Here is a 226,622-nt window from a genome sequence, read left to right on the forward strand (position 1 = left end):
CAGTAAAAATATGACATAGTCGTCCGCGATGCCGCGCTCATTATACAGAGAAAACACAGCAACACGACGCAATACAGAGCTCATTCGTCGTCCCCTCGAGAAATCCAGATTTTCCAAACCAGCAGAGCCCAAATTTTAGCCGAGCTGTGTATCTATCCATACGGAAAGCTGGTCGATCCCCTCGCCCACACTTTTCAAAGGTCGCCATTCCAGTTCGCGGACCGTCCTATCGATGTTGGCGACAGCGCACCGCACGTCGCCGTTGCGGAACATGCCGTTGACATGCGGCTCCGGCGCCCCATACCGCTTTGCGATGATCCTCGCCAGATCGAGAACTGTGGTCTTGTAGCCAGTGCCGACATCATAGGCGAAGGATTGCGACAGATTTGTTCTCGTGGCCTTGTCAATCGCCGAGGCGACATCGTCGATGAAGACGAAATCCCTTCCGATATCCCCGTCTTCGTAGATCGGGATGCTCTTGCCTTCCTTGGCCATCCTGATGAACAACGACACAATTCCTGTGTAGCTGTTCGTCAAGGACTGGCCAGGACCGTATACGTTCTGAAGGCGGAGCACGTTGACGGTTGTTCCGAACGAAAGAGCCCAAGCTCGCAATATCTGTTCCTGGGTTAATTTGGTGGCTCCGTAGATGCTGGTTGGATTCGGTATCGTTTTTTCCGCGTCCATCGGCAGCGGCTCGAGCCCGGGAAAATCCCACTCCGCGCGTTCAAGCTGCTCTTTCGATCTCTGACCCGGATAGGTTACCTCTCCTGGATTTCTGGACCGCCATGCCCCTTCTCCGTAGACGGCGCGGCTCGAAGCCAGGACAAAGCGCTCGGGAACATGCGATACCGTGGCGAAGGCATCCAACATCCGGGTTGTGCCAAGGACATTTGCTATGGCGTGGCGAGAGGCCTCTGTCAGCGACTGTCCCGTGCCTGTTTCAGCGGCCAGATGCACCACAACGTCAGGTCGGGTGGTCTCCAATGCCTGCGCCCAGGTGGAAGCCTCCGTCACATCGGCAACCATGAGCTCAACGCGAGGATCAAGTTCGGCAGGGCGCTTTCGCTCAGCGTGAATCTGCGGATGTAAACTGTCGATGACAACTACGCGATCGAAGCGATCTGCCAATTTGGTGGACAACGCGCATCCAATGAATCCGGCTCCACCGGTAACCATACATGTCTTGGACATTCAAGCAGCATTCCGTGTTCCATTAACCAGGCTGTTCGTTATCAGCGTCGACCTCATTTGAACAGGTATAGAGCACCTCTCCGGTGGAATTGGATTTGAGGTGTCGCATTCGGGCAGCCACGCGCAATGCCATGCGCTAATCTGGTTCTGCGGTCCATTTTCGATAGCCAAACTCGCCAGCGGACAACAGAACATCGCCCAGAAGGGTGATAATTCGATGCGTAACCGCAACGGCGGTGGCCGCGGCCGCGGGAATGCCGATCGACGAAAGGCCCGCGATGAAAACCGCTTCCCTCACACCCAAACCGCCGGGAGCCCCAGGCACAACAAAACCAAGCAACCAGCCGGCGGCTGAGACCCCGATCACCATCTGCCACTCGATCGTGGGTCCGTACAGCACATGGACAAGGAGGACGACGATCAGGCCATTGGCAAGGAAAAATAGGCCGTAGCAAGCGACGCTGATCGCAGCCATCGAAAATGCGAGGTGTTTTCGGCTCTGCTTGAAATATCGGCCCGCAACTAGGGGGGCCAGCATAAGGGCCGCCAGTCCGGCGCCGATATAGACTGCTGATGCCAGATAGCGGCTTATTCCGTAGTCCTCACCGATTTTGAGCAGGAAGGAGAAGGAGAAAAGCAGGGCAACGCTTCCGGAAGCGAGGACCATCAAAACGATCTCCATCACCTGCGCGTAAGAAAGCGCATCCTTTGCGGCACCATATCGGGCCGCCAGGACGAAGCGTCCGACGAGATGGATGACGTTGGTCGGCAGATATTTGTAGACTTGGGTGCGCGCGAAAACGCGCATTGCACGGACCGCGGAGATTGCCTTTTCTCCGACCGAAACCAACAGGGTGAACCAGGCGAGCCCCACCAGTTGCAGCGCGAGTGCATAGAGAAGCGCACAGGATACGACCACGGCAACCAACCGAGGACGCTGCAGCATCTCGGCGAGCTGATCGGCATATCCGTAGACGGAGCGTATGACAAAGTACATTGCCGCAATGGCAATGACGGCACCGCCCGCACGAATGATCCTAGAATTCGGCACGAGCGCCGATCGGCTTCACAGGCAGCCTGCCGTCGGAACTTGCAATTTCGGCGACAATGCCCGGGTCGCGATTGCCACGGGTCGCAACAATCAACTCGGCGACCATGCCGAACAGCGTGAACTGCACCCCGACGATCATCAGGAGCGTCGAGACAAGCAGCAACGGGCGGCCGCCAATGGCTTCGCCGCCAAACCACCGCGCACAGAGAAACAGGAAAATCAGGAAGCCAATCGAGAAGACGGCCACACCCAAGCCACCGAAAAGATGGCCGGGGCGCGAATTGAACTTCGTGATGGTCACGACTGTGAGCAAGTCCAGGAAGCCCTTCAGCAGGCGACCTACCCCATATTTGGATTTTCCAAATCGGCGCGGGTGATGCTGGACGACGATCTCACTGACCTTGAAACCAGTCGCATAGGCCAAGGCTGGAACGAAGCGATGAAGCTCGCCATAGAGGCGAATGTTGTCAAAGACCTCGGAGCGGTAGGCTTTGAAGCCGCAGTTGAAATCGTGCAGGCTGACGCCGGTGACCTTGGCCGTCACTCGATTGAACAGCTTTGAAGGCAGCGTCTTGCCGAGCGGATCGTGGCGCACCTGCTTCCATCCCGAAACGACATCGGAGCCCTCTCGGATTTCGTCCAGAAAACGTGAAATTTCCTTCGGGTCGTCCTGCAGGTCTCCATCCATCGTGACGATGATATTGCCCGACGCGTTGGAGATCCCTGCCTGGAGCGCGGCGGCCTTGCCGAAATTCCTCCGAAGCCGCACGCCCTTTACATGGGGGTAAGCCCTGGTGGCGGCCAGAATCTCCTTCCAGGTATTGTCCCGGCTGCCGTCGTCGACAAATATGACCTCCTCGAGCGAGGCGGCATCGATCTGCTCGAAGGCGGCCTCGATCTGGGCAATCAAAGCCTGAACAGTGTCTTGCTCGTCCTTTACAGGTACCAGTATCGAGACTGTCTGCACGTCAGGCCCTCTGTGTCAAAATGGAGGTCTGGCTGGGGAATGGCAATGCAGGCGCCAGCCCCCGTGTCACGCGCTCCTGCAGGCCGCAAGAGTTGATGGCCTGGCGATATTCGGGCCTGTTGCTGTTGTCGAACAGAATCATACCACCCGGAGACAGGCGGCGAACCGATTTCGCCAAGCAGGAAACCCTTGCCCGGCCGTCGATCACAATGAGGTCGAAGGTGCCGTCGACCCGGTCAATCGATGACACGTATTGATCGAAAGAGCATTGCGTATATCCCTTTCGATTGGACCTGGCCTTGCTGGAAGCAGAGGCGGCTACCGGCTCCACAACGCGCACGGCGATGTTGGGATAGGCGCCAAAAATGCGGCCCATGGTTTGCGCGAACGGAGCGTCATGTTCGACGGAATCGACAGAGCCGCTTCGTTTGGCCAGCCAAACTGTACTGGCGCCGGCGCCAAATTCATAAACGCGAGCCTTGTGATTGCGCGAGGCCAGAAAGATGTTCACGGCATCAATCGCGGAGAATGTCCACCACGGCATGTCGAGCCGAACCAGGTCAGCGCTGTCGTATATGCCGAACAGACTTCTGATCCAGAGAGCAGAGCGGTTGTTCGACCGCTCCAACGCCGCAAGCAATCCGCAGCGCTCAGCTACTTTCCGGGCGAATCTGACGACGCTTACATAGGTATTTTTCAAAACTGAAATCCAACCCCAGGTGCCTGCAATCTCGTCCACCCGGACGGCGTAAGCAAAACTGCATATATCGATCGAGAAGCAGGGCTAGCCGGCACACGTCGAAGATCGACGTAGCCACTCCAGCCATAGTCGTCACGCCCTCGCCCGAGGAACTTCGCCACGTCCGGCCGATGCGCTCCTCCCAATCCCAACCCCACGACCGTTCCCGTGCCATTAACGAAGGCAATGCAGTGGTAGGTGGTAAGAATATCGCTGCCCAGCAGTGGGGGCCACTTGTTCGAGGTGTCCGCGACCCAACCGGAGACGCGTCCCCATTGCGGATCTTCTATTTTCGACACGGCATCAATATAGCCCGTCAAGCTGTTCGGCTGGGTGGGGATTGCCAATTCGGCGCCGAGCGAGGGGCAGCCGAAGTCCCTCCCGTTGAACGGGACGTGACTGAATTTCTTCAGATTGTCTTCGACATTATAGTAGTCGACCCCAGCCAATGTAACGTATTGCATCAAGTCGGGGTCTTTGACGCCGAGCGACAATGCCAGTGTTGCGAGATCTTTTCCTTCAGCCCTGACAAGAGCGTCATTCAGCCTCGGCATGCCGTTGACGACGATCAGTGCGGCTACCGCCGCGAATATGGCGATCGACAGACGACGCTTGAAATCCACTCGCCACACCAGACACGAAACAGCTCCAAACAGTCCGACCCAAAAAAGCGCCGGAAGGGTTGCATATCTGCTGGCTAAGGCCGCCGCGTCCCCTCCCATGTTCGATCGACCAATAGCGGCCAGCACGCCCGACATGACGGCATAGGCCATGATCGCAATCCAGAAGGCTGATCGGTACCTGTTTTCGCCAGGCCGCAAAAGGCAAAACCCAACGATCAGAGCGGCTGCTGCGATTCCGATTGCGCCCAGCGGAATTGCGGCTGCTTCGGTTGTTACGATGCCGCCACCAATGAATGTCAGACAAAACAGCGCAATCCCAATTGGATCGAAACTGCGTGCGGCGTGATAATCGGGGACTTTCTGATTCATCGCGACAAAAATCACGACGGCCAAGCCCGCCGCGAAAATCATGATGCCGAGCCGCCGTGTTTTGGCAGCGCAGAATCCTTGGATGCCGATCACACACAATGCGGTCAGGCCCGTGCTGTAAAATTGCGTGGCAAAAACGGCCAACGCGATCGCAGCGACATAACCTATCGGCATGTCTTTTTCGGTCGACTGCCAAAAAGCCAAGACAGCCAGCACGGTGAAGAGATTTGCGCCGATCCAGGCTACTCCACTCATGCCAACGAAGAAATTGTGTGCGGCAAGCGGACTGAATACAAATATCGATACGGCTATCCCGACGACAAATGCTTCAAACCAGGATCGCGCAAAGAGCGACAGTGCGCCTGAAAAAACCAACGCTATGAGAAGGGAGAACGCGACAACAGTGACCGAGAGGCCGATATTGTCCCCTTGGGTAAGATGGAAATTCAGCAGATAAAACAGTTTTGCGCCAGCAATGATATGCTCGTTTGCCGTTACATACAGGTCCCTCAGCGTCGGTACCCCGTCCAGCGATCCGACCATTGAAGGGAGAATGCCCCAATAGTCGTTATCCGGAACACCTCTAGCCTGCACCGTGAGCAGGAGCGCAACCACGAACACCGCGATCGGACCAACAAACGCAATCGCGAAAGCGGGGGTTGAACGGCTGACAGAGAGGGTGCGAACGGTGGCCGACATTAGTCCTGCGTTTGCTGCGTATTGCCTTGCGTTGGCGTAGGTCGCACCTCGCACACACCGCCAGACTGCGCAACAAAAATTCGACGACTTGGCAAGCGGACCGCCCGATAGGTCCGGTGTGCGTCTCAAACGCCACAAGTTGGCGCGACTGGAACGATCGGCCGTCGCATGAATGAGAAAGCATATCCGGTGGCTTGATGTTGCCCCTGTTCTGAAGAAACGGATTTCCGATCGAGAGGCCAAGAGCAGAGCCCGCCTCTCTCCAATTGAATTTCGCTTTCAACGAAAAACTGCGGCGATCCTTTTCAGCAACCGCGTAACAATCGCAGAGAGCGCTCGCAGGGGGCTGGTAATTCGCCAGCTCGTTGAGTCCTTGAACTCTTGAACGACCCGTTCACTTTGCTCCATTCTTTCCTGGAGCACTTGCGCACGTGCGATCTCGTTGTCGCGCGCGGTCTGCAGCGCACTAACAGTCGCGTGCGCGGCTGAAATCTCTTCAGCCCTCTCGACAAGATCCGACTCCATCCGTGCGATCTGGGCGTGACCGCTCTGGAGCTGCTCGCGTATCTCGGCTACCTCGCGGGTGAGTTCCTCTATCCGCGCCCCGCGACTCGTCACCAACGCCCTGTTGGTCTCGATTTCCTCTTCCATGGTCGTCGACGCTAGAGACCATGGATTTCTGGCTTGATCGAACGCTTTGCTTGTCGTCCCGCCAAGAGAAATCATTTCCCTTTCGGCGAGCGCGATCCGGCCTTGCACATTGCGAGTCCCAAGAACATTTTCCGGACTTGGTCGCTTGGTCACAATGCAGAGCGAGTTCAAAAACTCGACGGAATGAATGGAGGCCAGCGAAGCTTCCCCAAATACGGTCTTATACCTGTCAGAGAACGTGGCCAAGGCATCCGCCCGAAAGCGGGGAAGTCCCCAATGCTCATGGTTGACCACATCGAGCAGGCGCTTGAAGAACGACATCGACGAAAGCGGATCATAGAGACCGCCTTCGAATTCCTGCCAGTAGCTGCAATGCAAATCTTCCGCTATGAAAACCCCGCCATCAGAAAGATGAGGGAAATAACGGGCGAAAGAGCGCACTATGTCTGATGATGTATGCGATCCGTCATCGATTATGATGTCGAATGTCGCGGATTTCGCAACAATTTTTCTTTCTATCTCATCTGTATTGGCATCACCGACAATCACAGCGATCTTTTGATCGTCGAAGACCAGACCGCTGCAGGCCGTGTCGATATCGCAGCCAAGAATGAGTTCCGAATTCGGGAAATATCGCGGCCAGATTTCGAGCGAACCACCGTTTTGGACGCCAATTTCCAGGAGTCGAACCGGCTTATTCCGATAGTCCTGAAAAACGCGGTCATATGCATCCAGATAGCTGGACCATTTGTCCGACACTTTGCCGCTATGGGCATTGTACAGGTCGTGAAGCGAAGGGGCGTGCGCATTGACCGGCGTGGCATGCGCCTCGGTCCGAACAATCGCCGGCACCTCGCCGGCCGCCCCCGAGCCGACCGCGTCTTGGCCGACCGCGTCTGGGCCGACCATGTCCGGGCCGACCGGCTGAGAGCCAGCCTCTGCACCGCGCATGTCTTTCGAAGATTGGTCCTTCTTCATGCCTCAGGCCCATCCCGTCTTTCAGACCAGGACACGACGCGCCACCGCTTCAGTCGATAGCCGCCAGTCCGGCGCATTCCATCCAAAGACGGAGGCGAATTTCGCGCTCGATAACCGGGAATTGGCGGGGCGTCGCGCCTTGGTCGGGTAGTCCATCGTAGCAATGTCCCGCACCCTCGCCCAAGGACCACCAGACACTCGGCTTGTGTCCAGGATGTGGCGGGCAAAGCCGCTCCAGTTGGCCTCGCCTGTACCGGCCAGATGATAGACACCGAACGCAGCAAAGCTCTTGTTGCCATGCAGCGTCGCCGCTGCATGCAGGACTGCGTCGGCGATATCGAGCGCGGAGGTGGGATTTCCCCACTGATCGGCGACCACCGAAATCTCATCGCGGTCGGCGGCAAGCCGCAGCATGGTCTTGACGAAATTCTTGCCGAACGGGCTGTAGACCCATGCCGTGCGCAGGATCAGATGGCGTGGATTGGCGGCTGCCACCGCCTGTTCGCCTGCGAGCTTGGAGGCACCGTAGACGCTGCGCGGTGCGGTTGCGTCGGTTTCGACATAGGCACCGGACGCGCTACCATCGAAGACATAGTCGGTCGAAAGATGGATGACGGGAACGTCAAGCCGCGCTGCGGCTTCGGCCACCTTGCCGGCGCCGACAGCGTTCACCGCAAATGCCAGATCGGGCTCATCCTCGGCCTGATCCACGGCGGTGTATGCGGCAGCCGACACGACAATATCCGGCTTCGCGGCCGCGATGGCGTCGATGACGGTGTCGGGCTTTGCCAGGTCGAGCTCCGGACGGCCAATGGCGATGACTTCCACGCCGGCGTGCCTCTGGCCGGCCTCAAGAAGGCTTGACGCGACCTGGCCTTCGCGCCCGGTGACAAGGAGCCTCACGCGGCCCCCTTGCGCGCTTCGCCCAATCGCTCACCGGCATAGCGCTCTTCGCGGATCGGCCCCCACCACCATTTGTTTTCGAGAAACCAGTCCACGGTTCTCGCCAGGCCACTGTCGAAATTCTCCTTCGGCGCCCAGCCAAGCTCGCGACCGATCTTGGAGGCGTCAATGGCATAGCGGCGGTCATGGCCCGGACGATCGGTGACGAAAGAGATCAGATCGCGATAGCTCTTGCCGCCGGCCCGAGGACGCCTGATGTCGAGCAGGTCGCAGATCGTCTCGACGACACCGAGGTTGGTGCGCTCCGAATTGCCGCCGACATTGTAGCTCTCGCCTGGCGTGCCCTTGGTGGCAACCAGCTCCAGCGCGCGCGCATGGTCCTCGACGTACAGCCAGTCGCGCACGTTGGCGCCGGCGCCATAGACCGGCAGCGTTTTTTCGTCGAGCGCATTGAGGATGACCAGCGGGATCAGCTTCTCGGGAAAGTGGTAGGGTCCGTAATTGTTCGAACAATTTGAAAGCACGACCGGCAGACCATAGGTTTCGTGCCAGGCCCGCACCAGATGGTCCGACGCCGCCTTCGAAGCGGAATAGGGCGAAGACGGCGCATAGGGCGTTTCCTCGACGAACAGGCCGCCATCGAAAGGAAGGTCGCCGAACACTTCGTCGGTCGAGACATGATGGAAGCGGAAGCGGCTTTTCCTGTCGTCGGGAAGGCCGCGCCAATACTCCAGCGTAGCATTCAGCACCTTATAGGTGCCGACGATGTTGGTCTCGATGAAGGCGCCGGGTCCGTCGATCGATCGGTCGACATGGCTTTCGGCAGCAAGGTTCATGACGATGTCGATTTCGTCCCGATGCAGAATGTCGAGCACCGCCCTCTCGTCACAGATATCGGCATGAGCGAAGCGGTAATTGTGGGCATTCTCGATCGGCCGCAGCGAGGCAAGATTGCCGGCGTAGGTAAGCTTGTCGAGATTGGTCACGCGATAGGCCGGGTTGGCGCACAGATGCCGGCACACCGCCGAACCGATGAAGCCGGCACCGCCTGTCACTAGAAAATTCATGCTGCTGTCCTCATGCAACCCATCAGGCGAACACTTCGGCGGCGGCCAACACCGGCGCCTTGAGGTCCTTGTCCGAAAGCTGGAATCCGCCAGCCAATGACGGCCATTCGATGCCGATGGCAGGATCGTCGAAACGGATCGAGCGGTCGTGCTCGGGCGAATAGGTATCGGTCACCTTGTACAAGACTTCGGTATCCGGCACGAGCGTCACGAAGCCATGCGCAAAGCCCTTCGGCACCAGAATCTGATTGCCCTTTTCGGCGGTAATTTCGAGCGCAACCCATTTTCCGAAGGTTGGCGAACTGCGGCGAATGTCAACCGCCACGTCCAGCAGCGCACCCCGCACGACACGCAGCAGCTTGTCCTGGGCTCGCGGCGCAAGCTGGTAGTGCAGCCCGCGCAGAACGCCTGCCGCGGCGGAATAGGAGTGATTGTCCTGTACGAAACTCAAGCCTATGCCGGCCTGCGAAAAGCGCTCGGCATGATAGGTTTCGACAAAGAAACCACGCGCATCGCCATGTCGTTTCGGAATGATTTCCAGCACGCCTTCGATGCCAAGGGACCTGACCTCCAGCATTTACTCCTCCAACCGCTCGACGACGCGCCGGCGCAGATAGGCGGCATACTCGTTTTTTCCCAGGCGTGTCGCGCGCTGGAGGACATCGTCCGCCGTCAGCCAGCCCTGTTCGAAGGCGATTTCCTCCGGGCAGGCAACCTTTATGCCCTGCCGATGTTCGATCGTGCGCACGAACGAAGACGCTTCGTGCAAGCTGTCGTGGGTGCCGGTGTCGAGCCAGGCGTAGCCACGCCCCAATCGGTGCACATGCAACTGGCCACGCTCGAGATAGACATTGTTGACCGCCGTGATCTCAAGTTCGCCACGCGCCGAAGGCCGGATCGCCGGGGCAATGTCAACGACATCGTTGTCATAGAAATAGAGGCCGGTGACGGCCCAGTTGGATTTCGGGTTCTCTGGCTTTTCTTCGATCGTCAGGGCGGTTCCGGTGACCTTGTCGAAGGAAACGACACCATAACGCTGGGGATCTTCGACATGATAGGCGAACACGGAAGCCCCCGTCTCGCGCGATGCCGCTGCACGGCAGAGCTGCGACAGGCCTTCGCCGAAATAGATGTTGTCGCCGAGGATCATCGACACGCTGTCCTTGCCGATGAAATTCCGGCCGATGATGAAGGCTTCCGCAAGTCCGTTGGGTTGCGGTTGCTCGGCGTAGGACAAATCAAGCCCGAACTCTGATCCGTCGCCAAGCAACTCGCGGAAAACCGGGAGATCACGCGGCGTTGAAATGATCAGAATCTCGCGGATACCCGCGAGCATCAAAACGCTCAGCGGATAATAGATCATCGGCTTGTCGTATATCGGGAGGATTTGCTTGGAGACTGCCAACGTTAGCGGATAGAGCCGCGTTCCGCTGCCTCCAGCAAGGATAATTCCTTTCAAGAAGTTCTCCTTGACATGCCTAAACCCCCGGCCCTGACGTAAACCGCGCTCGTGCTTAGGTTCCACGCAATGGCTTGTCAATCTCGGCGATCGACAAACAGCCGGACCAATGGCGCGCCAAGCGCGCCCCCAGCTAGGTCAGCCCAAAATACGCCTGGTACCAGTCCACAAACCGCCCTACCCCATCGGCAACCGTCGTCACCGGGCGGTAGCCGACCGCCTGCTCCAGCGCCGATGTGTCGGCATAGGTATCGGGCACATCGCCGGCCTGCAGCGGCAGCAGTTCGATGGTGGCTTTCCTGCCAAGTGCGTTTTCCAGTGCCTCGACATAGGCGGTGAGCTTCACCGGTTTGCTGTTGCCTATGTTGAAGATGCGCCAGGGGGCGCTGCTGGTGGCCGGATCCGGATGGCCGGAGTCCCAGGCAGCGTTGCCGACAGCCGGGCTATCGCTGGCCCGGACGACGCCTTCGGCGATGTCATCGACATAGGTGAAGTCGCGCGTGTGGTTGCCGTTGTTGAACAGCTTGATCGGCTCGCCGGCAAGAATGCTTCTGGTGAATAGGAAAAGCGCCATGTCCGGACGCCCCCAGGGACCATACACCGTAAAGAAGCGAAGCCCGGTCGTCGGCAACCCGAACAAATGGCTGTAGCTATGCGCCATCAGCTCATTGGCGCGCTTGGTCGCGGCGTAGAACTGCAGCGGATGATCGGCCGGCCGATGCTCGGAAAACGGCATGTCAGTGTTGGCGCCGTAGACACTCGAGGTGCTGGCATAGGTCAAATGCGCAACGGCACTGCTGCGGCAGGCCTCGAGCATATTGGTGTAGGCGATGATGTTGCTTTCGACATAGGCGTGCGGGTTTTCCAGGCTGTAGCGAACCCCGGCCTGGGCGGCGAGATGGATCACTCGGTCAAACGCGTGGTCGGCAAAGCAGCCATCGACCACGCCTTTGTCGGCGAGATTGCCGCGGATGAAATGATAGCCCGCATTGGTCTTGCGGCTCATTTCCTCCAGGAGCCTCAGCCTCGCTTCCTTGATCTGCGGATCGTAGTAGCTGTTGACGCTGTCGATGCCGACAACCTCGTCGCCGCGCTCCAGCAGGCGCTTCGATACGTGATAGCCGATAAAGCCGGCGGCGCCGGTGACCAGGACCTTCATCAGAAGCGCCCGTCCAGTCCTCGATCGCTCCCGGGGTTCAGGAGCGCTTCAGCAGCGACCACACGGCCGGCACCAGGCTTGCCGCCAGGGCAACCTTGATCAAATCGCCGACGATGAACGGCACGACGCCGAACTGCCACGACTTTTCGGGACCGATGAGCAGCGCCAGCCAGGCAAAGCCAATGGCCATCATGACGACTTCGGCAACCAGCATCGCGTTGAAAAGCTTGACCGGATGACGGTCCCAGCCCCGATCGGCGGCCCAGCCGACAATCGCCGCCATGACCACGAAGCCCAAGAGATAGCCGCCGGTCGAGCCGAGCATGTAGGCAATGCCGATACCCTTTTCCGGGGTGCTCTGGAAGACCGGAAAGCCCATCGCGCCCTCTGCCATGTAGAGCAGCAAGGTGGCGACGCCCAGACGCATGCCGAAGGCGGCGGCGATCAGCAGCACGGCCAGCGTCTGCATCGAAATGTCGACCGGTCCGAGCATCACCTTGGTCTTGGCCGACAGGGTCAGCAGCAGCGTTCCGGCGATCGCCAGGAAAAGCTGTGTTGCCAGCCGCGCCGCGCCCTCTTGCGGCAAAGCCAGAGACACAAGCGGACGCATCGTTGTTGCAATTGCCATCGTATTTCCCCAATCCGATTGCCGCTATCTCATATTCGCGGCCTCGCGTTCTCCTATATTGGCTTGTGTGTTATGCGGCAATCGGTTTTGCCGTCTCCTCAAACAAGGCATCGATGCACCTGCCATGGCTCTCAAATTCGAAACCGGCTTCGATCCCGCCTATGGCAAGGCGGAGAGCGTCGCGCCGGATATCCAGCGCATCACGGCCCGCAATCCAAGCCCCTTCACCTTTCACGGCACCAACAGCTACATCGTTGGCCGCGATACGCTGGCGGTGATCGATCCTGGGCCGGACGACGAGGCGCATCTGCAAACCCTGCTCGATGTGATCGCAGGCCGGCCGGTCAGCCATATCTTCGTCAGCCACACGCACCGCGACCATTCCCCGCTGGCGGCCCGGCTGAAAGAGCGCACTGGCGCCGCCGTGCTGGCAGAAGGACCGCATCGCCCTGCAAGACCCTTGCATATCGGTGAGACCAATGCGCTCGACGCCAGCGCCGACATTGCCTTCGTTCCCGATATCGCATTGCCCGACGACAATGTGGTCGACGGCGACGGCTGGTCGATCAGGACGATTTTGACCCCGGGCCACACCGCCAATCACGCGACATTCGCGCTGGAAGGAACCGGGATCCTGTTTTCGGCCGATCATGTCATGGCATGGGCGACGTCGATCGTCGCGCCGCCGGATGGGGCGATGGCCGACTATATGGCTTCGCTAGACCGGTTGATCGAACGCGGGGACCGCCTGCTGCTGCCGGGACATGGCGGGCCGGTGACCGCACCACGTGGTTTCATGCGAGGGTTGAAGACGCATCGCAAGATGCGCGAGCGCGCCATACTGGAGCGGGTCAGAGCCGGCGACCGGACGATCGTGGACATGGTCAAGGCGATCTATCGCGATACCGACCCGCGGCTGCATGGCGCTGCCGGATTGTCGGTGCTTGCCCATCTCGAGGACCTGGTGGAACGCGGTCTGGTCGTGACAGACGCAGCACCAGCCATTGACGGCAATTTCACGCCGGCCAGATAGGCCTTCATTCGGCCGGAGCAGCACCCACCTGGCCGGCGACTTCCTGGTCGAGTTCAGCGAGGAAATCGACGATGCGCGCGGCATTGTCGCCGAGGTCGTAGCGGCCGTAGCGAGAGGCCGACCGCATGTCGACGATGATCGAGTCCCCGTCATCGGTCACGCGGATCGCGACGTCGGCGGGAAGACCGACGACAAAGCCCTTGGCCACCGCGGTAATCGTCACCTCGGTTTGCCCTCTGAGGTCTGGATAGGGTTCGGAAAGGTCCCAATCACGCCGGTCGAGCACGGTCTCGACGGCATCCACGACGGTGTCGAACGGCAGGTCGTAGCTGCGTGCGCTGACCAGCGGATAGCTCTCGGTCTGCAGCCGCTGTTCGCCAGACGTGGATGGGGAGAGCACATTCATGTCTTTGGTCCGGTCGCTCACGTCGAGCGCGGGTGGATTGTCGAAATCCGTCGAGATATCCCTGAGCGGCGGATAGATCGTCGCCCAGTAGGCGGCAACGCCATAGGGCGCGAGCACCAGCAGCGCCAGCAAGGCGCCGACTGTCAGGTCACGACCACCAAGGTCGCCGAAGTTCCACAGCCGCGAAAAGGCAAACCCGGCAAACAACAGCGCCAAGGCCGCCAGCAGCGCCACAATCCCCATCACCCACAGGAAGACAGGCGTTTCGACGAGGTCGAAGCGATGGCCGACGAAAGCGGTCAGCAGCAGCACCGCCGAAAAGGCGGCCGTGCGTCGCGACCATCCGGCCGCCTTCGAGGTCTGCCGTTCAGGAATACTTGCCATCGATTGCCGCACCACCCCAACCCGGACGGAGACTTAGAGCGGTTCGTCGTTTCACGGAAACGATAAACCGCTCTATCTCTTTGTTTTGACGCAATTCCCGGAATTGCCTTAGAACCTTTTGCTGGCGGCTTGAAGCCGAAAGACGCAACATTCCCGTCAATCCGTCGGCAGGCGATAGTCCCGGAATTGCTGACGCAAGGTGATCTTCTGGATCTTGCCGGTGGCGGTGTGCGGTATTTCGCCGACGAAGGCGACATCGTCCGGCATCCACCATTTGGCGACCTTGCCATCCATGAAGTCGAGAATGTCAGCCTTGGTCGGTTCCTTCCCCGGCTTGCGAACAACGACCAGCAACGGCCGCTCGCCCCACTTCGAATGATGGACGCCAATGGCTGCTGCCTCGGCGACATCGGGGTGACCGACAGCCAGGTTCTCGAGATCGATGGTCGAAATCCATTCACCGCCGGACTTGATGACGTCCTTGGCGCGATCGGTGATCTGCATGTAGCCGCCGGCGTCGATGTGGGCGACGTCGCCGGTGTCGAACCAGCCGTCGCCGTCGAACTGCTCCGAGCCAACACCGCCATAGTAGGCGCGGGCAACGGCCGGTCCACGCACCTTCAAGCGGCCAAATGTCTTGCCATCCCAGGGCTGCGCGTTGTCGTCGTCGTCGGTCACCTTCATTTCGACGCCGAAGGGCGGGTAGCCCTGTTTCTGCTGGACGTCGAGCCGGGCTTCACCCTGGAGACCGGCATAGTCCGGCTTCAAGGTGCACAGTGTGCCGAGCGGCGACATTTCGGTCATGCCCCAGGCGTGGATGACCTGGACATCGTAGTTCTGCTGAAATTTGGTCATGATCGCGCGCGGGCAGGACGAGCCGCCGATGACGACCTTGTTCAGGTACGGAAGCTTCTTGCCGGTCTCCTCCAGATACTGCAGCAGCATCATCCAGACGGTCGGCACGGCAGCGCTGAAGGTCACCTTCTCGGTGTCGAGCAACTCATAGATCGATGCGCCGTCCATCTTGCAGCCGGGCATGACCAGCTTGGCGCCGATCATCGGCCCGCTCTGGCCAAGGCCCCAGGCATTGGCGTGGAACATCGGCACGACCGGCAAGATCGTATCGCGTGCCGACAGCCCCATGGCGTCAGGCATGGCGGCGATCATGGCGTGCAGCACGTTCGAGCGGTGGCTGTAGACGACGCCCTTCGGATCGCCCGTGGTCCCCGACGTGTAGCACATGCCGGCAGCCGTGCCTTCGTCGAAGGTCTTCCAGGCGAAGTCGCCATCCGCCTCGTCAAGCCATTCTTCATAGGCAACCACATTCGGCAGGGTCGTCTGCGGCATGTGCGCCTTGTCGGTCAGCACGATCACCTGTTTCAGCGACTTGACGGCGCCGGCGATCTTTTCGAGCAACGGCACGAAGGTCAGGTCGACGAAGACAGCCTTGTCCTCGGCATTGTTCATGATCCAGACGATCTGCTCGGGAAACAGGCGTGGATTGAGCGTATGGTAGATGGCGCCGATGCCCATGATGCCGTACCAGGCCTCGATGTGGCGCGCCGTGTTCCACGCGAGTGTGGCGATGCGGTCGCCCAGGCGATAGCCGTCGCGTTCCAGCCTCTGGGCGACCTTCAGGGCGCGGCGATGGATGTCCGCATAGCTGGTGCGCACGATCGGCCCCTCGATCGAGCGCGACACGATCTCGCGCACGCCATGCTGCCGCTCGGCATTGTCGATGAGCTTGTGGCAAAGCAGCGGCCATTCCTGCATCAGTCCCAGCATTCGTTCCTCCCCTGCGCTTTGCGTCGTGCTTTTCGTGCCATTGTGGAGCGAACCGGCGGATTGTCCAGCCACCAGCACCGGCAAGCCCAGCATTGATCGGCATGACGGACAAGACCGCCACAATCCGGCCATCGTCGGCGTTAAGGTTCGTTAACGGGCAAGGGGCGATTGGCGACTGAAAGAGGTTCGCATGGACGCGCAGCTCGACGACAAGTCCCTTGAGAATACGCTTGCCGAAAGTCTGGCCGATCTGGGCCCTGATACAAAGACTGTTTCCGAAGATGAATTTGTTGAAGTTGTCGGCGGCGCCCTGGAAGCGGTCGGCGGCACACTGCTGTTCAAGATGTGCGTCCAGAACGAAGGCGAAGGCCAGCACGTCGCAGCCGCATCCATCGGCGACGGTGGCAATCGCCAGTTCCTGCTGCTCACCTTGCCAACCGGTGGCGGCCCCCTGAAGGTCGAGACCACATCGAGAAGCAGCAACCCGGTGGCCGGTATCGCGGCCGCCTATGCCGGGTTGATGGATGCGTTCAAGACCGCCGCCTGACCATCTCAGGCAATCTTCGAAACCGTGATCGGGCCTGCACCCGGCCTGGGCCAATGGTTTGTGACTTGCGTGGCGACAGCAGGCCTTGCGCAACGCATTTGCGCGACACACCTTAAAGCCGAGGCAAGGAGAACCCGCATGGATCAGATCGTCAACCCGGCACCTGGGTTCCAACGCAATCCCGACAAGGTCATCACCATCGAGCCTTATGTCGGCACCGTTACGGTGCGTGTCGGAGACACGGTGATAGCGTCATCGACGAAGGCCAAGGTGCTGACCGAACCTCCCTATCCCGCAGCCTTCTACATTCCGTTCGCCGACATCGATTTCGGCAAGCTCAGCAGCACGGAACATTCGACCCACTGTCCCTACAAGGGTGATGCCAGCTATTGGAGCGTGCTGCCTGCGGGCGAGACCGGCCAGAACGCGATGTGGGCTTACGAGCAGCCCTTCGACGAAATGGCTGAAATCCGCGACCACGGCGCATTCTACGTCAGCAAGGTCAGCATCGAAGCAAAAGCGGGCTGAGCACTTCGACTTGCCTCTCAGGTGCATCGAGAGTCAGGTAGCCGGCACCACCCGAATATCAACGCACCTAGTCCGTGGTGCCGTGATTGCCGAAGCCGTCGGCATCGTCGAGCCGCACGAAGGTCAGGCCCTTGGCCTTGAGCGCCAGAAGCCCCTGCACCACGCCTTCGCCGGCCGCATGGGTCGGCTGGTTGATGTGCGAGATAATGACGTCGCCGTCCTTGGCCGCCGCGATGCGCCGCGCGGTTTCCCTGGCGCCGAGCAATGAGCCACCATCGCCGTTTATCGAGAATCCCGCGATCTTGAAGCCAAGCTTGCGGATCATGGCGATTGCCGACGGGCTGTATTCGGCGGTCGCGCCACGAAACCATTTCGGCGCCGGCTCGCCGGTCTTGGCAAGGGCGGCGGCACCCGACTGGACCTCGGCCAGCACGGCGTCGGGGCTGCCGGCGCTGCGGATGCCGTAGATCTTTTGCGGCGTGTCGACGGCCGGGATATGATGGCCGCCGTGATTTTCCAGCTCGAACAGGTCCGGATGCGCCCGCATGATCTCGACCGCGGCAGCGTTTCGCTTCAGCCAGATGCCGGTCACGAAAATGGTGGCGGGTATCTTGTTTTCGACCAGCGCCGAAAGGATCCGGTTGTCAGTCTGTCCACCGCAGGCATCGAGCGTGAGCGCAACGCGGCCGGCTCCGCTTGCCTCCGGCCTGATGTGCAATGTCGGCTCGACGAGCGGCGCGGCATGGCCGCTGGACACCACGGCCAACGACAAGGCGATCATGCAGAGATTTTTTTGCAGCAGGCGCATCAAACCGAATTCCCGACCGGTGCTTTCAAGCAGGCATCCCAAGACCCGCATGAAGGCGAAAATCGGGATGGTGCATAGCAGAAAAGCGCCCGGCGCGACAATTTGACTGTCCGCGGTGTGAGAGGCTTGTTCCGCGACCAGCGGTGGCCGTTGTCCGCGCGGCGCATGAACTCAGATGGCGCGTTCGAGCTTCACGTCGGTGCGCGAAAGGAGTTCGCGCACCGCATCGACGACTGGTTTGACCTCAAGTCGCCAGACGCAGTAGGCCCTGCCGAAATCCGGCCGGCCGCAACGGTCGCTGGCCACGCAGTCGCAAGGCATAGGCGGTTGAAGCGCGATATTGGGCACGCCGACGGGACCCCACTGCGACGGCGGCGTCAAGCCGAACAGCCCGACAACCGGGATTCCGGCTGCAGCCGCCATGTGCATCGGGCCGCTCTCATTGCCGAGAAACAGCCGGGCCTGTTTCAGCAACGCCAGCAACGTCTCAAGCGACAGCGCTCCAACGAGATTGACGACGGGCGACGCTGTCCTGGCGACGATGCGTTCGGCAATCTCCCGCTCGTCCGGACCGCCCACCAGAACGACGTCCAAACCGGTTTCGCCGGCAATCTCGCCAATCGCCTCAGCAAACCGCTCCGGCTGCCAACGTCGCCCTTCAAAGCTTGCGCCGGCGTGCACGGCGATGAAAGCGTTTGGATGAAGATGATGCTTGCCCAGCAGCGCCAACGCATTTGACGTCTCGGGCGGGAGCGGTTGGAGGTTTGGAACCGTCACATGGAGACCGACGCCAAGCGCCTGGAGCGGCGAAAGATAGCGGTAGACGAAATGTTCTCCACCAAAGCCAAATGGTTTGGCAAACACGTTGGCGGGCTGCCGCTCCAGCAGACGCAATGGCCTCTCGGTGGGATTGTAGCCGACACGGGTCTTTGCATTGACCAGCCCGGTGAGCATGCGTGACGTCTTTGAATCGGTCAGGTCGATCGTCATGTCGAAATGGAAACGGCGCAGCGCCCGCACGACGGCGTAAAGCTCTTTGCCGCGCTGCAGGGGGGTGCCGCGCAGGTGGGCACGCTTGAACGTGACCACCTCGGAGGCAATGTCATGGGCGACTACGAAGCTCGCGAAGCGAGCGTCGCACAGAAACACCAGCCTGGCATCGGGGAATTCGAGCCGCAGGTTTTCTGAGAGTACCGAGGCGAGAACGAGATCTCCAATGTACTTCGTTTGAATGACCAGGATCGAGCGAATCGGCGCGGGTGCAGTCTGCAACATCTGTTTCCCAGGACAATTGGCGGGATGTCGAAATTACGCAATGATTACGCAATGCCGTCAGCACGTTCGTGTGAATTGCTTTACAAAACGGTAAGCTCGACCGGATGGATCCTATCCGCGGTCGGCCTTAGAGCAATTCACCGTTCACGGAAACGGCGAATCTCTAACCCTTTGCTTTGACGCAATTCCGGAAGCAAAAGCGTATCACACTTTTCCTGGAATTGCTCCAGCTCTTTGCTTTGACGCAATTCGGGACGGAAACTGCTTCACACTTTTCCGGGAATTGCTTTCGCAACCAGCACCGCCGCCTGCGCGGCCGCTAACCTCGCAATCGGCACGCGATAGGGCGAGCAGGACACGTAGTCAAGGCCAACCTCTTCGCAAAACCGAATCGAGGCCGGATCGCCGCCATGTTCACCACAGATGCCGAGCTTGATGTCGGGCCGTGTCGCCCTGCCCTTTTCGGCAGCCATGCGCACCAGTTCGCCAACCCCGTCGATGTCGAGGGAGACGAACGGATCCTGATCGATGATGCCTTTCTGGCGGTAGGTCTCCAGGAACGAGGCCGCATCGTCGCGCGAGATGCCGAATGTGGTCTGGGTCAGGTCATTGGTACCGAAGGAGAAGAATTCGGCCGTAGCGGCGATGACATGGGCGCGGATCGCCGCGCGGGGGAGTTCAATCATCGTGCCCGTGAGATAGTCGATCTTGACGCCGGTTTCCTCCATGACGCTTTTGGCGACGGCATCGATGCGCGCCTTGACGTAGTCGAGTTCCTTCACCAGGCCGACCAGCGGCACCATGATTTCGGGAACGACAAGTGCGCCGGCCTTCTTGCCCGCCTCGACGGCGGCCTCGAAAATGGCGCGCGCCTGCATCTCCGCGATCTCGGGGTACGAAACCGCAAGCCGGCAGCCGCGATGGCCGAGCATCGGGTTGAATTCATGCAGCGCGTCGGTGCGCTGGCGGAGCTTCTCGGGCGACACCTTCATGGCGGCGGCAACCTCGGCCACCTCCTCCTCGGTCTTCGGCAGGAATTCGTGCAACGGCGGATCGAGCAGGCGGATCGTCACCGGCAGGCCGGCCATGATCTCGAACAGTTCGAGGAAATCCGAGCGCTGCATCGGCAGCAGCTTGGCGAGTGCCGTGCGCCGGTCCTTCTCGGTGTCGGCCAGGATCATCTCGCGCATGGCAATGATGCGGTCGCCATCGAAGAACATGTGCTCGGTGCGGCAAAGCCCAATACCTTCGGCGCCGAAGGAACGCGCCATGCGCGCATCGAGCGGCGTTTCGGCATTGGTGCGCACCTTCATGCGGCGAACCGCGTCCGCCCACTCCATGATGGCGGCGAAATCGCCGGACAGTTCCGGCTGCAGCATCGGCACGGCACCCTTCAGCACCTGGCCATTGCCGCCGTCGATGGTGACAATGTCGCCCTTGCGGAAGGTCGCCCCCATCGCCATCAGCGTGCCGGCCTTGTAGTCGACGCGCAGTGAGCCTGCGCCAGACACACAGGGTTTGCCCATGCCGCGGGCGACGACCGCGGCATGGCTGGTCATGCCGCCGCGCGTAGTCAGGATGCCTTCGGCCGCATGCATGCCGTGAATGTCTTCAGGACTGGTTTCGATGCGCACCAGGATCGCCTTGCGGCCTTGCGTCTTCAACTCTTCGGCGTCAGCAGAGGAGAAGACGATCTCGCCGGTGGCGGCACCGGGAGAGGCCGGCAGCCCGACGCCGATGACGTCGCGCGCTGCCTTGGGATCGATGGTCGGGTGCAGCAGCTGGTCGAGCGAGGCCGGATCGATGCGGGCGACCGCCTCTTCCCTGGTAATCAGCTTGTCCCTTGCCATTTCGACGGCGATCTTCAACGCAGCCTTGGCGGTGCGCTTGCCGGAGCGGGTCTGCAGCATCCACAACTTGCCGCGCTCGATGGTGAATTCGAGGTCCTGCATGTCGCGATAGTGCTTCTCCAGACTATCGGAGATGGTGACGAAGGATTGGAACGCGTCCGGCATCAGCTTCTGCAAGGACGGCTTGTCCGATCCGGCGGCAATGCGCGCCGCCTCGGTGATGTTCTGCGGCGTGCGGATGCCGGCAACGACGTCCTCGCCCTGCGCGTTGACCAGGAACTCGCCATAGAGCATCTTTTCGCCGGTCGACGGATTGCGGGTGAAGGCAACGCCGGTGGCCGAGGTTTCGCCCATATTGCCGAACACCATGGCCTGGACGTTGACCGCCGTGCCCCAGCTTTCGGGGATGTCGTGCAGGCGCCGGTAAGTGATGGCGCGGTTGTTCATCCAGCTCGAAAACACGGCGCCGATGGCGCCCCACAGCTGCTCATGTGGATCCTGCGGAAACGGCTTGCCGAGTTCTTCCTCGACCTTGGCCTTGTAGAGCGCAATGACGCCTTGCCATTCGAGAGCCGTCAGTTCGGTGTCGAGCTCATAGCCGAGCCCGCCCTTCTGGTCTTCGAGGATTTCCTCGAACACCTCATGGTCGAGGCCCATCACGACATCGGAATACATCTGGATGAAGCGGCGGTAGCTGTCATAGGCAAAGCGCGCGTCGCCCGAATCGGCGGCCAGCGCCTCGACCGTCTCGTCGTTCAGCCCGAGATTGAGCACGGTATCCATCATGCCGGGCATCGAGGCGCGGGCACCCGAACGCACCGAGACCAGCAGCAGTTTCGACGGATCTCCGAACCGGCGGCCGGTCAGCCGTCCGATGTGATCGAGCGCGACCGCGACATCCGTTTCCAACCCTGATGGATAGGTGCGGCCATTGGCGTAGTAAGCGTTGCAGACCTCGGTGGTGATGGTGAACCCGGGCGGCACCGGCAGGCCCAGGCTGCACATCTCGGCCAGATTGGCGCCCTTGCCACCCAGCAGATTCCTATCGCCGGCACGGCCTTCCGCCGCACCATCGCCAAAGGTGAAAACCCATTTGGTCATGCTTTGCTCTCCGGTTGCAGGAGATTGGAAAGATTGGCGAAACGGAAAGTTCCGCCGTGTCCGACTGTCGAGCGATATGATGCTGCAGTGCGAAACGCAAGGCGTCGGCAAAGTTGTCCGGCCGCTACAATCGATTAAGCAAAAGCTCTGTCCAAGGATGCGGCAAAAAGACTTGCTATTCCGGAGCTTTTGGATTAGAACATAACAGGAACAAAGGTGCGCCATGAAACTACACGGAAAACTCGATTATCTGGAAATGCCGGCGACCGGCGGAACGCTGAACCGGCTCAAGGCTTTCTACAGCGCTGCCTTTGCCTGGTCGTTCACCGACTATGGACCGACCTACTCAGCCTTTGCCGAGGGGCTGGACGGAGGGTTCCAGGCAGACGCCGCGGAAGCGCCCGCCAAGCCGCTGCCCGTGCTCTACAGCAAGGATATGGAAGCGACACTCGACGCCGTCGAAAGTGCCGGTGGCACGATCGTCAAGCCGATCTTTCCGTTCCCCGGCGGCCGGCGCTTTCACTTTGTCGATCCGGCCGGAAACGAGATGGCGGTGTGGTCTGAATAGCCACCGCATGTCATCTGGCAGCACCGCGTTGCCTGCCCATTTTGGGCGTTCCCATCGTCGCTCATAAGGATTGTGCTTTTCGGCTGCTCTGCTAAGAACGCGCCGCACAAGCGACTCTGACGGCAATTGGGGCGTCGCCAAGTGGTAAGGCATCGGTTTTTGGTACCGACATTCCCAGGTTCGAATCCTGGCGCCCCAGCCATATTTTTCCGGGTCCATGCTGGAACATCATCATCTCTCGGATAGGGCCGCAGCGATTTATGATCTGTCTGGCCAATGACCAGGACCAGTTCACACGTGTGGCATGACGGTCGCCGAAGCGGGCTTCCGTCATTAATCCAGGTGATTTTCCGGACGCGCGACCTGCGCTAAAATATCGCCTTACCGAAGTTGAGACCTGTCGTGGCAAGGACCGACAAGCGCCCATTCAACGTGAACGTCTTCCTCAATACGGTCGACGGCGGAAGGACTGTGGCGACGTATCGCAAGAATGAGACTGTCTATTCGCAGGGCGACCCGGCGGATTCCGTCTTCTACATCCAGAAGGGCAAGGTCAAAGTCTGCATCGTATCGGAGCAGGGCAAGGAAGCGATCGTCGCTCTCCACGAGAGCGGGGACTTCTTCGGCGAAGGCTGCTTGTCCGGCCAGCCGCTGCGGTTGGCTACAGTTTCCGCGATGTTGGACAGCGTCATTACGCGGCTTGATAAAGCATCAATCACGCGGGTGCTCCTGGAGGAGCCGAAGTTCTCAGAGATGTTCATGTCCTATTTGCTGGCGAGGAACGCCCGCGTCGAAGAGGACCTGGTAGACCAGCTTTTCAATTCGAGTGAGAAGCGTCTGGCGAGGTTGCTCCTTCTGATGGCAAACTTTGGCAGGGAGGGGAACCCTCAGCCTGTCATCCCGAAGATAAGCCAGGAGACGCTCGCGGAGATGGTCGGCACCACCAGGTCGCGCGTTAGCACGTTCATGAACAAGTTCCGCAAGCTCGGGTTCATCCATTACAATGGAAATCTGGAGGTTCATAACTCCCTCCTGAATGTGGTCCTGCACGACAATCCTCACCTAAGGGACAGGGACCGTTGAGGACTGTTCTGTGTGGAACAGCCAAGTCACCTGCGCGGATGTTATGTTTTCGCGGCGGTCCCACCCTCCGGACCGGACCTACAACCTAGGACCATCTCGGCGAGGCAACGGCATGACTGCCGGCGTACCGACCGCGGTCGTGCGAGTCAGAAAGATGGCTCGGCGTTGTTGGTAACGTCGGCGCGTCCGTTCCGCACCCCCCCGCAAGCGGACGCGCCGGCCCCCGTATTTCATGGTCATGCACGGAGGGCTTGTGCATCGTCCGCCACCCAGCACCGCCTTTCGGCGACCATGGTGCGTGGCGGCCATCTGATGGCGCACGCGAACTCGGACGATCTCTTCAAGCTGGCCGTTCGAAAGCATGCACATGGCCTCAACAGTATAGCCTTGAACATCTCCCTCTTTTCCATACAAGGTCATCGAAGATTCCACCAAGACGGGTGGCGGTCAAAATGGAACTTCAATGAACCTTCCCATCTTCGCCATCAACCTCGATCGCGAGACCGGTCGCTGGAGCGAATTGCTCGCCAGCGCCGAAGCGGCCGGCCTGACCTTGCAGCGCATTGCGGCCATCGACGGCCGCGCGCTTGCCAAGGCGGACTGGACGGAGATCGATCTTCCAACCGCGCGCAAGTTGAGCGGGCGCGACATTCTGCCCGGCGAGTATGCCTGTTACCGCAGCCACATCCATGCGCTGGAAACGTTCCTGGCCGGTGGCGGCGCCTATGGCCTGATTGTCGAGGACGACATCCTCTTCAGCGAAGACACCACACGGCGCATCGAGGCCATCATCGCCGCGGTGCCGGATTTCGACGTCATCAAGCTGACCAACCACCGCATCAGCCTGTTCCTGCGCGCCGTCGAGACGACGGAGGGCGACGAGATTGGTCGCGCGCTGCATGGCCCGCAAGGCTCTGCCGCCGCCTATCTGGTGACGCGGGAGGGCGCGCAGGGGCTCCTGTCGGCGCTCGCGGTGATGAAAATGCCGTGGGACGTCGCCATCGAACGATTTTGGGATACCGGCCTGAAGGTCTATTCGGTCCGCAAGAACGTGCTAGGCTTCGCCAGGAGCAGCGCGATCTCCGGCATAGCCGGCCCCTCGGGCAGCTACAAATTCGCGCGGTTGCCCTGGCCGCGCCGGCTGAGCGCCGGGGCGTTCCGGGCCAAGGACCTGCTGAGCCGCCTGCATCACGTCCTGCTGCGGCCGCCCCTGCCGCGCGAAATTCCGGATTATGCCAGGGCCGACGCGCCGCGCTACACCGTGCTTCTGGTCCTTGCGACATTCGCCATTCTCGCCATGCTATCCGCGGTCTGGCGCGAAGCTGACACTTACCGCTTCGCGGGGATGGCACTCGCCGCAGTCGCGGCCATCCGCTGGTTCAGGCGGGACCTGTGGACCTACAGCAAGCCGCTGATCGGATGGGTCGGCGGTCTCTGCCTGGGTTGGTCGCTCTATGTCTTCATCCGACTGGCGATCGTCTATTTCGGCACCCACCAGTTGGGTGCCGCCGAAGGCATCTACCTGTTTCCGCTGTTTTATGCGACGACCGGCTTCGCGCTGTTGCTGTTTGTCAGGCGGCCTGGGCAGCTCGTCCTCTGGTTCATGATCCTCAGTCTTGTCTTCCTGGCGGCGGACACCGGCTATTCGGACATCCTTCACGGAACCAGACCGGAGCCGTGGCTTTTCAACAATCCCATTCACGCCTCGGTGGCGGCTGGTTTCATCTTCCTTTGCACGCTGCAATTCATGGCATACACGGCCCAAAGAACGGACCTGAACAAGGTAACCAGGAGCCTGCACTGGGCACTGTCGACCGCCGTCCTGCTGTTTGCCTTCGCCAACATCATTGCGCTGCGGTCAAAGGGCGTCTGGCTTGCGCTCGCGCTCGTCCTGCTCCTGCTGGCGGTCATGACGCTGGCGAGAGGCCATCGCCGCGAGCTGATGATCGGAGGCGGCGTGCTGGCGATCGTGGCAGCTGGCGTTGTCGCCATGCACAACATCTTCTGGTCCACCGCCGGCGACACCATGATCTTCGTCAAGAACCTGGTTTCGGATGCCCTCAGCCATGGCGTCCTCCCGGCCTTCGACCGCGCCATCGCGAGCAATACGGTTCCGGTTGCGGCCAGGGAACGGCTGATGCTGTGGGCCGATGCAATCGAGGTCTGGAAACGCCACCCGATCTTCGGAGCCAGTTCCAGCTGGCTCACCGAATGGCAGAACAGAACCTACCACCCCATGATCTTCAACGTCTTCCACAACGGCTATCTGGAGATAGCCGTGCGCTACGGCGTGGTCGGGCTGGCGTTCTTCGGCTTTCTCTACGCCTGGTCGTCCAGGCAGGTCCTGCTGGCCATGCGGGCCAAGCTTGTCGCTCCGGCCGTATGGTCCTGCTACACCTCAACGCTGGTCTTCTTCGCCCTCACCGTCCTCAGCAATTCGAACAACCGGCTGGCGATCGGCGAGGCCTTCATGTGGCTCGCTGCCGCATTCGGCTTCTATTGTTTCTATCTTCGCCAGCAGAAGAACCTTGTCGAGCCGAGAACCTATTTTTAATGCATGTCGCCCAAAAACGGCCCCGGCTTGGGGCAACGACATGCATAAAAACAAAGATTTAAAGCGCGGCGCATGAATCCGTTTCAACGCGACGCGCGTCGCGCGGCGGCTCAGCTTGCTTCGCGCATCGCTTCGGCGGCCTGCAGGTCGACCGAGACGAGCTGGCTGACACCCTGCTCGGCCATCGTGACGCCGAACAGCCGGTTCATGCGCGCCATGGTGATCGGGTTGTGGGTGATGATGACGAAACGCGTCTCGGTGGTGGCGGCCATCTCGTCCATCAGATTGCAGAAACGCTCGACATTGTGATCGTCGAGCGGTGCGTCGACTTCGTCGAGCACGCAGATCGGCGCCGGATTGGTCAGGAACACGGCAAAGATCAGCGACATCGCCGTCAACGCCTGCTCGCCACCAGACAGCAGCGTCATGGTCTGCGGCTTCTTGCCGGGCGGGCGGGCCAGGATTTCAAGCCCGGCCTCGAGCGGATCGTCGGATTCGATCAGCTGCAATTCCGCCGTGCCGCCACCGAACAGATGCGAGAACAGCCGCTGGAAATGGCTGTTGACCACGTCGAAGGCGGCAAGCAACCGCTCGCGGCCTTCGCGGTTCAGGCTCTGGATCGCTTGCCGGAGCTTGCGGATCGCCTCGATGATGTCTTCGCGTTCCGACACGATCGTCTCCAGCCGGTCGGAAAGCTCCTTCTGCTCTTCCTCGGCACGCAGATTGACGGCGCCGAGCCGTTCGCGCTCGATCTTCAGCCGATCGAGCTGGCGCTCGATCTCGGCCATTTCCGGCATCGGGCTGTCGGCCTCCAGGCCGGTGTGGCGGATGACCAGATGCGGCGGCGTGTTCAGCGTTTCCTGGATGCGCGCCTCGACCTCCAGCCGGCGTTCGTCGGCCGCCGTCAGCCGCTCTTCGGCGCGGACACGGGTCTCGCGCGCCTCGGCCAGCGACTGGATGGCGCCGGTGGCCGCCTTGTCCATTTCGGATTGCCGGTTTTCCGCCTCCTGCAGACGGTCGGCGGCCGCCTTGCGCAAGGTCTCGGCCTCGGTCAGCTGTGACAGCAAGGCGCGCCTCTTGGCGTCGATTTCATCGGGCGCATCGGCCAGTCGCTCGCGTTCGGCCTCAGCCTCCGCCTTACGTTCGCCAAGCGATGCGATCTGCGTCGAGGCGTTTTCGGCCCGCTCCAGCCAGTTGCTGCGCTCGGCGCCAATGGCATCGAGCCGGCGCGCGCGCGCCTCGGCTTCGCGGCGCAGCCCCTCATGCACGGCACGCGCATCGGCAAGCGTGGCGCGATCGCGGGCGACATTGGCCGCGGACTGTTCAAGCTGCAATTGCAAATCGCCGAGATCGGGCGCGTCCTGCAGCAGCATTTCGGCCTCGGCGAAGGCCGCCGAGGTCTCTTCGTGGCTGTCGACGATGCGGGCGCGCGCTTCATCCAGGGCCGCGCGACGGCTCGCCAATTCGCCGCCGGCCTTTTCAGCCTCGGCCAGCGCATTGCGGGCGGCGTCCAGCCGATGCTGGGTGTCACGCCCGGCCTGGCGCGCGTTGCGCTCGGTCTCGCTCGCCAGGTGAAGCGCCTGTTCGGCCTGGGCCAGTGCCTCCTCGGCCTGGCGCAAGACGAGCGTCGCCTGCACCGCTTCGGCATCGAGTTCGGCCAGCCGGTTCTTCTGCGCCAGCCTTTGCGCGGCCGCGGTGGGCGCATCGGCACTGGCCGTAAAGCCGTCCCAGCGCCAGAGCGCGCCCTCGCGGCTGACCAGCCGCTGGCCGGGAGCAAGAAGCGCCTGCAGCCGGCGGCCATCGCCTGATGCAACGATACCGATCTGCGCCAGCCGGCGGGCAAGCTGTGCCGGCGCGTGAACCACGCTGGCAAGGCTCCTGACGCCTTCAGGCAGAGCCGCGTCGCCGGGCTGGATCTCGCTTTCGCCCCAATGCACCGGTGCGCTGCGGTCGAGCGGGACGTCGAGATCTTCGCCAAGGGCCGCACCCAGCGCCGTCTCGAAGCCACGCTCGACGCTGATCTGCTCCAGCACGGCCGGGAACAGATCGCCGCTGGCGGCATTCAGGATCTTGGCCAGCGTGCGCGCTTCGGTCTCGATGCGTGCCAACTCGGCCCTGGCATCCTGCAGCGGCGGCCGGGCAGCGCTTTCGCTGGCGCGGGCATCGATGACCGACTGCTCGGCCTGCGCCACGGCAGCCTCGGCCTCTTCCAGCAGCGCCATCGCCTGTTCGACCAGCATACGCTTCTCGGCCGGATCCGGCAGGCCGGCGACCTTGGAGAGGATATCCGACAGTTCGCGGTCGACATCGGCAAGCTGACGGCCGAAACGGTCGCGGCGCTCGGCGGTGTCGCGCAGCGTCCGTTCGATCTGGTTGCGCGAGGCGGCAGCCTCGGCCCGCTCGGCGGTCAGCGCGGCGAGTCTGGCTTCGCTTGCCGCAAGCGTCAATGCCGCCTGTTCGAAAGCCGCGCGGGTGCTGGCCTCGCGCTCGGCGGCACCGGCATTTTCGGAATTGAGCGCGGCTTCTTCGGTGCGAAGTCGCTCAAGAATATCCGCATTGTCGCGGACCATGCGCTCCTCGCGCGCAATGTCGCCGTCGAGCTGCTGCAGCCGGCGCTCGAGTTCGCCCTGACGGGCGCGGATGCGGCCGGCTTCCTCCTCGATCTGAGACCTGGCGATCGACAGGCGCTGGAAGGCGGCGGCAGCGGCGGCCTCGGCGTCGCGCAGCTCCGGCAAGCGGTGGGCGCCAATGCCTTGCTCCCTAGCGGCGGCCATCTGGGCTGCGGCGCGGTCACCGACCAGCGCGGTGGCAACAGCCAGCGCCGAGCGCGCCTCGCCTTCCTGTGTCTTGGCCAGTGTCCAGCGCAGATGCAGCAGCGTCGCTTCCGCCTTGCGGATATCGGCCGACAGGTTCTTGAAGCGCGATGCCTGGCGCGCCTGGCGCTTCAGGCTTTCGATCTGGCTTTCCAGCTCGCCGAGGACGTCGTCCAGGCGCTCCAGGTTCTGCTCGGCCGCCTTCAGCCGCAACTCGGCCTCGTGGCGACGGGTGTGCAGGCCGGAAATGCCGGCAGCCTCTTCGAGCAAGGCGCGGCGCGCCTGCGGCTTGGCCTGGATCAGTTCGCCGATGCGGCCCTGCCCGACCATCGATGGCGAGCGCGCGCCGGTCGACTGGTCGGCGAACAGGAGCTGGACATCCTTGGCGCGCGCTTCCTTGCCGTTGATGCGATAGAGCGAGCCCGCCTCGCGTTCGATCCGGCGCGACACCTGCAACTCGTCGGCATCGTTGAAGGCGGCGGGCGCCGAGCGGTCGCTGTTGTCGAGGAAAAGCGTGACTTCGGCGGTGTTGCGAGCCGGGCGCGTGACCGAGCCGGAAAAGATGACGTCGTCCATGCCGGACGCGCGCATGTTCTTGTAGGAGCTTTCGCCCATCACCCAGCGCAGCGCCTCGACCAGGTTCGACTTGCCGCAGCCATTCGGCCCGACAATGCCCGTCAGGCCGCGTTCGATGACGAACTCGCCGGGCTCGACGAAGGACTTGAAACCAAGGAGGCGAAGGCGCGAAAACTTCATTCGCGCCGCCCACTAAGCGGATTCAGCAAAAGTGTGCCGCGGTTTTGCGGGGAGAATCCACGCCAAGGCAAATGGGCGACCGGCGCCGGGCGCGGCCGCTTCGATGCTGCCTGAGCGTCAGAGCAGAGGGTCGATGATGGCCGACATTTCCGCAATCGACATCGCCCCCTTGTAGGTCTTACCGTTGATGAAGAAGGTCGGTGTCGAGTCGACCTTGAATTCATTGGCGCCGCGCTTCTGGACCGATCTCACATCGTCCAGAAGTTTCTGGTCCGTCAAGCAGGCCTCGAAGGACTCCTGTGTAAAACCGGCGAGCTTGGAGATTTGCAGCAGCGCATCCTTGGTATTGGGCACTCCAACCCAGTTCGCCTGCTGCCTGAACAGCACATCCACCATCGGGAAATAGTTGTCCTTGGCGCAGCGCGCCAGCATGAATCCGGCTTCAGCGCTCGGATCGAACGGGAATTCGCGCAGGATGTAGCGGGCCTTGCCGGTGTCGATGTATTTGGTCTTCAGGTCCGGAAAGGTGGTCTCGGCGAAATGCGCGCAATGCGGGCAGGTCATCGAGGCGTATTCGACGATGGTGACCTTGGCGTCGTCCTTGCCAAGCTGCTTGTCGGGCAGCGCACCCGGCTTCAGCAGTTCGGCCATATCCACGGTGCCCTGGGCTTCCGGTGCAGTCGCGGCGGCCGGCGTGGCCGGCTTCGCAGGCGCGGCCGGATCCGCGGGCTTTACATCCGCCGCCTTGGCTTGCTCATCAGAGTCGCTGCAGGCGGCGAGCAGGGCGACCGCCGGAATGGCGGCCAGCGAAGTCAGGACGTTTCTGCGAGACAAGCTTTGGCCAAACGGGGGACGGTTCATACGAATCACCTGACAAGAGTTGGATTTTGCAATGCAAAGGCACGAAAAGGCGAGAGTTGGCGCGAATTAAGGCATCTCCATCCCCAATCCAATCGCCAAACCTGACAGGGGCGATCACGAATGCGAGATATTGACGACAAATCTATGACTTCCTTTCGCCCAGAATGGTGGCGCCAAGCCTTTCCAGCGAGGCGCGCAGCCCATCATCGTCGACCAGGCCGACGGTCGAGGACAGTTTCGTCTTCTCGGCCGCGGTCAGCGGCCTGAAGGTCGGTTTGCGCTTTCCCTGGTCCGCCGTCACCGGCTTCTGCAGGATCCTGATCCGACTGATGGCGGTGAAACCGAGGAAGGCGTTGACCCGGTTGATGATCTCGCCGGTCTCGTGCTGCAGATGCAGCGCCGCCATGCCTTCGCAGGCGATGACCAGCACCGCCGGCTCGAACGGATCGTCTTCATGCATGCGACGCGGCCACTGGATTTTTTCGGGACGCGAGCGGCTGGCAAGGCGTGGCCCGGCGATCTCTTCCCATGACTGGACGAGGCCGATCGAAATGCCGGCCCGCTTGCGCAGAACCGGGTCGAGGATTTTGGTCGCAAGATCGCTGACCGGGACGGGATTGCCGTAGGGCGTTCTCCCTGCCATGTACGTTCTCCAGCCTCACCAGCATCGGCCAAGGCCAATTCCCGATCAATGGCACCAGCAGATCAGACCCGCAAGACCGCATCCCCATTCGGCGACATCGCGTCCCGCCTGCTCGGCTGGTACGATGTGCATCATCGCGAGTTGCCGTGGCGCATCACGCCGCGTGAGCATGCGCGCGGCGCGAGGCCCGATCCCTACCGCATCTGGCTGTCCGAAGTCATGCTGCAACAAACCACCGTTGAGGCGGTGAAGGCCTATTTTCGCGTATTTGTCGAAAAGTGGCCTGATGTCGGGGCGCTTGCCGCGGCACCGACCGAGGATGTGATGAAGGCCTGGGCCGGGCTCGGCTACTATTCCCGCGCGCGCAATCTCAAGGCCTGTGCCGATCTCGTGGCTCAGCGCGGCGGCCGGTTTCCCGACACGGAAGCCGGCCTCAGGGAACTGCCCGGCATCGGCGCCTATACATCGGCGGCGATCACCGCGATCGCCTTCGACCGCCCAGCCGCCGTCGTCGACGGCAATGTCGAACGCGTCATCTCCCGGCTGTTTTCGATCACAACACCGCTGAGCGAAGCCAAGGCCGAGATACGTGCTCATGTCGAGCGCATGGTGCCAGGGACAAGGCCGGGCGATTTCGCCCAGGCGATGATGGATCTCGGCGCCACGATCTGCACGCCACGCCGGCCGCGCTGCATGCTGTGCCCGCTGCGCGAAGATTGCAGCGCGGTCGTTTCAGGTGACCCCGAACATTTCCCGGTGCGGCTGCCCAAGGCCGACAAGCCGCTGCGGCGCGGTGCGGCCTTCGTCGCCGTGCGGGGCGACGGTGCCATTCTGCTGCGCAAACGGGCGGAGAAAGGCCTGCTTGGCGGCATGACCGAAGTGCCGACGACCGCCTGGACAGCGCGGATAGACGGCGCCACCACGCAAGCGGCGGCACCCTTTCCCGGCAACTGGAAGCCCACGGGGCGGATCGCCCATGTCTTCACCCATTTCGCGCTCGAGCTCGACGTTTTCCTCGCCCATACGAACGGCGAGACGCCGGCTGGCCATTTCTGGTCGCTGCCTTCGGACATTTCAGGCGAAGCACTGCCCACTGTCATGAAAAAGGCAATCGAGGCTGCGATACCCGGCGCGACGAAAAAACCGTCGCCACACAGTGCAAAGAGGCCCCATGACTGAAATCCGCCACATCGTTTTCGACATCGGCAGGGTGCTGATCCACTACGATCCGAATATTCCGTTCAGCCGCCTCATTCCGGATGCCGAAGAGAGAAAGTGGTTCTTCGACAATGTCTGCACGCATGACTGGAACATCGAGCAGGATCGCGGCCGGACATGGCAAGAGGCCGAGGCGCTGCTGATTGCGGAGCATCCCGATCACGCGGAAAACATCCGCAATTTTCGTCGCTACTGGCACGACATGGTGCCGCACGCCTATGACGACAGTGTCGCCATCATGGTCGGCCTTATCGAGAGCGGCCACGACGTGACCATGCTGACAAATTTCGCCACCGACACACTGGCCGAGGCGCGCAAACGCTTCGATTTTCTCGAACGGCCGCGCGGCGTCACCATCTCCGGCGAAGTCGGGATGATCAAGCCGGACCGCGGCATCTACGATCATCACGTCGCCGCGTTCGGGCTCGAGCCATCGGCCACGCTGTTCATCGACGACAGCCAGAAGAACGTCGACGGCGCCAAGGCGGCCGGCTGGCAAGCGGTGCTGTTCACCGGTGCCAAGACGCTTCAGGCAGACCTTGAGCGCCTCGGAATCATGGCGTGATTTGAATCGCTTCCGGCGATCCGTTGATACCTTGAGTCAGCGAGAATGGTGGCAATTGGCAGGGGTTCAGGCCCCTGCCCGCTCCATACCGAGCCGGGCAATGCGGCGAAGCTCGTCGATCGGGGTCAGGCCGCCGCTGCGCTCATAGTGCCAGAAGGTCCAGCCGTTGCAGGCATCCAGGCCCTGCACTTCGGCGCCGATCTTGTGGATCGAGCCGGCGCTGTCGCCGATCGCCACGGTGCCATCGGCGCGCACCTTGGCCGCCCAGCGCTTCTTGGCGTCGTAGAGCATGGCGCCAGGCGTCACCAGCCCGGTGTCGATGAGGCTGACGAAGGCGACGCGTGGCTCGGCGCGCTTGCCGGTGAGCACGGTCAGGTCGGCGCCGTCCAGGGGCCGAACCGCGTCGATGCGCTCGTTGGCGGCGTCGATATAGGCCTGCTCGCGCTCGATGCCGACGAAATGGCGGCCAAGGCGCTTGGCCACCGCGCCGGTGGTGCCTGAGCCGAAGAAGGGGTCGAGCACGACGTCGCCCGGTTTGGTCGAGGCCATCATGATGCGGGCGAGCAGCGCTTCCGGCTTCTGCGTCGGATGCAGCTTGTCGCCATTGTCGTTCTTCAGCCGCTCGCCGCCGGTGCAGATCGGAAACAGCCAGTCGGAGCGCATCTGGATGTCGTCGTTCGAGGCCTTCATGGCTTCGTAGTTGAAGGTGTAGCCCTTGCCTTTCTGGTCGCGCGACGCCCAGATCATCGTCTCATGCGCATTCTGGAACCGGCGGCCACGGAAATTCGGCATCGGATTGGTCTTGCGCCAGACGACGTCGTTGAGGATCCAGAAGCCCAGATCCTGCATCTTGGCGCCGACCCGGAAGATGTTGTGATAAGAGCCGATGACCCAGATGGTGCCATTGGGCTTCAGCACCCGCCGCGCCGCCAGCAGCCAGGCGCGGGTGAAGGCGTCGTAGGCCTCGAAGCTCTCGAACTGGTCCCACTCGTCGTCGACCGCATCGACCTTCGACTGATCTGGCCGGTGCAGGTCGCCGTCGAGCTGAAGATTGTAGGGCGGATCGGCGAAAATGACGTCGATCGACTTTTCCGGCAGCCGATCGAGCGCGGCAACGCAGTCACCCTTGAGGATCGTGTCCAGCCATTCGGATTGCTGGGGGGCGTGGGATAGCTCGTCGAGAAGACGCACGGCAGACATTCTGACACCCAAGGCACGCGTTACAGTTTTACTCTCTGTTATGGTTACCGATCAGCGTAAATATTCGGTGAAGGTCAAAACCGCGGATCTCCAAATTTGCGAAGGCGGCCCTGTTGGTGTATGCCGCGCCGCCTGAGCCTTCCCTGGCCCTTCCTTCTCCCAACCGTCCGGATCACCATGCCCCAGCCAGACCTTGTCATCTTCGATTGCGACGGCGTGCTCGTCGATTCCGAAATCGTCGCCGCGCGGGTCGAGGCGGAGTTGCTGACCTCGGCCGGCTACGAAATATCGGCTGAGGAACTCGCCGAGACCTACGCCGGACTGACCTTCAAGGACATCATGATGCGGGTCGAGGAGAAATCCAGCATCCCGTTCCAGGCCTCGCTGATCGACCGCGCCGAAGACCTCGTCGATCGCAAGTTGCGCAGCGACGTCCGCGCCATCGACGGCGCGCGCGAGGCGGTCGCCGCGGTCACCGTTCCGCACTGCGTCTGTTCGAATTCGCGTTCCGAGCGGATCGAATTCATGCTGGAGAAAGTGCAGCTGCTGCCGTATTTCGCCGGCCGGATCTTTTCGGCCCTGGAGATACCAAGCAAGAAGACCAAACCGGCGCCCGACGTGTTCCTGTTCGCGGCGGAGAAACTCAACGCCAAGCCGGCGAACACTTTCGTCATCGAGGATTCCGTGCACGGCGTCCACGGCGCCAGGACGGCCGGCATGCGCGTGATCGGCTTCACCGGCGCCGGCCACAGCTACCCCGGCCATGCCGACGCCTTGACGGAAGCCGGCGCAGAGACGGTCATCCGCCGCTGGGCGGAGCTGAAAAGCGTGATCGCCGCGCTGTCGGAGTGGTCGGCTGACGCCTGAGAGACGTGCGTCGCAACGCGAGACTAGTTCGTCGCGACAGCCTTCTTCTTGTGATTCTTCTTCGGCTTGTCCGTCGTCCCCTTCGGCGCGGTTTCGTCATAGCCGGCAAAGGCCTGATAGTCCTGCGCTGACGGTTCGGGCACGACGACATTGGAATCTGTGAAGACAAACTGCGTCGCGACCGACGGGTCGGTGACCTGGATCTGATACGGATGGATCTGCGAGTAGAGGACATCCGTGCCATGCATCACCGCGATACGGATCGGCATGGTGATGGTGCCGGGAGAAAAGTTCGGTCCGGGCACAACCTTGCCGGCGACCGCGATCTTCATTGTCAACTGCCCGTTGGCGCGCAGGCAATCACGGGTCACGTCGCTGATCGACGCCTGGTAGATGATGTTCGCAGACTCGTCCGGCGGTGTCGCAGCCGCGTCGGCCGCGGCCTGCGCCTCCTGAGCCTGCTGCTCGGCCTCGGCCTGGTTCCTCGGCTTGCGCATGGCCTTCGACTTGGGCTTCTGGACGCCCTTGGCATAGGTGTTGAAGAAGGCCGTACCGTCTCGCACCGTCACTCTGGGACAATAGCCCTGCAACTGGCTGGCCAGGACCTTGGGATCTTGGGGCGGCGGCGGCGCTGTCGGATCCTTCTTGCCGAAACCGAGGTTCAGGATACCGTTGTCGCTCGATTGGCAGCCGGCGGCGGCGAGCATAAAGCCGGTGAGCGCCAGACCCGCCAAAAAGCGGCCACTGAATGTACGAAACGCCATGAAACTGCACTTCCCTCTCGCAAAGCTGGTGACGTATATCAACCGCGCGGCAAAAATGCGACTGAGCCAGCGCAGAAATTAACCACCTTGTGGTGAACGGAAAACCCAGCGGTAACGGATTTGTGACATGCACTATGTGAGTACCCGCGGGGAAGCGCCCGTGCTTGGATTTTCGGACGCTGTGCTGGCTGGCCTGGCGCGAGACGGCGGACTCTACGTGCCGCGCGAGTGGCCACAGTTTTCCGCTGCCGAGATCCGCGCTATGCGGGGCCTCGCCTACCCCGATCTTGCGATCCGCGTGCTGTCGCCCTTCCTTGGCGACGAAATCCCGACGCCCGTCTTCGAGCGCCTGGTCCGCGAAGCCTATGCCACTTTCCGCCATGAGGCCGTCTGCCCGCTGGTGCAGACCGGCCCCAACACCTTCATCCTGGAACTCTTCCACGGGCCGACGCTCGCCTTCAAGGACGTGGCGATGCAGCTTCTGGCCCGGCTGATGGACCATGTGCTTGCCGAACGCGACCAGCACGCCACCATCGTCGGCGCCACCTCAGGCGATACCGGCGGCGCTGCCATCGATGCCTTTGCCGGGCGTAACCGCACCGACATCTTCATCCTTTTCCCGCATTGCCGCGTCTCGCCGGTGCAGCAGCGGCAGATGACGACGTCGACGGCTGAAAACGTTCATGCGCTGGCCATCGAAGGCAATTTCGACGATTGCCAAGGCCTGCTCAAGGACATGTTCAACGATCACGGCTTTCGCGACCGGGTTGCGCTTTCGGGCGTCAATTCGATCAACTGGGCCCGCATCATGGCCCAGATCGTCTATTATTTCTCCTCGGCTCTATCGCTGGGCGCGCCGGACAGGCCGGTCTCCTTCACGGTGCCGACAGGTAATTTCGGCGATATCTTCGCCGGCTACGCCGCCAAGAAGATGGGCCTGCCGATCGAGCGGCTGATCATCGCCACCAACGACAACGACATCCTGGCGCGGACTTTCGCAACCGGGGAATACCGTACCAAGGGTGTCTTTGCGACCACTTCGCCGTCGATGGACATACAGGTGTCGTCGAATTTCGAACGCCTGCTGTTCGAGGCCTCCGACCGTGACGCGGCGACCGTGCGGCGCTACATGGACAGTCTCAAGCAGTCCGGCGCTTTCACCATCGAAACCCAGCAAATCGCTGGGATGCGGTCGGAATTCGACGCCGGCCGCGCGACCATGGACGAGGTCGCCGCCACCATCCGTTCGACGCTCGCCGGCAGCAACTACCTGCTCGATCCGCACACCGCGGCAGCCGTGCATGTCGCGGCGGGCAAGGCTTCAGGCGCGGTGCCGATGGTGGTGCTGGGCACCGCCCATCCGGCAAAGTTCCCGGCCGCCGTCGAAGCCGCCAGCGGCGTCTTGCCTGCACTGCCCGCATGGCTAGGTGGGTTGATGACATCGGAGGAAAAATACACGGTACTTCCATCCGACCTGAAAATGGTGGAAGATTACGTCGGCCGCCGCGCGCGGGCGGCGCGTTAGGGAGTAGTAGCCATATGGGTGTTGAGGTAAGCCGTCTGTCGAACGGCCTGACAGTCGCCACCGAAACCCTTCAAAGCATCGAATCGGTTGCCCTTGGTGCCTGGGTCAAGTCAGGTGCCCGCAATGAACGTGACGAAGAGCATGGCATGGCCCATCTGCTCGAGCACATGGCGTTCAAGGGCACGAAAAGGCGAAGCGCCTTCGAAATCGCCTCGGAGATCGAGGACGTCGGCGGCGAGATCAACGCCGCCACCAGCGTCGAGACCACCTCCTACTATGCCAGGGTGCTCTCCGACGACGTGCCGCTGGCCGTCGATATTCTTGCCGACATCCTGCAGGAGTCCGAGTTCGACCCGCAGGAGCTCGAACGCGAGCAGCATGTGATCCTGCAAGAGATCGGCGCAGCACACGACACGCCCGACGACATCGTCTTCGACCGTTTCACCGAGACGGCCTTCCGCCACCAGACGATCGGTCGCTCGATCCTGGGCACGCCGGAAACGGTCAAATCCTTCACCTCGAAGCAGTTACACGATTTCATCGAACGGCAATATGGCGCCGAGCGCATGGTGATCGTCGCTGCCGGCGACATCAAGCACGACAATTTCGTGCGCGAGGTCGAAAAACAACTCGGCGGCTTCCGCAGCAAGGCCGACAGCACCATCCCGCAGTATGCGCAATATGTCGGCGGCGACTTCCGCGAGGACCGCGACCTGATGGACGCGCAGATCGTGCTGGGCTTCGAGGGCCGCGCCTATCATGTGCGCGACTTCTATGCCTCGCAGGTGCTATCGATGATCCTCGGCGGCGGCATGTCGTCGCGTCTTTTCCAGGAAGTCCGCGAAAAGCGCGGCCTGTGCTATTCGGTCTATGCCTTCCACTGGGGCTTTTCCGACACCGGCGTCTTCGGCGTCCATGCCGCGACCGGTCAGAGCGACATTGCCGAACTGGTGCCGGTCATCATCGACGAACTGCAGAAGGCCGGTGAGAAGATCCTGCAGGAAGAACTCGACCGGGCGCGCGCCCAATATCGCGCCGGGCTGATCATGTCCGCCGAAAGCCCGGCCAGCCGCGCCTCGCAGATCGCGCGGCAGCTGCTTCTGTTCGGCAGGCCGATTGCCAAGGAGGAACTGATGGAACGGCTGTCGGCGCTCACGATCGAGCGGCTGACCGACCTGTCGTCGCGGCTGTTCTCGACCAAGCCGACGCTTACAGCTGTCGGGCCTGTGGGTACGCTGGCGCCATACGAGGCGATCCTCGATTCGCTTGCGGGCACGCAGACCGCGACCCGCAAGCTCGCCGTCTAAGCCCCTCAAAGCGTCGTGTTCGCGCTCCCTTTCTTTCGCCGTGATCTGCCGGCGCTGAAGGGTGACCACGTCATGCTGCGCGTGCCCTTCACGAATGACTATCGCGAATGGGCGGCGGTGCGTGGCGAAAGCCGTGCCTTTCTCGAACCATGGGAACCACGCTGGACTCCCGATGAACTCGACCGCACCGCCTGGCGGCTGCGCATCAGCCGCTACCGCGAAGACTATGCGCAGGGAACCGCGATCGCCTTCTTCATCTTCGAAAAGAGCAGCGGCAAGCTGGCGGGTGGTATCACGCTCGGAAACATACGCCATGGCGTCTCGCAAAGCGGCCATGTCGGCTATTGGATCGGCGAGCGCTTTGGCGGTCGTGGCCTGATGACCGACGCGGTCAAGGTGGTGACGCGCTTCGCCTTCGATACGCTGAGGTTGCACCGGATCGAAGCGGCCTGTATTCCCGACAACGCCCGGTCGATCCGCGTGCTTGAAAAAGCCGGATTCCGGCGCGAAGGACTTCTGCGATCCTATCTCAGGATCAACGGCATCTGGCAGGACCACTACCTCTACGCCCGGATCTCGGACGATCCGCCGGGCGCTGGAACGAAGGACTGATTTTGACGAATTTCCTGCGAAAAGGGCCGCTGTTCGCCTTTGTCCTCGCGACAATCCTGACACTGTGCGCGGCATCGTCGGCCTTCGCCGTCGAACCGATCAAGATTGCCCGCGACGACGTCGCGCTCGACCTTTCGGGCGCCGTCGAGATCTACCGGAACCAGGGCGAGAATTTCCAGGTGTCGACCGCTCCTGGGCCGGACGGCATCGTGCGGCGCATCGAAGTCGAGGCCAATGATGCGCGCTCGACCGGCGACTGGGCGGTGTTCGCGCTGGCCAACACCACCGACCAGCAGCTCGACCGGCTGATCGTCGCGCCGCATTTCCGGCTGGTGAATTCCGGCATCTTCTGGCCCGATCTCGGCTCGACGCGCATCGCCGCCATCACCCCCAGCGAGGGCTTCGCTCTCGACCGCCAGACCAGCCCCGACGCCGACGTGTTCCGCGTGACGCTGAATCCGGGCACGGTGATCACCTTCATCGCCGAACTGGCTTCGCCGAAACTGCCGCAGGTCTATTTGTGGGACCCGGAATCCTACAAGGACTCGGTCAATTCCTACACGCTGTTTCGCGGCATCGTCATCGGCATCGCCGGCCTGCTGGCGCTGTTCCTGACCATCCTTTTCGTGGTCAAGGGAACCTCGATGTTCCCGGCGACCGCGGCGCTCGCCTGGGCGGTGCTGGCCTATATCTGCGTCGATTTCGGCTTCCTCAACAAGATCATCGAGATCTCGCCCGGCAACGAGCAGATGTGGCGAGCAGGAACCGAGGTGGCGCTGGCGGGGACCTTCGTGGTGTTCCTTTTCGCCTATCTCAACCTCAACCGATGGCACGGCCATTTCAGCTATGGCGCGCTGGTCTGGATCCTTGGACTGCTGCTGATCGCCGGCGTCGCCATCGTCGATCCTGCGGTCGCCGCCGGCATCGCCAGGCTGTCCTTCGCCGCCACCGCGCTGACCGGGCTCGGCCTGATCATCTTCCTCGGCATACGCGGCTACGACCGCGCCATCATGCTGGTGCCCAGTTGGGTCATGGTGCTGTTGTGGCTGTGCGGGTCGTGGATGGCGATCACCGGCATGCTCGACAACGACATCGCCCAGCCGGCATTGGGCGGCGGGCTGATCCTGATCATCCTTCTGATCGGCTTCACCGTCATGCAGCACGCCTTTGCCGGCGGCGCGCTGCACCAGGGCCTGTTCTCCGACCTCGAGCGGCAGGCGCTGGCAGTGGCCGGATCGGGCGATACGGTGTGGGATTGGGACGTGCTGCGCGACCGCGTCGTCACCAAGCCCGATGTCAGCATCCAGCTCGGCCTGGCGCCAAACAGCCTTGGCGGTGCCGCGCGCAACTGGCTGCCGGTGCTGCATGCCGACGACCGCGACACCTTCCGCACGACGCTCGACGTGGTGCTGGAACACCGGCGCGGCCGGGTGTCGCAGAACTTCCGCCTGCGTGGTGCCGACGGCCACTATCACTGGTTCTCGCTGCGCGCGCGGCCGGTGATCGGGTCGGACGGCGAAGTCATTCGCTGCGTCGGCACCATGGTCGACGTCACCGAGCAGAAAAAATCCGAGGAGCGTCTGCTGCACGATGCCGTGCACGACAATTTGACCGGGCTACCGAACCGCGAACTGTTGATGAACCGGCTGGAAGCGGTCATCTCGATCGCCCGCACCGAAGAAAAAGTGCGCCCGACCGTCTTCGTCATCGACATCGACCGTTTCAAGCAGGTCAATGACGGGCTCGGCATCTCGGCCGGCGACACCATCCTTTTGACCATTGCGCGCCGGCTGCACCGGCTGCTCAAGCCGAAGGATTCGCTGTCGCGTTTTGCCGGCGATCAGTTCGCACTGATGCTGTTGTCCGAGCAGGATCCGTCCCGCATCGCCGCCGTCGCCGACGCCATCAAGCATGCCATCAACAACCCGATCACCTTTGCCAAGCGCGAGATCGTGCTGACCGCATCGATCGGACTGATCACCTGGAACTCGACGCAGATGTCGGCCGAGGACATGGTCAAGGACGCCGAGCTTGCCATGCATCAGGCCAAGCGCTTCGGCGGCGACAGGATCGAGCCGTTCCGCCCGGCCTTCCGCACCGTCGGCACCGACAGGCTGCAGTTCGAATCCGACCTGCGCCGCGCCATCGAGCGGCGCGAATTCACGCTCGCCTATCAGCCGATCGTGCGTCTGGAGGATGGCAGCGTCGCCGGCTTCGAGGCCTTGCTGCGCTGGGACCATCCGCGTCGCGGCATGATCCCGCCGGCGGATTTCATCCCGGTCGCCGAAAGCTGCGGGCTGATCGTGCAACTCGGCCTGTTCGCCATGCAGCAGGCGGCCGAGGACCTCGCCGGATGGCAAAAGCAGATCGGCGACGCGCCGCTGTCGGTCTCGGTCAACCTGTCCAGCCGCCAGCTCATCCGCCGCGACCTGGTCAGCGACGTCCGCTCGGTCATCGCACGCGCCAATCTGAAGCCGCGCTGCTTCCGGCTGGAGCTCACCGAATCGTTGGTGATGGATAATCCCGAGCAGACGGCCCATGTGCTGACCAAGCTGAAACAGCTCGGCATCGGCCTGTCGCTGGACGATTTCGGCACCGGCTATTCCTCACTGGCTTATCTGACGCGTTTTCCCTTCGACACGATCAAGATCGACAAGAGCTTTGTCGACGACAACACACCCAAACGCGCGGTGCTGCTCAAATCCATGGTCAACATGGCGCATGAACTCGGACTGTCCGTGGTCGCCGAGGGCATTTCGGACGAACGCGACGCGCTGGAGTTGCGCCAGATGGGCTGCGAATATGTGCAGAGCTTCATGTTCGGCGCACCGATGCCGGGCGACCAGGTGCTGAAGACGCTGAAGGAACAGTATCCGCTGACGCAGGCGTGACCGGATTTCACGCGGGTCGCTCAAGCCTGCGGCGGTTTTGGGACATGCCTTGGAATTGGCCGAAACGACCATCACTTCGTCATCCTGGGGCGAAGCAAGGAGCGAAGCGACGCAGCACAGACCCCGGGTCCATGCCGGGACCTCAAAGCGCCGCGACGCTGCAGAGCTCTGTTTCGCTGCATTCTTCACCAAGGGTCACGGCATGGATCCTAGGGTCTCCGCGACGGAGCTTCGCTCCTGCTTCGCCCTAGGATGACGAAGTTGGGAAGCTTCGGCCAATCTCGAAACTTCGTAAAGGTTCGCCGACTCCACAGGCCATATCCTGGCCGCCAACAGGCCCGTAACCCTTCGACGGTCAGGCGTGTCCGGCGGCGAGGCTGAGATGGGCGAGGTCGATGCCGATCGAGGCGAGGATGCGGTCGTACTTGCGCTCAATGTCGGTGTCGAACAGAAGCTCGGCGTTGGCCGGGCAAGTCAGCCAGCCATTCTCGGCGATCTCGGTCTCCAGCTGGCCGGCGCCCCAGCCCGAATAGCCGAGCGCCATCAGCGCGTGACGGGGTCCACGGCCAGACGAAATGGCGCGCAATATGTCGACTGTCGCGGTCAGGCAGATGTCGTCCGAAACGGTCAGCGACGATTCCACCCTGTAGTCGCCCGAATGCAGGACGAAACCCCGGCTGCGATCGACGGGCCCGCCATTGCGCACGACGAAATCGCGAGCCTGCGCCGGCAAGCGGATCGCTTCCTGTTCGTTCATGATGCCCAGCTGCACGAGCAGGTCCGGAAACAGCATCTGCTGTGTCTGGTTGATGATCAGCCCCATCGCGCCTTCATCGCTATGCGCGCAGACGTAGATGACCGAGCGCGTGAACCGGTCGTCCTTCATGCCGGGCATGGCAATCAGGAACTGATCGTCGAGAAAACCGCGGCTGGCGGCCGTCTTCTTGTGGCGCAACAAGTCCATGACAGCAAAGGTAACGCGTTTCCAAAGCGCCGAAAAGATGCACCGTGCGGGATTCGACCAAAGCCTATGTGACCAGGCGGAGCATTCTTCCCTCGAGGTCACGCAAATATGATACCGGCAAGGTCATGAAAACATTGCGCGGCCACGAACGGACGATCAAATCACCGCCATGCAAAGCTTGAAAATCCTGCTGCTCGCCGCCGCCATCGGATCGGCAACCGTTCTTCCCGCCGCCGCTTCATCATCGTCGTGGTACAACAGCGAAGGCGGCAAGGTCCGGCTGGTGACCAGCGGCAAGGCCGATGCCGCCGGCCGCATCCAGGGCGTTCTCGACATAGCGCTCAAGCCCGGCTGGAAGACCTACTGGCGTGACCCGGGCGACGCGGGCGTGCCGCCGCAGCTCGACATTTCAGCCAGCACGAACATCGCCGACGCCCAACTTTCCTTCCCGGCGCCGCAGCGTCATGACGAAGGCTATGGCAAATGGGCAGGCTACGACTATCCGGTTTCGCTGCCGGTCGTGTTCACCCTGTCGGCGGCCAAAGATCCAGCCGTCATCGACGCCGACATCTTTCTCGGCATTTGCGAAACGATCTGCATTCCGGTGCAGACGCGGCTGACCGTCGACCCCGGCTCCGACCCGGACAATGCCGAAGACACGGCGCTGGTGAAGGCGAGCTTCGCGGCGTTGCCCACACCCGCAAGGTCCGATTTCGGCATCAACGTGCTGCCGGGTGACCACGAGACGCTGGTTGTCGAGGCGAGCTTTCCCGGCGATCCGGAGGCGGCGGATTTCTTTGTCGCCGGCGAGCGGGATTATATGTTCGGCACCCCTGCCCGCAGCGAAAAGGACGGCAAGCTGATCTTCACCGTGCCGATCCTCGACCGCCCGTCGACAACGCCGACGGATGGCGGGCTTCACTATACGCTGACAAGTTCGGCCGGCGCCGTCGAAGGGCTGTTGCCGTTTCCCTAAAGCGCGCCGCATTGAAAGGATCCATGCGACGCGCCTTAAGGTCTTCTCTTTGTCCATGTCGTGGTGCCAAAACCGCTGCTCACTTTTGGGCGACATGGACTGAGGCCGCTCCTTGACGGTTGCAGAGGGCCGTCGAGTTCGCTACGCAATCACACGACCTCCCCCAATTTCCCAGACGAGGAACTCATGACCATTTCCGTTGGCGACAAGCTGCCTGATGTGACCTTCAAGACGATGACCGCCGACGGCGCGAAGCCGATCACGTCGGCCGAGATTTTCACCGGCAAGAAGGTTGTGCTTTTCGGTGTTCCGGGCGCCTTCACGCCGACCTGCAGCAACAACCATCTTCCCGGCTATCTCGAGAACCATGACGCCATCCTGGCACGCGGCGTCGATACCATCGCCGTCGTTTCGGTCAACGACGTCCACGTCATGGGCGCCTGGGCGCGCTTCACTGGCGGCGAAGGCAAGATCCTGTTCCTCGCCGATGGCAGCGGTGACTTCGCCAAGGCGGTCGGCCTCGACAACGACCTTTCCGCAGCCGGCATGGGACTGCGCTCGAAGCGGTTTTCGATAATCGTCGATGACGGCAAGGTCACCGCGCTCAACGTCGAGACCAAGCCCGGCGTCGACGAGTCCGGCGCGGCTCATATTCTGGGACAGCTCTAAAATATCGGCGACAGCGTCGGGCCAGGGACCGCAAGGTCGCCTCGCCCGACAGCTTTCGGGGGACCGCGATGATGTCTGACATCTTCTGGCGCAGTATCGCGATCGGCATCGGCGCCACGGCGCTGATGGATATCTGGGCGATCTTCCTGAACACGGTGTTTGCTCAGCCACGACCGAACTGGGGCCTGGTCGGCCGCTGGGTGTGGCATCTCAGTGAGGGCAAGGTCTTCCACGACGATATCGGCGATGCAAAGCCGTACGCGCAGGAAGTGCCGCTGGGCTGGGCCTTTCATTATCTTGTCGGCATCGTCTACGGCATCATCCTGGTCGCGCTGGCGGGAACGGCATGGCTGGCGGCGCCAACCTTCCTGCCTGCCTTCATCCTCGGCATCGTCACCGTCGGCGCCGGCTGGTTCCTGCTGGCGCCTGGCATGGGCGCCGGCTGGGCCGCCTCGAAACGCCCCAACCCGATGCAGATCCGCGCCCTCAACCTCGTGTCGCACACGGTGTTCGCGCTCGGGCTTTACGGCACGGCGCTGCTGATCCGCTGAACCGAAGTTAATCGTCGCGACGCTGCACCGGTGCGTCGATCGGCTGCCATCCGTGGACAAGGCGGCGTGCGCCGACATCGTAGGCGAAGTGGTTGCCGCCGCCCGCCGGCTGATCCTCTTCGCGGCTGATTTGCCGACCGCTGAGGGCGAGCAGCAGCAGCGTTCCGACGCCGCCATGGCCCACGAAGGCAATGTCGCCCGCGTCGGCGGCGCCGAGAACGGCGTCGACCTCGCTCACGATGCGATGCTGGGCATCGATGGCCCGTTCCCATCCGCGAATGCTGTCATGAGGATTGGCGAAGAACTGGTCCGCGACCGCTTCGAACTCCGATGGCGGCAAGAACCCCGTCGCCGAGCGGTCATTCTCATGCATCCTTTCCCTCACCTCGGTGGCAAGACCGAGATGCGTCGCAAGGATTTCGGCGGTTTCCAGCGCCTTGCGTTCAGCCGACGACACGATGCGCCGGATCGACCCAACCCAGGCTGGTCGAGCATCGCAACCGCTCTCGCCCGTCCAATGTCGGATAGCCCCCATTCCGGCACCGGAATGTTGGCATCGACCTGAACCTGGGGATGGGTGACATAGTGGAGGATCGGCATGATCGAGGCTCCCTGCCTGAGAGTGCTGACCTGCTCCTGAGTTCAATAACTCTGGGTTGAACGCCGCGCCTTCGCTGCTACCGGCTGTTTTGCCTGCGCAGCTGGCTTCGGCACTGCAGCGGGCTTGACCGGGCCTTTCTTGAACGGCGCCATGCCCTCGCGCGCGAGTTCGTCGGCGCGCTCGTTCTCGGCATGGCCGGCGTGGCCCTTGACCCAGTTCCAGGTCACCCTGTGACGCCTGTTGGCCTCATCCAGCGCCTGCCAGAGCTCACCATTCTTGACCGGCTTCTTGTCGGCGGTCTTCCAGCCGTTCTTCTTCCAGCCGTGGATCCACTTGGAAATGCCATCCATGACGTATTTGCTGTCGGTATGAAGGTCGACCGTGCAGGGTTCCTTCAACGCATTCAGCGCCGAGATGGCGGCGAGAAGCTCCATGCGATTGTTGGTGGTCTCCGCCTCGCCGCCGGAAAGCTCCTTGGTGGTGCCGTTGAAGCGCAGGATCGCGCCCCAGCCGCCAGGGCCAGGATTGCCCGAACAGGCGCCGTCGGTGAAGATCTCAACGTGTTTGCTCATGCCAATCCATATTCCGAAGGAGACCTGATCGCCCGATGGAATCGCATCCTGCGGATATATTCGGTCGGATCGCGTTTCATCACCAGCCCGCCATTGGGAACGGTCAACCAGTCGTAGAGCCGGGTCAGCATGAAGCGTAGCGCCGAGCCGCGCGCCAGCATCGGCAGCGCCGCCTTTTCCTGGTCGCTCAGGGGACGCACGCTCTGATAGCCAGCCAGCAATGCCTTGCCCTTGGTCAGGTTGAAGGAAAAATCCTTCTCGAAGCACCAGGCGTTGAGGCAGGTGGCGACATCGTAGGCGTAGAGGTCGTCGCAGGCGAAATAGAAGTCGATCAGGCCGGAAAGCTTCTCGCCGAGAAAGAAGACATTGTCCGGGAAAAGATCGGCATGGATGATGCCTTGGGGAAGGTCCTTCGGCCAGTTCCGCTCGAAGTCGGCGAAGTCGGCATCGACCTCGGCCGCAAGGCCCGGCTCAACCTCGTTGGCGCGGTCGCGGGCGGCGTTCCAAAGCTTGCGCCAGCCGTCGATGGCGAGCGCGTTCGGGCGCGTCATCGAGAAATCGGCTCCGGCCAGATGCAGGGCCGCCAGGGCCTTGCCGACCTCGCCGCAATGCGTCGATGTCGGCCGCCGCAGCGAGAGCCCTTCGAGGAATGTGATGATGACCGCCGGCCGGCCGGCGAGCGTGCCGATGACGCTGCCGTCATGCGCGGTCACCGGCAGTGGGCAAGTGACGCCTTTTTTGGCCAGATGACCCATCAGCCCGAGGAAAAACGGCAGATCCGCCTTGTCGACGCGCTTTTCATAGAGCGTCAGGATGTACGAGCCGCTGGAGGTGTGCAGCAGGAAGTTCGAGTTCTCGGTGCCTTCGGCGATGCCCTTGTAGGACAGGAGATTACCGACCGGATAGTGCTTCAGGAATGCGCCGAGTTCGCCTTCGGCAACGTCGGTATAGACCGCCATATGCCTTACGCGGCTCCATTGACGAAAGCCATGTCGGCTCGCGTCAGTTCGACATCGCGCAGTACCCGCATGACCGGAAAATCCTCCGTTTCCGTGGCCGTGACGGCCAGGTCGATCGTGACGTCGAAGCGCTGGCGAAACGCGTCGATGATCTCGTCGACGATGATCTCCGGCGCCGACGCTCCAGCCGACAGGCCAAGCGTCGAGATGCCGGCGATGTCATTCCACGGAATCTCGGCGGCGCGCTGTACGAGAAGCGACATCGAGGCGCCGGCACGCTCCGCCACTTCGACGAGACGCCGCGAATTGGAAGAATTGGGCGCGCCGACGATCAGATAGAGATCAGCGCCGGCGGCAGTTTCCTTGACCGCCTCCTGGCGGTTGGTGGTTGCGTAGCAGATCGATTCCGCCGCCGGGGCATGCAATTGCGGAAAGCGATCCTGCAAGGCGCGGATGATGCCGGCGGTGTCCTCGACCGACAACGTGGTCTGGGTAACGAAGCCAAGCGCCTGCGGATCGGCAGGCGCAAGCTTCGCGGCATCTGCTTCGGTCTCGATCAGCGTCACCGCGCCGTCCGGCAGCTGGCCCATGGTGCCGATCACCTCCGGGTGTCCGGCATGGCCGATCAGCAGCACATGGCGGCCAAGCCGCTGGTGGCGCATCGCCTGCTTGTGGACCTTCGAGACCAGCGGGCAAGTGGCATCGAGATAGAAGAGGTTGCGCGCCTGCGCGTCCGCCGGAACCGATTTCGGCACGCCATGCGCCGAGAAAACGACCGGGCTCTGCCGATGCTCGGCCGGGATCTCGGAGAGCTCTTCGATGAAGACGGCGCCGAGGCTTTGCAGTCCCTCGACGACGTAGCGGTTGTGGACGATCTCATGGCGAACATAGACCGGCGCGCCATATTTCTTCAGCGCCAGCACGACGATCTGGATGGCGCGGTCGACGCCGGCGCAAAAGCCGCGCGGCTGGCAGAGCCGGATCGTCAGGGGGGGCTTGGTGGTTGTCTGAAGCATTAAATCCTGGCCGGTTGATCAAAGCCGAAATGAGGTGCCGACCCCTGCCCTGTCAAGTGCAAGGGGGCGACGGTCGCCTTCATTCCTCTTTCAAGGGGCGGCGAAGCCGCAGAATGAGCACGGCGGCGAGTGCGGCGGCGAGGCCATACCAGGTCATCGCATATTGCAGGTGGCTGTTCGGCAGATCGATGATGGTGACGCCGCCGACCGGCAATCCGCCCGGATTCGGCGTCTTGTCAGCGTCGATGAAAATCGGCACCAGCGTGGCGCCCGCCGGCAGCCCGGCGCTCGCCGCCATCGCGTCGCGGTCCTTCCAGTAGAAGATGTTTTTCGCCACGTCGTTGTCGGGAAGCATCATCGACGGCTTTGCCGGCAGCGGGTTGCGGGCGAGCCCGGTGACCGTCACCTTGCCCATCACCTGCCCCTTGGCGCGCTTGGCGGCATCCTTGAGATCGTAGGGTACGAAGCCGCGATTGATCAGCACGAAGCGGCCATCGCCGAGAGCCAGCGGCGTGTAGACGTTGAAGCCGGCTGCGCCTTCCCAGGTGGCATAGAAATGCCGTTCGCCGGAATGCAGGAAGGTGCCGCTGACGGTCACCGGCGTATAGTCGACGTCCCCGGTGGCGGCGAATTCCCTTTCGACCTCAGCGAGCGGTTGCGGCGCCGAGTGCGTACGCTGGTCGATGGTCTGCAGAAGGCCTTCCTTCCAGTGCAGGCGCTGGACCTGCCAGGTGCCGAGCGCCAGCAGGATCGCCAACAGCACCAGGCCAAGGCCAAGCAGCAATGCCGTCCTTGGCCGCGAGCGGACGCCAGCTCCAATGGATGCCTCGCTCATTCGCCGCGATCCAGCCGGCCCTCGGCCGCCTTGTTGCGGTATTGCAGCGTCAGCAGCACGCCCTTGATCAGCCGAAGCGCCGTCAGGCACAGCGCAACAGCCAGCGGGATCCAGAGCAGCAGATGCAGCCAGAGCGGCGGGCTCAACGTCACTTCGACCCAGAGCGCCAGGCCGACGATGATGAAACCAATGATCAGGATGACGAAGACCGCCGGCCCGTCGCCGGCATCGGCGTAGGAATAGTCGAGGCCGCAATTGGTGCAGCGCTTGCCAACGGTGAGGAAACCGGAAAACAACCGCCCCTCGCCGCAGCGCGGGCAGCGCCCGTGCAAGCCGGCCGAGATCGGATCGATCGGCGGCCAGATCGCCTTGTCGTCGCTCATTGCTTACCGCTCGATCTCGATCGGCGTCCCATCGGCCACCATCGCCCAGATTTCGTCCATGTCGGAGTCCGTAGCCGCAATGCAGCCGTCGGTCCAGTCGACCAATTGAAGCAGCCAGCCCCACCAGCCGAAACCGTTTGGCTGGCCGTGGATCATGATCATGCCTCCCGCATCGACATTGCGCGCTTTCGCGGCGGCCAGATCGTCGGCACTGGGATAGGAGATATGGATCGACTTGTGGGCGATGCTGTTCGGATTGCGCCAGTCGAGGACATAGCGCCCCTCCGGTGTGCGTTGATCGCCCTCCTGGTGCTTGTGCCCAAGCGGATCGCCGCCGAGCGCGATGCTGTAGCTTCGCAGGACCTTGCCGTCGCCAATCAGCTCCAGCCGGCGGTCCGACTTGTCGACACGCACCAGATCGACTTTCTCGCCAGCAAGGGCCGGCGCTGTGGCGATCATGCACGCGCAAATGGCACAGAGAAGAGTTAGCCGCATCGGCCATCGATCGGCGATCATTGCGCCGAAATGAAGAAGGCGGCCACGTCGCCGCGGCCGCCTTTCTTGAAATCCCTGGAGCCTGTTCCATCCCCATTTCTCGGGATGGGGCTCTATCCCTTTGTTTTGCTCAGGTCGAAATCAGTGGGCTTCGATCACCGCGCCAGCCGATCCCCAGACATAGATCGCTGAGAACAGGAACAGCCAGACGACGTCGACGAAGTGCCAATACCAGGCAGCCGCCTCGAAACCGAAATGCTGCTTGGGGGTGAAATCACCCTTCATCGCCCTGATCAGGCAGACCAAGAGGAAGATGGTGCCGATGATGACGTGGAAGCCATGGAAGCCGGTCGCCATGAAGAAGGTGGCGCCGTAGATGGAATCCTTGAAGGCGAACGGAGCGTGAATGTACTCGTAGGCCTGCACCATGGTGAACAGCATGCCAAGGCCGACGGTCAGCACCAGGCCGTTGATCAGCCCCTTGCGATCGCCATGGATGAGCGAATGGTGCGCCCAGGTCACCGTGGTGCCCGACAGCAGCAGGATGATGGTGTTGTAGAGTGGCAGGTGGAAGGGATCGAGAACCTCCATGCCCTTCGGCGGCCAGACACCGCCGGTAAACGCGGTGCGGGCGTATTGCTGCACTTCGCCCGGAAACAGGCTGGCGTCGAAGTAGGCCCAAAACCAGGCCACGAAGAACATCACCTCGGAGGCGATGAACATGATCATGCCATAGCGCAGGTGCAGTGACACGACACGCGTGTGATGGCCCTCATGCGCTTCCTTGATCGTGTCCGACCACCAGGCGAACATCGTGTAGAGAACAATCGCAAGGCCGATGAAGAACAGCCACGGATTGGCGATGTTGAAGCCGAAGATCGGGAAGTCGCCGGCCTTGAGATACTGCATCAGGCAGACACCGCCGATTGCGGTCACCAGCGCGCCGATGGACCCCAGGAACGGCCATGGGCTCGGGTCGACGAGATGGTAGTCATGGTGTGGTTTTGCGTGCGCGTCTGCCATATCAACCCCCGAGATTTGCTTCGGTATTCGAAATTGTCTTGCTGCTGCCTTGGACCGGCACTGATGAAGCGACCGGCTTGCTCTTCTCGACCGGGAACATCGTATAGGACAGGGTGATTGTCTTCACGTCCTTGAGTTCCGGTACATTCACGATATCGGGATCCACATAGAACACGACCGGCATGTCCAGCGTCTCGCCGGGCTTCAGCGTCGTATCGGTGAAGCAGAAGCACTCGACCTTGTTGAAGTAGGGCCCCGCCAGTTCCGGCTGCACATTGAAGGTGGCGCGGCCGGTAACGGGGCGATCGAACTTGTTGGTGGCCTGATAGTGCGCCTGCACGGTCTCGCCGATCTTCATCGTCATCGAACGATCGACCGGCTGGAAATCCCAGGGCACGCCGGCGATGTTGGCGTCGAAACGGACAACGATGTCGCGGTCGAGCACCCGGTTCGCGTATTGCTGCGTGGCGCGCCGCGTGGTGCCGCCATAGCCCGTCGCCTGGCAGAACATCTTGTAGAGCGGCACTGCGGCATAGGCCATGCCGATCATGCCGCCGAAGAAGGCAAGGCAGACAAACGCGACGACGCGGTTGGTGTTCTTCCTGCTGGCGGTCACCTGGCTCATTGTGTTCTCACATCGAGCCGGGGTGATGACCGAATTTCACGATCGTCGCGATATAGAAAATGATCACCAGCACCGCCAACGCCAGGCCGATGGCGACAGAACGATTGCGTCTGGCTTTCCTCTGCCGCTCGGTCAGCGTGACCAGCTCAAGTTTTTCTTCGATCATGGTCATGCTCCACCCATGGCAAGCGCGCGCTCGACGACGCTGTCGGCGAGATAGGCAGCGAAGATGGCGAAGAGATAGAGCAGCGAATAGGCAAACAAGGCCTTGGCCGGCTTCATCACGCGGTCGTCGTCGGTCATGCCGAGCACTTTCCACGCGTACCAGACGAAACCCAACCCAAGCAGCACGGCGGCCACGCCATAGACCGGCGTGGTGTAGCCCAGGATCCATGGCAGCACGCCGACCGGCGCCAGCAGCAGCGCATAGACAAAGATCTGGCGGCGGGTCGAAGCCTGGCCGGCGACGTTCGGCATCATCGGAATGCCGGCGCGGGCATAGTCCTCGGACTTGAACAGCGCCAGCGCCCAGAAATGCGGCGGCGTCCACAGGAAGATGATCAGGAACAGGACAAAGCTTTCCAGGCTGACGCTTCCGGTCACCGCGGCCCAGCCGATAACAGGCGGAATGGCACCGGCGGCGCCGCCGATGACGATGTTCTGCGGCGTCCAGCGCTTGAGCCACATCGTATAGACGACGGCATAGAAGAAGATGGTGAAGGCCAAAAGCGTCGCCGACAGCCAGTTGACCAGCACGCCCAGCGTCATCACCGACAGAACCGACAGCACCAGCCCGAAACTCAGCGCTTCACCCGGCCGGATGCGGCCAGCCGGCACCGGACGAGAGGCGGTGCGCGTCATCACCGCGTCGATGTCGGCATCGTACCACATGTTAAGCGCGCCGGACGCCCCGGCGCCGATGGCGATCGACAGGATGGCGATCACCGCCAGTAACGGATTGATGGTCACAGGCGCCGCGACCAATCCGACGAAGGCGGTAAACACCACCAGCGACATGACGCGCGGCTTCAGCAGGGCGAAAAAATCGCCCGCCGTCGCTTCCGACATGCGGAAGCCCGCTTCGTCAATGCTGGTTTCGTCGACTAGGGCCATGCGTACTCAAGTCCATCGTTCCGTTTGGCCAAAACCGCCGGCAGGCCGGCGGTTTCGATTCCATGGAGGCTGCCGCCTTACTTGATCTTCGGCAGCTGCTCCCACTGGTGGAAGGGCGGCGGCGAAGGCAGCTGCCATTCCAGTGTCGTGGCGCCTTCGCCCCACGGATTGGCACCGGCGACCCGCTTCTTCTGGAAAGCCTCGAACACGCCGTAGAGGAAGATCGCCACACCGACGGCCGAAATATACGAGCCGTAGGACGACACCATGTTCCAGCCGGCAAACGCGTCGGGATAGTCGATCGTGCGGCGCGGCATGCCGGCCAGGCCGAGGAAATGCTGCGGGAAGAAGATCAGGTTGACGCCGACGAAGGTGACCCAGAAATGGGTGTTGGCGATGGCGAAGGAATACATGTAGCCGGTCATCTTCGGGAACCAGTAGTACCAGCCGGCGAAGATGGCGAAGACCGCGCCCAGCGACAGCACGTAGTGGAAGTGCGCGATCACGAAATAGGTGTCGTGCAGCGAACGGTCGAGACCGGCATTGGCCAGCTGGACGCCGGTGACGCCGCCAATCGTGAACAGGAAGATGAAGCCCAGGGCCCACAGCATCGGCGGCTTCAGCGAAATCGATCCGCCCCACATCGTGGCGATCCAGGAGAAGATCTTCACGCCCGTCGGCACCGCGATGACCATCGTGGCGAAGACGAAATAGCGCTGCGTGTCGAGCGACAGGCCGGTCGTGTACATGTGGTGGGCCCAGACGATGAAGCCGACCGCGCCGATGGCGACCATCGCGTAGGCCATGCCGAGATAGCCGAACACCGGCTTCTTCGAGAAGGTCGAGACAATATGGCTGATGATGCCGAAGCCCGGCAGGATCAGGATGTAGACTTCAGGGTGACCGAAGAACCAGAACAGGTGCTGGAACAGGATCGGATCGCCGCCGCCGTCGGGCGCGAAGAACGTCGTACCGAAGTTGCGGTCCGTCAGAAGCATGGTGATGCCGCCGGCAAGCACCGGAAGCGACAACAGCAGCAGGAAGGCGGTGACCAGCACCGACCAGGCGAACAGCGGCATCTTGTGCATCGTCATGCCGGGCGCGCGCATGTTGAAGATGGTGGTGATGAAATTGATGGCGCCAAGGATCGACGAGGCACCGGCAATGTGGATCGACAGGATCGCCAGATCCATCGCCGGCCCGGGCTGGCCCGAAGTCGACAGCGGCGGATAAAGCGTCCAGCCGCCACCGACGCCATAGGCGCCAGGCGCGCTCGGCATGAAGGCCGAGGCGATCAAAAGCAGGAAGGCCGGCGGCAGCAGCCAGAACGAGATGTTGTTCATGCGCGGGAAGGCCATGTCAGGCGCACCGATCATGATCGGCACCATCCAGTTGGCAAAACCGCCGATCAGGGCCGGCATGACCATGAAGAAGATCATGATCAGCGCGTGCGCGGTGGCAAAGGCGTTGTACATGCTCTTGCCGCCGTCGATCGCGGCATCGCCGTTCATGCCGTAGACCATCTGCGCGAGGCCGCTGAAAATCTGGATCCCCGGCTCCTGCAGCTCCATGCGGATGGCAACCGACAAGGCACCGCCGACAATGCCGGCGAAGATCGCAAAGATCAGATAGAGCGTGCCGATGTCCTTGTGGTTGGTGGAATACACCCACCGGACCCAGCCGTGATACGGCTTGTGGTCGTGGTCGTCGTGAGCTGCAGCGTCTGCCATGTTCCGCTCCGTTCCCTGATCTTTTATTGGCCGCGGCATCAGTTGCCGGCAGCCGCTACCTTGTTCTGGCCGTCGACCTCAGCCATCAGCGCCTTGTTGGCGCCCGGCAGGTTGGTCTTGGCTTCCGCCAGCCAGCTTTTGAATTGCGCGTCGGAGACGACGCGGATGGCGATTGGCATGAAAGCGTGATCCTTGCCGCAGAGCTGCGAGCACTGGCCGTAGTAGAGGCCTTCCTTGTCGGCCTTGAACCAGGTCTCGTTGGTGCGGCCGGGAACCGCGTCCATCTTGATGCCGAACGAGGGCATGGCGAAGGAGTGGATCACGTCCGTTGCGGTGACCAGGACGCGGGTCATGGTGTTGACCGGCACAACCATCTCGTTGTCGACGGCGAGCAGGCGCGGATAGATCTTGCGATCTTCCTTGCCGGCAGCTGCCCGGTCGGCTTCCTGCAGGATCGCGGAGTTGAAGGAAATCGTGTTCTCGGTCTGGTATTCGTAGTCCCAGTTCCACTGGTTGCCGGTCGCCTTGACGGTCAGCTTTGCGTCTTCCGGCGGCGTGTATTGCGCGGTCAGCAGCTGGAACGAAGGAATGGCGATGCAGAGCAGGATGACGACCGGGCCGACGGTCCAGATCACCTCGATCAGCGTGTTGTGGCTGGTCTTGGAGGGAACCGGGTTCACGCTCGCGCGGAATTTGAGGATACAATAAGCAAGCAGACACAGCACCAGTATGGTGATCGGGACGATGAACCACATCGTGTAGTTCCCGAACCACTCGATCTGCCGCATCATATCGGTCGCCGGCGCCTGGAAGCCGGTCTCCCAGTCCCTGGGCTGATCGGCATGGGCGGATGCGCCGGCGAAAAACGTGGCAGCGGCAATTGCGCCTGCTAGGAATTTTCTCATCGCCCTCATCGTCTCCCAGTTCCTCGCGGCTGTGCCCACGAGAATATCGAACAATGCCGGGACGGGAATCCCGACTGTCTCAAGGTGGTTCAAACCATACTCTTTTTCCCTCCGCAAGAAAGGAGCGGGCGAAACCGTGCGGCATTTTTGCGCGCAAGCCCGGATGTGCCTTTGAAGGCAACGGCAACGGTCCCGAATCGCATATGTTCGGCCAATGGCCACATTCCTGCGGGCCGGGCGTACCAACGTCGCAATTCGGGCGAAATTGGCAGGGAAAAGCGCCGTATTGGCCTTTTCGGGGCAGACCGGTTGCGGTCTCGTCCTTTACTTGGCTTTGGCGCGGCTTAAAGTGCCGTGATTCGCAATGGAGCCGTCATGAACTCTTGGCTTTCGAGAACCTTGGCGAAGGTCATCTTTCTCACCGCCTTGTCCGCGATGGGCCTGTACGGCACGGCCAATGCCGCGCAGCCGAGCGGCACCGTCCGCTCGACGCACGGCGCGTGGTCGATCATCTGCGACACGCCGGCCGGCGCCACCTCCGAGCAATGCGTGATGATGCAGAACGTCGTCGCCGAGGACCGTCCTGAGATGGGGCTCTCGGTGGTCGTGCTGCGCACCGCCGACAACAAGGCAGAGATCCTGCGCGTGCTGGCGCCGCTCGGCGTGCTTTTGCCCAACGGGCTCGGCCTCAATGTCGACGGCAAGGACATCGGCCGCGCCTATTTCGTGCGCTGCTTCCAGGATGGCTGCTATGCCGAAGTCATTCTCGAAAAGCCGCTGCTCGACACGCTGAAGACCGGCACGTCGGCCACCTTCATCGTCTTCCAGACCCCGGAAGAAGGCATCGGCATCCCCGTCGACCTCAAGGGTTTCGCCGACGGTTTCGCCGCCCTGCCCTGAGAGCTTGGCGCTTGCGAAGAATCCAACGTCAGGATGGATGTCAGCTTCCTTGGAGGCGTCACCAGGGCCAACCTTGAGGAACAGTTCTCGAACTGGGATTCAATGGCCAGCGACATCAAGGACTTCATCAGCCAAAAGTAACGTCGACGAATTGTCGGCGGTCGCATTTGTCTTCACAATGCGGCGGGGCGATTGTCTCGGCGCGCCTTCGCGCCTACATCGTGGCAAAGAAGCATTCCTCCTGTGAACGGACGCGCCATGAACAGCCAGATCGGCCAATTCGACATTTCAGACGATCGCATCAAGCAGATCGTCGCTGAGACCATCAGTGGCGCCGACGACGGCGAACTGTTTCTCGAATACAGCGAGAGCGAAGCGCTGATGTTCGACAACGGTCGGCTGAAGACGGCCAACTTCAACACCGACCAGGGGTTTGGCCTGCGTGCCGTCGCCGGCGAAGCCAGCGGCTATGCCCATTCCAGCGACCTTTCCGAGGCCTCGCTGCTGCGCGCCGCCGACGCTGTTTCAACCGTCAAGGGCGGCTATTCCGGCACGCTGGCCGCAGCGCCGGCCCGCACCAACCACCATCTCTATGGCGAAGAGAATCCGATCCCTTCGCCCTCCTTCGAGGTCAAGGCAAAGCTGCTGCAGGAAATCGACGCCTGGCTGCGCGCCGAGGATGCGCGCGTGCGCCAGGTTTCGGCCTCACTGTCCTCATCCTGGCAGCATGTCGAGATCGTGCGCGCCGATGGCCAGGTGGTGCGCGATATCCGCCCGCAGGTCCGTGTCCACGTCTCTGTCGTCGTCGGCGACGGCGACCGCCAGGAGAGCGGCTCCTACGGCATGGGCGGACGCAAGGCCTTCGGCGACTTCCTTGTCGAGGACAGCTGGAAGCACGCCGCCAAGGAGGCGCTGAGGCAAGCGCTGGTCAATCTCGAGGCCATACCGGCGCCGGCCGGCACCTTCGACATCGTGCTGTCCAGCGGCTGGCCGGGCGTCATGCTGCACGAGGCCGTCGGCCATGGGCTCGAAGGTGACTTCAACCGCAAGAAGACCTCGGCTTTCGCCGGCCTGATGGGCCAGCAGGTCGCCGCGAAGGGAGTGACAGTCGTCGACGACGGCACCATGCCGGAGAGGCGCGGGTCGCTCACCGTCGACGATGAAGGGACCCCGACGGCGCGCAACGTGTTGATCGAGGACGGCAAACTGGTCGGCTACATGCAGGATCGCCAGAACGCCCGGCTGATGGGCATGAATGCCACCGGCAACGGGCGGCGCGAAGGCTATGCCCACCAGCCGATGCCGCGCATGACCAACACCTTCATGACGGCTGGTGACATGGAGCCGGAGGAAATCATCGCCTCGGTCAAGAACGGTATCTATGCCGTCTCCTTCGGCGGCGGCCAGGTCGACATCACCTCGGGCAAGTTCGTGTTCGGCTGCACCGAGGCCTACATGATCGAGAACGGCAAGGTGACGCAGCCGATCAAGGGCGCGATGCTGATCGGCAACGGGCCGGACGCCATGCACCGCGTTTCCATGATCGGCAACGACATGAAGCTCGATACCGGCATCGGCATGTGCGGCAAGGCCGGACAGGGCGTGCCGGTCGGCGTCGGCCAGCCGCATCTCAGGATGAACCAGATGACAGTGGGCGGCACGCGGGTTTGAGCGCACCTGGTGCGGCCGACCATGCCAGACCCAAAATCGTCATTCTGACAGGCGCCGGCATTCCGCTGAATCGGGCGTCGCAACGTTGCTTGATCCTGTCGGGGTTCAGGGCCAAAGACGGCGCTTTCCAGCTGAATCCCTGTCGGCACCTTGAAGCGAACACAATCCACGTTAGGAAATTATTAAGTCTCTAACTGCCTGGGCTGCCTTTTGCGCACGAACGCAGCACCAGCTTCCTTGTTGCGGTGGTGTTTCGGCAATGCGGCATGTCTCCGGCGTCCTGACTTCGTCTTTCCTGCTTGGCTTGGTTTCGTTGATTGGTGCGACCTCGCTGCAAGCCAGCCCGGCGGAGGCACAGTCAACTTTGTTCAAGTCGCGATCGACGCAATCTTCCACGGCAGGGCTGCGCTCTGCCACCGTCGGGGCAAGCACCAGCGTCCCCTACGGTCGGGTCGATTTCTGCCATCGCCGACCAAAAGAGTGCAAGGTGCCCACTCTGCCGGCCGCGAATGTCAAGCTGACCGCGCAGAACCTGCGCATCCTCAAGCGGATAAATCAGAAGGCGAACAGCTTCATCAAACCGGTCAGCAATTTCGACCACTGGGGCACGATGGTGGACCACTGGGATTACCCCGTGGACGGCAAGGGCGACTGCAAGATCTACGCCCTCTACAAGCGCAAGCTTCTTCTGGAGGCGGGATTCCCCCGGCAGGCGCTGCTGATGACCGTGGTGCGCGACCTGGACAATGAAGGCCACACCATCCTGACGGTGAAAACCGACAAGGGCGATCTTGTCCTCGACAATCTGGTCGACGAGATCAGACCTTGGAATGCGACGGGCTATTACTTCCTCAAACGCCAGTCCCAGCGGAACCCAAACACATGGGTGTCGATCAACCAACGGGGCGGCACGTCGAAAACCCTCACGAATGTTTCCAAGCTCGTAGACTGAGCGGCCTGCCAGACCAGAGCGCTTCAGCTTTTTGAAGGTTCGGTGCCCGGCGACCGGCGGGCAAACCCTGCCTCACTCCTGCCTACTGCTTGCATGGAGGCTCGCCCGGGTGTCCGCAGGCAGGCTTCTTGTTGCCTCGGGGTGGCTGCGGATTGGGCTGTTGCGGCGGACGCCGCTCCTGAACCTGGGGCTTGGGCTGAGCATGGAACTCCGGCTTCGGCGGCTTGGAGAACACCTTGACGTTCGGCTTCTCCTGCAGCTTGAGTTGGCGCTGCGGATTCTCGTTCGGCTTGTTGACCTTGAAATTCCGCTGGACGTTGACTTGCGGGCCGGCGGAGCCTCCGCCGCCGTTCTGGGGCTTGCGGAACTTCTTGTTCCCGTTTCCCGGAGCCTGATCACTCGGTCCGACAACGGCCTGGCCGGCGGACAGATCCTTGCGCGTCAGCTTCTTCGGCTTGCCGCCACCCTGGTCGGAGAAGACAGCTGGATTGTTCTTCTTGATCTTTTCCTGCACGTTCGGGCGCTGCCCGGCCGGTGCACCGTTGACGGTCGGCAGCTTGCTGAACTTGCCGTTCTTGCCCTGCCCATTGCCGGCTCCGTTCTGCTGGCCATTGCCCTGTCCGGTAACGGCAGCGCCGGCATTTCCCGTAGCCTGCTGGTTGCCGCCCGAGGTGCCTTGCTTGCCAAGCAGCTTCTTGGACTTATTGTTGGGCAAATTCTTGTTGTTGGGCAGATTCTGGCCGTTGAGCACCGGCGGTTTGCCGTTGACGAGTGGCAGCGTCTTGCCGTTCGCTCCCGGCAGGGTGTGATCAGTTGTGAGCGTCTTCGACGCCGGCTTTGAACCGGGGGGCTGCCGGCCTTGCGTCACACCTTGGCCGAGCTTGCCCGGAGCGGCAGGGTTCTGGTTAGAGAGCACGGCCTTCTTATGCAGCAGCGGCGGCAGCGCCACCTTGGTCGCGAGCGCTGCCGCGCCCAGTCCAACCGCGGCACCGGTCAGCTTCTGGCCGGTGGTGAGGCCACCGCCGCCCTGCCCTGCCTGATTGTTCTCGTTGTTGATCGTCGTGTTGTTGATGACGGTCGTGTTGTGGATGTTGTTGAAGATCACGTTATCGGGCGGCGGCGCAATGTTGTGCGGCGGGTTGACCCACACCGGCACCGGCACGAAAACCGGCACCGGCAGGACAAAGACATCGACTGCCGGCCGCGGCGGCGCCAACACGATGAAATCCGGCGGAGGCGGCGGCAGGAAGATCACCGCGACAGGCGGTGGTGGCTCGAAGTCGAAATCCGGATCGTCAAAATAGAGCACGGGCCGGTCGACATAGATGATCTCTTCCGGTGGCGGCGGCGGCACGTCATAGTCATAGACGGTAAAGTCCTCCGGCGGCTCCAGCGCTGCATCGAAATGCTCCAGCCGGCGGCGGGCATCCCAGGCATGCGGGCCGTGCGGATAGCGATCGAGGTAGGACCAGTAGGCTTCCGGGGTGTCCCGGAGCCAGGTTTCGCGCCAAGTGATTGCTTCACGCCGCGCAGCGATGATGGCACGTACGCGCTTGGCCATTGGATCGTGCGGGTAGGCGCCGACGAAATCCTCGTAACCGCCGAGCGTGTCGCGGTCGAGGGCCGCGACATAGGCGTCGCGGGCGTCGAAGTCGCGGATCTCTCTGGTTCGGTTGGCTTGGGACTCAGCCTCCGAGACCCTGGGCGCCGGCGCGTCCGGAGCGCGGTCGAAGAAGACGAAGGGCGCCGTGATCTTTGAGGCGCTCCACGGAACTTCCGCGCCCTGGGTCACCTCGTTGACGCGCAGGCGCGTGCGATCGAAAACATCTTCAAGCGGCAGGCCGCCTTCGCGCATCATCTCGGCCAGCGCCTGGGCATAGGCGCCGTATGGACCCTTGCCTTCAGGCGCGACCGTACCCGGGGCGGCGTTGAACGCAACAAGCATGTTCGGATCGGGATCGACCAGTGCGAGACCTCCGGCCAGCGGCTGGTTCGTCTGCGGGAATGCATCCGGCCGCGCCGCATCGAGCACGACGATATTGACCTTCGTCGGCAATCCAGCCAGCGACTTGGTGACATCGGAGAGCCGCATCCCCTGAAGCGGGACGTCGGTTGGATTGGCGATCTGGGCATCGACAGGCAAGAAGTAATTCTCGCCTTCGAACTGCACGCCATGGCCGGCGAGATAGATGAAGACGACCGCGTCAGGACCGGCAGCAGAAACCTTGCCAAGGAAATCGCGCAGCGCGCCGCGCAGCGATTCCTGGTCGACGTCGCGGGCACCGACCACATCGAACCCTGCCGCCTGCAAGGTCTGCGCGATCAGCCCGGCATCATTGGCGGGCGTCGCCAGCGCACCAGACGGATAGGCCGCATTACCGATGACGAAAGCGAGACGTTTTTCGCCCTGCGCGAGGGCACCCGTCGCCGAAGCGGCCACGACAATGGAGAGGAAGAGAAAGCCGAGGAATTTCTGGAGTGTCCGCATTTCTGGCCACCAAGTGAAGCAAACGGTGATGGACCAGGATGGTTCCTTCCTCCAGTGACTTCCGGAATAGACGGGCGCAAAGAGGCGGCTTCGCGGCGCGATTTCGGCAAACCCGCCCGACACGGAAACTTCAAGAAAATGTGATCATTTTCGGTTCGCGCGTGACCCGAGGGAAATGCGAACAGCGCTACCGCCTTCGTTTCGGCTTCTCCAGAAGCGCCACGGCCTCGACATGCGGCGACCACAGGAACTGATCGATCGGCGTCACGCTTTTCAACGTGAAGCCGCCGTCGAGCAGGATGCGCAGGTCGCGAGCCAGCGTCACCGGATTGCAGGATACGGCGGCAACGAACGGAACCTCCGAGCGCGCGATCTGCTTCGACTGGTCCTCGGCGCCGGCGCGTGGTGGGTCGAACACCAGGCCGTCAAAGCCATTCAATTCCTTGAAGGTCAGCGGTCGGCGGAACAGGTCGCGGCGTTCGCCCGTCACCCGCTTCAGGCCGGTCGCGAAGCGTGAGCCCCGGTCGAGCGCCGAAAGGGCGGCCGCGTCGCCTTCGACCGCATGGACTTCCGACTTCGCTGCCAGCCGCAAGGCAAAGCTACCGCAACCGGCGAACAGATCGGCGACCTTCTTGGCGCGCTTCAGATGTCCGCCGACGATATCGGCCATGGTCTGTTCGGCTGCATCGGTCGCCTGCAGGAAGGCGCCCGGCGGCACGGCGACCGCGACATTGCCGAACATGACCACAGGCTTCCTTGGCTCAATGATGATCTCGTCATCGATGGACAGCCTGGCGAATCCCTGAGCCAAGACGAAGTTAGAGGCCACCCGACGCTGGTTCTCGCCCAGTTTGCCCGACTCGTAGACCGCGACATCGAGGCCTGAACCTGTCACGGTGACCGCCAGCCGGAACGATTTGGTGGTGGCGCATACCAGTTCGGCGAGCGCCTTCAGCCGATCAAACGCGCTGACGATCTCGGGCAGCGAGATCGGGCATTCCGATATCGAGATGATTTCCGGCGACAGATGGCGATTGAAGCCGAGCAGCATGCCTGTATCGGTGCGCCGCGCGGCGAGCACCACACGGCGGCGTGTGTGCGGCGCGCAGGCGACCAGTTCGCCGACGTCGCAATCGATGCCCTTGCCCTTCAGGGCGTGCACCACCTTTTCGCGTTTCCATTGGCGATAGGCTGCGGCTTCGACATGCTGGAGCGCGCAACCGCCGCATTCGGTGAAATGGCGGCAGGCGGGATCAATGCGCAGCGGCGAAGCCTCCAGCACCGCCATCAGCATCGCGCGGTCTTTTTCGCGCGCGGCGGTGACGACCTCGCCGGGCAATGTGAAGGGAATGAACAGATCGCCGCTCTCGGTCTCGGCGATGCCGTCGCCCTGGGCGCCAAGTTTCCTGATGCTGAAACGCGCGCTCATCGATCCTTGATCCCACCGAGCAGGAATTCGCGATTGCCGTCGCCGCCTTCGATCGGCGACAAATGCAGGCCCAGCGAACGCCAGCCGGGAACGGCGTCCAACCAATCCTGCAGCAGGCCGGCGACCCGGGCGGCATCGTAGGGATCCTTCAACAGGCCGCCCTTGCCGATCGCTTCGCGGCCCGCTTCGAATTGCGGCTTGACCAGAAACATGGCGCCGGCACCAGCCTTCGCAATGGCGAGCGCCGGCGGCAGCGCCAGTTTCAGCGAAATGAAGCTGACATCGGAAACGATGAAATCCGGGACTCGGCCGGCCAGATCGGCGGCCGTGAGATCGCGCGCGTTCAGGCCCTCGATGACAGTCACACGCGGATCGTCGCCGATATCGGCATGCATCTGGCCATGCCCGACATCGATGGCGGTAACATGGGCAGCGCCGCGCTCGAGCAGCACCTGGGTGAAGCCGCCGGTCGAGGCGCCGAGGTCGAGCGCCTCGCGGCCGGCGGGATCGAGGCCGAAATGGTCGAGCCCACCGATCAGTTTCAGCGCCGCACGCGACACATAGCCTTGCGCTGGATCATCGATGGCGATCAGGCATTGCGGCGAAACGTTCTGGCCGGGCTTGCGGGCTATGACGCCGTCGACCATCACCGTGCCACGCTCGACCGCGTCGCGGGCGCGCGAACGGCTGGCAAACAGGCCGCGCTGGACGAGCAGGTCGTCGAGCCGCTGGCGGGGGCTGGCTGGCAAAGGCGAGTTCATCGGCCTTCATGGCGAAAGCCGGTCGCGAAGGCAAGGATATTGGGGCCGGACAAGGAACATCGTTCGAAAGCATGCGAACGCTTCAAGCCGCTGCGCCGCTTGCGAGCATCGCGTCGGCCCGGCACAATGCTAAGCAGGAGCGCCGTTGCTGTCCGAATGCGAGGAAGGACAAATGCTGACAGGAACCTGCCACTGCGGTGCAAACCACTGGACATTGGAGGGCGATCCCGGGCCGGTCACCGCGTGCAGTTGCACGCTTTGCCGCCGCTATGGCGCGCTCTGGGCTTACGATTATGTCGACGAACGCATCCACGTCTCGGGGCCGATGAAGAGCTATACGCGCCCCGGAAAGGACACGCCTTCGCTTGAGATCCTGTTCTGTCCCACTTGCGCTTGCGTGCTCGCCTGGCGCGGCTTGGGCTCCAGCACCACTGGCCGCACTCGAATCGCCGTCAATGTAAGGCTTGCACCGCCGGAGGCCGTCGCCCATTTGCCGATCGACCATTTCGACGGTCTCGACACTTACGACGACCTGCCGCGCGATGGCCGCTGCGTGCGCGACATGTGGTTCTAAAGCGCGAGCGCCTTAAGTTTGAGCGTGCACTAAAAGATGGTTCGCGAAACCCGGCGATCGACGGCTGGAGACAAACCGTCATCCCGATTTCCCGAAGCTTGCTCACCCGGATGCTCGGTCGCAGCCGCAGGCGCCGGCACAGGGTCCGGCAGGACCACCAGCTGCGGCACCTGCTTGTAGGAAAAGCCGCCGCGGATGTCGCCCATCTTGCCGGCGATGATGCCCATGGCCGCCTTTTCAAGGCTGCGATCATAGCGCGTTTCGGCGGCGACCGGCGCGACGATGACCGCTGAAAGCGCCGCGCCGCACAGAAGCGTTCTCATTGTTTTTGTCTCCCTGCCTGATCACGATCTAGCAGGGCGCCGTTGAAAAACGGCCAAGAGACACGGTAAGCAAAGCGCCAAACGGCAGCGTTAACAATGTGTTAAGGAATCAAGCCGGCAAACTGATTCAAGCCCTTGAGATTTTGATTCAGGCGCGCTGGGCGCGGGCCGTATGGCCGAGGGCGACGAACACGGTGCGCACGATGCCGGCGGCATCCAGCCCGGCATCGGCATACATCTTTTCCGGCTTGGCGTGGTCGGTGAACGCGTCGGGCAGCACCAGTGGGCGTACCTTCAGGCCACTTTCCAGCAAGCCCTCATGGGCAAGGAACTGCAGCACATGGCTGGCGAAGCCGCCGACGGCGCCCTCTTCCACCGTTACCAGAACCTCGTGCGAGCGGGCCAGCCGGCGGATCAAATCCTCGTCGAGCGGCTTGGCGAAACGAGCATCGGCGACCGTGGTGGAGAGCCCGGCCGCGCCAAGCTCCTCGGCGGCGATCAGGCAATCCTGCAGCCGCGTGCCGAAGGACAGCAGTGCGACCTTGGTGCCTTCCCTGACGATGCGGCCCTTGCCGATTTCGAGCACCGCGCCGCGCTCCGGCATGTCGACGCCGACGCCATTGCCACGCGGATAGCGGAAGGCGATCGGGCCGTCATCATAGCTTGCCGCGGTGCGCACCATGTGGCGCAGTTCCGCCTCGTCCGCCGCCGCCATCACGACGAACCCAGGCAAGGTAGCCAGAAAAGTGGTGTCGAAGGCGCCGCAATGGGTGGCGCCGTCGGCGCCGACGAAGCCGGCGCGGTCGATGGGAAAGCGCACCGGCAGTTTCTGGATCGCGACGTCGTGGACGACCTGGTCGTAGGCGCGCTGCAGGAAGGTCGAATAGATCGCGGCGAACGGCTTGTAACCTTCGGTGGCGAGGCCGGCGGCGAAGGTCACCGCGTGCTGTTCGGCGATGCCGACATCGAAGGTCCGCGACGGAAATGCTTCACCGAACAGGTCAAGGCCGGTGCCGCTCGGCATGGCGGCGGTGACGGCGACGATGCGGTCGTCCTCGCGGCCTTCCCTAACCAGGGTTTCGGCGAACACCTTGGTGTAGGCCGGCGCGTTGGCCGGTGCCTTCGCCTGCGCACCGGTAATGACATCGAACTTGTTGACGCCGTGATACTTGTCGGCGGCGGCTTCTGCGGGCGCGTAGCCCTTGCCCTTCTGGGTGACGACATGGATCAGCACCGGGCCTTCGCCATTGTCGCGGACGTTCTTGAGGACCGGGATCAGATGCTCGAGATTGTGACCGTCGATCGGGCCGATGTGATAGAAGCCCAGTTCCTCGAACAGCGTGCCGCCGGTGACGTAGCCGCGTGCATGCTCGACCGCCCGGGTGATCGCACGGTCGGCGCGCTTGCCGAGATAAGAGGTCAGCTTCTTGCCGAAGTCGCGTAGGCCGACATAGGTTTTGCCCGAGGCCAGACGCGCCAGATAGGCGCTCATCGCACCGGTCGGCGGCGCAATCGACATGTCGTTGTCGTTGAGGATGACGATGAGCCGGGCATCGAGCGCGCCGGCATTGTTCATCGCCTCGTAGGCCATGCCGGCCGACATGGCGCCGTCACCGATAACGGCGATGACGTTGTTGCGGCCGCCGGAGAGATCGCGAGCGGCGGCCATGCCAAGGCCGGCCGATATCGATGTCGAGGAGTGGGCGGCGCCAAAGGGGTCGTACTCGCTCTCGGCACGGCGGGTGAAGCCGGACAGGCCCCCTTCCTGGCGCAAGGTGCGGATACGGTCGCGGCGGCCGGTGAGGATTTTGTGCGGATAAGCCTGATGGCCGACGTCCCAGATCAGCCGGTCATCCGGAGTGTTGAAGACATAGTGCAGCGCCACCGTCAGCTCGACCACGCCAAGGCCGGCGCCAAGATGGCCGCCAGTGTGGGACACCGCGTCGATCAGTTCGGCACGAAGCTCGGATGCCAGTTGCGGCAATTCGCTCTCGGCAAGCGTGCGCAGGTCGGCCGGGATGCGGACCTTGTCGAGAAGCGGCGTATGCGGCGTTGAGTTCACGGGTAGGCCTGCTCAGGCTTTCTGTTCATGGGCGGGATAGGCCGGCCGCCGGCGAAAGTAAATGCGTGTCAGTGACGCGGATCAGGCTTTAGGTCCCAAAACCCGGCCACTTTTGGGCGACATGCATCAGCTTTCCGGCAGCGGGATGAATTCTTCCTCATCGCCGGGAACGATATCGAAGCGGCCGGTCTTCCATTCTTCCTTGGCCTGCTCGATGCGCTCCTTGGAGGACGAGACGAAATTCCACCAGATGTAACGCTTCGAGCCGAGCGAGGCGCCGCCGAACAGCATGAAATGGGCGCCACCTTCCGACGATACGACGATCTCGTCGCCGGGCCGAAACACCAGCAGCCGCTCGGCTGGAAAAACATCGCCTGAAATCGAGACCTCGCCTTCGAGCGTGTAGATGGCGCGTTCCTCGGCATCGGCCGGGATTTTCAGGCTGGCGCCCGGCGCCAGCCCGAGGTCGGCATAAAGCGTCTCGGAATTAGCCCTCACCGGGGATCGCAGTCCCTGGAAGTCGCCGATGACGACCCGTCCGCTGACGCCTTCGGCATCGATCTCGGGGAGTCGCAAAGCAGCGGTGTTCTCGAAAACCGGTGCCACTTCCTCCTTGCCGTCCGGCAGTGCCAGCCATGTCTGCAGGCCGGAGACCGACATCGGCGCGCCTCGCAATTCCTCCGGCGTGCGCTCGGAATGGACGATGCCGCGGCCGGCGGTCATCAAATTCACGTCGCCGGGCTGGATGACCATTTCGGTGCCGAGTGAATCGCGATGCCTGATCTTGCCGTCGAACAGATAGGTCACCGTCGACAGCCCGATATGCGGATGCGGACGGACATCGAGCGCCTGGCCCGCGCGCAGGATCGCCGGGCCCATGCGGTCGAAGAAGATGAAAGGCCCGACGAGCCGTCTTTTGGCGGTCGGCAGAGCGCGGCGTACCTGGAAACCACCAATGTCCTTGGCGTTCGGGATGACCATCAGTTCGATCTGGTCGCTGGCAAAGGCGTCGCCGACTTCAGGGTCTTTCCCGGGGAAGAAGCTCATGGACTCTCCTTGTCAGCGGCCGTCGCTGGTTGTTGGATCAGGCAAAACGGATCGCCGATTTTGCCCGTGCCTTGGCGGCCACCTCTTCGCGATTGCGAGGATGCTGATGGGTTTCGAGGGAATCGAGAAGCTCACGCGCCGATGCCGCGATGGCTTCGACCGCATGATCGAAGGCGTGCTGGTTCTGCTTCGAAGGTCGCGTCGTTCCGCTCAATTTGCGAACAAACTGAAGTGCGGCGTCGCGCACCTCGTCATTGGTTGCCGGCGGATCAAAATTGAACAGGGTCTTGATGTTTCTGCACATCGTTTGCGAACCTCCTCTTGTCCTGAAGCCGTTTCAATCGGGACGGCTGCTATCCTCGACCATGATCATGTCCAAAAGCCAGTGAGGCAAGACCATCGTTCGGGAGCATGACTCAGTCGGCGTCGAGCGGCTCCGTTCCAACCGGCTTGCCGTCGCGCGACAGTCTGATCTTCTCGACCTTGTCCTCGGCGGCCTTCAGCAGCCGGTCGCAATGCGCCTTTAGCGCCTCGCCGCGCTCATAGATCCTGATCGACTGGTCGAGCGGCACGTCGCCACGTTCCAGATCATCGACGATCTTTTCCAATGCGTCGAGTGCCTGTTCGAAGCTCATCGCCTTGACGTCTTCGTTGGTCTCTCCAGCCATCATTCATCCTTTCATCAGTCGCCCGACATGGGCGGCGACCGAAAATGCCAGCCCCTGCAGATCGTAGCCACCCTCGAGCAGGCTGACGAGCCGGTTGCCGCTGTGGCGCGTGGCGCGCTGCATCAGTTGGCCGGTCGCCCAGTCGAAATCATCCTCGGTCAGGTTGATCTCTGCCAGCGGATCGCGATGGTGCGCGTCGAAACCGGCCGAAATGATAATCAGGTCGGGCGCGAAATTGTCGAGCGCCGGCAGGACACGCGACAGCAAGGCATCGCGGAAAACCTCGCTGCCGGTCTGCGGCGCCAGCGGCGCGTTGACGATGTTGCCGGCGCCGGTTTCGCTCTTCGCCCCGGTGCCGGGATAAAGCGGCATCTGGTGCGTCGAGCAATAAAGCACCGACGGATCGTCCCAGAAAATATCCTGCGTGCCGTTGCCGTGATGCACGTCCCAATCGACGACGGCAACGCGCTCGACGCCATGTTTCTTCTGCGCGTAGCGCGCCGCAATCGCCGCCGTGTTGAAGAGGCAGAAGCCCATGGCCGTGGTTTTTTCGGCGTGGTGGCCAGGCGGCCGGGCGGCGACGAAGACGTTGTCAGCGCGGCCGGCAAAGACATCGTCGACGGCGGCGTTGGCGGCGCCGATCGCGGTGATCGCCGCTTGCCAGCTCTTCGGACTGACTGACGTGTCGGCGTCGATGCGGGCGATGCCCTCGTCGGGAATGGCGGCGCGGACGCGGGCGACGAAATCGGCGGGGTGCGCGTAGAGAATGGTGGCCTCGTCGCCTTCGGGCGCCGTGATGCGGTCGAGCCCGACAAACGCCTCATCGTCGAGCACCCGCTCGATGGCGCGCAAGCGGTCCGGCCGCTCGGGGTGACCGGGCGGCGTGATGTGCTCAAGGAAGATCGGATGGGTGTAGAGACGAGTGGCCATCCTCCCTATCTAGTGCCCCGACGTCGCGATGGCCATGCGTCGTAGCCTGATGGCTGGGGAAAATCACACATGCGTCCATTGGTGTCGCTGCAGGCATTGGCGTCGTCAGCGCTTCGGCGTAAGGTCACTGCCACTGCCTGGTGCCCGCCGCAAGCGGGAGAATCGGGAACACGGTTGAACTCCGTGGCGTGCCCAACGCTGTAAGGGGGACCGCGCCGGTAAATGCCACTGTCGATGACGGGAAGGCACCGGACGCGGGTTGATCCCGAGCCAGAAGACCGGCCTGGCAGGCATCGTCATCCGCATGGTCAGGCGGACGGCATCTACTGCAATCGCAAGGGGACACGCGATGCCGGAACACATGACCGCCTCTGTTGGCGACGGATTTGACCAGAGTGCGCGCGACGCTGTCTATCGCGCCATGTTTACAAGGCGCGACGTGCGCAGCCATTTCCTGCCAACCGCGCTCGACGATGAGGTGCTGGCGCGGCTGCTGCTTGCCGCTCACCACGCCCCCTCGGTCGGCTTCATGCAGCCTTGGAATTTCATCGTCATTCGCGATGCGGAGCGACGGGAAAAAGTGCGTGACCTGTTCCTGGCGGCGCGAGAGCAGGAACTGCCGGCCATCGCGGAAGAGCGACAGGCGCTCTACCGCAAGCTCAAGCTCGAAGGCATCTGCGAAAGCGCGCTCAACATCTGCATCACCTGCGACCGGCAGCGCTCGAAGGGTTCGCCGCTGGGGCGCTGGCACAATCCGGAGATGGACCTCTACAGCACGGTTTGCGCGGTGCAGAATTTCTGGCTGGCGGCGCGCGCCGAAGGCGTCGGTGTCGGCTGGGTCAGCATCATCGAGGCCCAAGCGCTGAAACAGCTTCTGTCGATTCCCGAGCATGTGACGCCGGTCGCCTATCTCTGCGTCGGCCGTGTTTCCGAGTTCGCGCCAAAGCCGGACCTCGAAGCGCATGGCTGGGGCCGCCGGTTGCCGCTGCCGGAACTGATCATGAGCGAGACCTTTTGCGGGCAAGGTGAAGCGCTGCTCAAATCGACCCTGACGCGCCTCAGCGGGGTCGATGCCGCACCGGCAACCACTGCCGATCAGCGTGTCGCGCCGGCCGTGCCCCAGCGCGAACCGCCGAAAGAGGCCAGCGCCTTGTCCTTGAGTTCCCTGAACTTCGAAGACGCCTCGGCCAGCCGGGCGTCCCAGGCGGGATCGGGCACCTGGCCCTCGATGGTCCTGAAATAGACCTGCATCAGGCAGGCGATGGCGAAGGGCTCGATGAACGCCGCCTTGAAGGCCCAGGCGAAGACGATGGCGAGCACGAAGGCCCAGCCGGCAAGCTGCCCGGGCATGAGGAAAAGAATGGCGCCGGCCGGGGCCAGCATCAGCAGGAAGATAACGAACGAGACGCCCCACATGATGACCGCCAGCCAGACGGCGTTCTTGACCATGATCTTGCCGTTCTGGGCATAGAGCACGACGCCTTGCCGCGCCGTCTCGAACGGCGAGGCTGAATTGATACGGATGTTGTAGCCCAGGATGATCTCGTCGACATAGGTCAGCGACAGGCGGATCACCGTGTTGATGAAGCTGACCAGGCCGCTCAGGCCCGGGATCGGCAGGAAGGCGGCGATGCCGCCGAGCAACCCGGTAATGGCGCGGATGGCGCCCTTGACCAGCTGGTCGACGACGAAAAGGATGTTGGCCTCGGCAAAACGTTGGGTCACGATATCCTTGGCATAGGCGATCTGGTCCTGGCCGTCGGGAATGTCGCGGCCGTCGATCAGATGGACCATGACGGCTATATGGCCGGCCTTGACGACATAGAGGATGTATTCGCGGATCCAGTAGACAGCGATCGAGACGACGCCGAAGCCGACCACCCCGCCCCACAGGGCAAAGGACAGCGGCCCGTCGGGATCGGTGGAGATATGGCCAACGCCGTAGCCAACGGAGGCGCCCGTGCCGGTCGCCACGATATACGCCAGCGTGATGCCGAAATAGACGATCATGCGAAAGACAATGAACGGCCAGGTCCGCATCATGATGGACACCGACCTCCCGATATCAAAATCCCACATGCCCCGAATCTCCGCTCAGAGATGGGGCGAGAGGATGCGCTCAAACCGGCTCATGTCAATCGTGGGCAGTGGCCCCAGGCCGCCAATGGGGATTTCAGACCGGCTGCGAACCCTGCTTCTTGAGCAAGCCTTCGAGCAACTGCCTGAAGGCCGCCACCACCTTCTTCGACGTCGCTTCGGGGTCGTTCGAATTGGCGATCCGCTGCGCTGCCTGGCTGCTGGCGCCGTTGATCAGCCGTGCGGCGGTCTCGGGGTCGACGCTGGGAACGACCACGCCCTCCTCCTGCAGCCTGGTCAGATGATCGGTCATTGAACCGACACACGCATTGGCATTCGGCCATTGTGCCGGATCCCCCAGCACGGCCGGGCCATCCCGGAACATGATGCGCTGGATTTCCGGCTCCAACGCCATTTCGATATAGGTCGTGCATTCGTCGACGAAATGCTGCCAGCGAGTCGGTGCTCTCGACGCCACTTCGTTCACGCGCGTCGCCATCTCGCCGTCGATTTCGGCGATGACCGCCTGCAGCAAGCCCTTCTTGTCGCCGAAGTGATGATAGAGTGCGCCGCGCGTCAGACCGGCCGATGCGGTGAAATCATCCATCGAGGCCTGGGCATAGCCGATCGTGCCGAAGGCGTGGCGGGCGGCCGCGATCAGCTTGGCGCGAGTCTCGGCGATCATCTCCTTGCGAGGTTTGTGCATGGCTTCTGGACCTACTAACATACGCTTCGTATGCCAATTGACATACGCGGCGTATGATCTATCTAACAGTCATACGCATCGTATGTAATTGTCGAATCTTCCTTTGTCGAGGAACCGGACCATGCAAAATCCCTATTCGGAGATCTTTCGCGCCCCCGGCGCCAAGGGCTTTGCAGCCGCTGGCTTCATGGCGCGGCTGCCGATCGCGATGGCGCCAATCGGCATCGTGGCAATGCTGTCGCAGACGCGTGGCGAATACTGGCTGGCCGGCGCGGTCTCCGCGACATTCGCGCTGGCCAACGCTTTCGTGGCGCCCCAAATATCAAGGCTTGTCGATCGCCTTGGCCAGACGCGGATCGTCGTGCCCACTACGATCATCTCAGTGCTCGCTTTCGCCGTCCTGATTGCGGCGGCCAACCAGGACTGGCCGGTATGGACGCTGTTCGTGTCGGCGCTGCTGGCCGCGGCGATGCCGAGCATCCCGGCAATGGTGCGCGCGCGCTGGACCGAGATTTTCCGCGGGCGGACCGAGATGAACACCGCGTTCGCCTTCGAGTCGGCCGCGGACGAGCTGGTCTACATTGCCGGCGCATCGCTGTCGGTCGGGCTGAGTGCCGCCCTCTTCCCGGAAGCGGGAATGCTGGCGAGCACGCTGTTTCTCGCCTTCGGCTCGATGGCGTTCATCTTGCAGCGTTCGACCGAGCCGCAAGTGCGGCCGGTGGAGCATGGGTCGCGCGGCTCGGCAATCCGCCTGCGGCCGGTGCAGATCATCACCTTTGCCCTGATCTTCATCGGCGCGACCTTTGCGACGACGGAAGTGAGCACCGTGGCGATCACGAAGGAACTTGGCCAGCCAGGCGCCGCAAGCCTCGTCATCGGTGTCTACGCGCTGGGATCGTTCGTGCTCGGCATCATCGTCGGCGCGCTCAACCTGAAAGCACCATTGCAACGCCAGCTTGCCATCGCGATCGCCATCATCGCGCTCAGCACCTTGCTGCCGCTCACCGCCGACACGGTGCCGCTGCTGGCGTTGACCGTCTTCGTCAGCGGCGTGGCGATCTCGCCGACCTTCATCACGGCGTTCGGCCTGATCGAACGGCATGTGCCGGAGGCGATGCTGACCGAGGGCATCACCTGGGTGACTACAGGGATCGGCATCGGCATGGCGCTGGGCTCGTTCGCGGCCGGCTCGGTGGTTGATGCATTCGGCGCCCAGAACGGGTTCTGGGTGTCGGTTGCGGCCGGCACGATCGCACTGGTCACCGTGTTGCTTGGCCGGCGCAGCCTGGCCACGCCTGAATGCGACCTGGAAGGATGCGAAGCAGGCGTCGTTCCTGCTGAATGATCCCGAAGCGCCCGGTTTCGAACGGACCGGGCTCTATCCCCGGTGGTTGCCTGTCAGAGAATCTCGGTCTTGGCGATATGGATGCCAAAGCCCTCGAGACCGACATAGTGGCGTTCGCGCGAAGCGATCAGATTGATCGAGGAAATGCCGAGATCCTTGAGTATCTGCGCGCCGAGGCCGATTTCGCGCCATTCGTTCTCACGGCGGCGCGCCTCTTCGTGATCCTCGCGGTCGCCGCTCGCCGGCCGCTTGCGCTCCTGGTGGGCGACGCCGACCGAGCCCTCGCGCAGATAGACGATGACGCCTCGCCTGCGCTCGCCCATTGCCTTCATGATGCCGTCGAGCCGATGGCTGGTGCCGAACACATCGGTCACCACATCCTCGGAATGCAGGCGCACCGGCACCTCCTCACCGTCACGGATGTCGCCGAAGACAATGGCGACGTGATGCATGGGGTCCCAGGGCAGCGTGTAGGTGAAGACCTGCGCCTTGCCGCCGAGCGTGTCGATTTCCGAGCAAGCCACGCGTTCGACCAGCGTTTCCTTGCGCTGCCGGTAGGCAATGAGGTCGGCGACCGAAACCTGTTTGAGGCCATGCTCTTCGGCAAAGGCCGAAACCTGCGGGCCACGCTTGACGGTGCCGTCGTCATTGACCAGTTCCGAAATGACGCCGACCGGCGCCAGACCGGCGAGCTTGCACAGATCGACCGCGGCTTCGGTATGACCCGAACGCATCAGCACGCCGCCTTCGCGCGCGATCAGTGGGAAAATGTGGCCGGGGCGGACGAAATCCGAGCCCCCGACATTGCCGTTGGCGAGATTGCGCACGGTCAGCGTGCGGTCCTCGGCCGAAATGCCTGTTGTCGTGCCGTGCTTGAAATCGACGCTGACGGTGAAGGCGGTGGTGTGGGCGGAATCATTGTCGGCCACCATCGGCGCCAGGTTGAGCCGCTTGGCCTCCTCGCGCGGCATCGGCGTGCAGACGATGCCGGAGGTGTGACGGATGATGAACGCCATCTTTTCCGGCGTGCAATGGACGGCGGCGACGATCAGGTCACCCTCGTTCTCGCGTCCATCATCGTCCATGACGACGACGATCTCGCCGCGCTCGAAAGCGCGCAGGGCTTCGACGATTTTTTTCTGATCGTAAGGCATAGGCGCTCGTTTCACTCGCAGGGGAATAAGGGAGTAGGCCAGTACGGGAGTAGGGAAAAGGAAAAAATGGCTGTCTCGGGCGGGTAGCGTAACATATTCCCCTATTCCCCTACCCCCTTACCTGTCTGTCCCCGATGACGCAGATAATGATCGGCAATGGCGCAGGCAACCATCGCCTCGCCAATCGGCACGGCGCGGATGCCGACGCAGGGATCGTGACGGCCCTTGGTCATGATCTCGACGTCGTTGCCGTCCTTGTCGATCGACTTTCGCGGCGTCAGGATCGACGAGGTCGGCTTGACGGCGAAACGGGCGATGATCGCCTGGCCGGTCGAGATGCCGCCGAGGATGCCGCCGGCGTTGTTTGACAGGAACACCGGCTTGCCGTCATTGCCCATGCGCATCTCGTCGGCATTCTGCTCGCCGGTAATGCGGGCGGCCTCGAAACCGTTGCCGATCTCGACGCCCTTGACCGCGTTGATCGACATCAGGCCGGAGGCAATGTCTTGATCAAGCTTGGCGTAGATCGGCGCGCCGAGGCCGGCGGGAACGCCGTCGGCAACGATCTCGATCACCGCGCCGACCGAGGATCCCGCCTTGCGGATGCCGTCGAGATACTGGGTAAAGGCGGGAACGGAAGCCGGATCTGGGGTGAAGAACGGATTTTCCGCGTCGCCGATGAAATTCCAGTTCCAATTGGCGCGGTCGATGGACTTTTCGCCCATCGACACCAGCGCGCCGCGCACCACCATGCCGGGCACCACCTTGCGGGCGAGTGCCCCGGCCGCGACGCGTGCCGCCGTCTCGCGAGCCGAGGAGCGGCCGCCGCCGCGATAATCGCGCAGTCCATATTTGACGTCATAGGTGTAGTCGGCATGGCCCGGCCGGTATTGGCGGGCGATCTCGCCATAGTCCTTCGAGCGCTGGTCGACGTTCTCGATCAGCATCGAGACCGGCGTGCCGGTGGTGATCATCGTCTCGCCGTCCTCGTCGAGTATGAAGCCCGACAGCACTTTCACTTCGTCGGGTTCGCGGCGCTGGGTGACGAAACGTGATTGCCCCGGCCGGCGCTTGTCGAGTTCGGCCTGGATGTCTCTCAGAGTGAAGTGGATGCCGGGCGGACAGCCGTCGACCACACAGCCGAGTGCGGCGCCGTGGCTTTCGCCCCAGGTGGTTACGCGGAAAAGGTGGCCGAACGTGTTGTGAGACATGAAATGACCCTGCCCGGCATCGGAGCCAGCTTAGCACATGACCCGAAAAACGAAGCCGTTCTCGCAAGGGATCATACGCAAATCAAAAAGTGCCACAGCGTCCTCCGCGCACCCAGGAGGACGCTCGGCGCCGTGGCCTGCCTTCTATTGGCGTTTTTCACAGTGGTCAAACTGTGATCTGGCGGATTTAGTTTTGACACATTCGGTTGGTTTCTGCTCTCTTCCATTCGTCTGCCGCCGCCCATGCCGGTGCAATGATAACGAGGAACGATTATGCGTACCCTGATTGGCGCCGTAGCCGCTACGCTGCTGCTTTCCACCGCCGCTTTCGCCGGCCAGACCGAAGGCCTGATCAAGAAGATCGACAAGGACACGGCGACGCTGACGCTGGATGACGGCAAGTCCTACAAGCTGAATGCCGAGACAGACCTCGACTCGCTGAAGCCCGGCATGGATGTCGTCATCGCTTACGATGAGACCAACGGCGAAAACATCGTCACCGACATGCAATTGCCCGACACCGAATAAGAGCTTTCCGGCCCCGCACGCGCTTGCCATCGCCGTCCGTTGGTAGCAATCTCAGCGCGCAGATCCAGCCATCAACTGGAAGATCCGAGGCGGGGGCCGAACAATGTGCAGCGACTGCGAGGGCAAAGGGGTCGACCGGAGGGATTTCCTCAAGGTCGGCGCGGCGGGGCTCGTCGCGATCGGTCTTGGTGGAGCTTCGTGGTCCGCGCGTGCGGCAGATAGTGCTGCGCCGGCATTGTCCCCTGATGCAGCGCTCGCCGCGCTGAAATCCGGCAACGAGCGCTATGTCAGCCACCCGGAACTGTGCTCGATCGACCTTGCCGCGCAGCGGAAGGCTGTCGCCGGGCATCAGGCGCCTTGGGCTACCATCATCAGTTGCGCCGACAGTCGCGTTCCGCCCGAGTTGATCTTCGGCGGCCAAGGCGTTGGAGAGCTATTCGTCGCCCGGAATGCCGGCAACCTCGCCGACACTGCGACGCTCGGCACGGTCGAATGCGGCGCGGCGGTGCTCGGCTCGCCATTGATCGTCGTCCTCGCGCACACAAGCTGCGGTGCCGTCAAGGCGGCTTGCGACGTGGTCACCAAGAACGCGACCTATCCGGGCGCGATCGGCCCGATGATCGAACCGATCCTGCCTGCGGCGATCGCGGCGCGGAGCGAGGCAGGCGATTTCGTCGACAACACCGCCAAGGAGAGCGCGCGCAGGACTGTGCGGCGCCTGGCTGCTTCAAGCAAGCTCCTGGCCGATCTCACCGGGGCCGGGAAGCTGAAGATCGTCGCGGCAATCTATGATCTTGAAACGGGTGTGGTGACCTACATCGAATGACAGGTTCATCGGAACCACCGGGGCAAGAGTTGGGTGCCTTCAAAACCCTAGTATGAACAAGCGCTAGACTAGGACCGCGACAGCCACTCCAGGCGGTCACCCTGCAGCCTGAGCACACGGTCCTGTGGTATCTCCAAGTTGGCTGCCTCGTCCTCCGCCACCCCAAGCACGAAGCGAAACAGAGCCCGCATGACCCCGCCATGCGTCACGCAGATCGTCTGGCGTTGAATCGCCTCGAACCAGGGTTTCACCCGTTCTAGCAGCATCTGGTAACTCTCCGCGCCCTCGCCGGGCGGCTGAAAGTTCCATTTGTCCAGCGCGCGTGTCCGGCGCGCGCCTGGGTACCGCGTCTTGAGCTCGGCATAGGTAAAACCCTGCCAATCGCCGAAATTGACTTCGACCAGGCGAGGATCGGTTCGATAGGCATCCGGATCTAGCTTCATCGCGGCGCGGATGCGCTGCATCGTTTCGCGCGTGCGCTTCATTGGGCTGGCGACGAAATCGAAATCCGCTGGATTTCGCACCAACTCGGCCAGCCGATGACCGTTTCCGGTCGCCTGCTCGCGGCCAAGCGCATTGAGTTCGGTGTCGGCCTGCCCCTGAAGCCGGGATTCGGCGTTCCACGCGGTCTGGCCGTGGCGCACGATATAAACCAGCGGGTACATCAGGTCTTCCGGTAGGGGGTCGGGACGGACGACGGTTGTGGGATGCTAATCCTTGACCGTCGAAATATCCGGCGCGTCGACCGCCTTCATGCCGACGACGTGGTAGCCTGAATCGACGTGATGCACTTCGCCGGTGACGCCGCGCGACAGATCGGACAGGAAATAGACACCGGAATCACCGACTTCCTCCTGCGTCACTGTCTGCTTCAGCGGCGAATTGTATTCGTTCCACTTCAGGATGTAGCGGAAGTCGCCGATGCCTGATGCGGCAAGCGTCTTGATCGGGCCCGCGGAAATGGCGTTGACGCGTATCTTCTTGGCGCCGAGGTCGACCGCGAGATAACGCACGCTGGCCTCGAGCGCCGCCTTGGCGACACCCATGACGTTGTAGTGCGGCATGACCTTTTCGGCGCCGTAATAGGTCAGCGTCAGCAGCGAGCCACCATTGGTCATCAGCGCCTCGGCGCGCTTGGCGATGGTGGTGAAGGAATAGACCGAAATGTCCATGGTGCGCAGGAAATTGTCGCGCGTCGTCTCGACGTAACGGCCGGTCAGCTCGTCCTTGTCGGAAAAAGCGATGGCGTGGACGAGAAAATCAAGCTTGCCCCAGTGCCTGGCGACATTGGCGAAAACGTCGTCCAGGCTTGCCGGATCGGTGACGTCGCAATGGCCGGCGACAAAGGCGCCGAGTTCGGCCGCCAGCGGCTCGACACGCTTCTTGAACGCCTCGCCCTGGTAGGTGAGCGCGATCTCGGCGCCATGGTCGACACAGGCCTTGGCGATGCCATAGGCGATCGATCTGTTGTTGGCGACGCCAAGAATAAGGCCGCGCTTGCCGGCCATAAGGCCCTGTCCACCCGCCATGTCAGCGCTCTCCGCAAGATTTTCAGCTTTGTGGAGTGCCCTATCGCACAGGCACACTGCCCCTTCAAGCGTTCAAACCGGACAGTTCGGGGGACAAAAGCCGCCAATCAGCCTTTTTGGCTGCGCAGCAGCGCTTCGAGCGCGCTATCGCCGCCTTCCGGCAGCATGATCCGCACATGGGCATAGAGATCGCCATGGCCACCGGCTTTCTCCGGCAGACCCCTGCCCTTCAGCCGCAGCACCTTGTCCGAGCTCGACCAGGCGGGAACGTTGACGGCGAGCTTGCCGGTCGGCGTCTCGACGGGCACCTTGGCGCCGAGCACCGCATCCGCCAGCGTCACCGGCAGATCGGCATGCAGGTCGCGGCCCTCGATGCGGTAGCGCGGATGCCGGCGCAGATGGATCTTGACCAGCGCATCGCCCGGCAGGCCCGGCCCTTGCTCGCCTTGCCCCTTTAGCCGGATGGTCTGGCCGTCCTCGACATAGGTTGGCAGCTTGACCGCCACCTTGCGGCCGTCGGGGAACATCGCCGTCACCTTTTCGGCGGTTGCCGCTTCCTCGATGGTGACGTCGAGCGTCACGTTCAGGTCGGCGGCGGTCGCCGGCTGGCGGCGGTCGCCCGCGCCGGGGCCGCGCGCGCCCGAAAACGCGCCGCCGAAAATCTGGCTGAAGATATCGCTGTTGCCATCGAACGGATCACCGCCCGGACGGCCGGAGCGGAATTCGAAGCGCGAGCCGCCGGGCCCCTGCTGCCGGCGAAACCCGCCGAAGGGATCACCGCCACCGCCGGCGCCTTCAAAACCCTGGAAACGCGGCTTGCCCTCGGCGTCGATCTCGCCGCGATCGAACGCGGCCCGATTCTTTTCGTCGCCGACGATCTCGTAGGCCTGGTTGGCCTGGGCAAAACGGTCCTTCGCCTTGGGATCATTCGGATTCTGGTCCGGATGATGCTTCTTGGCGAGTTTCCGGTACGCCGATTTTATATCCTTGGCCGATGCGTTCTTGGCAACGCCCAGCACCTCATAGGGGTCGCGCATGCTTACTGCCCTGGAAAAGGAGTGAGTCTCTGGTTGCCCCCTATATGCGCCCGCATAGGAAGAAATTCCAGTGGCCGAGCACCATATCAAAAACGGAAAATCAGAGCGCCTTGAAGTCCTGCATGTGCCATCCGCCGGCGCTGGCCAGGCAGAGTTCGCCTTCGAACATGGCAACGCCATCAAAGCTTTCGCGCGAGGCCCTGAAGCGGCGGCACGTCTGGCCCTTGTCCTTCAATTCCGCCAGTTCGGTGATGGAGCCGCGTGACCCGGTGCCGGCATTTGCCCACGGCACGGCCTGCCCGCCGAGTTGCTCGATATCGGCCGAGGACACCGCATTGCCGATCGTCGTCTGGTCGGAGTCACGATCCGAACTGACCGGCGCGGATGGGGCGGACGTGCTGCTGGTCAGGATCGAGCGGTCGACTTCGGCCTTTTCCAGGCTGAAGCCACCCGCGCCGCAGGCGGCAAGCGGCAGGGCGATCATCACGATCGCTGCTTTGGCGCTGGCTGAAGCAATTAGGCCGCCTTGCCTGCTGTCAAAAGCTTGCGCGATACGCGACAATCTGCAACCTCCCCCGCCTCGTAACGATTTGAGAAAAACTATGAGTGACACAGAGTTAACAAGCGGTGACTTTACCGAGGCGGCGGAGCCGTTTCGCCTCTTTGCCGCATGGCTGGAGGACGCCACCAAGAGCGAAATGAACGACCCAAACGGCGTGGCGCTGGCGACCGTCGATGCCGACGGCATGCCGGATGTGCGAATGGTTCTGCTCAAGGGGTTCGATGAAGGCGGGTTTGTGTTCTACACGAATTTCGAGAGCGCCAAGGGCCAGGAGATTCTTGGCAGCATGAAGGCGGCGATGTGCTTCCATTGGAAATCGCTGCGCCGCCAGGTGCGCATTCGTGGCCCGGTGGAGATCGTCAGCGACGCTGAAGCCGACGCCTACTACGCGACGCGACCGCGTGGCAGCCGTATCGGCGCCTGGGCCTCGAAACAGTCGCGGCCACTGGAAAGCCGCTTTGCGCTGGAAAAGGCGGTAGCAGAATACACAGCGCGCTATCCGATCGGCGAAATCCCGCGGCCAAAGCATTGGTCGGGCTTCCGCATCGTGCCCACGACCATCGAGTTCTGGCATGACCGGCCGTTCCGGCTGCATGACCGGGTCGCCTTTTCCCGAGACGCCAATGGCGGCTGGAGAAAGACGCGGCTTTATCCCTAAAAGGGAGGTTCAGGCCTTCTTCCTGGTCATGAACGCCGTGAGCGCGGCGCGCGCCTCGTCTGATTTCAGCCGCTCGCGAAAATGTTCGCTTTCCTCGCCTATGCGGGCGACGAGGTCGTCGCGCGAGCCGCGCATCAGGTCGCGCGCGATCTGCAAGGCTTGCGGTGGCTTGGCGGCGATCTGGCCGGCCGCCGCCAGCACCGAGGCCTCAAGCGCGTCTTCCTCGACCACATCGTAGATCAGGCCGGCGGCTTTCGCCCGTTCGGCCGAAAAACCCTCGCCGAGGCCGAGCAGTGCGAAAGCACCCTGCTGCCCCAGGATCCGCGGCGCCAACAGGCTGGAGCCGGCCTCGGGCACCAAGCCCAGATCGACAAAAGGCGTCCTGAACACGGTGCGCGGCGTAGCGAAGGTCAGGTCGCAATGCAGGTTGAGCGTCGTGCCGATGCCGACCGCGATGCCGTCGACGCCGGAGACAATGGGTTTCCCGACCCTGGCCAGCGCCATCAGGAAGTCCCAGACCTCGGTGCCACCGTCGCCGCCGGTGGCGACGACCATGAAATCGGCAAGGTCGTTGCCGGAGGAGAAGGCGCCAGGCACGCCCAGGAAGACATGGACGCGGATCGCCGGGTCGGCATCACCTTCGGCCAGAGCAGCCGACATTTTGGCATACATGGCGCGCGTCAAGGCGTTCTTCTTGTCGGGGCGGTTCATGCGGATGATCTGGATGGCGCCCTGGCGCTCGACGAGGATATGGTCTGTCACGGGTTTTTCCTAGTGAACGTCAGGCAGAGATGAGCGCCTTGCCGGCAATGGCGAGGCTTTCGGCGCCATCGACAACGCCGTCCTTCAAGGCACGGACCTCGCCAAGCAGGTTTTCGGCGAAGAAGCGGCAAAGCGCGATACGGCCCTGATCGGCAAGTGCGCCCTGCGCCAGATAGGCACCGCCGGCGGCCAGCGAGATCAGCCTGAGATAGGGGGTAGCACCCGCCAGCGCCTCGTCCGACCGGCCATCGGCGGACAGTTTTTGCAGGAAGCGGGTCGCTTCGCTGAGCTCGCCGAGCGCCTTGTCGAGAGCGTCGGCGGTGCGGCCGAAACCTTCGAGATTCGATGTCCGCACGGCATTGGCGACCGCCGCCAGTTCGCCGATAAAGCCATGCACGTGTTCGCCGCCGCCGAGCGGCAGCTTGCGCATGACCAGATCGATCGCCTGGATGCCGTTGGTGCCCTCATAAATCGGTGCGATGCGCGCATCGCGGTAGAGTGCTGCTGCTCCGGTCTCCTCGATGAAGCCCATGCCGCCATGCACCTGGAGGCCGAGCGAGGCGACCTCGACGCCGATATCGGTCGAGAAAGCCTTGGCCAGCGGCGTCAGCAGATTGGCGCGGTCGCGCCAATGCGCCGCCTCATCACCGGCCGATACGCGGGCCAGGTCGATGGCGTGAGCGCAGCAGTAGCTGATGGCGCGGGCTGTCTGCGTCAGCGCTTTCATGGTCAGCAGACTGCGCTGCACGTCGGGATGATGGACGATCGGCGCCATGCCAGCACCGGCGTAGCTTGCCGCCTTGCCTTGCCGGCGCTCATTGGCATAGGCGATCGCCTTCTGCGTGGCGGCTTCCGCGACCGCGACACCCTGCATGCCGACGCAAAGGCGGGCGTTGTTCATCATGGTGAACATGCAGGCGAGGCCCTTGTTCTCCTCGCCGATCAGCCAGCCGATAGCGCCCGGCGCAGCGCCCCCGAAGCCATCGCCATAGATCATGGTGCAGGTCGGCGATGCGTGGATGCCGAGTTTGTGCTCCAGGCCGGAGCAGAAGACGTCGTTGCGCGCGCCGAGCGAGCCGTCGTCGCCAACCAGGAATTTCGGAACCAGGAACAGCGATATGCCGCGCGTGCCGGCCGGCGCATCGGGTAGCCGCGCCAGAACCAGATGGATGATGTTGTCGGTAAAGTCGTGCTCGCCATAGGTGATGAAGATCTTCTGGCCGAAGATGCGGTAGCTGCCATCGCCCACCGGCTCGGCGCGGGCGCGCAGAGCATTGAGATCCGAGCCGGCCTGCGGCTCGGTCAGGTTCATCGTGCCCATCCATTCGCCGGAGACGAGCTTTTCGAGATATTTCGACTTGAGCTCTTGCGAGGCGTGCTTGTCGAGCGCCTCGACCGCGCCCATGGTCAGCGTCGGGCCGATGCCGAAGGCCATGGCGGCGGAGTTCCACATTTCGAGCGCGGCGACACCAAGCATGGTCGGCAACGCCTGGCCGCCATACTCCTCGGGCCCGGACAAGGCATTCCAGCCGCCGTCGATCCAGCGGCGATAGAGTTCCTTCCAGCCGCGCGGCGTGGTGACGGTTGCGTCCTTCAGCACCGCACCTTGCTCATCGCCGATCTTGTAGAGTGGCGCGACTTCGTCGGTGGCGAAGCGGCCGGCCTCGCCAAGAACGGCATCGACCAGATCCTCGCCGAGATCGCCGAACATGCCGGCATCAAGGGCGGACTTGAGACCAGCCACGTGCTTGAGCGTGAAAGCGATATCCTCGACCGGTGCCCGATACATGCTGCTCCCTCCCCCTGATCCATCGGCCCGCCGATCCTAGGACCGGCACCGCCGCAAAACCATCCGCCTTTGGGCAGTGGCCTCCCATCTTCTTTTTACGTAAACGTCAAACTTTGTCACGTGGATTTTGCAATCGCGCCGACACGTATTAAATTCAGTCGACGCCGGATCAAGTCGACCGGCGACAGACCAGGACCAAACGGGACCGGAACCGCCCCATGCTTGCCAGACCCGACGCCTATCGCTGCATCGAATGCGGCCTGCCCTATCGCGCGGCAGGGTTTTCGTACCATCAGGGCAGACTGGAAAACGGCGCCGCCTACTGGTCGGACCGCGGCATACTATGCTCGCCGCAATGCTCCCTCGCCCACCACCGCAAACGCGCCGCCGAGGGCACGCTGCCGCAAGAGCCAGCGCTAGACCCGTTCGAATTTCGGCCGGTCATCAGACGATAGCTTTGTCGGCGCCTATCAGCGGAAGCACTTCCTTAACCATGACGGTCCAGGATTTGTCTTTGGTTAACGGGGATTCCCTGTTTGAAAACGCCGGCGCATCTTCTACGCCGCTCAGCGATCGCTCTCGCGGCGATGATGGCGCTGATATCAGCGGCAAAAGCCTCGGATTTTTCCGAGCCGTGGAAGAACGCTGACCGTGCCCTGGTCGTCGACGCCTACGAATACAATTCCATTGACTGGGCCCAACTTGCCACCGACAAGCGGATCGTCGGCTTCATCAACAAGGCATCCGACGGCATGCCGCCACCCTACTTCTGTTTCGGCGACGACACCGAGGTGAAGCTCTGCAAGGCGCTGTGGAAACGCCACGCGGTGACGCGCGAACTGTTCCAGACCCGCAAGGTGGTCGCCAAGGCGCTCGGCCTGAAATGGGGTGCCTATCACCTCGCCCGCCCCGGCAATCCGGTCGAACAGGCCAATAATTTCCTCGATTTCGCCGAACCCTCGCCTGACGATCTGCTGGCTCTCGACATCGAGGGCAATGATCCTTCGCAGTGGATGTCGCTCGAAGATGCCGAGGAGTTCGTGCGCCAGGTGCATCGGCGCATCGGCCGCTTCCCTGTGCTCTACTCCAATGGCAAGACGGCCCAGTACATTGCCGACAACAGCTACAGATACCGGCTGCTGTCGCGGCTGCCGCTCTGGTATGCCCGCTACAAGTCCGACATCGACGTGCATTTTCCGATGGGCAACTGGCAAGGCTACTCGCTGTGGCAGTTCTCGGCGCAAGCCAATTGCCGCCGGCTCCGCTGCCCTTACAGGGTCGCCGGCACGCCCAAGGACATCGACGTCAATGTCGCGCCTACGGACGCGGCCACACTGCGCGCGCAATGGCCTTTCGGTGGTCTCATCGACGTGCCGCCTGACTATCTCGCATCGATACCGTTGCCGGTGTCACGCGAAGCCGGCCTCGCCGGCAATGTCACGATCACCTACGCCTCGGTGGCGGCGCCGCCGACCTTCGAGGATATGGTCGCGGCGCTGGGCACGCGCTGGACGAAGTTCCGCGACGGCTTCCGCATGCCTGTCGTAAAGACGGTGCCGCGGCGGCCGACGTTCGGCATTGTCCAATATGTTGCCTGGAAGCGGACCGAACAGCGTTCGCCCGACCAGCTCGACGCCGCGTTTGCCGCCGCCGATCCGCTCAGCACCGCTTCCACCGAGATCGATCGCGGTTTGCGATAAAACCCTTTAGCTTGCCTGCTCGCGCGCGACGGCCTGCCAGCCAATGTCGCGACGACAGAAGCCGTCCGGCCAGTCGATGCGGTCGAGCGCGGCATAGGCGCGTTTCTGCGCCTCGCCAACGGTAGCGCCTGATGCCGTGACGTTGAGGACGCGGCCGCCATTGGCAACCAGCGCTCCGCCGTTGATCGCGGTGCCGGCATGGAAGATCTGGACGCCGTCGCCCGCAGCGTCTTCGACGCCGCGGATGACCGATCCCTTTTCCGGCGTGCCGGGATAGCCCCTGGCAGCCATCACCACGGTGAGTGCGGCCTCGTCGCGCCAGCGCACCGAGGTGTGTGCAAGCTGGCCATCGGTTGCCGCATTGAGCAGGACCAGCAAATCGTCCTTCAACCGCATCATCAGCACCTGGCATTCCGGGTCGCCGAAACGGGTGTTGTATTCGATCAGCTTCGGCCCCTTGTCAGTGATCATCAGGCCGGCAAAGAGAATGCCGGCGAAAGGCGCTCCGAGTTCGGCCATGCCACGCATGGTTGGCTCGATGATCTCGCGCATGGTGCGCTCGATCATCTGCGGCGTCATCACCGGCGCCGGAGAATAGGCGCCCATGCCGCCGGTGTTGGGGCCGACATCGCCGTCGCCGACGCGCTTATGGTCCTGCGCGGTGCCGAAGGGCAGCGCTGTGGTGCCGTCGCAGAGGCAGAAGAAACTTGCCTCCTCGCCGGTCATGAATTCCTCGACCACCACTTCCGCGCCTGCGGCGCCGAAGGACCCGTCGAAACAGGCATCAAGCGCCACCAGTGCTTCGTCCAGCGTCATGGCGACGGTGACGCCTTTGCCTGCCGCCAGGCCATCGGCCTTGATGACGATCGGTGCGCCGGTCTTTTCGACATAAGCCTTGGCGGAGGCCAGATCGCCGAAACGGCCGTAGGCGGCGGTGGGGATATCGTATCTGGCGCAGAGATCCTTGGCGAAACCCTTCGAGCCTTCCAGCCGGGCGGCGGCTTTGGAGGGCCCGAAGACGCGAATGCCTTGCGCACGCAGATCGTCGGCGATGCCGGCGACCAGCGGTCCCTCAGGCCCGACCACGACAAGGTCGATCTTCTTGTCCTTGCAGAAGGCGGCAATGGCGGCGTGATCGGCAATGTCCAGCTTCACCAGCTCGGCCTCGCCGCCGATGCCCGGATTGCCGGGAGTCGCATAGAGCTTTGTCAGCAGCGGCGACGCGGCGATCTTCCAGGCGAGCGCATGTTCGCGGCCGCCGGAGCCGAGAAGAAGAACGTTCATGGCCACCTCGTGATGCCTATTATCCTGCAGAGCACCCGCTATTGCTCTCTGCACGATGGGTCAAGGCATCAGGGTGCTTTGATCGGAATTGCGCACGGGAACGTTACCCCTGCCGAAAATCGGCGGCGCGCACCGCCGACGATTTTCTGGCAGTCGTTTAGCCCTGGAAGATGACCGGGAACCAGTCCTCGCGCAGCCTCTGTCCCGGCTGCATGCCATGGCCATGATAGGGCGGCGAGGTGCGTCCCGGCCGCTCGACATAACGCGCATCGTCGCCGACCCAGCGCAGCGACAGCGCCCGGCGCCGGGCCGAGGTCATGTTGCCACGCGCGCCATGCGCGGTCCTGAAGTCGAACAGGATGGCGTCGCCCGGTTCCATTTCCCATTCGAGCACCTTCATCGACGGGTCCTTGTCCGGGTCAGGCACCGGCAGATAGTTGCCCTCGCCGGCATAGAAATTGCTGTCGTCGAGCCAGCGCACGGGCAGGATCATCTTGTCCCATTTGTGCGAGCCGGCGATCAGGCGCAAAGTCGCCTCCTTCACCGGATCAATGGGAATCCAGAAGCTCACGGTCTGCCGGCCATCGACGAAGTAATACGGAATATCCTGATGCCAGGGCGTCGGCTTCTGCGTGCCGGGTTCCTTGACCAGAACGTGATCGTGGAAGAACTGCGCGGTGCGCGACTGCATCACCGCCGCCGCCAGTTCGGCGGCCGGCGAGTCCCGCACCACGCTGACGAATTCGGGAATGCGCTCCCAGTTGCAATAGTCGTCGAAGAAACTGCCGCGGCCATTGGCTATATCAGACGCGGTGGCGCTGCGGTTCTGCATGTTGCGCTCGATGCCGGCGGCAATCGTGTCGACCCAACCCTTGAAGGCGCCGCGGATGCAAACCGCGCCGTCGCGCTGGTAATCGGCGATCGTCTTTGCGTCGATGACCTGGTTGTCGATCTTCTGGGTCTCGGTCTGGGAAGACATGGCGTTCTCCTCTTGGAATGACCGACTATCGCAACCCGCTTTCATTCAGTAAAATAATAACTTCTCATTTGGTACATAGGAACACCCTATGAATGTGACCCTCACGCAGTTGCGTTATCTGGTCGCCGTTGCGCGTCATGGGAGCGTCACTGGCGCCGCCAAGATGTTGAACGTCTCACAGCCTTCGATTTCGGTGGCCATCGACGCCGTCGAAAAGAATTTCGGCCAGAAGCTGTTCGTCCGCCAGCGTGGCAGCGGCGTGTCACCGACGTCGTTCGGCCGGGCTGTCGTGGCGAAAGCAAGACAGGTGCTCACCGAAACGGACGAACTCGTCGGCCTTGGTTCAGGCAAATCGGCCGTCGGCGGTGAACTGGTGCTTGGATGTTTCGAGGACCTGGCGCCTTTCTTCGCGCCGGCTCTTATTCGCGCCTTCTCCGAACGCTATCCGGCAGTAAAAATTGTCGTTCGCGACGAGACGTTCGAGACGCTCGGGCGGCGGCTTAGCGATGCAGCCATCGATCTCGGCCTCACCTACGACCTCAGCCTGCCGACACATTTCGCCCGCATCCTGCTGCGCGAGCTTCGCCCACATGCGCTGTTGCCGGCAGGCCATGCCCTGGCGGATCGTTCCGAGGTCAGTCTTGCGGATCTGGCCGCCTATCCGCTGATCACGACAGACCAGCCGCACAGCTGGCAGCACATGCTCGACCTGTTCCGCAGCCGCGGCCTCGCCCCGGTGGCGGACACAACGACGAGTTCGTTCGAACTCCAGCGCAGCATGGTCGCCAACGGCTTTGGCGTCGCCGTGAGCTATACCCGCCCGCATGGCGACCGCAGCTATGACGGCCTGCCGCTCCTGTGCAAGCCACTGTCCGATCCGCTGCCCATGCAGCGGATCCTGCTCACCTATGACACGCACCAGCGCGTCTCGAATGCGGCGCTGGCATTCATCGATGTGGCCAAGGTCTGGTTCGCCTCTCATGACATCTTCGCATCCGCAAGCGAGACTGCTTGACGGCCTTCCAGTCTGCTGCCAATCCAGCAGCATGGAACCGATCCAGTCGAAAGCGGCCCAGGGCCGTGTGGCCGATGCACCGAACGGCCATTGGGTCTATCGCGTGCTGCCGCGCTCGATATGGCCCTATGCGCAGCTTGCCCGGTGGGACAGGCCGATCGGCTGGCAATTGCTTTTGTGGCCGTGCTGGTGGTCGGCGGCGCTTGCGGCGAGCGCCTATCCGCGCCCCGGCGATCCCCTGCTCTCGCTGCTGCCGGCGCCATTGTATCTCGTGCTGTTCCTGATCGGCGCCATCGCCATGCGCGGCGCCGGCTGCACCTACAACGACCTCGTCGACGAGGACATCGACAACAAGGTCGAGCGGACGCGGTCACGGCCGCTGCCGTCGGGCAAGACCACGCGCCGGCGGGCATGGGTGTTCCTTGTCCTGCAGGCGCTGGTCGGCCTGGTGGTGCTCATACAGTTCAACAGTTTCGCCATTCTGCTCGGCATCTGCTCGCTGGCCATCGTTGCCGTCTATCCGTTCATGAAGCGGATAACCAACTGGCCGCAACTGGTTCTCGGCCTTGCTTTTTCTTGGGGTGCACTGATGGGATGGGCGGTCGAGTTCGGCGATCTCGATGGACCCGCCATCATGCTCTATATCGGCTCGATCCTGTGGGTGATCGGCTATGACACGATCTATGCGCATCAGGACAAGGAAGATGACGCCATTGTGGGCGTACGCTCGACGGCGCGCCTGTTCGGCGACAACACCAAGTCATGGCTTGTCGGGCTCTATGGCGGCACGCTGGTCTGCTTCGCCATCGCCTTCGCGTCGGCACAGGCTCCGGTGGTGGCGCTGGCCGGGCTGATCGCTGCCGGCGCCCATATGGCCCGGCAGATCGCCGTGCTGGATATCGACAATCCCGACCAGTGCCTGCGGCTGTTCCGCTCGAACAACCAGGTCGGCTGGCTGATCTTCCTTGGCCTGATCGGCGGCGCTGTGTGGGTGGCGCTGAAGCCGCTGGTTTAGCGGCTTCTCCTCAGAGGGAGAAGGAAGAACGCGCCAAGCTCTTCCTATTCGCGCGAAATGATCTCCTGGCCGTCGATGACCAGCCTGAGACCGAGATCGCCGGCCCTGCGGCGGGCGAGGAAGCGCGGGCGGCGCATGTTCGAAACGCGGCCCTTGCGCCGATCCTGCGGCGGCAGCGTCTTGATGGCGGCACCGAGCGATTCTTCCAGGGTACGGGCAACGCCGTCCGATTCGATCAAGAGCATCGGCAGACGGTAGGCGTCGGCCCAGGCGCGCCAGTCGGCGGCGACATCTTCGAGATCATCGGCCACCAGCAGCGGCACCGACAGCATCGGATCGTTGTGCAGGAGTTCCAGCGTTACCGTAACATTGCCGTCCGGATCCTCCATCGCACGGGCGGCAACGCCGCGAAACGCATTGGCTGGCAGCGCGATGATCGCCGGCAAGCCGCTCATCTCGAGCATGCGGCGGATCACGGCGCCCCGCTTGTCGATGGTAAAGGTCACGTCGCCGTAGTCGTCGCGTGTGGCGTAGCTGACCACTTGCGGCAGGCGAAATGGGTCGAGACGCATGTTGCGTCCCGCCCAGACTGGCTTCAGTCCGGTGTTCATAGAGTGCCTTCCTGTCTGTCTCCTGAGAGCCGGTGTCCGGTTCTCTCCGGGCCGGTTTTTCCAGCCTCGTTTGTGAGCAGACAGTAGCGCGGGCTCCTTACCGCCCCGCTTAAGAAAGTCGGTTAAATTTTGCTGATCTGCGGGATGGTTATCGGAATGCCACCAGCCACAAGATGCCGAAAGGATCAGATAACCTTACCGGGATTCATGATGCCGGCCGGGTCGAAGGCAGCCTTGACCCGGCGCATCAGGTCGATCGCCATCGGTGGCGCGGTGGCGATCAATTCGTCCCGCTTCAACTGGCCGATGCCATGCTCGGCCGAGATCGAGCCATGTAGGCTGCGCACCACGTCATGCACGGCCTTGTTCATCGGATGATAGAGAGCGAGAAACGCCTCGTCGTCGCCGTCGACGGGCCGCGAGATGTTATAGTGCAGATTGCCGTCACCCATATGGCCGAAGCAGACCACGCGGGCGCCAGAACTCACCGACGCCACCGCCCCGGCGGCCTCCTCGATGAAGCGCGGGATCGAAGCGATCGGCACGGAAATGTCGTGCTTGATCGAGGCGCCCTCCGGCTTCTGCGCCTCGGGCAGCAGCTCGCGGAAGTTCCAGAAGGCATCGCCCTGCCCAAGACTTGCGGCAATGACGGCGTCGCCGACGAATTCCTGTTCGAGACCAGCCGAGAGCACCTCCTCGATCAATGCTCGCGAATCCTCGGATGAACGGCCGGACGAAATCTGCATCAACACATACCACGGCCAATCTTCGATCAACGGCCGGACCACGCCCTGGGCATGCGCCAGGGTGAAGTCGTACGGGCGCTTGCCGATCAGTTCGAAGGCGGTGAGCGCTGCCCCGGCGCGGTCCATCGCCAGGCTGAACAGGGAGAGCACTGCTTGCGACGACGACAGGCCGACGAAAGCCACCTCGCGCCCTTTCGGTTTCGGGAACAGCTTGAGCACAGCCGCGGTGATGACGCCGAGCGTGCCCTCGGCGCCGACAAACAGGTTCTTCAGATCGTAGCCGGTGTTGTCCTTCTTCAGCTTGCGCAAATCGTCGAACACCTCGCCGGTCGGCAGCACCACTTCAACCCCAAGGCAGAGTTCGCGGGCGTTGCCATAGGCAAGCACGCCGGTGCCGCCGGCATTGGACGACAGGTTGCCGCCGATCTGGCAGGAGCCTTGCGCGGCCAGCGACAGCGGAAACAACCGGTCGACGCCATCAGCCGCTTCCTGCAGCGTCTGCAGGATGACGCCGGCTTCGACCGTCACCGTATTGGACAGGACATCGATTTCGCGGATCCGGTTCAGCCGCGACAGCGACAGCACGATCTCGCGGCCGGATCTGTCAGGCACCTGGGCGCCGACCAGCCCGGTGTTGCCGCTTTGCGGCACGATCGGCGTTCCCGTCTCGGTCGCCAGCCGCATGATCTGGCTGACTTCCTCGACGCTGCCCGGCCGCAGCACCAGCGATGTCGCGCCATGCCAGAGCCCGCGCCGCTCCGTGAGGTAAGGCGCGATATCCTGCTCGTCGCGCAGCGCGTATTTGTCGCCGACGATCGCCGCGAAGCGATCGATGAGAGCGGGATCGAGTTTTTCTGAGATTTCGGTCATGGGGAAAACTATGTTGCTGCCAAGATGTTGTCACGAGGGGCGGCGGCACGCGAGAGCCGATCGTTGATCGCCTCCCCAAGCCCGTCGAAGGGAACCGGCTCGACGGCGATAATCCGCGCGCCGCCGCTGTCGAGTTCCTGCATATAGGCGAAAAGATTGCTTGCCGCTTCGCGCAGGTCACCTTTCTCGGACAGGTTGAGGAACGCGGTGGCATGTCGCCAGCCTTCGGCTCGCTGGCTGCCGAAGCCGAGCAGGGCTTCGCCCTCACCGACTGTCCCGGCGTTGAGCCGCATCGCGGCGTCAGGCGCATAGTGCGAGGCAAGCATGCCCGGCGCCTCGACACCGGCCGCACCGCCACGCAAGAGCTCCACACCGATGGCCGCCTCGATGTCTTCGGCGGCAATGCCGCCGGGCCGGAGCAGCCGCAATCTTGCGCCTTCGGCCTTGACGATGGTCGATTCCAGCCCGACCGGCGTCGCCCCGCCATCGACGACCAACTTTATGCGTGTGCCGAGATCCGCGGCCACCGCTTGCGCCGTCGTCGCGCTGATCTTGCCGGATGAATTGGCGCTGGGTGCGGCAAGCGGGCGGCCGAGGCAGGCAATGAGGTCGCCGCCAAAGCCTCTTGGCATGCGCAAGGCAATCGTATCGAGCCCGGCCGTGACCAGCGGGTGGATGCCGTTGCCGGGCCGCTGCGGCATCACCAGCGTCAGCGGACCCGGCCAGAACGCAAGCGCCAGTTTCTTCGACAGCGGATCAAACAGCGCAATGCGCTCGGCCATCGCCATGTCGGCGACATGGGCAATCAGCGGGTTGAAGCGGGGCCGCCCCTTGGCTTCGAAAATGCGCGCCACACCGATGCCGTTGGTGGCGTCGCCGGCAAGCCCGTAAACGGTTTCGGTCGGGATGGCGACGACATCGCCGCCCCGGAGCAAAGCCAGCGCCCGCTCCAGCGCCTCGCCGACGGCAAGTATTTCAGCCACTCTCGTCACCTCGCAAATGCCGGCTGCGTAGTACGATGGCGGCTGTTGGGCAAGTCGGCTGTTGAGGCAAGTCGCTGTTGAGCAATCTGGGCATTGGCGATTTATCAATCGCTAAAATGCTATGTTCCCGCGAAAGTCGGCATCAATTCCGGCCCGCTACTGTGCGGCTTCTGGGCAAAGGGGAGGGATCATCGTGTCTGTGCGTATGCTGCTGGGGATTGTTCTTGCGATGACGACCGCAGGGGCACAGGCCTCGTCGCTGGTTTTTCCCGGCGTGCCTTCCTCGACACCATCCATCATCAAGCTCGATGCCGCCAAGCCGCTGAAGACCGCCGATGCCGCCAAGGCCAGCAATGTGCAGTCGGTCGTGGGGCTCGGCGAAGCGCAGCCCGACGTCACTTATGAAAAGGTGTCGGCGATCACCGACAAGCCCGAGGCCAGGCATGGGTTTGAGCAGAATCCTATGATCATTCGCGGCGGGGTCGTCGGTCCCGCCTTCTCTGCGCCGGCGCCAAGCGCCGCGGCGGCGAAAGCCGCAGCTCCAGAGACGGGGACCGCGCCTGTGACGGGCACCACACCGGCGACGGGTACCGCACCGGCGACGGCTACGGCCTCCGCCGCCCCCGCGGGAGACGCCGGGACAAACTCGGCCTCGCCACCGAAAGCACCCGCACGAGCAACAACCCAGCCCGTTCGTGGGGTCAGCAAAGCCAATTAGGGGGTGGACTGCGACTTGACTGGGGTCTAGCGCCCGGCGCACCATCGGCAGGCAAACTCCGTCTCGGTCCTTTGCCGCTGGGTGCCAACTGTCCGAATTTCGTCAAGCGGCCATGGTAGACGGGTTTTTGTTGTTCGGGGTAAGGGGGCTGATCATGAGAAAATTCAAAACCGTCACTGCGGCCGGGCTTCTGCTGGCGTCGTGGCTTGGCGCCGGCGCGGCTCATGCCGATGACATGCTGGGATCCTATGTCGCGCGCATTTCCGATCGGGATCATCAGGCGAGTGACGGCTATGCACTGGAGACTGCGGCGCAGATGGTGCGGCAGGACCGCGCCAACTGGCACAAATTCCACCGTCGCGACCGCGATGACGAGGGTGATGGCTGGTTCAGGACCAACGACCAGCGCGCCGATTTGCAGCGCATGCTGGAGCGCTCCGGCGCGATGAGTTCCTCGACCAAGCGCGCCATCGTCAATGGCGAGCCGCTGATCCAGGTCGACGTTTACGAAAACGGCGTGCGCGTCAGCATTCTGGAAGACTGAGAAGGCTAGCATCTGACAGAAAAGGGCGGCGCGTTACAGGCTGTGTCAAAAATCCTGGAGCGTTGAGCACGCGCACATCCCTCGAAGGGGGAGCCTTTGGAGTTCCGCAACGCTTCGCACGAGCGGGAGAGACCGCCCTGTGGCAGTCTCTCTACATCCGTCGGACGGCTGCTCTCAACCGTTTTGAACAGCAGCTACAGCTTTCCGGATTACGTCGATGACGACGGCGGGCTGAGAGAGCATCGGCACATGGCTGCTTGTCACCTCGGTGACGGTCGCTCCCATGCGCTTCGAAACCCAGCGTTGGAGATCGGGATGCACGGTGTGGTCTTTCGTAGCCAGCACATACCAGCTCGGCTTCGACTTCCACGCAATGCGATCGGCGCTCAGCTTCTGCTGGCGGAACAGATCGAAGACGGGTGCAATATGGGTGGCCCAGACGAGCTTCTGCTCTTCCGCCGAGAGGTCACCGGCGAAGAACTCGGTGCCGTTTGGAAGCATCCAGGCGCGCCCATCCGTGACCTCGACGCGAGAGAAGATGTCCGAGGGATACTTGTCGAGCTGGTCTTGCACAGTCTCGCCGACATCCGGGGCGACGGCGGCGACGTAGACCAGGCCGATCACGCGCTCATCGACGCCCGCAGCCGTGATCGTGGCGCCGCCGTAGGAATGGCCGACGAGGATGACCGGGCTGCCGACGCGGTTGAGCGTGCGTTTGACCGTCGCCACATCCTCTTCGAATGAATCCAGGCCATATTGGACAGCAATCACCTCGTGTCCGTCTGCCTGCAATGCCGGGATCACCTTGCTGAAGCACGAACCATCGGCCCAAATGCCGTGGCAGAACACGATGGTAGGCTTGGATGCTGTAGACATTTTGCTTTCTCCTTCTTTGACCTTAGCGCGAAGGTAAATCTCCCTTCTATCGGTGACAAATACCTTGTACGTTCGACCTATGCCTTGGAGGTATAGTGAGGAACCGATGGAACTCCGGCATTTACGCTATTTCATTGCAGTTGCCGAGGAAGGCAGCTTGTTGACCGCTGCCCAGCGGCGACTGAACACCTCGCAGCCGTCGTTGAGCCGGCAGATTCGCGATCTCGAATCTGAAGTCGGCGTACAGCTATTGGAGCGGCAGGCGCGCGGCGTTGTGCTTACCGCTGCGGGGCGCGTTTTTTTGGATCACGCTCGGCTGGCACTTCTGCAGGTCGAGGCTGCGACCGAAGGCGCCCGGCGGACAGCACAGCCGAAAAGGCCCGTACTTGCTATGGGGTTTCTGGTTGGGCTGGAGGTCACGTGGCTACCTCACCTTTTGCGCATGATCCGCGAGGAAGCACCGGAGATCGAAGTCACGCTGTGTAGTCAGTCCTCCCCGGAGCTCGCTCTTGCGTTAATGCGCGGGAAGTTGGACGTAGCCTTCCTTCGCCCCGAGAAACAGAGCTTGGGCCTATCCTTCAAATTGTTAGCGAGGGAGCCTCTGATCGCCGTGCTGCCGGCAGGCCATCGCTTGGCATCGCGCAAAAAGATTCGGCCGCAGGATCTTGCCCACGAAATTTACGTCAGCTCGGCGAGAACGTCTCCCGTATTGCAATCTGTGATTCAGGATTACGCATCAAAGGCCGGGATCACGCTCAAGGCAAAGTACGAAGGCGAGAACATATCGTCGGCAATGTCGCTCGTCGCGTCTACGGGCGGAGTTACTCTTGTCCCGCTTTATGCGCAAAATATGCTGGCACCAAACGTTGTTGCCCGAGCGCTCGAGGGTGTGCCTCCGACAGTTGATCTCACTCTGGGATACAACGAGGCAAATTCCTCTCCCTTGCTCCGCCGGCTTTTATCTCGTGCGGATGAACTGGTCGAAAACGTCCAAAATCAGAGCATCATCCGATACGCTGAAGCTCTACATTAGGTGTTGCACGCGGAGATGGGGCGTCAGGAATAAGCGTTCTGTTAGCGCGACGAAATCGCCTAGCTAGGCCGAGCTGAGACGAGGACGATTCTCGAATAGGGACGGCGCCCCTGAGATGAGGCGCCGATGTTTTCATACAGCCTGGTCAGCGCCGCCCTGCCATCGATAGACTGAGCAGCTGAAAATCAGGCGGCTTCTTCCTTGTCGTCGTCTTCGGATTCGTCTTCTTCGGGTTTCTCGTCGTCGCCTTCAGCCTTCACACTGTCATCGGCGTCGTCTTCGTCCTCATCTTCTTCATCTTCGTCGTCATCCGAGAGCGTGGCGGCTTCGGCGTCGTCTTCGTCAGACTCTTCGCCTTCTTCATCGTCGCCTTCTTCATCTTTATCGTCCGACAGATCGGCCGCTTCGACCGTGGCGGCGGCAGCGTGATCGAGGGCGGTTTCGGAAGCGGATTCAAGCGCCTCGGGAGCCGGGGTTTCTTCTGTCACTTCGATTTCGTGATCGGAATTCATGGAAGCCTCCGTGGGTTGGGGAACATGTCCCTTTTGCCACGGAGAGATCATCGTCATATGACTGTAAGCCGGCTCGAAGGGCCCATCTTCAGAATTTTTCAGGCCTCAACCCGCGATTTTCGAGAAGTCCGCGACCTGACCGGTGGCCGCCCGGATGCGGGCGAGGAGCGCCAGGCGGTTGGCGCGCACGGTCTCGTCCTCATCATTCACGAGAACATGCTCAAAGAATGAATCAACTGGCTCACGCAACACGCTAAGCGCCAGCAGGGCGCCGGAAAAGTCTTCGTTTTGAATCGCTTCGCCGGCTTGCTTCTCAGCCTGATTCACCGCCGCAAACAGCGATTTCTCGGCATCCTCGCGAAACAGCGCCGGCTCAACAGTCTTGGCGACTACCGTTTTCTTCTTCTCCTCGGCAGCCAGGATGTTGGCCGCACGCTTGGTGCCGGCGAGCAAGTTCCTGCCGTCCTCGGTGTCGAGAAAGGAACCAAGCGCCTCGACACGGCGGACGACCTGCAGCAGATCGTCGGACTGCGATGTGATGACTGCGTCGATGAGATCGTGCCGCGCACCCTGGTCGCGGAGGTAGACTTTGAGGCGATCGTGGAAGAAGGCGAGGAGGTCGGAACCCCTCCCAACGATGGGTGTCAGCGCCAGTCGAATATCATTTTCGACCAATGTTCTGACCACGCCGAGCGCTGCCCGACGCAGCGCATAGGGGTCTTTGGATCCCGTCGGCTTTTCGTCGATGGCCCAGAAGCCGATAAGCGTGTCGAGCTTGTCGGCAAGCGCGACAGCGACCGAAACCGGATCGGCCGGCACACGGTCGGAAGGGCCTTGCGGCTTGTAGTGTTCTTCCGCCGCCGCGGCGACCGAAGCATGCTCGCCCTGCAGCAGCGCGTATTTGCGGCCCATGGCGCCTTGCAGTTCGGGAAATTCGCCGACGACTTCGGTGGTGAGATCGGCCTTCGCCAGGACAGCGGCGCGGCGCGCCAGCACAGGATCGGCGCCGACGATCGGCGCCAATTCCCCGGCGAGCCGGGCAATCCGTTCCACCCGCTCACCTTGCGTGCCGAGCTTTGCGTGGAAGGTAACGCCGAGATGGTCGAGGCGCGCCATGCGCTGGTCGAGCGGTTTCTTGAGATCGAGCCCGAATTTTTCCGCCGATGCCGCGAGCTGATGGAGGTCCGGCAAATCGCCCTGGTCGGTCGTCCAGAAATAGAGCGCATCGGACAGGCGGGCGCGCACCACCTTGCCGTTGCCGTGGGCGATCTCCTTGCCGCCATCCTTGGCCTCGATGTTGGCGGTGAGGATGAAGCGACTGGAAAGACCCTCGGCAGCACCCTGCGGCCGCGTGACAAAGCATTTCTGGTTGGCGCGGATGGTCAACCGGATCACTTCGGCCGGAATGGCCAGGAAAGCCTCCTCGAACTCGCCCATCAGCACGACCGGCCATTCGACCAGCCCGGAGACTTCCTCCAGCAGCCCTTCGTCCTCGACAAGATCGAGCCCGTTGGCGAAGGCGAGATTGCGCGCGTCGGCAAGGATGATCTCCTTGCGCCGGTCGGCGTCGAGCACGACCTTGGCCGCCTCCAGCTTTGAGACATAGTCGTCGAAGCGGCGCACCGTGATGGCGCCTGGCGCATGGAAGCGGTGGCCATAGGTGATGTTGCCCGAACGGATGCCGTCGATCGCGAAATCGACCACCACCGGTTCCTCGGTCTCCGGGCCAAAGGTGCACAGGATCGATTGCAGCGGCCGCACCCAGCGCAGCGAGCCGGGCTTGGCCGAGGCCGGCCCCCAACGCATCGATTTCGGCCAAGGGAAGCCGCGGATGATGCCCGGCACCAGCTCGGCGATGATCTCTTCCGATGCCCTGCCCGGCTTCGAGATGTGGGCGACGTAGAAATCGCCTTTCTTAGGATCGGAATGGACATGCGCCTCGGCGATAGACGAAAGCCCGGCCTTGCGCAGGAAACCTTGCACCGCCTGTTCGGGCGCCGTCGTCGACGGTCCCTTGATCTCCTCGCTTATATCCTTCGAGCGTGCGGTCAGGCCCCTGATATCGACCGCCAGACGCCGCGGCGTCCAGTACTCGCGCGCCGCCTCATAGGTCAGCCCTGCCTCGACCAGACCATCGGTCAGCATCTTCCTGAGATCACCCGCCGCCTTACGCTGCATGCGCGCGGGGATTTCCTCGGAGCGAAGTTCGAGCAACAAATCCGGCATCAGAGTTTCTCCACCCGCACGCCTTCTCCCTCTTTGCGCGTCCTCGCGCCTCCGGCGCTGCGGGCGCGCGGCTGTGCAGGGATTTCCTCGGAGCGAAGTTCTAGAAGCAGGTCAGGCATGGATGAGGCTCACGCGGCAAGATGGTCCGCGCGGGGCATAGCAACTCGGCTGGCCGCTGTCACCCTTTCCGGAAATTTTGGCCGCCCTGTCGGGACGAGGCGACCACGCCCGTCCTTGGATCAAAGATTTCCATGAACCGAACGCAACGCTGAAGCGACCCACGCTCAGGTAGGGAACTATTGGCTGAACGACGATGAAAACGGCATCCAGACTTCTGCAGATTGTAGCACTCACTGCCTGCTTCACCGCGCAGGCTCACGGTGCCTTCTCGATGCCGGGCGTTCGGCAGGCATTGCGCACGATCGACGGTGCCAGCGGTCAGGGCATGCTGCCGATCAACACTTCCCTCTACGTGATGAAACGTGCCTGAACTCAGGCCGCCAGTCCGCCAGCCTGCGTCCTCAAAAACGCCTCGCCACAGGCCTTCGCCAGATTGCGCACCCGCAAGATGTAGCTCTGCCGTTCCGTGACCGAAATCACGCAACGCGCGTCGAGCAGGTTGAAGACATGGCTAGCCTTGATGCACTGGTCGTAGGCCGGGAAAACCATGCGGTGCATCGGCAGATTGTCGTTCGACGCCGGTGCACCGGCATCGAGCAGCGCCTTGCACTCGGCCTCGGCGTCCTCGAAATGGCGCAGCAGCATCGCCGTGTTGGCGTATTCGAAATTGTGGCGCGAATATTCCTGCTCGGCCTGCAGGAAGACATCGCCGTAGGTGACCTTGTCGGCCCCTTCCCGGCCGTTGAAGTTGAGGTCGTAGACATTGTCGACGCCCTGCACATACATGGCCAACCGCTCCAGCCCATAGGTCAGTTCACCCGCCACCGGGGCGCACTCAATGCCGCAGACCTGCTGGAAATAGGTGAACTGCGATACTTCCATGCCGTCGCACCAGCACTCCCAGCCCAGCCCCCAGGCGCCCAGGGTCGGGCTTTCCCAATCGTCCTCGACGAAGCGGATGTCGTGCAGCAGCGGATCGACGCCGATCGCCGCCAGCGAGCCGAGATAAAGCTCCTGCAGGTTCGGCGGATTCGGCTTCAGGATCACCTGATACTGGTAATAGTGCTGCAGCCGGTTCGGGTTCTCGCCATAGCGGCCATCCTTGGGGCGGCGCGACGGCTGGACATAGGCGGCGTTCCAGCGTTTTGGCCCGAGCGCGCGCAGCGTCGTCGCCGGATGAAAGGTGCCTGCGCCGACCTCCATGTCGTAGGGCTGCAGGATGACGCAACCATAGTTCGCCCAATAATTGTGCAAGGTCAGGATCAGCCCCTGGAACGAGCGGCTGGGATGCATATGGGCGGGGATTTCAATCGTCGGGATTTCAATCGTCACGGGGGCCTCGACAGCAAAGTCTAGCTTGCCGGCACGTCCTAGAGACCCGGCGGCGTAGCGTCAAGCAAGGCGCGCGGGTGCGGACCTAGCGAGCCCGCCGATGATGTTGAAAGCTTTGCGAGCGACTGGCCCATTGCCGGCCATGGGCGCCTGCGGTCTGCTCGTACCGCAAAGTGTCAGGACAACAGGTTCAATCATGCCCAGTTCCACCATCATCCGTCCCATCGCCCGGCAGGATTTCGACAAATGGCTGCCGCTGTGGGACGGTTACAATGCCTTTTACGGCCGCTCGGGCGAGACGGCGCTGGCAAGCGAGATCACCGCGATGACATGGTCGCGCTTCTTCGATGCCTATGAGCCGGTGCATGCGCTGGTTGCCGAGAGCGAGGGACAGCTTTTCGGCCTCGTGCATTACCTCTTTCACCGCAGCACCACGGCGATCGCGCCGAATTGCTACCTGCAGGACCTTTTCACCACAGAGGCCTCGCGCGGCAAAGGCATCGGCCGGGCCCTGATAGAGGGCGTCTACGAGCGTGCCCAGGCCGCCGGTTCGGGGCGGGTGTACTGGCTGACGCATGAGACCAATCACACGGCGATGAAGCTCTATGACAAGGTCGGCGAGCGCTCCGGGTTCATCGTCTACCGGAAGCTGTTTTGAGGTAGTTTCCAACGCACAGGCGGTGTTGAGTTTTTGGACGGACGGGCAAACGAAAACGGGGCTCCGAAAAGAGCCCCGTTTGCATTCCAAGAAACCGATTTCACCCCTTCGGGGCTGGCACCGGCTCGGGCTTGACCTTCGGGGTTTCCTGCGCCGTGTTGGATTCGATGGGCGGCAGGCCCTTCATCAGCTTCTGCTGCAAGGTGGCCAGCACATCGGGATCCGGCTTCAGGTCGCGCGCCTGGTTCCACTGGAAGGTGGCTTCCAGCTTGCGGCCGACGCGCCAGTAGGCGTCGCCGAGGTGATCGTTGAGAACCGGATCTTCCGGCTTCAGCGACACCGCGCGTTCCATCTCGCGCACCGCGTCATCGAACCGGCCGAGGCGGAAATAGGCCCAGCCCAGCGAATCGACGATGTAGCCGTCGCTCGGCCTGAGATCGACGGCCTTCTGGATCATCGCCAGGCCTTCCTTGAGGTTCGTGTTCATGTCGACCCAGGAATAGCCGAGATAGTTCAGCACCTGCGGCTGGTCGGGGAACAGTTCCAGCGCCTTGCGGAAGCTCGGTTCGGCCTTGGGCCATTCCTTCAGCCGCTCATAGGCGATGCCGCGTTGGTAAAAGATGTTCCAGTTGGCGGCAGTCGGCGTCTTCAGGACCGTGACTGCCTTGTCGTAGAGATTGGCCGCCGAGCGGAAATCATCCTTCGACGAATAGACGCCGCCGAGCGCCAGATAGGCGCGCATGTCGTCGGGATGCGCGTCGACGAAAGCCTTCAGATGGGTGATCGCCTCGTCCTGGCGATTGAGATCGGCAAGGTTGAGGCCAAGTTGCAGGTCTGAAAGCTCTTTCAACGGCGAAGAGTCGGGGATGCGCCGATAGAGCGCGATGGCGCCCTCGCCGTCCTTCAGCTGTTCGGATACGGCGGCGAGCTGCACCAGGGCTGCGTCGCTGTCAGGCTTCAGGGCCAGGGCATATTGCAGGTAAAGACGGACGAATGGCTCGCCACCGCCGCGATTGAGCGCCGTGGCGAGATCAAGCAGGATCTCCGACGCACCGTCCGACGGGCCGGCAGCGAATGGCGCAATCTTGTCGCCCTTGCTGATCTTGTCTCGCAAGGCGAGGATTTCCAGCTTGCCCGGCGCAAACGCCTCGGCCTGGTCGAGCACCGCCAGTGCCTTGTCCTTGTCACCCTTGCGGGCCAGGAACGACGCGTAGGCCTGGGCATTGCGCATCCAGGTTTCGGGAGCCGCACCACCGGCGGCCGTATCCTGCATCGTCGCGGCGTAGATCGCCTCGGCCTTTTCGGGCATGCCCGACGCGTCGGCGATCAGCGCGCGATGGAACGACTTGAACAGGCCGAACCAATCCGGCCCCTGCAGCTTGTCGATGGACGCCATCGAATCGCTGGCCTGGCCGGCGCCTTGTTGGGCCCAGCCGGACATGACGCCGGAGATCAGCCGGTCGAGATCGGATTCCAGCGACAGCTTGAGCCAGTACTGTGCTTTGGCGAAATCCTTCTTGTGGAAGGAATCGACCGCCAGCGCCAGGCGCGAGAAGCGCTCGACATCGGGTACTTCCTTGAGCTTGTCGGCATAGACCAGGGATTCGTCGAAGCGCCCTTGAGCGATCAGCGATAGCATCAGGCTCTGCTGCAGGCCGGTGTCGCTCGGATTGAAGGCCAATGCTTGCTTATAGTAGGCGATGGCGCTGTCGAGGTCGTTGTCGCCTTCGGCGATGCGGGCGGCCAGATAGGCTCCCGAGAACGACGTGATCTTGACCGGTTCGGTGGTTTGCTTGGCATAGGCCGGCAAAGCCGAGATCGCCATGCCTGTCACAATTGCCAGCCTTGTCAGCCAGCGCGCACGTCCTTGCTGCATCGTATCCCTTTCAGCCAGGCGCCATCTCCGCGTCAGCGGGATTGGCGTAGACTCGATCTTTCCGGGCAAAGCATGGCCTTTTTGGGGTCGCGCTTCAATCCGCCTCGAATTCACAATCCGGGCACCCGATTAACAAACCATGGCGACCAGGGACAGTCTTCCGTTTTCGAGTTCCGGTCATGGCCCTGCGCGGGCCAACCATATCACAGGTTCAGTCCGCATCACAGGTTTGGCCCGCTGGGACTCCGATATCAGCGCTTGCCCGGCAAGGCAGGCCGCTGCACCTGCGTGTCGTGATAGCCTCCGGCGTTCACGGCATGGAGGATGTTGAAGGCAAGGATTGAGAGCGCCGCTTCGACTTCACCGCCCTAAGCCCCCTGGTGAGGAACCTTCCACCGCCCGACATGCGCTTGATCGTCCCGAAGGCGGTGCTCAACGGTACATCGTCGGATCGTCATCAAGCTGGGGTCGGCGTAAGTTCTCGCCTCCATTCAGCCCCGCGAGAAGCGGAGCGTACGCGGCGAGCCTGCGGGATACGAACTCGGTGAAGAGCCGCACGCGCTTCGTCTTGCGTGTCTCCCCCTGCGTGAGAAGCCAGAGCGTTCCGTACATGTGCAGGTCGGTACCCGGCACCCTCACCAGTAGGGGGTCGGCATCGCCAACGAAGCACGGCAGTGTCGTCATCCCGAGCCCTTGCCGTGCAGCAACGATCTGCGCCTCGGCGTCCGTGGTCCTGAATGGAACCCCCGTGGTGCGAACCTCACCCTCGCTGGCCCAATCCGGAATTCCATGAATGCTTATGACGATCCAGCGGATGGGATCAGGTGCGCCCGCACGCCACGCGGCTAGTCGATCGCGAGACATGTAGACGCCGCCGAACAGCTCCGGTCCCTTCAGGCCGTGAAGATTGAGCGGCAGGGTTTTGCGGTCGTAGACGACGCGGATCGCGACGTCGGCCTCTCGGTTGGTCAGATTTGCCAGCTCGCCGGACGACAGGATTTCCATCTCGATGTCCGGATGCAGACGCGCGAAATCGGCGAAGTCCGGCATGAGCAGGTGTGTCGCGAGGGGCGGTGCCAGCGTCACCCGCAGAAGCCCGCGCACGCTCTGGTCGCGCCCGAAGACGCGCGTCTCCAGCAGGTGCGACGACGCTTCCATCTGGTTTGCGAACTCAAGGACCTCCTCGCCCGCGGCCGTCAGGCGGTAGCCCGAAGGCAGCTTTTCGAACATGTGCACCCCGAGGCGTTCCTCGAGCTGGGCGATGCGTCGCAGCACGGTCGAGTGGTTCACTCCGAGGCGCTCGGCGGCAGCCCGCACCGAGCCTCCACGCGCGACGGCAAGAAAGTAGCGAACGTCATCCCAGTCGATCATGGTGCAATCTCGCACCGCGCGGTGCGCCTTCCAAAGCCCACATCTAACACATCGAACAGCATCTCGTTTGCGGGTAGCACGGCGATGATCATAATCCATGCCGATAAGCGCGGCCCAATCCTGAATGGCGGACGCCGATCGTCGCGGCTGGCGTCGTCGTCCAGCCGGATCGATTTTGCACCACCGATGTGCGCGTTTCCGCACTCAAAGCCTGACCCTGGCAGACTTATTTCGAGGCTCTCGGGGTTCCTCCCGAACGACCAAAGGCAGAGCCTAAAAGGAAAAGTCATGGGAAAGCTAGACGGTAAGGTTGCAGTCATCACGGGTGGATCGAGCGGTATGGCGCTGGCGAGCGCCAGGCGGTTCGCTGAAGAAGGCGCCTATGTTTTCATCACGGGCCGAAGGCAGGAGGCGCTCGACGAGGCGGTCAAGCTGATTGGCCGGAACGTGACCGGCGTGCGCGGCGACGCGGCCAATCTCGGCGACCTCGACCGTCTGTTCGATACAGTCAAGCGAGAGAAGGGCAAGATCGACGTCCTGTACGCGAGCGCCGGCATGGGCGAAGCCGTCCCACTGGGCGAGATTACCGAGCAGCATTTCGATGCGGCCTTCGGCCTGAATACGCGCGGCACGCTGTTTACAGTTCAGAAGGCGTTGCCGCTGTTCAACGATGGCGGATCGATCTTCATGACCGGGTCAATTGCTTCGGTGAAAGGCTTTCCTGGTTACGGCGTGTATGCGGCGAGCAAGGCGGCGTTGCGCTCATTCGCACGCACCTGGCTCAACGAACTGAAGGGCAGGAATATCCGGGTGAACGTGCTGAGCCCGGGGCCGATCGCCACACCGATGCAGGACCAAGTTCTCACGGAGGAGGCGAAGCGGATGTTCGAATCTCTGATCCCGCGGGGAAAGATGGGGCGTCCTGAGGAAATTGCGGCGGTCGCGCTGTTTCTTGCTTCAGACGAGTCAAGCTTCGTGAATGGGGTGGAGTTGTCTGTCGACGGCGGCTTTTCGGCCATCTGAAATCGCGCCCGATCGCCGGAAGTGGTTGACCGTCCGGGCGCGCGGAACTCGTCACCGCAGGACGACTACGCGCCAATTCAGGAATTCGAACCGATGTCACGCATCACTTGCGGTGGCGGTGCGAAGATCTCGCGAAGGTCGCCATGCGGCGAAACGGATAACCCAGCGCTGTCGAAGGCCGGGGTAATCAGTATCAACACCGATAGGAGAAGCATTATGAGCTACGCGATCGTAGGATTCGGCAAGATAGGCCAGGCCCTCGCCCACGCCTTCGCCCGTAAGAACATCGACGTGACCGTCGCGAGCCGCCGGCCGCCCGAGGCGTTGGCGCCGCAGGCCCGGGCGATTGGACCCACGGTCGTCGCCAAGTCGCTGCGGGATGCACTCGAGGCCGACACAATCATCTTGGCAGTCCCGTTCGGGGAACATCGCGAGGTTGCGAAGGCCCTGCCGAGCTGGAAAGGCAAGACGGTCATCGACGCGATGAACGCGTTAGTTCCCCTTGAGGAGTTGGACGGCCTCCCGTCCTCCGCCTTCGTTGCGAAGTCGTTCACCGGCGCCAAGTTCGTGAAAGGTTTCAATCACCTGGTTGCGGCCACCCTGGCTAGCGATCCGATCGTCGAGGGCGGCCACCGGGTCGTCTTCCTGTCGAGCGACGACGAGGATGCGACCGCTCCCGTGGAGGATTTGGCCAAACAGCTCGGGTTCGCACCCGTCAAACTGGGAAAGCTCAACGAGGGTGGCGCGCTGGTGCACGCACGCGGCCGCACTTGGGGCCAGCTGATCTTCCAGGACCTGTTCAAGAAGGAGCACTAACGGATTTACTGTCCACTGTCGAAACGCCAGCCGCTCAGTTCACCCGGCTGATGCAGAAATCGATGACGTCGATCAGCGCCGATTTCTGCGGCGTCGCTTCCAGCGGCGCCAGCGCGTCGCGGGCGATCTCGCCGAAGTGGCGGGCACGCCCGATCGTGTCGGCGATGGCGCCGTGGCGGGTCATCAGGCCGATCGCCTTTTCCAGGCCGGCATCATCGACGACATTGTCCTCGATGGCGCGCTTCCAGAAGGTGCGCTCGGTCTTGGTGCCGCGCCGGTAGGCGAGGATGACCGGCAAGGTCACCTTGCCCTCGCGAAAGTCGTCGCCGACATTCTTGCCCAGATCCTTGCTGGTGCCGCCATAGTCCAGCGCATCGTCGATCAGCTGGAAGGCAAGGCCGAGGTTCATGCCGTAGGAGCGCAATGCCGCACGGTCGTTGCGGGTCGCCTGGGCAATGACCGGGCCGACCTCGGCAGCGGCGGAAAACAGCGCCGCGGTCTTGGCCTTGATGACGGCGAAATGCTCGTCCTCGGTGGTTTCGAGGTTCTTGGCGGCGGCAAGCTGCATCACCTCGCCCTCGGCGATGATCGAGGCCGCACTCGACAGGATGTCGAGCGCTTCGAGCGAGCCGACATCGACCATCATGCGGAAGGCCTGACCGAGCAGGAAGTCACCGACCAGGACGCTGGCCTGGTTGCCCCAGATCATGCGCGCGGTCTTCTTGCCGCGCCGCATGCCGCTTTCGTCGACGACGTCGTCGTGGAGAAGCGTGGCCGTGTGCATGAATTCGACCGCCGTGGCGAGCTTGACGTGACCCTCGCCTGCATAGCCGAACATCTGCGCGGCGGCGAGCGTCAGCATCGGCCGCAGCCGCTTGCCGCCGGACGAGATCAGATGGTTGGCAACCTCCGGAATCATCTCGACGTCGGAGCCGGCCTTGGACAGGATCAATTCGTTGACGCGTCCCATATCGGCCGCCGTCAGATCGATCAAATCCTTGATGGAGGCGGGTTCCCGCTTCCCGTTTTCGATGTTGAGAACGACACCCACGACAATCACTCCCGTCTTGGTATAACGCGTGCGACGGCACCCTTGGTCCCTGCAGGGACTCTAGGGCGGCAGACACGGCCACGGCAAGTGGCGAATTGGCGCGGCGGCGATGACAGCCTGTCAACCCTGCCGGAAGAGCGGGCCTGCCTGGTGGCGGAAATCCGCCTGCCCGTTTACATATGCGCTGCAAACTGAGAGTTTCGCCCGATGATAGAGCTCATTCGCACCAACGACGCCGTCATCATCTCCTTTGTCGAATCGCTGATGCGCGATGCCGGCATCGGCTGCTTCGTCGCCGACCAGAACATGAGCGTGCTCGACGGCTCGCTCGGTATCCTGCCGCGACGCATCATGGTCGATGCCGACCAGGCCGACGCGGCACGGCGCATCCTGACGGATGCCGGCATCGCCAACGAGATCCGCGGGAAATAATGTCCGCCGCGCCGGCCACCCTTGCCCCGGACACGCCGGCCCATACGGTCGATGCCTTCCATCGCGGTCGGTTCTGGCTCGTGCAGCCCAAACAAGGCGGCCATCGCGCCGGCATGGATGCCATGATGCTGGCGGCGGCCGTGCCATCCTCCTTCGGCGGACGTCTCGCCGACTTCGGCGCCGGCGCCGGGGCCGCCGGCCTTGCGGTGCTGTCGCGCTGTCCTGCGGCCGTGGCCGTGCTGGTCGAACGGGCGCCGGAAATGGCTGCCTTCGCCGCGGCAACGCTTGCCCATCCCGGCAATGCCCATCTCAGTGACCGTGCCTCGGTGCTCATCGCCGATGTCACCGTGTCGGGACGGGCGCGGGCAGCGGCCGGCCTCGCCGACAATGACTTCGACTTCGTCATCATGAACCCGCCCTTCAACGCCGCGCGGGACCGCGCCACGCCGGATCGGCTGAGAAAGGAAGCCCACGTTACCGAGGACGGACTTTTCGAGAGCTGGATCCGCAGCGCTGCCGCTGTAGTCAGGCCGCGCGGCGGCCTTGCCGTCATCGCCCGGCCCGAGCAGCTCGGCGCCATTCTCGATGCAATGTCCGGCCGCTTCGGCGATGCCGAGATCCTGGCTGTCCATCCCCGCCCCGACGCGGCGGCGATCCGCATCGTCGTCAGGGCTGCGCTCGGGGTGCGAGGGAAGCTCGCCATCCGCCCTCCCCTGATGCTTCATGCGCAATCGGGCGACGGACCTGATGAGCGCAGCGAAATGATTGCCAACGGCCTCGCTTCGCTGTTCGGAGATTGAGCTATTCTTACCGGCCACATTGCCGTTGGCCGCGAAGTTCCTACATGCGTGCAACCTATCGACCGGAGACCGCGCCCTCGTGAAACGACTCAACCGCCTGCTGCCGAAGTCCTGGCGCTCCACCGTCGTCACCATTCCGGTCATCCGGCTGCACGGCACCATCATGCCCGGGGGTGGCCAGTTCCGGCCGAGCCTGTCGCTGGCCTCGACCGCCGGCCTCATCGAGAAGGCGTTTTCCTACGACGCGCCGGCGGTCGCCATCTCGATCAATTCGCCAGGCGGCTCGCCGGTGCAATCGCGGCTGATCTTCAAGCGTATTCGCGACCTGGCGAGCGAAAAGAACAAGAAAGTGCTGGTCTTCGTCGAGGACGTAGCGGCATCGGGCGGCTACATGATCGCGGTTGCCGGCGACGAGATCTTCGCCGATCCGTCCTCCATCGTCGGTTCGATCGGCGTGGTCTCGGCCTCGTTCGGTTTCCCGGAACTGATGAAGAAGATCGGTGTCGAGCGCCGTGTCCACACCGCCGGCCAGAACAAGGCCGTGCTCGATCCGTTCAAGCCGGAGAAGAAGGAAGACGTCGAGCGCCTGAAAGCGCTGCAACTCGAGGTGCACGGCACGTTCATCGACCTCGTCAAGGAAAGGCGCGGCACGAAGCTGAAGGACGATCCGGATCTGTTCACCGGTCTGTTCTGGACCGGCATGAAGGGTCTCGAACTCGGCCTGATCGATGCACTCGGCGACATGCGCACGGTGCTCAAGACCCGTTTCGGACCGAAGACCCAGCTCAGGCTGGTCACGGCGCCGCGCGGTTTCCTCAGCCGGTTCGGCCTGTTCGGCTCGAGCAAGGGCTTCTCAGTGCCCGATATCGCCGCGGCAGCCGCCAGCGGCGTGATCGATGCGGCGGAAGAGCGCGCGTTGTGGTCTCGCTTCGGGCTTTGAAAACCGGGCAAAACCGTCTAGCATGAGAGACTTGAAGTCTTGCATGTCGTTTTCCCAAAATCGGATCCACTTTTGGGCGACATGCATCAACCGACCCGACCGGCCGCCTTCGCCGGCCCAGCGTGGGAGGAGTTTTGACATGCCGCAGATCATTTTCTTCACCGTCGTTGGCGTCGCCGCCTATTTCGGCTACCGCACCTTCATCCGGGAAGCCGAGCGCGTGACCGCCAAGGTGCGGCGCACCGAAAAGCAGGCGGCAAACGGTGCCATGGGTACGCTGGTCAAGGATCCGAAGACCGGCGAATACCGGCTGGCCAAGGACTGAACATCATCCCGCATACGACTGACGCCGTGGACACCGAGATCGGGTCGCGTACCTGGCATGCGCACGCCAAGATCAATCTGGCGCTGCATGTCACCGGCAGGCGCCCCGACGGCTATCACCTGATCGAAAGCCTGGCGGTGTTCACGCGTTTTGGCGACCGGGTAGAAATCACACTCGCCGACAGCGATGATTTTACCGTGTCTGGCCGCTACGCGCAGGCCGTTCCCCTCGACGCCAGCAATCTTGTGCTCAAGGCCCGCGACGCCCTGCGAAGAGCGGCTGGGCCCAAGAAAACCCCGCCGGTCGCCATCCGGCTCGAAAAGAACCTGCCGGTTGCCTCCGGCGTCGGCGGCGGCTCGAGCGACGCTGCAGCCGTGCTGCGCGGACTGGCAGAGACATGGGCCCTAAACATGGACAGCACCGAGCTGGCGCGGATCGGCCTTTCGCTTGGCGCCGATGTGCCGATGTGCCTGGCGGCCAAGCCGCTGGTCGCGCGTGGCATCGGCGACGAGCTGTCGATGGTGCCGGATTTTTCGACGCTGGGGCTGGTGCTGGTCAATCCCGGAACGGCCCTCTCGACCGCCGAGGTGTTTGCGGCACTGTCGCGTCGCGACAATGAGCCACTGCCGCCTTTGCCGCGCAGCATCGACTTCCATAGCCTGCGCAACTGGCTGGAGATCACCCGCAATGATCTTGAGCCCGTGGCGCTGGCGATGCAGCCCGCCATCGGCAGAGCGCTTTCCTGGCTTAACAAGGCTGGATCGGGATTCTCCCGGATGTCCGGATCCGGCGCGACATGCTTCGGCCTGTTCGAGACCGGCAATGTCGCCAAGCGCGCTGCCGCCGACATCCGCAGCCGCCAGCCCGACTGGTTCGTCGCCGCGACGCGCAGCATGACATCGGAGGCTGACTGAGATGGCCAGGATTGACGAGAGCCGGCCTTTCATCCCGGTCCGCATCGCGGTGCTGACCGTGTCGGACACACGCAACCTCGCCGACGACAAATCCGGCCAGACACTGGCCGACCGCATCACTGAAGCCGGCCACGTCCTCGCCGCCCGCGATATCGTCACAGATGACCGCGAAAAAATCCGCGACAAGGTCCTCGGCTGGTCGAAGGATGCGGCGATCGATGTCGTCATCACCACTGGCGGTACCGGCTTCACCGGCCGCGACGTGACGCCGGAAGCGCTGGAGCCGATCTTCGAAAAGCGCATGGACGGCTTTTCGGAAGTCTTCCACCGCATCTCCTACGACAAGATCGGCACCTCGACGATCCAGAGCCGGGCGACCGGCGGCGTCGTCAACGCCACCTTCGTCTTCGTGCTGCCGGGCTCGCCGGGCGCCTGCAGGGACGCCTGGGACGGCATCCTCAAGGCACAGTTCGACTACCGGCACATGCCCTGCAACTTCGTCGAGATCATGCCGCGTCTGGATGAGCATCTACGGCGCGGAAAATCGGCAACGTAGGAGTCGAGGCAAAGCGCCCGTTCCACGCCGGACTGGCGAGCCAGAATAATACCGGCCCCTTCGAAACCCTATTCAAACCGGACCACCGAAAAAGTACCCTGCGTGAAGGCGATCATCGCCGTCACGACAGGGCATCTGCGATCAATGTGCGTACCGGCGGATGCTATTGCGGCAAACGTTCGCCTTCAACCGAGCTTGATTCAGCGGATGACCGGCTCGCCATGAAAGCGCCGGCGTGAGGGCGGCGATACGCCGAAGCCGACTTCCATCATCAATCTCGGCGTGCGCGCCGGCACCGTGCCCATGTGAAAGCCAAAAGGATCCTCGACGAAGCCGAGACCGGCTTCACCGGTCAGCGTCACCGGGCTGTGCTCGCCGTAGACATCCAGAACCTCCTGCGCGGGATGGCCGACCAGCAAGGTGAGCTGATGCTTGAGGCTGCGGCGCTTGTGACTGCCCCGGACATAGACATGCGGGCCAGTGTCGGCGTCGACCGGCTTGAGATAGAAGAAGAATTTCAGCATGCGCCAGTCGTCGAGGTCGAAATGATACTTGCCGAGCGAGGCAAGGTTCTTGTCGGCGTCCGAAGCCTCACCCGTCGGAAAACTCCACCAGACGCGCGTCGTGATCAGTTTCGCCTGGCCGCCGAGATAGTGCGCCGCAATATCCAGAAGCAGCGGATCGCGCTGGATGGCGAGCGCCGCCCGGCAGTTGAGGATGCGCTCGAAAAAATGTCCGCTGAGCAGTGAGCGACCCATACGTTTCTCGGCCTCGGCATGTTCACCCGGCATGAATTCGAGACGGCGATCGAAATTGCCGAAGCAAGGCGTGCGCTGGGCGAAACTGGCGATCTCTTCATGGATCGCCGGTGGCAGCCTCAGGCCCGAAAACAGCCCGTCGGCGCGCAGCGCTTCGACCACTGTTTGGCGGTCGACGCCGGCAAACATCGTATCCCCCGAATTATGGGCTGGACGAGCGCGTTTTGCGCCCAGCCAATGCATCCGGCGTCCTGGCATTGTGCGCGCCAGCACGAACATCGGCAGCCAGGCAGGGTTTTCGCGCAGGTCCGTCAGATAGGTCGGAATGCGCACGGCGATGCGGCGCAGCAGGCTGCCGTTGCGGGCAACGGCCTCAAGACTGGCAGCGCCGGATTTGTTGGGAGTCGAAAGCTTCATCGGGTCCTCGGCTATGAGCGTGGGCGCCGATGCCGCATCGGTGCTCATCACCCGGCATGACCCAAACCCAATCCACCCGTCTGAACGGGAAACTAACCTCACGTCAGATTTTGTGCAATGCACAATGAAGAAAGCAGCTGCAAAAAGATCACTCCGGGGAGCGCTGCTTCGGCGGCGCCACCCAGATTTCGGCGTCGAGCCGCTTTGTCGCGAGGCCGCGCGCGATGGCCTCGGCGTTGCCGGCCCGCTTCGACGCTGCCGCGGCCTGAAGCTTGCTGATCAGCAATCCATCGGCCAAGGCGCGGTTTCCCGAAAACACCCGGGCCAGGAACGGTGTGCGGCTGCCCCGCGCCCGCGAGAAGCGTGCCGCGATGGTTTGCCTGGCCGTGTGGGCAACGACCGCATCGATCCAGCCATCCATCAGCCGCGAGCCCGGCTCCAGGAGCAGCAGCCAGTCACCCTTGGCCTGGCGGATGCCGGCAGCGATACCGCCAGTCACGTAGTGACAGCCGGCATGCTCGGCAACACGATGCGTCTGGTCGGTAGAACCCGTGTCACAGACGATGACGTCACGCACCACGCCCTCGACCGCGCCGCCAATCAGCGAGGCGAGCGTGCGGGCGAGGCCCTCCTCGTCATTGCGGGTTTCGATCAGGACACTGAGCATCATTAGCCGAATAGCGGAAAGCCGAAAGAAGCGCCAGTTTTTGCAGCGCACCATAAAAAGTTCTTGCTTTGTTCTCATTGGCGAAATAGGAATAATTTCATGAACAGAGCGATTCGACACAACATGGACAGTCCCTGGGAGCGGGCGAAGATGGAACAGATCGTGCGCGCCGACATTGCAGCTTTCGGAGCTGGAAGAGCCGAGATGGCCAATGCGATGATCGAGCAGAGTGGCGTGCGTGTCCGTCCGGACCGCAATCGCGGCAGGTCGGCGGGCATCAATCCATCCGGCCGCTTCGAGCCGGTCAGCCGGCATGTCTTCGATGATGGCTGGAATTCGCTGGAGGAACTGCCGCCCTTCAAGACCGAGGTGCAGGTCGAGAAGCCGCGCACCATCATCACGCGCAACGAATCGCCCGACATCTCCTTCGACCGGTCGATCAATCCCTATCGCGGTTGCGAACATGGCTGCGTCTATTGCTTTGCCCGGCCGACGCACAGTTTCATGGGCCTGTCGCCGGGCCTCGATTTCGAATCGAAGCTGTTCGCCAAACCGGATGCGGCGCGGCTACTCGACAAGGAACTGTCGAAGGACAGCTACCAGCCGCGCACCATCGCCATCGGCACCAACACCGATCCCTACCAGCCGATCGAGAAACAGTATCGGATCATGCGTGAGATCCTCGAAGTGCTGGAAGCGCGCGGCCATCCGGTCGGCATCGTCACCAAGTCCGCTTTGGTGACGCGCGACATCGATATCCTGTCGCGCATGGCCGAGCGCGGGCTGGCCAAGGTGGCGCTGTCGGTGACGACGCTCGATCGCATGCTGGCCAGAACGATGGAGCCCCGCGCTTCGACGCCGACCAAGCGGCTGGAGGCGATCCGGCAGCTTTCGGATGCCGGCATTCCGGCCTCGGTCATGGTGGCGCCGATCATCCCCGGCCTGACCGACCAGGAGATGGAACGCATCCTCGATTCGGCACGCGCCGCCGGCGCGCGCGAGGCGGGCTATGTCGTGCTGCGCTTGCCGCTGGAGGTCAGTCCGATCTTCAAGGACTGGCTGCTGCGCCACTATCCCGACCGTTACCGCCACGTGATGTCGCTGATCCGCTCGATGCGCGACGGCAAGGACTACGATTCGGAATGGGGCAAGCGTATGAAGGGTGCTGGTCCCTACGCCTGGCAGATCGGCCGGCGCTTCGAGATCACCGCCAAGCGGCTCGGCCTCAATGTCGAACGGCGCACGCTTCGGACCGATCAGTTCGTGGCCGGCGGCAAGGACCAGGTGCAGTTGACCCTGCTTTGAAAAAGCAATTCCCGGCGGCGGTTTGACCTGTCGCGGCACAAGAATCCCGTCCGGCCTGCCCCGGCCTGCAGACGGTGCCCTCCCGGTCCGGCGCCCCACCCGACCCGGAGGGACTTGCGGAGAATCGGGCCCGATGCGAACCTCGCCGCAACATGGCTCGCGCGCGTTCCGATTCTCCGCTTCTCTTTGAGATCATCGAGAAACCCGATTTCTCCTTCGAGACGAAGGCGATGGCCGACGGCCTGTGGCCGGTGGCGGGCATGGACGAGGCCGGCCGTGGTCCGCTGGCCGGGCCGGTGGTCGCGGCGGCGGTGGTGCTCGACCCCGCCAACATTCCAGACGGGCTCGACGATTCCAAACGTCTCAGCCATCTGCAACGCGAAGCGTTGTTCGTGCGTATTCTTGGCTCGGCGCTGGGCGTTTCGATGGCGTCCATCAGCGCCGAGGGCATCGACGGCAGCAACATCCTCAAGGCCAGCCTGGAAGCGATGCGTCGCGCCCTGGTCGGGCTGTCGGTCCAACCGAAGCTCGCGCTCGCCGACGGACGCGACGTGCCGCCGGGGTTGCCCTGCGCCGGACGCGCGCTGATCAAGGGCGACCAGCGCTCGCAATCGATCGCCGCCGCCTCGATCGTCGCCAAGGTGATGCGCGACCGCATGATGTGCGGCTGCGGCAACCATCACGATCGCTATGGCTTCGAGGTCCACATGGGCTACGCCACGGCCCGCCATCGCACGGCGATCGAAGCGCATGGGCCGGTGGCGCGACTGCACCGCGTGTCCTTCGCGCCGTTCAGGTTGGGTTGTGCGGAAGCGGTTGAGGAAGAGAGCCTCGCCGGCCTGGACTGAGCTGACGGCGGTGACAGCCGTTCTCCCCCTTGACGGAAATTAACCCGCTCAGCCGTTTCGCCAATCGGTTTTCCACAACAAAAAGCCGCCAGGTTTCCCGGGCGGCTTTGATCTTTGCTCGATACAACAAGCTCAGTTGAGCTTGGACTTCACATCCACCAGCGAGGCCTTGAAGAGGTCGGCGCCGGCCTTGGCGTCCATCTTGCCGGCGAGCAGCGCACGCGCGGCCTCGACCGCGATGTCGACAGCGCTGGCACGGACTTCGCTGATGGCGTCGCGCTCGGCCTGGCCGATCTTCTGTTCGGCAAGTGCTGTGCGCCTGGCGACATAGTCCTCGGTCTTCTTGTGCGCTTCCGTAGCAAGCATGTCGGCTTCGCGCTTGGCGGCGGCGACGATGTCGGCGGCCTCCTGCTCGGCTTCCTTGCGCTTGCGCTGGTACTGGCCGAGCAGTTGCTGGGCCTCCTCGCGCAGCCGGCGCGCTTCATCCAGCTCGTTGCTGATCCTGGCGGCGCGGGCGTCGAGCGCCTTGGCGATCATGCCAGGCACCTTGATGTAGACGGCGACGCCGAGGAAGATGATGAGGGCTATCGTTGCCCAGAGCGTCGCGAGAGATGTGTAATCCATGATGCGCTCCTCACCGGGCCACGGATTTGACCGCGGCCGCGATCTCGGCCTTGCTGGCCTTGCCGCCGACCAGTGCCTCGACGATGGCCGAAGCGGTGTCCTCGGCGATGCTGCCGACTTCCTTCATGGCATTGGCCTTGATGGAAGAAATGCGGGCTTCGGCCTCGCCAAGCTTCTCGTCGAGGGCCGCCTCGACCTTCTTGCGTGCGGTCTCTGCTTCGGCCTTGGCCGCATCGCTGGCCTGCTGGCCGATCGCGTTGGCCTTGGTCTTGGCTTCCGCCAGTTCCTGCTCGTAGGCAGCAACGGCAGCGTCGGCCTCGCCCTTCAACTTGCTCGCCTGGTCGAGGTCCTGGGTGATGCGGTCGTTGCGGACCTCGATGATGCCCCCCACGCGCGGCATCACAACCCGCTTCAGGAAGAGGTAGAACAGCCCGAAAGTGATCGCCAGCCACAGAAGCTGCGACGGGAACGTCGCAGGATCGAATGGTGGAAACGTGCCGTGCGCTTCGGCAGGCACGCTGGTGCCGGAATGCGTGTCGCCTTCCGTCGCAGCGTGGCTGGTGTCGGCTGCAGGTGCGGACTCTTGCGCGAAGGCAGATGTCACGAACATGGACTATCCCCGAAATTCAAGCCTGCCGCTCGCGCGGCCGGCCTGTCCAATCTTCCCAACGCTTAGCTCAGCCGAACAGGGCCAGAAGCGCGATGAGAAGCGAGAAAATGCCCAGAGCTTCGGTCACGGCAAAGCCGAAGATCAGACGGCCGAACTGGCCATCAGCAGCCGACGGGTTGCGCAGAGCGCCCGCCAGGTAGCTGCCGAAGATGTTGCCGAGGCCAATGCCCGCGCCACCCATGCCCAGGCAAGCGATGCCGGCGCCGATGTACTTTGCTGCTTCTGCGTCCATTTGTTCAACTCCTTTGGATCTAAAATTCCGTTGCGATTCTATCCGGCGCCAATGTTGGAAACCCTTGGGCCGGAAACTCTTGATCAGTGCCCGGGGTGAAGGGCGTCGTTGAGGTACATGCAGGTCAACACCGCAAAGACGTAGGCCTGCAGGAAAGCGACCAGCAGTTCCAGTGCCGTCAGCGCTACCGCCATTGCCAGCGGCAGGACCGAGCCCGCCACGCCGACCGCGCCCAGCGCGCTCAGGCTGACGACAAATCCGGAAAACACCTTCAGGGTGATGTGGCCGGCGAGCATGTTGGCGAACAAACGAACCGAGAGGCTGACTGGGCGCGACACGAAGGAGATCACCTCGATCAGCACCACCAGCGGCAGCAGGAACACCGGCACGCCATGCGGCACGAACAGTTTCAGGAAGCCCAGACCGTGCTTCATGAAACCGTAGACGACCACGGTTCCGATCACCAAAGCCGCGAGGCCGAAGGTGACGATGATATGGCTGGTGACGGTGAAGAAATACGGGAACAGGCCAAGCAGATTGGCGACCAGCACGAACATGAACAGCGAGAACACGAACGGGAAGAACTTCATGCCCTGCGTGCCGGCGGCATCGCGCAACATGTTGCCGACGAACTCATAGGCCATCTCGGAGACCGACTGAAGCCGGCCGGGAACCAGGCTGCGGCTCGAGGTCGTGAGGAACAGAAACGCCGCCGCAACGACCACGGTTGCGACCATGAACAGCGCCGAATTGGTGAAAGACAGGTCGTAGCCGCCGATCTCGATCGGTATCAGCTTGTTGATATGGAACTGGTGGATCGGATCGACCTTGTCAGCTGCCACGTTCAAACCCCGTCAATGCCGCGTACGGCCTCGTTACCATTACCACACATGAAGCGCGGTCATTTCCTGTCGTCTTGGTCACGGCGCGATTTATCGCCCTGTCCGAATTCTGCCACAACGCCCGCGGAACGCATGACATTGAGCACGCCGGCGCCAAAGCCCAGCAGTAGAAACACGATCAGACCCCATGGCGATGTCCCCGCCAGACGGTCGATGATCCAGCCGATGCCGGCACCCACCACCACTCCGGCGATGAACTCGCTGGAGAGTTTGAGCGCCTGGCCATAACCGGCCACACTGCCCGCTTTCGCGTCGTCTTTCCCCTCGAGCCGGTCCGGCCGCCTTGTCGCAAGCGATGCTTCAAGTTCACGCCGGCGGCGCTCAAGATCGTCGTCGCGGATTTCGGTTTCATGCTGCTTGCCGCGGCCGGTTTCTCCGGTTCCGTCTGGCCTGTTTTTATCGGCCATCGCAACCCCCCTGCCCGGTCAGACCGTCACCGTCCGTCCGCTTCTAAAGTCGCCGGCAACATAGTTAGAGGGTTTGCGCCAGTCAAGCCACGGGCGGAAGTTCATTGTCATGTATTTTAAGCAACAAAATCAATCAGTTATAAAGGTGCGACATCGTGCCCGCCACGACGACGGGGATGCGCTGCACGAATCCCCACGGCGTTGGCTGTTCGATCGACTGCGCGCAGCGCGAAAAGATCGGCGACTGTCCGGCGCTCAGCTCCAGCCGCCGCCATGGGTGCGGTAGAAGATATGCAGGCCGATCTTGGTCATCTTCTGCATCGTGCGCGCCCAGCCTGGATGCACATATTGGGCGTAGTAATGGGTCGACGATCCAACCTCGGGGATGAATATCTTGCCGGCGGTGACGGCCATGGCAATATCCTGCGCGGTCTTGTAGGCGACGGGACTGTCGATGCGCTTCCTCCTGCCGTCGCAAGCGAACGAGAACTGGCAGCGGTTGAACCAGCTGTCGTTCTGGTAGACGACGCCGCAGATTGAATTGGGATAGGCCGGGTTGCGGACGCGATTGAGGATGACCTGGGCGACGGCGGCCTGGCCGCGCACGGATTCGCTTCTCGCCTCGAAATAGATGCCGTTGGCAAGGCATGCCTGCTCCTTCTTGGAGAAGACACTCGCCGGCAGCGGGTTCTGGATCCACGAGTGGTCGCCCTTGGCCATCGGCGGGATGAAGCGGCCGTCATTGGGCTGCTCGTCCTGAAGCAGGGCTTCGAAGGGCGATGCCTTGGCATAGTCGGGCTCGGCCTGAGCATAGGCGGTCGCCAGCACATCGGGATGGTCATTGTTGACCAGCGCGGCAAGCATGGCCGGAACGCCGGGGTCCGGCTTCTTGTCCTCACGCGCATGGAATGCCGCGGCGATCTGGATTTCCTTGCCTTTGATCTGCGGTTTGGCGAAGGCCATCTTCAGGCCGCTGTCCATGCTGGGCCGCAGCAAGGAGGAGGTGCGCTCGAAGATCGAGCCGGCATTGAAATTCTTCGGCGGCGCGACGGGAGAAACCTGAACGATGCGGCCTTTCTTCTCGGCGCGCACGATGCGATCCTCGTCGGGCGTGCCGCTGACCTTGCCGCCCTTGCCACGAAACGACACGTTGCCTACGCCGGCCAGATGGACGCCCGATCCGGAGATGGAGCCGGTGACGTCGGAATCGACGAACGGCATCTCGGCCGCATGGGTCGAGCCGGCGACGGATTTCTCGACGTAGGAATTCCAGCGGGTGTTCGACGTTTCGAGGCCGGAGACAAAGCTGGTCATGTCCTGGTAGGCGGCGACGGTCGGAAAGCCGATCCAGATGCCAAGACCGATGACGAACGGGGTCAGAAAGCCACGTTTTTTCTCACCGGCGGCGGCCGCAAGCCGCTTCAACACACGTCGATGCACGGAACTCTCTCCAGGAACGCGACTGACCCCACTGGAGAGCAAAATGATGCATTAACCTTGATGGGACGTTAACAGGTTCGATCGGGTTTTCTCAGTCGGCTCAAGGTCGTGGTTGCGAAGTCGGGCGATTTTGCGGCCGCATGCGAAGTCAGGCCGGCCGCAGGAAGATCGGCCAGGCGATCAGCGCGCAGATGGCGGCCGACAGCCAGACGCCCGCCCATGATCCGACAACCAGAAGCCCGGGGATGGCGATCGGCACTAGGAAGAAGGCGACGAAGACAAAGCTGTTGGCCAGACCGAGCGCCGTCCCGGCATTGCTGGCGCCGGCAAGCGTGGCGATCTCGGTATAGGCAACGCCGTGCCATGCTGAAACACAGATGCCGGCGACGATCAGGACGGCAACGATCGTTGTCGCGAGCATAGACTGCCAGCCGGGTACGGTGGTCACGACAAACACAAGCAACGTGAGGGTGGCGAAGGCCGCCGCGCTCAGGCTGCTGAAAAAGCGCAGGAACGATCGGCGATTGCGGTGACGGTCGGTGAAACGGCCGCTCCAGACGCGCATGACCATGGCGCCGACCTGCACGGCTGCCAGGCTGGCGCTGATCACTGCCGTTCCCATACCGCCGAAATCATGCAGGAAGACGGAGGCGAAGGTGAGCACCGCCACTTGCGGGACGCAGAGCAGGCCGATGGCCATTGCGATGCGCCAGACGTCCGGATTGCGCAGCGGTGTCGGGCCGACCGACACCATGGCGTCGCTTGCGGACGTCGCCTCTTCGCCGATTGGCGGCTGGTGCAACCAGCGCCACGCGAAAAGCGCCGTGACGGCGGAGAACGCGGCCAGCAGGCCGTAGACCGCTGCAAAACCATGCGCCGAGGCAAGCGACGGCAGGACAAGGGCGCCGAGCCCGCCGCCGAGCGGCACCGCGGTCTGCCTGATGCTCATGGCGAAGCCACGCTCGCCTTCACGGAACCAGGCCATGATGGCGCGGCCGCTCGAGCCGTTGACGCTGCCGCCAAGCAGCCCCGTGACGAGCAATACGGCCGCCAGAAGCCCAACCCCGGGAAGGTGTACCGGCGACGGCACGACCAACAATGCCATGAGAAGCAGCCATGCCGCGGTGGCGCCGAGTCCGGTGAGCAGCACGCGGCGATCGCCCCAGCGATCGGTGAGCAATCCCCATGGCAGTTCGCTCAGCGCCACACCCAGGCCGAGCAGACCGAGAACCAGCCCGAGCTGGCCATTGCCGAGATGGTAGCCAGAGCGCAAAAAGACCGCCGTCGCCGGTATGCCGGAGAAGGTCGCGGAAAAACTGGCATTGGCGGCAACGCCAATTCCCAGCACCTTCCAGCGATGATTGGGACGGACCGTCGCGGCGCCAGCGGCGGCTGTATCCGTCTGTTGCCGTGGCCTGCATTGGCTGCATTCCAAATCCGTAGCGACGAGCGACATGGCTGAGTTTCCCTTGATGGTCCGACTGCATCCGGACCTTGACGCATCGTCTTTACCGCCATAGGTTCATGCTGAATATCGGGAAGTTTTTGATTAATTGTCCCGAAAATCAGGATTATTGCCGTGCGACGCGTGACATTCGACCTCGACGTTCTCCGCAGTTTCGTCACCGGCATGGAGCTGGGCAGCTTTGCCAAGGCTGCCGACCGGCTTGGTCGGTCGACGTCGGCGGTCAGCGCGCAGTTGAAGAAACTGGAAGAGCAGGCGGCGACGCCGATCTTCCGTAAATCGGGACGTGGCCTCGCCTTGACCGAAGCCGGCGAGACCATGCTCGGCTATGCGCGGCGGCTGATCGAGCTTAACGACGAGGCGGCATCCGCTATCCATGACGTCGAGCTGGAAGGCTGGGTCCGGCTTGGGCTGCAGGAGGATTTCGGCGAGGCGGTGCTGCCTGACGTGCTCGGGCGCTTCGCCCGCGCCCATCCCAAGGTCAAGATCGAAGCCAGGATCGCGCGCAGCTACGAACTCGCCGAAAGGGTCATGTCAGGCAACCTCGACATCGCGCTCGCCTGGCACAGCGGCGAGACGCTCCCCTACAGCGAGCATGTCGCCGACGTGCAGATGCGCTGGATCGGCCCGGCAAAGCGCATCGAGACCAGCCTGCGCCACAGTGAGCCACTGCCGCTGGTGGCGCTCGAAGCGCCATGCCTTTTGCGCACGGTGGCGACCGAAACGCTCGACCGCACCGGCCTGTCGTGGCGGATGGCCTTTTCCAGCCCAAGCCTTGGCGGCATCTGGGCGGCTGTCGCGGCGGGACTGGGGCTGACGATCCGCACCGACATCGGACTGCCGGCCAGCGTCAGCGCGATGACACCGGACATCGCCGGGCTGCCGGCACTGCCCAAAATGGCCTTGTTCCTGCACCGCAAGGACGCCGAACCCGAGCCGGTGGTAGCGCGCCTCGCCGAGATATTGCTGCAGGCGGTGCGGCAGGCGCTGCCCGATAACTCGCGGACCAACGAAAACGGTCTGCGCGACGTCGCGTGATCGGCGCCAGAGGGGCAGCGATGCTCAGCTGCGTTTCTTGGCCCTGCCGGCGAACGGGTTGTCCGAGGTGCGCAGCGCAATGCGGATCGGCACGCCGGGCATATCGAAGGCTTCGCGCAGGCTGTTGGAGAGATAGCGGACATAGGATTGCGGCATCGCATCCGGCCGCGAGCACTGGACGACGAACCCCGGCGGCCGCGTCTTGGCCTGGGTGACATATTTGACCTTCAGCCGGCGCCCGGCGACGGCAGGCGGCGGATGATGCGCCAGGATGCTTTCCAGCCAGCGGTTGAGCTTGCCGGTCGAGACGCGGCTGTTCCACACCTTGTGGGTCTTCAGCACCGCATCCATCAGCTTGTCGAGGCCGCGCCCGGTTTCGGCCGACACAGGCACCGCCTGGATGCCGCGCACCTGCGGCAGCAGCCGCTCGGTCTTCTCGCGCAGCTCCGCCAGAAGTTCCTGGGGATGGTCGATCAGGTCCCATTTGTTGAAGGCGATCACCGGCGCCCTGCCTTCCCTAATGATCAGGTCGGCGATCTGCAGATCCTGCTTCTCGAAAGGAATGGTGGCGTCGAGCACGATGATGACGATCTCGGCAAAGCGGATGGCGCGCAAGCCATCCTGCACCGACATCACTTCCAGCTTTTCGTGGATCCTGGCCTTGCGGCGCATGCCGGCCGTGTCGAACAGTTTCAGGCGGCGGCCATGCCAGTCCCAGTCGACGGAGATGGAATCACGGGTGATGCCGGCTTCCGGCCCGGTCAACAGCCGCTCCTCCCCGATCAGCGCGTTGATCAGCGTCGATTTGCCGGCATTCGGGCGGCCGACCACGGCGATGCGCATCGGCTTGGTGTCGTCGTAAGACGGCTCGGCATCCGGGTCGACGATATCCTCGCCGATCAGCACTTCGCCGGCGACGACCTCTTGGTCTTCGCCGTCTTCTTCTTCACCAAAGGCGCGCGCCTCGCCAAGCGCGCCGATCACCGCGTCGCGCAGGTCGGGCATGCCCTGGCCGTGTTCGGCCGACACTGGGATCGGCTCACCGAGGCCGAGCTCCCAGGCCTCCAGCATGCCGCCTTGGGCGCCCTTCGCCTCGGCCTTGTTGGCGACCAGAACGACCGGCTTGCCGGACTTGCGCACTATCTCGGCGAAAGTCTTGTCATCGGGCATCAGGCCGGACTTGGCATCGACCGTAAAGAAGATCAGGTCGGCCTCGCGTATGGCGATCTCGGTCTGCGCCCGCATGCGGCCGGGCAAGGTCGAGGCGGCGGCATCCTCGAAGCCGGCGGTATCGATGACGTCGAAATGCAGGTCGTAAAGCTTGGCGGCATGAACGCGGCGATCGCGGGTGACGCCCGGCGTGTCGTCGACAAGCGCCAGCTTCCTTCCCACAAGCCGATTGAAAAGAGTCGATTTGCCGACGTTAGGTCGGCCGATGATGGCGACTTTGAAGGTCACGACGCACTGCCCGACCCGCGGATCAGCTCGGACATCAAGGTTGCCCGCTCACGGGTGTTGCGCGGGGCGCCGTCATCGGCGGCAATCTGGTCGAACAGCTTCAGCGCGTACTGGGTCTTGCCTTCCTTCCAGGCGGAAAGACCGAGCGCCTCGCGCGCCGTGTGGCGCAGCGTGTTGGTGTCTGACGTAAGCGCCTCGACACGGCTGGAGACATCGGCGAAGGAGCCATGGTCGACAAGCAGGAGCGCTGCCCTGAGCCGGGCCATGTCGCGAATGCCTGAAGGAATGGCCGTGTCGGCGGCGACATCGTCGAAGTCCTTGACGGCGGCGTCGACGTCGCCCTTGCTGGCCTTGACGGTCGCAGCGCGCATGCGGGCGAGCAGCGGATAAGCGCCGTAGCCATCCTTCTCCAATTGGTCGAGAGCGGTCAGCGCTTCGTCGTTCTTGCCGTCATTGGCAAGCTTCAGCGCCTGCGAGAACGCATCGCCGGAGCGGTTGGCACGCGTCTCGTCCCAATAGCGATAGCCGACGAAGGCGGCGGTGCCGAGCACCACGAGGATCGCGAGGACAAGCAAGGCGGGACCGAAACGGTCCCATAGCTTCTGCGCCTGTTCGCGACGCATCTCGTCGTTGACTTCACGGATAAAACTGTCGTCGGACATCAATCAAACCATTCCTGCCCTCTCGGGCCGTTGTCAGCCCGCGTTTTAGCGAAATTTTGTCGGCATGGAAGGGGTTCGACGGGAAAATCGCCCAATCCCAGGGCCGGCCGCCCAAAAGGCCAATCGCACCCGCGCCACATTTGCGCGATAGCCGGCTTCCAGACATCCTCCGAGTTAAGATCAGATCGCCGATGTATCGTCCGTTCCGCGCTGCTGCGTTTTCCCTCGCTTCGCTCGCCAACGCCGGCGTGGCTTTGGCCGATCCGCCGGCGCCGCCAGCGTCGGCAAAGCCCAGGCAGGTCGTCATCATCTCGTTCGACAGCGCCCGCGACATTTCGCAGTGGAAGCGCAGCCGCGCGCTGGCGCAGCGCACCGGCGCGCATTTCACCTACTTCCTGTCCTGTGTGTTCCTGCTGTCGCCGGAGACGCGCAAGGAATACACGGCGCCCGGCAAGACATCAGGCAAATCCAATATCGGCTTTGCCGCCTCCAAGCAGGAAGTGACCGAGCGGCTCGAACAGATCGGACTTGCCGCGCATGAGGGTCACGACATCGCCAGCCATGGCTGCGGCCATTTCGACGGCAAGGACTGGAGCAAGGCCGACTGGCTGAAGGAGTTCGGCTCGTTCGAGCGCATTCTCGAGAACGCCTACGCGATCAACGGCATCGCGCCCGAGCCGGAGGGCTGGCGCGATTTCGCAAGGCATGCGGTGGTCGGTTTCCGCGCGCCGTATTTGTCGACGGGCAAGGCGCTTTACGAGGCGCTGCCGGCGGCCGGCTATCAATTCGACGCCAGCGGTGTCTCGCAGGGCCCTGCCCGGCCGACGGCCAGCCACGGCATCCTGCACTTTTCACTGCCGCAGATTCCGGAAGGACCGAAATCGAGGCAGGTGATCGCCATGGATTACAATCTCTATGTCAGACATTCCGGCGGCTTCGAGCGGCCGAGGAAGGCGGACGAGTTCGCCAACCGAACCTACGATGCCTTTCGCGCCGCCTTTGATGGGCAATATCAGGGCAAGCGCATACCGCTGGAACTCGGCTTCCACTTCGCCCTGATGAATGACGGCGCCTACTGGAACGCGCTGGAGCGCTTTGCCGGCGAGGTCTGCGTCAAGGCCGATGTCGAATGCATCAGTTTTCGCGACTATGTTTCGCGGCAGGATGCTGCCCAAAAGCAAGCATCGGTTGGCGGTTGAGCCGCCAACCCGGTTCCAAACCTCAGCTCTTTAGGCCGGGTCCTCGGCGCCTTGCCGTTCCAGGTAGCGCTGATCGATCGGCGGCAGCGGCTCGCCTTGCAGCGTCGCTTCAAAGGCGCGCAGGCGTTTGTGGACCGATTGCAGCTCGACGATGGTCGACCAGGAGGTGAGCAGAAACTGCAGCGAACCCGTCACTTTGCCGAATGCGTTCGAGATCTGGTTCAGTGCGCCGAAGGTTATCTTGTGCGCCACCAGTGACGGACCCAGGATCAGCAGCGAGAAGATGTTGTCAGCCTGCAGATACGTATACCGGACCACGTTGAAATAGATGTAGTGGAAATAGAGCCTGAAATAGTTGTGACGAACGTTCGCGAACAGCTCGGCAGTGGTGGCTGGCTGGGCCCTCTCGGCATGATCTTCGCCGTAGACAAGTTCCTTGCGATAGGCAGCCTCGACACGCTGGTTGCGAAACTGCAGCCCCGGAAGTTTCAGGCCGGCAATCATCACCGAGATCGTTCCGAACAGACACCAGGCCAGTGCTGCGACAACCAATGGCTGCGGGATCGCGCCGACAATCGGCAACTCGCTGATGTGAGCCTGCAACTGGATCATGACCGGCAGGAATGCGATCAATGTCATGATCGACTGGACGAAGCTCGAGCCGAGATCCTCCATGATCTGCGAAAACCGCATCGTGTCTTCCTGGATACGCTGCGAGGCGCCCTCGATATGCCGTAGCCTGCCCCAGTTCTCGACGAAATAGTTGTTCATCGCCGTGCGCCAGCGGAAGATCCAGTGGCTGACGATGAAGGCGTTGACCACCTGCACATTCATGCCGACCAGCGCGAGCCAAGAAAAATCGGCCAATCCGATGTAAAATTCTCCGTTGGTCGATTTTCCAGTTCCCGACATCAGTCCCTGCACATAGTCGAAGAAAGGCCCGTACCAGGCGTTGACCGCGACGCTGACCTGCACATTGAAATAAATGAAGAACAGGATGACCGACGTCATCAGGATCGACCAGCGCTGCCAAGGATGCGGCGAATACCAGCTCCAGAACGCGTAGAAGGCGAGCACGCAAAACGCGAAGTAGAGATAGAACCAGAGAAACGGCGGCGACAAAAGAATGGCGATGCCGATGATGGGGGGCGCGCCAGCCGCGGCCGGCGGCAGTCCGAAAACGGCGCCCAACTGCTCTCCGCCGAAAAACCAGAACAGGATCGCCGCAAGGCTCCAGATGGCTGCCGAAGAGAAAAAAAGCTTCGGCTGCGGGAAGAAGGATACGAACACTGTGGGGGATTCCTCGGTCGATGCGCAAATCAGCGGGGTTTAGCGGGCATAAAGTCACACATTAGGTGGAAAGCAAATGCCTGCCCGATGCCCGGCAACGAGCAAACCCATAATCATGGCGATTTTGGCGCGGCCGACCATGTGATGGCGCCGGAGACGACCAACATCACTGCGGCGGTGATCGAGGCGAGGAAGAAATCGCCTGACATTTGCGCCAGCAACCCGGCGGCGATCGGGCCGATGATCTGGCCAAGGCCGAAGGACGCGGTCATCAGGGCAAAGATACGCCGCGGCGCTCTTGGCGCCTGTTGCCGCGCGGCCTGCAGGCCAAGTGCCGTGATGGCGATGAAGGTGCCGCCGAGCAGCAGGCCGCCAAGCAGCGGCCCTGTGCGTCCGCCGATGGCCACGCTGGCGGTGACGCCCGCAACTTCGATGAAGCATGCCAGCGCATAGGCTGCGTAAAGCCCGATCCGGGCGGCGATCTTCTGCCAGAGCCAGGTGGAGGGAAAACCGGCAAGGCCGGCGACCATCCACACCATCGCCTCGAAAACGCGGCTGCCGCCACCTTGCCGGACGATGGCGACCAGGAACGTGGCCGTCACCACATAGCCAAAACCGAACAGGCCGTAGGCGACGATGATCTTCATCAGCGACCAGTCCTTCGGCAGCGCCGGCTCGCGCGTGGCGTCGCCATGGGTGAGTGGGCCCTCGTTCGCCAACAGCGCCACGACGACGAAACCGCAAGCCGAAATTGCCGCCGACCAGAGCCAGCCTGCCGCCCAACCGGCATGTTCGGTGACCAGCGCGGCCATCATCGCCGCGGACACCGCGATGCCGAGGCCAACGCCGCCAAAATGCCACGCCTGCAGGTCGCCGCGGCCGGCAGCGTTTATATGGCTGAAAACGATGCTGGCCATGAACACCATGACGAAGGCGCTGGTCAGGCCGGCCAGAAAGCGGATGACGAGAAAGGCGACCATTGTGTCGGACAGTCCCATCAACGCAGCAAGGGCAGTGCTGGCGCCGAGACCCACCAGCATCAGCATGCGTTCACGTCCCTGCGCCCAACCGCCCGCCGCCGCCAGCGCGCCGACGAGGTAGCCAAGATAGTTGGCGGAGGCGATCCACCCGGCATCGGCCGGCGACAGATGGAGTTCCTCCATCATGCCAGGCAGGATCGGCGTGTAGACAAAGCGGCCGATGCCCATGGCAACAGCCATGGCGATCATACCGGCGATGGCGAAACGCAGTGCTGTCGAGGTGGCTGTCATTGCAGTGCACAATTAAGTGCGCGAGGCGGTGAAACAATCCACCTTTGGTTGGGCCAGCGCGGTCGCAGTGCGCGGCGCTCGCCTCGACTTTTGCTTAAGCCGGAAAGCGAGACGTCCGCTTAGAGACTGCTTCGAAATTCGCTCTGGCGAGTCATATGGTGGTGGTTTCGAGCGCAGCGGACATTTGGTCCGTGAGCAACGGAAGCGCAGAAAACGCCGTCGGATGGCCGCCAGAGTAGAATTTCCAAACAGGCTCTCAGCAGCGTCCACCGAAACCGGCATGCAATGCAGCAGTCTCGTGCACCGTGCGCCGCGCCGTCAGCCTGAACGGCACATCACCCAATTCGCGCTCCGACATGGTGTTGAGCACAGGATGCGAAAGCGGATCGGTCAGCCATCTCTGCGTCACGCACTCCCGGCTTGGCTCTTGCGGAGCATGGGTCGAGAAAAAGATCTTCAGCGATGACAACATGCTCAGCATTTTCGCCTCCACGGGTCTGGCTCCCTCCGTAAAGTGTGCCGTTCCGATGTGTCTTTCAATTGAGATTTCAGCCGGATCGGTTTAGAAAAACTCAAATGGCCATGCTCAATCGCGTCCATCTCAACGGCCTTCGCGCCGTCGAAACCGTCGCCCGTCTCGGCTCGCTCGCGGCGGCCGCCGGCGAACTCAACGTTTCCGTCAGCGCCGTCAGCCAGCAGATCAGCCGCACCGAGAAGCAGCTCGGCCAGGCGCTGTTCGAGCGAACGGCGAGCGGTCTCGTGCTGACCGAGTTCGGCGCTGCCTTCGCGGCCCGCCTCGGTGCGGGGTTTCGCGAGCTTGCCCACGCCGTGGCGCTGGCCGACGAGGCGACGCAATGCACATTGGTGGTTTCGGTGGCGCCGGCCTTTGCTTCGAAGTGGCTGCTGCCGCGGCTGTCGCGTCACTTCGCGCGGCATCCCAACGTGCTGTTGCGCATCGATGCTTCGGTGCGGCTGGCCGATCTCGACCACTCCGACATCGATATTGCCATCCGGCTCGGCGACGGCAAATGGCCAGGCGGGAGGGCGGAACTGCTTTTGGCCCAGGAAGTCTTCCCGGTCTGCGCCCCGGTGATCGCCGGGAAGCTGAAGTCGATCGAGGATCTTGCCCAGACCTGCGCCATCACCGACGAGCGGGCCATGATCAACTGGGAAAGCTGGTTCGAGGCAGCCGGCGTTCCGCCCGTCACGTTCCTGAAGGGCGCGCGCTTCACCGATCCGATGCTGTGCCTGGAATCGGCGATCGCCGGCCATGGCGTGATGCTCGGCTGGCAATTGCTCACCGCCGATGCGCTGGCCGACGGCCGGCTCGTGGCGCCGTTCGGAATCCGCGCCCAGAGCGGCCTCGGCTATTGGCTGGTGACCTCCTCGGCCAAGGCCGAAAACCGCAAGGTCCGGGATTTCAAGGTCTGGATCAAGGAAGAGATCGAGGCGACGATGGCACAGTTCGGGTCCGCGAATGCGGCCACCGCACCCACCGGTGGGATCGCGGTGGAAAGCACCGTGGCACCGGTCTATGTAGAGTGAGACATCAAACTACGGCAGGCAGGATCATGACCACACATTCGCGCGGCGTTGCCGCATCGATCGACCCGGTGAAGCTCGACAGGCTGGCGGAAGTCGCCATCAAGGTCGGGCTGCAGTTGCAACCCGGCCAGGACCTGGTGGTGACGTCATCGATCGCGGCGCTGCCGCTGACCAGACGGATCGTAGAGCATGCCTACAAGGCCGGCGCCGGGCTGGTGACGCCGATCTTCAACGACGACGAGATGACGCTGGCGCGCTATCGCTTCGGCGCCGATGCCAGTTTCGACCGTGCCGCCGGCTGGCTTTATGAAGGCATGGCGAAGGCCTTCGCCAACAATGCAGCGCGGCTTGCCGTGCGCGGCGAGGATCCGTCGCTGTTGTCGGCGCAGGATCCGGCGAAAGTGGCGCGCGCCAACAAGGCGAATTCGATGGCCTATCAACCGGCGCTTGAGAAGATCACCGGCTTCGACATCAATTGGAACATCGTCGCCTACCCGGATCTCGCCTGGGCCAGGCAGGTCTTCCCAGATGATGCCGACGACGTTGCCGTGGCGAAGCTCGCCGACGCCATCTTCGCGGCGTCGCGGGTGGACGTCGAGGACCCGATCGGCAACTGGAAGGCTCACAATGCCGCCCTTCGTGGCCGCACCGAATGGCTCAACGGCCACAATTTCCATGCGCTGCATTTCACCGGGCCGGGCACCGACCTGACCGTCGGGCTGGCGGACGGCCACGAATGGATGGGCGGCGCCTCGACCGCCAAGAACGGCATCACCTGCAACCCGAACATCCCGACCGAGGAAGTCTTCACCACGCCGCATGCCAGGCGCGTCGAGGGCCATGTCTCCTCGACCAAGCCGCTGTCCTATCAGGGCACGCTGATCGACGAGATCTCGGTGCGTTTCGAGGAGGGCCGGATCATCGAGGCGAAGGCTTCGAAGGGCGAGGACGTGCTGAAGAAGGTGCTCGACACCGACGAGGGCGCGCGCCGTCTCGGCGAGGTGGCGCTGGTGCCGCATTCCTCTCCGATCGCGGCCAGCGGCCTGTTGTTCTTCAACACGCTGTTCGACGAGAACGCCGCCTGCCACATCGCGCTCGGCCAGTGCTATTCGAAGTGCTTCGTCGATGGCGCCTCGCTCAGCCAGGACGAGATCGCCGCACGCGGTGGCAACAAGAGCTTCATCCACATCGACTGGATGATCGGCTCGGACAAGATCGACATAGACGGCGTCCACAAGGACGGCGCCCGCGTGCCGGTGATGCGCAAGGGCGAGTGGGCCTGACAGGCACTTAAGGAGGATCGGATGGCCATCGACCTGGCGGTCAAGCGGATCTACGAGCCGCCGGCGCCGGACGACGGGCAGCGGGTGCTGGTCGACCGAATCTGGCCACGCGGCGTCAGCAAGCAAGAGGCCGTGCTGACGCTATGGCTGAAGGAGATCGCACCGAGCGATGGCCTGCGCGGATGGTTCGGCCATGCACCGGAGCGCTGGGCGGAGTTTCAGCAGCGATATCGGGCTGAGCTGGACGGGAATGCAGAGGCGGTCGGGCAGTTGCATGCGCTGCTCGACAAAGGAAAAGTCACGCTGCTGTACGGTGCGCATGACGAAGCGCACAACAATGCGATGGCACTGGCGAGCTATCTCAGAAAGTCGGATTGAAGGGCGCCTATACCCTGCAACGGTGGTAATTGGCCAATCTCCCCCCTTGCGGGGGAGATGCCCGGCAGGGCAGAGGGGGGTGCTGTCCCTCCGGTCTGTCAACTAATTGCAATTTCGGCCACGTGCTTCGACAGGGCCCCTTTGGAATAAGTCGGCCGACGGTTGGCGATCCTTCCCACCCCCTCTGGCCTGCCGGCCATCTCCCCCGCAGGGGGGGATCGGCAGCTTCGCCGTCCTGCTGCTCCTACTTAAAACTTCCCACCGCCTGCTGATAAACATCCGGCTTGAAGCCGACCAGAATCCGGTCGCCCAGGTCCAGCACCGGTCGCTTGATCATGGTCGGCTTGGCCAGCATCAGCGCCTTGGCCTTCTTCTCGTCGAGGTTCTGCTTGTCCGTGTCGGCCAATTCGCGAAAGGTCGTGCTTGCCTTGTTGAGCAGGATTTCCCAGCCAACCTTGCGGACCCAGCCATCCAGCCGCTTCGCCTCCAGCCCTTCCGCCCTGTAGTCGTGAAAACGATAGGGCACATCATGACCTTCCAGCCAGACGCGCGCCTTCCTGATCGTGTCGCAGGTGGTGATGCCGTACATGGTGATCGTCAAGCGTACTTCCCCAAACTGACAGTCGAATCCGCTCGCAGCCTAGAACCGCCCTTCCCGCTTTGCCAGCACCCCTGGTTGGCGTCCTTCGAATATTGGCTGTTGCCAACACTAAGGAATTTTCCTAAGTAATGGTCAAAGCCGGAAAGGAATGACCATGGCCAGGATCGTTGTATCGGAATTCATCTCCGTCGATGGCGTGATGGAAGCGCCGGGAGGCGAGCCGGGCTACCGGCACACCAACTGGGTCGGCAAACGGCACGAGGCCGGACAGATCGAGTACAAATTCCAAGAGGTACTGGACCACGAGGCGCTGCTGATCGGCCGGGTGACCTATGAAAGCTTCGCCGACGCCTGGCCGACCTACAAAGGCGCCTTTGCGGACCGGATGAACAGCATGCCGAAATATGTGGTGTCGACGACGGTGAAGGCACCGGCCTGGAACAACACGACGGTCCTTCAAGGCGAACCGATGGCCGCGATCCGCAAACTCAAGCAGGATCTGAAAGGCGATATCGTCGTTGGCGGCAGCCGCACACTGGTCAAGGCGCTCAGGCACCACGACCTTGTCGACGAATACCGGCTGATGGTGTTCCCGGTCATACTCGGCAGCGGCGCGCAGCTTTTCGACAGGACCGAGGACGCGACGGACCTCAGGCTGGTCGACACACGCTCCTTCGCCAACGGCGCGGTGGTGCTCACCTATCGTGTCGAGCGGTCATCGCCATGACAAGTCTGCAATCCGCGACACAAACACCGCCACCAATCGACGGCATCTTCCGCGCCCTGTCCGACCCGACGCGGCGACGCGTGGTGGAGCGGCTGAACCGCAGCCCCGCCTCGGTCAGCGAACTTGCGCAGCCCTTCGACATGGCCCTGCCCTCCTTCATCGAGCATCTCAGGGTTCTCGAAGGCTGCGGACTGGTGCGCTCGGAAAAGAACGGCCGGGTCAGGACCTATCAACTGGCGCCGGAGCCGCTGAAGCTTGCTGAAAACTGGTTGGCCGAACAGCGCACATTGTGGGAACGCCGCCTCGACCAGTTCGACGCCTATGTGATGACCCTGGAGGAGAAAGACGCATGAGCTATCCGTTCAAGCCGGACCCCAGACTGGACCTCGTGCTGGAGCGTGTCGTCGATGCGCCGCGCGAGTTGTTGTGGAAAGCCTGGACGACCCCTGCCCATGTCAAGCAGTGGTTCACGCCGAAGCCGTGGACCGTCACCGACTGCGAGATCGACCTCAGGCCGGGCGGGCTGTTTCGCACGCGCATGCAGTCGCCTGACGGCAAGCAAGTCAACGACCGCCATTGCTGCTATCTGGAAATCGTGCCGAACGAGCGGCTGGTGTGGACGGATGCGCTGCTGCCGGGCTACCGGCCGTCAGGGGAGCCGTTCATCACCGCGGTCATTTCCTTCCAGCCGGACGGTAAGGGCACACGCTACACCGCCACCGCGATCCACCGCGACGAGGCGACCCGCAAGAACCATGAAGAGATGGGCTTCTTCGATGGCTGGGGCACGGTGGCGGATCAGCTGGCAGAGTACGTGAAAACGATCTGAGCTCTCACATTGCGGCCGGGCCATCGTCCCGACCGCCGTGCTTATTTGCAAGCCAGCGAAGAGAGCAGGCTCCCGGAGCCCGGTGGTATTTCCGGCCTCAATAGTAGAAGCGCTCTTCGGTGATCTTGCCGTTCTTGACCGTGTAGACGCCGACCTCGTCCATGGTGACCCGCTCGCCCGTGGCCTTGGGCGTTATGTCAAACTTGAAGCGCAGTGCGAACTGGTCGCCGTTGACGTATGGGCCCTCGACCGAGCCGCCATGGACTTCGTGGTTCTCTTGCCACCACTGGCCCTTCTGCTTGAGGGCCTCCTTGCCATGGGAGACGGCCATCGGCCCCTCCATGGCTTCGTAGCTGGCGATATCGTCGGCATTGTATTTCTCAGCGGCACCGTGGTGGTCGCCTTGCTGTAGGAGTTCGGTGAAATCCTTGGCAATTTCCGCGATGGTCATTTGTGTTCCTCCTGTTCAGACGCATTGCAAGTAGGGGACAGCTTGTTGGCCGGCCATCATCAATCCGCTTGGTAGCTGACAAGCCATGTCAGGATGATGATATCGCGCGGGGTATATGACGACGATTTGAGGGAGCGATCGGCGGATCACATCGCGCTCAGCGGCCGGCCGTTTAGGACACCATGACGGCTTTGGAATGCCTAAGTCGAATTCGCCTTGCAGATACATACGCATACGCCCGCAAAAACAACGCTCCTGCCTGGTACTAAATAGAACAAAACAGGAACTTAGCTTCGAGTCAAGCGTGGAATTTCCGAGCCTACGCCCCGTTGCCGACGATGCCCTTGACCTCGAGGAGCGGCGGCCACGGCCTTGTCGACATCGGCCCTTCGAGCCGACGGAGATCTGGCTCTGGAATGTCCTTGAAACTAGCCTGGCAGCATAGGGCAGTTGGCGCCTCGGCGCAGGCTGATATGCGCCACGTCGCCGACGCTGAATTGAAAGCCATCGGCCTGGCGCGGCGCGTCGATGACAACAGGAGCGCCCTGCCCAAGCTCGGCATGCAGGCGCAAAGTGCGGCCGTGAAAAACGATGCTGTTGACGCGGGCCGGCGCCGTGCCGGGTGCCGCCTCAGTGGCCGCCAGCAAATCCTCGGGCCGCACGCCGACGGTGCGGATAGTGCCTTCGGCGGGAGCCTCGCCGGTTTCGGAGGTCGCTTCCAGCGGCAAGGCGCCGGCGGCGAAGCGCAGGCGATCGCCATCGCGCCTGATAAAGCGCGACTGCAACAGGTTCATGGTGCCGATGAAACTGGCGACGAATGTGGTCGCAGGCCGATCGTAAAGCGTCGCCGGCGGCGCGATCTGCTCGATGCGGCCCTTGTTCATGACGACGATGCGATCGGAGATCGACAGCGCTTCGGTCTGGTCGTGGGTGACCATGACGAAGGTGGTGCCGAGCCGCGACTGCAGACGCTTCAACTCGACCTGCATCTGTTCGCGCAGATGCGCGTCGAGCGCCGACAGCGGCTCGTCAAGCAGCAGCACGCGCGGTTCGCAGACGATGGCACGCGCGAGTGCGACGCGCTGGCGCTGGCCGCCCGACAGTTCGGAGACGCGGGCGCCGAGCTTGTCGGCCAGACCAACCATATCGAGGGCTTCGCCGACGCGTTTTGCCTGCTCGGCGCCGGAAAGTTTTCGCAAGGACAGGCCGAAGCCGACATTCTCGGCAACGTCCATGTGCGGAAACAGCGCGTAGTCCTGGAACACGGTGTTGACTGGCCGGTCGTACGGCCTGAGTGCCGTGATATCACGGCCGTCGAGCAGCACCTTGCCGCTCGACGGGCTTTCGAAGCCGGCGATGACTCGCAGGCTGGTGGTCTTGCCGCAGCCCGACGGTCCAAGCAAGGTGAGAAACTCGCCGCGGACGATGTCGAGATCGACGGCGTCGAGGCCGACAATGCCGCCGGGAAAGATCTTCGAGACCGCCTGCAACCGGACGAGAGGATCAGGCGCCATCGCGAACCTCGGACGGCTTGGTGGTGTTGACCCAGAGTATCTGGCAGCGCTCGGCGCCCGGATTGCGGAAGGCGTGCAAAAGCGTGCTCTTGAACGCAAAACTGTCACCGGTCTTCAGCACGTAGTTCGTCGAATCCACCACCAGTTCGACCTCGCCTGAAACGACGAAGCCGAATTCATGGCCGGCATGGGCATAGGCCTCGGCGGTGCCGCCGCCGGCATCAACCGTTACCAGCATGCCGGTGAGCGTCGCACCCGGCGGCGACAGCAGCGCCTTGGCGATGCCTTCGGACTTCACCGGAATGGCACGACGGCTGTTGGCACGCACGCAATAGAGATCGCTGACGGCATCGTCGCCGTCGGCGATCAGCGCCGACGGCTCGATATCGAGGGCGGCAGCGAGCGGCCAGATCACCTTGACGCGCAGCGAGGACATGCCACGCTCGATCTGGCTGAGCGCGCCGATCGACACGCCTGCCCTGGCGGCCAGATCGGCCAGCGACAGATTGCGTTCCAGCCGCAGCGCCCGCACGCGCCGGCCAACCCGCACATCGGCATCATCCTTCGGCTTTTCAGCCGCTTCGTCCAGCATGTCCATGCATTCGTCCTCGTTTGGTCTTCCCTTCTCCCCTTGTGGGAGAGGGTGGATCGGCGCACAGCGCCGAGACGGATGAGGGGTGTTGGCAGGAGTGCCGCCGGTGCTAGCTGGAGCACCCCTCATCCGTCGCCTTCGGCGACACCTTCTCCCACAAGGGGAGAAGGGAAAGCCAGGCTCAGCCGCCTGCCTTGACCTTTTCGAACATCTTGGCGAGGTCGTCATTCTGTTTCATCGGTCCGGTGAAGATGGTGGTCTTCAGCATCACCTCCGGGTCGGACGGCAGCTGCAGCTTCTCCAGTTCCTCCTTCGGCACGGTGGCAAAGGCAGAGCTCAGTGAACTGCCATAGCCGTAGGACTCGATCAGGTATTTGCCGGAGTCGGCGTCCAGCCGGCTGTTGATGAAGTCATAGGCGAGATCGACATTCTTGGCGTCCTTGAGCATGACGAAGCCGCAGGACCAGGTCAGCATGCCCTCCTTCGGCTTCATGAACTCGACCGGCACCCCTTGCTTCTTCAGCGAAGTGGCCGACGCGTTCCAGGTCATGGCGGCGACCAGCTGGCCGCTGGCCAGCGCCTGTTCGACCGAGGTCATGTCGGTGGTGTAGTTGGAGAGCAGCGGACGCTGCTCGCGCAACTTCTCCGCCACCTTGTCCATTTGCTCCGGCGTCATGTCGAACGGATTGACGCCGGCCAGAAGCGCGGCAACGATCGGCGTGTCATGCACGGCGTCGATGGTCGCCATGCGACCGGCATACTGCTTGTCCCACAGAAGGTTCCAGCTCGCTTCCGGGTTCTTCACCAGATCGGTGCGGTAGAGGATCGAGGTGTTGCCCCAGTCCCATGGCACCATCCAGACCTTGCCGTCGCCGGCCTGCAGGTCGGGCAGGTTCTTGAACACCGGGAAGATCGAATCCCAGTTCTTGATGCGCTTGGTGTCGATCGGCTGCAGCAGGCCTTCCTTGTTCCAGCGCGCCACCTTGTCATAGCAGGGATGGGCGATGTCAGGCCGAAAGCCGGCCTTGACCTTGGTGAAGGCGTCATCATCGTCACCGAAGATGGAGGCCTCGACGCCATCGGGATGAGCGGCAAGGAAGCTCTTGTTGAAGTCGGGCAGTTCATAACCCGACCAGGTGAAGTATTGCAGCTTGTCGCCGGCGAAAGCGACGGTCGACGACAGCGCCAAAGCCAGGGCGGCCAGGCCGGTCCGGGCCATCTTTCCAGATATCAGGTCGAATGCCATTGCAGTTCTCCTCTCTTGGTTTGTTTTGGTTGTGATGGATCCGCGGGTCGTGGCGCCGCTGCGGACAGACCGCGATGGCGCAGGATTTCGGCGATTGCAGCGATGACGAAGGAGACGGCCAGGATCGACGTGCCGAGCGCCATGACGGTCGGCAGCGATTTCGGGAACCTAAGCTGGCTCCAGATGTAGAGCGGCAGCGTCGGCTCGGTGCCGGCGAGGAAGAACACGACGATGAATTCGTCGAAGGAGATCAGGAAAGCCAGCATGAAAGCCGAGACGATGGCCGGCAGGCTAAGCGGCAGCATCACCCGCCGGAAGGTCGTCCAGTCGGAAGCGCCGAGGTCGAGTGCCGCCTCGCGAATGGTCTTTGGGATGGCGGCAAAGCGGCTGCGCATGATCACCACCGTCGTTGGCAGCGCAACCAGTATGTGGCCGAGAACGATGGCAATGCGTGACGGCCCGAGACCGATGAGATTGATAAGGATCAGCAGCGATATGCCGACGATGACACCGGGGATCAGGATCGGCAGCCGCGCGATGGCGCTGATGACGGCGGCGAGCGGCGAGCGGCCATAGAGGTCCATGTAGGAGACGGTGATGCCGCACAGCGTTGCCCCCGTGGCGGCAATCGTAGCGATGACGAGGCTGTTGACGAGGGCGCCGGACAGCACCGAATTGCCGTAGAGCGTCGCGTACCATTGCAAGGTGAAGCCCTGCAGCGGAAATGCTGCCTGGACCGAGTTATTGAAGGAAAACAGCGGGATCAGCAGCACCGGCAGATAGAGAAAGACCAGGTAGGCGATGACGTAGACGCCAAGCCAGCGGCCGCCACCCTGCGCGTGCGCGATGTTCATGTGCGGCCGCCAAATCTGCGGTCGGTGAAGCGTGCGACCAGCACCACGGCAAGGATGACCAGCATGACGGCAACGGCGAGTGCGGCGCCAAACGGCCAGTCGTTGGCCTTGCCGAACTCAGCCTGGATCAGCGTACCGATCATGGTGCTGGCCGGGCCGCCGACGAGCGCTGGCGTGACATAGTCGCCGACCGTCGGCACGAAGACGACAAGTGCGGCCGCCAGCACGCCGGGCATCGAGTTGGGCAGCACGACCCGGCGGAAAGAGGTGAAGGGTCTGGCGCCAAGATCGGAAGCGGCCTCGATCAGCGACTTCGGGATGGTGTCCAGGGCCACATAGATGGGCAGGATGGCGAACGGCGCATAGGCGTGGGCGAGCGTGACGACGACAGCGGCCGGCGTGTTGAGAAAGGCCAATGTCGGCTCGGACCAGATGCCGCTTTCGATCAGCGCCGAGTTCAAGACGCCGTTGTAGGCGAGCACGATCTTCCAGGCGAAGACGCGCAGGAGATAGCTGGTCCAGAACGGCAGCGTCACCAGGAACAGCAGCAGGCCGCGCCGCCCTCCGGCATGGAAGGCAAGGTAGTAGGCGACGGGATAGGCGGTGACGACGGTGGCGAGCGTCACCAGCGCGGCAATGATCAGCGAGCGCAGCGTCACCGTCCAGTACAGCGGATCGGACAGCACGGTGGCGAAATTCGCCAGGCTGAAACCTGTGCCGAGCAGCGAACCGTCATTGTTGCGGAAGGCAAGGAAAATCACCAGGCCGAGGGCAAACAGGATCAGCAGGAAGGTGACCAGCGCGCCTGGCAGCAACATCGCGACCCGGAAGCCCGATGAAGTCCGGGCCTCTGGCGCTTGTGCTGCAACAATGGTCGACATCGACCTGCTCATCGAAATTTTGAAATTGCCTAAGAATTTTTCATATTTGTGAAACTGTCAAGCGGAATCCCGCTGGCCTGCTGCGTCAGCGTTCCACTGCATCGAGCAAGCGATACCAGGCGATGGTCGCGGCAACGCCGACCTGCCGGAAGGCGTGGAACGGGATCGGCTGGATCGGCGAGAGCGGAAACGGCAACTGCATGGCGTCGCCACTGGAAAGATAGGTTGCGATGCGCTCGCCAAGCGCGGTCATCAGGCCAACGCCACGGCCCTGGCAGCCGACCACGGCGACAAGGCCTTGCTCCGGCTCGTGGATGTGCGGCAGGTGGTCCGGCGTCATCGCCACCCGGCCGAACCAGCGCTTCTCGATGGCGACGTCTGACAGGCTGGGATAGAGCCGCCGCAGCGCCCGCTCGAGATGCGCCCAGTCTTTGGGGCTCGTCGGCAAGGCCATGCGGCCACGCCCGCCGAGCACCAGTCGGCCGTCGGCGCTCTTGCGGTAGTAGACGAGGATGCGACGCGAATCCGACACCGCCTGCCCTTCCGGCAGGATCGTGGCCGCCAGCTTGGGCGGCAACGGTGCCGTGGCGATCTGGAAGGAATGCAGCGGCACGATCGTCTGGGCGAGGCCAGGGATCAAACCGTCCGTATAGGCGTTGGTTGCCAGCACGACCGCCCTTGCCTGCAATTCAGCGCCGCTTTCGGTCGAAACACGCCAAACGCCGGCGGCATTGACGAGCCTTGCGACCTTCTGGCGTTCCGCTATCCCGACACCAGCCGCCGCTGCGACCCGGGCGAGTTCCGATATGTAAGCGAGCGGATCGATGACACCGGCGCGGCGGTCGAGCCAGCCGCCGAGATACCCTTGAGCGCCGGTCATCGTGGCGATCTCGGCCTCACTCAAAAGCTTGACGTCGGCACCCCTCGCCCGCCATTGCCGGTCACGGTTTGCCGCCGCCTTCAACGCGGCCTCGGTGTGCGCCGCCTGGATCCAGCCATTGCGGACGAAGGGAACCGCCAGTTTTTCATCGCGGATCAGTTCGAACACGGCATTAGCGGTCGAAGCGGCGAAATTGACCAACGCCTCGCCGCGCTCCGGGCCAAAATGCGCGAGCAGCCATTCCGGATCGTATTTCAGGCCGGGAATGACCTGCCCGCCATTGAGCCCGGAAGCGCCCTGGCCGATTTCGCCGGCCTCCAGCACTTGCACCGACATGCCAGAGCGGGCCGCATGCAAAGCCGTCGACAGACCCATGATGCCGCCACCGACAATGACGACATCGGCACGTCCGCCACTGGCAAAGAGCGACTGAAACCTGGAGGCCGCTTGTGGCTTGCGCCAGACGGGATCGGAGAACGGTGCGGGCAAAGGGTCACCTGGATGGGCTGCGATGAATGAAAACTCTAGTCAGAATTTCACAGTTTTGAAATAGCGGTTTCAGCCCTGACATTAGGACCAACGCCAACGGACCGTTCGGGCCTGGTACTTGCCGATCGAATGCGGCGATGCAGATTGGCAACCAACGGGATAGACCTTTGACCGGAATCCGGTGAAGGTGCCGCGCCGATGCGGCCAGCCCGCATTGTCGATCATTTCAGAGGACCGAACGCCATGACCAATCCAACACACCTGCCCGCTGAAGGCCTTTTTCTCGGCCGCGCCAGGAGCAGTGATGTCCCGTATCCGTTGGTGGTCACGGTGCGCGACGGCACGGTCTTCGACATCACGTCGAGCGCGGCACCGACCGTGCGTGATGTCTGCGAGATGCCTGATCCTGCCGGCCATGTGCGGTCGGCCAAGGGCAAACCGATTGGCTCGCTCGACGCCGTCGCCGCCAACAGTTTTGAGGCTACGCGGGACGCGAAAAAACCGTACCTTCTCTCCCCGGTCGACCTGCAGGCGGTCAAGGCCTCGGGCGTCACCTTCGTCGTCAGCCTGCTCGAACGGGTGATCGAGGAACAGGCGCGCGGTTCGGCGGAAAAGGCCGACGCCATCCGCGCCGACATCGCCGGGTTGATTGGCCACGACCTGTCGAAGCTCAAGCCCGGGTCGGCGGAGGCGATGGAGATCAAGGCCAAGCTCATCGCGCGCGGCGCCTGGTCGCAATATCTGGAAGTCGGCATCGGTCCCGACGCCGAGATCTTCACCAAGTGCCAGCCGATGGCCTCGGTCGGCTTCGGCGCCGATGTCGGCCTGCACCCGGTGTCGACCTGGAACAATCCCGAGCCCGAGATCGCCATGATCGCCGCCGGCAGCGGCAGGATCGTCGGCGCCACCATCGGCAACGACGTCAATCTGCGCGACGTCGAGGGACGTTCGGCGCTGCTGCTCGGCAAGGCCAAGGACAACAATGCCTCGGCCGCGCTCGGCCCCTTCATCCGCCTGTTCGACGACACATTCTCGATCGATGACGTCAAGCAGGCCGTCGTGCGCCTGAAGGTCGAAGGCGAGGACGGGTTCTCGCTGGAGGGCGCAAGCTCGATGGCCGAGATCAGCCGCTCGCCGGAAGAGTTGGTTGCCGCCGCCATGGGTCCGCACCACCAGTATCCCGACGGGCTGGCGCTCTATCTCGGCACCATGTTCGTGCCGTCGAAGGATCGCGGCGAAAAGGGCAAGGGCTTTACCCACAAGGTCGGCGACATTGTCACGATCTCGTCGGAGAAATTCGGCGCGCTGGTCAACCGGGTGCGGCTGTCACCCGACTGCCCGCACTGGACCTACGGCGCCAGCCATCTGATGCGCGAGCTGGCCGGGGCCGAGCTTATCTAGCCGGCCTCTGGCCGCAAACCGTCCGTGCCGGCATTCCGACCGCCAAGGTGCGGCGGCTGACGCTGGAGTGATCCACGTCGGCGCCGGCGCATCGTCGACGCCAACCCTTTCGACCGCCGCGAAAAACCACCGCAACTGATGCAATCTGATGGGACCATTGATGGCGCCCCGTCAGGCGCCCACTACATCTGCAGATGGAGGCTTGCCATCCGTCGAAAAAGGGAATGCTCTGACGCATCCAACCGGCGCTGGCAAAGACGCGATCCGGCGGTCGCCGGAACAAGGGACGAATTCGGAACTGACCATCTACAACGGGAGGAAATCAAATGCTGACACGGCTAAGACTCGTTCTCTATGGCCTGTTGGTGGCGCTGACGATTGTTCCGGCAGCGGCACAGGCCAAGACCTTCTACTGGATTTCGCATGGCGGCCCGGCCGATCCGGTTTGGACCTACTTCCTGGCTGGCGCCAAGCAATGGGCCAAGGACACCGGCAACACCGTCAACACCTCGTTCCACAATGGCGACGTGGCCTCGCAGCAGGAAGCGGTTCGCGCCGCCCTCTCCGCCAAGGCCGATGGCATCGTCACCACCAGCCCCGATCCGGGCAGCCTCGTCGAGATCGTCAAGGAAGCCCGCGCGGCAAACATCCCGATCATCAACTTCAACACGCCCGATCCCAAGGCCAATTTCAACGCCTATGTCGGCGGTGACAACGTCACTTTCGGCAAGCACTGGGCGCAGTATCTGGTCGACAAGGGCCTGGTGAAGAAAGGCGACTTCGTCTGGATGCCGGTCGAGGTCCCCGGCGCCACCTATGGCGTCCAGGAAGAGGAAGGCATCAAGAGCGTCTTCGGTCCTCTCGGCATCACCTACGAGATCACCGAAGCGACGCTCGACCAGGCCGAGGTGATCAACCGCATGGTCGACTACCTCACCGCCAACAAGGCCAAGGTCAAGGCGATCATCGGCCTCGGCGATCTGGTCACTGGCTCGATCAAGCGGGTCTTCGACCAGGTCGGCATCAAGCCGGGTGAAATTCCGGTCGTCGGCTGGGGCAACTCGCTCGACACCACCCAGGAAGTGCTGAACGGCTACGTCAATGCCGGCCAGTGGCAGGACCCGCAGGCGACCAGCTATGTCGCCCTCTCCCTGGCCAACATGGCCGCTGCCGGGATTCCTCCGGGCTTCAACGTGATCACCGGCGCGCTCTATGAAAAGGATACCGCCGCGGTCTACGACAAGATCCTTTCCGGCAAATAAGATCCCAAACTCAAACAGTCGCGACTGCCCCGGCGGTCGCGACTGACTTCTCCATTTTCGCCGAGCCCTTCGCTGTGCAAGGCTCAGCCTTTCCAATCCTATCGCGGGTTGTTCGTGGAAAATCGTTCACTCATCCAACACCTGATCGCGCGGCCCGAATTCGGCCCTTTGGTGCTGCTCGTCATCGAGATCGCCGTTTTCTGGAGCATCAACCACGACTTCCTGTCACCGCAGAACATTTCGAACACGCTGGCCTTCACGGTCGAACTTGGCCTGATCGCGCTGGCGATGACGCTGTTGATGACATCAGGCGAGTTCGACCTTTCGGTCGGTTCGCTGTTCGGCTTCTCGCCGGTGCTGATGTGGACGCTGTTCAACAGCGGCCTCACGTCGCTGGAGATTGGCTTTGTCGCAGCCCTGCTGGTCGCCGCCTTCATCGGGCTGGTCAATGGCTGTTTCGTCACACAGCTCAAGATCCCGTCCTTCCTGGTGACGCTCGGCATGCTGCTGGTTGTGCGCGGCACCGCCCTTTTCGTCACCGACGGGTTTCCGCAGCGCACCTGGAGCGCGGAAGGCAGCTGGCTGGCGGAGGCGCTGGTCGGCGACTTCTTCATCGGGCCGTTCCGCATCTACATGTCGCTGTTCTGGTTCATCGCCGCGGCCATTGCGCTGGGCTATGTCCTGACGCAAAGCCGCACCGGCAACTGGATCCAGGCTGCCGGCGGCAATCCCAATGCGGCGCGCGCCCGCGGCGTCAATGTCAGCGGCGTCAAGATCGGCCTGTTCGTCCTGTCATCGCTGATGGCCTCGCTTGCCGGCGTCATCTCTTCGCTGCGCACGTCGGCCGCCAATCCAAACAGCGGCACCGGCTATGAGCTCGAAGTCATCGCCATGGTGGTGATCGGCGGCACGGCGCTGACCGGCGGGCGCGGCACGATCATCGGCACCGTGCTCGGCATCCTGATCCTGCGCGTCATGCGCAACGGCATCGTGCTGATCGGCGTGCCGGGCCTTGCCTACAACATCTTCATCGGGGCTATCATCCTTGGCATGATGGCGCTTCATTCATGGCTGGAACGCCGGCATCAGGCAGGGACTTGAACCATGGCCGAGCCACTGATCCGCATGCAGAACATTCGCAAATCCTACGGCCGGGTGCAGGCACTCGAGGACGCCAGTTTCCACGTCAATGAACGGGAGATCGTCGGCCTGCTCGGCGACAATGGCGCCGGCAAGTCGACGCTGATCAAGGTGCTCTCAGGTGCCGTTCCGCTGACCAGCGGCGACATCTTCATCCGCGGCAAGAAGGTGAGCTTGCGCAACACCAGCGACGCCATCGCCCACGGCATCGAGACGATCTACCAGGACTCTGCGCTGGTCACGCAATTGTCGATCGCCCGCAATTTGTTCCTCGGGCGCGAGCCGATCAAGCCGCCGCGCTTCCTCAACCGGATGGACCAGGAGGCCATGAACACGGTCGCCCGCGACCTGCTCAAACAGGTCGGCATCTCGAAGAACATCCCGCCGACGACACCGATCGGCTCGCTCTCCGGCGGCGAGCGCCAGGCGGTGGCGATCGCGCGCGCCATGCATTTCGACAGCGACCTCATTATTCTCGACGAGCCGACCAACAATCTCGGCGTCGCCGAAACACAGGGCGTGCTGAGCTTCGTGCGCAACGCCCGCGATTCCGGCCATTCCTGCATCTTCATCGCCCACAACATCCACCATGTCTTCCAGGTGGTCGACCGCATCGTCGTCATGCGCCGAGGCAAGGTGGTCGCCGACGACATCGACCCGAAGAAGACCAGCGTAGCGGAAGTCGAGCGGATCATCACCGGCATGTCGGACAAGGAAATCCGCGATGCCATCGCCGATGGCAAGCCATCGCACTGAGGACGGGCGGAAGCCGTCTTGTCGAGGCCGCCGAATGACGGTCCGGCTGATGGGCGGCAATCAGCCGTCACCTCAAATCGCATCGCTGGTCTGGCGCGGCATCGCATCGGGACATAGGGTCACGGCATGAAAGCCACCGTCTCGGATATCGCCCGCAATTGCGGGCTGTCGACCGCAACGGTCGACAGGGTGCTCAACAACCGGCCAGGTGCGAGTGCCGCCAACCGGCAGCGCGTCATGGAGGCCGCCAAGCAGCTCGGCTATCTGCCGGTCGCCGATCAAGTGACGCTGCCATCGCGGCCCGCGCATCTCGAATTCCTGCTGCCGATCGGCAGCAATGCCTTCATGCGCGATCTCGCCGGACATATCGAGGACTACGCCGCGCGGCTGCCGCTTGTCGCCTCGTGCCGGATCCACAACCTCGCCGGCATCTCGCCGAACGCGCTGCAGATCGCCGTCGAAAACCTCTCGCTGCGGGCCAATGGCGTCGGTGTCATCGCCGTCGATCATCCGCGCACACGCAACATCCTGCGCGACATCGTCGACGCCGGCATGCGGCTGGTCACGCTGGTGTCCGATGTTCCGGCCGCACCGCGATCGGCCTATGTCGGCATCGACAACCGGGTGGCGGGACGAACGGCGGCGCTGTTGATGGGACGCTTCCTTGGCGGCCGCACCGGTCATCTAGCGATGGTCGTCGGCTCGCGCTCCTATCGCGGCCATGAAGAGCGCGAAATGGGTTTCCGCTCGGTGCTCAACGAGGAGTTTCCCAACCTGACCGTCAGCAGCGCGGTCGAGATCAACGACGAGCCCGACGTCAGCTATGCCGAGACCATGAAGGCGCTGCACAACGAGCCCGAACTGCTCGGCATCTATTGCGTCGGAGCCGGACATACGGGCGTTGCAAAGGCGATCCGGGAATTAAGGCCGAACCGCAAGCCGGTGTTCATCTGTCACGACCTTACCAAGGACACGCGGGGCTATCTCGTCGACGACCTGCTCGATGTCGTCATCGACCAGAATGCCAGGCTGATCGCCGAGCGGTCGGTCATTCGCCTGCTCGGCTCGATAGCATCCTCGGCGCCCTATCTGACGCGGAAGTTCATCGAGCCGCGCTTGATCTTCAGGGAAAACGTTCCGGTGCAGTGAAGCCTGCCTGAGCTTTTCCGGTCACACTCGACAACTTTCGCGGGTGATACAGCGAATCTGCACAGCTGCTATGCACGATCCACGATTGCCGAATCATTGGGCAACCCCTAATTTGCGGTTGTCGGCCATCTACTCCTCCCAGATGCGATGCCGACGCTGAGTGGGGTGCACCTCCTCCCGCGCCACACTCGAAATCGAGCCCGCTGCCACCTCCTCCCGGCAGCGGGCTTTTTTCGTTCCAGTCAGTGGCGATTGCAATGGCGTTCACGCGCATCATTCATTCTCGGCCACGAGATCGAACAGGGAGCGTAGCTGCCGCCGGGAAGAATTCAGCCGGCTGCAGTGCCGCGGAAGGAGACGATCAGCCCTTCCGCCATGCGCACGAACTGCGCGCTGGGGCCTTCGGTACCGACACTTTGAACGCTGACACGGGCGCCTTCAAGCAGAAGCGACAGCGTATCGGCAAGCAACTCGGCCTGGCCGATGCCGGCATCCCGGCACAGCGTGACAAGGCGATCGCGCTGGGCTTCCTTGAGTTCCTTGATGACGCGCCGGGCCGGATGATCCGCGTCGGTCAACTCGATGGCGGCGTTGGCCATATCGCAGCCGCGACCGTCAGCCGTCAGGCAATCGGCGGCCATGTGAACCCAGGCATGCAATTGCGCCAGCTTGTCGCCGGGATGCTGTACCTCGAATTTCTCCCACATCGCACCAGCCTTGCAGGCGGTGGCGCGCAGGCATTGGATGATGAGATCGTCCTTGGAATCGAAATGACGATAGAGCGTCATCTTGTTGGTTCCGGCGGCCTCAGTGATGGCGTCGATGCCGACGCCCTTGATGCCATGCTTGTGAAACATGTCCTGCGCCGTCTCCAGGATCCTGTCCCGGGGGCGAACGCGTTCCACAGTGCCGTCGTCCATCAAAACCTCCTTGGTTTCCCAAAAATCCCTCGGTACGCCTCTTGACTAGGGTGTTACCGGTCTGTAACGTCACGAATGTTACTTACTGGTAACACCTATGTCGCCCTCCGTCAATCACAAGACCGTGAACTGGTCCTGCCAGATCGAGAGGGACCTCAGCGAGATGGGCGAACAATTGCAGTTCATGCGGCCTCGGCCGGTGAAGAGATGAAAACGGTTCGTGAGCATGGGCTGCGAACCGACAGACAAGGAGCCGGCCAATGCCACAGCGCCGCGATCTTACCATAGATGAAGCCGTCCGGGATCCGATGATCCGGCTGGTTATGAAAGCAGATGGCGTCGACCCGCGCGCCTTCGAAAGGATGCTGCGCTCGCTCGCCGATGCGCAGCACAGCGAGATGCCGTTGCTGCGTTCGCTGGGAGAGCCCGGTGACGGGCGCGGCCAAAGGCTGTCCAAGGTTGCCAGCGCGTTCGGCAAGGCAAGAGCGGCCGGGGAGGCGTGTGTTTCGTGGTAAACTTTTTCATCCATCGTCCGATCTTCGCCTCGGCGATCGCCATCATCATGGTGCTCGCCGGGACGATTTGTTATTTCCTGCTGCCCGTCTCGCAGTTTCCCGACATCACACCGCCTCAGGTCGTGGTCAGCGCCCATTATCCGGGCGCCAGCGCGCAGGTGGTGGCGGACACAGTGACGACGCCGCTGGAGCAGCAGATCAACGGCGTGCAAGGCATGACCTACATGTCGTCGACGAGCTCCAATGACGGCTCCTCGACCATCACCATCACCTTCGATGTCGGCTATTCGCTCAGCACCGCCGCCGTCGACGTCCAGAACCGCGTCTCGCAAGCCGCCTCGTCGCTGCCGGCGATCGTCAATCAGGGCGGCGTGACGATCAAGAAACAGAATCCGAACTTCGTCCTCATCGTCAACCTGACCTCACCCGACAGTTCGGTCGATCCAGTGGCGCTGAGCAACCTTGCCTATCTGCAGGTGGTCGATCCGCTGAAGCGGCTGCCCGGTGTGGGCGACGTGCAGATCTTCGGCGAGCGGCGCTATTCGATGCGCGTCTGGCTCGATCCGGACAAGCTCGCCAATCTCGGCATCACCGCTGTCGACGTCCAGAACGCGATTGCCGAGCAGAACGTCCAGGTGGCGGCCGGCAAGATCGGCCAGTCGCCGGCCCCGGCCGGCACCGCCTTCGAGATGCAGGTCAACGCCGTCGGCCGCTTGAGCGATCCCAAGGAGTTCGGCGACATCGTCGTGCGCGCCAACACCGACACCGGGTCGCTGGTGCGGCTGCGCGACGTCGCCCGCATCGAGCTTGGCGCGTTGCAATATTCATCGTCGGCCTTCTTCGGCAAGGATCCGACCGTGGTGCTCGCCGTCTACCAGATGCCCGGCTCCAACGCGCTCGATCTGCAGCAGCGCGTCAAGGACAAGATGCAGGAACTGTCGGCCCGTTTCCCGAAGGGCGTCTCCTATGCGATGCACTATGACACGACCCGCTTCGTCTCGGCGTCGATGCATGACGTGCTGATCACTCTCGGTGAAGCGCTGGTCCTTGTCGTCGCCGTGGTGTTCATCTTCCTGCAGAGCTGGCGCACGACGATCATCCCGACCATCGCCATTCCGGTGTCGCTGGTGGCGACGCTCGTCGTCATGGAGATGCTCGGCTTCTCGCTCAACATGCTGAGCCTGCTCGGCATGGTGCTGGCGATCGGCCTGGTGGTCGACGATGCCATCGTGGTGGTCGAGAACGTCGAACGACAGTTGGAGGCCGGGCTCAAGCCACTGGCGGCGACCAAGGCCGCGATGGCCGAGGTCACCGGTCCGATCATCGCCACCACCGCCGTGCTGATGGCGGTGTTCGTGCCGGTCGCCTTCATTCCCGGCGTCTCTGGCAAGCTCTACAACCAGTTTGCGCTGACGGTGGCGATCTCGGTCGGCATCTCCGCCTTCAATTCGCTGACGCTGAGCCCCGCGCTCAGTGCCGCTTTCCTGCGGCATCGCGAGCCAACGCAGTTCGTGCTGTTCCGCTGGTTCAACACAGGCTTCGACCGGCTGTCGCATGCTTATGCCCACGGCGTGCGCATCCTCATCCGCTTGCGCTGGATCATGCTTGGCCTGTTTGCAGCCGGACTTGTCGCCACCTACTTCGTCTGGCAGCGCCTGCCCTCGACCTTCCTTCCGGTTGAGGACCAGGGCTACTTCTTCGTCGTCATCCAGCTGCCCGACGGCGCTTCACTAGAGCGCACCGACGCGGTGGCGCAAAAGGCGCGCGACATCTTGCAGGCGACGCCCGGCGTCGACATCGTCGGTTCGATCAGCGGCCTGAACTTCCTGACCAGTGCGGCGCAGTCGAACTCGGCGGTCGAATTCGCCATCCTGAAGCCCTGGGAGGAACGCAGTCCCGACCAGAGCGCGTCGAAGCTCGTCGCCGATGTGCGCGGCAAGCTGCTGCAGATTCCGGAAGCCTTCGCGTTGAGCTTCGATCCACCCTCGATCCCCGGTATCGGGACCACGGGCGGCTTCGAATTCGTCGTCGAGGATCTCACCGGCCGCGGCAGTTCAGCCCTCAACGACGCGACGCAAGCCGTGATCGCCGAGGCGCGCAAGCAGCCCGAGATCAATCCGCAGCAGCTGTTCTCGCCGTTCTCGACCTCGACGCCGCAGTTCAACTACGACCTCGACCGCAGCAAGGCGAAACTGCTCGGCCTCAACCTGCCGGACGTCTTCAACACGCTGCAGATCTATCTCGGCTCGCTCTACGTCAATGACTTCAACCTGTTCGGCCGCACCTTCCGGGTGACCATCCAGGCCGACAAGGATGCACGTGCGGGCGCTGCCGACATTTCCAGGCTCTATGTGCGCAATGCCTCCGGCGGCATGGTGCCGTTGAGCACACTGGGCAAGCTCGTGCCGTTCGTCGGCCCGGAAACCGTGCCTCACTACAACAACAACGCCTCGGCCTCGATCAATGGCGGTGCCGCACCGGGCTTCTCCTCGGGCCAGGCGGTTGCTGCTATGGAACGGGCCGCCGCCACGGCACTGCCCAGGGATTTCGGTTTCGAATGGACCGGCATCACCTTCCAGGAACTCAAGGCAGGATCGATCGCGTCCGTCGTCTTCGGCCTCGCCATCGTCTTCGTCTTCCTGATCCTGGCGGCGCAGTATGAGAGCTGGGCGATGCCGTTCATGGTGCTGCTGGCGGTGCCGCTCGCTCTGTTCGGCGCGTTCGCGGTGCTGTGGGCACGTGGCATGCAGATCGACGTCTACTCGCAGATCGGCTTCGTCATGCTGATCGGCCTGGCGGCCAAGAACGCCATCCTGATCGTCGAATTCGCCAGGAGACGACGCGAGGAAGGCCTCAGCATCGTCGACGCGGCAATGGAGGCGGCACGGCTGCGGCTGCGGCCGATCCTGATGACGGCTTTCGCCTTCATCCTCGGCGTGCTGCCGCTGATGTTCGCGACCGGCGCCGGTGCCGCAAGCCGTCAGTCGATCGGCACCACCGTCTTTGGCGGCATGGTGGCGGCCACCATCCTGTCGCTGGTGTTCGTACCGGTCTTCTACGCGGTCATCGAACAGCTGCGCGAACGCGGCAGCAATGACGAGCCCGCCGCTGACGAACACACTGAACCAACTGCCGAAACCGCCTTCCCTCCCCTGGCGGAAGCGGCCGAATAAGATTGGAGACTAATCATGCGTAAATGGAAAATCGCGTTGGGAACGGCTGTCGCGCTGGGAGCGATCTCGGTGGCAAGCGTTCATCTGCTCGACATGGGCAACGTCAGCCTCAATGCCGGCACCGCTGGTGCGGCGCCCGCCCCGGCGGCGTTCGTCATGCCGGTGCCGGTGGTCAGCGTCGTCAAGAAGACGATCCCGATCTACCTCGACTACGCCGCGCGGACGGAGCCGATCCGCAACATCACCTTGCAGGCCAGGATTCCGGGCTATCTGCAGGAGCAGGCCGCTGCCGACGGCGTCGACGTCCGCCAAGGCGATCTTCTCTACAAGATCTCGCCTGATGACTTCCAGGCGGCTCTCGACCAGGCGAAGGCGCAGGTGCAGCGCGACACCGCAACGCTCGACTATGCCCAGTCCAATCTCGGGCGCGGCACCGAGCTTGCGAAGAGCGGTTATCTCGCCAAGGACGGGTTCGACCAGCGCACCAGCACCTTGCGCGAAGCACAGGCGTCGCTGGCGCTCAACCAGGCGGCGGTCCGCACGGCCGAGCTCAATCTGAGCTATGCCGAAATCCGCGCGCCGTTTGCCGGACGCCTGGGTCGCAACCAGGCCTCGGTCGGAACGCTGGTCAGCGTTGCCGGCACCGTGCTCAACACGTTGGTGCAGCTCGATCCGATCTACGTCACCTTCAATCCGAGCGAGACGGACCTGGCTGAGATCGAGCAGGCTCGCGCGGCCGGTCCGATCGAGGTCGAGGTCCTGCTTCCGGGCGAGACCGAGGCCAGCCAGAAGGGCGAACTCACCTTCATCGACAATACGGTGGACCGTTCGACCGGCACCATCACGGCGCGGGCAACGATCGGCAACGGCAAGTTCACGCTGCTACCGGGCCAATATGTTCGCGTCCGGCTGCATGTGAAGCAGCAGGCCGATGCGCTGATGGTGCCGCAGACGGCGCTGGGCTCGAGCCAGCTCGGCAAATATCTCTACGTCGTCGGCAAGGGCAACACGGTCGACCAGCGGCTGGTTTCGCTTGGCCCGACCAGCGGCAGCCAGGTGGCGATCCTGACCGGCGTTGCCGAAGGCGATCAGGTGATAACAGGCAATCTGCAGAAGATCGGACCCGGAATGCCGATTTCTCCGCTGCCGGAAAAGCCGGCCACCTGAACACCCCCGTCAGGTCCGGCCTCAGCGCGGCGCCCCGACCTTCCCATAGGTCGCGGGCGCCGCTTTCGTGAGCAGATCCACCAGGCCCGCGACATCGGCACGATCAGCCTTGGCCGGCGGCATGAACGCGCAGTAGGGATGCCCGAGGCGGACCGAGACGGGTGACAGCGCGATCAAGCGGCCTGCCTCCAGATCGGCGCGCGCCATGACCTGCTGACCAAGGGCAATGCCGAGACCCAGCCTCGCCGAGGTGATTGCCAGGCTGGACAGGCCGACGCGCCGCCCATGCGACGGATCGGGCGAGCGACTGCCGCCGGATGCCGCGAACCAATCGGCCCAGGTCGGGTGCGAGGCATAGTTCGGCCCCCAATTGGTGTGGATGAACAGGCTTTCATGAAGGTCCGCCAGACCCGGATCGCCATTGCCGTGCCTGTGCCAGAATTCGGGCGCGCAGACCGGCAAGACATCATCGTGGACAAGCCGGACGAGCTTCAATCCGGGATAGTGATAGTCGCCATAGCTGATGCGCAGGTCGATGTTCTGGCGCATCAGGTCGACCGGATCGTCCTCGACCCGGACATCGATCGCCATCTGCGGGAAGGCATCGAGAAGGACGGCGAGCTTCGGCGCCAGCCACAGTTCGGCCAGCGAAAACGGCACGCTGACGACAAGGCGAGTCCGCAAGCCGCCTTCCAGCATCCGCCGGCCGATCGCCGCGATGTCGCCCAGCGCCCGCGCCGTCTGCGGATAGATGGCGTGGCCGGCGTCGGTCAGCGCGATGCGGTTGCCGCTGCGCACGAACAGTTGCTTGCCGAACCAGGTTTCGAGATTGCGTATCTGCTGGCTCACCGCCGCCGACGACACGCCAAGCTCGGTCGCAGCCAAAGTGAAACTGCCGGCGCGCGCCGCGACCTCGAAGGCCTTGATCGCATTCAGCGGAGGCAGACGTTCCACATCGATCTTCCCAAAGTTTTTCTTGGCCAATCCTAATTATTTTCCGAGTTGAGAGAAAGATTTTTTTGCCGTCTCATAAGGCTCAGAACCTCGGAGCCCATGACCATGAAAGACATCCTCGATCTCGACCGCTATCCGCTCGACCGCGAAGGCAGCGCCGAATGGCAGCGCCTCGTCGAACAATCTGTCGCCGCACTCGAAGCCGACGGCATGTTCAACCTCGAGGGGTTTGTGCGGCCCGGCATCGCTGAAAAGGCCGTGCGGGAAATCCAGCCGGTCATGGCTGCCCGGTCGCATTCGCACAAGCGGATGCACAACATCTACTTCAAGCCCGACATTCCCGAGCTTGCGCCTGACCATCCGGCATTGCGCAAGGTCGAGACCATCAGCCACACCGTCTGTGCGGACCAGATCCCCGGCAGCGTCGTGCTCGCCATCTACGAATATGAACCGCTGCTGCGCTTCCTGGCGGCGGCGATGGGCAAGTCCAAGCTGCATGTCATGCAGGATCCGCTGGCGCGCACCAACGTGATGGCCTATCGCGCCGGCGAGGCGCTCAACTGGCATTTCGATCGTTCGGAATTCACCACAACCCTACTGCTGCAGCAGTCGCAACGGGGCGGCGACCTCGAATACCGGACGGACCTGCGGTCGGACGACAATCCGAACTATGACGGCGTCGCCAGACTGCTCGAAGGGCGCGACCCCGAAGCCAAGATCCTGCGCATGAAGCCCGGCACGCTCAACGTCTTTCGCGGCAAGAACACCGCACATCGCGTCACCACCGTCGAAGGCGAACGCGAGCGTATGATCGCGGTGTTCTCCTACTACGAGAAGCCAGGTGTGGTGTTCAGCGCCGAGGAAAGGGTCGGCTTCTACGGCCGCGCGGCCTGAGGCCGAAGAGGCAGATATGCCCGCGGTGCACAAGAATCCGAAATTGGCCTCTTGTTAGATTGTCGACAATCTGATTGTCTTGCTCTCGGTTTCCTTGGGAGCGGCCGAATGGCTAAAGTGGATTTCAGTCCGATCGCGGATACGACGCGGCGCGCCGAGATCGTCGCGCTGCTGCGGCGCGCGATCCTGACCGGCCAGTTGGAACCAGGCCAGAAACTCAACGAGCTCCGGATCTCCGAACAGATGCGGGTCAGCCGCGCGCCACTGCGCGAGGCGATGCGTGAGCTGGTGCAGGAGGGCATCCTGACCAGCATTCCCTATGCCGGCACTTTCGTCGTCGACGTGACCGCCAAGGATATCGACGATGCCTATTCGCTCAACAAGGTGCTCGACGAATTCGCCATCGAGCGCACCTGGCCGCTGCGCGACCAGCGCTTCTTCGATGAGCTTGACCAGCGCCACGAGGCGGTGAAACAGGCGACCCGCAACCGCGACACCACCCGCCAGATCGAAACGGCGCTGCAACTGCATGGCCTGATCTACGAATGGGCCGACAATTCGGTGCTGCTGGAAACCTGGCAGCGGCTGACCAGCCGGCTGCAGATGTATTTCGCCCTGCACCAGCAGGCCCGCAACGAAGCAGTGCCGGCTGAAGACGTTCACGAGACCTATGTGTCACTGCTCAAAGGTGCCGACATGCGCGCTGCCCAGCGCCATGCCCGCGAGCATATCGACCTCGATTTCGAGGAGCTTCTTTCCTACGCGCGCGATCTCGAACAGCGCCCGTCGAAAGGCGCCTGACCCGTTCCTCACCACCGCAGACAATGGACAGACACGTGCAGATCGAAACCATCAAGGCCTACCATGTCGTGCAGCCCTTCGTGGATGGGCCCTACCGCATGTCGAAAGGACGCGTTGCCGACGCCTTCGACGCGGTGATCGTCGCCATCACCTCGGATAGCGGGATCACCGGCTGGGGCGAGATGGCGCCGCTCGGCAATTTCTACTCGCCCGCCTTCGCGGCCGGCGTCCGTGCCGGCGTGGTCGAGATCGCGCCGCATCTCATCGGCCACGATCCGCGTGGGCTGGCCGGCATCGGCCGGCTGATGGATACGGTGTTCAAGGGTCATCCCTACATCAAGTCGGCACTCGACATGGCCTGCTGGGACCTGGCCGCGCGCGCCGCCGACGTGCCGCTGGTGACGCTGCTCGGCGGCCGGGAGAGCGAGACGGCGGAGCTCTACAAGGTCGTCACCCACGGCAGCATCGAGGCCATGGCGGCGCTGGCCAAGCGCATCGTCAAGGACGGCTTCCATCGGCTGCAGGTCAAGGTCGGTGGCAATGTCCATGACGACATCGAGCGTGTGACGGCGGTCGCCGCTTCGGTGCCGAAAGGCACGGTGATCTTCTGCGACGCCAATGCCGGCTGGACGCCCTACCAGGCGCGCCAGTTCGCCGATGCGACGCGGGCCATCGACTACACCTTCGAGCAGCCCTGCACGACGATCGACGAATGCATGTCGGTGCGCCGTTCGCTCGACAAGCCGATGGTGCTCGACGAATCCGTCGCCTCGCTCGACGACATGCTCGACATTCATCGCAAGGGTGCCGCCGACGGGCTGACTTTGAAGATCTCGCGGCTTGGCGGCGTGACGAAGACGCGGCAGGTCCGCGATCTCGCCGTTGACCTCGGCTTCATGATCACCGTCGAGGACACTGGCGGCGCCGAGATCGACACCGCGGCGATGGCGCATCTGTCGCTGTCGACACCTGAAGAACGCCGCCTGCACGCGATCGCCTTCCACGAATGGGTGACGGTGCGCACGGCGTCGAACAAGCCGCCGGTCACCGGCAGCCGCATGGGCATTCCGGATGGACCGGGCCTCGGCATCGACGTGGTTCCCGACCTGCTTGGCGCGCCGTTCTTCGAAATCGGTGGCTGAGATGAAAATCCGCGGCATCAAGGCCACACCGATCAACCTTCGCCTCGAGGCGCCCTACTCCTGGGTGTTCGGCGAACTCGATGGGTTCTCGCCGACCATCGTCGAGGTCGAGACCGAGGATGGGCTGATCGGCCTCGGCGAGGCGCCGACGCCGGCGGCCGCCGCGATCATCAATGATGTCCTGGCGCCGCGCCTCGTCGGCCGCGATGCCTTCGACATCGCCGGCGCCGAGAATGTCTGCCTGCCCTACTGGACCGGCGTGCAGTCGATCAACGACCGCACCCGCATTATGGCCTTCGGCGCCATCGAGATGGCGTTCTGGGACCTGCGCGGCAAGGCGTGGAACCAGCCGCTCTACCAGTTGCTCGGCGGCGCCGTGCGCAAGGACATCCCGTTCACCGACTATTTTTCGCTGCGCGGCGACGGACCAAAGGTCAAGGGCGAGACGACGCCGGAAGAAGTCGCCGATTACTGCGTCGAGCTGCACGAGACCCATGGGACAACCTTCTTCGAAGGCAAGTTCTCGACGCAGGATCCAAAAGTCTCGCTGAAAATGGTCCAGCTGATCCGCGAAAGACTTGGTGACGATGCAATGATCCGCATCGATTCCAACCAGGCCTATTCGCTGGCGACGGCGCGTCGGCTGGCACGACCGCTGGAGGAGCTGGGCGTGCGCAATTGGGAGGATCCGGTGGCGACCATCGAGGAGATGCGCGAACTGCGGCGCCACTGTTCGATCCCGTTCTCGACCCACAACATCGACATTGCGCGCGCCATGGACATGAAAGTGCCGGACGCTTTCGTCGGCAACCCGACGACGCATGGCGGCATCGGACGCATGCTGCGCTTCGTCGGCGCCTGCGAACATGCCGGCATCGATTTCTGGTGCTACAGCGGCGACAGCGGCATAGGCAGCGCGGCCTATTTGCATTTGTGCGCGGCGCTCGGATGGATCAGGGAGCCCAACCAGTCGCTGTTTCGCATGCTGCCGATGGATGTCACCGAGGAAGGGCCGTTTTCGCCGAAGAACAACGTCGTGCGCGTCCCGGAAGGCCGCGGTCTCGGCGTCACGTTGTCACGGGAAAACCTCGCTGCCTGTCACAGAGACTTTATCGAGAACGGACCGTGCAACAAGTATCATGACCCGGCAAAGCCCGGAACCTATCGCCGTTTGCCGCTGAACTAAATGACGGGCAAGCGACCAAGAAACGAGAAGCCAACCACCGCGACTTCGGTCGGGAAGGTTGGACAAAGACGGGTGAAAGCAGTGCAGCCAGCAATCCGGCATCCACGCCAAGGACTGGATGGACCGGACAAAATCGCATGCTACAGTCCCGGTCACGGGCTATTCTGGCGGCCGCAAAATGGAGCTATCCGCAAAAATTCGTCAACCATAAGAACATAGGGGAAAGGGTAAAAACCATGAGCAAGAATTATCACATTCTCGACCTGATCCGGCGCAACCGTTCGCCGCTTGAAAATCACCTGATCGATGGCCTCGTCGATGGCAGGGTCAGCCGCCGCGACTTCATCCGTCACGGCAGCCTGCTCGGCCTGTCGCTGCCGCTGCTTGGCCGCATCGGCGCAGCCGCCGGCCTCGGCGGCATGCCGTCGCTGGCGCGCGCCCAGGGCGCGCCCGGCGCCACCATCCGCATCGCCAGCAGCGTGCCGGCGGCGACGATCGACCCGGTTACCATCGCCGACGCCGGCGGCCTGCTGATCATGCAGCAGGTCGCCGAGTTCCTCTGCATCGACGGACCCGACCTCGTGCTGCAGCCGGCGCTGGCCGAAAGCTGGAAGCCGAACGACAACGGCACGGTGTGGACGTTCAAGCTGCGCAAGGGCGTCAAATTCCACAGCGGCGGCGAGATGAAGGCCGACGACGTCGTGGCCAGCATCGACCGCCTTGCCGACCCGGCAAACTCGTCCAACGCGCTGTCGGTGTTCAACGGCATCCTGCAGAAGGGCGCCAGCAAGAAGGTCGACGACTACACGGTGGAGTTCCACCTCGACGCGCCGAATGGCAACTTCCCCTACATGCTGTCGTCCGACAACTACAACGCCGTCATCATCCCGGCGAGCTACAAGGGCGACTACGAGAAGAGCTTCGACGGCACCGGGCCGTTCAAGATCGAGAAGTACACGGCAAAGGTCGGCGCCTCCTTCGTCCGCAACGAAGACTATTGGGGCACCAAGGCATTGCCGGAGCGCACCGAGTTCACCTTCTTTACCGACACGCAGCCGCAAATCCTGGCACTGCAGGGCGGACAGGTCGACATCATCAACCAGTTGCCGGTGCTGTCCGGTGTCGCGCTGCTGAACGATCCGAATGTCGACATCATCAGCCTGAAGTCGGTCGCTCACCAGCAACTGCATATGCGCTGCGATTCCGACCCGTTCAAGGACCCGCGCGTGCGCCGCGCCATCGCACTCAGCCTCGACCGTGAGAAGCTGGTTGCCGGCCTGATGAAAGGTCGGGCTTCGCCAGGCAATGACAGCCCGTTCGCCCCGGCCTACCCGTCGACCGATACGAGCGTGCCGCAGCGCAAGCAGGATATCGCGCAGGCCAAGCAGCTGATGGAAGCGGCAGGCGCCGGCAAGGGCTTCAAGGTGACGCTGACCACCGAGCGTTATCTGGAAATCCCCGAATACGCCCAGCTTATCCAGAACTGGGTCAAGGAGATCGGCATCGAGCTGGAGCTCAATATCCTCGACCAGGGCGGCTACTACGGAGATGCGGTGTTCGGCAAGTCGAACTGGCTGGATTCGGTGATGGGCATCACCGACTATGGCCATCGCGGGGTGCCGAATGTCTATCTTGCAGCTCCGCTGAAGGGCGACGGCACCTGGAACGCCGCGCATTTCAAGAACAAGGACTACGACACGCTGGCGACCAGCTACATCGCCGCACTCGACCTTGAGGCGCAGAAGGCGACGGCAGGCAAGATCCAGAACCTGCTGCTCGAAGAAACGCCCGTGATCTTCGGCTATTTCTACGACTATCTGACAGCGACGGCGAAAGGCGTGGCCGGCGTGCAGCCGACTGCAATGTCGCAGCTGTTTCTCGACAAGGCATCGAAGGCCTGAACGGAAAGGGAAAGCCAATCCTGTAACAGCCAGCTCCCCCACGGGGGGCTGGCTCCACAAGGAGTCTTAGCCATTCTCTCCTTCCTTGCCCGGCGTGTCTCGCTGTCGCTGGTGACGCTGTTCCTGCTCAGCATCATGGTGTTCCTGGGCGGCCAGGTGCTGCCCGGCAATGTCGGCCGTGCCATATTGGGCCCGTTCGCCGACCAGCGTGCCGTCGACGCGCTCAATCACACGCTCGGTGTCGATCGCCCGCTGCTGGTGCAGTACTGGGGCTGGATCACGAATTTCGTCCAGGGCGACATGGGCACCTCCTACATCTTCCGCTCGCCGGTCGCGCCCTTCGTTATCGATGCGCTCGGCAATTCGATGAAGCTGGCGGCGGTCGCCTTCGTGCTGGTGGTGCCGATCGGCATCCTCGGCGGCGTCGTTGCCGCGCTCAACCTCAACCGGCCGCTCGACCGCATCATCAGCCTTGGCGGTCTGTCGGTGACGGTGCTGCCGGAGTTCGTCACCGGCATCATCCTGATCCTGATTTTCGGCGTCTGGCTGCGCTGGCTGCCGATATCGGCCGCCTGGCCGCGCAATGCCGGCTTCTTCACCCAGCTCTATTACCTGATCCTGCCTTCGCTGCCGCTGTTCCTGGTGCTGTTCGGCTACATCGCCCGCATGGCGCGTTCCGGCATGATCGAGGCGCTCGATTCCGACTACACACGAACAGCCGTGCTCAAGGGCCTGCCATGGCGCACGGTGATCTGGCGGCATGTACTGCGCAACGCCCTGCTGCCGACCATCACCGTCATCGCGACGCAGACCGGCTATCTGATCGGCGGCCTCGTCGTGATCGAGACGCTGTTCCGCTACCAGGGCATCGGCTCGCTGATCTTCACCGCGGCGCGCGGCAAGGATTTCCCGATGCTGGAATCGGGAATTCTCACCATCGGCATCGTCTATGCCGTGGCGACGCTCGTCGCTGACTTCCTCTATTCCGTGCTCAATCCGCGCATCAGGCTGGGGTCAGATCAATGAGCGCTGTCCAGACCACCTCCCCCACACCCGACGACACGCGCAGGCGCGGCCCGCTGGCGGAGGTGCTGTTGTCGCTGCTGCGCTCCGGCACCTTCCTGACCGGTTTCGCCATCGTGATGTTCTGGGTTGCCTGCGCGCTGTTCGGCGAGCACTTCGCGCCTTACGACCCGCTTGCCGACGACATCATCAATGCGCTCGCGCCGCCTTCGGCCGAACATTGGTTCGGCACCGACCAGATCGGCCGCGACGTCTTCTCGCGCGTCATCGTCGGCTCGCGTGACATCCTGACCGTCGCCCCGCTGGCAACCTTGCTGGCGACCGTGGCCGGCACGGCGCTGGGCCTGCTCACCGGCTATTTTCGCGGCCTCGTCGACGACGTCGTCAGCCGCATCCTCGAAGCCTTCATGGCGATCCCGGTGGTCATCGTCGCGCTTTTGGCCATCGTTGCGCTCGGCACATCCAAGACGACGGTCATCGTCGTCATCGGGCTGAGCTTCGCGCCGATCATCGCGCGCACGGTGCGCTCGGCGGTGCTTGCCGAGCGCGAACTCGACTATGTCGCCGCCGCACAGCTTCGGCACGAAAGTGCTGCGCATACGATGTTCGTCGAGATCCTGCCCAACGTCATCCCACCGATCCTGGTCGAGACCACCGTACGGCTCGGCTATGCCATTTTCGCGGTCGCCACGCTCTCCTTCATGGGCTTCGGCATCCAGCCGCCCTCGCCCGACTGGGGGCTGTCGATCTCCAACAATTACGGCATGATCGGCGGCGGTTTCTGGTGGACGGTGCTGTTCGACGCACTGGCCATCGCCTCGCTGGTGATTGGCGTCAACCTGGCGGCAGACGGCGTTCACGGAGCGCTCAATGACTAAATCCGCGAAAGCAGAAAACGCGCTCGAACTCAGAGACCTGTCGGTCGCTTACCGCGTCGCCGGCCGCAACCGCGCGGTGCTGCGCAACCTCAGCCTCAACATAGGCCAGGGCGAAGCCTACGGGCTGGTCGGCGAGTCCGGGTGCGGCAAATCCACGGTGGCGCTCACCGTCGTGCGCTATCTGCCGCGAAACGGTTCGATCACCGGCGGCGCGATCTCGCTCGACGGCCAGGACGTCATGAAGCTGGATGCTGAGGCGCTCAGGCGGGCGCGGGCCGAAAGCGTCTCCATGGTCTACCAGGATCCCGGCAAGGCGCTGAACCCGTCGATCCGCGTCGGCCGCCAGCTGACCGAGATTTTTGAACTGGGCGGCATAACAGGCAAGGCGGCCGAGGATCGCGCGGTTGCCATGCTCAACCGCGTGCGCATCTCCGATCCGACAAGCGTCATGCAGCGCTACCCGCACCAGCTTTCCGGCGGCATGCAGCAGCGCGTGGCGATTGCCATGGCACTGGCCAACGATCCGTCGATGCTGATCCTCGACGAGCCGACGACCGGCCTCGATGCGACGGTGGAAGCCGAAGTGCTCGACCTGATCGCGCAGCTCAGGCAGGAACTGTCGGCCTCGATCCTGTTCATCAGCCACAACCTCGCGGTCGTCTCCAACATGTGCGACCGGGTCGGTGTGCTCTATGCCGGCATGCTGGTGGAGGAAGGGGCGACCGAGGTCGTATTCAACGATCCGCGCCATCCCTATACAGTGGCGCTGCTGCGCTGCCTGCCGCGCGGCGGCCAGCGCAAGGACCAGGGTCGGCTCGACACCATTCCGGGCTTCCTGCCCGGCATTGGCGCCGACATCAAGGGCTGTGCGTTCGCCGACCGTTGCGCGCTGGCCGACGACCGCTGCCGTAGCGAATTGCCGCCGCTCTACGATCTGGGCGGCCGGCTGTCGCGCTGCTTCTATCACGAGAAGGCGCAGGCGCTGCCGCGCGCAACCCCGAGCGATGTCGCGCCCACGCCAAAGGCGGCAGCCGTGCCGGTGCTGCGCGTCGCCGGGCTGAACAAGACCTATTCCAGCCATGGCCACGCGCTGCGCGCCGTGAAGGACGTTTCGCTCGATTTGCGCCCGGGCGAAACGCTTGGGCTGGTCGGCGAGTCCGGCAGCGGCAAGACGACCTTCGCCAGGCTGCTGCTCGGCCTGGTGCCGCCGGATGACGGCGGCACTATCGTGCTCGAAGGCAAGGCGCTGGCGCCGCGGCTGGAAAACCGCAGCGACGACCAGATCAAGGCGATGCAGATCGTCTTCCAGAATCCGGACTCGGCACTCAACCGCTCGCATTCGATCCGGCACCTGATCGGCCGCGCGCTGAAGCGGCTTGCGGGCCTGAGCGGCAAAGCGCTCGAGGCTCGCCTCAACGACCTCGTCCGTTCAGTCCGGTTGACCGACCGGCATCTTGCCGTCAAGCCACGCCAGCTCTCCGGCGGCCTGAAGCAGCGCGTCGCCATTGCGCGCGCCTTCGCCGGCGAGCCGCGCATCGTGGTGTGCGACGAGCCGACCTCGGCGCTCGACGTGTCGGTGCAGGCGGCGATCCTCAACCTTCTCGCCGACCTGCAGTCGAAGGAAGACGTCAGCTACATCTTCATCTCGCATGACCTTGCCGTGGTCCGTTACCTCTCGGACAAGATCGCCGTGCTGTATCTCGGCCGGATCATGGAACTCGGACCGTCGGAAGACGTCTTTTCTGGACCGCATCATCCCTATACCGAAGCGCTGCTGTCGGCCGTGCCCAAGCTCGATCAGACCGAGACGGCGCGCATCCGCCTCGACGGCGAAATCCCCAGCGCCACCAACCCGCCGTCGGGCTGCGTGTTCCACACACGCTGCCCGCGCAAGATCGGTGCGATCTGTGAGCAGCAGGAACCGCCGCTCAGCGAAGCGCAGCCTGGCCACTCGATCCGCTGCCATATCCCCTACGAGGAACTGGCACGGCTGCAGAAGGAAGTGATGACCGAGCCGGCATAGCGGGGATCACCATGCATACGGCCTGCCCCGTCACATCTGGCCGGTCATGCTGAAAGACCGGTCGCCTTCCGCAAAGCCCTGATCGCTGGTGTCTCTGGCCAGCATGCGCAGCCCGGTGAGCGCGACATCCAGGACATCCGACGAGACGGGATTGCTCGGATAGGCAAGGTAAATCGGGCGCTGGAACACCGGCGCGTTGTCGATGCGGCGCATTTCGCCGCGCTCGATATGCGTGCTGACGGCACTGAGCGGCAGATAGGCCGCCGCCTGCCGAGACAGCACATGCTGCAATCCGATGAAGACAAGGCCAGCCGAGATGGCCGGCTTGACCATGCCGGCAAAGGCGCGGTCGTGCTCAATGCGGAATTCCAGCCCCCAGTCCATGAGGATGTAGTTTTCGGTCCACGGCTTCGTCTGCGCTGCATGCTGAACAAGCACGACCTGGTCGATCGCCAACGTTTCGTAGACGATGCCGGGATGCGGGCGGGGCAGATAGAGGATGCAGATGTCGAGCAGGCCTTCCGCCAGCTGGTCGATCGCCAGATCCGGGAAACTGCCCTCGAGGCGCAGCGCCACGTTCGGCCGCCTGGCGCGCATCCACTCGACCCATGGCGAGGTGATGCGGTCCCACAGATAGGCGGGGGCGGTCAGCCGCAGCAGCGTCTCGTAGCCATCGGGAACGGCGATGTCCTGCCGCGATTGCTCCCAGGTGCGGGTGATGGAAGAGGCATGCGGCAGGAACTGGCGGCCGGCCGGCGTCAGCGTCACGCCATCGCGGTCGCGCACGAAAAGCCGGCGCCCCAACTGCTCCTCCAGTCCCCGGATCCGCGCGCTGACGGTGGACTGGGCGAGGTTGAGCCGGCTGGCCGCGACGGTGAAGCTGCCATGGGCGGCAACTTCGAGAAAGCTGCGCAGATTTTCAGTGTCCATGCCTTACCCCCAGCATCGAAAATTTCGATGGCCCCTATCAAAAAATATCGCTTTGCGGCGGCAGTCAACAATGAACTAGATGGCAAACCCCAAGCCAAGCGAGGAATGCAGCCATGCCAAAGCATTTCAGGATGATCGACGCCGCTCGCCGCAATCTCACAGCAATCGAAAATTCCGCTGTCGATGAATTGCTCGCCGGCACGATGGGCCGGCGCGATTTCCTGCGCCATGGCAGCGTGCTTGGCCTCTCCCTGCCATTCCTCGGCGGACTGGTTGGCGCGGCCGGCCTCGGCACGCAGCACGCCCGCGCCGAGGGCAAGCCGGGCGGCACCGTGCGCGCCGGCGTCGCCACGCCTGGCGGCGCCATCGACCCCGTCACCTACTATGACAGCGGCAGCTACCAGCTGGTTTTCCAGACCGCCGAGTTTCTCTGCATCACCCAGGCGGACCTCACATTGAAGCCAGTGCTGGCGGAAAGCTGGGCGCCGAACGAGGATGGCAGCGTCTGGACCTTCAAGCTGCGCAAGGGCGTGAAATTCCACAATGGCGAAGACTTCAAAGCCGACGACGTCGTTGCGACCTTCGACCGTCTGGCCGACCCCAGCGGCGCATCGAACGCGCTGTCGGTGTTCAAGGGCCTGCTGTCGAAGGGCGGCACAAGGAAGGTCGACGACCACACCGTCGCCTTCCATCTCGATGCGCCGAACGGCAGCTTTCCCTATTCGGTGTCGATCGACAATTACAACGCCGTCATCCTGCCGGCGAGCTACAAGGGCGACTACGAAAAGACCTTCGAGGGCACCGGGCCATTCCGGCTGGAGACCTACACGCCGAAGGTCGGCGCGACCTTCGTCCGCAACCCCGATTATTGGGGCGAGAAAGCATTGCCCGACCGTCTCGAATTCAAGTTCTACGGCGACGTGCAGCCGCGCATCCTGGCGCTGCAGGCCGGCGAGGTCGACATCCTCGACGCGGTTCCGCTCGATGTCAGCCAGGTCGTGCTCAACAGCCCCGACATCACCGTGCTGCGCGTCGCATCGACCGCGCATCGCCAGTTGCACATGCGCTGCGACACCGGCCCCTTCACCGACAAGCGTGTGCGCCAGGCGCTGGCATTGTGTATCGACCGCTCCAAGCTGGTCGATGGCCTGTGCCGTGGCATGGCAGCGACCGGCAATGACAGCCCGTTCGCGCCGGCCTTCCCCGCGACCGACAAGACAGTGCCGCAACGCGTCCAGGATATCGCCAAGGCCAAGCAGCTGCTCGAAGCGGCCGGCGTGGCGAGCGGCTTCGACATCACACTGACGACGCTGCGCTATTCCGACATTCCCGGCTACGCGCAGCTGTTCCAGAACTTCGCCAAGGAAATCGGCGCCCGCATCGCGCTCAACATCGAGGACCAGGACAAGTACTACGGCAAGGCGGTGTTCGGCCAGTCGGACTGGCTGGACAGCCCGCTCGGCATCACCGACTACGCGCATCGCAGCGTGCCCAACGTCTTCCTCAAAAGCCCGCTGGTCAGCGACGGCCCCTGGAACGCGGCGCATTTCAAGAACCCGGCCTATGACGGCATGGTCACCAGCTATCTGAAGGCGCTCGATATCGGTGCACAGCGCAGCGCCGCCTCCGACATCCAAAAACTGCTGCTCGACGAGACGCCGGTCATTTTCAGCTATTTCCCCGACCTGCTGGTGCCGGTGCGCAAGAATGTCAGCGGCTTGCCGCCGATCGCCGCCGGGCTGCTGCTCGATCGCGTATCCATAGGCTGATCATGAACGTGATCGCCAAGACCAAGAACCGGGAGAGTACCATTCGCAAGCGTCATCTGCGCGGCCGCGGGCCGCATTTTCCGCTGCTCGACAGCATCACCCAATATGATTTTGAGCCGGGTTATGTCGCCTTCACCATGCCGACACAGAAGCGGCTGCGGGTGCAGGTTGGGTCGATGACGGTCGCCGACACCGTCAACGCGCTGGTGCTCTATGAGTCCGACCATCTGCCGGTCTATTATTTCCCGATGAGCGACGTGCGTGAAGAATTTCTCTTGCCGAGCACGACGACGACCGAGAGCCCGTTCAAGGGCGTGGCGACCCATTATTCGCTCAACACCGGCGTGACGCTGGTCGAGGACGCGGCCTGGCGCTACGCCGATCCGGTGAAAGGCAGCCCGCCACTCGCCGACTATATGTCGTTCTACTGGAGCAAGATGGGCCACTGGTTCGAGGAGGACGAGGAGATCTTCGTCCACGCCCGCGATCCGTTCCGCCGCGTCGACTGCCTGCCGTCGTCGCGGCGCGTGCAGGTCATCCTCGATGGTGAGCAGGTCGCCGATTCACGCCGCGGCGTGTTCCTGTTCGAGACCGGTCATCCGGTGCGCCACTATCTGCCGATCGCCGATACGCGGCTCGATATGTTCGCGCCCAGCCGCTACATCTCGCGCTGCCCCTACAAGGGCATCTCCAACTACTATCACGTGACGACCAAGGCCAAGCGCCACGAGAACCTCGTCTGGTACTATCCCGAGCCGGTGCACGAGGCGGAACGCATCAAGGGGCTGGTCTGCTTCCACCACGAACTGGTCGACAAGATCCTGGTCGACGGCGTCGAAATCCCGAAGGAAGCGACAGCCGCATCGGACGGCTATTTCTGAGCCATGCAGGGCGCTTGATCGAAACACGGCTCAGCGCGTACCCTCTCCGAGGCAGGGAGGGCTATCGATGGATATTTTCAAGCTGGACGGCGATGTCGCGCTGGTCACCGGCGCCGGCAGCGGCATCGGCCAGGCAATCGCGATCGGACTGGCCGAGGCAGGCGCCGACGTCGCCTGTTTCGGCCATGCCTCGAAAGGCGGACTGGACGAAACCGCCCACCGGATCACGGCGCTCGGCCGCAAGGCGCTGGTGCTGACCGGCACGGTGACATCGCAGAGCGATCTCGCGACGGCCATCGATCGCCTCGAGAGCGAACTCGGTGCGCTGACCGTCGCCGTCAACAATGCCGGCATCGCCGGTTCGGAACCGGCCGAGACTCTGTCGCTGGAAACATGGCAGAAGGTGCACGAGGTCAATGTCGCCGGCGTGTTCCTGTCCTGCCAGGCCGAAGCCCGCAAGATGCTGGCGCGGCGCAAGGGCTCGATCATCAACATCGCCTCGATGTCGGGCACCATCGTCAACCGAGGCCTGACGCAGGCGCACTACAACTCCTCGAAAGCCGCCGTCATCCACATGTCGAAGAGTCTCGCCATGGAGTGGGCCGACCGTGGGCTGCGCGTCAATGTCGTCAGCCCGGGCTATACGCTGACGCCGATGAACAAGCGGCCGGAGGTGGCTGAAGAGATCAAGATCTTCAAGCGCGACACGCCGATGGGACGCATGGCGGCGCCGGAGGAAATGGTTGGACCGACGGTGTTCCTCGCCAGCCGCGCGTCGAGCTTCGTCACCGGCCTCGACCTGATTGTCGATGGCGGCTACGTCTGCTGGTAGGATCTGCCATCCGGCGGCCCGCCTTTGCCTGCGGTTTGAAATATTGCAACGCACGGGCGTTAGTCGTTGCGCGACATGAACGTTGGTATATATAATTTCATCCTATGAAACGGTCCTGGCGAGATGGGGCTTGCCGGGCCGACAGCCGAGATCATGGGACCTTGATGGCTCGCACCTTGCAGGGCGCCGCAAGACTGGCAATTGATCCGCAGGTGATCGCTTACGCAGCGATCCGTCGGCAGCCATGACGCTGACCCTCCATTCCTATTCGACCATCACCAGAATTGAGCACCATCTTGCCTGCCTTGGCCAAAGCCAGGGCGACAATTCGGCGCCGACGGCCTTGCGCAACGACCAGCCTTTCCAACACAATAAAGAAAAGCCGCAAGAAGGGAACGAACGATAATTTTCACAGCTTGAAGGAGAACAAGCATGTCATTTCGCAGCCAGATCTCGAAACTGTCGATGGGCGCCGTCGCGCTCGCGACCCTAAGCCTGCTGACACCTTCCGCCCAAGCCGCAGCACCTGAATCCAACGAGCCGATCAAGATCGCGCTGTTCGACTGGACCAGCGTCAACCTGAACGCCAAGATCCTTGGCGGCATCCTGGAAAAGCTCGGCTATACCGTCGAATACCCGACCGCGGACTACCTCTCCAGCCTGACCACCGGCCTCACCAATGGCGACCTCGATGTCGGCCTGGAGTTCTGGGACACGACCGCCGGCGAAGCCATGAAAGCCTCCGACGCGACCGGCCAGACCGAACGGCTCGGCAAGCTCGGGCCAAAGGCCAAGGAAGAGTGGTGGTTTCCCGAATACATGAAGGAAAAGTGCCCGGGCCTGCCCAATTGGGAAGCGCTGAAGGACCCGAAATGCGCCGAAGCATTTTCGACGGCGGAGACCGCACCGAAGGGTCGCTATCTCGGCGGCCCGGTGACCTGGGAAGGCTTTGACGACGAGCGTGTCGAGGCGCTGAAACTGCCCTTCACCGTCATCCATGCCGGCACCGACGCGGCGATGTTCGCCGAGCTGGACTCGGCCTACCAGCGCAAGGCGCCGATCATGCTGTGGATCTATTCGCCGCATTGGGCGCCGGCCAAATACAAGGGTGAATGGGTGCAATTCCCCGAATACACGCCCGAATGCTACAATGACCCGAAATGGGGCGTGAACCCGGACGCCAAATATGACTGCGGCAAGCCGCATGGCGAGATCTGGAAATACTCATGGTCTGGCATGAAGGACAAGTGGCCGGTCGCCTACAAGGTGGCGAAGGCCTACACGATCGACACCGATGAGCTCAACAAGATGAGCGGCGAGATCGACCTCGGCGGCAAGACGCAGGAAGACGTCGCCGCCGCCTGGATCGCTGCCCACGAGGCAGACTGGAAAGCCTGGGCGCAGTGATCGTTCCGACTGGAAAAATGAGACCCGACTGCTGATCAGCCGGGTCTCGATTCCTGATGTTCCAGAAGGACGATTGGATGACGGATAGGACTGAACAGGCACGGACACAGCCGGGCAAGGATGCCCGCCCGATAAAGCTTGCCTGCCGCAATGTCTGGAAATTGTTCGGATCGAACGCGGCCAATTTCATCCGCGAGCGCGATGGCAAGGCCAGCATGGCCGACGTCACTGCCGCCGGGCTGGTTGGGGCCGTGCGCGCCGTCGACCTTGAAATCCGCCAGGGCGAGATTTTTATCATCATGGGCCTGTCGGGGTCCGGCAAGTCGACGCTGGTGCGCTGCATGTCGCGGCTGGTCGAGCCGACGCACGGCAAGGTCGAATTCGAAGGCAACGACCTGCTGAAAATCTCGGATGCGGCACTGATCGAATTGCGGCGCCACCGGATGGGCATGGTGTTCCAGAATTTTGCGCTCTTGCCACATCTCAACGTGCTGGAAAACATCGCCTTCCCGCTCAGCATCCAAGGGCAGGACCGGGCCACACGCGAAGCGCGAGCGCGCGAGGTCATCGAACTTGTCGGCCTGCGCGGCCGCGAGCACTTCTACCCGCGCGAGCTTTCCGGCGGCCAGCAGCAGCGTGTCGGCATCGCCCGCAGCCTGGCGACCAAACCGGAAATCTGGTTTCTCGACGAGCCGTTCTCGGCGCTCGACCCATTGATCCGCCGCGAGATGCAGGACGAGTTGATGCGGCTGCAGACCATGCTGCACAAGACCATCGTCTTCATCACCCATGATTTCGACGAAGCGATCCGGCTGGCCGACCGCATCGCCATCATGAAGGACGGCGAGGTCATCCAGATCGGCACGCCGGAAGAATTGGTGGTCAACCCGGCGACCGACTATGTCGCCGAATTCACCCGCGACGTCGACCGCGCCAAGGTGATCTCGGCGCGCAGCCTGATGCGCGCCTGCGACGGCGCCGAGCATGGCGGCACCGTTGCGCCGGATGCCAAGATCGCGAGCTTTTCGGCCAGCATCGTCTCGGCCGGCAAGCCGTTCGCGGTGGTCAACGGCACCGGCAAGCCGATCGGCGAGGTCACGCCGCAAGCGGTTATCGACCTGCTGGCCGGCATCGATCGTTCGAGGGCCGGCGCATGACGGTGACGGCTGGTGCCAGCGAGGCAAGGGCGCGTCCGGTTCAGGTCTGGCTGATCGTCTGGGCCTCGGCGCTTGCCACCGTGCTTGTCGTGTTCCTGCTGGAGGACAGCCTGCCCTGGGCCGTCAACTATCCGGCCAGCGCGATCGTCCCGGTCGCCGACTGGGTCAGCGCGTTGATGGGCTGGATCAAGTCGAACCTGTCGTGGCTGACGCGCTCGATCACCGCGGTGCTCGGCGTGCCGCTCGACTTCGCGCTCAACCTGCTGGCCAAGAATTTCAAAATCGGTCACGGCGCCGACGCTTATGTCTTGCCACGCTTGTCCTGGGTCGGCGTCTGCGCCGCCGCCTTCCTTGCCGGACATGCCGCCGGGGGCCGGAAACTCGGTATGCTGGTCGGCGGCTGTTTCCTCTACATCGCGCTGTTCGGTCAGTGGACCAGCGCCATGCTGACGCTGGCTCTGATCTCCATCGCCGTGCCGTTCTGCATCGTCACCGGCCTGTTCGCGGGCATCTGGGCGTGGCGCAAGCCATGGGCGGAAAGGCTCATCGTCTCCCCTGCCCTTGACCTGATGCAGACGATCCCGACCTTCGCCTATCTCATCCCGATGCTGCTCCTGTTCGGCAACAGCCCGGTTTCGGCGATGATCGCGACCGCCATCTTCGCCACACCGCCGATGGTGCGGGCGACGATGCTTGGCCTGTCGCGGGTGCCCTCCGAGATCGACGATTTCAGCGAGATGGCCGGCTGCACGGCGCGGCAGAAACTGTGGCGGGTGCTTTTGCCCTCGGCGCGGCCGACGCTGATGATCGGCGTCAACCAGGTGATCATGCTGGCGCTGAACATGGTGATTATCGCTTCGATGATCGGCGCCGGCGGCCTTGGCTACGATGTGCTTCTGGCGCTGCGCGCGCTGAAGGTCGGCGAGGCGATGGAAGCCGGTCTCGCCATCGTCGCACTGGCGATCGCACTCGACCGGCTGAGCCAGGCGATCGCGCACAAGCAGGCAAAGGGCCATGTCCACCGGGAAGTGAGCCCGAGCTTCTGGCGGCGCTACCCGAATCTGACGCTGGCGATCGCCATCCTTGTCGTCACCACGCTGCTTGGCCTGTTCGTGCCGGCCTTCGCGGCAGTGCCTAAAGCGATCACCTTCACCACCGCACCACTGTGGAAGGCAGCAGTGAACTGGATCACCATCAACTTCTTCGACACGATCGAAGCGTTTCGCGTGGCGCTGATCCTCAACGTGCTAAACCCGCTGCGCGCCTTCTGCGAAGGTTTTCCGTGGCTGGGCGCGGTGTTCCTGCTCGGCCTTGCCGGGTATCAGCTCTCCGGCCTGCGGCTCGCAGCCCTGGTTGCCGCACTCACCGCCTTCTGCGCTATCACCGGGCTGTGGGAAAAGACCATGGCGACCGTCTATCTCTGCGGCATCTCGGCCTTTATCGCTTGCCTGATCGGCATCCCCATCGGCCTGATGGCCTCACGCAGCGACCGTTTCGAAAGAATCGTCGCACCGATCATCGACACGCTGCAGGTGCTGCCGTCCTTCTGCTTCATCATCCCCGTGGTGATGCTGTTTCGGGTCGGCGACGTCACGGCCATGATCGCCACCGTCGCCTTCGCCGTGGTGCCGGCCATCCGCTACACCAATCACGGCATCCGCCAGGTGCCGCCGGCGCTGATTGAGGCGGCGAAGGTTTCGGGCTGCACCCCGCGCCAGACCTTCTTTCGCGTGCAGCTGCCGCTGGCGCTGCCCGAAATCATGCTGGGCGTCAATCAGACGATCCTGATGGCGCTGGCGATGATCATCATCTGCGCCATGGTCGGCACCCGCGACCTCGGCCAGGAAGTGTTCATCGCGCTGTCCAAGGCAGATTCCGGCCGCGGCATCGTCGCCGGCCTTGCCATCGCCTTCATAGGCATCGTCGCCGACCGGCTGTTCAACGCCTGGACGGCGAAGGCACGGGCAAGGCTGGGTTAGTCCAATTTGGTGCCGAATGTCTGAGCCAGGCGAACCGCCCTTTACCGTCCTCGTTTTCGACATGGCCAGAAACGGCGAGCCGGACGGCGAACTACTCGTTTCGGGCTTCGGCACGCTGGAGGCGGCGACGGCCTATGCCATCGCGCGGGTTCGCGCCTCGTTGGAGGAACTGCGCAAGCCCGGCATCACTGCCGCTGAGTTGCGCCAACTCTGGCACCTCTACGGCGAAGACTGCTCGGTGTTGGACAATCCGGTGCGCGGCAGCGACCTTCTCGACGCGTTCATCGCAACGCCGGCGACGCCTGCCGAAAGCGACTGGCAGGCGCTGGCGCCAAGGCTGCGCCGCTTCCGCGCCACTCTGCTGATCTCCAACGTCAACGACGAGTCGGTCTGGGCCGGAGGGTTTTTCCGCGAGCCATACCGGCTGTCGGGGCAAGGCCTGCTCGACCGGTTCCGTGACGACGCTATCGCCGCCTTCAATCGCAAGGGCATCATGCCGGCGGTGCCGACCAAAATCCTTGTCGCCAATCATTTCGAGCTTCCCGACCCGCCGCACCCACCGCCCGGCGATATCAGGCCGCTGCGATGCTGGAAGGTCGAGATTGAATTCGTCTGCCACGATGTGAAATTCGGCGCCAACGCCGACGGCATCTTCGCATGGCCTGAAGAGCCGAGCGGACCTGCCCTCGCCGCCATGACATTCCTGCTGATGGCCGACACGCTGGCAGTGCGCGGCGATGGCCCCGACTTTGCCAACAACAGCGACGTGCTGTCGGTCAAGGTGACGGAGACCGACGCTCCGCCCGACTATCCGCTCGATTGAAGCCGGCGCGCCTCGCTACTCCGCCGCGACGCCTTTCACCTCGAGATAGCTCTCCATCGAATCGTCCAGTGCCTGCAGCCAGGGCGTATGGTGCAGTGGCGCCATGGTGCCGGTCATCAGTGAGCGATAGGCGTGGTCACGGAAGCTCATGATGTCTTCCCCCTTGTGGTGCTCCCACTCCATGAAGGTCTTGTTGACAGCCTCGACGTCGAAGCCGGGATAATCGGTCTGGTCCATCAATTCCTTGGTGTAGTCGCCCTGGAACCAGATCATCTGTTCGGCGTCTTCCAGCGTTTCCTCGCGTGCCCGCCACTTGGCGCCATGCGCGGCCATCGCTTCGGCCGACGGCAATTTGATGCGGCCCATGATGACGTCGCGCGCGAACCAGGCCTGCGCGTCGAACATGTTGAAGGTGTAGAACTGATCCTGCATGCCGATGAAGGACAGCTTCGGGTTCTTCTCCCAGACGACGCCTTCATAGAGCCCGTCCGGCCACATGCGGTTGGCGGTCTTGAGCTTCAGATCCTCGGTGAGGAAGGGGAAGGAATGGAGATAGCCGGTGCACAGGATGATGGCATCGACATCCTTGGTGCTGCCGTCCTTGAAATGCGCGGTCTTGCCGACGACTTTCTGGAGCAGCGGCACCTCTTTCCAGTTCTCCGGCCATTTGAAACCCATCGGCTTCGAGCGGTAGCTGGAGGTAATCGATTTGGCGCCGTATTTATAGCACTGCGAACCAATGTCCTCGGCCGAATAGGAGCGGCCGATGATCAGAATGTCCTTGCCCTTGAATTCCATCGCATCGCGGAAATCATGGCTGTGCAGGATGCGGCCGTTGAAGGTCGAAAACCCTTCGAAATAGGGCACGTTGGGCACCGAGAAGTGCCCGGAGGCGACGACGACATTGTCGAACTCTTCCGAATAGGTGATGTCGTTGGTGCGGTCATGCGCGGTGACGGTGAATTTCTTCGTCGTCTCGGAGAAGGTCACCATGCGCACCGGGCTGTTGAAGCGCACCCATTTGCGCACGCCTGATTTTTCGACGCGGCCCTTGATGTAATCCCACAAAACGGCGCGCGGCGGATAGGAGCCGATCGGCCGGCCGAAATGCTCCTCGAAGGTGTAATCGGCGAATTCCAGGCATTCCTTCGGTCCGTTCGACCAGAGGTAGCGGTACATCGAGCCGTGCACGGGATCGCCGTGCTCGTCGAGGCCGGTGCGCCAGGTGTAGTTCCACAGGCCGCCCCAGTCGGACTGCTTTTCGAAGCAGACGATCTCGGGAATGTCGGCGCCCTTGTCGGCGGCCGACTTGAAGGCCCTGAGCTGTGCCAGGCCGGACGGCCCGGCTCCGATGACGGCAACGCGACTTTTCATTGCAGGCCTCCCGATCTGATTTCGACTTTTTGTTTGACGCAATCCCGGACGGAAACCGTTTCACACTTTTCCTGGAATTGCTCTTACGAAACAAATTTCACTCACAGGACAGTAATTGGCCCGTTCGTGCTGTCAACAGTTCCTGTGGCGAAACAGCGTTTCGGCTGTGAGGATTTCGCGCAAAACCTCGCGCGACCAAACACGGGATCGGGTGCATGCGCCTTCAGGCGACTTGCCGTCGCGGTTGCGCTCATGTATCGGCACCTGACATGTTCACCTAGAGTGAAATAAATCCGCAGAGTCCGAGGGCGACATGGCAAACAAGATTTCCGATCCCAAGCCTGGTGCCGGCCCTACCGGCGCGAAGGCCAAGCCTCTGCCCAAGGTTTCGTCGGACGGCAAGACCATCCGGGCGCCGCTGACGCAGAACCCGCACGCCATTCGCGACACCCGCGAAAAAGTGCTGGAGGTCGCGATCGGCCGCGAGGTGCGGGCATTCCGCAAGAAGCTCGGCATCACCGTCGCCGATCTGGCGGTCGCCACCGACATTTCGCTGGGCATGCTGTCGAAGATCGAGAACGGCATCACCTCGCCGTCGCTGACCACCTTGCAGGCGTTGTCGCGGGCGCTCGGCGTTCCGGTCACCGCCTTCTTCCGCCGCTTCGAGGAGGAGCGCAGCGCCGTCTTCGTCAAGGCCGGCGAAGGGCTCGACGTCGAGCGTCGCGGCACGCGCGCCGGTCACCAGTACAATCTGCTCGGCCATATCGGCTCCAACACCAGCGGCGTCGTCGTCGAACCCTATTTGATCACCCTGACCGAGGATTCGGATGTGTTCCCGACCTTCCAGCATGAGGGCATGGAGTTTCTCTATATGCTCGAAGGCGAGGTCGTTTACCGGCACGGCAGCAACCTGTATCCGATGAAGCCCGGCGACAGCCTGTTCTTCGATGCCGATGCGCCGCACGGTCCCGAACAACTGACACGGCTGCCGATGCGCTATCTCTCGATCATCTGCTATCCGCAGAACAGCGCGGGTTAGTCCGGACCAAATCCCGGCGATGTCGGGCTGCCATCGTCCAGCTTCGAGAGCCACTCGACCAGCGTCGGGCGATAGCGCGTCAGGCCCTTGTAGTTGGCGAGTTCGTCCGGAAGGTCGCGGATGACGCGGTGCAGGCGGCGTGCCCATTTCGGCTGCGTCACCAGTTCGTCCATCTTGATCAGGTAGCAGCGAATCGGAAAGACGATGCCGTTCGAGCGCGGCAGCCGCCAGAAACTCTGCAACTCGACGCGCAGGTGCACCTTTTCGCCGACATTCTCCGGGGTCACCGTGGTCCGGTCCGGGCCCCATTTGTGATAGTTTTCCGGGCTGGTATCGAGGCGCGGATTGATGGTCATCGTCCAATTCAGCCGCCGCGCCGGCTTGCCTTGCTGGATGTTGGTGAGGAATTTCAGCGCGCGGGTGAAAATCCCCTTTTCATGCGCCAGCGGCACCGGCGCGTGCCACTCGAAGAAGTTCATGCCGATGTCGAAATCGAGCGACCAGTCGGCCTGGGTGGTGACCATGCCGGCATCCATCCACAGATTGCCGTCGCGCTGGTCGAGGATGCAGAAATCGCCCTGGCTCTGCCGGGTGATGTACTCCATCGGCCCGTATGGGAGCGTCGAGGTGTCGCCGAAAGTGAAGGTGTCGTCGATGCCGAGCGGCCGGTTGATCCAGCGCCAGCGATCGCCGTCGCGGATCAGCGTGAAATGCTCGGGATAGCCCAGCGCCTGCTGCTCCATCAGGAGCTCCAGCAGGTCCCAGCCGGCCAGCGTCATGTGCGGCAGCGACTGGCAGCGCAGCGGATCCTCGGCCAGCACAAGCGCGCGGTCCTGCATCTCGGCGACATAGTGCTCGTCGACGTCGATCAGGTTTTCCAGCACGCTGCCCTTGGGCCCCACGACATGCGGCTCGATGTTGACCGCATACATGTAGGCGTCTTCGTGGAACGGGAACGGGAACCGCCGGATGTGCTCCGGGCTGTTCCTGAAGGTGAAATCGTCGCGGAACGTTTCCTTGCGAAAGGTGATTCCCAAGCTCGCCTCCTATCTTTCCAGCACCAGCGACCGGCCCTCGAAGCGCGACACGCACGGCATGATCTTGCAGCCCGAGCGGTGGTCTTCCTCGCTCAGCCAGTGGTCGTTGTGGATGAACTTGCCGTCATACGAGATGACATTGGTTTCGCACTGGCCGCAGACGCCGCCACGGCAGAGATAGGGCGGATCGACGCCGGCCGCCTCGATCGCTTCGAGCAGGCTCTGCTGTTCGTCGACCCTGATCGTCTTGCCAGTTACGGCAAGCGTCACGTCGAACGGCAGGCCGGGCTGGGGCGCCGCGAAATGCTCGAAATGCACGGTTTCGGACGGCCAGCCCAGGATAGCGGCGCGCTCACGCACCCAGTTGATCATGCCGGCCGGACCGCAGACATAGAGATGCGTGCCGAGCGGCTGCGACGACAACAGCCGGTCGAGTTCTATGCGCTCGTCAAGGTCGTCGTGATAGAGCCTGACCCGGCGATCGTAGCGCTCGCGCAGCAGATCGGCGTAGGTGCCGAGCGAGGCGGTGCGGCAGGTGCAGTGCAGTTCGAAATTGCCGCCTTCCGCCGCCAGCTGCGCCGTCTGCGCCATGAACGGCGTGATGCCGATGCCGCCCGCCAGCATCAGGTGCTTTTTGGCGCGCAGGTCGAGCGAGAACAGATTGACCGGATAGCTGACCACCATCTCGTGGCCCGGCCTGACATTCCTGTGCATGAACAGCGAGCCGCCGCGGCCGACATCGTCGCGGCGCACGCTGATCGTATATTCGCGCGTGTCGAGCGGCGAGCCCATCAGCGAGTAGGGATTGAGCCTGGTGCGCTCGCCATCGCGCATCTCGACCACGACATGGGCGCCCCCGGAAAAGGTCGGCAAGAGCTGGCCGTCGCGGCGGCGGAAATGGAAGCGGGTGACGAGGTCATTGACCGGGACCACATCGCTGACCACGACATCGAGTTTTGTCGTTCCCGTGCTCATCGAAAAATCTCCTCCATCGGAGGAATCTCGCTGCGATCCTCGGCGTTGATGCAAACACCCTGGAACGCCGCGATGCGCCTGGAATAATGGTCGCGCACCAGGAGCAGCAAGCCACAATGCGCGCAGGTCGCCGGCTGCGTGGTGACGTTTTCGGTGATGCCCTTGCAGTGCACGCACTGCATGCGCCGGGCCAGCGAACCGCGATGCTCGGTCTGGATCGAGGTGTGATCGATGCCGGCTTCAAGGGCGGCCTGCATCGCCTGGCCGATCAGGCCTTCGGTGCCGGACAGATAGAGGCGCAGGCCCATATGCGCATTGGCCAGCGTCTGCCTCAGCCGCGGCAGCAGGCTGGCAAAGGACGGCGCCTCATGAAACTGCGCCGGCTTCAGCGCTTCGAGCACGGCTGCGTGTTTGCCGTCAGGGCCGGGGATGAAGACGATTTCGGCGCCGTCGAAAAACCCTGGCGGGGTCCGCTCGGCCATCTCCACTATCGCCAGCGCGCCCTCCGCATCCGCAACGAAAAGATGGTGCTTGCCGGGCTGTGGAGACAGCGTTCCGTAAACGGGCCGGCTGATGATGCTTTTGGCTGCCATTTATGTCTTCGTTCCTCGAACCCCTCGCTGTTGACTATGCCTCAACCTTTGGCCGTGCGCTTGGTCTTCTTGGGATCGTCGAAGGGGAGCGGCTGCGCCGTCGCCTTGATCGAACCGCTTTTGTTGCGGATCTCGAGCTTGGTGTCCTTGACCGCGCAGTCGACGTCGAGCCGAGCGATGCCCATCGATTTCTTGACCAGCGGCGAATACATCGCGCAGGTCACCACGCCGACCTTCTTGCCGTCGCGATAGACCGGCGCGCCCTCGTCGGCCGGCTCCTTGCCGTCGAGCAGAACGCCATAAATCTTGAAGCGTTCCTTGCCCTTGAGGCGGTAATGCTCCTCGGCGCCACGGAAGCCAGTCTTGCCGGGGCTGACGGTGAAGTCGAGGCCGAGCTCCCACAGCGTGTCGCCGGGACCTTCGTTGTCGAACGGGTATTTCTGCGAATTGTCGTAGGGATAGAACAAGAGGTAGCTCTCGACGCGCAGCATATCGAGCGTGGTGAAGCGGCACGGAATGATGCCGGCACTCTTGCCCTCGTCGAGAATCCTGTCCCAGATCGTGCCGGCATCCTGGCCACGGCAGAAGATCTCGTAGCCGCGCTCGCCGGTGTAGCCGGTGCGTGAAATCATCACCGGAAAGCCGAACAGCTGCGTCTGCATGTGATGGAAATAGTTGAGATCGCGAATAGCAGGCACATGCTTGGCCAGATAGTCGACGGCGGTCGGCCCCTGTAGCGACAGATCATGCAGATTGTCATCGAAGCGCAAGGAGACGTCGCGGCCGACGGAAGCGCGCTGCAACTCCTCATGGCCGGTGCCAGAGCCATGCACGACCATCCAGGAATTCGGTCCGGTGCGGTAGAGGATGCAGTCGTCGGTGAACTTTCCCGCCTCGTTCAGCATGCAGGCATAGGCCGACTTGCCGGGATAGATCTTCTCGCCGTCACGCGTGGTGGCCAAATCGATCAGGTGCGAGGCGTGCGGCCCGGTGATATGGACCTTCTTGAGGCCAGAAACATCCATCAGCCCGGCCTTGGTGCGGATGGCGACGTACTCTTCGTCGGCGTCCTTGTCGTAGGTCCAGGCAGTCCCCATGCCGCTCCAGTCTTCGAGCTTCGAACCAAGGGCGCGATGGCGATCCGCCAGGGTTGAAAATCTCCAGGATGCCGTCATCCGCTCGTCCTCCGTTTCGAAAAATCGTTTGTGTTCCCTGCCCCCTGCGCAGTGGCGGGGGCTTTGGCCGAATATTGACCGCAAACATTCGGGCGCCGCAATACCCATAAGCAATTAATTTCATTGTCAGGCAAAATCCGTCGCACGCAGCAAACGGTTAACCCAACGTAAAATCGGCTTGACAATTGCTGAAATCGGACGGAATTTATGAAAAAAATTTCACTCTCTTGAAAGAGGGCGGCGCGCGGTGGATTCGGAACCGGGCGTCGGAAAAAGGGGAAAACCGATGTCAGACATGCAGCAGCGCATTGAAGCGCTGTACCGTTCCGACGTGCGCGGATCCGTGCTCCTGATCGTCTGCCTGTGGGCGACGATCCTCTTCGTCCTCCTCATGACGTGGCCATACATCCCCGATAGCGGCATCAAGGTCGTCGTCGCGATCGCGGCGGCCGCCGTGCTGATCTTCAACACGGCCGCCATCCTGGCGATGGTCAAGCACTACAAGGAAGACAAGGACTTCATCTACGGGCTCGACATCAAGAACGCCGACGCGTTCCGCAACCGCAAGTCCTGAAGGGGTAGAAGATATGTCGCGCTACAAACCGCCGGAGCAGAGCAAGGCCGGACAGATTTTCGATATCGTCGTCGTTGTCGTCGCCATCTTCGTCGCCCTGTGGCTGCCGCTGAAACTCGGGCTGGCGGGTGCGGCCAAATCGATCGATGCACTCGATACCAAGACCTGGGAGGCGCTCGGCCAGAACGCGACCATGGCCTCGATCTGGGAGAAGCTCGGCTACACGCCCGAGACCGCGCACGACATCATCCGGAACCGCTTCCACTATGTCATCGACTGGCCAACGCTGATCATCATGGCCGCGGTGCTTATCGGTTATTTCGTCTTCCTGTTCCGCGCCTCCGACCGCGAATATCGCGAAGTCATCAACGAAAAGTTCGACGACAAGTAAAAACTTTCCACGAACAATCGGGGGACACGATCATGTGGATGGCACTCTCCTACGCATGCTGGGGCATCTCGATCGTGCTTGCCCTGTGGATGCTCTACGACTGGTTCAAGGTCGACACGACCTTCTCAGAAGAGGTGCTGACCTCGTCGCGCGAAGGCGAATTGGAAGCCGTTTCCGAAAAACACCGGATCTGAGTGGGGATTGAACAATGACGATCACACTTGAACCGGTAATCCACGGGGACAGGGTCTCACTGCTGCGCGTGCTCGGCCCGGCCCATGTCTGGGCGCTCGGAGTCGGCATCGTGCTGGTCGGCGAATTCACCGGCTGGAATTTTGCCGCCGACAAGGGCGGCGCACTCGCCGCGCTAATCGTCTGCTGGCTCGTCGGATTGCTCTACACCTCGGTCGCGATGATCGATTCCGAGGTGACATCGACCGTCGCCGCCGCCGGCGGCCAGTATGCGCAGGCAAAGCACATTGTCGGGCCGCTGATGGCCTTCAATGTCGCGCTGTTCCTGGTCTTTGCCTATACCATGCTCGAAGTGTCCGACGCGATCCTGCTCGGCGACACCATCGTCGCCAAGGCGGGGGTCGAAGGGCTCACCCACAATTCCTTCATCGCCGCCACCATCGTGGTGCTGGCATGGCTGAACTATCGCGGCGTGCTGATGACGCTGAACGTCAACTTCGTCATCACCGCAATCGCCTACATCTCGATCGTCATCCTGTTTTTCTCGGTCAGCCCGTGGACGCAGGGCGCAGTGCTGAAGCTCAACGAACTGGTCACACCCGACAACGCCCTGCCCTATGGCTGGATCGGTGTCATTGCCGCCTTCCAGTTCGGCATCTGGTACTATCTCGGCATCGAGGGCACCACGCAGGCAGCCGAGGAAGTGCGCTCGCCCGCCCGCTCGCTGCCCTACGGCACGATGGCCGGCATGATCACGCTTTTGATCGCCGCCGCCATGACCTGGTATGTCTGCGCCTCGATGATGCCTTGGGAATATCTGGGAATCACCTACTACCCGCTGTGGGATGCCGGCAAGCTGACCGGCAGCCCGTTGCTCGAGAACCTGTTGTTCATCGCGACGCTGCTTGCCGCACTGGCCTCCGCCAATGGCTGCATCAACGACGCGGCGCGCGCCTGGTTCTCGCTCGGCCGCGACCGCTATCTGCCGACATGGTTCTCGGCCGTGCATCCGAAATATCGCACGCCCTATCGCTCGATCCTGTTCCTGTTGCCGATCGCGCTGGCCTTCGCCTTCATCGCCGACCTCAACCAGGCGATCACCTTCTCGATCCTGTCGGGCGTGCTGCAATACACGTTCATGAGCATCAACATCATCATGTTCAGGAAGAAGTGGCCGCTCGGCTCGATCCGCCGCGGCTACACGCATCCGTTCCATCCGCTGCCGGCTATCGTGCTGTTCTGCCTGTGCGTGGTGACCTTCTTCGCCATTTTCCTCGGCTTCGGCTCGCAGCTGATCGCCATGGTCGCCTTCTACTTCCTGATCTCGCTATGGTTTCATTTCTACCGCTACAAATTCGTGCGGCGCGGCGATCAGTTCACCATGCCGTGGCCGAAGCCGCAGGGTTATTGATGGGAGTAGGCCCGTCCGGATCCTGGACGGGCCTGGCATGACAAAATGTCCGAGGTGACGTCAGCACTCTTTGCCGGGGCAATTGTCCTGGCCCTCGTCCTTCATCTTGCCTGGCTGGCGCGCGCCAGCCGCAACAGGGCGTCAGTGGCGCTCGCCATCGACCATGCCAGCGTTCGTACCGTCATTGCCGACGCTGCCGATGTTTCGGATGGCACCGCCGGTGTCATCACATGGGAAGGTTCCTGGAAGGGCCGACACGTCCAGGTGCGCACGATCGTCGACACGCTGGCAACACGAAAACTTCCGGCGCGCTGGCTGAGCGTCTCGATCACCGAGCCCGTGTCGGTGCCCGGCACTTTCGACATGATGATCCGGCCGGGCTCGCCGACGACCTTCTCCAATTTCGATCATCTCGACCATACGCTGCCGAAGGCTCCAGGATTTCCAGCCGAGGCCGTGTTGCGCACTGATCGCAGGGGCGCGCGGTTTCCCCAAAATATCATCGCCAGCCATATCGAGATCTTCTCCGAAGGGCGCGCCAAGGAACTGCTGATCACGCCCAAGGGCATACGCATCGTCTGGCTGCTGGCCGAGGCCGAGCGGGCGCGCTACGGCGTCTTCCGGCAAGCCGAATTTGGGGATGCCACGCTCGACCCATCGCTGATTGAAAAGCTGCTGGTGTCGGTGTCGGCACTTCGCGACGCCATCAACAAAAGCGAACGGCAGGCCGCATGACCAGTTCCGTCACTGTACCCGCCCCTCCCAACCCGTATCTGGTGCTGGGCGCGGCAATCGTGCTGCCGGCGAGCGGACATGTCATTCTGGGCGTGCCGGTGCGCGGCCTGCAATTTCTTTTCTTCATGGTGATCCTGGCATGGGTCACCGCCAAGATCGCACCGCCGGACGCCAGCTTCGTCGGCCGTCATGCCGGCGGCTTCCTGATTTATGCGTTGTCGATCCTCGACGCCTACAGGATAGCCCGCATCCGCACCGCCAAATGGGTTCACAATGCCAGGCGAGCCAACGACGGTGCGCAGAGCGGCGTTGAGACGCATACGTAACTGGAGGAAAATTTTTTTCATACGATTGAATTCGGGAGACTCATTCGGTACATCATCTCAGAGCTGCAAACATCGGGAGGCTGACATGTGTGGAATTGTCGGACTGTTTTTGAAGGACAAGTCGCTGGAACCCCAGCTTGGCTCGATGCTGTCGCAGATGCTGATCTCGCTCAGCGATCGGGGTCCGGACAGCGCCGGCATCGCCATCTATGGCGCGCCTTCCAGGAATGAGGCCAAGATCACCATCCAGTCGGCCAAGCCGGAACGCGATTTCCGCGGCCTCGAGGCCGAACTCGCCAAGGCCATCGGCACGCCGGTGACAATCTCCGTGAAATCGACCCATGCTGTCGTCAGGACCGCGCCCGCCAAGATCGACGAAGCGCGCGAGGCGATCCAGACGCTGCGCCCCGACATCCGCATCATGGGTGCCGGCGACGTTGTAGAGATCTACAAGGAGGTCGGCCTGCCGGAGGCGGTCGTCGATCGCTTCGATGTCCGCAGCATGACCGGCACGCATGGCATCGGCCATACCCGCATGGCGACGGAATCGGCGGTGACGACGATGGGCGCGCATCCGTTCTCGACCGGGGCCGACCAGTGCCTCGTGCACAATGGTTCGCTGTCCAACCACAACAATGTCCGCCGCGAACTGATCCGCGAAGGCATGACCTTCGAGACCGAGAACGACACCGAGGTCGCGGCCGCCTATCTCTCCTCGCAGATGGCGCACGGCAAGAATCTCGGCGAAGCGCTGGAGGGCACGCTCTCCGACCTCGACGGCTTCTTCACCTTCGTCGTCGGCACCAAGAACGGCTTTGGCGTGGTGCGCGATCCGATCGCCTGCAAGCCCGCCGTGATGGCCGAGACCGACCAGTATGTCGCCTTCGGCTCGGAGTATCGTGCGCTGACCAAACTGCCCGGCATAGACAATGCGAGGGTCTGGGAACCCGAGCCCGCAACTGTCTATTTCTGGGAGCATTGAGTTCATGCCGGCAACCAAACTTTCAAAGACGGCGGCGCACGACCACGCTTCCCGGGTCTTCGACCTCGACCAGATGTCGTTGCGCGAGCTCAACCAGGCGCTGCATAATCTGGCGCCCGGCTCGAATGAAACGGCGTGGGAAGTGCTGAACCCGAAAGGCAACCATTCGGTCGCCGTCGGCGTCGATCAGCCTGTTACCATCGATGTGCGCGGCAGCGTCGGCTATTATTGCGGCGGCATGAATTCTGGCAGCGCCATCACCGTGCATGGCTCGGCCGGGCCCGGCGTCGGCGAGAACATGATGTCGGGTTCGATCACCGTCAAGGGCGATGCCAGCCAGTATGCCGGCGCCACCGGCAAGGGTGGCCTGCTGGTCATCGAAGGCAATGCCTCGTCGCGTTGCGGCATTTCGATGAAGGGCATCGACATCGTCGTGCACGGCAATATCGGCCACATGTCGGCCTTCATGGCGCAGTCTGGCAATCTGGTGGTGCTGGGCGATGCCGGCGACGCGCTGGGCGATTCCATCTACGAGGCGCGGCTGTTCGTGCGCGGCAAGGTCGACAGCCTCGGCGCCGACTGCATCGCCAAGGAGATGCGGGCCGAACACTTGGAGTTGCTGCAAGGCCTGCTCGACCGCGCCGGCGTCACCGGCGTCAAGGCGGCAGAGTTCAAGCGCTACGGTTCGGCGCGCACGCTCTACAATTTCAATATCGACAACGCCGACGCGTATTGAGGCAGCATGACCTACAGGAACCCGCCGACGACGCCGCGCAAATCCGCGACCTTCGACGACTACACGCTTTCTGAAATCCGCCGCGCCGCGGCGACCGGCATCTACGATATCCGTGGCGCCGGCGCCAAGCGCAAGCTGCCGCATTTCGATGACCTGCTGTTCCTCGGCGCTTCGATCTCGCGCTATCCGCTCGAAGGCTATCGCGAGCGCTGCGACACCAGCGTCGTGCTGGGCTCGCGCCACGCCAAGAAGCCGATCGAACTGAAGATCCCGATCACCATCGCCGGCATGAGCTTCGGCTCGCTGTCCGGTCCCGCCAAGGAAGCGCTCGGGCGTGGCGCGACCCTGTCGGGCACCTCGACCACGACCGGAGACGGCGGCATGACCGAGGAAGAGCGCGGCCATTCGAAGACGCTGGTCTACCAATACCTGCCGTCGCGCTACGGCATGAACCTGCGCGACCTGCGCCGCGCCGATGCGATCGAGGTCGTCGTCGGCCAGGGCGCCAAGCCCGGCGGCGGCGGCATGCTGCTTGGCCAGAAGATTTCCGACCGCGTCGCCGAAATGCGCACGCTGCCGAAAGGCATCGACCAGCGCTCGGCCTCGCGCCATCCCGACTGGACCGGACCCGACGATCTCGAGATCAAGATCCTCGAACTGCGCGAAATCACCGACTGGGAAAAGCCGATCTACGTCAAGGTCGGCGGCGCCCGCCCCTATTACGATACGGCGCTTGCCGTGAAAGCCGGCGCCGATGTCGTCGTCGTCGACGGCATGCAGGGCGGTACGGCGGCCACGCAGGAAGTGTTCATCGAAAATGTCGGCCAGCCGACGCTTGCCTGCATCAGGCCGGCGGTGCAGGCACTGCAGGATCTCGGCATGCACCGCAAGGTGCAGCTGATCGTCTCCGGCGGCATCCGCAACGGCGCCGATGTCGCCAAGGCGCTGGCGCTGGGCGTCGATGCGGTCTCGATCGGCACGGCTGCCCTTGTCGCGCTCGGCGACAACGATCCACGCTGGGAGGCCGAGTATAACGAGCTCGGCACCACGGCGGGCGCCTATGACGACTGGCACGAGGGCCGCGACCCGGCCGGCATCACCACGCAGGACCCGGAACTGATGAAGCGCGTCGACCCGGTTGCTGCAGGGCGCCGGCTGGCGAACTACCTCAAGGTGATGACGCTCGAAGCTCAGACGATCGCCCGCGCCTGCGGCAAGAACAGCCTGCACAATCTCGAACCCGAGGACCTCGTCGCGCTGACGATCGAGGCAGCCGCGATGGCAGGCGTGCCGTTGGCCGGCACCAACTGGATACCGGGGAAGAACGGCTTCTGATCAACGAAGGGCCGAAGCCCACACGCTCTGGGGCCACCAATCGACAAAAAAATGGGGAACTTCCGTGACAACTGATCTTGCAGAATTCGCAAGGGCGAAAAACGTCAAATATTTCATGATTTCCTACACCGACCTGTTCGGTGGCCAGCGTGCCAAGCTGGTGCCGGCGCAGGCCATCGCCGACATGCAGAAGGACGGCGCCGGCTTTGCCGGGTTCGCCACATGGCTCGATCTGACGCCGGCCCATCCCGACATGCTGGCGGTGCCGGATCCGGATTCGGTGATCCAGCTGCCGTGGAAGCCGGAAGTTGCCTGGGTCGCCGCCAATTGCATCATGGACGACAAGGAGGTCGACCAGGCGCCGCGCAACACGCTGAAGCGACTGATCGCCGAGGCGGCCAGCGACGGCATGCACGTCAAGACCGGCGTCGAGGCCGAGTTCTTCCTGATCTCGCCGGACGGCAAGACGATTTCCGACGAATACGACACCGCGTCGAAGCCCTGCTACGACCAGCAAGCAGTGATGCGCCGCTACGATGTCATCGCCGAGATCTGCGACCACATGCTGGCGCTCGGCTGGGGCGCCTACCAGAACGACCATGAGGATGCCAACGGCCAGTTCGAGATGAACTGGGCCTTCGACGATGCGCTCGCCACCGCCGACAAGCATTCCTTCTTCAAATTCATGGTCAAGTCGATCGCGGAAAAGCATGGCCTGCGCGCGACATTCATGCCGAAACCCTTCCAGGGCCTGACCGGCAATGGCTGCCACGCGCATATCTCGGTGTGGGACAAGGCCGGCAAGACCAACGTTTTCGCCGACAATGCGATGGAACTCGGCCTGTCAGCCAAGGGCAAGAATTTCCTCGGCGGCATCATGAAGCATGCCTCCGCGCTTGCCGCGATCACCAACCCGACGGTCAATTCCTACAAGCGCATCAACGCACCGCGCACCATTTCGGGCGCGACCTGGGCGCCGAACACTGTAACCTGGACCGGCAACAACCGCACCCACATGGTGCGCGTGCCCGGGCCCGGCCGCTTCGAACTGCGCCTGCCCGACGGCGCGGCTAACCCCTATCTCCTGCAGGCTGTCATCATCGCCGCCGGCCTCGACGGCATCCGCTCGAAGGCCGACCCAGGCAAGCGCTATGACATCGACATGTACCAGCACGGCCATACCGTGAAGGGCGCGCCGAAGCTGCCGCTCAACCTGCTCGACGCGCTGCGCGAGTTCGACAAGGACAAATCGCTGAAGGCGGCGCTGGGTGAGGAATTCTCGTCGGCCTACCTAAAGCTGAAGCACCAGGAATGGAATTCCTATGCTTCGCACTTCACGCAATGGGAGCGCGACCACACGCTGGATATCTAACTCTCAGCGAATGCGAGCGACCTCGGAATGAACTGATGAAATACTCGATCTTCTCGCTCGCCCGCGCCGCCCTGTCCGGCCACAAGAACTGGCAGCGCACCTGGCGCGACGCCACGCCGAAGGATCGCTACGACGTGGTGATCATCGGCGGCGGCGGCCATGGCCTGGCCACCGCATGGTTTCTCGCCAGCGAGTACGGCATCAGGAATGTCGCCGTGCTGGAAAAAGGCTGGATCGGCTCCGGCAATGCCGGCCGCAACACCACCATCATCCGCTCCAATTACGGCCTGCCCGGCAACACCGGCTTCTACGAATTGTCGATGAAGCTGTGGGAGCGAATGGAGCAGGACCTCAACTACAACACGATGGTCAGCCAGCGCGGCGTCATCAACCTCTACCATTCCGACGCGCAGCGCGACGCCTATGCGCGGCGCGGCAACACCATGCGCATCAACGGCATCGATGCCGAACTGCTCGACCTCGCCGCGGTCAAGAAGATGATTCCGTTCCTGAACTTCGACAATGCGCGCTTTCCCGTGCAGGGCGGGCTCTTGCAGCGGCGTGGCGGTACGGCGCGCCACGATGCCGTGGTCTGGGGCTATGCCCATGCGGCGAGCGCGCTCGGCGTCGACATCATCCAGAACTGCGAGGTGACCGGCTTTAGCCGCGACGCCAACGGCAAGGTGACCGGCGTCGAGACCTCGCGCGGCAAGATCGGTGCCGGCAAGGTCGGCATGGCGGTCGCCGGCAGTTCGTCGCGGGTCGCGGCGATGGCGGGGCTACGCCTCCCGATCGAAAGCCATGTGCTGCAGGCCTTCGTCTCCGAAGCGATCAAGCCGCTGATCCCCGGTGTCATGACCTTCGGTGCCGGCCATTTCTACGTCAGCCAGTCGGACAAGGGCGGGCTGGTCTTCGGCGGCGACATCGACGGCTACAATTCCTACGCCCAGCGCGGCAACATGCCTGTGATGGAGGACGTCTGCGAGGGCGGCATGGCGCTGATGCCGATGATCGGCCGCGTGCGCCTGCTGCGCCAGTGGGGCGGCATCATGGACATGTCGATGGACGGCTCGCCGATCATCGACAAGACGCCCGTCGACGGGCTCTACCTCAACGCCGGCTGGTGCTACGGCGGCTTCAAGGCGACGCCGGGATCAGGCTTTGTCTTTGCCCATCTGCTGGCCCGCGATCAATCGCACGAAGAGGCCGCACGGTTCCGCCTCGACCGCTTCCGGACTGGCGCGATGATCGACGAAAAGGGCCAGGGCGCCCAACCGAACCTGCACTGAGGACGGACAGGAAACCATGCGCATTGTCTGTCCCTTCTGCGGCGAACGCGAACTCGGCGAGTTCACCTATCTGGGCGACGCCAAGCCGGTGCGGCCGGCGGCCGGCGCTTCGGAAGACGAGGTCTTCGACTATGTCTATCTGCGCGACAATGTCGCCGGCGAAACCAGCGAATACTGGTACCATGGCGGGGGTTGCCGAGCCTGGCTGAAGGTCGTCCGCAACACGCTGACGCACGAGATTTCTTCTATTGAGCCGGCGGCCGGCGCCGGTGCCGCGAAAGTTGGTGCGTGATGGCCGGCGGGCAGACCAACAGGCTGGACAGTGGCGGCCTGATCGACCGCTCCGCGCCGCTGAATTTTCGTTTCGACGGCAAGACGTTCTCCGGCTTCCAGGGCGACACGCTCGCCTCGGCGCTGATCGCCAATGGCGTCAAGCTTGTCGGCCGCTCGTTCAAATACCATCGCCCGCGCGGCATCCTCACCGCTGGCTCGGAAGAGCCCAACGCGCTGGTCGAATTGCGCACCGGTGCGCGGCGCGAACCGAACACCAAGGCGACCACGGCCGAGCTCTATGAAGGGCTAGAGGCCGCCAGCCAGAACCGCTGGCCATCGCTGCGCCACGATGTGATGTCGGTCAACCAGCTGTTCGCGCCGATCTTCGTCGCCGGGTTCTACTACAAGACCTTCATGTGGCCGGCGAAATTCTGGGAAGCGATCTACGAACCGGCGATCCGCCGTGCCGCCGGACTCGGCCGCGCTGCGGGCGTTGCCGATCCCGACCATTACGACAAAGCGTGGGCGCATTGCGATGTGCTGATCGCCGGCTCGGGCCCGGCCGGACTGGCCGCGGCCTTGGCCGCGGGACGTTCGGGTGCCCGTGTCATCCTGTGCGAGGAGGATTTTTCGCCGGGCGGGCGTCTTTTGTCGGATGGCGGCACGATCGATGGCCTGCCGGCAGCCGAATGGCTTTCCCGGACGCTGGCCGAACTCAGTTCACTGCCAGACGTCCGCATCATGACCCGCACGACGCTGTTCGGGGTCTATGACGGCGGCACCTATGGCGCAATCGAGCGGGTCAACGACCACCTGCCCTCGCCGCCGGAGCACCAGGTGCGGCAGCGGCTGTGGCGGATCGTGGCAAGGCGCTGCGTCGTCGCGGCCGGCGCCATCGAACGGCCGATCGTCTTTGCCGGCAACGACACGCCCGGCGTGATGATGGCCTCCGCCATGCGGACCTATGTCGCGCGCTATGCTGCGACACCGGCAAGGCGCATCGCGCTGTTCACCAACAATGAGGATGGCTGGCGCACGGTCGAGACAGCACTCCGTGCCGGATTGCAGATCGCGGCGGTCATCGACGCGCGGCCCGATGTGTCGCCTGCGCATCGTTCGCTGGCGTCCAATGGTGGCTTTCCCGTGCTGCACGGTTCCGTCAGCGGCGTCGACGGCGGCAAGGACGGCGTCAAAAAGATCGCGGTGTCACTGACCAGTGGCGCGCGCGCCGAGGTCGAGGCCGACGGGCTTGCCGTCTCCGGCGGCTGGAATCCGGCTGTCGGGCTGACCTCCTACCATCGCGGCCGGCCGAAATGGCTAGATAACATCGCCGCCTTCGTGCCGGATGGCGCGCCTCCCGGAATGGTGGCCGTGGGCGCCGCCAATGGCGCCTTCGGGCTCGGCGCCTGTCTGGCCGATGGCTTTGCCGCGGGTGGCGCAGCCGCGCATGACACCGGGAACAGCGGCAAGGCCGGCGCGGCTCCTGTCGCCGACGACGAGGCGTTCTCGCTCACGCCGCTCTGGCATGTCGCCGGCAAGGGCAAGGCCTTTGTCGATTACCAGCACGACGTCACCGCCTCCGACATCGAACTCGCCCAGCGCGAAGGCTTTGAATCGGTCGAGCATCTGAAGCGTTACACGACGCTCGGCATGGCCACCGACCAGGGCAAGACCTCGAACGTCGCCGGCCTCGCCATCATGGCCGCGGTCAGCGGCCGGTCCATTCCCGATACCGGCACGACGATCTACCGTCCTCCTTACGTGCCCGTCGCCATCGGCGCCTTTGCCGGCCATCACCGCGACGAGACGTTCCATGCGACGCGGCTGACGCCGTCGCATCACTGGGCCGCCGAACAGGGCGCTGTTTTCGTCGACACGGGCCTGTGGAAGCGCGCGCAGTGGTATCCGCGCGCCGGCGAGAAGGACTGGCTGGAATCGGTGACCCGTGAGGTCAAAGCGGTGCGCGGCGGCGTCGGCTTCTGCGATGTCTCGACGCTCGGCAAGATCGACGTGCACGGCGCGGATGCCGGCGCCTTCCTCGACCGCGTCTATATCAACACCTTCTCCAATCTCGCCGTCGGCAAGGCCCGCTACGGATTGATGCTGCGCGAGGACGGCATGGTCTATGACGACGGCACCACGTCGCGGCTGGCCGAGGATCATTATTTCCTGACCACCACGACGGCCAAGGCCGGACTGGTGATGCAGCATCTCGAATTCTGCCGGCAGGTGCTGTTTCCCGAACTCGACGTGCAACTGACTTCGGTCTCGGACCAGTGGGCACAGTTCTCGATCGCCGGGCCGAAGACCCGTGACCTGCTCAAGGAGATTGTCGATCCGGCGGAAGACCTTTCCAATGAAGGTTTCCCGTTCATGGGCGCGCGCGAAGTCCGCTTGCGCGGCGGCATCAAGGCGCGGCTGTTCCGCATCTCGTTCTCTGGCGAGATGGCGTTCGAGATTTCGGTGCCGGCACGCTTCGGCGATGCCATGGCGCGCAATCTGATGCTGGCCGGCGCGCCATTCGGCGTGACGCCTTACGGCACCGAGGCGCTCGGCGTCATGCGGGTTGAAAAGGGTCACATCGCCGGACCGGAACTGAGCGGCACGACGACGGCGGCAGATCTTGGTCTCGGCAAGATGATGTCGACCAAGAAGGATTTCATTGGCCGCGTCATGGCCGGGCGCGAGGCGCTGGTCGCGCCGGACCGTCAGGTCGTGGTCGGCATCAAGCCGGTCGACAAGGCGCGCAGGCTGCGCTCCGGCGCGCATATCATTCCGAAGGGGCAGACACCTGGCCCGGGCAACGACCAGGGCTATGTCACCTCGGTCTGCTTCTCGCCGACATCAGACCAATGGATCGGGCTCGGCCTGGTCGAGCGCGGCCGCGAACGCATCGGCGAGATCGTCCATGCGCACGATCCGCTGCGCGGTGAGGACTATGACGTCGAACTGTGCAATCCCGTCTTCTACGATCCGGATGGAGGGCGCCAGCGTGGCTGAGTTTTCCTGGGTTTCCCGCAGTCCGCTCGAGCATGCGCTTGCCCCAGGCGCGCATGGCGCACGCGGCGTCGAAGCCGGCGTCTCGCTGACGGAAGTCCGCAATTTCGACCTGATCCAGGTGATGGCGCGGCGTGGCAAAGCGGCCGAACTGGCCAACGCCGCCAAAGGCCGTTTCGGCGTGGCGGCTCCCGATTCGCCCAAGGCGGTCCAGACCTCGGACGCCATGCTGATCTGGTCCGGGCCGGATCAGTTCTTCGTCCTGTCGAAGGGCGGCAAGCACACGATGGACACGCTGGCGCCGGCATTGTCGGCCCCTGCCTCGCTGTCCGACCAGTCGCATGCGCGCGCCCTGGTCAGCATTTCCGGGGCCAAGGCCCGCACCATGCTGGCCAAGCTGTCGTCGATCGATCTGCACGCTTCGGCATTCCCGATTGGCGCGGCCGCCGCAACCTCGGTGGATCACACCAGCGTCACGCTGTGGCGCGCTGGCGATAGGCCGGATGGGCAGGCCGTGTTCAACCTGCTGGTGTTTGCGACCTTCGCCGGAAGCCTGTGGCACACTATGCTCGACGCGGCGGCTGAGTACGGCGTGACGATCGCGCATTCGGAGGAGTTGGCGTAGCGCGGAACAGACAGGAAGGGCCACCTTCGCTTGCCAAATCCGGCCTTGCTGCCTATTCTTGCTGCTAAAATAATTTCACGTACAGGCAAACTTGTTTCTCGAACCGATGTCTCGAAACGCAAGGCTGAGATGAGCCCGTCGCCCTACCCTGCCGTCGCTGCCGGACCACCACGGCCGAGCCTCATCCTGAGGCCCGGCCAGATCGCGCTGCCGCCGGGCATGGAGCGCCATACCATCCAGGGCAACGGCGCCGTTCTCATCGAAGTCGAAGCCGGCGATACCCTGACGGTTCGCAATGTCGAGGGCGGCCAAGCCTGCGAATTGCTGGCGTGGGACAAGGGCGGCGCGACCGACCCCGGCATTTTTGGCGAAACATCGAACAGCAATGCTGCCGGCATCAAGGCGCTTTTGGCCGAGGGTGACGACAGTCTTGGCGCGTTGCGGCGCGGGCTTGCACGGCGGCAGGTGCAGTTGGATCAGGCCAAGGCAGTGCGTGTTTTCGGCGGCGCTACGCCGGCCGGCACCGAGCAGGGTTTCAATATCGTGCGCGACGGCGCGATGGTCATCGCCGCGCCCGGCGGGCCGATGCTGGTCGATGGCCACGACACGGCGACGCCGCTCACTGTCATCGTCCGGCGCGCCACGGTCCGCCCAGCGGCGAAGTCGCAATTGGCCGACCCGCTCGCCGATCCGGTGCTCGACCTGCGCGTCCACTCGGCGACGGCGGAATCCTACTTCGTCAAAGCCGGCGACTATCTGCAGATCATCGATGTCGACGGGCGCCAATGCACCGATTTCCAGTGCTTTTCGGCGCGCAAGCTGGACAAGGGTCGCGACCATCCGCTCGACGTGACGACGACCCGCACACTGATGGGCGCGAGCTATCCGATGCCCGGCCTGCATTCGAAATACTATGACCAGGACATGGAGCCGCTGGTCGAGGTGGTGCAGGACACATGCGGCCGGCACGACGCCTTCGCGCTCGCCTGCGCGGCCAAATATTACGACGACATCGGCTATCCCGGCCACACCAATTGCTCGGAGAATTTCAATCGAGCGCTGTCGGACAAGGGCGTCACGCCACGTGCCGGCTGGATGGCGATCAACTTCTTCTTCAACACGGCGATCGACGCGCATGGCGTCATGGTGTCGGACGAGCCATGGTCGCGGCCGGGCGACTATGTGTTGCTCAGGGCGCTGACCGACATCGTCTGCGTTTCCTCGGCCTGTCCCGACGACACGACGCCCGCCAATGGCTGGAACCTGACCGACATCCATGTGCGAACCTATTCCGGCCAGCACAAATTCTCGCGAGCGATCGCCAGACGCATGACGCCTGATTCGGAACCGAAAATGACCCGCGAGACATCCTTTCATTCGAGCTTTGCCAACCACACCCGCAACTTCGTCGAGTACAGGGGCTATTGGCTGGCCAACTCTTTCGCCAAAGAGGGGCCGATAGCTGAATACTGGGCCTGCCGGCAGGATGCCGTGATCATGGACTTGTCGCCGCTGCGCAAGTTCGAGGTCACCGGGCCGGATTCGGAGGCGCTGCTGCAATACACGCTGACGCGCGACGTCAAGAAGCTTGGCGTCGGCCAGGTCGTGTATTCCGCCATGTGCTATGAGCATGGCGGCATGATCGATGATGGCACGCTTCTGCGGCTCGGCAAGGACAATTTCCGCTGGGTCGGCGGCGACGATCTGTCCGGCGAATGGTTGCGCGAAACGGCGAAAAAGCTCGGCCTCAACGTGCTGGTGCGTTCCTCTACCGACCAGATGCACAATGTCGCCGTGCAAGGGCCGAAGAGCCGCGACGTCCTGAGGGAGGTGATTTGGACCTCACCGCTGCAGCCCTCGATCGAGGAGCTCGAATGGTTCCGTTTCGCCGTCGCCCGTATCGGTGGCGGCAACGGCATCCCGGTCGTCGTCTCGCGCACCGGCTACACCGGCGAACTCGGCTACGAGATCTGGTGCCATCCGCGCGACGCCGAGAAAGTGTTCGACGCCATCTGGGAGGCCGGCCAGCCGCACGGGCTGAAGCCGATGGGGCTGCAGGCGCTCGACATGGTGCGCATCGAGGCCGGACTGATCTTTGCCGGTTACGAGTTTTCGGACCAGACCGACCCGTTCGAGGCCGGCATCGGCTTCACCGTGCCGCTGAAGACCAAGACTGACGACTTCATCGGCCGCGAGGCGCTGATCCGGCGCAAGGAAAACCCGCAGACAAAACTGGTCGGCCTCGACATCGACGCCAATGTCGATGTCGGCCATGGCGATTTCGTGCATTTCGGCCGCGCCCAGATTGGAGTGGTCACGTCAGGCATGCGCTCGCCGGTGCTGAACAAGACCATCGCGCTGGCGAGGCTCGACGTCACCCATGCCGCGATCGGTACCGAGGTCGAGATCGGCAAGCTCGACGGCCATGCCAAGCGGCTGCCGGCGCGGGTCGTCGCCTTTGCCCATTATGATCCGCAGAAGACTAAACCGCGGTCGTGACTGCGGTTCACTCGCAAGACATTGAAAGCTGCGCCGGGCAGTCTTGGCGATCGCCGTGGTTGGGGGTTGTGGGTCAGTTGAAGGAAGCCGAGGAGCCAATGGTGCGCGGCCCTTACAAAAGGCGTCTTGGAGAATAGCGCGGCATTGGACATTTTGTTTCGTCGTGCTAATTCAGTTAGATGTTTTTTCTGATCTTGTCTTTTGTAGCAGTCGCCATCCCGTACGGCCTTGAACGACTCTATTTTGCGAGAAAATTTTGGTTCTTTGCAGTTCTATTCTGGCTGTTTATCTTTCAATCTAGCGTTTTGTTCGCCAGTGAAATCATCCTCGAAAATCACCTAAGCCAATCGTTGCCCAATTGGGTTACAACACTCGGCTTTGCGATTGGAGCATTCGCCTACATGACGATTGGCATGACGTCTTTCGCTGCCGTCGTAGCCACATTGGGATTCGGGACAGTGATCGCAGCCCGCTGGTTCTTGAGAAAGCTAGGGGAAAATTCAAACTGAGACACTTCCGGCCAGGCATTTCGATCGACAAATGCCGGCAGTTATGCTATTGATGTAGGTATGGTGCTGGTTTGCGCCGCGACCCGCCTCAGGCGGGTTTTTTCATTTCAGGCCTCTGGTCCTTTCGAACAATTCCTCCCCACGCAGCAGTGCGAAGCTGAGATGTTTCGCAAGCGTGATGTGCATGGTTTCACAAAACGCTTGACGTGAAAGCGCGCCGGATCAATCTTCACTGCTAAGAAAAAAATGCGACTGAGTGGAAACACCGGCAGCCGCCCAACGCATGCGTCGATGACGAAGCCTCGCGAAGTCGCGGCCGTCACGGACGGGGAACATCAAAAAGGGGAACCCAAACACATGAGCACGATAAGCACTACGCTGGAGCCGCTTGCCGAGAGCAAGCTGCACCGGAATATCGACTGGCGCGGCGCCTTCTGGGTGGCCAGCGGCGTCCCTGCCCTCGTCCTGTTTTCGATCGGCGGCATTGCCGGCACGACCGGCACGCTGGCCTTCGCGATCTGGATCGCCTCCATGATCATGGGCTTCCTGCAATCCTTCACCTATGCCGAGATCGCCGGCCTGTTTCCGAACAAGTCGGGCGGCGCCTCGATCTATGGCGCCACTGCCTGGCTGCGCTATTCCAAGTTCATCGCGCCGCTGTCGGTGTGGTGCAACTGGTTCGCCTGGTCGCCGGTGCTGTCGCTCGGCTGCTCGATCGCCGCCGCCTATATTCTCAACGCGCTGGCGCCGGTGCCGCTGTTCACCGAAACCTCGCCCGATGTCGTCGCCTATATCGCGGCCCATGCCGGCACGAGCGCCGCCGATGCGATCACGGCGGTGACCGCTGCGGCGACGCCGGCGATCCGCAACTGGACGCTCTACAGCCACACGCTGGGCCCGGTCTCCTTCACCTTCAATGCGACCTTCTTCATCGGCGCGGTGCTGATGCTGATCATCTTCTCGATCCAGCATCGCGGCATTCTGGGCACCGCCAATGTGCAGAAATATATCGGCCTGCTGGTCATCATCCCGATGCTGATCGTCGGCGTCGTGCCGATTTTCACCGGCCAGATCAACTGGGCGAATTTTTCGCCGCTGGTGCCGCTGGCCGCCGCCTACGCGCCGGAGCCCGGCGCCTGGAATATCGCCGGCTGGACGCTGGTGCTTGGCGGCATGTTCATCGCCGCCTGGTCGACCTACGGTTTCGAGACCGCCGTCTGCTACACGTCCGAATTCAAGAACCCCGGCACCGACACGTTCAAGGCCATCTTCTATTCCGGCCTGCTCTGCATGCTGCTGTTCATCCTGGTGCCGTTCACCTTCCAGGGCGTTCTCGGCTTGAACGGTATGCTAGCCACCCCGATCGTCGACGGTTCCGGTGTCGCCGATGCGCTGGCCGGCATGGTCGGCGGAGGAGCGCTGATCCACAGCCTGCTGGTGATGCTGATGATCCTGGCACTGGTGCTGTGCATAATGACGGCGATGGCGGGTTCTTCTCGCACGCTCTACCAGGGCTCGGTCGATGGCTGGCTGCCGCGCTATCTCAGCCACGTCAACGAACATGGCGCACCGACGCGGGCGATGTGGACCGACCTTTGCTTCAACCTGATCGTGCTGGCCATCGCCTCGGCCGACGCGACCAGCTTCTTCTTCATCCTCGCCGTGTCGAACTGCGGCTACATCATCTTCAACTTCCTCAACCTCAACGCCGGCTGGATCCATCGCATCGACAACGGCCATATCGCGCGGCCATGGAAAGCGCCGAGCTGGCTGCTCGGGGTCGGCGCCATCTTCGCCTATGTCAACGCGATCTTCATGGGCGCCGGTGCCAAGGTCTGGAACCCGATGGCGCTGTGGGCCGGACTGATCACCGCGGCCCTGATCATCCCAGTGTTCTGCTTCCGCCACTACATCCAGGACGGCGGCAAGTTTCCCGACCATATGCTGGCCGACCTCGGCATGAGCTCGTCCGATCTGGCGGTCAAGAAGGCGGGCATGTTGCCCTACCTGACGCTGGTCGCCGGCGTCGCGGTGATGCTGCTCGCCAACTGGTACTTCGTCATCTGACCTCGTAAATGAAAAGGATCGGGCGCGCTTCGGCGCGCCCGATCCTTTTTGGCTGGCGCAATCGATCTATTCGGCAGCCAGCGCCAGTTGCGGCTTTTCAGCTTGGCTCAGCTCCAGCTCGTCCGTCTGCTCAGCGGCCTCGTGCCTCTTGGGCTCGCGGCCGAAGAACAGGGCGTAGCCCGCCGGGAGCACCAGGATGGTCAGCACGGTGGCAACGAGAATGCCGCCCATCATGGCGTAGGCGAGCGGCCCCCAGAACACGGCGCGCGAGATCGGGATCAGCGCCAGCACCGCCGTCAAGGCGGTCAGCGTGATCGGCCGGAAACGGCGCACGGCCGAGCCGATGATCGCTTCGGATCGCTCCATGCCCGCCGCTATGTCCTGGTCGATCTGGTCGACCAGGATGATCGAGTTGCGCATGATGATGCCGAGCAGCGCGATGACGCCGAGGATGGCGACGAAGCCGAACGGCGCACCGCTGATCAAAAGGGCCGCGGCAGCACCGATGATGCCGAGCGGGCCGGTCGCCAGCACCAGCATCGCCTTGCCGAAATTCTGCAGCTGGATCATCAGGAGCACGACGATGATGGCCAGCATGATCGGCGCCTTGGCGGCGATCGAAGCCTGGCTTTCGGCCGAATCCTCGGCACCGCCCTGGATCTCGATCTTGTAGCCAGGTGCCAGCCCATCGCGCAGACCCTGCATGTCCTTGTACAACTTGGTGACGACGTCGTTGGACTGCACGCCGTCGGGCAGCGTTGCCCGCACGCTGATCGTCGGCAAGCGGTCACGCCGCCATTCGATGCCTTGCTCCAGCACCGGAACCACCTTGGCGACCTGCGACAGTGGCACGAAGCCGCCGAAATCGGTCGGGATATAGACGGAGTCGACCGAAGACAGCAGGCTGCGGCTGGCATCCGGCTCGCGGGCGACGATGGACACCGTCTCCTCGCCGTCGCGGAAGTCGTCGAGCGCCGCACCGGACATGGTCGCCTGCAGCATCTGGCGGATGCGCTGCGAGGTGACGCCGAGTGCACGGGCGCGATCCTGGTCGATGACCAGCTTCATCGCCGGCACCGGTTCGAGCCAATCGTCATGGACGGCGCCAAGCAGCGGATCCTCACGGAACTTCGCCTTCACCTGGTCGGCGATGCGGCGCACCTCCTGGCGGTCCGGGCCCATGACACGCATCTGAACCGGCCAGCCGGTCGGCGGGCCGAGGAACAGGCGGTCGACCTTGGCGCGGATGGACGGGAAGTCCTCGGCCAGGACGGTGCGCAGCTTGACGATCAGCCTTTCGCGGGCCGGCTCGTCATTGGCCATCACCAGAAGCTGGGCGAAGTTCGGATTGCTCAGCTGCTGGTCGAGCGGCAGGAAGAAACGCGGCGCGCCTTCGCCGATGTAGGTGGCGATGAAACGCTTGTCCTTGTCGTCCATCATCTTGGCTTCAAGCGCCTTGGCCTGCACCTCGACTTCCTTGATGCTGGTGCCCTCCGGCAGCCAGAGATCGACGAGGATTTCCGGCCGCGACGATTGCGGGAAGAAGTTCTGCGGGATGAACTGGAACGCCCACAGGCTGGTGCCGAAGGTCACCAGGGTCATGACAAGCACGATGATGCGGTGGCGCACGGCCCAGCCGACGGTCGAGCGCAGCCGGCGATAAAAGCGCGTGTCGAAGACATCATGGTGGCTGCCGGCATGCTTGCGCTGCTTGAGGATCATGTAGCCGAGCCACGGCGTGAAATAGACCGCGACGAACCACGAGACGATCAACGCGATGCCGACGACATAAAACAGCGTGCGCACATATTCGCCGGCCGTCGAGGCGGCGAAACCGACTGGGATGAAGCCGGCGGTGGTGATCAGCGTGCCGGTCAGCATCGGGAAGGCGGTCGAGGAATAGGCGAAGCTCGCCGCCTCGATCTTGACCAGCCCCTCTTCCAGCTTGCGCTCCATCATCTCGACGACGATCATCGCGTCGTCGACGAGTAGGCCGAGCGCGATGATCAGCGCGCCGAGCGAGATGCGCTGCAGGTCGATGCCGAGCTCGTACATGATGGCGAAAGTGGCGGCCAGCACCAGCGGAATGGCGATGGCGATGACCAGGCCGGAACGCCAGCCGATCGACAGGAACGAGACGACGAGCACGATCAGCAGCGCTTCGCCGAGCGCATGCATGAATTCGGCGACCGCATCGGTGACGACGCCGGGCTGGTCGGAAATCTGGTCGACCGAAACGCCATAGGGCAGCGCCTCTTCGAAGCGCTTGTAGGTCGCCTCGACCTCCTTGCCGACATCTGTGACCTTGAAGCCCTTGGCCATGACGACGCCAAGCTGCACGCTGTCATGACCGTTGAAGCGGTATTTGCGCTGGAACGGATCTTCCAGCCCCGACGTCACCGTGGCGATGTCGCCGAGCCGGGTGACCTGGCCGCCGGCGCGCAGGCGCAGGTTACGGATATCCTCGACCTTGCTGACGTCGCCCTCGACCGAAATGCGCACCGAGTTGGTGCCGGTGTCGACGGAGCCGGCCGGGTCGACATTGTTCTGTCCCTTGATCGCGTTCTGCAGATCGGTCAGCGTCAGGCCGCGTTCGGCGAGCGCCTTGGACGAGACGTCGATGTAGAGCTTTTCTGGCTGGTCGCCAATGATGACGGCCTTCTCGACGCCAGGCGCGGTCAAAAGCATGTCGCGCGCCTGGATGGCGAACTTCTTCAGCTCTGGATAGCTGAAGCCGTCGCCGCTGATCGAATGCAGCGTGATGAAGGTGTCGCCGAATTCATCGTTGAAATAGGGGCCGAGCAGGCCTTGCGGCAGGTCGCCAGCGATATCGCCGACCTTCTTGCGCACCTGATAGAAGGCGTCCGCCACCTCGGCGGCGTTGGTGTCGCCCTTGATCTGGACCGTGATGATGGCGCTGCCGGCGCGGGTGAACGAGCGCACGAAATCGAGGTGCGGCGTTTCTTGCAGCTTGCGTTCGATCTTGTTGACGACCTGGTCTTCCATCTCCTTGATCGAGGAGCCCGGCCAGATCGCCTGGACGACCATCACCCGGAAGGTGAAATCGGGATCTTCCTTCTGGCCCATGCGCATCAGGCCGAGCGCGCCGGCAATGATGATCAGGCCGAACAGGAACCGGGCAATGGAGGGATGGCCGATTGCCCAGCGCGACAGGTTGAAGGGCCGCTTCTCGTCCGTGGAATTGGTCATCGATGCAGGTCCATCTATTTAGCGCAACAAGATCGTTCGGTAGCGGCTTCCGGGCGGCAAGGCTCTCCGAGCGGAGAAACACTCATCGCGGTTGGGGACGCGAAAATTGATGCGCGGGGGGTCACATCAATCGAGCGCCTCGGTTCGAGCATTTGCCGCCCGGAAACCAGCGGCTGCGGGAACGCGCAGCCGGTGTCTGTCGTCAGCGCACCTGCCTGGTGTCGCTGTCTCCCGCAGATGCGGATTGCACGGTATCGCCGGTGAGTTTCACTTTCAGGTTCTCGGTCATGAACTGCGTGCCGGCAGCGACCACGACATCGCCGGGCTGCAATCCTTCGGCGACCCGCACGCCATCGGCGGCGAACTCGGCGACCTTGACCGGGCGGGCGTGGACGGTGTCGGCGCCGCGATCGAGGGTCCAGACGATGGACTGGCTGTCTTGCTTGGCCAACGCGCTCAGCGGGATCGAAACGAGCTGCCGTTCATTGGCCGCCGATGCTTCGATGCTGGCGGTCATGCCGAGCAGCACGCGCGGATCGTTGGGCAGGCTGACGCGAACGGCAAAGGTGCGCGACTGCGGATCGGCGCTGCCGGCGACTTCGCGGACCTTGCCCTCGAGCGTGAGTGCATCGTCGGACCAGAAGCCCGCCTTGACGATCTTGCCCGGCTTGAACTCGGCGATTTCCATTTCCGGAACCGCGATCAGCACTTCCTTTTCGCCGTCGACCGCGACGGTGACAACCGGCGTGCCAGAGCCAACCACCTGGCCGACATCGGCGCTGACGGCGGTGACGATGCCGTCCCTGTCGGCCTTGAGGTCGGTGTAGCCGGCCTGGTTCTTGGCCTGGTCGAGCGACGAGCGAGCGGAATCGCGGGTGGCGACCGCCTGGTCATAGCTCAGCGTCGCCTGTTCGAGCTGCGATTTCGGTGCAAAATTCTTGGCAAAAAGCTGCTCGGCGCGCTTGCGGGCAAGCTCGACCGTCTCGACCTGCCGCTCGGCTGCATCGAGCGCTGCCTGAGCGCTTTTGACCGAAAGGTCGTAATCGATAGGATCGATGCGGGCGAGCACATCGCCCGAGGCCACATGCTGACCAATGTCGACAAGGCGCTCCGTGATCTTGCCGTTGACCCGGAATGCAAGGGCGCTCTCGGTGCGGGCCCGGACCGAACCGGAATAGGAGAGCGTGCGGGTGTCATGCGCCTGGGCGATCTCGACGACCTTGACCGGGCGGATGATGTCCTTGACCTCGGCTTTCTCCTGCGAGCAGCCGGCAAGCCCGAGCGCCGCGACGATCAGGCCGGCGACCGGCAGCTTGCGAAGGATGGAACGGGACAAAGACATCTTGCTACTCCGACTGGAGATGATTGGTCGACACCGGCACCTGCGTGCGGCGCTATTTCAAGGCCTTGATTGCATAATCGATGAGGTCGTCGGGCATCGCCCGATTGGTCTTGGCAAGACACTGCGCGACCATCTGCGGATGGCACAGGATGACGGTGGCGGCGCCGAAGCAGCGCGACGCGATCACCGGATCCTGTTCCCTGAACTCACCGGCCTCGATGCCATCGCGGATGACTTCCGCGAACAGATCGTGGATGCTGTCGACGTGCTTGTCGATGACGCCCCAATCCCGTTCGAGCGCGACGATCACCATTTCATGGACCTTCTGCTCGTCGAGCATGACTTCCATCGTCATCTTGTATTGCGCATGCACGTAGCGCCGAAGCCGCTCCTCCGCGCTGATCGGCAGGTGGCAAATCTCATAGGCCATCTTGTAACTGGCACCGAGCATCCGGCCGCAGACGGCCTGGTGGATTTCGACCTTGGTGGCGAAGAAACGGTAGATGTTGGCCGGCGACATGCCGAGTTCACGGGCGATGTCGGCGACATTGGTCTTGCCGTAGCCGTAGTGCCGGAACAGGCGCTCGGCGCAGTCGAGAATGCGCGTCACATTTTCCTGCCGGGCGACCTCCTGTCGGGCGACGTCGGCGACTATGTTGGCGGCTTCGGACATGGCTCTCGTTGTTTATGACTGACGAATTTCAATTTTCGTCAGTCGTAAATCGAAATGGCCGACCTGTCAACGCGAAATCGATGTACGCGTACGATTGGTGACAGCTGGTGACATCCAACAGACGTCACCGGGCGGCACGAGGATGCGGGCCGCTGAAAATATTTTCGCGAGAGGCTGCCGGAGACGTCAGGCGACCTTGGCCATCTCCCGCAGCCGGAACTTCTGGATCTTGCCGGTCGAGGTCTTCGGGATTTCGGCGAAGATCACCGCCTTCGGCACCTTGAAGCGTGCAAGCAATGCCCGGCAGTGCTCGATGATCTCGGCCTCGGTCGCCGCCTTGCCGGGCTTCAACTCGACATAGGCGACCGGCACCTCGCCCCATTTGTCATCGGCCCTGGCGACGACGCCGCAAGAGGCAACCGAGGGGTGCTTGTAGAGCGCATCCTCGACCTCGATCGAGGAGATGTTCTCGCCGCCGGAAATGATGATGTCCTTGGAGCGGTCCTTGAGCTGGATATAGCCGTCGGGATGCATGACGCCGAGATCGCCCGAATGGAACCAGCCGCCGGCAAAGGCCTCTTCGCTCGCCTTGCGGTTCTTCAGATAGCCCTTCATGACAATGTTGCCGCGGAACATGACCTCGCCGATGGTCTCGCCATCCGCCGGCGTCGCCTGCATTGTCTCGGGATCCATGATGGTCAGGCCTTCGAGCGCTGCATAGCGCACGCCCTGCCGCGCCTTTTTGACACTGCGCTCGCCCTTTTCAAGATTGTCCCAGGCGCCATGCCATTCGTTGACGACCGCCGGGCCATAGGTCTCGGTCAATCCGTAGAGATGGGTGACGGCAAAGCCGGCATCGGCCATGCCCGACAACACGGCTTCTGGTGGCGGAGCAGCCGCGGTGTTGAAGGTGACGGTCTGCGCGAATTCGCGCTTGTCCTCGTGCTTCGCATTGATCAGCACCGACATGACGACAGGTGCGCCGCACAGATGGGTGACGCCGTGGTCGGCGATCGCATCGTAGATCGGCTTCGGCCGCACCCAGCGCAGGCAGACATGAGTGCCGGCCTGGACGGCGAGCGTCCATGGAAAGCACCAGCCATTGCAGTGGAACATCGGCAGCGTCCACAGATAGACGGCGTGCTTGGCCATGCCGGCATGGATGGTGTTGGTGTAGGCCATGAGGGCAGCACCCCGATGGTGGTAGACGACACCCTTCGGATTGCCTGTGGTGCCGGAGGTGTAGTTGAGCGAAATGGCGTCCCACTCATCGTCCGGCATCGACCAGGCGAAGTCCTCGTCGCCGCTTGCGATGAAATCCTCATAGTCTGATGTGCCTATGCGCTCGCCCTTCGGATAGGGCGCGTCGGCGGCGTAGTCGGGATCATCGTAGTCGATGACCAGGGGCTTGACCCTGGCCAGTTCCAGGGCCTGCTTGACGACGCTGGAGAATTCGCGGTCGACGATCAGTATCCTGGTCTCGGCATGGTCGAGCTGGAAGGCGATGACAGCGGCATCAAGGCGGGTGTTGAGCGAGTGCAGCACCGCCTTGGTCATCGGCACGCCGAAATGCGCTTCCAGCATCGGCGGCGTGTTGGACAGCATGACGGTGACGGTGTCGCCCTTGCCGACGCCACGTTTGTCGAGCGCCGAGGCAAGCTTCAGCGACCGCCGCCAGAAGGTGCGATAGTCGATGCGCTGGCGGCCATGGATGATGGCGACATGGTCGGGATAGGTCTTTGCCGCGCGCTCGAGATAGGTGAGTGGCGTCAGCGGCTGGTGGTTGGCCATGTTCTTGTCGAGATCCTGCTCGTAAGGATTGCCCATCCCGTCCTCCCATTCCATCGAAGACTTCTAACCACAGGCTCGCGCCGGCGTCATCCCCCGTCAAACAGCAAAGGCTACGATCTGCGCCCGGAGACATTCAGCAAGTTTGACTTTTGTCGAAGGCCGTGAATAATGTCAGCCAAGGAGACGGCATGGCGATCCGACCGGCAGAACAGCTCATCCACAAGGCCGCCTGGCTCTACTACGCCCATGGCCTGCGCCAGGACCAGGTGGCGAGCCAGCTTAACATTTCCCGTGCCTCGGTCGCCATGTATCTGCGCAAGGCGCGCGAGACCGGCATCGTCAACATCTCGACCTCGACCCAGCTTTTCACCGACGATGTGCTCGCGCGCAAGCTTGAGGATGCGCTGAGCCTCGACGCCGTCTGGATCGCGCCGGAAAACGACCATATCGCCGACCCGTCGACGGAAATCGCAGTGCTGGCGGCGAGCGTTTTTCTCGAACTGGTCAAGAAGGGCGACCGCATCGGCGTCGCCTGGGGCCGCACCGTCTACATGATCGCCGACATCATGTCCTATGCCGACCTGCAGGACGTCACCGTGGTGCAGCTTTGCGGCAATCTCGGCGCGCCCTATTCCTACCGGCCCGACCAATGCACGATGGAAATCGCGCGGCGGCTCAACGCCAAGGGGCTCAACTTCTACGCGCCGCTGGTGTTGTCGACGGAAGATCTGGCGCGGGCGTTGCGTGCCGAACCAGTGATCCGCGAGCAATTGTCGGGCGTCGGTGAATGCGATCTGGCACTGTACTCGGTCGGCGCGGTCGACGCCGACAGCCATCTGGTCAAATGCGGCGCGCTGACATCAGGCGAAATGGCGGAGCTGCGCAGCCGAGGTGCCGCCGGCGTCATTGCCGGGCAGATCATCGACGCTGACGGCAAGGTGCTCGACTGCAGCTACAACCGCCGGGTGATCTCGGCCGAGCTTGCCTCGCTGCGCGCCATCGCCAGGCGCCTGATGGTCGTGCAGGAGGACAGCAAGTTCGAACCGCTGCTCGCGGCGATCGCCGGCGGACTTTGCACGCATCTGGTGGTTGGCGCACGCATGGCGCAGAGGCTGCTGGATCACGCGGCTGCCACGACAGAGAAGGCCTCCTAGGAAAATACATATTTCCGCCGCCGGCGCATTGTCATCAAAGCGTCGCGGCATTCCTGTTTCACCATCAAAGACAACAACCGGACGAAGCGAACATGAAGAACCTGTGGAACGACGACGCAGCCGAAAAACTCGTTGCCGACTATGCAAAAAAGGGTGTCGGCCGCGACCTGGCGCTTCGCGTCTACACGACGCGGCTGCTGGGCGGCGAGCCGCGGCTGGTCCTGCATGGCGGCGGCAACACGTCGTGCAAGACGACGGCCACCGATCTCGTCGGCGACCAGTGGGACGTGCTGTGCGTCAAGGGCAGCGGCTGGGACATGGGTGTCATCGAGCCGCAGGGCCTGCCGGCGGTCAAGCTGAAGCCGCTGCTCAAAGCCCGCGCACTGAACAGATTGGCCGACGAAGACATGGTTGCCCTGCAACGCGCCAACCTCATCGACCCGTCCTCGCCCAACCCTTCGGTGGAGACGCTGCTGCATGCCTTCCTGCCGCACAAATTCGTCGACCACACGCATTCGACCGCCATCCTGGCGATCGTCGACCAGGAGGACAGCAAACGGCTGGTGGAGACGGTGTTCGGCGCGAATATGGGTTATGTGCCCTACATCATGCCCGGCTTCGACCTCGCCAAAGCGGCGGCCGACATTTTCGACGCCGATCCGACAGTCGAGGGCCTGATCCTCGACAAGCACGGCATCTTCACCTTCGGCGACGACGCCAGGCAGGCCTACGATCGGATGATCCACTATGTGAACGTCGCCGAGGACTACGTCGCTGGGAGTGCCAAGCCGACAGCGGCAAAGGCAGCATTGCCGGCAAAGCTCGCGACACCGGCGGCTATCGCACCGACGCTGCGCGGGGCTGTGGCGGTGGCACGCGGCGAAGGCCGTTTCGACCGCATGATCAGCGACTTCCGCACCTCGGAGGCGATCGTCGATTTCATCAATTCGGCTGAGATCGCCGACTATGCCGGGCGCGGCGTGTCGACCCCTGACCTGTCGATCCGCATCAAGACCGGACCAATGGCATTGCCGGCGCCCGATGCAGACAAGGTCGGCGACTACAAGGCCGTGATCAGGGATCACGTCGAGGCCTTCGCCAAGGACTACCGCGCCTATTTCGAGACCAATGATGCGCTCGATGACGTCAAGCGCACCATGCTCGACCAGATGCCGCGGCTGACGCTGGTGCCGGGCCTCGGCATGTTCGGCCACGGCCGCACGCTGAAGGACGCGAAGATCGCCTCGGATGTCGGCGAGATGTGGATCGAGGCGGTGCGCGGCGCCGAGGCGGTAGGCCGGTTTCATCCGCTCTCCAAGGCCGACCTGTTCCCTCTCGAATACTGGTCGCTGGAACAGGCCAAGCTCGCTTCCAACAAGCCGAAGCCGCTGACCGGCCAGGTGGTGCTGATCACCGGCGGCGCCGGAGCGATCGGTGCGGCGACGGCCAAGCTGTTCGCCGATAATGGCGCCCATGCCGTCGTTGTCGATCTCGATGCCGAAAAGGCCGCCGAGGCGGCGAAGAAGGCCGGCAACAACTCGATCGGTGTTGCCGCCGACATCACCGATCCGCGCCAAGTGCGTGCCGCCTTCGACAGGGCGGTTGCGGTGTTCGGCGGTGTCGACATCCTGGTCTCCAATGCCGGTGCCGCCTGGGAAGGCCGGATCGGCGAACTCGACGATGCGCTTTTGCGCAGGAGTTTCGAGCTCAATTTCTTCGCCCACCAGTCGGTGGCGCAGAATGCCGTGCGCATCATGCTCGAACAGGGCACCGGCGGCGTGCTTCTGTTCAACACCTCCAAGCAGGCGGTCAATCCGGGTCCGAAATTCGGCGCCTATGGCGTGCCGAAGGCAGCGACGCTGTTCCTGTCCAGGCAGTACGCGCTCGACTATGGCGCGCACGGCATCCGCTCGAACGCCGTCAACGCCGACCGCATCCGCTCGGGCCTTTTGACCGACGCCATGATCGCCAGCCGCTCCGGCGCGCGCGGCGTGTCGGAGAAGGACTACATGTCCGGCAATCTGCTCGGCCAGGAAGTGACGGCGCTGGACGTGGCGCAGGCCTTCCTGCACCACGCGCTGGCCGATCGCACCACCGCCGATGTGACGACGGTCGACGGCGGCAACATCGCGGCGGCGATGCGGTAGGCGGAACCGATCGAAACAGGCACGCAGACATTCGTGAACTGCTACTACAGCAGCTCGCGGATGCCTTCCCAAGCCTTTCTGCCCAGCCTTGAATCGGCCTCGTCGTCGCCGCCGTGTGCATGCAATGCGGAGCGTGGTGTATTTTCGCCTGGCAAGAGGATGCGGTGACCCGCATCCGGCGACGAAATGAGATGCGTCACCTTACCGGCTTCGCTACACCGCCGAACAATATCCGTCGCGAACGACAGGGAGGGCCACAGCGCATCGCCGCCACCCGCGACAAGCAGAATCTCGGCCGATGCCGTCTCAACGGGGATGGTCGCCGCATCTGCTTCCCGCTTGGACGTTCTCAAACACCGTTGGAACAGCCCCGTGTAAGCCACGAGGCCTTCCACATACTCTGGTGTCCAGCCCGGATCTGTCGGCACTAACGGCAGGGGAATGCCGTTGAGCGACCATGAGGATCGTTCAGGCCAGCTGACACCGTCTCGGCCCGCACCGATATTTCCCCAAACCACGGATGATGGGCTGATTGCGACCACAGCGTTGATCCGCCGGTCATGGACCGCCGCAAGCAGGGCGGCCTCCGCACCCTTGGATGTGCCGACATAGACGATGCGACGGCATCCTGTTTCGAGGAGACAGTCGGTTGCGGCAAAGAACGTTTCGAGGGGAACCTCGCAGATTCCGGGCACCTGCCCCTCACCGCCGAACCACTGCAGCGCCAAGGCTGACGAACCCTCGTTTGCAAAGAGCCTCGCGCGCCCAACGTCCACACGGCCACTCGATCCACCCAACACCACCACGCCCGTGTTGGCCTGCACGCATCGAAACAATCTTCCGGCAACAGAGCCGGACAGGTTTTCCTCGATTACCGCCTGCGCTTCCATCCTGAACCGACACTTTCGCGGCTGATTTTTCCAGCATCGCAAAACTGGAGTTTTCGGCAAGCCGGTCGTGCCAGGACCTTCGACAAAAAAGCCGCCTGCAACAAGCTGCTGCAGGCGGCTATCGGTTCCAAGTTTGCGAAAGCTACTTGGCGTTCGGGTTCGGCATCCAGGCCGGCATCGCGACATCGGCATGGGCGAACTGCGGCAACTTGGCCGACAGGTCTTCCATGTTCTTGATGTCCTTGTCGACGAGGTCTTTCTGGGTGATCAGCGTCGGCGGCACGACGACGTTGTGGCCGGGGTCTTCACCGGCCAGCAGCTGTGCCAGCGCACGCACCGAGACCTGGCCGACGACGGCCGGATTGGTCGCGGCGGTCGCCGCCCAGGCGCTGTCGGGCTCACGCATCGCGGCGATATCGGACGTCGAGATGTCGGCCGAGTAGATCTTGATGCCCTTGTTCAAACCCGCCTCGTCGACGGCGATCTTCACGCCCTTGGCGAATTCGTCATAGGGGGCGAACATCACCTTGATGTCGGGGTGGGCCGACAGCACCGAACGCGCCTGGTTGGCGACGGAGTTGGCGATCGGGTTGTCGAGCGTGCCGAACATCGCGACTTCGCTGATGCCGGCATGCTTCTTCTTGACGTCGACCCAAGTCTCGTTGCGGCGGTCGAGCGGGGCGATGCCGGCGACATAGACATAGCCGGCCTTCCAGCTCTCGCCATTGTCCTTGACCGCCTGCTCGAGAGCGAGGCGCGCCAGGTCGCGGTCGGACTGTTCGACCTGCGGGATCTTGGGGTTTTCGACATTGACGTCGAAGGCCACCACCTTGATGCCGGCGTCGACGGCGCGCTGGGCGGCGTCCTTCATCGATTCCGTCAGGCCGTGCTGGATGATGATGCCTTGCACGCCGAGCGCTATGGCCTGGTCGACCATATCGGATTGAAGGGCGGCGTCCTGGCGGCTGTCGAGCACACGCAGGTCGATGCCGAGCGCCTTCGACTGCGCCTCGACGCCCGAGAGATAGGCCTGGAAGAAGTCGCCGGTCGAGAGATAGCGCACCAGCGCGATCTTGACGCCGGGCTTGTCGAAAGGCGCCGGCTTGTCCGCGGCCAGCGCCGGGAATTGCATCAGCATGGTTGCCCCGGCCAGCCCGAGTGCCACCTTCCCCAGAAGTCTTCTCGTAATGTTCACCTTGTTTCCTCCACTCTTGTTGAACCCAAAAACCTATCCGGTCGAAAGCTATCTCCTGCCCCTGCCCGAAAGGGCAAAGGTGAAGACAAGGGCGACGACCAGAACCACGCCCTTGACGAAATCCTGCGTGTAGTAAGGCGCGTTCATCATCGTCAGGCCTTGCAGCAGGATGCCGACGAACAGCGCGCCGACAGCGGTGCCGAAGGCATTCGGCTTGGCGGCGCCGAGCACCGCGTAGCCGATGAGCGCCGCGGCGACAGCGTCGAGCAGCAGATTATTACCCGAGGCGATGTCGCCTCGTCCAAGTCGGGCAGCGAGCAAAATGCCGCCGATCGAGGCAAAAACTCCTGAAATAACGTAGGCCCAGATCTTGTATGCCTTGACAGGCGCGCCTGCGAGTTCGGCGGCGCGTTCGTTGCTGCCGACCGCATACATCATGCGCCCGAAACGCGTGTATTCGAGGAAGAACCAGATCAGCAAAGCGAGCACGAGCAGCACGACGACCGACACCGGAATGAGGTTCGGGATGAAGAAATCGAAGCGGTGGCGACCGAGCGCCAGGAAGGCGTCGCTGAACTTGCCATTGGCGACCGAACCGTCCGGCATGGTCATGCCGGTGGCGATCGAGCGGCCCTCGGTCGGGATGCGTTGCAGGCCGACCAGCAGGAACATCATACCGAGCGTCGCCAGGAGATCGGGCACGCGCATGTAAACGATCAGCCAGCCATTGATGAGGCCGACAATGGCGCCGATGAGCAGGCAGACGACGACCGCGACGAGAGCGTTCTGCTCCAGCACCACCATGACATAGGCCGCCGCCATCATCGCTGATGTGGCGACTGAGCCGATCGACAGGTCAAAGCCGCCGACGACGAGCGTGGCGGTGACGCCAAGCGCCAGCACGCCGGTGATAGCGACCGACTGGAAGATGAAGACGGCACTTTGCGGCGAAACGAAACCGTCGGCGGCGATCGCGAAATAGGCGATCAAACCGAACAGGAGCACGATGAAACCGTAGCGAATGGCATGGTCTCGCAACGTCATTCAGCGCCCCCGCGCGCCGCTGCGATTTTTACCCAACTCGAACCCATGGCCTCTTCATTCCAATTCCTTTGCGCCACCCTCAGGCGGCACTGTGCAGCGGTCCGCCGGCGACCTCGGCCAGCAGGCGATCGAGATCGACATCGGCATTGCGATGCTCGCCGACGATGGTTTGTTCAGACATCACCAGGATGCGGTCGGCGGTCTCCAGCGCCTCGTCGAGCTCGGTGACGAACAGCAGTGTGGCGCGGCCATTGGCGCTTGCCCTGAGCTTGGCGGCAATGTCGCGCCGGGCCGAAATGTCGACGCCCTGGAACGGCTCGTCGAGAATGAACAGTCCGGCGTCCTGCGTCATCCAGCGGGCGACCATCACCTTCTGCTGGTTGCCGCCGGAAAGCTCCGACATCTCGTCCTTCTCGGAGCGGCAGACGATGCCCAGTTCCTCGATCTGCCGGCGCGCCGTGCTGCGTTCCAGGCGGCGCCTGAGAACACTGAGGCGCGACATGCGCTTGTGAAACGGCAGGCTGATATTTTCCTGGATATTGAAGCCGCTGACGATGCCGTTCTCGCCGCGATCCTTGGCGACGAGGAACACGCCGGCGGCGATCGCCTCGCCGGTTGTTTCAGGCGCGTAGGGCTTGCCGTTCAGCACCATGCTGCCAGCGAGCGGCTTGAGCACGCCAAACAGAGTCTCCGCCAGCGCCGTCTTGCCGACGCCGACGAGGCCGGTGATGGCAACGACCTCGCCATCGCCCAGCGTCAGCGAGATCGGCCTGGCGCCTTGCGCTATGCGTAGACCTTCGATCGTCAGGATCGCCTTGGCCGAATGCCTGACGACGATCTGGTCGAGGTGGATCTTGCGCCCGAGCATGGCGTTGACCGCGCCCTCATAGTCGAGTGGTTTCTTGTCGAAGACCCCAGAGATGATGCCGTCGCGCATCGAGACGATCCGATCGGCAAGCCGCCTGATGTCAGACATGCGGTGCGAGATGTAGAGGATCGCGACGCCCTGCTCACGCAGCCTGTCGATCAGCGCAAACAGCCGATCGGCTTCGGCGCTGGACAGCGAGGAGGTCGGCTCGTCGAGGATCAGCACTTTCGGCTGATGCGCCAAAGCGCGGGCGATCGCCACCATCTGGCGATCGGCCAGCGAAAGATCGCTGACGCGCGCTTTGAGATCGATGGCCAACCCCATGCGGTCGGCAACGGCCTTGGCCTGGCGACGCACGCGCGCCGGATTGAACAGGAACGGAGCGCCGCTGCCGCTCAAGCGGTCGAGGGTCAAATTGGTGGCGACATCAAGATCGGCGACGACACCGTCATTGATGTTCTGGTGCACGGTGACGACGCCGGCGCGGATCGCATCCGCCGGCGTGTTCGGCGCGAAGGCCTGTCCGGCGAGGCCCATCGTGCCGTCGCCGTGCTCATAGACGCCGCTGATGATCTTGACGAGGGTGGATTTGCCGGCGCCGTTGGCGCCCATCAGCACCGTCACTTCGCCGGCATGCAGCTCCAGCGAGACGCCGCCAAGCACCTCGTTATGGCCAAAGGATTTCCTCAGCCCCTCTGCGCGGAACACGGCATTGCCGACCATGCGTTCCTCCCTGACATGACGCTATGGGCTACATCGGCAATTGTCAACACGATTGACAATTGCCAGATCGCTTCCTAGCTTGGCCCGGCCGCCATGCCTCCGTTATGTTCGGAGCGCATAAGCGGGAGGATGACGATGACTGGAAAATTGCAGGTCGAAGCACTGTCGGCCGAGACGCTCCCGAGCCGTCTTGGCGACAACGAGGCGTTGCGCGCGCGGATCGGCAAGGACACGAGCGCGTGGAAGGTCCGCGAGGTCGGCGACGGCAATCTGAACCTGGTGTTCATCGTCGAAGGCGCCAGCGGTGCAGCGGTGGTCAAGCAGGCCCTGCCCTATGTCCGCCTGGTCGGGGACAGCTGGCCGCTGCCGCTGAAGCGCTCGTTCTTCGAATACCACGCGCTGACCCGGCAAGAGGCGCGCGCGCCGGGCTCGGTGCCGGCGATCTACCATTTCGATGAAGGCCAGGCGCTGATCATCATGGAATATCTGTCGCCACACATCATCCTGCGGCGGGCGCTGATCGAAGGCCGGCAACTGCCTGGTATTGCCAGGGATATCGGCCTGTTCATGGCCCGCACCCTGTTTCGCGGCTCCGACCTGCATATGGCAGCCAAGGACCGCAAGGCCGACCTGGCGCTGTTTGCCGACAATGTCGAACTCTGTGACATCACCGAGAACCTGGTGTTCTCCGACCCCTATTTCGACGCCAGGATGAACCGACACACCAGCCCGCAATTGGACGGTATCGTCGCAGAACTGCGCGCCGATCGCGACCTCAAGGTCGAGGCGCAGCGGCTGAAGCATATCTTCGCCGCCAATGCCGAAACGCTGCTGCATGGCGACCTGCATTCCGGCTCGATCATGGTCACCGACAGCCAGACGCGGATGATCGATCCCGAATTCGCCTTCTATGGCCCGATGGCCTTCGATGTCGGCATGCTGCTCGCCAATTTCTGGATGTCCTTCTTCTCGCAACGGGGACACGAGCAGAGCGGCAAGCGCGACGCCATGCGCGCCTACCTGCTCAGGGTGACCGTCGAGACTTGGGGTGTATTCCGCGCCGAGTTCTCGCATCTTTGGCGCACCGAGCGCACCGGCATGCTCTACCAGAAGAGCCTGTTCGAGGATCAGGGCGACAGGCTCGGCGCCGAACAGGCGCTCGACCATGTGCTGCACCAGATCTGGACCGACCTGCTCGGCTTCGCCGGCATCGAGGTCCACCGGCGCATCCTCGGCCTCGCCCACAATGCCGATTTCGAGACCATTGCCGACGAGGATTTGCGCGCCAGTTGTGAGGCGAAGGCGCTGAAATTCGGCCGCCACCTCGCCGTCAACCGGCGTCATATCCACAGCATCGACGAGGTCAATCATCTGGCCACGCTGATCGAACAGGAGAGCAGCATTTGAACGTCGGCGACCGCCACTATCGCACCATCTGGCTGAGCAACGACGGGCGTTCGGTGGAGATCATCGACCAGCGCTGGCTGCCGCATGATTTCCGCATCGAGACGATCGGTAGCGTCACCGGCATCGCCACCGCGATCCGCGACATGTGGGTGCGCGGCGCGCCGCTGATCGGTGTCACCGCCGCCTATGGCGTCGCCATGCAGATGACCGACGACCCGTCGGATGCAGCACTTGACGCCGCCTGGGAGACCTTGCACGAGACGCGCCCGACGGCGATCAATCTGCGCTGGGCGCTCGACGAGATGCGGCGCTTCCTCAAGCCGCTGCCAACAGAACAACGGGCCGAAGCCGCCTATCGGCGGGCCAGGGAAATCGCCGATGAGGATGTCGGCCTCAATCGCGCCATCGGCGAGAACGGCCTCGCCATCATCAAGGCCATCGCGGCGCGCAAGCCGCCGGGCGAACCGGTCAACATCCTGACCCATTGCAATGCCGGCTGGCTGGCGACCGTCGACTACGGCACCGCCACCGCGCCGATCTACCTGGCAACCGAGGCCGGCATTCCGGTCCACGTCTATGTCGACGAGACGCGGCCGCGCAACCAGGGCGCCCAGCTGACTGCATGGGAGATGGCCGGCCACGGCGTGCCGCATACGCTGATCGTCGACAATGCCGGCGGCCACCTGATGCAGCGCGGCACGATCGACATGGTCATCGTCGGCACCGACCGCACCACCGCCGACGGCGATGTCTGCAACAAGATCGGCACCTACCTCAAGGCACTTGCCGCCGCCGACAATGACGTGCCGTTCTATGTCGCCTTGCCGTCGCCGACCATCGACTGGACGGTGCATGACGGGCTGGCCGAGATCCCGATCGAGCAGCGCTCGGCCGACGAGGTGTCGCTGGTCTGGGGCAAGACCGCTGCCGGCGAGATCGCCCAGGTGCGCATCTCGCCCGAGGCGACGCCCGCGGCGAACCCGGCCTTCGACGTGACGCCGGCGCGGCTGGTCACCGGCCTGATCACCGAACGCGGTGTCGCCAAGGCGTCGCGCGAGAGCCTGAAGGCGATGTTTCCAGAGCGTGGCTGAGACCGGGCTTCGAACCCAACGCTAGAGCCGGATGATTTCAGGTCGAATCGATTTGAAATCTGAATCCGCTTCTAAATCAAATGGATAGAGCATGATGTCGCCCGAAAACCGCTTCACACTTTTCGGCATCAAGCTCTAATAAAGCGGCTTGCTCATATGCTTGGGCGTCGGCCACGTCGCGGTCACGCCCGGCTGCACCGGCCGCTCGAGATAGGTCGACAGGACCACGTAGCTTCGCGTCGAGGTGACGCCCGGCGTTTCGTAGAGGCGTGACAGCAACCCTTCGAGTGCTCTGGTGTCTTCGGTGCGGACCTTGAGCAGCATGCAGGTGTCGCCGGCGACGGTGTGGATTTCCTCGACTTCCGGATACTGCGAAACCGCCATCAGTTCCGGGGTCTTTCCCCAACCCTTGGTGTCGATATGCACGAAAGCCAGCAGCGGCTTCTTCACCGCGTTGGGATCGATGATTGCGGCGGTGTTGCGGATGGCGCCGCTGCGCCGCAGCCGCTTGACGCGTTCGTGCGCCGCCGGCGGTGAAAGCCCCACGCGATCACCGAGCTCGGCATAACTGACCGTCGCGTCATCGACCAGGACGCCTAATATTTTTCGGTCTGTCGCGTCGAGCTCACGGCCCGCAGACCTGTTCTGCGGAATGCCATCTGTTTCTTCGTCCATGTTGAAATCTCCGGTTGCCGCAGAATTTAATGCGGTCATTATGGTCTTATGTCGAACGCTGATCAAGTTGCACCATTGGCCGCAAGCGCCCGGGAGCCGATCCCGGCTCTCGCCTATCTTTTGACCGGCTGCATCGCCGTGATCGGCTCGAATTCGCTTGTGCTGGGCCCGATCGCACCGGCCGTGGCCTTGTCGTTTGCGACAAGCGTGCCGGTCGTCATGATCGCGGCGGCCGTGTTCGGCCTCGGCACCTCCGCAAGCGCCCTGTTCCTGGCGCGCTACATCGACCGGGTCGGCGCCCGCCGGATGCTGCAAGGCGCGTTGCTGTTGCTGACGATAGCGCTCGTTGCCAGTGCAGCGTCACCAACGGTGATGATGCTGGTTGCGGCACAATTGCTGGCCGGCATTGCTGCCGGTATCGCCATGCCGGCCATCTATGCCAGTTCCGCGGCCATCGCGCCGCCTGGCCGGGAAAGCGGCACGATCGGCGTCGTGCTGACCGGCTGGACCTTGAGCATGGTCGCCGGCGTTTCGCTGTCGGCCGTGCTTGCCGATCTCGTGCATTGGCGCGCCGTTTTCGCAGCGGTCGCGCTGCTGGCAACGCTTGCCTTGACCGGTCTTACACTGTCGTCGCTGAGTGACGCCAGGAAGAGTGGCCCGGCGCCGACGCCGCTGGAGGCGCTCGGCATTCCCGGTATCGTGCCACTGCTCGTCGCCTGCGCCGCCTTCATGACCGCTTTCTACGGGGTCTATGGCTATCTCGGCGATCACCTTCACAGCGGCTTGGGGAAGCCGGTGAGCGCCAACGGATGGGCAGCACTTGCCTATGGCATCGGCTTCGGCACGGCTGCTCTCCTCGACGGGGTCATCGATCGCCTGGGCGCGCGCCGCGTCATGCCATTTGCCTATCTTCTTGTCGCCGTCGTCTATGTCGCCATGGCCGCGACGAGCGGCAGCTTCGGCCTGACCATCGCCATGGTGGCGGTATGGGGGCTTGCCAATCATTTCGGACTGAACGTCCTGGTGATGCGCCTGTCGGCGCTCGATCCTTCGCGGCGCGGCACGATCATGGGCTTGAACAGCGCGGTGACCTATCTGGCGGTGTTTATCGGCACCACCGGCTTCGGCCCGCTCTATTCCAGCTTCGGTTTCGCCACCTGCGCGGCGGTTGCGGCATTGCTCATGCTAGTTGCCGCTTCGGCGGCGGCGTGGCGCACGCGATAAAGCGGTTCATCGTTTCGCGGAAACGCCGCTCTATCTCTTCCCTTTTTTGACGCATTCCCAAGGGAAAACGCTATGCGCTTTTCCCGGGAAAACCGCTTCACGCTTTTCCTGGAATTGCTCCAGTTGACAGACTGTATTGGCCATCCGTCTTTCACACGATTGACAGCGGCGCCCTGCCCTTTCATACAAACGGCGTTAATGTTCTCAGGGCGGGGTGAAAGTCCCCACCGGCGGTAAGGGTTTCGACCCAAGCCCGCGAGCGCTTTCCGGCAAAATCGGAGAGGTCAGCAGATCCGGTGTGATTCCGGAGCCGACGGTTAGAGTCCGGATGGAAGAGAACGAACGGAACACGGACCGTCTCGGCGGGCCGGATTTCGTATCGTGCGTCCTGATTCTGGTTCGAAACGGAAGGATGGACCCATGAATCAGCATTCCCACAAAGACTATGAAACGACCCGCATCGCCGTCATTCGCGCGCGCTGGCATGCCGATATCGTCGACCAGTGCGTGCAGGCCTTCGAAGCGGAACTGGCCGACATCGGCGGCGAGCGCTTCGCGGTCGATGTCTTCGACGTGCCCGGCGCCTACGAGATTCCGCTGCACGCCAAGACCCTGGCCGGGACCGGCCGCTATGCCGCGATCCTCGGCACGGCGTTCGTCGTCAACGGCGGCATCTACCGGCATGAGTTCGTCGCCAGCGCCGTCATCGACGGCATGATGAACGTGCAGCTGTCGACCGGCGTGCCGGTGCTGTCGGCGGTGCTCACCCCGCACAACTACCATGACAGCGCCGAGCATCACCGCTTCTTCTTCGAGCACTTCACCGTCAAGGGCAAGGAAGCGGCCAATGCCTGCGTGCAGATCCTGGCGGCGCGGGAATTGATCGCGGCCTGAGATCGCCAAAACGGCCGGATTTCAGCCCTGCAACAAGAATTGCGACCGACAGGACCGCAGAAGGTTGCGGTTGGCCTGAAATCCGGCCAGAAGCATCAGGGGCCGACCGGCGACCGGCCGGCCCGCGACGTTGCGCTTGAAACCAGATACGGGAGACTATTGGGTGGCTCGCATAACACTGAGACAATTGCTCGACCACGCCGCCGAATACGGCTACGGCGTGCCCGCTTTCAACATGAACAATATGGAACAGGGCCTCGCCATCATGGAGGCCGCGGAGGAGACCAAGTCTCCGGTCATCCTGCAGGCGAGCCGAGGTGCTCGCGCCTACGCCAATGACGTGGTGCTGGCCAAGCTGATCGACGCGCTGGTTGAAATCCACCCCGACATCCCTGTCTGCATGCATCTCGACCATGGCAACAACGAAGCCACTTGCGTCACCGCGATCCAATACGGCTTCACCTCCGTGATGATGGACGGATCGCTGAAGGAGGACGGCAAGACCCCGGCCGACTACGCCTACAATTCCGGCATCACCCGCCGCGTCGTCGACATGGCGCATTGGGGTGGCGTTTCGGTGGAAGGCGAGATCGGAGTGCTTGGCTCACTGGAGAGCGGTGGGGGCGAGCAGGAAGACGGCCACGGCGTCGAAGGCGAGATCAGCCACGACCAGCTTCTGACCGACCCAGAACAGGCGGTGGAGTTCGTCAAACACACCCATGTCGATGCGCTGGCGGTTGCCATGGGCACCAGCCATGGCGCCTACAAATTTTCGCGCAAGCCCGACGGCGCGGTGCTGGCCATGAACGTCATCGAAGAGATACACCGCAGGCTGCCCAACATGCATCTGGTCATGCACGGCTCGTCCTCGGTGCCCGAGGATCTGCAGGAGATCATCAACAAATATGGCGGCCAGATGAAGCCGACCTGGGGCGTGCCGGTCGAGGAGATCCAGCGCGGCATCAAGCACGGCGTGCGCAAGATCAACATCGACACCGACAACCGCATGGCGCTGACCGGCGCCATCCGCAAGGTGCTGACCGAGAATCCGAGCGAGTTCGATCCGCGCAAGTACCTGACGCCGGCCATGGCGGCGATGAGGAAGCTCTGCAAGGAGCGCTTCGAGCAGTTCGGCACCGCCGGCAATGCGCAGAAGATCAAGCCGCTGCCTGTCGCCGAAATGGCCAAGCGCTACAAGTCGGGCAGCCTCGACCCGAAGTTCGGCTGAGCTCGATCAACCTATCCCAGAGCTGCCAAGGACATCCCGGCAGCTCTGGTCTCTATCGTCTTGTGTTTCACTCCGGCGTCTCGGTCTCGGCGCGAACCAGCTTGATGTCGGCTCCGGCTGCCCATGCGCCGATATCCTCGCGGCGCAATGCCGCCGCCATCATGTCTGGAAACAGATCAGGCGTGCAGGCAAAGACCGGTAAGCCGAGCGCTGCAACCGACCCGGCCATCTTGGGATCGTAACCGGGCCTGCCCTGGTCGGTCAGCGCCAGCAGCACCACGACATTGACGCCGGACCGAACCAGTGCTGCCAGCCGCAGCAGCAATTCCTGACCGTTGCCGCCTTCATAAAGGTCGGTGATCAGCACCATATGCGACTTGGTCGGCCGTTCGATGCGATCCGCGCAATATGCGACGGCCTGGTTGATGTCGGTGCCGCCGCCAAGCTGCACGCCGAACAGGACTTCGACGGGATCGCTGAGCTCCTCGGTGAGATCAACAATGGCCGTGTCGAAGCAGACAAGCTTGGTCCGCACCACGGGTAACGAGGCCATCACCGCGGCGAATATCGAGGCGTAGATCACCGAGCTTGCCATCGAGCCGGATTGGTCGACGCACAGCACGACCTCGTCCAGGTCGACCAGACGACGCTGTTTGCGCATGAAGCCGACCAGCTTCTCAGGCACGATGGTTTTGTGCTCGGGCTGGTAGTGGCGAAGGTTGGCCGAGATGGTCCGCGGCCAGTCGATGTCGCGCTGGCGTGGCCGGTTGGTGCGCTGCGACCGGTCGACCGCGCCGCGTATCGCCTCGGCCGTCTTCTGCTCCAGCCGCTGCATCAGCTTGGCGACGATATCGGCGATGATCGTTCGGGCAATGTCCTTGGTCTTGGCCGGCATCACCGACCGCAGCGAAATCAGGTCGGCAACGAGGTTGACGTCCGCCTCGATCGCCTTGAGGAACTCCGGCTCCATCAGCATCTGCTTCAGGTTGAGGCGCTCGAAGGCGTCCTTCTGGACGATCTGCACGACCTGCGCCGGAAAGAACGACCTGATATCGCCCATCCATTGCGCCACCCGCGGCGCCGAGCGGCCGAGCCCGCCGCGCCGCCTGCGCGGATCGGCAGCCGCATCGCCGGCGCCGTCGCCATAGAGTGCATCGAGCGCCGCCGAAAGCCGCTTGTCGGTGTCGGAAAGCGCCGACGCGCCTTCGTCATCGGCCCCAATCGCCAGGCGCCAGCGGCGCTCGCGTCCGTCATCGGTGGCGGGTTCGTTCATTTCGGGCGCGTCATCCATTGCCGTCACCGCCCGTCAGCAAGGGTCCAAGGCGTTCCAGGTGCCGGCGCCATGCGGCGTCGCCATCGGGCGTCGGTGTCAGTCCGGCCGGCAGGCGCGCGGCGCGGCCGAGGACGGCCTCGATCAACCGCCGCCGCTCCATCGAGTCCAGATGCGAAAAGACCCGGCGCAGCAGCGGCAAATGCGCAATGAAGGCGTCTTCGTCGAGGGACTGGAGCCAGGCATCGACCGCTCCGCGCAGTGCCTCGTCATAGATGAGCCGTTGACTGGCGGTGCTGAAGAAGCCTTCGAAGAACCCTGCGGCCTCCATGACCGGCGCTCCCGGCGACAGGCGCCGTGCGATCAGGCCCGCCGCGGCCTCTGCGGACAGATGGCCGGCTTCGTAGAGCAGATGCGCGGCGCAGCCTGCCACCAGCGCCGTCGATCGCGATCCATCGAGTACCGCAGCCAGTCCGTTGCGCCAGCCGTCCAGCACGTCCTGTCCCGGCTCGACCAGCCTGATCGCTTCATCGGCCTTGCGCATCGCGCCAACCAGCGTCGTCGAAGCCTGGTCATCGAGGTCGCGGGCAGCATAGGCAAGCGCAATCGCGCCTTCGATGATCAGCCGTTCCAGCAGACCGGACAAGCGGGCCGTTTCCGTCTTGCGCGCCTCGCCATAGCGGATGATGTCAGCGAGCGGCGGCACCGATGCCAAGATCTCCAGGCATTCGCTGCTGTGCGCCGCGCGTTCCTCCAATGCCACGAGACCGGCGGTCGACGCCTCGGACAGGTTTGCCGTGATGGCGCCCTGAACCAGTCCCGCCAGCGCGTCGAGAGAGGTCGCCGCGCCGATCATCTGGATCAGCCGGCCATTGGCGGCCTTCTCGATGGTCGGCCCATAGATCAGGTTCTCGACCAGGCGGACAGCAAATTCCGGCTCCCACGAGAGCGCCCATCGCTCTCGGAAGGTGCCGCGGCTGCGTCCGCTGTCGGTCAACTTGCCCCAATGCACGCCAAGCACGTTCAACCGGTGTAGCAATGTCGAACGAAACAGCCCGCTTTCGCTGCGCAGATCGACCGACAATTCGCGCTCCAGCGCCTCGGGCTTCAGCCGCGCCGCTTTCTGGTTGCGTTGCAGATCCTCGATCAGCGGCGCCAGTGGCGTGTCGGGCGGAATTTCACCGACATCCGCGCCCAGCAGCAGTTCGGCTTCGACCAGCGCCCAAAGCAGCGCTTCGCCGTTGAACAGGGCGGCGATCGCGGCATCGCGCAATTCCTCGAACCCCGGCTTTGGCCGCTCACGGATCACGGCCAGCGTGCGGGCCAGCCGTTCGGCTTCGATCAGCGAGGCGGTCGAGACCATATGCCCCTTGCCTCTCAGCACCGCCGCGATCATTGCAAGCCACAAGGTTGCCGCGTCGTGGCGGCCGCGCGTGCGCCACAGATGCTTGCACCAGCCGGGCGCGACGACACCAGCGCCATAGCCGAAGCCCAGGGCCAGGCGTGGCCCCGTCCATGGCGCCCATGTCATCGTGCTCTTGCGCCGGGCGAGCCCCTTGAGAAGCGCCTGGTCCTCTTTCTGCGGTCGCGTCGCTTGCAATGCAGGCACATGCCAGGCGCCGCAAACGACAGCGATCGGCCCCTCGACCTCCTTGCGCGCCGCGGTGATTTCAAGCCGCATATGCGCTTCACGCCTGGCCTCGAATTCGGCTAGCGGGCCTTCGCCGTCGCGTAGCGTCGTCATGGCATCGGAAATCGCGGCAAAGATGGGACCTGGCTGCGGATTCTGCTCGATGATATCGGACCACCAGCTCTCGCCATCTTCATAGCCGGCGGCTTGCGCCAGTGTCCCGATCGGGTCACGCACATGCTGAGCCGTCTCGTTGTCGGCACCGGATTCCGCTTCGCCGGCATCGGCATCCTCACCATCATCAACCACAACCCGAGCCGATGACGGCAGGTCGATGAACCGCAAGGCCGCATCGTTGGCGACAGCCCACAGGGCCGCCTGGTATTCCGGCGAGAACTCGGCGAAGGGCCAGAAGCTGGTCGAAGCCGGATCGTCTTCCGGATAGCAGAGCAGCGCCACCGGCGGCTGCATTTCGGGCCGGGCAAGCAGCGGCAGCAGCGCGGAGGCATCGGCCGGCCCTTCGATCAGCACGGCGACCGGTTTCAAGTCCTGCAACGCCTGCACCAGGCTGTCGGCGGAGCCGGGCCCGTGATGGCGTATGCCGAAATAGGAAACGTCGCTCGGCGCCATGGCGTCAGATCGCCGCGTTCAAGGCCGCATAATAGCCGGCATAGTCCGGCCGCTTCTTGAGTACAGTTTCCAGATATTCTTCCAGCACCAGTTTGTCCTGGACGGGATCCTTTATGATCGCGCCGACAAGGCTGGCGGCGAGGCCTTCGGCGCCGAGCTTGCCGCTGTCGAACCAGGCCGCCTGGCTAAGGCCACCAACCATGGTGGCGATGGCCTCCGCCGTGGACAGCGAACCGGACGGCGTCTTCAACGTCACCTTGCCATCGGCGGTCGCACCGGAGCGCAATTCGCGGAAGATGGTCAGCACGCGAGCGATCTCCTCGCCGACATTCTTCGGCACCGGCAGGTCGAGACCGCCAGCCATTTCGCCGACCCGTTTCGAGACAATCGCCACTTCTTCCGCCATGTCCTCGGGCAACGGCAACACGACGACATTGAAGCGGCGCTTCAGTGCCGATGACAGCTCGTTGACGCCCTTGTCGCGGTTGTTGGCCGTGGCGATGATATTGAAACCGCGCTGCGCGTAGATCGACGTGTTCAGTTCCGGGATCGGCATCATCTTTTCGGACAACACGGTGATCAGCGTGTCCTGCACGTCAGAGCCCATGCGCGTCAGCTCCTCGAGGCGGCACAGCTTGCCGTCCTGCATGGCGCGGTAAAGTGGTGTCGGCACCAAAGCCTCCTGGCTCGGGCCCTTGGCCAGAAGCTGCGCGTAGTTCCAGCCATAGCGGATCTGGTTCTCGTCGGTGCCGGCCGTGCACTGCACGATCAATGTCGAGTCGCCCATGATGGCGGCGGCGAGATGCTCCGACACCCAGGATTTGGCAGTGCCCGGAACGCCGAGCAGCAACAGCGCGCGGTCGGTGGCGAGCGTCGCCACGGCGGTCTCCATCAGCCGGCGGCGGCCGACATATTTGGGCGTTATCAGCGTCCCGTCGTCGGCTTTTCCGCCGAGCAGATAGGTGAGAACCGCCTTGGGCGAAAGGCTCCATCCGGCGGGCCTTTGCCGGTCGTCGTTGCGTGCGAGTGCCTGCAACTCGGCGGCGTAGGCCTGCTCGACCGGAAGACGGATGGCTGCGTTCATTTGCTGTTCTCCCGAGTGATCATGTGTCGATTCCAGGCCCGGCCAGCGATGCGTTGAGGCGCAGAAGACCGAGCGAAGGTGCCGCCGGCGCCATGCCGGCCGCAACGACATCCCCGATCAATTTTTCTGCCGTCGCCGCTGTCGCCAGAAAGCCCAAATTTTCCAGTGTCTGGTCGGCGCTTCGCTTCACCGGCTCGTCGTTTCCCGCAACAGCGGAACGCAATGCCGGGAGCGTCTGGCCGTTTGTCAGGTCGGCCCATTCCAGCCAGCCTGCTTCGATGCCTTCGACCTGGTTGAGCGCGTGAAGATTCTGCGTGTCTTTCAGGATTTGCCTGGTCAACACACGCTTCCTGCCGCTGTCCAAACGCGCCATGAGATGGAGGACGAGAAGCGCCGGCTTGCCGCCTTCGGCGACAAGCGTATCGGCCAAATGCGCCACCGCTGCTTCACCGCCGGACACCGAGACCATTCGAACGAGAAAGAGATCGGCATTGTCGTCGACGCCGAACTGCCATGCCCCAAGGAAATCGGACTCTATCTTGCCGAAGTGGGCAGCAAGATCGCGGAGGTAACAGGTGGCAAACAAGTCGCCGCGGCGTGCTTCCTGCGCGGGCGCCTTGAGTCTTATCGGCGTATAGGTGGTGCGGCGGCGGATGAAGCCGGATTTGCCTTCCGCGATGAAGGCGGCGAGCTCGGCTGTCGGATCTTCCGTCCCGCCATCGCCTGGGTTGCCATGCTCTCCCAACCTTGCCAGCAGCCGGCCAGCCAGTTCGCGCACCCTGCCGGAGCGGTCGGCAGAGAGGCTCTTCAGGAATGGCACGTCATCGGCGCCCAAGCCGAAGCGCATGAGTTCGACGAGTGCAGATCTGATCTCCGCCGGCTCACTTGATCCCTTGGCCTCGATCAGTTGCCTGGCCAGCGCCGGAGCGGTGCGGCGCATATCGGCCAGCGCCGTACGGCGCGCGGCGGGATAGAAGTCATCCCAAGTTTCCACGGTCAGTTGCTCCCGGCGGGATTGTTTTTCGCCATCCACACCGGCCTGCCAATCGACCCAGGGGGCATAAACGTCCGGAATTTCCTGATACGACGCGGCGGGCATCCAATCCATTGGATGCAGCACGAAGCCTCGGCTGGCGACGAGCGTGGCCACACGTGTCTTGGTCCTTGCGTCGGCTGCATGCTTCAGCGCGGCTCGCAAAAGCGGCCGCAGCCGCTCCGGCAGCATGGGCAAGGCAAGTTCAGGCAGTGGCGGGCGTCGTTTCAGCGCCTTCGGCGCGGCTGGCCGCAAGGCAATGTCGAGGGCCTGCGCGGCGATTGCCAGCAGCCGGCGTTCGCGCTCGTCGGGGTTTGCACTGCCGGCGATCTCCTGCCACGCGGCCGGAGCCATGTCGAAGGTGGCGCCGCCGGTTATCCAGCAATCGCGCATGGTCGCCAGGCCGGTCTGCTCGATCTCATTCATGACAGGTCAAGCCTCCCAAACCCGCTTTGCGCCGCCAGCAGTTCAAGCCGGCTGCCGTTCCAAAGTGCGGCCGTTGCCTTGAGGTCCAACCCAAGCAGCGTTGGATTGACGGTGTCGGCGATTGGCAAGGCGATGCCGTGCGGATCGCCGGCCGCCTGCCACCAGGCGGCACCGCGATCGTCCAGCAGGATCGCTCCGGGCGGCAGCATGACGGGGCAATCGGTAACCCAGGGCGCTGCGTCCTGGCGAGCAATGTGGGCCGCGAGCGGATCCGACGCGACAAAGCTGAAATCGGGCCACTCGCCGGACGAGACGTCACCCCTGCGATCCGCCACCAATGCCCGCAACGGCTGGCGTGCCGGATAGAAGATCAGCCGGGCATCGAAACGGTCGCCTGGCGTGAAGGCGTTCGACCGGCGACCGGCCGACGCCGGAAAATAGTCGAGCAGCAGGGCAAATTGCGAGGTGGCGCTGTTCAGGTCGAGCAGCCAGGTCGAATGGCTGACAAGACCGTCACGGCGAGATTCGATCTTCTCGCCGAGCACTTCCCAAGCGCTTTCGACCTGGGTCGCATCGGGATTGGCCAGCACCTGTTCGCGGCTCTCGGAGGTCGAGACGAGCCGCCTCAGTTCCGGGTCATCGGGTGCCGACCGCCAGGCTTTGGCCAGCAGCACAAGCTTGCCGAGTTCGCGGATCGCCGCGTCCGGCCGTTCCTCGCTGCGCAACGCCATCAACCTTGACGGTATCTCGTCGATGCGGCCGGCAAGTGCCGTCGCCTTCATGTCGACCAGCCGCGCGGCGATCCGGCGGCAACGATCGCTGCTGTTGTCGACAAAGCCGGCAAGGCCTAGCCGCAACTGGTCGGCGATCCATTGATCGAGTTCATCCAGCGCCGCCGACACGGAGGATCGCGTGTCTTCCGCCCGCTTGCGCTGCGCTGCTTCGCGGCGTTCGACCGCGGCTGCGTCCTCGACAACAGAACTTTCGTCGTGCGCGGCTTCGCCGATGCTCTTGCCGCCCGCACCGAGCGTCGTCTCCACAGGCGGCGATGCGGCCTTCCTGCGGCGGCCCAGCCAATCGTTCACCCATTCCGGCGTCGAGCCGGCCGCGGCAAAGCTGGCCGGCGTGGTGGCGGCGATCCACATCAGCGCCAAGGTGTGCTTGCAGGGAAATTTCCGCGACGGGCAGGTGCATTTGTAACCATGGTCGCCGGTGTCGACGACCACACGGTAGGGATTGGAGCCGGAACCCTGGCATTCACCCCAGATGAGAGCCAGCTGTTCGTTCTTTTCGAGCCGGGGCCAGTTCGATTGCTTGGTCAATTTGGAAGCGGCGCTCAACGACGCCTGGTCGGGCGCAAGCGCCTCGATGGTTTTCAAGTCAAATTCCAAGCCGCGCCTCTCGTCGCTCGAACGAATGCCGGTTGCCAGTATAGATGGCCGTCTGTGAAGGATTCTTGTAGCAGCAGAGGGATAGAGACCGATACAGCGGGCGGCAAGTTAAAGTGCGCTGAGCAAAGCCGATACGCAGGCGACAGGGTTGTCAGGCAACCTGACCCTTTGCCCGGGATGTGCGCCGAAGATGGCTATTGAAGCGTCCGCGCCGGCGGCTGGCCGACATGGCCCCGGGCGATGCCGGCATCGGCGTCCTCTGCCCCAAAGGCGCGATCGAGTCCGGTCGCCACCACAGAAACCCTGAAGCGGCCTTCCATGCTCTTGTCGAAGATGGCGCCGACGATGATGTCGGCGTCCTCATACACCTCTTCGCGGATGCGGGTGGCGGCCTCGTCGACCTCGAACAGGGTCATGTCCCTGCCGCCCGATATCGAGACCAGGACACCCTTGGCGCCCTTCATCGACACTTCGTCCAGCAACGGGTTGGCGATCGCGGCTTCCGCCGCCTTCATCGCCCGGCCGTCGCCGGAGGCCTCGCCGGTTCCCATCATGGCGCGGCCCATGTCGCGCATCACCGATTTGACATCGGCGAAGTCGAGATTGATCAGCCCTTCCTTGACGATCAGGTCGGTGATGCAGCTGACGCCGGAATAAAGCACGCGGTCGGCAATGACGAATGCATCGGCGAAGGTGGTCTTGGCATCAGCGATCCGGAACAGGTTCTGGTTCGGGATGACGATCACCGTGTCGGCGCTTTCGCGCAGCCGCTCGATGCCCTCTTCGGCCATCTGCATGCGGCGCCTGCCCTCGAAAGCGAAAGGCTTGGTGACGACGCCCACCGTCAGGATGCCGGCCTTGCGCGCCGCCTGGGCAATGATCGGAGCAGCGCCGGTTCCCGTGCCGCCGCCCATCCCGGCGGTGACGAAACACATATGCGTGCCGGCC

At 63.0% G+C, this 226,622-nt stretch carries 212 protein-coding genes, 1 tRNA gene, 2 pseudogenes and 2 riboswitches (2 of these 217 running past the window's edge); of the genes and pseudogenes, 102 read left to right on the forward strand and 113 right to left on the reverse strand.

Annotated features, from left to right (window positions below; all coding sequences use genetic code 11):
- The 13 genes from AC1DZU_RS08395 to AC1DZU_RS08455 form a co-directional block, all read right to left on the reverse strand.
- On the reverse strand, positions 1–84 hold the 5' end (the start) of the coding sequence (locus AC1DZU_RS08395; protein WP_477283571.1) for a rhamnan synthesis F family protein. The gene continues 1,890 nt to the left of window position 1, outside the view; only the first 84 of its 1,974 coding nucleotides appear in the window; it begins with the start codon at positions 82–84; its stop codon lies off the left edge, out of view.
- A gap of 51 nt (positions 85–135) precedes the next feature.
- On the reverse strand, positions 136–1,194 hold the full coding sequence (locus AC1DZU_RS08400) for an NAD-dependent epimerase/dehydratase family protein (protein ID WP_477283573.1): 1,059 nt from the start codon (positions 1,192–1,194) through the stop codon (positions 136–138).
- Between the two features lie 136 nt (positions 1,195–1,330).
- Positions 1,331–2,245 (reverse strand): lysylphosphatidylglycerol synthase domain-containing protein, encoded by a 915-nt coding sequence (locus AC1DZU_RS08405; protein WP_477283576.1) that lies wholly within the window; start codon positions 2,243–2,245, stop codon positions 1,331–1,333.
- Positions 2,232–3,212, reverse strand: coding sequence for a glycosyltransferase family 2 protein (locus tag AC1DZU_RS08410; protein WP_477283578.1), 981 nt, complete (start codon positions 3,210–3,212; stop codon positions 2,232–2,234). The genes AC1DZU_RS08405 and AC1DZU_RS08410 overlap by 14 nt, the downstream gene beginning before the upstream one ends.
- Before the next feature lies 1 nt (position 3,213).
- Positions 3,214–3,912 (reverse strand): class I SAM-dependent methyltransferase, encoded by a 699-nt coding sequence (locus AC1DZU_RS08415; RefSeq protein WP_477283580.1) that lies wholly within the window; start codon positions 3,910–3,912, stop codon positions 3,214–3,216.
- On the reverse strand, positions 3,909–5,642 hold the full coding sequence (locus AC1DZU_RS08420; RefSeq protein WP_477283582.1) for a hypothetical protein: 1,734 nt from the start codon (positions 5,640–5,642) through the stop codon (positions 3,909–3,911). Before AC1DZU_RS08420 ends, AC1DZU_RS08415 begins: the two co-directional genes overlap by 4 nt.
- A 279-nt stretch (positions 5,643–5,921) precedes the next feature.
- Positions 5,922–7,271: a class I SAM-dependent methyltransferase gene (locus AC1DZU_RS08425; protein ID WP_477283584.1), complete on the reverse strand. Its 1,350-nt coding sequence runs from the start codon at positions 7,269–7,271 to the stop codon at positions 5,922–5,924.
- Positions 7,272–7,292: 21 nt separating this feature from the next.
- Positions 7,293–8,174 (reverse strand): dTDP-4-dehydrorhamnose reductase, encoded by an 882-nt coding sequence (gene rfbD / locus AC1DZU_RS08430; protein WP_477283586.1) that lies wholly within the window; start codon positions 8,172–8,174, stop codon positions 7,293–7,295.
- Entirely contained in the window at positions 8,171–9,241 is a 1,071-nt protein-coding gene (gene rfbB, locus AC1DZU_RS08435; RefSeq protein WP_477283588.1) for a dTDP-glucose 4,6-dehydratase, read from the reverse strand. Before rfbB ends, rfbD begins: the two co-directional genes overlap by 4 nt.
- Positions 9,242–9,263: 22 nt before the next feature.
- Entirely contained in the window at positions 9,264–9,818 is a 555-nt protein-coding gene (gene rfbC, locus AC1DZU_RS08440) for a dTDP-4-dehydrorhamnose 3,5-epimerase (protein ID WP_477283590.1), read from the reverse strand.
- Positions 9,819–10,700 (reverse strand): glucose-1-phosphate thymidylyltransferase RfbA, encoded by an 882-nt coding sequence (gene rfbA / locus AC1DZU_RS08445; RefSeq protein ID WP_477283592.1) that lies wholly within the window; start codon positions 10,698–10,700, stop codon positions 9,819–9,821.
- Between the two features lie 133 nt (positions 10,701–10,833).
- Positions 10,834–11,859: an NAD-dependent epimerase gene (locus AC1DZU_RS08450; protein WP_477283594.1), complete on the reverse strand. Its 1,026-nt coding sequence runs from the start codon at positions 11,857–11,859 to the stop codon at positions 10,834–10,836.
- Positions 11,860–11,896: 37 nt separating this feature from the next.
- Positions 11,897–12,487 carry a biotin transporter BioY gene (locus tag AC1DZU_RS08455; protein ID WP_477283596.1) on the reverse strand — a complete coding sequence of 197 codons (591 nt, stop codon included), beginning with the start codon at positions 12,485–12,487 and terminating at the stop codon, positions 11,897–11,899.
- A gap of 124 nt (positions 12,488–12,611) precedes the next feature.
- Between AC1DZU_RS08455 and AC1DZU_RS08460 the strand changes: the two genes are divergently transcribed.
- A complete protein-coding gene (locus tag AC1DZU_RS08460) occupies positions 12,612–13,520 on the forward strand; it encodes an MBL fold metallo-hydrolase (protein ID WP_477283598.1) in 909 nt (302 codons plus the stop codon).
- A gap of 4 nt (positions 13,521–13,524) precedes the next feature.
- Here the strand turns inward: AC1DZU_RS08460 and AC1DZU_RS08465 are convergent, their stop codons facing one another.
- Positions 13,525–14,310: a DUF1499 domain-containing protein gene (locus tag AC1DZU_RS08465; RefSeq protein WP_477283600.1), complete on the reverse strand. Its 786-nt coding sequence runs from the start codon at positions 14,308–14,310 to the stop codon at positions 13,525–13,527.
- A 156-nt stretch (positions 14,311–14,466) separates the two neighbouring features.
- Positions 14,467–16,095, reverse strand: a complete 1,629-nt coding sequence (locus AC1DZU_RS08470; RefSeq protein ID WP_477283602.1) for a fatty-acid--CoA ligase — start codon at positions 16,093–16,095, stop codon at positions 14,467–14,469.
- A 190-nt stretch (positions 16,096–16,285) separates the two neighbouring features.
- Between AC1DZU_RS08470 and AC1DZU_RS08475 the strand changes: the two genes are divergently transcribed.
- Together AC1DZU_RS08475 and AC1DZU_RS08480 are read left to right on the forward strand one after the other, a co-directional pair.
- Positions 16,286–16,642 (forward strand): hypothetical protein, encoded by a 357-nt coding sequence (locus AC1DZU_RS08475; RefSeq protein ID WP_457154218.1) that lies wholly within the window; start codon positions 16,286–16,288, stop codon positions 16,640–16,642.
- Positions 16,643–16,780: 138 nt separating this feature from the next.
- Complete coding sequence (locus AC1DZU_RS08480; RefSeq protein WP_477283605.1) at positions 16,781–17,170, forward strand: DUF427 domain-containing protein; 390 nt, start codon at positions 16,781–16,783, stop codon at positions 17,168–17,170.
- Positions 17,171–17,237: 67 nt separating this feature from the next.
- On the opposite strand, the gene AC1DZU_RS08485 is transcribed toward AC1DZU_RS08480, so the two are convergent.
- The 3 genes from AC1DZU_RS08485 to ppdK all read right to left on the reverse strand — a co-directional run bounded on the left by AC1DZU_RS08485 (position 17,238) and on the right by ppdK (position 22,204).
- Positions 17,238–17,978 carry a polysaccharide deacetylase family protein gene (locus tag AC1DZU_RS08485; protein WP_477283607.1) on the reverse strand — a complete coding sequence of 247 codons (741 nt, stop codon included), beginning with the start codon at positions 17,976–17,978 and terminating at the stop codon, positions 17,238–17,240.
- A gap of 171 nt (positions 17,979–18,149) precedes the next feature.
- Positions 18,150–19,253, reverse strand: coding sequence for a glycosyltransferase family 9 protein (locus tag AC1DZU_RS08490; protein WP_477283609.1), 1,104 nt, complete (start codon positions 19,251–19,253; stop codon positions 18,150–18,152).
- A gap of 266 nt (positions 19,254–19,519) precedes the next feature.
- Entirely contained in the window at positions 19,520–22,204 is a 2,685-nt protein-coding gene (ppdK, locus tag AC1DZU_RS08495) for a pyruvate, phosphate dikinase (RefSeq protein WP_477283611.1), read from the reverse strand.
- Positions 22,205–22,427: 223 nt separating this feature from the next.
- On the opposite strand from ppdK, the gene AC1DZU_RS08500 reads away from it, so the two are divergent.
- The 4 genes from AC1DZU_RS08500 to AC1DZU_RS08515 all read left to right on the forward strand — a co-directional run bounded on the left by AC1DZU_RS08500 (position 22,428) and on the right by AC1DZU_RS08515 (position 26,409).
- Positions 22,428–22,772 (forward strand): VOC family protein, encoded by a 345-nt coding sequence (locus AC1DZU_RS08500; protein WP_477283613.1) that lies wholly within the window; start codon positions 22,428–22,430, stop codon positions 22,770–22,772.
- Between the two features lie 127 nt (positions 22,773–22,899).
- Positions 22,900–22,974: transfer RNA gene (locus AC1DZU_RS08505), tRNA-Gln, on the forward strand.
- A gap of 200 nt (positions 22,975–23,174) precedes the next feature.
- Positions 23,175–23,855, forward strand: coding sequence for a Crp/Fnr family transcriptional regulator (locus AC1DZU_RS08510; protein ID WP_477283615.1), 681 nt, complete (start codon positions 23,175–23,177; stop codon positions 23,853–23,855).
- Positions 23,856–24,318: 463 nt separating this feature from the next.
- Complete coding sequence (locus tag AC1DZU_RS08515) at positions 24,319–26,409, forward strand: O-antigen ligase family protein (protein WP_477283617.1); 2,091 nt, start codon at positions 24,319–24,321, stop codon at positions 26,407–26,409.
- A gap of 110 nt (positions 26,410–26,519) precedes the next feature.
- On the opposite strand, the gene smc is transcribed toward AC1DZU_RS08515, so the two are convergent.
- The 3 genes from smc to AC1DZU_RS08530 all read right to left on the reverse strand — a co-directional run bounded on the left by smc (position 26,520) and on the right by AC1DZU_RS08530 (position 31,482).
- Positions 26,520–29,978, reverse strand: a complete 3,459-nt coding sequence (gene smc / locus AC1DZU_RS08520) for a chromosome segregation protein SMC (RefSeq protein WP_477283619.1) — start codon at positions 29,976–29,978, stop codon at positions 26,520–26,522.
- 117 nt (positions 29,979–30,095) lie between these two features.
- Positions 30,096–30,839 carry a DsbA family protein gene (locus AC1DZU_RS08525; protein ID WP_095091955.1) on the reverse strand — a complete coding sequence of 248 codons (744 nt, stop codon included), beginning with the start codon at positions 30,837–30,839 and terminating at the stop codon, positions 30,096–30,098.
- A 142-nt stretch (positions 30,840–30,981) separates the two neighbouring features.
- A complete protein-coding gene (locus AC1DZU_RS08530) occupies positions 30,982–31,482 on the reverse strand; it encodes a DUF721 domain-containing protein (protein ID WP_095091954.1) in 501 nt (166 codons plus the stop codon).
- Positions 31,483–31,530: 48 nt separating this feature from the next.
- On the opposite strand from AC1DZU_RS08530, the gene mutY reads away from it, so the two are divergent.
- Together mutY and AC1DZU_RS08540 are read left to right on the forward strand one after the other, a co-directional pair.
- Positions 31,531–32,661: an A/G-specific adenine glycosylase gene (gene mutY, locus AC1DZU_RS08535; protein ID WP_477283622.1), complete on the forward strand. Its 1,131-nt coding sequence runs from the start codon at positions 31,531–31,533 to the stop codon at positions 32,659–32,661.
- A complete protein-coding gene (locus AC1DZU_RS08540; RefSeq protein WP_477283624.1) occupies positions 32,654–33,265 on the forward strand; it encodes an HAD family hydrolase in 612 nt (203 codons plus the stop codon). The genes mutY and AC1DZU_RS08540 overlap by 8 nt, the downstream gene beginning before the upstream one ends.
- A 66-nt stretch (positions 33,266–33,331) precedes the next feature.
- Here AC1DZU_RS08540 and AC1DZU_RS08545 read toward each other — a convergent pair whose 3' ends face one another.
- A complete protein-coding gene (locus tag AC1DZU_RS08545; protein WP_477283626.1) occupies positions 33,332–34,465 on the reverse strand; it encodes a DNA methyltransferase in 1,134 nt (377 codons plus the stop codon).
- Between the two features lie 177 nt (positions 34,466–34,642).
- On the opposite strand from AC1DZU_RS08545, the gene AC1DZU_RS08550 reads away from it, so the two are divergent.
- A complete protein-coding gene (locus AC1DZU_RS08550) occupies positions 34,643–35,332 on the forward strand; it encodes an HAD family hydrolase (protein WP_477283628.1) in 690 nt (229 codons plus the stop codon).
- A 23-nt stretch (positions 35,333–35,355) separates the two neighbouring features.
- On the opposite strand, the gene AC1DZU_RS08555 is transcribed toward AC1DZU_RS08550, so the two are convergent.
- A complete protein-coding gene (locus AC1DZU_RS08555; RefSeq protein ID WP_477283630.1) occupies positions 35,356–36,096 on the reverse strand; it encodes a hypothetical protein in 741 nt (246 codons plus the stop codon).
- Positions 36,097–36,223: 127 nt separating this feature from the next.
- Here AC1DZU_RS08555 and thrC point away from each other — a divergent pair, with 127 nt between their 5' ends.
- The 4 genes from thrC to AC1DZU_RS08575 are packed head-to-tail and all read left to right on the forward strand — an operon-like array spanning position 36,224 to position 42,431.
- Positions 36,224–37,621 (forward strand): threonine synthase, encoded by a 1,398-nt coding sequence (gene thrC / locus AC1DZU_RS08560; RefSeq protein WP_477283632.1) that lies wholly within the window; start codon positions 36,224–36,226, stop codon positions 37,619–37,621.
- Positions 37,622–37,635: 14 nt separating this feature from the next.
- Positions 37,636–38,928, forward strand: coding sequence for a M16 family metallopeptidase (locus AC1DZU_RS08565; protein ID WP_095091948.1), 1,293 nt, complete (start codon positions 37,636–37,638; stop codon positions 38,926–38,928).
- 15 nt (positions 38,929–38,943) lie between these two features.
- The gene (locus tag AC1DZU_RS08570) at positions 38,944–39,540 is read left to right on the forward strand and encodes a GNAT family N-acetyltransferase (RefSeq protein ID WP_095091947.1); all 597 of its coding nucleotides are present in this window, start codon (positions 38,944–38,946) and stop codon (positions 39,538–39,540) included.
- A 2-nt stretch (positions 39,541–39,542) separates the two neighbouring features.
- Positions 39,543–42,431 carry an EAL domain-containing protein gene (locus tag AC1DZU_RS08575; protein WP_477283635.1) on the forward strand — a complete coding sequence of 963 codons (2,889 nt, stop codon included), beginning with the start codon at positions 39,543–39,545 and terminating at the stop codon, positions 42,429–42,431.
- 355 nt (positions 42,432–42,786) lie between these two features.
- Here AC1DZU_RS08575 and AC1DZU_RS08580 read toward each other — a convergent pair whose 3' ends face one another.
- The gene (locus tag AC1DZU_RS08580; RefSeq protein ID WP_091576862.1) at positions 42,787–43,395 is read right to left on the reverse strand and encodes a YqgE/AlgH family protein; all 609 of its coding nucleotides are present in this window, start codon (positions 43,393–43,395) and stop codon (positions 42,787–42,789) included.
- A 169-nt stretch (positions 43,396–43,564) separates the two neighbouring features.
- Here AC1DZU_RS08580 and AC1DZU_RS08585 point away from each other — a divergent pair, with 169 nt between their 5' ends.
- The 3 genes from AC1DZU_RS08585 (at position 43,565) to AC1DZU_RS08595 (ending at position 45,591) form a co-directional block, all read left to right on the forward strand.
- Positions 43,565–44,371, forward strand: a complete 807-nt coding sequence (locus AC1DZU_RS08585; protein ID WP_477283637.1) for a protein-disulfide reductase DsbD domain-containing protein — start codon at positions 43,565–43,567, stop codon at positions 44,369–44,371.
- Between the two features lie 186 nt (positions 44,372–44,557).
- Complete coding sequence (locus tag AC1DZU_RS08590) at positions 44,558–45,040, forward strand: redoxin family protein (RefSeq protein WP_477283639.1); 483 nt, start codon at positions 44,558–44,560, stop codon at positions 45,038–45,040.
- Positions 45,041–45,111: 71 nt separating this feature from the next.
- Complete coding sequence (locus AC1DZU_RS08595) at positions 45,112–45,591, forward strand: DUF2938 domain-containing protein (RefSeq protein ID WP_477284194.1); 480 nt, start codon at positions 45,112–45,114, stop codon at positions 45,589–45,591.
- A gap of 7 nt (positions 45,592–45,598) precedes the next feature.
- On the opposite strand, the pseudogene AC1DZU_RS08600 reads toward AC1DZU_RS08595, so the two are convergent.
- From AC1DZU_RS08600 to coxB, 13 genes and pseudogenes are all read right to left on the reverse strand, one after another.
- A pseudogene (locus AC1DZU_RS08600) lies at positions 45,599–46,191 on the reverse strand (histidine phosphatase family protein).
- Positions 46,192–46,233: 42 nt separating this feature from the next.
- Positions 46,234–46,764, reverse strand: coding sequence for a ribonuclease HI (rnhA, locus tag AC1DZU_RS08605; protein ID WP_477283641.1), 531 nt, complete (start codon positions 46,762–46,764; stop codon positions 46,234–46,236).
- A complete protein-coding gene (locus tag AC1DZU_RS08610) occupies positions 46,761–47,723 on the reverse strand; it encodes a homoserine kinase (RefSeq protein ID WP_477283643.1) in 963 nt (320 codons plus the stop codon). The genes rnhA and AC1DZU_RS08610 overlap by 4 nt, the downstream gene beginning before the upstream one ends.
- Before the next feature lie 5 nt (positions 47,724–47,728).
- Complete coding sequence (gene ispH, locus AC1DZU_RS08615) at positions 47,729–48,739, reverse strand: 4-hydroxy-3-methylbut-2-enyl diphosphate reductase (RefSeq protein WP_477283645.1); 1,011 nt, start codon at positions 48,737–48,739, stop codon at positions 47,729–47,731.
- 79 nt (positions 48,740–48,818) lie between these two features.
- Entirely contained in the window at positions 48,819–49,574 is a 756-nt protein-coding gene (locus AC1DZU_RS08620) for an SURF1 family protein (protein WP_477283647.1), read from the reverse strand.
- The gene (locus AC1DZU_RS08625) at positions 49,571–49,957 is read right to left on the reverse strand and encodes a DUF983 domain-containing protein (protein ID WP_477283649.1); all 387 of its coding nucleotides are present in this window, start codon (positions 49,955–49,957) and stop codon (positions 49,571–49,573) included. The genes AC1DZU_RS08620 and AC1DZU_RS08625 overlap by 4 nt, the downstream gene beginning before the upstream one ends.
- 3 nt (positions 49,958–49,960) lie before the next feature.
- Complete coding sequence (locus AC1DZU_RS08630; RefSeq protein ID WP_477283653.1) at positions 49,961–50,452, reverse strand: L,D-transpeptidase family protein; 492 nt, start codon at positions 50,450–50,452, stop codon at positions 49,961–49,963.
- A 141-nt stretch (positions 50,453–50,593) separates the two neighbouring features.
- On the reverse strand, positions 50,594–51,475 hold the full coding sequence (locus AC1DZU_RS08635) for a cytochrome c oxidase subunit 3 (protein ID WP_184871398.1): 882 nt from the start codon (positions 51,473–51,475) through the stop codon (positions 50,594–50,596).
- A 1-nt stretch (position 51,476) separates the two neighbouring features.
- Positions 51,477–52,100 (reverse strand): cytochrome c oxidase assembly protein, encoded by a 624-nt coding sequence (locus AC1DZU_RS08640; protein ID WP_095091934.1) that lies wholly within the window; start codon positions 52,098–52,100, stop codon positions 51,477–51,479.
- A 7-nt stretch (positions 52,101–52,107) separates the two neighbouring features.
- Entirely contained in the window at positions 52,108–52,266 is a 159-nt protein-coding gene (locus AC1DZU_RS08645) for a hypothetical protein (protein WP_095091991.1), read from the reverse strand.
- A 2-nt stretch (positions 52,267–52,268) separates the two neighbouring features.
- A complete protein-coding gene (locus AC1DZU_RS08650) occupies positions 52,269–53,213 on the reverse strand; it encodes a heme o synthase (protein ID WP_477283656.1) in 945 nt (314 codons plus the stop codon).
- A gap of 77 nt (positions 53,214–53,290) precedes the next feature.
- Positions 53,291–54,943, reverse strand: coding sequence for a cytochrome c oxidase subunit I (gene ctaD, locus AC1DZU_RS08655; protein ID WP_184871401.1), 1,653 nt, complete (start codon positions 54,941–54,943; stop codon positions 53,291–53,293).
- A gap of 38 nt (positions 54,944–54,981) precedes the next feature.
- Entirely contained in the window at positions 54,982–55,857 is an 876-nt protein-coding gene (coxB, locus tag AC1DZU_RS08660; RefSeq protein WP_477283658.1) for a cytochrome c oxidase subunit II, read from the reverse strand.
- A gap of 366 nt (positions 55,858–56,223) precedes the next feature.
- Between coxB and AC1DZU_RS08665 the strand changes: the two genes are divergently transcribed.
- The 3 genes from AC1DZU_RS08665 (at position 56,224) to AC1DZU_RS08675 (ending at position 59,371) form a co-directional block, all read left to right on the forward strand.
- The gene (locus AC1DZU_RS08665; RefSeq protein ID WP_477283660.1) at positions 56,224–56,748 is read left to right on the forward strand and encodes an invasion associated locus B family protein; all 525 of its coding nucleotides are present in this window, start codon (positions 56,224–56,226) and stop codon (positions 56,746–56,748) included.
- A gap of 258 nt (positions 56,749–57,006) precedes the next feature.
- Complete coding sequence (tldD, locus tag AC1DZU_RS08670) at positions 57,007–58,419, forward strand: metalloprotease TldD (protein WP_477283662.1); 1,413 nt, start codon at positions 57,007–57,009, stop codon at positions 58,417–58,419.
- Positions 58,420–58,678: 259 nt separating this feature from the next.
- The gene (locus AC1DZU_RS08675; protein ID WP_477283664.1) at positions 58,679–59,371 is read left to right on the forward strand and encodes a transglutaminase-like cysteine peptidase; all 693 of its coding nucleotides are present in this window, start codon (positions 58,679–58,681) and stop codon (positions 59,369–59,371) included.
- A gap of 82 nt (positions 59,372–59,453) precedes the next feature.
- Here AC1DZU_RS08675 and AC1DZU_RS08680 read toward each other — a convergent pair whose 3' ends face one another.
- The 3 genes from AC1DZU_RS08680 to AC1DZU_RS08690 all read right to left on the reverse strand — a co-directional run bounded on the left by AC1DZU_RS08680 (position 59,454) and on the right by AC1DZU_RS08690 (position 64,049).
- Positions 59,454–61,859 carry a caspase family protein gene (locus AC1DZU_RS08680; RefSeq protein ID WP_477283666.1) on the reverse strand — a complete coding sequence of 802 codons (2,406 nt, stop codon included), beginning with the start codon at positions 61,857–61,859 and terminating at the stop codon, positions 59,454–59,456.
- A 187-nt stretch (positions 61,860–62,046) separates the two neighbouring features.
- On the reverse strand, positions 62,047–63,288 hold the full coding sequence (locus tag AC1DZU_RS08685) for a class I SAM-dependent RNA methyltransferase (protein WP_477283668.1): 1,242 nt from the start codon (positions 63,286–63,288) through the stop codon (positions 62,047–62,049).
- On the reverse strand, positions 63,285–64,049 hold the full coding sequence (locus AC1DZU_RS08690) for a TlyA family RNA methyltransferase (RefSeq protein WP_477283670.1): 765 nt from the start codon (positions 64,047–64,049) through the stop codon (positions 63,285–63,287). The genes AC1DZU_RS08685 and AC1DZU_RS08690 overlap by 4 nt, the downstream gene beginning before the upstream one ends.
- A gap of 172 nt (positions 64,050–64,221) precedes the next feature.
- Between AC1DZU_RS08690 and AC1DZU_RS08695 the strand changes: the two genes are divergently transcribed.
- Positions 64,222–64,623 (forward strand): GFA family protein, encoded by a 402-nt coding sequence (locus AC1DZU_RS08695; protein WP_477283672.1) that lies wholly within the window; start codon positions 64,222–64,224, stop codon positions 64,621–64,623.
- A gap of 29 nt (positions 64,624–64,652) precedes the next feature.
- On the opposite strand, the gene AC1DZU_RS08700 is transcribed toward AC1DZU_RS08695, so the two are convergent.
- From AC1DZU_RS08700 to AC1DZU_RS08725, 6 genes are all read right to left on the reverse strand, one after another.
- The gene (locus tag AC1DZU_RS08700; RefSeq protein ID WP_477283674.1) at positions 64,653–64,946 is read right to left on the reverse strand and encodes a hypothetical protein; all 294 of its coding nucleotides are present in this window, start codon (positions 64,944–64,946) and stop codon (positions 64,653–64,655) included.
- A gap of 148 nt (positions 64,947–65,094) precedes the next feature.
- Positions 65,095–67,008, reverse strand: coding sequence for a 1-deoxy-D-xylulose-5-phosphate synthase (gene dxs, locus AC1DZU_RS08705; RefSeq protein WP_477283676.1), 1,914 nt, complete (start codon positions 67,006–67,008; stop codon positions 65,095–65,097).
- Positions 67,009–67,134: 126 nt separating this feature from the next.
- The gene (locus AC1DZU_RS08710; protein WP_477283678.1) at positions 67,135–68,055 is read right to left on the reverse strand and encodes a pirin family protein; all 921 of its coding nucleotides are present in this window, start codon (positions 68,053–68,055) and stop codon (positions 67,135–67,137) included.
- A gap of 37 nt (positions 68,056–68,092) precedes the next feature.
- Complete coding sequence (locus AC1DZU_RS08715) at positions 68,093–68,359, reverse strand: DUF2277 domain-containing protein (RefSeq protein WP_095091923.1); 267 nt, start codon at positions 68,357–68,359, stop codon at positions 68,093–68,095.
- Positions 68,360–68,471: 112 nt separating this feature from the next.
- Entirely contained in the window at positions 68,472–68,723 is a 252-nt protein-coding gene (locus AC1DZU_RS08720) for an exodeoxyribonuclease VII small subunit (RefSeq protein WP_013532792.1), read from the reverse strand.
- 3 nt (positions 68,724–68,726) lie between these two features.
- Positions 68,727–69,653: a histone deacetylase family protein gene (locus tag AC1DZU_RS08725; protein WP_477283680.1), complete on the reverse strand. Its 927-nt coding sequence runs from the start codon at positions 69,651–69,653 to the stop codon at positions 68,727–68,729.
- Positions 69,654–69,774: 121 nt separating this feature from the next.
- Positions 69,775–69,954, forward strand: a riboswitch (cobalamin riboswitch).
- A 60-nt stretch (positions 69,955–70,014) separates the two neighbouring features.
- On the opposite strand from AC1DZU_RS08725, the pseudogene bluB reads away from it, so the two are divergent.
- Positions 70,015–70,632: pseudogene (bluB, locus tag AC1DZU_RS08730) on the forward strand (5,6-dimethylbenzimidazole synthase); the annotation flags it as partial.
- A 116-nt stretch (positions 70,633–70,748) separates the two neighbouring features.
- On the opposite strand, the gene AC1DZU_RS08735 reads toward bluB, so the two are convergent.
- Both AC1DZU_RS08735 and AC1DZU_RS08740 read right to left on the reverse strand, forming a co-directional pair.
- The gene (locus tag AC1DZU_RS08735; RefSeq protein WP_477283682.1) at positions 70,749–71,732 is read right to left on the reverse strand and encodes a hypothetical protein; all 984 of its coding nucleotides are present in this window, start codon (positions 71,730–71,732) and stop codon (positions 70,749–70,751) included.
- Positions 71,733–71,826: 94 nt separating this feature from the next.
- Positions 71,827–72,435 (reverse strand): TetR/AcrR family transcriptional regulator, encoded by a 609-nt coding sequence (locus tag AC1DZU_RS08740; RefSeq protein ID WP_477283685.1) that lies wholly within the window; start codon positions 72,433–72,435, stop codon positions 71,827–71,829.
- 121 nt (positions 72,436–72,556) lie between these two features.
- Here AC1DZU_RS08740 and AC1DZU_RS08745 point away from each other — a divergent pair, with 121 nt between their 5' ends.
- Positions 72,557–73,780, forward strand: a complete 1,224-nt coding sequence (locus AC1DZU_RS08745; protein WP_477283687.1) for an MFS transporter — start codon at positions 72,557–72,559, stop codon at positions 73,778–73,780.
- A 53-nt stretch (positions 73,781–73,833) separates the two neighbouring features.
- Here AC1DZU_RS08745 and ribB read toward each other — a convergent pair whose 3' ends face one another.
- Both ribB and aroC read right to left on the reverse strand, forming a co-directional pair.
- Positions 73,834–74,934 (reverse strand): 3,4-dihydroxy-2-butanone-4-phosphate synthase, encoded by a 1,101-nt coding sequence (gene ribB / locus AC1DZU_RS08750; RefSeq protein WP_095091919.1) that lies wholly within the window; start codon positions 74,932–74,934, stop codon positions 73,834–73,836.
- 101 nt (positions 74,935–75,035) lie between these two features.
- Positions 75,036–76,145, reverse strand: coding sequence for a chorismate synthase (gene aroC / locus AC1DZU_RS08755; protein ID WP_477283689.1), 1,110 nt, complete (start codon positions 76,143–76,145; stop codon positions 75,036–75,038).
- Positions 76,146–76,418: 273 nt separating this feature from the next.
- Between aroC and AC1DZU_RS08760 the strand changes: the two genes are divergently transcribed.
- Both AC1DZU_RS08760 and AC1DZU_RS08765 read left to right on the forward strand, forming a co-directional pair.
- The gene (locus AC1DZU_RS08760; RefSeq protein WP_095091917.1) at positions 76,419–76,673 is read left to right on the forward strand and encodes a DUF1344 domain-containing protein; all 255 of its coding nucleotides are present in this window, start codon (positions 76,419–76,421) and stop codon (positions 76,671–76,673) included.
- A gap of 103 nt (positions 76,674–76,776) precedes the next feature.
- Entirely contained in the window at positions 76,777–77,499 is a 723-nt protein-coding gene (locus AC1DZU_RS08765; protein ID WP_477283692.1) for a carbonic anhydrase, read from the forward strand.
- A gap of 68 nt (positions 77,500–77,567) precedes the next feature.
- Here AC1DZU_RS08765 and AC1DZU_RS08770 read toward each other — a convergent pair whose 3' ends face one another.
- From AC1DZU_RS08770 to AC1DZU_RS08785, 4 genes are all read right to left on the reverse strand, one after another.
- Positions 77,568–78,164: a histidine phosphatase family protein gene (locus AC1DZU_RS08770; protein WP_477283694.1), complete on the reverse strand. Its 597-nt coding sequence runs from the start codon at positions 78,162–78,164 to the stop codon at positions 77,568–77,570.
- A gap of 45 nt (positions 78,165–78,209) precedes the next feature.
- Positions 78,210–79,028: an enoyl-ACP reductase FabI gene (gene fabI / locus AC1DZU_RS08775; RefSeq protein WP_477283696.1), complete on the reverse strand. Its 819-nt coding sequence runs from the start codon at positions 79,026–79,028 to the stop codon at positions 78,210–78,212.
- Between the two features lie 107 nt (positions 79,029–79,135).
- Complete coding sequence (locus tag AC1DZU_RS08780; protein ID WP_477283698.1) at positions 79,136–80,065, reverse strand: DnaJ C-terminal domain-containing protein; 930 nt, start codon at positions 80,063–80,065, stop codon at positions 79,136–79,138.
- A 100-nt stretch (positions 80,066–80,165) separates the two neighbouring features.
- A complete protein-coding gene (locus AC1DZU_RS08785) occupies positions 80,166–80,627 on the reverse strand; it encodes an RT0821/Lpp0805 family surface protein (protein ID WP_477283700.1) in 462 nt (153 codons plus the stop codon).
- 40 nt (positions 80,628–80,667) lie between these two features.
- Here AC1DZU_RS08785 and pdxH point away from each other — a divergent pair, with 40 nt between their 5' ends.
- On the forward strand, positions 80,668–81,285 hold the full coding sequence (gene pdxH, locus AC1DZU_RS08790; RefSeq protein WP_477283702.1) for a pyridoxamine 5'-phosphate oxidase: 618 nt from the start codon (positions 80,668–80,670) through the stop codon (positions 81,283–81,285).
- 9 nt (positions 81,286–81,294) lie between these two features.
- Here pdxH and AC1DZU_RS08795 read toward each other — a convergent pair whose 3' ends face one another.
- Together AC1DZU_RS08795 and AC1DZU_RS08800 are read right to left on the reverse strand one after the other, a co-directional pair.
- Positions 81,295–82,047, reverse strand: coding sequence for a crotonase/enoyl-CoA hydratase family protein (locus AC1DZU_RS08795; RefSeq protein WP_184871424.1), 753 nt, complete (start codon positions 82,045–82,047; stop codon positions 81,295–81,297).
- Between the two features lie 19 nt (positions 82,048–82,066).
- Entirely contained in the window at positions 82,067–83,836 is a 1,770-nt protein-coding gene (locus AC1DZU_RS08800; RefSeq protein WP_477283704.1) for an acyl-CoA dehydrogenase, read from the reverse strand.
- 218 nt (positions 83,837–84,054) lie between these two features.
- Between AC1DZU_RS08800 and AC1DZU_RS08805 the strand changes: the two genes are divergently transcribed.
- Together AC1DZU_RS08805 and AC1DZU_RS08810 are read left to right on the forward strand one after the other, a co-directional pair.
- Positions 84,055–84,291 carry a hypothetical protein gene (locus AC1DZU_RS08805; protein ID WP_477283706.1) on the forward strand — a complete coding sequence of 79 codons (237 nt, stop codon included), beginning with the start codon at positions 84,055–84,057 and terminating at the stop codon, positions 84,289–84,291.
- Positions 84,292–84,423: 132 nt separating this feature from the next.
- Positions 84,424–85,536 (forward strand): glycoside hydrolase family 25 protein, encoded by a 1,113-nt coding sequence (locus tag AC1DZU_RS08810; protein WP_477284197.1) that lies wholly within the window; start codon positions 84,424–84,426, stop codon positions 85,534–85,536.
- A 6-nt stretch (positions 85,537–85,542) separates the two neighbouring features.
- Here AC1DZU_RS08810 and purD read toward each other — a convergent pair whose 3' ends face one another.
- Complete coding sequence (gene purD / locus AC1DZU_RS08815) at positions 85,543–86,820, reverse strand: phosphoribosylamine--glycine ligase (RefSeq protein ID WP_477283708.1); 1,278 nt, start codon at positions 86,818–86,820, stop codon at positions 85,543–85,545.
- A gap of 157 nt (positions 86,821–86,977) precedes the next feature.
- Positions 86,978–87,799, reverse strand: coding sequence for a phytanoyl-CoA dioxygenase family protein (locus AC1DZU_RS08820; RefSeq protein WP_477283710.1), 822 nt, complete (start codon positions 87,797–87,799; stop codon positions 86,978–86,980).
- 88 nt (positions 87,800–87,887) lie between these two features.
- Between AC1DZU_RS08820 and AC1DZU_RS08825 the strand changes: the two genes are divergently transcribed.
- Together AC1DZU_RS08825 and ubiA are read left to right on the forward strand one after the other, a co-directional pair.
- Entirely contained in the window at positions 87,888–88,814 is a 927-nt protein-coding gene (locus AC1DZU_RS08825; protein ID WP_477283712.1) for a LysR family transcriptional regulator, read from the forward strand.
- 31 nt (positions 88,815–88,845) lie between these two features.
- A complete protein-coding gene (gene ubiA / locus AC1DZU_RS08830; RefSeq protein WP_184871429.1) occupies positions 88,846–89,829 on the forward strand; it encodes a 4-hydroxybenzoate octaprenyltransferase in 984 nt (327 codons plus the stop codon).
- 44 nt (positions 89,830–89,873) lie between these two features.
- On the opposite strand, the gene AC1DZU_RS08835 is transcribed toward ubiA, so the two are convergent.
- The 3 genes from AC1DZU_RS08835 to AC1DZU_RS08845 all read right to left on the reverse strand — a co-directional run bounded on the left by AC1DZU_RS08835 (position 89,874) and on the right by AC1DZU_RS08845 (position 93,039).
- Positions 89,874–90,440 carry a DUF6101 family protein gene (locus AC1DZU_RS08835; protein WP_184871430.1) on the reverse strand — a complete coding sequence of 189 codons (567 nt, stop codon included), beginning with the start codon at positions 90,438–90,440 and terminating at the stop codon, positions 89,874–89,876.
- A gap of 185 nt (positions 90,441–90,625) precedes the next feature.
- On the reverse strand, positions 90,626–92,056 hold the full coding sequence (locus AC1DZU_RS08840) for an FAD-binding oxidoreductase (protein WP_477283715.1): 1,431 nt from the start codon (positions 92,054–92,056) through the stop codon (positions 90,626–90,628).
- 8 nt (positions 92,057–92,064) lie between these two features.
- The gene (locus tag AC1DZU_RS08845) at positions 92,065–93,039 is read right to left on the reverse strand and encodes an L-threonylcarbamoyladenylate synthase (RefSeq protein WP_477283717.1); all 975 of its coding nucleotides are present in this window, start codon (positions 93,037–93,039) and stop codon (positions 92,065–92,067) included.
- A 193-nt stretch (positions 93,040–93,232) separates the two neighbouring features.
- On the opposite strand from AC1DZU_RS08845, the gene AC1DZU_RS08850 reads away from it, so the two are divergent.
- Entirely contained in the window at positions 93,233–93,757 is a 525-nt protein-coding gene (locus AC1DZU_RS08850) for a hypothetical protein (RefSeq protein WP_477283719.1), read from the forward strand.
- A gap of 154 nt (positions 93,758–93,911) precedes the next feature.
- Complete coding sequence (locus tag AC1DZU_RS08855; RefSeq protein ID WP_477283721.1) at positions 93,912–94,301, forward strand: hypothetical protein; 390 nt, start codon at positions 93,912–93,914, stop codon at positions 94,299–94,301.
- Positions 94,302–94,475: 174 nt separating this feature from the next.
- Here the strand turns inward: AC1DZU_RS08855 and AC1DZU_RS08860 are convergent, their stop codons facing one another.
- A complete protein-coding gene (locus tag AC1DZU_RS08860) occupies positions 94,476–95,177 on the reverse strand; it encodes an alpha/beta fold hydrolase (protein ID WP_477283723.1) in 702 nt (233 codons plus the stop codon).
- A gap of 106 nt (positions 95,178–95,283) precedes the next feature.
- Between AC1DZU_RS08860 and AC1DZU_RS08865 the strand changes: the two genes are divergently transcribed.
- Positions 95,284–96,210, forward strand: a complete 927-nt coding sequence (locus AC1DZU_RS08865) for a LysR family transcriptional regulator (protein WP_477283725.1) — start codon at positions 95,284–95,286, stop codon at positions 96,208–96,210.
- Between the two features lie 185 nt (positions 96,211–96,395).
- Here AC1DZU_RS08865 and AC1DZU_RS08870 read toward each other — a convergent pair whose 3' ends face one another.
- On the reverse strand, positions 96,396–96,722 hold the full coding sequence (locus AC1DZU_RS08870) for an ATPase (protein ID WP_477283727.1): 327 nt from the start codon (positions 96,720–96,722) through the stop codon (positions 96,396–96,398).
- A 105-nt stretch (positions 96,723–96,827) separates the two neighbouring features.
- Positions 96,828–98,948 carry a glycine--tRNA ligase subunit beta gene (gene glyS / locus AC1DZU_RS08875; protein WP_477283729.1) on the reverse strand — a complete coding sequence of 707 codons (2,121 nt, stop codon included), beginning with the start codon at positions 98,946–98,948 and terminating at the stop codon, positions 96,828–96,830.
- Between the two features lie 313 nt (positions 98,949–99,261).
- Between glyS and AC1DZU_RS08880 the strand changes: the two genes are divergently transcribed.
- Positions 99,262–99,438 (forward strand): hypothetical protein, encoded by a 177-nt coding sequence (locus AC1DZU_RS08880; RefSeq protein ID WP_477283731.1) that lies wholly within the window; start codon positions 99,262–99,264, stop codon positions 99,436–99,438.
- A 2-nt stretch (positions 99,439–99,440) separates the two neighbouring features.
- Here the strand turns inward: AC1DZU_RS08880 and AC1DZU_RS08885 are convergent, their stop codons facing one another.
- Entirely contained in the window at positions 99,441–100,361 is a 921-nt protein-coding gene (locus AC1DZU_RS08885) for a glycine--tRNA ligase subunit alpha (protein ID WP_477284199.1), read from the reverse strand.
- Between the two features lie 235 nt (positions 100,362–100,596).
- On the opposite strand from AC1DZU_RS08885, the gene AC1DZU_RS08890 reads away from it, so the two are divergent.
- Positions 100,597–101,058: an N-acetyltransferase family protein gene (locus AC1DZU_RS08890; protein WP_477283733.1), complete on the forward strand. Its 462-nt coding sequence runs from the start codon at positions 100,597–100,599 to the stop codon at positions 101,056–101,058.
- Between the two features lie 100 nt (positions 101,059–101,158).
- Here AC1DZU_RS08890 and AC1DZU_RS08895 read toward each other — a convergent pair whose 3' ends face one another.
- Both AC1DZU_RS08895 and AC1DZU_RS08900 read right to left on the reverse strand, forming a co-directional pair.
- A complete protein-coding gene (locus AC1DZU_RS08895) occupies positions 101,159–102,934 on the reverse strand; it encodes a tetratricopeptide repeat protein (RefSeq protein WP_477283735.1) in 1,776 nt (591 codons plus the stop codon).
- Positions 102,935–103,366: 432 nt separating this feature from the next.
- Positions 103,367–104,305, reverse strand: a complete 939-nt coding sequence (locus AC1DZU_RS08900; RefSeq protein ID WP_477283737.1) for a LysR family transcriptional regulator — start codon at positions 104,303–104,305, stop codon at positions 103,367–103,369.
- A gap of 288 nt (positions 104,306–104,593) precedes the next feature.
- Between AC1DZU_RS08900 and AC1DZU_RS08905 the strand changes: the two genes are divergently transcribed.
- Positions 104,594–105,328: an SDR family NAD(P)-dependent oxidoreductase gene (locus AC1DZU_RS08905; protein ID WP_477283739.1), complete on the forward strand. Its 735-nt coding sequence runs from the start codon at positions 104,594–104,596 to the stop codon at positions 105,326–105,328.
- 216 nt (positions 105,329–105,544) lie between these two features.
- Complete coding sequence (locus AC1DZU_RS08910) at positions 105,545–106,144, forward strand: NADPH-dependent F420 reductase (RefSeq protein WP_477283741.1); 600 nt, start codon at positions 105,545–105,547, stop codon at positions 106,142–106,144.
- A 34-nt stretch (positions 106,145–106,178) separates the two neighbouring features.
- Here the strand turns inward: AC1DZU_RS08910 and AC1DZU_RS08915 are convergent, their stop codons facing one another.
- Positions 106,179–107,195 carry a polyprenyl synthetase family protein gene (locus tag AC1DZU_RS08915; protein WP_477283743.1) on the reverse strand — a complete coding sequence of 339 codons (1,017 nt, stop codon included), beginning with the start codon at positions 107,193–107,195 and terminating at the stop codon, positions 106,179–106,181.
- Between the two features lie 207 nt (positions 107,196–107,402).
- Here AC1DZU_RS08915 and AC1DZU_RS08920 point away from each other — a divergent pair, with 207 nt between their 5' ends.
- From AC1DZU_RS08920 to moaB, 6 genes are all read left to right on the forward strand, one after another.
- A complete protein-coding gene (locus AC1DZU_RS08920) occupies positions 107,403–107,627 on the forward strand; it encodes a putative signal transducing protein (protein WP_091576439.1) in 225 nt (74 codons plus the stop codon).
- On the forward strand, positions 107,627–108,427 hold the full coding sequence (locus tag AC1DZU_RS08925) for a tRNA1(Val) (adenine(37)-N6)-methyltransferase (RefSeq protein ID WP_477283745.1): 801 nt from the start codon (positions 107,627–107,629) through the stop codon (positions 108,425–108,427). Before AC1DZU_RS08920 ends, AC1DZU_RS08925 begins: the two co-directional genes overlap by 1 nt.
- 79 nt (positions 108,428–108,506) lie before the next feature.
- A complete protein-coding gene (locus AC1DZU_RS08930) occupies positions 108,507–109,367 on the forward strand; it encodes a S49 family peptidase (RefSeq protein WP_477283747.1) in 861 nt (286 codons plus the stop codon).
- A 139-nt stretch (positions 109,368–109,506) separates the two neighbouring features.
- Positions 109,507–109,692, forward strand: a complete 186-nt coding sequence (locus tag AC1DZU_RS08935) for a membrane protein (RefSeq protein WP_027023000.1) — start codon at positions 109,507–109,509, stop codon at positions 109,690–109,692.
- A 26-nt stretch (positions 109,693–109,718) separates the two neighbouring features.
- Entirely contained in the window at positions 109,719–110,606 is an 888-nt protein-coding gene (locus AC1DZU_RS08940) for a 4-(cytidine 5'-diphospho)-2-C-methyl-D-erythritol kinase (protein ID WP_477283749.1), read from the forward strand.
- A gap of 1 nt (position 110,607) precedes the next feature.
- A complete protein-coding gene (gene moaB / locus AC1DZU_RS08945; protein WP_477283751.1) occupies positions 110,608–111,162 on the forward strand; it encodes a molybdenum cofactor biosynthesis protein B in 555 nt (184 codons plus the stop codon).
- Between the two features lie 200 nt (positions 111,163–111,362).
- Here moaB and AC1DZU_RS08950 read toward each other — a convergent pair whose 3' ends face one another.
- Positions 111,363–112,337, reverse strand: a complete 975-nt coding sequence (locus AC1DZU_RS08950; RefSeq protein ID WP_477284201.1) for a hypothetical protein — start codon at positions 112,335–112,337, stop codon at positions 111,363–111,365.
- 148 nt (positions 112,338–112,485) lie between these two features.
- The gene (locus AC1DZU_RS08955; protein WP_477284203.1) at positions 112,486–113,004 is read right to left on the reverse strand and encodes a glycosyltransferase; all 519 of its coding nucleotides are present in this window, start codon (positions 113,002–113,004) and stop codon (positions 112,486–112,488) included.
- Between the two features lie 150 nt (positions 113,005–113,154).
- On the opposite strand from AC1DZU_RS08955, the gene AC1DZU_RS08960 reads away from it, so the two are divergent.
- A complete protein-coding gene (locus AC1DZU_RS08960; protein WP_477226421.1) occupies positions 113,155–114,309 on the forward strand; it encodes a PA0069 family radical SAM protein in 1,155 nt (384 codons plus the stop codon).
- 152 nt (positions 114,310–114,461) lie between these two features.
- Positions 114,462–115,157, forward strand: a complete 696-nt coding sequence (locus AC1DZU_RS08965) for a ribonuclease HII (protein WP_477283753.1) — start codon at positions 114,462–114,464, stop codon at positions 115,155–115,157.
- A gap of 132 nt (positions 115,158–115,289) precedes the next feature.
- Here the strand turns inward: AC1DZU_RS08965 and AC1DZU_RS08970 are convergent, their stop codons facing one another.
- The 7 genes from AC1DZU_RS08970 to AC1DZU_RS09000 all read right to left on the reverse strand — a co-directional run bounded on the left by AC1DZU_RS08970 (position 115,290) and on the right by AC1DZU_RS09000 (position 120,888).
- The gene (locus tag AC1DZU_RS08970; protein WP_477283755.1) at positions 115,290–115,781 is read right to left on the reverse strand and encodes a F0F1 ATP synthase subunit B; all 492 of its coding nucleotides are present in this window, start codon (positions 115,779–115,781) and stop codon (positions 115,290–115,292) included.
- 10 nt (positions 115,782–115,791) lie between these two features.
- Positions 115,792–116,391, reverse strand: coding sequence for a F0F1 ATP synthase subunit B (locus AC1DZU_RS08975; RefSeq protein ID WP_477283757.1), 600 nt, complete (start codon positions 116,389–116,391; stop codon positions 115,792–115,794).
- Positions 116,392–116,458: 67 nt separating this feature from the next.
- Positions 116,459–116,683 carry a F0F1 ATP synthase subunit C gene (locus AC1DZU_RS08980; RefSeq protein ID WP_006206606.1) on the reverse strand — a complete coding sequence of 75 codons (225 nt, stop codon included), beginning with the start codon at positions 116,681–116,683 and terminating at the stop codon, positions 116,459–116,461.
- Between the two features lie 83 nt (positions 116,684–116,766).
- Complete coding sequence (locus AC1DZU_RS08985; protein ID WP_095091979.1) at positions 116,767–117,525, reverse strand: F0F1 ATP synthase subunit A; 759 nt, start codon at positions 117,523–117,525, stop codon at positions 116,767–116,769.
- A 59-nt stretch (positions 117,526–117,584) separates the two neighbouring features.
- Positions 117,585–117,992: an AtpZ/AtpI family protein gene (locus AC1DZU_RS08990; protein ID WP_184871454.1), complete on the reverse strand. Its 408-nt coding sequence runs from the start codon at positions 117,990–117,992 to the stop codon at positions 117,585–117,587.
- A gap of 255 nt (positions 117,993–118,247) precedes the next feature.
- Positions 118,248–119,432: a cell wall hydrolase gene (locus AC1DZU_RS08995; RefSeq protein WP_477283760.1), complete on the reverse strand. Its 1,185-nt coding sequence runs from the start codon at positions 119,430–119,432 to the stop codon at positions 118,248–118,250.
- Between the two features lie 148 nt (positions 119,433–119,580).
- Positions 119,581–120,888 (reverse strand): MFS transporter, encoded by a 1,308-nt coding sequence (locus AC1DZU_RS09000; protein ID WP_477283762.1) that lies wholly within the window; start codon positions 120,886–120,888, stop codon positions 119,581–119,583.
- Between the two features lie 123 nt (positions 120,889–121,011).
- On the opposite strand from AC1DZU_RS09000, the gene AC1DZU_RS09005 reads away from it, so the two are divergent.
- Positions 121,012–121,935 carry a LysR substrate-binding domain-containing protein gene (locus AC1DZU_RS09005; protein WP_477283763.1) on the forward strand — a complete coding sequence of 308 codons (924 nt, stop codon included), beginning with the start codon at positions 121,012–121,014 and terminating at the stop codon, positions 121,933–121,935.
- A 24-nt stretch (positions 121,936–121,959) separates the two neighbouring features.
- Here AC1DZU_RS09005 and der read toward each other — a convergent pair whose 3' ends face one another.
- Positions 121,960–123,393 (reverse strand): ribosome biogenesis GTPase Der, encoded by a 1,434-nt coding sequence (gene der / locus AC1DZU_RS09010; RefSeq protein ID WP_477283765.1) that lies wholly within the window; start codon positions 123,391–123,393, stop codon positions 121,960–121,962.
- Positions 123,390–124,055 carry a tetratricopeptide repeat protein gene (locus tag AC1DZU_RS09015; protein WP_477283767.1) on the reverse strand — a complete coding sequence of 222 codons (666 nt, stop codon included), beginning with the start codon at positions 124,053–124,055 and terminating at the stop codon, positions 123,390–123,392. The genes der and AC1DZU_RS09015 overlap by 4 nt, the downstream gene beginning before the upstream one ends.
- A gap of 191 nt (positions 124,056–124,246) precedes the next feature.
- On the opposite strand from AC1DZU_RS09015, the gene AC1DZU_RS09020 reads away from it, so the two are divergent.
- Positions 124,247–125,254, forward strand: a complete 1,008-nt coding sequence (locus tag AC1DZU_RS09020) for a polysaccharide deacetylase family protein (RefSeq protein ID WP_477283769.1) — start codon at positions 124,247–124,249, stop codon at positions 125,252–125,254.
- Positions 125,255–125,284: 30 nt separating this feature from the next.
- Here the strand turns inward: AC1DZU_RS09020 and sbmA are convergent, their stop codons facing one another.
- The 3 genes from sbmA to AC1DZU_RS09035 all read right to left on the reverse strand — a co-directional run bounded on the left by sbmA (position 125,285) and on the right by AC1DZU_RS09035 (position 128,296).
- A complete protein-coding gene (sbmA, locus tag AC1DZU_RS09025) occupies positions 125,285–126,544 on the reverse strand; it encodes a peptide antibiotic transporter SbmA (protein ID WP_477283771.1) in 1,260 nt (419 codons plus the stop codon).
- A 113-nt stretch (positions 126,545–126,657) separates the two neighbouring features.
- Positions 126,658–127,815, reverse strand: coding sequence for a YbfB/YjiJ family MFS transporter (locus AC1DZU_RS09030; protein ID WP_477283773.1), 1,158 nt, complete (start codon positions 127,813–127,815; stop codon positions 126,658–126,660).
- 256 nt (positions 127,816–128,071) lie between these two features.
- Positions 128,072–128,296 carry a hypothetical protein gene (locus tag AC1DZU_RS09035; RefSeq protein WP_477283775.1) on the reverse strand — a complete coding sequence of 75 codons (225 nt, stop codon included), beginning with the start codon at positions 128,294–128,296 and terminating at the stop codon, positions 128,072–128,074.
- A gap of 95 nt (positions 128,297–128,391) precedes the next feature.
- On the opposite strand from AC1DZU_RS09035, the gene AC1DZU_RS09040 reads away from it, so the two are divergent.
- Genes AC1DZU_RS09040 through AC1DZU_RS09050 form a run of 3 tightly spaced genes read left to right on the forward strand, consistent with a single transcriptional unit; the run spans position 128,392 to position 131,021 of the window.
- Positions 128,392–129,360 (forward strand): LysR substrate-binding domain-containing protein, encoded by a 969-nt coding sequence (locus tag AC1DZU_RS09040; protein ID WP_477283777.1) that lies wholly within the window; start codon positions 128,392–128,394, stop codon positions 129,358–129,360.
- A 26-nt stretch (positions 129,361–129,386) separates the two neighbouring features.
- A complete protein-coding gene (locus AC1DZU_RS09045) occupies positions 129,387–130,643 on the forward strand; it encodes an aminopeptidase (RefSeq protein ID WP_477283779.1) in 1,257 nt (418 codons plus the stop codon).
- A 21-nt stretch (positions 130,644–130,664) separates the two neighbouring features.
- Positions 130,665–131,021 carry a DUF488 domain-containing protein gene (locus AC1DZU_RS09050; protein WP_477283781.1) on the forward strand — a complete coding sequence of 119 codons (357 nt, stop codon included), beginning with the start codon at positions 130,665–130,667 and terminating at the stop codon, positions 131,019–131,021.
- Between the two features lie 244 nt (positions 131,022–131,265).
- On the opposite strand, the gene AC1DZU_RS09055 is transcribed toward AC1DZU_RS09050, so the two are convergent.
- The gene (locus AC1DZU_RS09055; protein ID WP_477283783.1) at positions 131,266–131,622 is read right to left on the reverse strand and encodes an ArsC family reductase; all 357 of its coding nucleotides are present in this window, start codon (positions 131,620–131,622) and stop codon (positions 131,266–131,268) included.
- A gap of 154 nt (positions 131,623–131,776) precedes the next feature.
- On the opposite strand from AC1DZU_RS09055, the gene AC1DZU_RS09060 reads away from it, so the two are divergent.
- Genes AC1DZU_RS09060 through AC1DZU_RS09070 form a run of 3 tightly spaced genes read left to right on the forward strand, consistent with a single transcriptional unit; the run spans position 131,777 to position 133,178 of the window.
- On the forward strand, positions 131,777–132,349 hold the full coding sequence (locus tag AC1DZU_RS09060; RefSeq protein ID WP_477283785.1) for a dihydrofolate reductase family protein: 573 nt from the start codon (positions 131,777–131,779) through the stop codon (positions 132,347–132,349).
- On the forward strand, positions 132,346–132,702 hold the full coding sequence (locus AC1DZU_RS09065; RefSeq protein WP_477283787.1) for an ArsR/SmtB family transcription factor: 357 nt from the start codon (positions 132,346–132,348) through the stop codon (positions 132,700–132,702). The genes AC1DZU_RS09060 and AC1DZU_RS09065 overlap by 4 nt, the downstream gene beginning before the upstream one ends.
- Positions 132,699–133,178 carry an SRPBCC family protein gene (locus tag AC1DZU_RS09070; protein WP_477283789.1) on the forward strand — a complete coding sequence of 160 codons (480 nt, stop codon included), beginning with the start codon at positions 132,699–132,701 and terminating at the stop codon, positions 133,176–133,178. The genes AC1DZU_RS09065 and AC1DZU_RS09070 overlap by 4 nt, the downstream gene beginning before the upstream one ends.
- Before the next feature lie 97 nt (positions 133,179–133,275).
- Here AC1DZU_RS09070 and AC1DZU_RS09075 read toward each other — a convergent pair whose 3' ends face one another.
- From AC1DZU_RS09075 to AC1DZU_RS09105, 7 genes are all read right to left on the reverse strand, one after another.
- On the reverse strand, positions 133,276–133,629 hold the full coding sequence (locus tag AC1DZU_RS09075) for a SnoaL-like domain-containing protein (RefSeq protein WP_477283791.1): 354 nt from the start codon (positions 133,627–133,629) through the stop codon (positions 133,276–133,278).
- A gap of 428 nt (positions 133,630–134,057) precedes the next feature.
- Positions 134,058–135,143, reverse strand: coding sequence for an ABC transporter ATP-binding protein (locus AC1DZU_RS09080; protein WP_477283793.1), 1,086 nt, complete (start codon positions 135,141–135,143; stop codon positions 134,058–134,060).
- Positions 135,133–135,741 carry a cupin domain-containing protein gene (locus AC1DZU_RS09085; protein ID WP_477283795.1) on the reverse strand — a complete coding sequence of 203 codons (609 nt, stop codon included), beginning with the start codon at positions 135,739–135,741 and terminating at the stop codon, positions 135,133–135,135. The genes AC1DZU_RS09080 and AC1DZU_RS09085 overlap by 11 nt, the downstream gene beginning before the upstream one ends.
- 175 nt (positions 135,742–135,916) lie before the next feature.
- Positions 135,917–136,981 (reverse strand): ABC transporter substrate-binding protein, encoded by a 1,065-nt coding sequence (locus AC1DZU_RS09090; protein ID WP_477283797.1) that lies wholly within the window; start codon positions 136,979–136,981, stop codon positions 135,917–135,919.
- The gene (locus AC1DZU_RS09095) at positions 136,966–137,835 is read right to left on the reverse strand and encodes an ABC transporter permease (protein WP_477283799.1); all 870 of its coding nucleotides are present in this window, start codon (positions 137,833–137,835) and stop codon (positions 136,966–136,968) included. The genes AC1DZU_RS09090 and AC1DZU_RS09095 overlap by 16 nt, the downstream gene beginning before the upstream one ends.
- A complete protein-coding gene (locus AC1DZU_RS09100) occupies positions 137,832–138,716 on the reverse strand; it encodes an ABC transporter permease (protein ID WP_477283801.1) in 885 nt (294 codons plus the stop codon). The genes AC1DZU_RS09095 and AC1DZU_RS09100 overlap by 4 nt, the downstream gene beginning before the upstream one ends.
- Before the next feature lie 85 nt (positions 138,717–138,801).
- On the reverse strand, positions 138,802–140,085 hold the full coding sequence (locus AC1DZU_RS09105; protein WP_477283803.1) for an NAD(P)/FAD-dependent oxidoreductase: 1,284 nt from the start codon (positions 140,083–140,085) through the stop codon (positions 138,802–138,804).
- A 243-nt stretch (positions 140,086–140,328) separates the two neighbouring features.
- On the opposite strand from AC1DZU_RS09105, the gene AC1DZU_RS09110 reads away from it, so the two are divergent.
- The 5 genes from AC1DZU_RS09110 to AC1DZU_RS09130 all read left to right on the forward strand — a co-directional run bounded on the left by AC1DZU_RS09110 (position 140,329) and on the right by AC1DZU_RS09130 (position 145,793).
- Complete coding sequence (locus tag AC1DZU_RS09110; protein ID WP_477283805.1) at positions 140,329–141,486, forward strand: fumarylacetoacetate hydrolase family protein; 1,158 nt, start codon at positions 140,329–140,331, stop codon at positions 141,484–141,486.
- A 326-nt stretch (positions 141,487–141,812) separates the two neighbouring features.
- Complete coding sequence (locus AC1DZU_RS09115) at positions 141,813–142,748, forward strand: substrate-binding domain-containing protein (protein ID WP_095091864.1); 936 nt, start codon at positions 141,813–141,815, stop codon at positions 142,746–142,748.
- A 114-nt stretch (positions 142,749–142,862) separates the two neighbouring features.
- The gene (locus AC1DZU_RS09120; RefSeq protein WP_477283807.1) at positions 142,863–143,849 is read left to right on the forward strand and encodes an ABC transporter permease; all 987 of its coding nucleotides are present in this window, start codon (positions 142,863–142,865) and stop codon (positions 143,847–143,849) included.
- 3 nt (positions 143,850–143,852) lie between these two features.
- On the forward strand, positions 143,853–144,644 hold the full coding sequence (locus AC1DZU_RS09125; protein ID WP_477283809.1) for an ATP-binding cassette domain-containing protein: 792 nt from the start codon (positions 143,853–143,855) through the stop codon (positions 144,642–144,644).
- A 126-nt stretch (positions 144,645–144,770) separates the two neighbouring features.
- The gene (locus AC1DZU_RS09130) at positions 144,771–145,793 is read left to right on the forward strand and encodes a LacI family DNA-binding transcriptional regulator (protein ID WP_477283811.1); all 1,023 of its coding nucleotides are present in this window, start codon (positions 144,771–144,773) and stop codon (positions 145,791–145,793) included.
- 329 nt (positions 145,794–146,122) lie between these two features.
- On the opposite strand, the gene AC1DZU_RS09135 is transcribed toward AC1DZU_RS09130, so the two are convergent.
- On the reverse strand, positions 146,123–146,713 hold the full coding sequence (locus tag AC1DZU_RS09135) for a TetR/AcrR family transcriptional regulator (protein ID WP_477283813.1): 591 nt from the start codon (positions 146,711–146,713) through the stop codon (positions 146,123–146,125).
- 260 nt (positions 146,714–146,973) lie between these two features.
- Between AC1DZU_RS09135 and AC1DZU_RS09140 the strand changes: the two genes are divergently transcribed.
- Genes AC1DZU_RS09140 through AC1DZU_RS09150 form a run of 3 tightly spaced genes read left to right on the forward strand, consistent with a single transcriptional unit; the run spans position 146,974 to position 151,568 of the window.
- Positions 146,974–147,228 (forward strand): hypothetical protein, encoded by a 255-nt coding sequence (locus AC1DZU_RS09140; protein ID WP_477225972.1) that lies wholly within the window; start codon positions 146,974–146,976, stop codon positions 147,226–147,228.
- Positions 147,222–150,401: an efflux RND transporter permease subunit gene (locus AC1DZU_RS09145; protein WP_477283816.1), complete on the forward strand. Its 3,180-nt coding sequence runs from the start codon at positions 147,222–147,224 to the stop codon at positions 150,399–150,401. The genes AC1DZU_RS09140 and AC1DZU_RS09145 overlap by 7 nt, the downstream gene beginning before the upstream one ends.
- 15 nt (positions 150,402–150,416) lie before the next feature.
- A complete protein-coding gene (locus AC1DZU_RS09150; RefSeq protein WP_477283818.1) occupies positions 150,417–151,568 on the forward strand; it encodes an efflux RND transporter periplasmic adaptor subunit in 1,152 nt (383 codons plus the stop codon).
- Positions 151,569–151,589: 21 nt separating this feature from the next.
- On the opposite strand, the gene AC1DZU_RS09155 is transcribed toward AC1DZU_RS09150, so the two are convergent.
- Positions 151,590–152,522 (reverse strand): LysR substrate-binding domain-containing protein, encoded by a 933-nt coding sequence (locus AC1DZU_RS09155; RefSeq protein WP_477283820.1) that lies wholly within the window; start codon positions 152,520–152,522, stop codon positions 151,590–151,592.
- A 99-nt stretch (positions 152,523–152,621) separates the two neighbouring features.
- Between AC1DZU_RS09155 and AC1DZU_RS09160 the strand changes: the two genes are divergently transcribed.
- The 8 genes from AC1DZU_RS09160 (at position 152,622) to AC1DZU_RS09195 (ending at position 162,370) form a co-directional block, all read left to right on the forward strand.
- Positions 152,622–153,416 (forward strand): HalD/BesD family halogenase, encoded by a 795-nt coding sequence (locus tag AC1DZU_RS09160; protein ID WP_477283822.1) that lies wholly within the window; start codon positions 152,622–152,624, stop codon positions 153,414–153,416.
- A 108-nt stretch (positions 153,417–153,524) separates the two neighbouring features.
- The gene (locus AC1DZU_RS09165; RefSeq protein ID WP_477283824.1) at positions 153,525–154,217 is read left to right on the forward strand and encodes a GntR family transcriptional regulator; all 693 of its coding nucleotides are present in this window, start codon (positions 153,525–153,527) and stop codon (positions 154,215–154,217) included.
- Positions 154,218–154,252: 35 nt separating this feature from the next.
- A complete protein-coding gene (locus AC1DZU_RS09170) occupies positions 154,253–155,359 on the forward strand; it encodes a mandelate racemase/muconate lactonizing enzyme family protein (RefSeq protein ID WP_477283826.1) in 1,107 nt (368 codons plus the stop codon).
- A gap of 1 nt (position 155,360) precedes the next feature.
- On the forward strand, positions 155,361–156,545 hold the full coding sequence (locus tag AC1DZU_RS09175) for a mandelate racemase/muconate lactonizing enzyme family protein (RefSeq protein ID WP_477283828.1): 1,185 nt from the start codon (positions 155,361–155,363) through the stop codon (positions 156,543–156,545).
- 236 nt (positions 156,546–156,781) lie between these two features.
- The gene (locus AC1DZU_RS09180) at positions 156,782–158,446 is read left to right on the forward strand and encodes an ABC transporter substrate-binding protein (RefSeq protein WP_477283830.1); all 1,665 of its coding nucleotides are present in this window, start codon (positions 156,782–156,784) and stop codon (positions 158,444–158,446) included.
- 72 nt (positions 158,447–158,518) lie between these two features.
- Positions 158,519–159,472, forward strand: coding sequence for an ABC transporter permease (locus AC1DZU_RS09185; RefSeq protein ID WP_477284206.1), 954 nt, complete (start codon positions 158,519–158,521; stop codon positions 159,470–159,472).
- Positions 159,469–160,347: an ABC transporter permease gene (locus tag AC1DZU_RS09190; protein ID WP_477283832.1), complete on the forward strand. Its 879-nt coding sequence runs from the start codon at positions 159,469–159,471 to the stop codon at positions 160,345–160,347. The genes AC1DZU_RS09185 and AC1DZU_RS09190 overlap by 4 nt, the downstream gene beginning before the upstream one ends.
- Complete coding sequence (locus tag AC1DZU_RS09195; protein ID WP_477283834.1) at positions 160,340–162,370, forward strand: dipeptide ABC transporter ATP-binding protein; 2,031 nt, start codon at positions 160,340–160,342, stop codon at positions 162,368–162,370. The genes AC1DZU_RS09190 and AC1DZU_RS09195 overlap by 8 nt, the downstream gene beginning before the upstream one ends.
- Before the next feature lie 30 nt (positions 162,371–162,400).
- On the opposite strand, the gene AC1DZU_RS09200 is transcribed toward AC1DZU_RS09195, so the two are convergent.
- A complete protein-coding gene (locus tag AC1DZU_RS09200; RefSeq protein WP_477283836.1) occupies positions 162,401–163,300 on the reverse strand; it encodes a LysR family transcriptional regulator in 900 nt (299 codons plus the stop codon).
- A gap of 113 nt (positions 163,301–163,413) precedes the next feature.
- Here AC1DZU_RS09200 and AC1DZU_RS09205 point away from each other — a divergent pair, with 113 nt between their 5' ends.
- From AC1DZU_RS09205 to AC1DZU_RS09240, 8 genes are all read left to right on the forward strand, one after another.
- Positions 163,414–165,069 carry an ABC transporter substrate-binding protein gene (locus tag AC1DZU_RS09205; RefSeq protein WP_477283838.1) on the forward strand — a complete coding sequence of 552 codons (1,656 nt, stop codon included), beginning with the start codon at positions 163,414–163,416 and terminating at the stop codon, positions 165,067–165,069.
- A 2-nt stretch (positions 165,070–165,071) separates the two neighbouring features.
- Positions 165,072–165,950 (forward strand): DUF427 domain-containing protein, encoded by an 879-nt coding sequence (locus tag AC1DZU_RS09210; protein WP_477283840.1) that lies wholly within the window; start codon positions 165,072–165,074, stop codon positions 165,948–165,950.
- 67 nt (positions 165,951–166,017) lie between these two features.
- Positions 166,018–166,782: an SDR family oxidoreductase gene (locus AC1DZU_RS09215; RefSeq protein WP_477283842.1), complete on the forward strand. Its 765-nt coding sequence runs from the start codon at positions 166,018–166,020 to the stop codon at positions 166,780–166,782.
- A gap of 244 nt (positions 166,783–167,026) precedes the next feature.
- Positions 167,027–167,188 (forward strand): hypothetical protein, encoded by a 162-nt coding sequence (locus AC1DZU_RS09220; protein WP_477283844.1) that lies wholly within the window; start codon positions 167,027–167,029, stop codon positions 167,186–167,188.
- 26 nt (positions 167,189–167,214) lie between these two features.
- The gene (locus tag AC1DZU_RS09225) at positions 167,215–168,189 is read left to right on the forward strand and encodes an ABC transporter substrate-binding protein (RefSeq protein ID WP_477283846.1); all 975 of its coding nucleotides are present in this window, start codon (positions 167,215–167,217) and stop codon (positions 168,187–168,189) included.
- A gap of 77 nt (positions 168,190–168,266) precedes the next feature.
- On the forward strand, positions 168,267–169,346 hold the full coding sequence (locus AC1DZU_RS09230) for a quaternary amine ABC transporter ATP-binding protein (protein ID WP_477283848.1): 1,080 nt from the start codon (positions 168,267–168,269) through the stop codon (positions 169,344–169,346).
- A complete protein-coding gene (locus AC1DZU_RS09235; RefSeq protein WP_477283850.1) occupies positions 169,343–171,325 on the forward strand; it encodes an ABC transporter permease in 1,983 nt (660 codons plus the stop codon). Before AC1DZU_RS09230 ends, AC1DZU_RS09235 begins: the two co-directional genes overlap by 4 nt.
- 16 nt (positions 171,326–171,341) lie before the next feature.
- The gene (locus AC1DZU_RS09240) at positions 171,342–172,148 is read left to right on the forward strand and encodes a hypothetical protein (protein WP_477283852.1); all 807 of its coding nucleotides are present in this window, start codon (positions 171,342–171,344) and stop codon (positions 172,146–172,148) included.
- 15 nt (positions 172,149–172,163) lie between these two features.
- Here the strand turns inward: AC1DZU_RS09240 and AC1DZU_RS09245 are convergent, their stop codons facing one another.
- Positions 172,164–173,522, reverse strand: a complete 1,359-nt coding sequence (locus AC1DZU_RS09245) for an NAD(P)-binding domain-containing protein (protein ID WP_477225953.1) — start codon at positions 173,520–173,522, stop codon at positions 172,164–172,166.
- 313 nt (positions 173,523–173,835) lie between these two features.
- Here AC1DZU_RS09245 and AC1DZU_RS09250 point away from each other — a divergent pair, with 313 nt between their 5' ends.
- Positions 173,836–174,561 (forward strand): helix-turn-helix domain-containing protein, encoded by a 726-nt coding sequence (locus tag AC1DZU_RS09250; protein ID WP_477283855.1) that lies wholly within the window; start codon positions 173,836–173,838, stop codon positions 174,559–174,561.
- Here AC1DZU_RS09250 and AC1DZU_RS09255 read toward each other — a convergent pair.
- The 4 genes from AC1DZU_RS09255 to AC1DZU_RS09270 are packed head-to-tail and all read right to left on the reverse strand — an operon-like array spanning position 174,558 to position 178,341.
- Positions 174,558–175,598: a heme-dependent oxidative N-demethylase family protein gene (locus tag AC1DZU_RS09255; RefSeq protein WP_477283857.1), complete on the reverse strand. Its 1,041-nt coding sequence runs from the start codon at positions 175,596–175,598 to the stop codon at positions 174,558–174,560. The genes AC1DZU_RS09250 and AC1DZU_RS09255 overlap by 4 nt on opposite strands.
- Before the next feature lie 9 nt (positions 175,599–175,607).
- Complete coding sequence (locus AC1DZU_RS09260) at positions 175,608–176,573, reverse strand: PDR/VanB family oxidoreductase (RefSeq protein WP_477283859.1); 966 nt, start codon at positions 176,571–176,573, stop codon at positions 175,608–175,610.
- Positions 176,570–177,166, reverse strand: coding sequence for a dimethylamine monooxygenase subunit DmmA family protein (locus AC1DZU_RS09265; protein ID WP_477283861.1), 597 nt, complete (start codon positions 177,164–177,166; stop codon positions 176,570–176,572). The genes AC1DZU_RS09260 and AC1DZU_RS09265 overlap by 4 nt, the downstream gene beginning before the upstream one ends.
- Before the next feature lie 41 nt (positions 177,167–177,207).
- Positions 177,208–178,341, reverse strand: a complete 1,134-nt coding sequence (locus AC1DZU_RS09270; RefSeq protein WP_477283863.1) for an aminomethyl transferase family protein — start codon at positions 178,339–178,341, stop codon at positions 177,208–177,210.
- Between the two features lie 286 nt (positions 178,342–178,627).
- Between AC1DZU_RS09270 and AC1DZU_RS09275 the strand changes: the two genes are divergently transcribed.
- The 17 genes from AC1DZU_RS09275 to AC1DZU_RS09355 all read left to right on the forward strand — a co-directional run bounded on the left by AC1DZU_RS09275 (position 178,628) and on the right by AC1DZU_RS09355 (position 196,654).
- Positions 178,628–178,915, forward strand: a complete 288-nt coding sequence (locus AC1DZU_RS09275; protein WP_095088227.1) for a hypothetical protein — start codon at positions 178,628–178,630, stop codon at positions 178,913–178,915.
- A 13-nt stretch (positions 178,916–178,928) separates the two neighbouring features.
- Positions 178,929–179,306: a hypothetical protein gene (locus tag AC1DZU_RS09280; protein WP_095088224.1), complete on the forward strand. Its 378-nt coding sequence runs from the start codon at positions 178,929–178,931 to the stop codon at positions 179,304–179,306.
- Between the two features lie 32 nt (positions 179,307–179,338).
- Positions 179,339–179,500, forward strand: a complete 162-nt coding sequence (locus AC1DZU_RS09285) for a hypothetical protein (RefSeq protein ID WP_095088222.1) — start codon at positions 179,339–179,341, stop codon at positions 179,498–179,500.
- 14 nt (positions 179,501–179,514) lie between these two features.
- Positions 179,515–180,909, forward strand: a complete 1,395-nt coding sequence (locus AC1DZU_RS09290) for an APC family permease (RefSeq protein ID WP_477283866.1) — start codon at positions 179,515–179,517, stop codon at positions 180,907–180,909.
- Positions 180,910–180,954: 45 nt separating this feature from the next.
- Positions 180,955–181,644, forward strand: a complete 690-nt coding sequence (locus AC1DZU_RS09295) for a hypothetical protein (RefSeq protein ID WP_477283868.1) — start codon at positions 180,955–180,957, stop codon at positions 181,642–181,644.
- Positions 181,641–181,970, forward strand: coding sequence for a hypothetical protein (locus AC1DZU_RS09300; protein WP_477283870.1), 330 nt, complete (start codon positions 181,641–181,643; stop codon positions 181,968–181,970). The genes AC1DZU_RS09295 and AC1DZU_RS09300 overlap by 4 nt, the downstream gene beginning before the upstream one ends.
- An 85-nt stretch (positions 181,971–182,055) precedes the next feature.
- Positions 182,056–182,952: a class II glutamine amidotransferase gene (locus AC1DZU_RS09305; protein ID WP_477283872.1), complete on the forward strand. Its 897-nt coding sequence runs from the start codon at positions 182,056–182,058 to the stop codon at positions 182,950–182,952.
- Positions 182,953–182,956: 4 nt separating this feature from the next.
- The gene (locus AC1DZU_RS09310) at positions 182,957–183,688 is read left to right on the forward strand and encodes a GltB/FmdC/FwdC-like GXGXG domain-containing protein (RefSeq protein ID WP_477283874.1); all 732 of its coding nucleotides are present in this window, start codon (positions 182,957–182,959) and stop codon (positions 183,686–183,688) included.
- Between the two features lie 6 nt (positions 183,689–183,694).
- Complete coding sequence (locus tag AC1DZU_RS09315; RefSeq protein ID WP_111546931.1) at positions 183,695–185,023, forward strand: FMN-binding glutamate synthase family protein; 1,329 nt, start codon at positions 183,695–183,697, stop codon at positions 185,021–185,023.
- Between the two features lie 64 nt (positions 185,024–185,087).
- Positions 185,088–186,395, forward strand: coding sequence for a type III glutamate--ammonia ligase (gene glnT / locus AC1DZU_RS09320; protein WP_477283876.1), 1,308 nt, complete (start codon positions 185,088–185,090; stop codon positions 186,393–186,395).
- Positions 186,396–186,430: 35 nt separating this feature from the next.
- Complete coding sequence (locus AC1DZU_RS09325; protein ID WP_477283878.1) at positions 186,431–187,684, forward strand: sarcosine oxidase subunit beta family protein; 1,254 nt, start codon at positions 186,431–186,433, stop codon at positions 187,682–187,684.
- A gap of 16 nt (positions 187,685–187,700) precedes the next feature.
- Positions 187,701–187,976: a sarcosine oxidase subunit delta gene (locus AC1DZU_RS09330; protein ID WP_477283880.1), complete on the forward strand. Its 276-nt coding sequence runs from the start codon at positions 187,701–187,703 to the stop codon at positions 187,974–187,976.
- The gene (locus AC1DZU_RS09335; protein ID WP_477283882.1) at positions 187,976–190,957 is read left to right on the forward strand and encodes a sarcosine oxidase subunit alpha; all 2,982 of its coding nucleotides are present in this window, start codon (positions 187,976–187,978) and stop codon (positions 190,955–190,957) included. The genes AC1DZU_RS09330 and AC1DZU_RS09335 overlap by 1 nt, the downstream gene beginning before the upstream one ends.
- A complete protein-coding gene (locus AC1DZU_RS09340) occupies positions 190,950–191,579 on the forward strand; it encodes a sarcosine oxidase subunit gamma (protein ID WP_477283884.1) in 630 nt (209 codons plus the stop codon). The genes AC1DZU_RS09335 and AC1DZU_RS09340 overlap by 8 nt, the downstream gene beginning before the upstream one ends.
- A gap of 129 nt (positions 191,580–191,708) precedes the next feature.
- Positions 191,709–194,078 carry a DUF1989 domain-containing protein gene (locus tag AC1DZU_RS09345; RefSeq protein WP_477283886.1) on the forward strand — a complete coding sequence of 790 codons (2,370 nt, stop codon included), beginning with the start codon at positions 191,709–191,711 and terminating at the stop codon, positions 194,076–194,078.
- 179 nt (positions 194,079–194,257) lie between these two features.
- Positions 194,258–194,587 (forward strand): hypothetical protein, encoded by a 330-nt coding sequence (locus AC1DZU_RS09350; RefSeq protein ID WP_477283888.1) that lies wholly within the window; start codon positions 194,258–194,260, stop codon positions 194,585–194,587.
- Positions 194,588–194,944: 357 nt separating this feature from the next.
- Entirely contained in the window at positions 194,945–196,654 is a 1,710-nt protein-coding gene (locus AC1DZU_RS09355; protein WP_477283890.1) for an APC family permease, read from the forward strand.
- Positions 196,655–196,720: 66 nt separating this feature from the next.
- On the opposite strand, the gene AC1DZU_RS09360 is transcribed toward AC1DZU_RS09355, so the two are convergent.
- The 4 genes from AC1DZU_RS09360 to AC1DZU_RS09375 form a co-directional block, all read right to left on the reverse strand.
- Entirely contained in the window at positions 196,721–199,864 is a 3,144-nt protein-coding gene (locus tag AC1DZU_RS09360; RefSeq protein ID WP_477283892.1) for an efflux RND transporter permease subunit, read from the reverse strand.
- A 202-nt stretch (positions 199,865–200,066) separates the two neighbouring features.
- Positions 200,067–201,206, reverse strand: a complete 1,140-nt coding sequence (locus tag AC1DZU_RS09365; RefSeq protein ID WP_477283894.1) for an efflux RND transporter periplasmic adaptor subunit — start codon at positions 201,204–201,206, stop codon at positions 200,067–200,069.
- A 52-nt stretch (positions 201,207–201,258) separates the two neighbouring features.
- The gene (locus AC1DZU_RS09370; RefSeq protein WP_477283896.1) at positions 201,259–201,879 is read right to left on the reverse strand and encodes a TetR/AcrR family transcriptional regulator; all 621 of its coding nucleotides are present in this window, start codon (positions 201,877–201,879) and stop codon (positions 201,259–201,261) included.
- 186 nt (positions 201,880–202,065) lie between these two features.
- A complete protein-coding gene (locus AC1DZU_RS09375; protein ID WP_477283898.1) occupies positions 202,066–203,706 on the reverse strand; it encodes an acyl-CoA synthetase in 1,641 nt (546 codons plus the stop codon).
- Positions 203,707–203,858: 152 nt separating this feature from the next.
- On the opposite strand from AC1DZU_RS09375, the gene AC1DZU_RS09380 reads away from it, so the two are divergent.
- Both AC1DZU_RS09380 and AC1DZU_RS09385 read left to right on the forward strand, forming a co-directional pair.
- Entirely contained in the window at positions 203,859–204,824 is a 966-nt protein-coding gene (locus AC1DZU_RS09380; RefSeq protein ID WP_477283900.1) for a sugar-binding transcriptional regulator, read from the forward strand.
- Positions 204,825–204,916: 92 nt separating this feature from the next.
- Positions 204,917–206,971, forward strand: a complete 2,055-nt coding sequence (locus tag AC1DZU_RS09385) for a bifunctional aldolase/short-chain dehydrogenase (protein ID WP_477283902.1) — start codon at positions 204,917–204,919, stop codon at positions 206,969–206,971.
- Between the two features lie 44 nt (positions 206,972–207,015).
- Here AC1DZU_RS09385 and AC1DZU_RS09390 read toward each other — a convergent pair whose 3' ends face one another.
- The 4 genes from AC1DZU_RS09390 to AC1DZU_RS09405 form a co-directional block, all read right to left on the reverse strand.
- A complete protein-coding gene (locus AC1DZU_RS09390) occupies positions 207,016–207,861 on the reverse strand; it encodes an acyl-CoA thioester hydrolase/BAAT C-terminal domain-containing protein (RefSeq protein ID WP_477283904.1) in 846 nt (281 codons plus the stop codon).
- A 142-nt stretch (positions 207,862–208,003) separates the two neighbouring features.
- Positions 208,004–209,056 (reverse strand): substrate-binding domain-containing protein, encoded by a 1,053-nt coding sequence (locus tag AC1DZU_RS09395; protein WP_457150317.1) that lies wholly within the window; start codon positions 209,054–209,056, stop codon positions 208,004–208,006.
- A 48-nt stretch (positions 209,057–209,104) separates the two neighbouring features.
- Positions 209,105–210,100, reverse strand: a complete 996-nt coding sequence (locus AC1DZU_RS09400) for an ABC transporter permease (protein WP_477283907.1) — start codon at positions 210,098–210,100, stop codon at positions 209,105–209,107.
- Positions 210,101–210,179: 79 nt separating this feature from the next.
- The gene (locus AC1DZU_RS09405) at positions 210,180–211,691 is read right to left on the reverse strand and encodes a sugar ABC transporter ATP-binding protein (RefSeq protein WP_477283909.1); all 1,512 of its coding nucleotides are present in this window, start codon (positions 211,689–211,691) and stop codon (positions 210,180–210,182) included.
- 135 nt (positions 211,692–211,826) lie between these two features.
- Here AC1DZU_RS09405 and mtnK point away from each other — a divergent pair, with 135 nt between their 5' ends.
- A complete protein-coding gene (gene mtnK, locus AC1DZU_RS09410) occupies positions 211,827–213,098 on the forward strand; it encodes an S-methyl-5-thioribose kinase (protein ID WP_477283911.1) in 1,272 nt (423 codons plus the stop codon).
- Positions 213,095–214,189: an S-methyl-5-thioribose-1-phosphate isomerase gene (mtnA, locus tag AC1DZU_RS09415; protein ID WP_477283913.1), complete on the forward strand. Its 1,095-nt coding sequence runs from the start codon at positions 213,095–213,097 to the stop codon at positions 214,187–214,189. Before mtnK ends, mtnA begins: the two co-directional genes overlap by 4 nt.
- Positions 214,190–214,324: 135 nt before the next feature.
- Here the strand turns inward: mtnA and AC1DZU_RS09420 are convergent, their stop codons facing one another.
- Entirely contained in the window at positions 214,325–214,864 is a 540-nt protein-coding gene (locus AC1DZU_RS09420; RefSeq protein WP_477283915.1) for an Lrp/AsnC family transcriptional regulator, read from the reverse strand.
- A gap of 48 nt (positions 214,865–214,912) precedes the next feature.
- Here AC1DZU_RS09420 and AC1DZU_RS09425 point away from each other — a divergent pair, with 48 nt between their 5' ends.
- From AC1DZU_RS09425 to fba, 3 genes are all read left to right on the forward strand, one after another.
- Positions 214,913–216,088 carry an MFS transporter gene (locus tag AC1DZU_RS09425; protein ID WP_477283917.1) on the forward strand — a complete coding sequence of 392 codons (1,176 nt, stop codon included), beginning with the start codon at positions 214,913–214,915 and terminating at the stop codon, positions 216,086–216,088.
- 196 nt (positions 216,089–216,284) lie between these two features.
- Positions 216,285–216,432, forward strand: a riboswitch (FMN riboswitch).
- A gap of 76 nt (positions 216,433–216,508) precedes the next feature.
- Positions 216,509–216,982 (forward strand): 6,7-dimethyl-8-ribityllumazine synthase, encoded by a 474-nt coding sequence (locus AC1DZU_RS09430; RefSeq protein ID WP_111546962.1) that lies wholly within the window; start codon positions 216,509–216,511, stop codon positions 216,980–216,982.
- Positions 216,983–217,145: 163 nt separating this feature from the next.
- Entirely contained in the window at positions 217,146–218,210 is a 1,065-nt protein-coding gene (fba, locus tag AC1DZU_RS09435; RefSeq protein ID WP_477225929.1) for a class II fructose-bisphosphate aldolase, read from the forward strand.
- Positions 218,211–218,277: 67 nt separating this feature from the next.
- Here fba and AC1DZU_RS09440 read toward each other — a convergent pair whose 3' ends face one another.
- The 6 genes from AC1DZU_RS09440 to ftsZ all read right to left on the reverse strand — a co-directional run.
- The gene (locus AC1DZU_RS09440) at positions 218,278–219,501 is read right to left on the reverse strand and encodes a VWA domain-containing protein (protein WP_477283919.1); all 1,224 of its coding nucleotides are present in this window, start codon (positions 219,499–219,501) and stop codon (positions 218,278–218,280) included.
- A complete protein-coding gene (locus AC1DZU_RS09445; RefSeq protein WP_477283921.1) occupies positions 219,494–221,740 on the reverse strand; it encodes a DUF5682 family protein in 2,247 nt (748 codons plus the stop codon). The genes AC1DZU_RS09440 and AC1DZU_RS09445 overlap by 8 nt, the downstream gene beginning before the upstream one ends.
- Before the next feature lie 4 nt (positions 221,741–221,744).
- Positions 221,745–222,824, reverse strand: a complete 1,080-nt coding sequence (locus AC1DZU_RS09450) for an ATP-binding protein (RefSeq protein WP_477283923.1) — start codon at positions 222,822–222,824, stop codon at positions 221,745–221,747.
- Positions 222,825–222,843: 19 nt separating this feature from the next.
- Positions 222,844–224,283, reverse strand: coding sequence for a DUF5691 domain-containing protein (locus AC1DZU_RS09455; RefSeq protein ID WP_477283925.1), 1,440 nt, complete (start codon positions 224,281–224,283; stop codon positions 222,844–222,846).
- A complete protein-coding gene (locus AC1DZU_RS09460; protein WP_477283927.1) occupies positions 224,280–225,662 on the reverse strand; it encodes an SWIM zinc finger family protein in 1,383 nt (460 codons plus the stop codon). Before AC1DZU_RS09460 ends, AC1DZU_RS09455 begins: the two co-directional genes overlap by 4 nt.
- Before the next feature lie 206 nt (positions 225,663–225,868).
- Positions 225,869–226,622, reverse strand: the 3' portion of a protein-coding gene (ftsZ, locus tag AC1DZU_RS09465; RefSeq protein WP_095088258.1) for a cell division protein FtsZ. It continues 284 nt past the right edge of the window; only the last 754 of its 1,038 coding nucleotides appear in the window; its start codon lies off the right edge, out of view — the gene reads right to left on this strand; its stop codon occupies positions 225,869–225,871.

The organism is Mesorhizobium sp. P2_A12 (assembly GCF_056405075.1).

What these genes read in the sequence shown, in the direction of transcription:
- AC1DZU_RS08400 (WP_477283573.1), bottom strand. Translation starts at nt 1,194, where the DNA reads ATGTCCAAGACATGTATGGTTACCGGTGGAGCCGGATTCATTGGATGC.
- AC1DZU_RS08420 (WP_477283582.1), bottom strand. Translation starts at nt 5,642, where the DNA reads ATGTCGGCCACCGTTCGCACCCTCTCTGTCAGCCGTTCAACCCCCGCT.
- AC1DZU_RS08425 (WP_477283584.1), bottom strand. Translation starts at nt 7,271, where the DNA reads ATGAAGAAGGACCAATCTTCGAAAGACATGCGCGGTGCAGAGGCTGGC.
- rfbB (WP_477283588.1), bottom strand. Translation starts at nt 9,241, where the DNA reads ATGAATTTTCTAGTGACAGGCGGTGCCGGCTTCATCGGTTCGGCGGTG.
- rfbC (WP_477283590.1), bottom strand. Translation starts at nt 9,818, where the DNA reads ATGCTGGAGGTCAGGTCCCTTGGCATCGAAGGCGTGCTGGAAATCATT.
- AC1DZU_RS08450 (WP_477283594.1), bottom strand. Translation starts at nt 11,859, where the DNA reads ATGAAGGTCCTGGTCACCGGCGCCGCCGGCTTTATCGGCTATCACGTA.
- AC1DZU_RS08455 (WP_477283596.1), bottom strand. Translation starts at nt 12,487, where the DNA reads ATGGCAATTGCAACAACGATGCGTCCGCTTGTGTCTCTGGCTTTGCCG.
- AC1DZU_RS08460 (WP_477283598.1), top strand. Translation starts at nt 12,612, where the DNA reads ATGGCTCTCAAATTCGAAACCGGCTTCGATCCCGCCTATGGCAAGGCG.
- AC1DZU_RS08465 (WP_477283600.1), bottom strand. Translation starts at nt 14,310, where the DNA reads ATGGCAAGTATTCCTGAACGGCAGACCTCGAAGGCGGCCGGATGGTCG.
- AC1DZU_RS08470 (WP_477283602.1), bottom strand. Translation starts at nt 16,095, where the DNA reads ATGCTGGGACTGATGCAGGAATGGCCGCTGCTTTGCCACAAGCTCATC.
- AC1DZU_RS08475 (WP_457154218.1), top strand. Translation starts at nt 16,286, where the DNA reads ATGGACGCGCAGCTCGACGACAAGTCCCTTGAGAATACGCTTGCCGAA.
- AC1DZU_RS08480 (WP_477283605.1), top strand. Translation starts at nt 16,781, where the DNA reads ATGGATCAGATCGTCAACCCGGCACCTGGGTTCCAACGCAATCCCGAC.
- AC1DZU_RS08485 (WP_477283607.1), bottom strand. Translation starts at nt 17,978, where the DNA reads ATGCGCCTGCTGCAAAAAAATCTCTGCATGATCGCCTTGTCGTTGGCC.
- AC1DZU_RS08490 (WP_477283609.1), bottom strand. Translation starts at nt 19,253, where the DNA reads ATGTTGCAGACTGCACCCGCGCCGATTCGCTCGATCCTGGTCATTCAA.
- ppdK (WP_477283611.1), bottom strand. Translation starts at nt 22,204, where the DNA reads ATGACCAAATGGGTTTTCACCTTTGGCGATGGTGCGGCGGAAGGCCGT.
- AC1DZU_RS08500 (WP_477283613.1), top strand. Translation starts at nt 22,428, where the DNA reads ATGAAACTACACGGAAAACTCGATTATCTGGAAATGCCGGCGACCGGC.
- AC1DZU_RS08515 (WP_477283617.1), top strand. Translation starts at nt 24,319, where the DNA reads ATGAACCTTCCCATCTTCGCCATCAACCTCGATCGCGAGACCGGTCGC.
- smc (WP_477283619.1), bottom strand. Translation starts at nt 29,978, where the DNA reads ATGAAGTTTTCGCGCCTTCGCCTCCTTGGTTTCAAGTCCTTCGTCGAG.
- AC1DZU_RS08525 (WP_095091955.1), bottom strand. Translation starts at nt 30,839, where the DNA reads ATGAACCGTCCCCCGTTTGGCCAAAGCTTGTCTCGCAGAAACGTCCTG.
- AC1DZU_RS08530 (WP_095091954.1), bottom strand. Translation starts at nt 31,482, where the DNA reads ATGGCAGGGAGAACGCCCTACGGCAATCCCGTCCCGGTCAGCGATCTT.
- mutY (WP_477283622.1), top strand. Translation starts at nt 31,531, where the DNA reads ATGGCACCAGCAGATCAGACCCGCAAGACCGCATCCCCATTCGGCGAC.
- AC1DZU_RS08540 (WP_477283624.1), top strand. Translation starts at nt 32,654, where the DNA reads ATGACTGAAATCCGCCACATCGTTTTCGACATCGGCAGGGTGCTGATC.
- AC1DZU_RS08545 (WP_477283626.1), bottom strand. Translation starts at nt 34,465, where the DNA reads ATGTCTGCCGTGCGTCTTCTCGACGAGCTATCCCACGCCCCCCAGCAA.
- AC1DZU_RS08550 (WP_477283628.1), top strand. Translation starts at nt 34,643, where the DNA reads ATGCCCCAGCCAGACCTTGTCATCTTCGATTGCGACGGCGTGCTCGTC.
- AC1DZU_RS08555 (WP_477283630.1), bottom strand. Translation starts at nt 36,096, where the DNA reads ATGGCGTTTCGTACATTCAGTGGCCGCTTTTTGGCGGGTCTGGCGCTC.
- thrC (WP_477283632.1), top strand. Translation starts at nt 36,224, where the DNA reads ATGCACTATGTGAGTACCCGCGGGGAAGCGCCCGTGCTTGGATTTTCG.
- AC1DZU_RS08565 (WP_095091948.1), top strand. Translation starts at nt 37,636, where the DNA reads ATGGGTGTTGAGGTAAGCCGTCTGTCGAACGGCCTGACAGTCGCCACC.
- AC1DZU_RS08580 (WP_091576862.1), bottom strand. Translation starts at nt 43,395, where the DNA reads ATGGACTTGTTGCGCCACAAGAAGACGGCCGCCAGCCGCGGTTTTCTC.
- AC1DZU_RS08585 (WP_477283637.1), top strand. Translation starts at nt 43,565, where the DNA reads ATGCAAAGCTTGAAAATCCTGCTGCTCGCCGCCGCCATCGGATCGGCA.
- AC1DZU_RS08590 (WP_477283639.1), top strand. Translation starts at nt 44,558, where the DNA reads ATGACCATTTCCGTTGGCGACAAGCTGCCTGATGTGACCTTCAAGACG.
- AC1DZU_RS08595 (WP_477284194.1), top strand. Translation starts at nt 45,112, where the DNA reads ATGTCTGACATCTTCTGGCGCAGTATCGCGATCGGCATCGGCGCCACG.
- rnhA (WP_477283641.1), bottom strand. Translation starts at nt 46,764, where the DNA reads ATGAGCAAACACGTTGAGATCTTCACCGACGGCGCCTGTTCGGGCAAT.
- AC1DZU_RS08610 (WP_477283643.1), bottom strand. Translation starts at nt 47,723, where the DNA reads ATGGCGGTCTATACCGACGTTGCCGAAGGCGAACTCGGCGCATTCCTG.
- ispH (WP_477283645.1), bottom strand. Translation starts at nt 48,739, where the DNA reads ATGCTTCAGACAACCACCAAGCCCCCCCTGACGATCCGGCTCTGCCAG.
- AC1DZU_RS08620 (WP_477283647.1), bottom strand. Translation starts at nt 49,574, where the DNA reads ATGAGCGAGGCATCCATTGGAGCTGGCGTCCGCTCGCGGCCAAGGACG.
- AC1DZU_RS08625 (WP_477283649.1), bottom strand. Translation starts at nt 49,957, where the DNA reads ATGAGCGACGACAAGGCGATCTGGCCGCCGATCGATCCGATCTCGGCC.
- AC1DZU_RS08630 (WP_477283653.1), bottom strand. Translation starts at nt 50,452, where the DNA reads ATGCGGCTAACTCTTCTCTGTGCCATTTGCGCGTGCATGATCGCCACA.
- AC1DZU_RS08635 (WP_184871398.1), bottom strand. Translation starts at nt 51,475, where the DNA reads ATGGCAGACGCGCACGCAAAACCACACCATGACTACCATCTCGTCGAC.
- AC1DZU_RS08640 (WP_095091934.1), bottom strand. Translation starts at nt 52,100, where the DNA reads ATGAGCCAGGTGACCGCCAGCAGGAAGAACACCAACCGCGTCGTCGCG.
- AC1DZU_RS08645 (WP_095091991.1), bottom strand. Translation starts at nt 52,266, where the DNA reads ATGATCGAAGAAAAACTTGAGCTGGTCACGCTGACCGAGCGGCAGAGG.
- AC1DZU_RS08650 (WP_477283656.1), bottom strand. Translation starts at nt 53,213, where the DNA reads ATGGCCCTAGTCGACGAAACCAGCATTGACGAAGCGGGCTTCCGCATG.
- ctaD (WP_184871401.1), bottom strand. Translation starts at nt 54,943, where the DNA reads ATGGCAGACGCTGCAGCTCACGACGACCACGACCACAAGCCGTATCAC.
- coxB (WP_477283658.1), bottom strand. Translation starts at nt 55,857, where the DNA reads ATGAGGGCGATGAGAAAATTCCTAGCAGGCGCAATTGCCGCTGCCACG.
- AC1DZU_RS08665 (WP_477283660.1), top strand. Translation starts at nt 56,224, where the DNA reads ATGAACTCTTGGCTTTCGAGAACCTTGGCGAAGGTCATCTTTCTCACC.
- tldD (WP_477283662.1), top strand. Translation starts at nt 57,007, where the DNA reads ATGAACAGCCAGATCGGCCAATTCGACATTTCAGACGATCGCATCAAG.
- AC1DZU_RS08675 (WP_477283664.1), top strand. Translation starts at nt 58,679, where the DNA reads ATGCGGCATGTCTCCGGCGTCCTGACTTCGTCTTTCCTGCTTGGCTTG.
- AC1DZU_RS08680 (WP_477283666.1), bottom strand. Translation starts at nt 61,859, where the DNA reads ATGCGGACACTCCAGAAATTCCTCGGCTTTCTCTTCCTCTCCATTGTC.
- AC1DZU_RS08685 (WP_477283668.1), bottom strand. Translation starts at nt 63,288, where the DNA reads ATGAGCGCGCGTTTCAGCATCAGGAAACTTGGCGCCCAGGGCGACGGC.
- AC1DZU_RS08690 (WP_477283670.1), bottom strand. Translation starts at nt 64,049, where the DNA reads ATGAACTCGCCTTTGCCAGCCAGCCCCCGCCAGCGGCTCGACGACCTG.
- AC1DZU_RS08695 (WP_477283672.1), top strand. Translation starts at nt 64,222, where the DNA reads ATGCTGACAGGAACCTGCCACTGCGGTGCAAACCACTGGACATTGGAG.
- AC1DZU_RS08700 (WP_477283674.1), bottom strand. Translation starts at nt 64,946, where the DNA reads ATGAGAACGCTTCTGTGCGGCGCGGCGCTTTCAGCGGTCATCGTCGCG.
- AC1DZU_RS08710 (WP_477283678.1), bottom strand. Translation starts at nt 68,055, where the DNA reads ATGAGCTTCTTCCCCGGGAAAGACCCTGAAGTCGGCGACGCCTTTGCC.
- AC1DZU_RS08715 (WP_095091923.1), bottom strand. Translation starts at nt 68,359, where the DNA reads ATGTGCAGAAACATCAAGACCCTGTTCAATTTTGATCCGCCGGCAACC.
- AC1DZU_RS08720 (WP_013532792.1), bottom strand. Translation starts at nt 68,723, where the DNA reads ATGGCTGGAGAGACCAACGAAGACGTCAAGGCGATGAGCTTCGAACAG.
- AC1DZU_RS08725 (WP_477283680.1), bottom strand. Translation starts at nt 69,653, where the DNA reads ATGGCCACTCGTCTCTACACCCATCCGATCTTCCTTGAGCACATCACG.
- AC1DZU_RS08735 (WP_477283682.1), bottom strand. Translation starts at nt 71,732, where the DNA reads ATGTGGGATTTTGATATCGGGAGGTCGGTGTCCATCATGATGCGGACC.
- AC1DZU_RS08740 (WP_477283685.1), bottom strand. Translation starts at nt 72,435, where the DNA reads ATGCACAAACCTCGCAAGGAGATGATCGCCGAGACTCGCGCCAAGCTG.
- AC1DZU_RS08745 (WP_477283687.1), top strand. Translation starts at nt 72,557, where the DNA reads ATGCAAAATCCCTATTCGGAGATCTTTCGCGCCCCCGGCGCCAAGGGC.
- ribB (WP_095091919.1), bottom strand. Translation starts at nt 74,934, where the DNA reads ATGCCTTACGATCAGAAAAAAATCGTCGAAGCCCTGCGCGCTTTCGAG.
- aroC (WP_477283689.1), bottom strand. Translation starts at nt 76,145, where the DNA reads ATGTCTCACAACACGTTCGGCCACCTTTTCCGCGTAACCACCTGGGGC.
- AC1DZU_RS08760 (WP_095091917.1), top strand. Translation starts at nt 76,419, where the DNA reads ATGCGTACCCTGATTGGCGCCGTAGCCGCTACGCTGCTGCTTTCCACC.
- AC1DZU_RS08765 (WP_477283692.1), top strand. Translation starts at nt 76,777, where the DNA reads ATGTGCAGCGACTGCGAGGGCAAAGGGGTCGACCGGAGGGATTTCCTC.
- AC1DZU_RS08770 (WP_477283694.1), bottom strand. Translation starts at nt 78,164, where the DNA reads ATGTACCCGCTGGTTTATATCGTGCGCCACGGCCAGACCGCGTGGAAC.
- fabI (WP_477283696.1), bottom strand. Translation starts at nt 79,028, where the DNA reads ATGGCGGGTGGACAGGGCCTTATGGCCGGCAAGCGCGGCCTTATTCTT.
- AC1DZU_RS08780 (WP_477283698.1), bottom strand. Translation starts at nt 80,065, where the DNA reads ATGCGCGACCCCTATGAGGTGCTGGGCGTTGCCAAGAACGCATCGGCC.
- pdxH (WP_477283702.1), top strand. Translation starts at nt 80,668, where the DNA reads ATGAGTGACACAGAGTTAACAAGCGGTGACTTTACCGAGGCGGCGGAG.
- AC1DZU_RS08800 (WP_477283704.1), bottom strand. Translation starts at nt 83,836, where the DNA reads ATGTATCGGGCACCGGTCGAGGATATCGCTTTCACGCTCAAGCACGTG.
- AC1DZU_RS08805 (WP_477283706.1), top strand. Translation starts at nt 84,055, where the DNA reads ATGCTTGCCAGACCCGACGCCTATCGCTGCATCGAATGCGGCCTGCCC.
- AC1DZU_RS08810 (WP_477284197.1), top strand. Translation starts at nt 84,424, where the DNA reads ATGATGGCGCTGATATCAGCGGCAAAAGCCTCGGATTTTTCCGAGCCG.
- purD (WP_477283708.1), bottom strand. Translation starts at nt 86,820, where the DNA reads ATGAACGTTCTTCTTCTCGGCTCCGGCGGCCGCGAACATGCGCTCGCC.
- AC1DZU_RS08820 (WP_477283710.1), bottom strand. Translation starts at nt 87,799, where the DNA reads ATGTCTTCCCAGACCGAGACCCAGAAGATCGACAACCAGGTCATCGAC.
- AC1DZU_RS08825 (WP_477283712.1), top strand. Translation starts at nt 87,888, where the DNA reads ATGAATGTGACCCTCACGCAGTTGCGTTATCTGGTCGCCGTTGCGCGT.
- ubiA (WP_184871429.1), top strand. Translation starts at nt 88,846, where the DNA reads ATGGAACCGATCCAGTCGAAAGCGGCCCAGGGCCGTGTGGCCGATGCA.
- AC1DZU_RS08835 (WP_184871430.1), bottom strand. Translation starts at nt 90,440, where the DNA reads ATGAACACCGGACTGAAGCCAGTCTGGGCGGGACGCAACATGCGTCTC.
- AC1DZU_RS08840 (WP_477283715.1), bottom strand. Translation starts at nt 92,056, where the DNA reads ATGACCGAAATCTCAGAAAAACTCGATCCCGCTCTCATCGATCGCTTC.
- AC1DZU_RS08855 (WP_477283721.1), top strand. Translation starts at nt 93,912, where the DNA reads ATGAGAAAATTCAAAACCGTCACTGCGGCCGGGCTTCTGCTGGCGTCG.
- AC1DZU_RS08860 (WP_477283723.1), bottom strand. Translation starts at nt 95,177, where the DNA reads ATGTCTACAGCATCCAAGCCTACCATCGTGTTCTGCCACGGCATTTGG.
- AC1DZU_RS08865 (WP_477283725.1), top strand. Translation starts at nt 95,284, where the DNA reads ATGGAACTCCGGCATTTACGCTATTTCATTGCAGTTGCCGAGGAAGGC.
- AC1DZU_RS08870 (WP_477283727.1), bottom strand. Translation starts at nt 96,722, where the DNA reads ATGAATTCCGATCACGAAATCGAAGTGACAGAAGAAACCCCGGCTCCC.
- glyS (WP_477283729.1), bottom strand. Translation starts at nt 98,948, where the DNA reads ATGCCGGATTTGTTGCTCGAACTTCGCTCCGAGGAAATCCCCGCGCGC.
- AC1DZU_RS08880 (WP_477283731.1), top strand. Translation starts at nt 99,262, where the DNA reads ATGAAAACGGCATCCAGACTTCTGCAGATTGTAGCACTCACTGCCTGC.
- AC1DZU_RS08885 (WP_477284199.1), bottom strand. Translation starts at nt 100,361, where the DNA reads ATGCATCCCAGCCGCTCGTTCCAGGGGCTGATCCTGACCTTGCACAAT.
- AC1DZU_RS08890 (WP_477283733.1), top strand. Translation starts at nt 100,597, where the DNA reads ATGCCCAGTTCCACCATCATCCGTCCCATCGCCCGGCAGGATTTCGAC.
- AC1DZU_RS08895 (WP_477283735.1), bottom strand. Translation starts at nt 102,934, where the DNA reads ATGCAGCAAGGACGTGCGCGCTGGCTGACAAGGCTGGCAATTGTGACA.
- AC1DZU_RS08900 (WP_477283737.1), bottom strand. Translation starts at nt 104,305, where the DNA reads ATGATCGACTGGGATGACGTTCGCTACTTTCTTGCCGTCGCGCGTGGA.
- AC1DZU_RS08905 (WP_477283739.1), top strand. Translation starts at nt 104,594, where the DNA reads ATGGGAAAGCTAGACGGTAAGGTTGCAGTCATCACGGGTGGATCGAGC.
- AC1DZU_RS08910 (WP_477283741.1), top strand. Translation starts at nt 105,545, where the DNA reads ATGAGCTACGCGATCGTAGGATTCGGCAAGATAGGCCAGGCCCTCGCC.
- AC1DZU_RS08920 (WP_091576439.1), top strand. Translation starts at nt 107,403, where the DNA reads ATGATAGAGCTCATTCGCACCAACGACGCCGTCATCATCTCCTTTGTC.
- AC1DZU_RS08925 (WP_477283745.1), top strand. Translation starts at nt 107,627, where the DNA reads ATGTCCGCCGCGCCGGCCACCCTTGCCCCGGACACGCCGGCCCATACG.
- AC1DZU_RS08935 (WP_027023000.1), top strand. Translation starts at nt 109,507, where the DNA reads ATGCCGCAGATCATTTTCTTCACCGTCGTTGGCGTCGCCGCCTATTTC.
- moaB (WP_477283751.1), top strand. Translation starts at nt 110,608, where the DNA reads ATGGCCAGGATTGACGAGAGCCGGCCTTTCATCCCGGTCCGCATCGCG.
- AC1DZU_RS08950 (WP_477284201.1), bottom strand. Translation starts at nt 112,337, where the DNA reads ATGAAGCTTTCGACTCCCAACAAATCCGGCGCTGCCAGTCTTGAGGCC.
- AC1DZU_RS08955 (WP_477284203.1), bottom strand. Translation starts at nt 113,004, where the DNA reads ATGCTCAGTGTCCTGATCGAAACCCGCAATGACGAGGAGGGCCTCGCC.
- AC1DZU_RS08960 (WP_477226421.1), top strand. Translation starts at nt 113,155, where the DNA reads ATGGAACAGATCGTGCGCGCCGACATTGCAGCTTTCGGAGCTGGAAGA.
- AC1DZU_RS08965 (WP_477283753.1), top strand. Translation starts at nt 114,462, where the DNA reads ATGGCTCGCGCGCGTTCCGATTCTCCGCTTCTCTTTGAGATCATCGAG.
- AC1DZU_RS08970 (WP_477283755.1), bottom strand. Translation starts at nt 115,781, where the DNA reads ATGGATTACACATCTCTCGCGACGCTCTGGGCAACGATAGCCCTCATC.
- AC1DZU_RS08975 (WP_477283757.1), bottom strand. Translation starts at nt 116,391, where the DNA reads ATGTTCGTGACATCTGCCTTCGCGCAAGAGTCCGCACCTGCAGCCGAC.
- AC1DZU_RS08980 (WP_006206606.1), bottom strand. Translation starts at nt 116,683, where the DNA reads ATGGACGCAGAAGCAGCAAAGTACATCGGCGCCGGCATCGCTTGCCTG.
- AC1DZU_RS08990 (WP_184871454.1), bottom strand. Translation starts at nt 117,992, where the DNA reads ATGGCCGATAAAAACAGGCCAGACGGAACCGGAGAAACCGGCCGCGGC.
- AC1DZU_RS09000 (WP_477283762.1), bottom strand. Translation starts at nt 120,888, where the DNA reads ATGTCGCTCGTCGCTACGGATTTGGAATGCAGCCAATGCAGGCCACGG.
- AC1DZU_RS09015 (WP_477283767.1), bottom strand. Translation starts at nt 124,055, where the DNA reads ATGTCCGACGACAGTTTTATCCGTGAAGTCAACGACGAGATGCGTCGC.
- AC1DZU_RS09020 (WP_477283769.1), top strand. Translation starts at nt 124,247, where the DNA reads ATGTATCGTCCGTTCCGCGCTGCTGCGTTTTCCCTCGCTTCGCTCGCC.
- AC1DZU_RS09030 (WP_477283773.1), bottom strand. Translation starts at nt 127,815, where the DNA reads ATGACAGCCACCTCGACAGCACTGCGTTTCGCCATCGCCGGTATGATC.
- AC1DZU_RS09035 (WP_477283775.1), bottom strand. Translation starts at nt 128,296, where the DNA reads ATGCTGAGCATGTTGTCATCGCTGAAGATCTTTTTCTCGACCCATGCT.
- AC1DZU_RS09040 (WP_477283777.1), top strand. Translation starts at nt 128,392, where the DNA reads ATGGCCATGCTCAATCGCGTCCATCTCAACGGCCTTCGCGCCGTCGAA.
- AC1DZU_RS09045 (WP_477283779.1), top strand. Translation starts at nt 129,387, where the DNA reads ATGACCACACATTCGCGCGGCGTTGCCGCATCGATCGACCCGGTGAAG.
- AC1DZU_RS09050 (WP_477283781.1), top strand. Translation starts at nt 130,665, where the DNA reads ATGGCCATCGACCTGGCGGTCAAGCGGATCTACGAGCCGCCGGCGCCG.
- AC1DZU_RS09060 (WP_477283785.1), top strand. Translation starts at nt 131,777, where the DNA reads ATGGCCAGGATCGTTGTATCGGAATTCATCTCCGTCGATGGCGTGATG.
- AC1DZU_RS09065 (WP_477283787.1), top strand. Translation starts at nt 132,346, where the DNA reads ATGACAAGTCTGCAATCCGCGACACAAACACCGCCACCAATCGACGGC.
- AC1DZU_RS09070 (WP_477283789.1), top strand. Translation starts at nt 132,699, where the DNA reads ATGAGCTATCCGTTCAAGCCGGACCCCAGACTGGACCTCGTGCTGGAG.
- AC1DZU_RS09075 (WP_477283791.1), bottom strand. Translation starts at nt 133,629, where the DNA reads ATGACCATCGCGGAAATTGCCAAGGATTTCACCGAACTCCTACAGCAA.
- AC1DZU_RS09080 (WP_477283793.1), bottom strand. Translation starts at nt 135,143, where the DNA reads ATGGCGCCTGATCCTCTCGTCCGGTTGCAGGCGGTCTCGAAGATCTTT.
- AC1DZU_RS09085 (WP_477283795.1), bottom strand. Translation starts at nt 135,741, where the DNA reads ATGGACATGCTGGACGAAGCGGCTGAAAAGCCGAAGGATGATGCCGAT.
- AC1DZU_RS09090 (WP_477283797.1), bottom strand. Translation starts at nt 136,981, where the DNA reads ATGGCATTCGACCTGATATCTGGAAAGATGGCCCGGACCGGCCTGGCC.
- AC1DZU_RS09095 (WP_477283799.1), bottom strand. Translation starts at nt 137,835, where the DNA reads ATGAACATCGCGCACGCGCAGGGTGGCGGCCGCTGGCTTGGCGTCTAC.
- AC1DZU_RS09100 (WP_477283801.1), bottom strand. Translation starts at nt 138,716, where the DNA reads ATGTCGACCATTGTTGCAGCACAAGCGCCAGAGGCCCGGACTTCATCG.
- AC1DZU_RS09110 (WP_477283805.1), top strand. Translation starts at nt 140,329, where the DNA reads ATGACCAATCCAACACACCTGCCCGCTGAAGGCCTTTTTCTCGGCCGC.
- AC1DZU_RS09115 (WP_095091864.1), top strand. Translation starts at nt 141,813, where the DNA reads ATGCTGACACGGCTAAGACTCGTTCTCTATGGCCTGTTGGTGGCGCTG.
- AC1DZU_RS09125 (WP_477283809.1), top strand. Translation starts at nt 143,853, where the DNA reads ATGGCCGAGCCACTGATCCGCATGCAGAACATTCGCAAATCCTACGGC.
- AC1DZU_RS09130 (WP_477283811.1), top strand. Translation starts at nt 144,771, where the DNA reads ATGAAAGCCACCGTCTCGGATATCGCCCGCAATTGCGGGCTGTCGACC.
- AC1DZU_RS09135 (WP_477283813.1), bottom strand. Translation starts at nt 146,713, where the DNA reads ATGGACGACGGCACTGTGGAACGCGTTCGCCCCCGGGACAGGATCCTG.
- AC1DZU_RS09140 (WP_477225972.1), top strand. Translation starts at nt 146,974, where the DNA reads ATGCCACAGCGCCGCGATCTTACCATAGATGAAGCCGTCCGGGATCCG.
- AC1DZU_RS09150 (WP_477283818.1), top strand. Translation starts at nt 150,417, where the DNA reads ATGCGTAAATGGAAAATCGCGTTGGGAACGGCTGTCGCGCTGGGAGCG.
- AC1DZU_RS09160 (WP_477283822.1), top strand. Translation starts at nt 152,622, where the DNA reads ATGACCATGAAAGACATCCTCGATCTCGACCGCTATCCGCTCGACCGC.
- AC1DZU_RS09165 (WP_477283824.1), top strand. Translation starts at nt 153,525, where the DNA reads ATGGCTAAAGTGGATTTCAGTCCGATCGCGGATACGACGCGGCGCGCC.
- AC1DZU_RS09175 (WP_477283828.1), top strand. Translation starts at nt 155,361, where the DNA reads ATGAAAATCCGCGGCATCAAGGCCACACCGATCAACCTTCGCCTCGAG.
- AC1DZU_RS09180 (WP_477283830.1), top strand. Translation starts at nt 156,782, where the DNA reads ATGAGCAAGAATTATCACATTCTCGACCTGATCCGGCGCAACCGTTCG.
- AC1DZU_RS09190 (WP_477283832.1), top strand. Translation starts at nt 159,469, where the DNA reads ATGAGCGCTGTCCAGACCACCTCCCCCACACCCGACGACACGCGCAGG.
- AC1DZU_RS09195 (WP_477283834.1), top strand. Translation starts at nt 160,340, where the DNA reads ATGACTAAATCCGCGAAAGCAGAAAACGCGCTCGAACTCAGAGACCTG.
- AC1DZU_RS09200 (WP_477283836.1), bottom strand. Translation starts at nt 163,300, where the DNA reads ATGGACACTGAAAATCTGCGCAGCTTTCTCGAAGTTGCCGCCCATGGC.
- AC1DZU_RS09205 (WP_477283838.1), top strand. Translation starts at nt 163,414, where the DNA reads ATGCCAAAGCATTTCAGGATGATCGACGCCGCTCGCCGCAATCTCACA.
- AC1DZU_RS09210 (WP_477283840.1), top strand. Translation starts at nt 165,072, where the DNA reads ATGAACGTGATCGCCAAGACCAAGAACCGGGAGAGTACCATTCGCAAG.
- AC1DZU_RS09215 (WP_477283842.1), top strand. Translation starts at nt 166,018, where the DNA reads ATGGATATTTTCAAGCTGGACGGCGATGTCGCGCTGGTCACCGGCGCC.
- AC1DZU_RS09220 (WP_477283844.1), top strand. Translation starts at nt 167,027, where the DNA reads ATGACGCTGACCCTCCATTCCTATTCGACCATCACCAGAATTGAGCAC.
- AC1DZU_RS09225 (WP_477283846.1), top strand. Translation starts at nt 167,215, where the DNA reads ATGTCATTTCGCAGCCAGATCTCGAAACTGTCGATGGGCGCCGTCGCG.
- AC1DZU_RS09230 (WP_477283848.1), top strand. Translation starts at nt 168,267, where the DNA reads ATGACGGATAGGACTGAACAGGCACGGACACAGCCGGGCAAGGATGCC.
- AC1DZU_RS09235 (WP_477283850.1), top strand. Translation starts at nt 169,343, where the DNA reads ATGACGGTGACGGCTGGTGCCAGCGAGGCAAGGGCGCGTCCGGTTCAG.
- AC1DZU_RS09240 (WP_477283852.1), top strand. Translation starts at nt 171,342, where the DNA reads ATGTCTGAGCCAGGCGAACCGCCCTTTACCGTCCTCGTTTTCGACATG.
- AC1DZU_RS09245 (WP_477225953.1), bottom strand. Translation starts at nt 173,522, where the DNA reads ATGAAAAGTCGCGTTGCCGTCATCGGAGCCGGGCCGTCCGGCCTGGCA.
- AC1DZU_RS09250 (WP_477283855.1), top strand. Translation starts at nt 173,836, where the DNA reads ATGGCAAACAAGATTTCCGATCCCAAGCCTGGTGCCGGCCCTACCGGC.
- AC1DZU_RS09260 (WP_477283859.1), bottom strand. Translation starts at nt 176,573, where the DNA reads ATGAGCACGGGAACGACAAAACTCGATGTCGTGGTCAGCGATGTGGTC.
- AC1DZU_RS09265 (WP_477283861.1), bottom strand. Translation starts at nt 177,166, where the DNA reads ATGGCAGCCAAAAGCATCATCAGCCGGCCCGTTTACGGAACGCTGTCT.
- AC1DZU_RS09270 (WP_477283863.1), bottom strand. Translation starts at nt 178,341, where the DNA reads ATGACGGCATCCTGGAGATTTTCAACCCTGGCGGATCGCCATCGCGCC.
- AC1DZU_RS09275 (WP_095088227.1), top strand. Translation starts at nt 178,628, where the DNA reads ATGTCAGACATGCAGCAGCGCATTGAAGCGCTGTACCGTTCCGACGTG.
- AC1DZU_RS09280 (WP_095088224.1), top strand. Translation starts at nt 178,929, where the DNA reads ATGTCGCGCTACAAACCGCCGGAGCAGAGCAAGGCCGGACAGATTTTC.
- AC1DZU_RS09285 (WP_095088222.1), top strand. Translation starts at nt 179,339, where the DNA reads ATGTGGATGGCACTCTCCTACGCATGCTGGGGCATCTCGATCGTGCTT.
- AC1DZU_RS09290 (WP_477283866.1), top strand. Translation starts at nt 179,515, where the DNA reads ATGACGATCACACTTGAACCGGTAATCCACGGGGACAGGGTCTCACTG.
- AC1DZU_RS09295 (WP_477283868.1), top strand. Translation starts at nt 180,955, where the DNA reads ATGTCCGAGGTGACGTCAGCACTCTTTGCCGGGGCAATTGTCCTGGCC.
- AC1DZU_RS09300 (WP_477283870.1), top strand. Translation starts at nt 181,641, where the DNA reads ATGACCAGTTCCGTCACTGTACCCGCCCCTCCCAACCCGTATCTGGTG.
- AC1DZU_RS09305 (WP_477283872.1), top strand. Translation starts at nt 182,056, where the DNA reads ATGTGTGGAATTGTCGGACTGTTTTTGAAGGACAAGTCGCTGGAACCC.
- AC1DZU_RS09310 (WP_477283874.1), top strand. Translation starts at nt 182,957, where the DNA reads ATGCCGGCAACCAAACTTTCAAAGACGGCGGCGCACGACCACGCTTCC.
- AC1DZU_RS09315 (WP_111546931.1), top strand. Translation starts at nt 183,695, where the DNA reads ATGACCTACAGGAACCCGCCGACGACGCCGCGCAAATCCGCGACCTTC.
- AC1DZU_RS09325 (WP_477283878.1), top strand. Translation starts at nt 186,431, where the DNA reads ATGAAATACTCGATCTTCTCGCTCGCCCGCGCCGCCCTGTCCGGCCAC.
- AC1DZU_RS09330 (WP_477283880.1), top strand. Translation starts at nt 187,701, where the DNA reads ATGCGCATTGTCTGTCCCTTCTGCGGCGAACGCGAACTCGGCGAGTTC.
- AC1DZU_RS09335 (WP_477283882.1), top strand. Translation starts at nt 187,976, where the DNA reads ATGGCCGGCGGGCAGACCAACAGGCTGGACAGTGGCGGCCTGATCGAC.
- AC1DZU_RS09345 (WP_477283886.1), top strand. Translation starts at nt 191,709, where the DNA reads ATGAGCCCGTCGCCCTACCCTGCCGTCGCTGCCGGACCACCACGGCCG.
- AC1DZU_RS09350 (WP_477283888.1), top strand. Translation starts at nt 194,258, where the DNA reads ATGTTTTTTCTGATCTTGTCTTTTGTAGCAGTCGCCATCCCGTACGGC.
- AC1DZU_RS09355 (WP_477283890.1), top strand. Translation starts at nt 194,945, where the DNA reads ATGAGCACGATAAGCACTACGCTGGAGCCGCTTGCCGAGAGCAAGCTG.
- AC1DZU_RS09360 (WP_477283892.1), bottom strand. Translation starts at nt 199,864, where the DNA reads ATGACCAATTCCACGGACGAGAAGCGGCCCTTCAACCTGTCGCGCTGG.
- AC1DZU_RS09365 (WP_477283894.1), bottom strand. Translation starts at nt 201,206, where the DNA reads ATGTCTTTGTCCCGTTCCATCCTTCGCAAGCTGCCGGTCGCCGGCCTG.
- AC1DZU_RS09370 (WP_477283896.1), bottom strand. Translation starts at nt 201,879, where the DNA reads ATGTCCGAAGCCGCCAACATAGTCGCCGACGTCGCCCGACAGGAGGTC.
- AC1DZU_RS09375 (WP_477283898.1), bottom strand. Translation starts at nt 203,706, where the DNA reads ATGGGCAATCCTTACGAGCAGGATCTCGACAAGAACATGGCCAACCAC.
- AC1DZU_RS09380 (WP_477283900.1), top strand. Translation starts at nt 203,859, where the DNA reads ATGGCGATCCGACCGGCAGAACAGCTCATCCACAAGGCCGCCTGGCTC.
- AC1DZU_RS09385 (WP_477283902.1), top strand. Translation starts at nt 204,917, where the DNA reads ATGAAGAACCTGTGGAACGACGACGCAGCCGAAAAACTCGTTGCCGAC.
- AC1DZU_RS09390 (WP_477283904.1), bottom strand. Translation starts at nt 207,861, where the DNA reads ATGGAAGCGCAGGCGGTAATCGAGGAAAACCTGTCCGGCTCTGTTGCC.
- AC1DZU_RS09400 (WP_477283907.1), bottom strand. Translation starts at nt 210,100, where the DNA reads ATGACGTTGCGAGACCATGCCATTCGCTACGGTTTCATCGTGCTCCTG.
- AC1DZU_RS09405 (WP_477283909.1), bottom strand. Translation starts at nt 211,691, where the DNA reads ATGGTCGGCAATGCCGTGTTCCGCGCAGAGGGGCTGAGGAAATCCTTT.
- mtnK (WP_477283911.1), top strand. Translation starts at nt 211,827, where the DNA reads ATGACTGGAAAATTGCAGGTCGAAGCACTGTCGGCCGAGACGCTCCCG.
- AC1DZU_RS09420 (WP_477283915.1), bottom strand. Translation starts at nt 214,864, where the DNA reads ATGGACGAAGAAACAGATGGCATTCCGCAGAACAGGTCTGCGGGCCGT.
- AC1DZU_RS09425 (WP_477283917.1), top strand. Translation starts at nt 214,913, where the DNA reads ATGTCGAACGCTGATCAAGTTGCACCATTGGCCGCAAGCGCCCGGGAG.
- AC1DZU_RS09430 (WP_111546962.1), top strand. Translation starts at nt 216,509, where the DNA reads ATGAATCAGCATTCCCACAAAGACTATGAAACGACCCGCATCGCCGTC.
- AC1DZU_RS09440 (WP_477283919.1), bottom strand. Translation starts at nt 219,501, where the DNA reads ATGGATGACGCGCCCGAAATGAACGAACCCGCCACCGATGACGGACGC.
- AC1DZU_RS09445 (WP_477283921.1), bottom strand. Translation starts at nt 221,740, where the DNA reads ATGGCGCCGAGCGACGTTTCCTATTTCGGCATACGCCATCACGGGCCC.
- AC1DZU_RS09450 (WP_477283923.1), bottom strand. Translation starts at nt 222,824, where the DNA reads ATGAACGCAGCCATCCGTCTTCCGGTCGAGCAGGCCTACGCCGCCGAG.
- AC1DZU_RS09455 (WP_477283925.1), bottom strand. Translation starts at nt 224,283, where the DNA reads ATGAATGAGATCGAGCAGACCGGCCTGGCGACCATGCGCGATTGCTGG.